The organism is Extibacter muris (assembly GCF_004345005.1).
Taxonomy (GTDB): Bacteria; Bacillota; Clostridia; order Lachnospirales; family Lachnospiraceae; genus Extibacter; species Extibacter muris.
In genome coordinates this window covers 1-230,686 of sequence record NZ_SMMX01000004.1, presented here as the reverse complement: position 1 = coordinate 230,686, position 230,686 = coordinate 1, and the positions used below count along the sequence as shown (strand labels likewise).

Annotated in this window: 242 protein-coding genes and 7 pseudogenes (1 of these 249 cut by a window edge); 132 read left to right on the top strand and 117 right to left on the bottom strand. The window is 48.1% G+C overall.

Going from position 1 to position 230,686, the window contains the following annotated elements:
• Positions 1–685, top strand: partial view of a DUF5692 family protein gene (locus tag E1963_RS06660; RefSeq protein ID WP_132276485.1) — the 3' portion only. 356 nt of this gene lie to the left of the window's left edge; 685 of the gene's 1,041 nt are visible here — the last part of the coding sequence; the start codon falls outside the window, past its left edge; it ends in the stop codon at positions 683–685.
• A gap of 331 nt (positions 686–1,016) precedes the next feature.
• Here E1963_RS06660 and E1963_RS06655 read toward each other — a convergent pair whose 3' ends face one another.
• Together E1963_RS06655 and E1963_RS06650 are read right to left on the bottom strand one after the other, a co-directional pair.
• Positions 1,017–1,727, bottom strand: coding sequence for a FadR/GntR family transcriptional regulator (locus tag E1963_RS06655; RefSeq protein WP_132276483.1), 711 nt, complete (start codon positions 1,725–1,727; stop codon positions 1,017–1,019).
• A 20-nt stretch (positions 1,728–1,747) separates the two neighbouring features.
• Positions 1,748–2,527 (bottom strand): LysR family transcriptional regulator, encoded by a 780-nt coding sequence (locus E1963_RS06650; protein WP_167482133.1) that lies wholly within the window; start codon positions 2,525–2,527, stop codon positions 1,748–1,750.
• Positions 2,528–2,664: 137 nt separating this feature from the next.
• Here E1963_RS06650 and E1963_RS06645 point away from each other — a divergent pair.
• The 6 genes and pseudogenes from E1963_RS06645 to E1963_RS06620 form a co-directional block, all read left to right on the top strand.
• A pseudogene (locus E1963_RS06645) lies at positions 2,665–3,560 on the top strand (amidohydrolase family protein); the annotation flags it as partial.
• Between the two features lie 161 nt (positions 3,561–3,721).
• Positions 3,722–4,222 (top strand): adenine deaminase C-terminal domain-containing protein, encoded by a 501-nt coding sequence (locus tag E1963_RS20525; RefSeq protein WP_243117611.1) that lies wholly within the window; start codon positions 3,722–3,724, stop codon positions 4,220–4,222.
• 81 nt (positions 4,223–4,303) lie between these two features.
• On the top strand, positions 4,304–5,647 hold the full coding sequence (locus E1963_RS06635; protein ID WP_132276481.1) for an ABC transporter substrate-binding protein: 1,344 nt from the start codon (positions 4,304–4,306) through the stop codon (positions 5,645–5,647).
• A 156-nt stretch (positions 5,648–5,803) separates the two neighbouring features.
• A complete protein-coding gene (locus E1963_RS06630; RefSeq protein WP_243117610.1) occupies positions 5,804–6,553 on the top strand; it encodes a carbohydrate ABC transporter permease in 750 nt (249 codons plus the stop codon).
• Positions 6,550–7,395: a carbohydrate ABC transporter permease gene (locus E1963_RS06625; protein ID WP_132276479.1), complete on the top strand. Its 846-nt coding sequence runs from the start codon at positions 6,550–6,552 to the stop codon at positions 7,393–7,395. The genes E1963_RS06630 and E1963_RS06625 overlap by 4 nt, the downstream gene beginning before the upstream one ends.
• A gap of 1 nt (position 7,396) precedes the next feature.
• Complete coding sequence (locus tag E1963_RS06620; protein ID WP_167482132.1) at positions 7,397–8,284, top strand: uroporphyrinogen decarboxylase family protein; 888 nt, start codon at positions 7,397–7,399, stop codon at positions 8,282–8,284.
• Positions 8,285–8,291: 7 nt separating this feature from the next.
• Here the strand turns inward: E1963_RS06620 and E1963_RS06615 are convergent, their stop codons facing one another.
• A complete protein-coding gene (locus E1963_RS06615; RefSeq protein ID WP_132276475.1) occupies positions 8,292–8,663 on the bottom strand; it encodes a metal-dependent transcriptional regulator in 372 nt (123 codons plus the stop codon).
• 174 nt (positions 8,664–8,837) lie between these two features.
• Between E1963_RS06615 and E1963_RS06610 the strand changes: the two genes are divergently transcribed.
• Positions 8,838–9,020 (top strand): YjfB family protein, encoded by a 183-nt coding sequence (locus tag E1963_RS06610; RefSeq protein ID WP_132276473.1) that lies wholly within the window; start codon positions 8,838–8,840, stop codon positions 9,018–9,020.
• A 200-nt stretch (positions 9,021–9,220) separates the two neighbouring features.
• Here E1963_RS06610 and E1963_RS06605 read toward each other — a convergent pair whose 3' ends face one another.
• Together E1963_RS06605 and E1963_RS06600 are read right to left on the bottom strand one after the other, a co-directional pair.
• A complete protein-coding gene (locus tag E1963_RS06605) occupies positions 9,221–10,018 on the bottom strand; it encodes an ABC transporter permease (protein ID WP_132276471.1) in 798 nt (265 codons plus the stop codon).
• Positions 10,011–10,778, bottom strand: a complete 768-nt coding sequence (locus E1963_RS06600; protein ID WP_132276469.1) for an ABC transporter ATP-binding protein — start codon at positions 10,776–10,778, stop codon at positions 10,011–10,013. Before E1963_RS06600 ends, E1963_RS06605 begins: the two co-directional genes overlap by 8 nt.
• 149 nt (positions 10,779–10,927) lie before the next feature.
• Here E1963_RS06600 and E1963_RS06595 point away from each other — a divergent pair, with 149 nt between their 5' ends.
• From E1963_RS06595 to asd, 6 genes are all read left to right on the top strand, one after another.
• Positions 10,928–11,539 (top strand): hypothetical protein, encoded by a 612-nt coding sequence (locus tag E1963_RS06595; protein WP_132276467.1) that lies wholly within the window; start codon positions 10,928–10,930, stop codon positions 11,537–11,539.
• 22 nt (positions 11,540–11,561) lie between these two features.
• On the top strand, positions 11,562–12,209 hold the full coding sequence (locus E1963_RS06590) for a response regulator transcription factor (RefSeq protein WP_132276465.1): 648 nt from the start codon (positions 11,562–11,564) through the stop codon (positions 12,207–12,209).
• 2 nt (positions 12,210–12,211) lie between these two features.
• Entirely contained in the window at positions 12,212–13,333 is a 1,122-nt protein-coding gene (locus tag E1963_RS06585; protein ID WP_167482131.1) for a sensor histidine kinase, read from the top strand.
• 62 nt (positions 13,334–13,395) lie between these two features.
• The gene (locus tag E1963_RS06580; RefSeq protein WP_132276461.1) at positions 13,396–14,004 is read left to right on the top strand and encodes an epoxyqueuosine reductase QueH; all 609 of its coding nucleotides are present in this window, start codon (positions 13,396–13,398) and stop codon (positions 14,002–14,004) included.
• Between the two features lie 76 nt (positions 14,005–14,080).
• Positions 14,081–15,463: an argininosuccinate lyase gene (gene argH / locus E1963_RS06575; protein WP_132276459.1), complete on the top strand. Its 1,383-nt coding sequence runs from the start codon at positions 14,081–14,083 to the stop codon at positions 15,461–15,463.
• A 76-nt stretch (positions 15,464–15,539) separates the two neighbouring features.
• Complete coding sequence (gene asd / locus E1963_RS06570; RefSeq protein ID WP_117771774.1) at positions 15,540–16,625, top strand: aspartate-semialdehyde dehydrogenase; 1,086 nt, start codon at positions 15,540–15,542, stop codon at positions 16,623–16,625.
• 417 nt (positions 16,626–17,042) lie between these two features.
• Here the strand turns inward: asd and E1963_RS19430 are convergent, their stop codons facing one another.
• Positions 17,043–17,336: a hypothetical protein gene (locus E1963_RS19430; RefSeq protein WP_207669403.1), complete on the bottom strand. Its 294-nt coding sequence runs from the start codon at positions 17,334–17,336 to the stop codon at positions 17,043–17,045.
• A 105-nt stretch (positions 17,337–17,441) separates the two neighbouring features.
• Here E1963_RS19430 and ppk1 point away from each other — a divergent pair, with 105 nt between their 5' ends.
• The 11 genes from ppk1 to E1963_RS19425 all read left to right on the top strand — a co-directional run bounded on the left by ppk1 (position 17,442) and on the right by E1963_RS19425 (position 31,178).
• Positions 17,442–19,547 carry a polyphosphate kinase 1 gene (gene ppk1 / locus E1963_RS06565; RefSeq protein ID WP_132276457.1) on the top strand — a complete coding sequence of 702 codons (2,106 nt, stop codon included), beginning with the start codon at positions 17,442–17,444 and terminating at the stop codon, positions 19,545–19,547.
• A gap of 26 nt (positions 19,548–19,573) precedes the next feature.
• On the top strand, positions 19,574–21,613 hold the full coding sequence (locus E1963_RS06560) for a DNA topoisomerase (RefSeq protein ID WP_132276455.1): 2,040 nt from the start codon (positions 19,574–19,576) through the stop codon (positions 21,611–21,613).
• Positions 21,614–21,663: 50 nt separating this feature from the next.
• Positions 21,664–22,335, top strand: coding sequence for an LbetaH domain-containing protein (locus tag E1963_RS06555; RefSeq protein WP_132276453.1), 672 nt, complete (start codon positions 21,664–21,666; stop codon positions 22,333–22,335).
• Between the two features lie 52 nt (positions 22,336–22,387).
• Positions 22,388–23,266, top strand: a complete 879-nt coding sequence (locus tag E1963_RS06550) for an NAD(P)-dependent oxidoreductase (RefSeq protein ID WP_132276451.1) — start codon at positions 22,388–22,390, stop codon at positions 23,264–23,266.
• Complete coding sequence (locus E1963_RS06545; protein WP_132276449.1) at positions 23,267–24,067, top strand: MBL fold metallo-hydrolase; 801 nt, start codon at positions 23,267–23,269, stop codon at positions 24,065–24,067. It begins immediately after the preceding gene.
• A gap of 128 nt (positions 24,068–24,195) precedes the next feature.
• Positions 24,196–24,891: an ABC transporter ATP-binding protein gene (locus E1963_RS06540; RefSeq protein ID WP_132276447.1), complete on the top strand. Its 696-nt coding sequence runs from the start codon at positions 24,196–24,198 to the stop codon at positions 24,889–24,891.
• Complete coding sequence (locus E1963_RS06535; RefSeq protein ID WP_132276663.1) at positions 24,891–26,459, top strand: putative ABC exporter domain-containing protein; 1,569 nt, start codon at positions 24,891–24,893, stop codon at positions 26,457–26,459. The genes E1963_RS06540 and E1963_RS06535 overlap by 1 nt, the downstream gene beginning before the upstream one ends.
• Positions 26,460–26,484: 25 nt before the next feature.
• Positions 26,485–26,961 (top strand): methylglyoxal synthase, encoded by a 477-nt coding sequence (locus E1963_RS06530; RefSeq protein ID WP_066576577.1) that lies wholly within the window; start codon positions 26,485–26,487, stop codon positions 26,959–26,961.
• Positions 26,962–27,184: 223 nt separating this feature from the next.
• The gene (locus E1963_RS06525; protein WP_132276445.1) at positions 27,185–28,714 is read left to right on the top strand and encodes a sodium:solute symporter family transporter; all 1,530 of its coding nucleotides are present in this window, start codon (positions 27,185–27,187) and stop codon (positions 28,712–28,714) included.
• A gap of 254 nt (positions 28,715–28,968) precedes the next feature.
• Positions 28,969–30,957, top strand: coding sequence for a 2-isopropylmalate synthase (locus tag E1963_RS06520; protein WP_132276443.1), 1,989 nt, complete (start codon positions 28,969–28,971; stop codon positions 30,955–30,957).
• 11 nt (positions 30,958–30,968) lie between these two features.
• Positions 30,969–31,178, top strand: a complete 210-nt coding sequence (locus E1963_RS19425) for a hypothetical protein (protein WP_145964167.1) — start codon at positions 30,969–30,971, stop codon at positions 31,176–31,178.
• 181 nt (positions 31,179–31,359) lie between these two features.
• Here E1963_RS19425 and E1963_RS06515 read toward each other — a convergent pair whose 3' ends face one another.
• The 4 genes from E1963_RS06515 to E1963_RS06500 form a co-directional block, all read right to left on the bottom strand.
• Positions 31,360–31,563: a hypothetical protein gene (locus E1963_RS06515; RefSeq protein WP_132276441.1), complete on the bottom strand. Its 204-nt coding sequence runs from the start codon at positions 31,561–31,563 to the stop codon at positions 31,360–31,362.
• A 52-nt stretch (positions 31,564–31,615) separates the two neighbouring features.
• The gene (locus tag E1963_RS06510) at positions 31,616–32,854 is read right to left on the bottom strand and encodes a metal-dependent hydrolase family protein (protein WP_132276439.1); all 1,239 of its coding nucleotides are present in this window, start codon (positions 32,852–32,854) and stop codon (positions 31,616–31,618) included.
• A gap of 59 nt (positions 32,855–32,913) precedes the next feature.
• Positions 32,914–34,701 (bottom strand): aminopeptidase P family N-terminal domain-containing protein, encoded by a 1,788-nt coding sequence (locus tag E1963_RS06505; RefSeq protein ID WP_132276437.1) that lies wholly within the window; start codon positions 34,699–34,701, stop codon positions 32,914–32,916.
• Positions 34,702–34,924: 223 nt separating this feature from the next.
• Entirely contained in the window at positions 34,925–36,283 is a 1,359-nt protein-coding gene (locus E1963_RS06500; RefSeq protein ID WP_132276435.1) for a peptide MFS transporter, read from the bottom strand.
• Positions 36,284–36,647: 364 nt separating this feature from the next.
• On the opposite strand from E1963_RS06500, the gene E1963_RS06495 reads away from it, so the two are divergent.
• The 6 genes from E1963_RS06495 to E1963_RS19420 are packed head-to-tail and all read left to right on the top strand — an operon-like array spanning position 36,648 to position 42,173.
• On the top strand, positions 36,648–38,087 hold the full coding sequence (locus E1963_RS06495; RefSeq protein ID WP_132276433.1) for an acyl-CoA carboxylase subunit beta: 1,440 nt from the start codon (positions 36,648–36,650) through the stop codon (positions 38,085–38,087).
• Positions 38,088–38,101: 14 nt separating this feature from the next.
• Positions 38,102–38,887, top strand: a complete 786-nt coding sequence (locus E1963_RS06490) for an OadG family transporter subunit (RefSeq protein WP_315974354.1) — start codon at positions 38,102–38,104, stop codon at positions 38,885–38,887.
• 28 nt (positions 38,888–38,915) lie between these two features.
• Complete coding sequence (locus E1963_RS06485; protein WP_132276431.1) at positions 38,916–39,293, top strand: biotin/lipoyl-containing protein; 378 nt, start codon at positions 38,916–38,918, stop codon at positions 39,291–39,293.
• Positions 39,294–39,342: 49 nt separating this feature from the next.
• A complete protein-coding gene (locus E1963_RS06480) occupies positions 39,343–40,494 on the top strand; it encodes a sodium ion-translocating decarboxylase subunit beta (RefSeq protein WP_132276429.1) in 1,152 nt (383 codons plus the stop codon).
• Between the two features lie 39 nt (positions 40,495–40,533).
• A complete protein-coding gene (locus E1963_RS06475; protein WP_132276427.1) occupies positions 40,534–41,949 on the top strand; it encodes an oxaloacetate decarboxylase subunit alpha in 1,416 nt (471 codons plus the stop codon).
• A gap of 20 nt (positions 41,950–41,969) precedes the next feature.
• Positions 41,970–42,173: a hypothetical protein gene (locus tag E1963_RS19420; RefSeq protein ID WP_145964166.1), complete on the top strand. Its 204-nt coding sequence runs from the start codon at positions 41,970–41,972 to the stop codon at positions 42,171–42,173.
• Between the two features lie 127 nt (positions 42,174–42,300).
• On the opposite strand, the gene E1963_RS19625 is transcribed toward E1963_RS19420, so the two are convergent.
• Positions 42,301–42,450: a hypothetical protein gene (locus tag E1963_RS19625; protein ID WP_167482130.1), complete on the bottom strand. Its 150-nt coding sequence runs from the start codon at positions 42,448–42,450 to the stop codon at positions 42,301–42,303.
• A gap of 172 nt (positions 42,451–42,622) precedes the next feature.
• Here E1963_RS19625 and E1963_RS06470 point away from each other — a divergent pair, with 172 nt between their 5' ends.
• The 14 genes from E1963_RS06470 to E1963_RS20120 all read left to right on the top strand — a co-directional run bounded on the left by E1963_RS06470 (position 42,623) and on the right by E1963_RS20120 (position 54,906).
• Entirely contained in the window at positions 42,623–43,246 is a 624-nt protein-coding gene (locus E1963_RS06470) for a VanZ family protein (protein ID WP_167482129.1), read from the top strand.
• Between the two features lie 109 nt (positions 43,247–43,355).
• The gene (locus E1963_RS06465) at positions 43,356–44,285 is read left to right on the top strand and encodes a MurR/RpiR family transcriptional regulator (RefSeq protein ID WP_132276423.1); all 930 of its coding nucleotides are present in this window, start codon (positions 43,356–43,358) and stop codon (positions 44,283–44,285) included.
• Entirely contained in the window at positions 44,282–45,526 is a 1,245-nt protein-coding gene (locus E1963_RS06460; RefSeq protein WP_132276421.1) for a BaiN/RdsA family NAD(P)/FAD-dependent oxidoreductase, read from the top strand. The genes E1963_RS06465 and E1963_RS06460 overlap by 4 nt, the downstream gene beginning before the upstream one ends.
• A gap of 264 nt (positions 45,527–45,790) precedes the next feature.
• Complete coding sequence (locus E1963_RS06455; RefSeq protein ID WP_132276419.1) at positions 45,791–46,369, top strand: YcxB family protein; 579 nt, start codon at positions 45,791–45,793, stop codon at positions 46,367–46,369.
• A 57-nt stretch (positions 46,370–46,426) separates the two neighbouring features.
• Positions 46,427–47,083 (top strand): (d)CMP kinase, encoded by a 657-nt coding sequence (gene cmk, locus E1963_RS06450; RefSeq protein ID WP_132276417.1) that lies wholly within the window; start codon positions 46,427–46,429, stop codon positions 47,081–47,083.
• A gap of 17 nt (positions 47,084–47,100) precedes the next feature.
• Positions 47,101–47,958: a 4-hydroxy-3-methylbut-2-enyl diphosphate reductase gene (gene ispH / locus E1963_RS06445; protein WP_132276415.1), complete on the top strand. Its 858-nt coding sequence runs from the start codon at positions 47,101–47,103 to the stop codon at positions 47,956–47,958.
• Positions 47,939–49,069, top strand: coding sequence for a 30S ribosomal protein S1 (rpsA, locus tag E1963_RS06440; RefSeq protein ID WP_132276413.1), 1,131 nt, complete (start codon positions 47,939–47,941; stop codon positions 49,067–49,069). The genes ispH and rpsA overlap by 20 nt, the downstream gene beginning before the upstream one ends.
• A gap of 182 nt (positions 49,070–49,251) precedes the next feature.
• A complete protein-coding gene (gene rsxC, locus E1963_RS06435) occupies positions 49,252–50,571 on the top strand; it encodes an electron transport complex subunit RsxC (RefSeq protein ID WP_132276411.1) in 1,320 nt (439 codons plus the stop codon).
• Positions 50,572–50,619: 48 nt separating this feature from the next.
• Complete coding sequence (locus E1963_RS06430; protein ID WP_201272006.1) at positions 50,620–51,549, top strand: RnfABCDGE type electron transport complex subunit D; 930 nt, start codon at positions 50,620–50,622, stop codon at positions 51,547–51,549.
• Positions 51,549–52,133 (top strand): RnfABCDGE type electron transport complex subunit G, encoded by a 585-nt coding sequence (locus E1963_RS06425; protein ID WP_132276407.1) that lies wholly within the window; start codon positions 51,549–51,551, stop codon positions 52,131–52,133. The genes E1963_RS06430 and E1963_RS06425 overlap by 1 nt, the downstream gene beginning before the upstream one ends.
• A 14-nt stretch (positions 52,134–52,147) precedes the next feature.
• Positions 52,148–52,876, top strand: a complete 729-nt coding sequence (gene rsxE / locus E1963_RS06420; RefSeq protein ID WP_066576499.1) for an electron transport complex subunit RsxE — start codon at positions 52,148–52,150, stop codon at positions 52,874–52,876.
• 16 nt (positions 52,877–52,892) lie between these two features.
• The gene (locus E1963_RS06415) at positions 52,893–53,483 is read left to right on the top strand and encodes an electron transport complex protein RnfA (RefSeq protein WP_066576496.1); all 591 of its coding nucleotides are present in this window, start codon (positions 52,893–52,895) and stop codon (positions 53,481–53,483) included.
• A 13-nt stretch (positions 53,484–53,496) separates the two neighbouring features.
• Positions 53,497–54,288, top strand: coding sequence for an RnfABCDGE type electron transport complex subunit B (locus E1963_RS06410; protein WP_132276405.1), 792 nt, complete (start codon positions 53,497–53,499; stop codon positions 54,286–54,288).
• A gap of 156 nt (positions 54,289–54,444) precedes the next feature.
• A complete protein-coding gene (locus E1963_RS20120; RefSeq protein WP_243117609.1) occupies positions 54,445–54,906 on the top strand; it encodes a hypothetical protein in 462 nt (153 codons plus the stop codon).
• A gap of 132 nt (positions 54,907–55,038) precedes the next feature.
• Here E1963_RS20120 and E1963_RS06400 read toward each other — a convergent pair whose 3' ends face one another.
• Positions 55,039–56,022 carry an FAD:protein FMN transferase gene (locus E1963_RS06400; protein ID WP_132276403.1) on the bottom strand — a complete coding sequence of 328 codons (984 nt, stop codon included), beginning with the start codon at positions 56,020–56,022 and terminating at the stop codon, positions 55,039–55,041.
• A gap of 199 nt (positions 56,023–56,221) precedes the next feature.
• On the opposite strand from E1963_RS06400, the gene E1963_RS06395 reads away from it, so the two are divergent.
• The 23 genes from E1963_RS06395 to E1963_RS06290 all read left to right on the top strand — a co-directional run bounded on the left by E1963_RS06395 (position 56,222) and on the right by E1963_RS06290 (position 75,215).
• Complete coding sequence (locus E1963_RS06395) at positions 56,222–56,587, top strand: NusG domain II-containing protein (RefSeq protein WP_201272003.1); 366 nt, start codon at positions 56,222–56,224, stop codon at positions 56,585–56,587.
• A 12-nt stretch (positions 56,588–56,599) separates the two neighbouring features.
• The gene (locus E1963_RS06390; RefSeq protein WP_066576488.1) at positions 56,600–57,091 is read left to right on the top strand and encodes a Gx transporter family protein; all 492 of its coding nucleotides are present in this window, start codon (positions 56,600–56,602) and stop codon (positions 57,089–57,091) included.
• Positions 57,092–57,099: 8 nt separating this feature from the next.
• Positions 57,100–57,717, top strand: coding sequence for a Holliday junction branch migration protein RuvA (gene ruvA / locus E1963_RS06385; protein WP_132276399.1), 618 nt, complete (start codon positions 57,100–57,102; stop codon positions 57,715–57,717).
• 15 nt (positions 57,718–57,732) lie between these two features.
• On the top strand, positions 57,733–58,740 hold the full coding sequence (gene ruvB, locus E1963_RS06380; RefSeq protein ID WP_132276397.1) for a Holliday junction branch migration DNA helicase RuvB: 1,008 nt from the start codon (positions 57,733–57,735) through the stop codon (positions 58,738–58,740).
• Positions 58,741–58,806: 66 nt separating this feature from the next.
• On the top strand, positions 58,807–59,220 hold the full coding sequence (locus E1963_RS06375) for a cell division protein ZapA (RefSeq protein ID WP_006441481.1): 414 nt from the start codon (positions 58,807–58,809) through the stop codon (positions 59,218–59,220).
• Between the two features lie 38 nt (positions 59,221–59,258).
• Positions 59,259–61,409 (top strand): peptidase U32 family protein, encoded by a 2,151-nt coding sequence (locus tag E1963_RS06370; protein ID WP_132276395.1) that lies wholly within the window; start codon positions 59,259–59,261, stop codon positions 61,407–61,409.
• An 8-nt stretch (positions 61,410–61,417) separates the two neighbouring features.
• Positions 61,418–62,890, top strand: a complete 1,473-nt coding sequence (locus E1963_RS06365) for an FtsW/RodA/SpoVE family cell cycle protein (RefSeq protein WP_132276393.1) — start codon at positions 61,418–61,420, stop codon at positions 62,888–62,890.
• 37 nt (positions 62,891–62,927) lie between these two features.
• Positions 62,928–64,259, top strand: coding sequence for a peptidoglycan D,D-transpeptidase FtsI family protein (locus E1963_RS06360; RefSeq protein ID WP_132276657.1), 1,332 nt, complete (start codon positions 62,928–62,930; stop codon positions 64,257–64,259).
• Positions 64,260–64,306: 47 nt separating this feature from the next.
• Positions 64,307–64,630 (top strand): hypothetical protein, encoded by a 324-nt coding sequence (locus E1963_RS06355; RefSeq protein ID WP_132276391.1) that lies wholly within the window; start codon positions 64,307–64,309, stop codon positions 64,628–64,630.
• Position 64,631: 1 nt separating this feature from the next.
• Positions 64,632–65,594, top strand: coding sequence for a DUF2953 domain-containing protein (locus E1963_RS06350; RefSeq protein WP_132276389.1), 963 nt, complete (start codon positions 64,632–64,634; stop codon positions 65,592–65,594).
• Between the two features lie 22 nt (positions 65,595–65,616).
• Complete coding sequence (locus tag E1963_RS06345) at positions 65,617–66,024, top strand: GerW family sporulation protein (RefSeq protein ID WP_117771337.1); 408 nt, start codon at positions 65,617–65,619, stop codon at positions 66,022–66,024.
• A gap of 60 nt (positions 66,025–66,084) precedes the next feature.
• Positions 66,085–66,228: a hypothetical protein gene (locus tag E1963_RS19620; protein ID WP_167482128.1), complete on the top strand. Its 144-nt coding sequence runs from the start codon at positions 66,085–66,087 to the stop codon at positions 66,226–66,228.
• Positions 66,229–66,318: 90 nt separating this feature from the next.
• Positions 66,319–66,735, top strand: coding sequence for a zinc ribbon domain-containing protein (locus tag E1963_RS06340; protein ID WP_167482127.1), 417 nt, complete (start codon positions 66,319–66,321; stop codon positions 66,733–66,735).
• Positions 66,714–67,145 carry a DUF2752 domain-containing protein gene (locus tag E1963_RS06335; protein ID WP_207669402.1) on the top strand — a complete coding sequence of 144 codons (432 nt, stop codon included), beginning with the start codon at positions 66,714–66,716 and terminating at the stop codon, positions 67,143–67,145. Before E1963_RS06340 ends, E1963_RS06335 begins: the two co-directional genes overlap by 22 nt.
• 5 nt (positions 67,146–67,150) lie before the next feature.
• Positions 67,151–68,416: a DUF4234 domain-containing protein gene (locus E1963_RS06330; protein WP_132276385.1), complete on the top strand. Its 1,266-nt coding sequence runs from the start codon at positions 67,151–67,153 to the stop codon at positions 68,414–68,416.
• Between the two features lie 108 nt (positions 68,417–68,524).
• Entirely contained in the window at positions 68,525–68,713 is a 189-nt protein-coding gene (rpmB, locus tag E1963_RS06325) for a 50S ribosomal protein L28 (protein WP_082912795.1), read from the top strand.
• Between the two features lie 128 nt (positions 68,714–68,841).
• Positions 68,842–69,201, top strand: coding sequence for an Asp23/Gls24 family envelope stress response protein (locus E1963_RS06320; RefSeq protein ID WP_066576459.1), 360 nt, complete (start codon positions 68,842–68,844; stop codon positions 69,199–69,201).
• Between the two features lie 19 nt (positions 69,202–69,220).
• A complete protein-coding gene (locus E1963_RS06315; protein ID WP_132276383.1) occupies positions 69,221–70,891 on the top strand; it encodes a DAK2 domain-containing protein in 1,671 nt (556 codons plus the stop codon).
• An 82-nt stretch (positions 70,892–70,973) separates the two neighbouring features.
• Positions 70,974–73,004: an ATP-dependent DNA helicase RecG gene (recG, locus tag E1963_RS06310; protein ID WP_132276381.1), complete on the top strand. Its 2,031-nt coding sequence runs from the start codon at positions 70,974–70,976 to the stop codon at positions 73,002–73,004.
• 100 nt (positions 73,005–73,104) lie between these two features.
• Positions 73,105–73,311, top strand: coding sequence for an alpha/beta-type small acid-soluble spore protein (locus tag E1963_RS06305; protein ID WP_040434586.1), 207 nt, complete (start codon positions 73,105–73,107; stop codon positions 73,309–73,311).
• 216 nt (positions 73,312–73,527) lie between these two features.
• The gene (rsmD, locus tag E1963_RS06300) at positions 73,528–74,097 is read left to right on the top strand and encodes a 16S rRNA (guanine(966)-N(2))-methyltransferase RsmD (protein ID WP_132276379.1); all 570 of its coding nucleotides are present in this window, start codon (positions 73,528–73,530) and stop codon (positions 74,095–74,097) included.
• Positions 74,091–74,579 (top strand): pantetheine-phosphate adenylyltransferase, encoded by a 489-nt coding sequence (gene coaD / locus E1963_RS06295; protein WP_066576449.1) that lies wholly within the window; start codon positions 74,091–74,093, stop codon positions 74,577–74,579. The genes rsmD and coaD overlap by 7 nt, the downstream gene beginning before the upstream one ends.
• A gap of 3 nt (positions 74,580–74,582) precedes the next feature.
• On the top strand, positions 74,583–75,215 hold the full coding sequence (locus tag E1963_RS06290) for an ATPase (protein ID WP_066576445.1): 633 nt from the start codon (positions 74,583–74,585) through the stop codon (positions 75,213–75,215).
• Here the strand turns inward: E1963_RS06290 and E1963_RS06285 are convergent.
• Entirely contained in the window at positions 75,207–76,136 is a 930-nt protein-coding gene (locus E1963_RS06285) for a transporter (RefSeq protein WP_132276377.1), read from the bottom strand. The two genes, E1963_RS06290 and E1963_RS06285, sit on opposite strands and share 9 nt — an antisense overlap.
• A gap of 121 nt (positions 76,137–76,257) precedes the next feature.
• On the opposite strand from E1963_RS06285, the gene E1963_RS06280 reads away from it, so the two are divergent.
• Positions 76,258–77,706, top strand: coding sequence for an aminoacyl-histidine dipeptidase (locus tag E1963_RS06280; protein WP_132276375.1), 1,449 nt, complete (start codon positions 76,258–76,260; stop codon positions 77,704–77,706).
• A gap of 33 nt (positions 77,707–77,739) precedes the next feature.
• On the opposite strand, the gene E1963_RS06275 is transcribed toward E1963_RS06280, so the two are convergent.
• Positions 77,740–78,276 (bottom strand): CD3072 family TudS-related putative desulfidase, encoded by a 537-nt coding sequence (locus E1963_RS06275; protein ID WP_132276373.1) that lies wholly within the window; start codon positions 78,274–78,276, stop codon positions 77,740–77,742.
• A gap of 189 nt (positions 78,277–78,465) precedes the next feature.
• Between E1963_RS06275 and E1963_RS06270 the strand changes: the two genes are divergently transcribed.
• The 18 genes from E1963_RS06270 (at position 78,466) to E1963_RS06185 (ending at position 95,449) form a co-directional block, all read left to right on the top strand.
• Positions 78,466–79,044 carry a CD3073 family putative ECF transporter S component gene (locus tag E1963_RS06270; RefSeq protein WP_132276371.1) on the top strand — a complete coding sequence of 193 codons (579 nt, stop codon included), beginning with the start codon at positions 78,466–78,468 and terminating at the stop codon, positions 79,042–79,044.
• Between the two features lie 91 nt (positions 79,045–79,135).
• Positions 79,136–79,849 (top strand): M23 family metallopeptidase, encoded by a 714-nt coding sequence (locus E1963_RS06265; protein ID WP_132276369.1) that lies wholly within the window; start codon positions 79,136–79,138, stop codon positions 79,847–79,849.
• Positions 79,850–79,930: 81 nt separating this feature from the next.
• Positions 79,931–81,313, top strand: a complete 1,383-nt coding sequence (locus E1963_RS06260; RefSeq protein WP_132276367.1) for an RsmF rRNA methyltransferase first C-terminal domain-containing protein — start codon at positions 79,931–79,933, stop codon at positions 81,311–81,313.
• A complete protein-coding gene (locus E1963_RS06255; protein ID WP_201272002.1) occupies positions 81,313–82,041 on the top strand; it encodes a pseudouridine synthase in 729 nt (242 codons plus the stop codon). The genes E1963_RS06260 and E1963_RS06255 overlap by 1 nt, the downstream gene beginning before the upstream one ends.
• Entirely contained in the window at positions 82,034–82,705 is a 672-nt protein-coding gene (locus E1963_RS06250) for an HAD family hydrolase (RefSeq protein WP_201272005.1), read from the top strand. Before E1963_RS06255 ends, E1963_RS06250 begins: the two co-directional genes overlap by 8 nt.
• Entirely contained in the window at positions 82,702–84,612 is a 1,911-nt protein-coding gene (locus E1963_RS06245) for a YgiQ family radical SAM protein (RefSeq protein WP_132276361.1), read from the top strand. Before E1963_RS06250 ends, E1963_RS06245 begins: the two co-directional genes overlap by 4 nt.
• A gap of 11 nt (positions 84,613–84,623) precedes the next feature.
• Positions 84,624–85,412, top strand: coding sequence for an SDR family NAD(P)-dependent oxidoreductase (locus tag E1963_RS06240; RefSeq protein WP_132276359.1), 789 nt, complete (start codon positions 84,624–84,626; stop codon positions 85,410–85,412).
• The gene (locus tag E1963_RS06235) at positions 85,409–85,984 is read left to right on the top strand and encodes a hypothetical protein (RefSeq protein WP_132276357.1); all 576 of its coding nucleotides are present in this window, start codon (positions 85,409–85,411) and stop codon (positions 85,982–85,984) included. Before E1963_RS06240 ends, E1963_RS06235 begins: the two co-directional genes overlap by 4 nt.
• 39 nt (positions 85,985–86,023) lie before the next feature.
• Positions 86,024–87,037 carry an RluA family pseudouridine synthase gene (locus tag E1963_RS06230; RefSeq protein WP_132276355.1) on the top strand — a complete coding sequence of 338 codons (1,014 nt, stop codon included), beginning with the start codon at positions 86,024–86,026 and terminating at the stop codon, positions 87,035–87,037.
• Positions 86,995–87,543 carry a Holliday junction resolvase RecU gene (locus E1963_RS06225; RefSeq protein WP_132276353.1) on the top strand — a complete coding sequence of 183 codons (549 nt, stop codon included), beginning with the start codon at positions 86,995–86,997 and terminating at the stop codon, positions 87,541–87,543. Before E1963_RS06230 ends, E1963_RS06225 begins: the two co-directional genes overlap by 43 nt.
• Positions 87,544–87,620: 77 nt before the next feature.
• A complete protein-coding gene (gene hisZ / locus E1963_RS06220) occupies positions 87,621–88,874 on the top strand; it encodes an ATP phosphoribosyltransferase regulatory subunit (RefSeq protein ID WP_132276351.1) in 1,254 nt (417 codons plus the stop codon).
• 3 nt (positions 88,875–88,877) lie between these two features.
• Complete coding sequence (gene hisG / locus E1963_RS06215; protein WP_132276349.1) at positions 88,878–89,513, top strand: ATP phosphoribosyltransferase; 636 nt, start codon at positions 88,878–88,880, stop codon at positions 89,511–89,513.
• Positions 89,514–89,549: 36 nt separating this feature from the next.
• A complete protein-coding gene (hisD, locus tag E1963_RS06210) occupies positions 89,550–90,845 on the top strand; it encodes a histidinol dehydrogenase (RefSeq protein WP_132276347.1) in 1,296 nt (431 codons plus the stop codon).
• 13 nt (positions 90,846–90,858) lie between these two features.
• Positions 90,859–91,446 (top strand): imidazoleglycerol-phosphate dehydratase HisB, encoded by a 588-nt coding sequence (gene hisB, locus E1963_RS06205; protein ID WP_132276345.1) that lies wholly within the window; start codon positions 90,859–90,861, stop codon positions 91,444–91,446.
• 15 nt (positions 91,447–91,461) lie between these two features.
• Positions 91,462–92,745 carry a bifunctional phosphoribosyl-AMP cyclohydrolase/phosphoribosyl-ATP diphosphatase HisIE gene (gene hisIE, locus E1963_RS06200; RefSeq protein WP_132276343.1) on the top strand — a complete coding sequence of 428 codons (1,284 nt, stop codon included), beginning with the start codon at positions 91,462–91,464 and terminating at the stop codon, positions 92,743–92,745.
• A gap of 21 nt (positions 92,746–92,766) precedes the next feature.
• Positions 92,767–93,138: a hypothetical protein gene (locus tag E1963_RS06195; RefSeq protein ID WP_243117608.1), complete on the top strand. Its 372-nt coding sequence runs from the start codon at positions 92,767–92,769 to the stop codon at positions 93,136–93,138.
• A gap of 145 nt (positions 93,139–93,283) precedes the next feature.
• Positions 93,284–94,144 carry a dTDP-4-dehydrorhamnose reductase gene (rfbD, locus tag E1963_RS06190; RefSeq protein ID WP_132276341.1) on the top strand — a complete coding sequence of 287 codons (861 nt, stop codon included), beginning with the start codon at positions 93,284–93,286 and terminating at the stop codon, positions 94,142–94,144.
• Positions 94,145–95,449 carry a dicarboxylate/amino acid:cation symporter gene (locus E1963_RS06185; protein WP_132276339.1) on the top strand — a complete coding sequence of 435 codons (1,305 nt, stop codon included), beginning with the start codon at positions 94,145–94,147 and terminating at the stop codon, positions 95,447–95,449.
• Positions 95,450–95,507: 58 nt separating this feature from the next.
• Here the strand turns inward: E1963_RS06185 and E1963_RS20520 are convergent, their stop codons facing one another.
• Positions 95,508–96,002 carry a hypothetical protein gene (locus E1963_RS20520; protein ID WP_243117607.1) on the bottom strand — a complete coding sequence of 165 codons (495 nt, stop codon included), beginning with the start codon at positions 96,000–96,002 and terminating at the stop codon, positions 95,508–95,510.
• Positions 95,933–96,454: a hypothetical protein gene (locus tag E1963_RS20515; RefSeq protein ID WP_243117606.1), complete on the bottom strand. Its 522-nt coding sequence runs from the start codon at positions 96,452–96,454 to the stop codon at positions 95,933–95,935. Before E1963_RS20515 ends, E1963_RS20520 begins: the two co-directional genes overlap by 70 nt.
• Before the next feature lie 307 nt (positions 96,455–96,761).
• Here E1963_RS20515 and E1963_RS06175 point away from each other — a divergent pair, with 307 nt between their 5' ends.
• The 8 genes and pseudogenes from E1963_RS06175 (at position 96,762) to E1963_RS23055 (ending at position 102,667) form a co-directional block, all read left to right on the top strand.
• On the top strand, positions 96,762–97,100 hold the full coding sequence (locus E1963_RS06175; protein ID WP_132276337.1) for a nuclear transport factor 2 family protein: 339 nt from the start codon (positions 96,762–96,764) through the stop codon (positions 97,098–97,100).
• A complete protein-coding gene (locus E1963_RS06170; protein ID WP_167482126.1) occupies positions 96,985–98,226 on the top strand; it encodes a PAS domain-containing protein in 1,242 nt (413 codons plus the stop codon). The genes E1963_RS06175 and E1963_RS06170 overlap by 116 nt, the downstream gene beginning before the upstream one ends.
• 13 nt (positions 98,227–98,239) lie before the next feature.
• Positions 98,240–98,851, top strand: a pseudogene (locus E1963_RS20510) (EAL domain-containing protein); the annotation flags it as partial.
• Entirely contained in the window at positions 98,824–99,432 is a 609-nt protein-coding gene (locus E1963_RS20505; RefSeq protein WP_243117604.1) for a sensor domain-containing diguanylate cyclase, read from the top strand. The pseudogene E1963_RS20510 and the gene E1963_RS20505, both read left to right, overlap by 28 nt.
• A gap of 256 nt (positions 99,433–99,688) precedes the next feature.
• Entirely contained in the window at positions 99,689–101,554 is a 1,866-nt protein-coding gene (locus E1963_RS06160) for a TIGR03960 family B12-binding radical SAM protein (protein WP_132276333.1), read from the top strand.
• Positions 101,555–101,573: 19 nt separating this feature from the next.
• Positions 101,574–102,245, top strand: a complete 672-nt coding sequence (locus E1963_RS06155) for a TIGR03936 family radical SAM-associated protein (RefSeq protein ID WP_243117620.1) — start codon at positions 101,574–101,576, stop codon at positions 102,243–102,245.
• Positions 102,246–102,311: 66 nt separating this feature from the next.
• Positions 102,312–102,473, top strand: a complete 162-nt coding sequence (locus E1963_RS19615) for a hypothetical protein (protein ID WP_167482125.1) — start codon at positions 102,312–102,314, stop codon at positions 102,471–102,473.
• Positions 102,425–102,667 (top strand): RsiV family protein, encoded by a 243-nt coding sequence (locus E1963_RS23055; protein ID WP_132276653.1) that lies wholly within the window; start codon positions 102,425–102,427, stop codon positions 102,665–102,667. The genes E1963_RS19615 and E1963_RS23055 overlap by 49 nt, the downstream gene beginning before the upstream one ends.
• On the opposite strand, the gene E1963_RS06145 is transcribed toward E1963_RS23055, so the two are convergent.
• Entirely contained in the window at positions 102,600–103,460 is an 861-nt protein-coding gene (locus E1963_RS06145; protein WP_132276329.1) for an AraC family transcriptional regulator, read from the bottom strand. The genes E1963_RS23055 and E1963_RS06145 overlap by 68 nt on opposite strands.
• A 230-nt stretch (positions 103,461–103,690) precedes the next feature.
• On the opposite strand from E1963_RS06145, the gene E1963_RS06140 reads away from it, so the two are divergent.
• The 5 genes from E1963_RS06140 (at position 103,691) to E1963_RS06125 (ending at position 110,313) form a co-directional block, all read left to right on the top strand.
• Positions 103,691–106,729 carry a glycoside hydrolase family 2 TIM barrel-domain containing protein gene (locus E1963_RS06140; RefSeq protein ID WP_132276327.1) on the top strand — a complete coding sequence of 1,013 codons (3,039 nt, stop codon included), beginning with the start codon at positions 103,691–103,693 and terminating at the stop codon, positions 106,727–106,729.
• Positions 106,730–106,885: 156 nt separating this feature from the next.
• On the top strand, positions 106,886–108,247 hold the full coding sequence (locus E1963_RS06135) for an MFS transporter (RefSeq protein WP_132276325.1): 1,362 nt from the start codon (positions 106,886–106,888) through the stop codon (positions 108,245–108,247).
• A 90-nt stretch (positions 108,248–108,337) separates the two neighbouring features.
• Entirely contained in the window at positions 108,338–108,505 is a 168-nt protein-coding gene (locus E1963_RS19610; RefSeq protein ID WP_167482124.1) for a hypothetical protein, read from the top strand.
• A gap of 449 nt (positions 108,506–108,954) precedes the next feature.
• Positions 108,955–109,746 (top strand): helix-turn-helix transcriptional regulator, encoded by a 792-nt coding sequence (locus tag E1963_RS06130; protein WP_132276323.1) that lies wholly within the window; start codon positions 108,955–108,957, stop codon positions 109,744–109,746.
• Positions 109,747–109,983: 237 nt separating this feature from the next.
• Positions 109,984–110,313 carry a hypothetical protein gene (locus E1963_RS06125; protein WP_132276321.1) on the top strand — a complete coding sequence of 110 codons (330 nt, stop codon included), beginning with the start codon at positions 109,984–109,986 and terminating at the stop codon, positions 110,311–110,313.
• Positions 110,314–110,355: 42 nt separating this feature from the next.
• Here the strand turns inward: E1963_RS06125 and E1963_RS06120 are convergent.
• Together E1963_RS06120 and E1963_RS23050 are read right to left on the bottom strand one after the other, a co-directional pair.
• A pseudogene (locus tag E1963_RS06120) lies at positions 110,356–111,042 on the bottom strand (ABC transporter ATP-binding protein); the annotation flags it as partial.
• 734 nt (positions 111,043–111,776) lie between these two features.
• Positions 111,777–112,052: a phage integrase N-terminal SAM-like domain-containing protein gene (locus tag E1963_RS23050; protein WP_262200191.1), complete on the bottom strand. Its 276-nt coding sequence runs from the start codon at positions 112,050–112,052 to the stop codon at positions 111,777–111,779.
• 278 nt (positions 112,053–112,330) lie between these two features.
• Here E1963_RS23050 and E1963_RS22555 point away from each other — a divergent pair, with 278 nt between their 5' ends.
• The 3 genes and pseudogenes from E1963_RS22555 to E1963_RS06100 all read left to right on the top strand — a co-directional run bounded on the left by E1963_RS22555 (position 112,331) and on the right by E1963_RS06100 (position 114,384).
• A complete protein-coding gene (locus E1963_RS22555; protein ID WP_132276651.1) occupies positions 112,331–112,513 on the top strand; it encodes a hypothetical protein in 183 nt (60 codons plus the stop codon).
• Positions 112,514–112,563: 50 nt separating this feature from the next.
• Positions 112,564–112,821 carry a sugar ABC transporter permease gene (locus E1963_RS06105; RefSeq protein WP_132276319.1) on the top strand — a complete coding sequence of 86 codons (258 nt, stop codon included), beginning with the start codon at positions 112,564–112,566 and terminating at the stop codon, positions 112,819–112,821.
• Between the two features lie 369 nt (positions 112,822–113,190).
• Positions 113,191–114,384, top strand: a pseudogene (locus E1963_RS06100) (replication initiation factor domain-containing protein).
• Positions 114,385–114,414: 30 nt separating this feature from the next.
• On the opposite strand, the gene E1963_RS06095 reads toward E1963_RS06100, so the two are convergent.
• The 7 genes from E1963_RS06095 to E1963_RS06065 all read right to left on the bottom strand — a co-directional run bounded on the left by E1963_RS06095 (position 114,415) and on the right by E1963_RS06065 (position 121,076).
• The gene (locus E1963_RS06095) at positions 114,415–114,918 is read right to left on the bottom strand and encodes a VanZ family protein (RefSeq protein ID WP_132276317.1); all 504 of its coding nucleotides are present in this window, start codon (positions 114,916–114,918) and stop codon (positions 114,415–114,417) included.
• A 112-nt stretch (positions 114,919–115,030) separates the two neighbouring features.
• On the bottom strand, positions 115,031–115,189 hold the full coding sequence (locus tag E1963_RS06090; protein WP_479686847.1) for a helix-turn-helix domain-containing protein: 159 nt from the start codon (positions 115,187–115,189) through the stop codon (positions 115,031–115,033).
• Between the two features lie 83 nt (positions 115,190–115,272).
• Positions 115,273–115,644, bottom strand: coding sequence for an RNA polymerase sigma factor (locus E1963_RS06085; RefSeq protein ID WP_243117603.1), 372 nt, complete (start codon positions 115,642–115,644; stop codon positions 115,273–115,275).
• 61 nt (positions 115,645–115,705) lie between these two features.
• On the bottom strand, positions 115,706–115,930 hold the full coding sequence (locus E1963_RS06080) for a hypothetical protein (RefSeq protein ID WP_132276313.1): 225 nt from the start codon (positions 115,928–115,930) through the stop codon (positions 115,706–115,708).
• A gap of 17 nt (positions 115,931–115,947) precedes the next feature.
• Entirely contained in the window at positions 115,948–119,160 is a 3,213-nt protein-coding gene (locus E1963_RS06075) for a leucine-rich repeat protein (protein WP_132276311.1), read from the bottom strand.
• A 350-nt stretch (positions 119,161–119,510) separates the two neighbouring features.
• Positions 119,511–120,116 carry a recombinase family protein gene (locus E1963_RS06070; protein WP_132276309.1) on the bottom strand — a complete coding sequence of 202 codons (606 nt, stop codon included), beginning with the start codon at positions 120,114–120,116 and terminating at the stop codon, positions 119,511–119,513.
• Between the two features lie 339 nt (positions 120,117–120,455).
• The gene (locus E1963_RS06065) at positions 120,456–121,076 is read right to left on the bottom strand and encodes a helix-turn-helix domain-containing protein (RefSeq protein WP_479686846.1); all 621 of its coding nucleotides are present in this window, start codon (positions 121,074–121,076) and stop codon (positions 120,456–120,458) included.
• A gap of 525 nt (positions 121,077–121,601) precedes the next feature.
• On the opposite strand from E1963_RS06065, the gene E1963_RS06060 reads away from it, so the two are divergent.
• The 10 genes from E1963_RS06060 to E1963_RS06010 all read left to right on the top strand — a co-directional run bounded on the left by E1963_RS06060 (position 121,602) and on the right by E1963_RS06010 (position 130,364).
• On the top strand, positions 121,602–122,744 hold the full coding sequence (locus tag E1963_RS06060) for an XRE family transcriptional regulator (RefSeq protein WP_132276305.1): 1,143 nt from the start codon (positions 121,602–121,604) through the stop codon (positions 122,742–122,744).
• On the top strand, positions 122,737–122,943 hold the full coding sequence (locus tag E1963_RS06055) for an excisionase (RefSeq protein ID WP_002341493.1): 207 nt from the start codon (positions 122,737–122,739) through the stop codon (positions 122,941–122,943). The genes E1963_RS06060 and E1963_RS06055 overlap by 8 nt, the downstream gene beginning before the upstream one ends.
• Positions 122,944–123,021: 78 nt before the next feature.
• Complete coding sequence (locus tag E1963_RS06050; protein WP_132276303.1) at positions 123,022–124,212, top strand: site-specific integrase; 1,191 nt, start codon at positions 123,022–123,024, stop codon at positions 124,210–124,212.
• A 469-nt stretch (positions 124,213–124,681) separates the two neighbouring features.
• Positions 124,682–125,590, top strand: coding sequence for an SPL family radical SAM protein (locus E1963_RS06040; RefSeq protein WP_132276649.1), 909 nt, complete (start codon positions 124,682–124,684; stop codon positions 125,588–125,590).
• A gap of 58 nt (positions 125,591–125,648) precedes the next feature.
• On the top strand, positions 125,649–126,185 hold the full coding sequence (gene ybaK / locus E1963_RS06035; RefSeq protein ID WP_132276301.1) for a Cys-tRNA(Pro) deacylase: 537 nt from the start codon (positions 125,649–125,651) through the stop codon (positions 126,183–126,185).
• Positions 126,166–126,774: an HAD family hydrolase gene (locus E1963_RS06030; RefSeq protein WP_132276299.1), complete on the top strand. Its 609-nt coding sequence runs from the start codon at positions 126,166–126,168 to the stop codon at positions 126,772–126,774. The genes ybaK and E1963_RS06030 overlap by 20 nt, the downstream gene beginning before the upstream one ends.
• Before the next feature lie 61 nt (positions 126,775–126,835).
• On the top strand, positions 126,836–128,155 hold the full coding sequence (locus E1963_RS06025) for an aspartate kinase (RefSeq protein WP_132276297.1): 1,320 nt from the start codon (positions 126,836–126,838) through the stop codon (positions 128,153–128,155).
• A gap of 21 nt (positions 128,156–128,176) precedes the next feature.
• Complete coding sequence (locus E1963_RS06020) at positions 128,177–128,593, top strand: CBS domain-containing protein (protein WP_049727952.1); 417 nt, start codon at positions 128,177–128,179, stop codon at positions 128,591–128,593.
• A gap of 58 nt (positions 128,594–128,651) precedes the next feature.
• Positions 128,652–129,443, top strand: a complete 792-nt coding sequence (locus tag E1963_RS06015; RefSeq protein WP_132276295.1) for an amidohydrolase family protein — start codon at positions 128,652–128,654, stop codon at positions 129,441–129,443.
• 27 nt (positions 129,444–129,470) lie between these two features.
• Positions 129,471–130,364, top strand: a complete 894-nt coding sequence (locus tag E1963_RS06010) for a DMT family transporter (RefSeq protein WP_132276293.1) — start codon at positions 129,471–129,473, stop codon at positions 130,362–130,364.
• Between the two features lie 164 nt (positions 130,365–130,528).
• Here the strand turns inward: E1963_RS06010 and asnA are convergent, their stop codons facing one another.
• On the bottom strand, positions 130,529–131,539 hold the full coding sequence (gene asnA, locus E1963_RS06005; RefSeq protein WP_132276291.1) for an aspartate--ammonia ligase: 1,011 nt from the start codon (positions 131,537–131,539) through the stop codon (positions 130,529–130,531).
• A 201-nt stretch (positions 131,540–131,740) separates the two neighbouring features.
• On the opposite strand from asnA, the gene E1963_RS06000 reads away from it, so the two are divergent.
• From E1963_RS06000 to E1963_RS05945, 12 genes are all read left to right on the top strand, one after another.
• On the top strand, positions 131,741–133,966 hold the full coding sequence (locus E1963_RS06000; protein ID WP_132276289.1) for a ribonucleoside-diphosphate reductase subunit alpha: 2,226 nt from the start codon (positions 131,741–131,743) through the stop codon (positions 133,964–133,966).
• A gap of 24 nt (positions 133,967–133,990) precedes the next feature.
• Positions 133,991–135,034, top strand: coding sequence for a ribonucleotide-diphosphate reductase subunit beta (locus E1963_RS05995; protein WP_132276287.1), 1,044 nt, complete (start codon positions 133,991–133,993; stop codon positions 135,032–135,034).
• 30 nt (positions 135,035–135,064) lie between these two features.
• On the top strand, positions 135,065–135,703 hold the full coding sequence (locus E1963_RS05990; protein WP_132276285.1) for a DMT family transporter: 639 nt from the start codon (positions 135,065–135,067) through the stop codon (positions 135,701–135,703).
• Positions 135,704–135,870: 167 nt separating this feature from the next.
• Positions 135,871–136,179, top strand: coding sequence for a 50S ribosomal protein L21 (gene rplU / locus E1963_RS05985; protein WP_132276283.1), 309 nt, complete (start codon positions 135,871–135,873; stop codon positions 136,177–136,179).
• Between the two features lie 14 nt (positions 136,180–136,193).
• A complete protein-coding gene (locus E1963_RS05980; RefSeq protein WP_132276281.1) occupies positions 136,194–136,526 on the top strand; it encodes a ribosomal-processing cysteine protease Prp in 333 nt (110 codons plus the stop codon).
• Positions 136,527–136,530: 4 nt separating this feature from the next.
• The gene (gene rpmA / locus E1963_RS05975; RefSeq protein ID WP_006441407.1) at positions 136,531–136,815 is read left to right on the top strand and encodes a 50S ribosomal protein L27; all 285 of its coding nucleotides are present in this window, start codon (positions 136,531–136,533) and stop codon (positions 136,813–136,815) included.
• Positions 136,816–136,994: 179 nt separating this feature from the next.
• Positions 136,995–138,281, top strand: a complete 1,287-nt coding sequence (gene obgE / locus E1963_RS05970; RefSeq protein ID WP_132276279.1) for a GTPase ObgE — start codon at positions 136,995–136,997, stop codon at positions 138,279–138,281.
• An 18-nt stretch (positions 138,282–138,299) separates the two neighbouring features.
• The gene (yhbY, locus tag E1963_RS05965; protein ID WP_132276277.1) at positions 138,300–138,593 is read left to right on the top strand and encodes a ribosome assembly RNA-binding protein YhbY; all 294 of its coding nucleotides are present in this window, start codon (positions 138,300–138,302) and stop codon (positions 138,591–138,593) included.
• A 38-nt stretch (positions 138,594–138,631) separates the two neighbouring features.
• Positions 138,632–139,243 carry a nicotinate-nucleotide adenylyltransferase gene (gene nadD / locus E1963_RS05960; RefSeq protein WP_132276275.1) on the top strand — a complete coding sequence of 204 codons (612 nt, stop codon included), beginning with the start codon at positions 138,632–138,634 and terminating at the stop codon, positions 139,241–139,243.
• A gap of 1 nt (position 139,244) precedes the next feature.
• A complete protein-coding gene (gene yqeK / locus E1963_RS05955) occupies positions 139,245–139,832 on the top strand; it encodes a bis(5'-nucleosyl)-tetraphosphatase (symmetrical) YqeK (RefSeq protein WP_132276273.1) in 588 nt (195 codons plus the stop codon).
• 5 nt (positions 139,833–139,837) lie between these two features.
• Positions 139,838–140,191, top strand: coding sequence for a ribosome silencing factor (gene rsfS, locus E1963_RS05950; RefSeq protein WP_132276271.1), 354 nt, complete (start codon positions 139,838–139,840; stop codon positions 140,189–140,191).
• The gene (locus E1963_RS05945; RefSeq protein WP_243117602.1) at positions 140,154–140,390 is read left to right on the top strand and encodes an RNA polymerase sigma factor; all 237 of its coding nucleotides are present in this window, start codon (positions 140,154–140,156) and stop codon (positions 140,388–140,390) included. Before rsfS ends, E1963_RS05945 begins: the two co-directional genes overlap by 38 nt.
• A gap of 146 nt (positions 140,391–140,536) precedes the next feature.
• Here E1963_RS05945 and lexA read toward each other — a convergent pair whose 3' ends face one another.
• The gene (gene lexA / locus E1963_RS05940; protein ID WP_049727970.1) at positions 140,537–141,154 is read right to left on the bottom strand and encodes a transcriptional repressor LexA; all 618 of its coding nucleotides are present in this window, start codon (positions 141,152–141,154) and stop codon (positions 140,537–140,539) included.
• A 198-nt stretch (positions 141,155–141,352) separates the two neighbouring features.
• Here lexA and E1963_RS05935 point away from each other — a divergent pair, with 198 nt between their 5' ends.
• Complete coding sequence (locus tag E1963_RS05935; RefSeq protein ID WP_132276267.1) at positions 141,353–141,712, top strand: LysM peptidoglycan-binding domain-containing protein; 360 nt, start codon at positions 141,353–141,355, stop codon at positions 141,710–141,712.
• Between the two features lie 254 nt (positions 141,713–141,966).
• Entirely contained in the window at positions 141,967–143,025 is a 1,059-nt protein-coding gene (locus tag E1963_RS05930) for a tyrosine-type recombinase/integrase (RefSeq protein ID WP_132276265.1), read from the top strand.
• Positions 143,026–143,264: 239 nt separating this feature from the next.
• Here E1963_RS05930 and E1963_RS05925 read toward each other — a convergent pair whose 3' ends face one another.
• The 4 genes and pseudogenes from E1963_RS05925 to E1963_RS19605 all read right to left on the bottom strand — a co-directional run bounded on the left by E1963_RS05925 (position 143,265) and on the right by E1963_RS19605 (position 145,561).
• Positions 143,265–144,014: an SDR family NAD(P)-dependent oxidoreductase gene (locus tag E1963_RS05925; RefSeq protein ID WP_132276263.1), complete on the bottom strand. Its 750-nt coding sequence runs from the start codon at positions 144,012–144,014 to the stop codon at positions 143,265–143,267.
• 175 nt (positions 144,015–144,189) lie between these two features.
• A pseudogene (locus E1963_RS05915) lies at positions 144,190–144,960 on the bottom strand (SDR family oxidoreductase); the annotation flags it as partial.
• Positions 144,849–145,175, bottom strand: coding sequence for an FAD-dependent oxidoreductase (locus tag E1963_RS05910; RefSeq protein WP_243117618.1), 327 nt, complete (start codon positions 145,173–145,175; stop codon positions 144,849–144,851). The gene E1963_RS05910 and the pseudogene E1963_RS05915, both read right to left, overlap by 112 nt.
• The gene (locus tag E1963_RS19605; RefSeq protein ID WP_167482117.1) at positions 145,163–145,561 is read right to left on the bottom strand and encodes a response regulator transcription factor; all 399 of its coding nucleotides are present in this window, start codon (positions 145,559–145,561) and stop codon (positions 145,163–145,165) included. Before E1963_RS19605 ends, E1963_RS05910 begins: the two co-directional genes overlap by 13 nt.
• 163 nt (positions 145,562–145,724) lie before the next feature.
• Here E1963_RS19605 and E1963_RS05900 point away from each other — a divergent pair, with 163 nt between their 5' ends.
• A complete protein-coding gene (locus E1963_RS05900; protein WP_132276257.1) occupies positions 145,725–146,459 on the top strand; it encodes a tRNA lysidine(34) synthetase in 735 nt (244 codons plus the stop codon).
• 98 nt (positions 146,460–146,557) lie between these two features.
• Here E1963_RS05900 and E1963_RS05895 read toward each other — a convergent pair whose 3' ends face one another.
• The 8 genes from E1963_RS05895 to mnmL form a co-directional block, all read right to left on the bottom strand.
• Complete coding sequence (locus tag E1963_RS05895) at positions 146,558–147,205, bottom strand: cytidylate kinase-like family protein (protein WP_132276255.1); 648 nt, start codon at positions 147,203–147,205, stop codon at positions 146,558–146,560.
• An 80-nt stretch (positions 147,206–147,285) separates the two neighbouring features.
• Positions 147,286–148,200, bottom strand: a complete 915-nt coding sequence (locus E1963_RS05890; RefSeq protein ID WP_132276253.1) for an RluA family pseudouridine synthase — start codon at positions 148,198–148,200, stop codon at positions 147,286–147,288.
• Complete coding sequence (gene lspA / locus E1963_RS05885) at positions 148,172–148,684, bottom strand: signal peptidase II (protein WP_167482122.1); 513 nt, start codon at positions 148,682–148,684, stop codon at positions 148,172–148,174. Before lspA ends, E1963_RS05890 begins: the two co-directional genes overlap by 29 nt.
• Positions 148,685–148,718: 34 nt before the next feature.
• Entirely contained in the window at positions 148,719–149,474 is a 756-nt protein-coding gene (locus E1963_RS05880) for a YlmH family RNA-binding protein (protein WP_132276249.1), read from the bottom strand.
• 8 nt (positions 149,475–149,482) lie between these two features.
• Positions 149,483–150,031 (bottom strand): cell division protein SepF, encoded by a 549-nt coding sequence (locus E1963_RS05875; protein ID WP_132276247.1) that lies wholly within the window; start codon positions 150,029–150,031, stop codon positions 149,483–149,485.
• Between the two features lie 23 nt (positions 150,032–150,054).
• Positions 150,055–150,750, bottom strand: coding sequence for a YggS family pyridoxal phosphate-dependent enzyme (locus E1963_RS05870; protein WP_132276245.1), 696 nt, complete (start codon positions 150,748–150,750; stop codon positions 150,055–150,057).
• Between the two features lie 18 nt (positions 150,751–150,768).
• Entirely contained in the window at positions 150,769–152,145 is a 1,377-nt protein-coding gene (locus tag E1963_RS05865) for a biotin/lipoyl attachment domain-containing protein (RefSeq protein ID WP_132276243.1), read from the bottom strand.
• Between the two features lie 16 nt (positions 152,146–152,161).
• Entirely contained in the window at positions 152,162–153,118 is a 957-nt protein-coding gene (gene mnmL / locus E1963_RS05860; RefSeq protein ID WP_132276241.1) for a tRNA modification radical SAM protein MnmL/YtqA, read from the bottom strand.
• Positions 153,119–153,200: 82 nt separating this feature from the next.
• On the opposite strand from mnmL, the gene E1963_RS05855 reads away from it, so the two are divergent.
• Positions 153,201–153,413: a DUF378 domain-containing protein gene (locus E1963_RS05855; protein ID WP_066576183.1), complete on the top strand. Its 213-nt coding sequence runs from the start codon at positions 153,201–153,203 to the stop codon at positions 153,411–153,413.
• Positions 153,414–153,452: 39 nt separating this feature from the next.
• Here E1963_RS05855 and E1963_RS05850 read toward each other — a convergent pair whose 3' ends face one another.
• The 33 genes from E1963_RS05850 to E1963_RS05690 all read right to left on the bottom strand — a co-directional run bounded on the left by E1963_RS05850 (position 153,453) and on the right by E1963_RS05690 (position 185,639).
• A complete protein-coding gene (locus tag E1963_RS05850) occupies positions 153,453–154,424 on the bottom strand; it encodes a D-alanyl-D-alanine carboxypeptidase family protein (protein WP_330570711.1) in 972 nt (323 codons plus the stop codon).
• Entirely contained in the window at positions 154,408–154,803 is a 396-nt protein-coding gene (gene mgsA, locus E1963_RS05845; RefSeq protein ID WP_049727995.1) for a methylglyoxal synthase, read from the bottom strand. Before mgsA ends, E1963_RS05850 begins: the two co-directional genes overlap by 17 nt.
• A gap of 12 nt (positions 154,804–154,815) precedes the next feature.
• Positions 154,816–155,940: an FtsW/RodA/SpoVE family cell cycle protein gene (locus tag E1963_RS05840; RefSeq protein ID WP_066576180.1), complete on the bottom strand. Its 1,125-nt coding sequence runs from the start codon at positions 155,938–155,940 to the stop codon at positions 154,816–154,818.
• Positions 155,937–156,149 carry a cell division topological specificity factor MinE gene (locus E1963_RS05835; protein ID WP_132276239.1) on the bottom strand — a complete coding sequence of 71 codons (213 nt, stop codon included), beginning with the start codon at positions 156,147–156,149 and terminating at the stop codon, positions 155,937–155,939. Before E1963_RS05835 ends, E1963_RS05840 begins: the two co-directional genes overlap by 4 nt.
• An 11-nt stretch (positions 156,150–156,160) precedes the next feature.
• A complete protein-coding gene (minD, locus tag E1963_RS05830; protein ID WP_132276237.1) occupies positions 156,161–156,952 on the bottom strand; it encodes a septum site-determining protein MinD in 792 nt (263 codons plus the stop codon).
• Positions 156,934–157,524, bottom strand: coding sequence for a septum site-determining protein MinC (locus E1963_RS05825; RefSeq protein WP_132276235.1), 591 nt, complete (start codon positions 157,522–157,524; stop codon positions 156,934–156,936). Before E1963_RS05825 ends, minD begins: the two co-directional genes overlap by 19 nt.
• 18 nt (positions 157,525–157,542) lie before the next feature.
• Positions 157,543–160,473 (bottom strand): penicillin-binding transpeptidase domain-containing protein, encoded by a 2,931-nt coding sequence (locus tag E1963_RS05820; RefSeq protein ID WP_243117601.1) that lies wholly within the window; start codon positions 160,471–160,473, stop codon positions 157,543–157,545.
• Positions 160,466–160,990: a rod shape-determining protein MreD gene (gene mreD / locus E1963_RS05815; protein ID WP_201272001.1), complete on the bottom strand. Its 525-nt coding sequence runs from the start codon at positions 160,988–160,990 to the stop codon at positions 160,466–160,468. Before mreD ends, E1963_RS05820 begins: the two co-directional genes overlap by 8 nt.
• Positions 160,987–161,868, bottom strand: coding sequence for a rod shape-determining protein MreC (mreC, locus tag E1963_RS05810; RefSeq protein ID WP_132276231.1), 882 nt, complete (start codon positions 161,866–161,868; stop codon positions 160,987–160,989). The genes mreD and mreC overlap by 4 nt, the downstream gene beginning before the upstream one ends.
• A 1-nt stretch (position 161,869) precedes the next feature.
• Positions 161,870–162,892 (bottom strand): rod shape-determining protein, encoded by a 1,023-nt coding sequence (locus E1963_RS05805; protein WP_132276229.1) that lies wholly within the window; start codon positions 162,890–162,892, stop codon positions 161,870–161,872.
• Between the two features lie 16 nt (positions 162,893–162,908).
• Positions 162,909–163,601 (bottom strand): RadC family protein, encoded by a 693-nt coding sequence (radC, locus tag E1963_RS05800; RefSeq protein WP_117771283.1) that lies wholly within the window; start codon positions 163,599–163,601, stop codon positions 162,909–162,911.
• Between the two features lie 37 nt (positions 163,602–163,638).
• Entirely contained in the window at positions 163,639–163,899 is a 261-nt protein-coding gene (locus E1963_RS05795) for a DUF4321 domain-containing protein (RefSeq protein ID WP_132276227.1), read from the bottom strand.
• A gap of 80 nt (positions 163,900–163,979) precedes the next feature.
• On the bottom strand, positions 163,980–165,629 hold the full coding sequence (locus E1963_RS05790) for an NAD(P)/FAD-dependent oxidoreductase (protein WP_132276225.1): 1,650 nt from the start codon (positions 165,627–165,629) through the stop codon (positions 163,980–163,982).
• Between the two features lie 128 nt (positions 165,630–165,757).
• Complete coding sequence (locus tag E1963_RS05785) at positions 165,758–166,987, bottom strand: aminoacetone oxidase family FAD-binding enzyme (RefSeq protein WP_132276223.1); 1,230 nt, start codon at positions 166,985–166,987, stop codon at positions 165,758–165,760.
• A 23-nt stretch (positions 166,988–167,010) separates the two neighbouring features.
• On the bottom strand, positions 167,011–168,294 hold the full coding sequence (locus E1963_RS05780; protein WP_132276221.1) for a methionine gamma-lyase family protein: 1,284 nt from the start codon (positions 168,292–168,294) through the stop codon (positions 167,011–167,013).
• Between the two features lies 1 nt (position 168,295).
• Complete coding sequence (locus E1963_RS05775) at positions 168,296–168,607, bottom strand: hypothetical protein (protein WP_132276219.1); 312 nt, start codon at positions 168,605–168,607, stop codon at positions 168,296–168,298.
• The gene (miaA, locus tag E1963_RS05770; RefSeq protein WP_132276217.1) at positions 168,571–169,542 is read right to left on the bottom strand and encodes a tRNA (adenosine(37)-N6)-dimethylallyltransferase MiaA; all 972 of its coding nucleotides are present in this window, start codon (positions 169,540–169,542) and stop codon (positions 168,571–168,573) included. Before miaA ends, E1963_RS05775 begins: the two co-directional genes overlap by 37 nt.
• Positions 169,543–169,544: 2 nt before the next feature.
• Positions 169,545–171,587: a DNA mismatch repair endonuclease MutL gene (gene mutL, locus E1963_RS05765; protein WP_132276215.1), complete on the bottom strand. Its 2,043-nt coding sequence runs from the start codon at positions 171,585–171,587 to the stop codon at positions 169,545–169,547.
• Position 171,588: 1 nt separating this feature from the next.
• Positions 171,589–174,234 carry a DNA mismatch repair protein MutS gene (gene mutS / locus E1963_RS05760; RefSeq protein WP_330570710.1) on the bottom strand — a complete coding sequence of 882 codons (2,646 nt, stop codon included), beginning with the start codon at positions 174,232–174,234 and terminating at the stop codon, positions 171,589–171,591.
• 79 nt (positions 174,235–174,313) lie between these two features.
• Positions 174,314–174,730, bottom strand: coding sequence for a putative ABC transporter permease (locus E1963_RS05755; protein WP_066576139.1), 417 nt, complete (start codon positions 174,728–174,730; stop codon positions 174,314–174,316).
• A gap of 89 nt (positions 174,731–174,819) precedes the next feature.
• Entirely contained in the window at positions 174,820–176,268 is a 1,449-nt protein-coding gene (gene miaB, locus E1963_RS05750) for a tRNA (N6-isopentenyl adenosine(37)-C2)-methylthiotransferase MiaB (protein WP_132276213.1), read from the bottom strand.
• Positions 176,234–176,416, bottom strand: coding sequence for a DUF4250 domain-containing protein (locus E1963_RS05745; protein WP_066576135.1), 183 nt, complete (start codon positions 176,414–176,416; stop codon positions 176,234–176,236). Before E1963_RS05745 ends, miaB begins: the two co-directional genes overlap by 35 nt.
• A gap of 21 nt (positions 176,417–176,437) precedes the next feature.
• Entirely contained in the window at positions 176,438–176,992 is a 555-nt protein-coding gene (locus E1963_RS05740) for a 5-formyltetrahydrofolate cyclo-ligase (RefSeq protein ID WP_315974353.1), read from the bottom strand.
• Entirely contained in the window at positions 176,946–177,182 is a 237-nt protein-coding gene (locus E1963_RS05735; RefSeq protein WP_132276209.1) for a DUF896 domain-containing protein, read from the bottom strand. The genes E1963_RS05740 and E1963_RS05735 overlap by 47 nt, the downstream gene beginning before the upstream one ends.
• Before the next feature lie 90 nt (positions 177,183–177,272).
• Positions 177,273–177,656, bottom strand: a complete 384-nt coding sequence (locus tag E1963_RS05730; protein ID WP_049728015.1) for a hypothetical protein — start codon at positions 177,654–177,656, stop codon at positions 177,273–177,275.
• A gap of 70 nt (positions 177,657–177,726) precedes the next feature.
• Complete coding sequence (locus E1963_RS05725; RefSeq protein WP_132276207.1) at positions 177,727–179,397, bottom strand: putative polysaccharide biosynthesis protein; 1,671 nt, start codon at positions 179,395–179,397, stop codon at positions 177,727–177,729.
• A 14-nt stretch (positions 179,398–179,411) separates the two neighbouring features.
• A complete protein-coding gene (ybeY, locus tag E1963_RS05720; protein ID WP_132276205.1) occupies positions 179,412–179,906 on the bottom strand; it encodes an rRNA maturation RNase YbeY in 495 nt (164 codons plus the stop codon).
• A gap of 4 nt (positions 179,907–179,910) precedes the next feature.
• On the bottom strand, positions 179,911–180,900 hold the full coding sequence (locus E1963_RS05715; RefSeq protein ID WP_132276203.1) for a PhoH family protein: 990 nt from the start codon (positions 180,898–180,900) through the stop codon (positions 179,911–179,913).
• Entirely contained in the window at positions 180,875–182,179 is a 1,305-nt protein-coding gene (locus tag E1963_RS05710) for a sporulation protein YqfD (RefSeq protein ID WP_132276636.1), read from the bottom strand. Before E1963_RS05710 ends, E1963_RS05715 begins: the two co-directional genes overlap by 26 nt.
• A gap of 25 nt (positions 182,180–182,204) precedes the next feature.
• On the bottom strand, positions 182,205–182,510 hold the full coding sequence (yqfC, locus tag E1963_RS05705) for a sporulation protein YqfC (protein ID WP_066581440.1): 306 nt from the start codon (positions 182,508–182,510) through the stop codon (positions 182,205–182,207).
• An 89-nt stretch (positions 182,511–182,599) separates the two neighbouring features.
• On the bottom strand, positions 182,600–183,433 hold the full coding sequence (locus tag E1963_RS05700) for a DUF6179 domain-containing protein (RefSeq protein WP_132276201.1): 834 nt from the start codon (positions 183,431–183,433) through the stop codon (positions 182,600–182,602).
• 18 nt (positions 183,434–183,451) lie between these two features.
• Positions 183,452–183,997, bottom strand: coding sequence for a DUF6323 family protein (locus tag E1963_RS05695; protein ID WP_132276199.1), 546 nt, complete (start codon positions 183,995–183,997; stop codon positions 183,452–183,454).
• Between the two features lie 196 nt (positions 183,998–184,193).
• Entirely contained in the window at positions 184,194–185,639 is a 1,446-nt protein-coding gene (locus tag E1963_RS05690) for a phospholipase D family protein (protein ID WP_132276197.1), read from the bottom strand.
• 175 nt (positions 185,640–185,814) lie between these two features.
• Here E1963_RS05690 and E1963_RS05685 point away from each other — a divergent pair, with 175 nt between their 5' ends.
• Positions 185,815–186,381, top strand: a complete 567-nt coding sequence (locus E1963_RS05685; protein ID WP_132276195.1) for a ferritin-like domain-containing protein — start codon at positions 185,815–185,817, stop codon at positions 186,379–186,381.
• An 82-nt stretch (positions 186,382–186,463) separates the two neighbouring features.
• On the opposite strand, the gene E1963_RS05680 is transcribed toward E1963_RS05685, so the two are convergent.
• The 5 genes from E1963_RS05680 to E1963_RS05665 all read right to left on the bottom strand — a co-directional run bounded on the left by E1963_RS05680 (position 186,464) and on the right by E1963_RS05665 (position 189,149).
• Positions 186,464–187,231: a CAP domain-containing protein gene (locus E1963_RS05680; RefSeq protein ID WP_132276193.1), complete on the bottom strand. Its 768-nt coding sequence runs from the start codon at positions 187,229–187,231 to the stop codon at positions 186,464–186,466.
• Between the two features lie 129 nt (positions 187,232–187,360).
• The gene (locus tag E1963_RS05675) at positions 187,361–188,377 is read right to left on the bottom strand and encodes a sensor histidine kinase (protein ID WP_243117599.1); all 1,017 of its coding nucleotides are present in this window, start codon (positions 188,375–188,377) and stop codon (positions 187,361–187,363) included.
• A complete protein-coding gene (locus E1963_RS20495) occupies positions 188,319–188,633 on the bottom strand; it encodes a hypothetical protein (protein WP_243117598.1) in 315 nt (104 codons plus the stop codon). Before E1963_RS20495 ends, E1963_RS05675 begins: the two co-directional genes overlap by 59 nt.
• Positions 188,620–188,727 (bottom strand): winged helix-turn-helix domain-containing protein, encoded by a 108-nt coding sequence (locus E1963_RS22550; RefSeq protein ID WP_334295640.1) that lies wholly within the window; start codon positions 188,725–188,727, stop codon positions 188,620–188,622. Before E1963_RS22550 ends, E1963_RS20495 begins: the two co-directional genes overlap by 14 nt.
• 182 nt (positions 188,728–188,909) lie before the next feature.
• Entirely contained in the window at positions 188,910–189,149 is a 240-nt protein-coding gene (locus E1963_RS05665; RefSeq protein ID WP_132276191.1) for a helix-turn-helix domain-containing protein, read from the bottom strand.
• Between E1963_RS05665 and E1963_RS22545 the strand changes: the two are divergent.
• A pseudogene (locus E1963_RS22545) lies at positions 189,148–189,264 on the top strand (small, acid-soluble spore protein, alpha/beta type); the annotation flags it as partial. The gene E1963_RS05665 and the pseudogene E1963_RS22545 overlap by 2 nt on opposite strands.
• Here the strand turns inward: E1963_RS22545 and E1963_RS05655 are convergent.
• From E1963_RS05655 to E1963_RS05565, 19 genes are all read right to left on the bottom strand, one after another.
• The gene (locus E1963_RS05655) at positions 189,259–189,600 is read right to left on the bottom strand and encodes a nucleotidyltransferase family protein (RefSeq protein WP_167482120.1); all 342 of its coding nucleotides are present in this window, start codon (positions 189,598–189,600) and stop codon (positions 189,259–189,261) included. The pseudogene E1963_RS22545 and the gene E1963_RS05655 sit on opposite strands and share 6 nt — an antisense overlap.
• Positions 189,601–190,013: 413 nt before the next feature.
• On the bottom strand, positions 190,014–190,493 hold the full coding sequence (gene rlmH, locus E1963_RS05650; protein ID WP_132276187.1) for a 23S rRNA (pseudouridine(1915)-N(3))-methyltransferase RlmH: 480 nt from the start codon (positions 190,491–190,493) through the stop codon (positions 190,014–190,016).
• Positions 190,494–190,552: 59 nt separating this feature from the next.
• Complete coding sequence (locus E1963_RS05645; RefSeq protein WP_132276185.1) at positions 190,553–191,329, bottom strand: ZIP family metal transporter; 777 nt, start codon at positions 191,327–191,329, stop codon at positions 190,553–190,555.
• 138 nt (positions 191,330–191,467) lie between these two features.
• Positions 191,468–192,856, bottom strand: coding sequence for an NADPH-dependent glutamate synthase (gene gltA / locus E1963_RS05640; RefSeq protein ID WP_132276183.1), 1,389 nt, complete (start codon positions 192,854–192,856; stop codon positions 191,468–191,470).
• Positions 192,856–193,743, bottom strand: a complete 888-nt coding sequence (locus E1963_RS05635; RefSeq protein WP_132276181.1) for a sulfide/dihydroorotate dehydrogenase-like FAD/NAD-binding protein — start codon at positions 193,741–193,743, stop codon at positions 192,856–192,858. Before E1963_RS05635 ends, gltA begins: the two co-directional genes overlap by 1 nt.
• A gap of 139 nt (positions 193,744–193,882) precedes the next feature.
• Positions 193,883–195,064 carry an iron-containing alcohol dehydrogenase gene (locus E1963_RS05630; RefSeq protein WP_066576058.1) on the bottom strand — a complete coding sequence of 394 codons (1,182 nt, stop codon included), beginning with the start codon at positions 195,062–195,064 and terminating at the stop codon, positions 193,883–193,885.
• 200 nt (positions 195,065–195,264) lie between these two features.
• Entirely contained in the window at positions 195,265–196,554 is a 1,290-nt protein-coding gene (locus E1963_RS05625) for a chitobiase/beta-hexosaminidase C-terminal domain-containing protein (RefSeq protein ID WP_167482119.1), read from the bottom strand.
• 15 nt (positions 196,555–196,569) lie between these two features.
• Positions 196,570–197,409, bottom strand: a complete 840-nt coding sequence (gene folD / locus E1963_RS05620) for a bifunctional methylenetetrahydrofolate dehydrogenase/methenyltetrahydrofolate cyclohydrolase FolD (protein WP_132276179.1) — start codon at positions 197,407–197,409, stop codon at positions 196,570–196,572.
• Positions 197,410–197,423: 14 nt separating this feature from the next.
• Positions 197,424–199,094 (bottom strand): formate--tetrahydrofolate ligase, encoded by a 1,671-nt coding sequence (locus tag E1963_RS05615; protein WP_132276177.1) that lies wholly within the window; start codon positions 199,092–199,094, stop codon positions 197,424–197,426.
• A gap of 36 nt (positions 199,095–199,130) precedes the next feature.
• On the bottom strand, positions 199,131–201,512 hold the full coding sequence (locus E1963_RS05610) for a DNA translocase FtsK (protein ID WP_132276175.1): 2,382 nt from the start codon (positions 201,510–201,512) through the stop codon (positions 199,131–199,133).
• A 65-nt stretch (positions 201,513–201,577) separates the two neighbouring features.
• Positions 201,578–202,276, bottom strand: a complete 699-nt coding sequence (locus tag E1963_RS05605) for a ClpP family protease (RefSeq protein ID WP_132276173.1) — start codon at positions 202,274–202,276, stop codon at positions 201,578–201,580.
• A gap of 52 nt (positions 202,277–202,328) precedes the next feature.
• Complete coding sequence (locus tag E1963_RS05600) at positions 202,329–203,609, bottom strand: O-acetylhomoserine aminocarboxypropyltransferase/cysteine synthase family protein (RefSeq protein ID WP_132276171.1); 1,281 nt, start codon at positions 203,607–203,609, stop codon at positions 202,329–202,331.
• A 10-nt stretch (positions 203,610–203,619) separates the two neighbouring features.
• Positions 203,620–204,384 carry a CFI-box-CTERM domain-containing protein gene (locus E1963_RS05595; RefSeq protein ID WP_132276169.1) on the bottom strand — a complete coding sequence of 255 codons (765 nt, stop codon included), beginning with the start codon at positions 204,382–204,384 and terminating at the stop codon, positions 203,620–203,622.
• Between the two features lie 57 nt (positions 204,385–204,441).
• Entirely contained in the window at positions 204,442–205,173 is a 732-nt protein-coding gene (locus tag E1963_RS05590; RefSeq protein ID WP_132276167.1) for a YebC/PmpR family DNA-binding transcriptional regulator, read from the bottom strand.
• Between the two features lie 56 nt (positions 205,174–205,229).
• A complete protein-coding gene (locus E1963_RS05585) occupies positions 205,230–206,030 on the bottom strand; it encodes a hemolysin family protein (protein WP_132276165.1) in 801 nt (266 codons plus the stop codon).
• A gap of 24 nt (positions 206,031–206,054) precedes the next feature.
• Positions 206,055–206,402 carry a type II toxin-antitoxin system PemK/MazF family toxin gene (locus E1963_RS05580; RefSeq protein WP_049728041.1) on the bottom strand — a complete coding sequence of 116 codons (348 nt, stop codon included), beginning with the start codon at positions 206,400–206,402 and terminating at the stop codon, positions 206,055–206,057.
• Positions 206,403–206,489: 87 nt separating this feature from the next.
• The gene (gene alr, locus E1963_RS05575; protein WP_132276163.1) at positions 206,490–207,656 is read right to left on the bottom strand and encodes an alanine racemase; all 1,167 of its coding nucleotides are present in this window, start codon (positions 207,654–207,656) and stop codon (positions 206,490–206,492) included.
• Positions 207,657–209,156 (bottom strand): NAD(P)H-hydrate dehydratase, encoded by a 1,500-nt coding sequence (locus E1963_RS05570; RefSeq protein ID WP_132276161.1) that lies wholly within the window; start codon positions 209,154–209,156, stop codon positions 207,657–207,659. It abuts the gene before it with no gap.
• Positions 209,157–209,278: 122 nt separating this feature from the next.
• Positions 209,279–209,929, bottom strand: coding sequence for a redox-sensing transcriptional repressor Rex (locus E1963_RS05565; protein ID WP_066576019.1), 651 nt, complete (start codon positions 209,927–209,929; stop codon positions 209,279–209,281).
• 154 nt (positions 209,930–210,083) lie between these two features.
• On the opposite strand from E1963_RS05565, the gene abc-f reads away from it, so the two are divergent.
• Positions 210,084–212,003, top strand: a complete 1,920-nt coding sequence (gene abc-f / locus E1963_RS05560) for a ribosomal protection-like ABC-F family protein (RefSeq protein WP_132276159.1) — start codon at positions 210,084–210,086, stop codon at positions 212,001–212,003.
• A gap of 64 nt (positions 212,004–212,067) precedes the next feature.
• On the opposite strand, the gene E1963_RS05555 is transcribed toward abc-f, so the two are convergent.
• The 20 genes and pseudogenes from E1963_RS05555 to pdxA all read right to left on the bottom strand — a co-directional run bounded on the left by E1963_RS05555 (position 212,068) and on the right by pdxA (position 230,396).
• Positions 212,068–212,760: a flavodoxin family protein gene (locus E1963_RS05555; protein ID WP_132276157.1), complete on the bottom strand. Its 693-nt coding sequence runs from the start codon at positions 212,758–212,760 to the stop codon at positions 212,068–212,070.
• Positions 212,761–212,920: 160 nt separating this feature from the next.
• Positions 212,921–214,120, bottom strand: a complete 1,200-nt coding sequence (locus E1963_RS05550) for an NADP-dependent isocitrate dehydrogenase (RefSeq protein ID WP_132276155.1) — start codon at positions 214,118–214,120, stop codon at positions 212,921–212,923.
• Between the two features lie 24 nt (positions 214,121–214,144).
• Positions 214,145–214,798, bottom strand: a complete 654-nt coding sequence (locus E1963_RS05545) for a GntR family transcriptional regulator (RefSeq protein WP_132276153.1) — start codon at positions 214,796–214,798, stop codon at positions 214,145–214,147.
• 23 nt (positions 214,799–214,821) lie between these two features.
• Positions 214,822–216,213 carry a beta/alpha barrel domain-containing protein gene (locus E1963_RS05540; protein ID WP_132276151.1) on the bottom strand — a complete coding sequence of 464 codons (1,392 nt, stop codon included), beginning with the start codon at positions 216,211–216,213 and terminating at the stop codon, positions 214,822–214,824.
• A gap of 168 nt (positions 216,214–216,381) precedes the next feature.
• A pseudogene (locus E1963_RS22540) lies at positions 216,382–216,522 on the bottom strand (winged helix-turn-helix domain-containing protein); the annotation flags it as partial.
• An 85-nt stretch (positions 216,523–216,607) separates the two neighbouring features.
• Complete coding sequence (locus tag E1963_RS20490; RefSeq protein ID WP_243117597.1) at positions 216,608–216,949, bottom strand: histidine kinase dimerization/phospho-acceptor domain-containing protein; 342 nt, start codon at positions 216,947–216,949, stop codon at positions 216,608–216,610.
• A 60-nt stretch (positions 216,950–217,009) separates the two neighbouring features.
• On the bottom strand, positions 217,010–217,267 hold the full coding sequence (locus tag E1963_RS20485) for a hypothetical protein (RefSeq protein WP_243117596.1): 258 nt from the start codon (positions 217,265–217,267) through the stop codon (positions 217,010–217,012).
• Positions 217,203–217,421 (bottom strand): hypothetical protein, encoded by a 219-nt coding sequence (locus E1963_RS20480; RefSeq protein ID WP_243117595.1) that lies wholly within the window; start codon positions 217,419–217,421, stop codon positions 217,203–217,205. The genes E1963_RS20485 and E1963_RS20480 overlap by 65 nt, the downstream gene beginning before the upstream one ends.
• A 42-nt stretch (positions 217,422–217,463) precedes the next feature.
• Entirely contained in the window at positions 217,464–217,817 is a 354-nt protein-coding gene (locus E1963_RS20475) for an adenine nucleotide alpha hydrolase family protein (RefSeq protein WP_243117594.1), read from the bottom strand.
• Positions 217,786–217,947 (bottom strand): hypothetical protein, encoded by a 162-nt coding sequence (locus tag E1963_RS19600; RefSeq protein WP_167482118.1) that lies wholly within the window; start codon positions 217,945–217,947, stop codon positions 217,786–217,788. Before E1963_RS19600 ends, E1963_RS20475 begins: the two co-directional genes overlap by 32 nt.
• Before the next feature lie 404 nt (positions 217,948–218,351).
• Positions 218,352–218,825, bottom strand: coding sequence for a DUF1653 domain-containing protein (locus tag E1963_RS05525; RefSeq protein ID WP_243117593.1), 474 nt, complete (start codon positions 218,823–218,825; stop codon positions 218,352–218,354).
• A gap of 18 nt (positions 218,826–218,843) precedes the next feature.
• Positions 218,844–220,058, bottom strand: a complete 1,215-nt coding sequence (gene ilvA, locus E1963_RS05520) for a threonine ammonia-lyase (protein ID WP_132276147.1) — start codon at positions 220,056–220,058, stop codon at positions 218,844–218,846.
• A 26-nt stretch (positions 220,059–220,084) separates the two neighbouring features.
• Positions 220,085–221,062, bottom strand: a complete 978-nt coding sequence (gene ftsY / locus E1963_RS05515) for a signal recognition particle-docking protein FtsY (RefSeq protein ID WP_132276145.1) — start codon at positions 221,060–221,062, stop codon at positions 220,085–220,087.
• 8 nt (positions 221,063–221,070) lie between these two features.
• Positions 221,071–224,631 carry a chromosome segregation protein SMC gene (gene smc, locus E1963_RS05510; protein WP_132276143.1) on the bottom strand — a complete coding sequence of 1,187 codons (3,561 nt, stop codon included), beginning with the start codon at positions 224,629–224,631 and terminating at the stop codon, positions 221,071–221,073.
• 7 nt (positions 224,632–224,638) lie between these two features.
• Positions 224,639–225,334, bottom strand: a complete 696-nt coding sequence (rnc, locus tag E1963_RS05505; protein WP_132276141.1) for a ribonuclease III — start codon at positions 225,332–225,334, stop codon at positions 224,639–224,641.
• 60 nt (positions 225,335–225,394) lie between these two features.
• Positions 225,395–225,628, bottom strand: coding sequence for an acyl carrier protein (gene acpP, locus E1963_RS05500; protein ID WP_006444189.1), 234 nt, complete (start codon positions 225,626–225,628; stop codon positions 225,395–225,397).
• A gap of 35 nt (positions 225,629–225,663) precedes the next feature.
• The gene (gene plsX / locus E1963_RS05495; RefSeq protein WP_132276139.1) at positions 225,664–226,686 is read right to left on the bottom strand and encodes a phosphate acyltransferase PlsX; all 1,023 of its coding nucleotides are present in this window, start codon (positions 226,684–226,686) and stop codon (positions 225,664–225,666) included.
• 350 nt (positions 226,687–227,036) lie between these two features.
• On the bottom strand, positions 227,037–228,002 hold the full coding sequence (locus E1963_RS05490) for a 2-keto-3-deoxygluconate permease (protein WP_132276137.1): 966 nt from the start codon (positions 228,000–228,002) through the stop codon (positions 227,037–227,039).
• Between the two features lies 1 nt (position 228,003).
• Positions 228,004–229,359, bottom strand: a complete 1,356-nt coding sequence (locus tag E1963_RS05485) for a four-carbon acid sugar kinase family protein (RefSeq protein ID WP_132276135.1) — start codon at positions 229,357–229,359, stop codon at positions 228,004–228,006.
• A 17-nt stretch (positions 229,360–229,376) separates the two neighbouring features.
• Complete coding sequence (gene pdxA, locus E1963_RS05480; RefSeq protein WP_132276133.1) at positions 229,377–230,396, bottom strand: 4-hydroxythreonine-4-phosphate dehydrogenase PdxA; 1,020 nt, start codon at positions 230,394–230,396, stop codon at positions 229,377–229,379.
• Between the last annotated feature and the right edge of the window lie 290 nt (positions 230,397–230,686).

Genomic DNA, 230,686 nt, shown 5'->3' with positions numbered 1-230,686 from the left:
AGTCAATATCCTGATAGCGGTGGCCAGTGATTTTGAATCAGGCATCAAAGGTGCCATGGCGCTCGCGGAATATGGAGACCGATGGTGGCTGTCTTCTGAAAATGTATGGCTGTACGGGGGCTGGTGGAACTGGGTTAATGGAATAGCAGGGATACTCAACATCTTATGTATGACAGGGTGGTGGGGAATCTACGCATCCAAAGACCGGAAAGATATGCTGTGGCCGGATATGACATGGTGCTTCATCATTGCCTATGACCTCTGGAACTTTGAATATACTTACAACAATCTTCCCACTCACGCATGGTACTGCGGCCTGGCACTCCTGCTGGCGCCTACGTTTGCCAATGCCTTGTGGAACAAGGGCGGATGGATTCAGAACAGGGCGAATACGCTTGCACTCTGGTGCATGTTCGCGCAGGTGTTCCCCATGTTCCAGGATACGAGCCGCTTTGCGACGATTCCGGTCTTATATGCGGACGGATTCATGGACGCGGCTACGAGGCCGGCTTCCGCCAACCCTGTCATGCAGGGAGTGGTGGCACTGCTCGCGCTCGGGGCAAATGTAATCTGCCTGGCCGTGATAATAAAGCGGTCGAAACAGCAGAAGAAGAACCCATATAAGAACGAGATATTTACGGACCAGAAAGATTACCAGCTTGCGATTGCAAGGGCTGAGAAGTGAATATTAGTTGAGGAAGTTGAATAGAAGATGAAAGCGTACGGAGAAGCGGGCGGGCGTATAGGGGCGTGGCAGGGCGCTCCGCTTGACGGTAATCCGTAACTGCAATAAGAGCCGGAATCAGGCAGCCAGACCTATTCGGGATGAAATCTTGAAGAGATTTCTTCCCTCAGAGGTCTTCTCGGATATTATGTGAGATAACATCCTCGTGCCTGATTCCGGCTCTTCCTGCAGCAACGGCGTCCACGCCTCGCTGCGGACGCTCTGCCACGCCCGCACTTGCCGATAAAGTGGATAGCAGCTGCCATCCCCCTCCCCACCGGCGTCTACACAACTAGACATCGTAATATATCTCCCGGCTTCCGCTGATGCATTCCCCAATCGAATAATTGATCCAATCTATGGCGCCTTCCGTATCGCGGTTGCTGATAAACGTCCACATCGTGTAGTTGCTTTCATAGAGGGACTGGATGCCGTACAGATCCAGATAGCGTTCCCACATCGTGAAGATAGGGGCCCGGAACGATTGGAATATGAGGGGGAGCAGCGTGTTCTGCGATGCCAGGGCGAATTCATGCTGGAATTCAAAAGCCGCCTGAATGGCATCCCTGCTGCTCTGTGCGTCCCGGATGTGCTCTACCTTCTCGCGCAAGACTTCCACTTCTTCATCGCTGATACGGTCGATACAGAGCTGGGCAGCTAATGTATCAAGGGCGATGCGGACTTCAAAGATAGAACGGATCTCTTCGTTACGTATCCGCCCGCCGTTGTACTTCATGATAGACATTAAGGTGTCCAGGGTTCCTTTTCTGCGGTAGTCGGCGACATATGTCCCGCTTCTTGGCTTTACGTTAAGAAACCCCTTCTTTTCCAACTCAGACAGCCCGCTGTTGACGACAGCCCGGCTCACCTGCATCATTTCTGCCAGCTGACGCTCCGGCGGAAGCTTCTCACCGATTTTCAACTTTCCGGACAAAATCATATGTTCAAGCTGGTCGACAAATAGTTCTCGAAGCGAGGGAGAACTGATTTTCTGAAATTCCATTTATATCCTCCTTTTCTGGCTTATGGCTGCTTGTAATCCGTCTCCGGTGCGAAGCAGAATCCCTCATTGTGCCGGACGAGCAGAAGGGCGGCCTGGGTATTGCGGGTGTAAAAGGAGACGGACGGATTCACATAGTGCTCCTTAAGAAGCCGGGCCGTAACTGCGCCGGTGTTCTGTTCCGGTGAATTGAGGATAAATGTCCCGCTTTTCAGTATGTCCCAGTCCACAGCCGGGTAGGAACCCCGCGCCTCCTGATAGTCAGGAAGCCCTTTTGCCATCGGGTGCTTTTGGGAGACGACGAGCAGTATCTCTTCTCTGCCCAGCTTTTCACAGTCCAGCTTCGGATGTATAGTTTCTTCGCTGAACACGGCGAAATCTATCTGGCTGTCTTCCAGCAGCCGCTCCTGTATGGCATGGGTCTCTTCCAGAAAGCGCACCTTTACGTGAGGGTGGAGCCGGTGAAAAGCAGGCAGGATAAAAGGAAGCATACAGGAGCTGCGCATAAGCGGGAACGCTACCGTCAGTTCCCCGTCCTTGAGCGAGAGCAGGTCTCCAAGCTCCTTCTCCCAGTCCTGTGTCAGTGCAAGCACTTTGGAAGCATATTCCATGTAGCGTCTGCCGGCAAAAGTTGGGATATAGCAGCTGTCTATCCGGTTGAACAGCTTCAGGCCCAGGTCGCGCTCCATCTTCTTCAGATGCTTGCTCAGTGTCGGCTGGGAAATGAAGAGTTCCTGGGCCGCTTTTGTAATATTTTGATGTTTTGCAATGCAGATAACGTAATTAAGTTCATGAATATTCATAACAATATCTCCGGAAGTATTCTCATTTGGAATGGTGCCTATGGCCAAGATGAATTAGACAATCAATTATGGTTATCATACAATGAAAGGGCAAAAGAAGCAAGAAAATACAATGAGGAAAATAGGCGAGTAACTTTATGAGACAGTGGCTGAAAAAACAATTTAGATTATCAGAATTTCACACCGATATAAAGACAGAGCTTCTGGCCGTAATCACTACATTTGTGACGATGGCCTATGTGCTCGCGACCGTTCCGAACATGCTGGAATTGGCAGGGCTTGACAAGCATGTGATGTTCACGGTGCTGTTCCTGCTCGTCATCCTCACGACATGCGCGATGGCGCTATACACGTACCGGCCGTTTGCGCTGGCGCCGGGACTTGGCAGCGTAGGGATAGTGACGGCAATGATGGCAAATGACGGGATAGCGCCGTCCGTGACGGCAGGCGTCATCTTCTGGAGCGGCGTGCTGTTCATTGCCATATCATTCCTGGGACTCAGGGAAGCGGTCGTGAGGGTCATCCCTGTCAGCCTGAAGCATGCGGTCAGCGCGGTCATCGGCTTTATCATCCTGCTGATACTGAAGTCCAGGAAGATCCAGGGAGATATGATACTTGCCATCGCGGCAACCACTATCGTGGGCATCCCGTTCGGTGTCACGAAGATGCCGGAGAGCCTGCTGACGATGCGGCAGGTATCGGCGGACAGTTTATGAATATTGATTTCATGAGAGCGTTGAATTTTGCATATATTCCGTTTTTGATAGCATAGTTCGTGCCCGATTTCTTTTCTACCTTTTGGGCAGTGCTCGGTGTCGGGGCGAACCGGATGCTGCCGGGCTTCGTCGATATCCATATGCATATAGAGAGTTCCATGATGACGCCGGTATCGTTCGGAGAACGGGCGGCTGAGTGCGGGGTGACGACCCTGGTATCTGAGCCCCATGAAATTGCCAATGTAGTCGGCGTCTCAGGAATCCATGAGATGATCAACGGCGCCAAAGATGCTCCGATAGATATCTATTATGGAATCCAAAGCAGCGTGCCGTCCACGAACCGCAGTCTTGAGACGACAGGAGGGGTAATCGGATTTGAAGAGATGAAACATCTGATGGACGAAGACGGTGTCGTGTGTGTCGGGGAATTCCTCTGGAGGAGGCCATATACTGCGTTTCCTATACTCCGGCGCGGCGTATGAACTTAAGAGACAGAGGGGCAATCGCGCCGGGCAGAAAAACGGACTTCCAGCTTCTGAAAGCGGCAGAGTGCAGCAGATTCGAGCCTGAACGCGTGTTCAAAGATGGAAGAGAAATCTATCGGAAAGGGGCTCATAAGAAGCAGGAGAGCACTTATGCTTTCCCGGAGGCATTCTATGACAGCCTGCATCTGCCGGGACTTACCGCCCATGACCTCATACCCGCAGAAGGGATTGCAGAAAAGGAGGCGGAAGTGCGTGTCATCCAGGTACAGGACGGCTGCACGCAGACGAAGGAAATCCATAGGGTGATGCCGGTAAAGGACGGACGTCTCCAATGGGAAGGCAGTGGCTGTATGCTGGCTGCAGTATTTGAAAGACATGGAATCAATGGCAATATCGGCTATGGCTTCGTCACAGGAGACTGTATCAGCAGAGGGGCGGCGGCGACAACTTATCAAAAAACAATTATTTGTTTTTTAAATAGTAGGAATGAATGATATAAAAAATAAATTGGACAATATATATTCTCCGATGATAGAATGTGCAGTAAAATAAATGTTTGACAAAGGAGAAAGTTTATGAGGAAAAGAATAATTAGCAGTCTATTCATCATGAGCCTGGCCGCAGGGCTTGTTTTGACTGGGTGTGGCGGTAAAGAATCAGGTGATGTGGATGAAGCTAAGGCAGATGCCACGACAGCCGGAACAGTTCCGCATGATGAAGTGGAGGGAGAGATTGTATTTACGGCATGGGGAAGTGACGCAGAGCTGGAAACAGATAGAGAGGTTCTGGACGCATTTCAGAAAGAATATCCGAATGTAAAGGTGAAGTTTGAACCAATCAATGATGATTATCTCACTAAGGTAGAGACGATGATGCTGGCAGGAGAAGCGCCGGATGTCATATATGGCCATCCGAAATATTTTCAGAAATGGGCAAGCCAGGACCTGCTTTTAGATATGCAGCCGTATTTTGATAATAATGAACAGTTCATGGATGATTCTGTGTATGCGACGAATTTATATGATGCATTTAAGTATGAAGATAAGATGGTAGCAACTGTGAATGGTGCGGATACTTTTTTGCTATTCTATAATCAGGATTTGTTTGACGAGGCGGGGGTGCCATATCCTACAGAAGACTGGACATGGTCTGATTTTCTTGCTGCCTGTGATAAGCTTACGATTGATAAAGACGGAGATGGTGAGACGGACCAGTATGCGATTACGGCCGGAAAAGGTCATGAACAGATTGAGGCATATATGGCTGCATTTGGCGGACAGTTATATGATGATGTAAACGATCCGTCAGAAGTACAGGTGAATAGTGAGCTTAACCAGGAAGCATTGCAGATGTGGTATGATTTGATTAATAAATATGGATATGCGCCGGATGCGGAAGGTACAGAAGTGGTAACAGGTGGTTTTGACGGCGGCCAGATAGCTATGGATGTAGATGGAGTTTATCAATGTGTATATCGTTCTGGGGTAGACTTCAATATGGGGCTTGCTGCGCTTCCGATGGAAGATGTGAATTCCCACTATGTATCTCTTATGGCAGGATATTGCATACCGAAGGATACGAAATATCCGGAAGCTGCATGGGCGCTTGCGTCCTTTATGCAGGAGAAAGCAGGCCAGGAGATTCTTGCTTCTACGGGTCTTATTACAACAGTTGATAAGGAAGTGGCTGAATCAGATGCGGTAATCAATATGGAGGGAGCGCCGGATAATCATATCTTGCGTGTCACATCCCTGGACAATGCAGTAAATGTGGACGCTAAGCTTACAAACTGGCAGGAAACAGTGGACAGTGTATGGCAGCCCGCAATTGATAAGCTATATAACGGTGATTTAACAGTCAAGGAGACGTTAGAAAAAATTCAAAGTGGCCTGGAAGAGATGTTGGAGAGCGGGAGATAGCAAAAAGTGAGCGCAAGAGAGAAGAAAGAACAAATGAAGTTTTTCCTGTTCATCAGCCCATGGATAATTGGCTTTCTGCTATTTACACTGGTTCCTATGATTATGTCATTGTATTACAGCTTTACGGACTGGGATGTACTGACGCCGGAAAGATTTGTGGGAATTGAGAATTATAAAGGGTTATTCCAGGACGAATTATTCTTTCAGTCAGTGAAGGTTACGGGCATCTTTGCTGCAATTGTACTGCCATTGAATGTGTTCTTATCTTTAATGACTGCGATTTTATTGAATATGGAGGGCCGCTTTATAGGTTTATTTCGGACAATCTTTTATCTGCCCTCTGTATTATCAGGAGTAGTAGTGGCGATCCTGTGGCAGTGGATATTTAATTCAAAGTACGGACTTTTGAATGATTTTCTGGGGAAACTGGGAATAGAAGGTCCCCGCTGGCTATCGGATTCACAATGGTCTATGTGGGCAATGGTTATTATGAGTATATGGACAATTGGAGGAAATTTGATTTTATATCTTGCAGGCCTTCAGGCAGTACCTCTCAGCCTCTATGAAGCGGCGAGGTTGGACGGGGCGGGATTTTGGAAAAAATTATTTTCTATTACACTTCCGTCAATGAGCCCGATTATCCTTTTTGCATTTCTGACAACGATGATAAGTACGCTGCAGACTTTTACGCAGGCTTATATTATGACAGATGGGGGACCAGATAATTCGACGTTGTTCTATGTGTATTATGTATATAAGAACGGGTTTATGTATAAAAAGATGGGTAAGGCCTGCGCAATGGCATGGCTGCTTCTGATTATTATATTTGTATTGTCTGTATTTGTGCTGAAAGCTTCGGAGAAGCTGGTATATTATGAATCTGATGAAGGGGGCAAACTGGCATGAGAAGTGGCGACAGAAAAAGTGCGGTTTTTCGCTATCTGATTATATGTGTAATAGCAACTGTATTTTTAGTTCCTTTCATATGGATGGTTATCAGTTCCGTAAAAGATCCTCTCCATGTGTTTACGAGGCCGATACAATGGATTCCGGATAAATTGCATCTTGAAAATTATGTAAAACTATTTACACAGTATCATTTCGAACAATATGTATGGAATACGGTCAAACTGTGTCTTCTGAATGTAGCCGGCGCAGTAGTTTCCTGTTCGCTGGCAGCTTATGGATTCGCTTTTGGAAGATACCGGTATAAAAACAAAATATTCCTGTTCGTGCTTCTGACAATGATGATGCCGGGAACCATAACGTTCTTTCCTCAGTTTATCCTGTTTGCTAAAATAGGCTGGTATGGAACACTATTACCACTCTGGGTGCCGGCTTTTTTTGCAACCAGTGCATACTACATTTTTTTCCTGAGGCAGTATTTCCTGACGATTCCCAATGTAATGCTTGATTCTGCACGGCTGGACGGCTGTAATGATTTGAAAACGATTCTGTATATTGTAGCGCCAATGGCGAGACCAGTGTATGTGGTGATGGTATTGAATATATTCATCGGGGTATGGGGGGATTTCTTTAACCAGTTGATTTATATCACTAAAAGTGAAAATTATACGATATCGATTGGTCTTAGTTATCTGAATGCATCTTATGGCTCAACGAATAACAGTACGATTCCAATCTTGATGGCCGGCTCCGTTGTGGTGTCAATCCCGGCGCTTCTGGTGTATTACTTTGGCCAGAGAACTATGGTCGATGGTTATGTATTCAGAGATGTGGGGAAATAGTATGGCTGGGAAAATAGCAGATTATGTAATGAAAAAGGAAAAACAACAGGGGAAAAGGGTAGTGAGTCCAATCTGGGAGGGGGAAAAAGAGTTTGATTTTCTCTGTATGGGACATCTGGAGATGGCAAAGGCGATGGGGTTTGAATTGCAGAAAATCACGCCGGTCCTGACGGCTGTGTCTGAAGGACAGATGGAAACGGCAGATCAATTAGACAGATTAATAGAATCCGGGTTTTTTGATGAGTCATATTTTGAAAGGGAAGCCACACTTTTATATAGGCAGAAAGAACATACGAAAGGCCTGGCGGGTGGAGGATGTTTTGGTCCTCTGACCGTGGTGTCGGGTATCCTTGGGGCAGAGAGAATGTTAAAGATGTTGGTAAGAGCGCCGGAATTTGTGGAAAAATTTGTCTCTTATGTTACGGAGCGTATGGAGGAACTGGCAGAGCTGGAAAAGGAAACCGGTTCAGATTTTTTCTGGATTGCGGAACCACTCGCATCCTTGCTGTCCCCCAAGAAGTTCTGGCAGTTTTCAGGACAGTATCTTCGCAAGATATATGAGAAAACGGATATGCCCGGATTTTTGCATGTCTGTGGAAAAACTTTGAAGCATACGCCATATATGGTGCAGACCGGTGCAGAGGTGTTGAGCATTGATTCTACCACTGACATTGGAAGCTGCATCCGGCTAGTTGATGAGCAGATAGTTATAATGGGAAATGTCAGTCCGGCCGTGCTCAGATATGGCACGCAATATGAAGTGATGGAGGAAGTGCGGAGAATTATTGATGTCTGCCGGGGGTTCCCTAACTTTGTGCTAAGTACGGGATGTTCCATCATGGAAGGAACTCCAAAAGAGAATATGCAATTGTTATTTGAATATGAATAAAGCATACTTATTTGGCCATTTCTTTTACATGTCTCTTGAGTGCGGCAAAGCTTTCTGCGCTGATGACGTGTTCAATCCTGCATGCGTCCTCTGCGGCAACATGAGGTGTAACACCCAGGCCGGAAAGCCAAGCTGATAGAAAGGTATGACGTTCGTATATCTTTTCGGCAATTTCCAGGCCTGAAGTAGTCAGCGTAATATGCCCGTCAGAGTCCATTGATATATATCCGTTGTTGCGCAGGTTTTTCATGGCAACACTAATGCTCGGTTTGGAAAAACCGAGTGCATTTACGATGTCGATAGAACGTATGCAAGGCTTCTGCCGCTGTAGCATCAATATCGTCTCCAGATAGTTTTCTGCGGATTCCTGTATTTTCATAGGGGCACCTACTTTCTTAATGAGTTATAATTATGTAACAATTATAACAAGAGTAAAAACAGATTGCAATTATATCCATCTTAACATGCTCTTGAATACAAAGGCAGTATTTAGTTAAGTTAGTACACTGTTCTGCCGATATACTATATAGATATACTTAAGGAGGTATGGAAGATGGATCTGGCAACAGGAATTGCAAAGACAAGTGTGGCATTAAGTACTGCAAAGCTTCATATGAACGTCAATTTTTCTATAACGAAGAAAGCGATGGATAATCAGGAAATAGCAGCACATCAGCTTCTGGACATGCTTCCTTCTGCTCAGGAATTAGGACGCCATGTGGATGTCCAGGCATGACATATATGAAAGCGGGAAGAGATTTTGAAAATAGAGAAGGCTATTATCATCGTGGGTGTGGAATTTTGACAGAAGTGAAGTGATAAAAAATAATAGAAGGTTATGTAGACAGCTGTGGATTAACCGCAGCTGTTTTGTGCGTATAATGGGACAGGCCCGGCACATATATATCATCATCAGCCTACTGCTGTGCAACAAAGTCATACCCGCTTTTGATAGATTCTCTCCAGAAAGTTTATCAGCGAATACAACCCCATTGCCATAATGCAGAGAAGCACGATGGACATCAGGAGCCAGTCGAGCTTAAATGTCTGGCTTGCATATATAATCAGGTATCCAAGACCGTTTCTTGCGGCCAGGAACTCCCCGATAATCACCCCTACGAGACAGAGCCCTATATTGACTTTCATCGTACTGATTATGGCCGGTATCGAGCTTGGTATGACTACCTTCGTAAGTGCGTGGTACTTGGAACCGTGCAGCGTATATATGAGCTTTATCTTCTCAGGGTCTACGGTTGTAAAGCTCGTGTACAGGTTCAGTATGCTGCCGAAGATCGCAACCGACATCCCGGCCACGATTATCGTGGTAGTATTGGCTCCGAGCCATACGATCAGGAGAGGAGCCAGTGCTGACTTTGGCAGGCTGTTCAGGACGACCAGGTAAGGGTCCAGTATCTCTGACAGCTTCGGGCTGAACCAAAGTGCAACTGCCATCAGAATACTGATGGCAATTACGAGGATGAAACTTAAGATGGTTTCATACAGGGTGACTCCTATGTGAAGAAAGATACTTTTATCTATGAGCATTCCCCAGAAGCAGAGCGCTATCTTGGATGGGCTGCTGAAGATAAAAGAATCGATGATGCCTACATTTGCTGTAAATTCCCATATAAAAAGGAAACTAAGTAGTATGAGGACACGGGATACGCTGACGATTCGTCTATGCCGCTTCTGTTGGGAAAGGAAGTGCCGCTGACCGGCGGACAATTCACTCATTCGTGTTCAACTCCTTCCATATTAAGTTAAAATATGTCTTGAATTCAGGGGCATTTCTCCGGTTCAGCGGAGTGTCCTTTTCTAAATCGAATTTCAGAGGCAGCGTCTGCAGAATCGTTGCAGGGCGGTCGGTCAGGATGATTACCCTGTCTGCCAGCGAGATGGCCTCTGAAAGGTCGTGGGTTACCAGTATCGCGGTCTTTTTTTCTCTTCGGATAATCTGTCCGATGTCATCCCCGACATTTAGGCGGGTCTGATAGTCAAGAGCTGAAAACGGTTCATCCAGTAGTAAGATATCAGGCTCTAGGATGAGCGTGCGTACAAGAGCCGCCCTCTGGCGCATGCCGCCGGACAATTCTGACGGCTTGGAGTTCTCAAACTGCTTCAACCCGTAAGTGTCCAGCAGTTCATGGGCTTTCTCCTTGCTTCTTGCCGACAGCATATGCTGGACTTCCAGCCCGAGTATCACGTTGTTATAGATTGTGCGCCATTCAAAGAGCTGGTCATGCTGAAGCATATAGCCGATGTTGGTGGTACTTTCTCTTAAGTATTTACCGTTGATTTTAATCAGACCCTTTTCCGGCTCTATCAGTCCTGATATAATGGATAATAAGGTGGATTTGCCGCAGCCGGATGGTCCGACGATCGCCACAAACTCTCCCTTATTCATGGAAAATGAAATGTCGATAAGGGCAGGGGTTTCACCTTCCATGTTGTGATAGGCGTAGTGGATATGCCGAAGCTCTAATATTTGATCCATGGAAACCTCCTAAGCCTGGATGATATATAGTTAGTTTATGTGAAAATGTAAAAAGGGTGCCTACGTAATAAGTCTGAAACAAGTCCCCGTTATGATGGGATTGTAGAGATGAGACAACTCATCATAAATCAAAGAAAGGGGCAGATGATATGAAACAGTTATGGAAAAAGCACAGGATAGCTTTGACGGCCGCCGGCCTGGTCGTATGCCTGACGGCATGTCTGGGGGCAGGAATCGCATATTCCAGAGCCAGGACCGAAAAGGACGTGGTCAAGGCAGCGGAAAAGGAGACGGAAAGCGGCTCCGGGGAGCAGGACGCCCCCAAGATGAATGTACCGTGGGAGGACGGCACATTATACAAAGATGTATTGAATGACAGCTATGCGGACATAGGCCAGGAAGTGTGCCGCAAATTCGGATTGGACTATGAGACGGTAACGATGAAAGATGTTACGGCAGAAATGCGCAATTATGAAGAAGTCCTCATCCTGTTAAAAGACATGGGGGCCAATCCGCTGCTGGAAGAGAATGAGGATAAGAAGGCCATAGAGGAAGACAATGGCTATTCGGATGCGACAATGTCGCTGGAAATATATATCGATGAGATCTATGCTTTCGGAGGGGGAAGAGACGTAATAGAAGAGATATGCGGCAAATATGATATCGACCCGGATCAGGCAGTCGTATCAGATCTGACCGCAGAACAGCTGGAAGAAATAGGTGCGCTCGCCTATGAGACCTCCGACCATCCGAAAGACTGAGGTGCAAAGGACGTAAAAAGAGATGGCAGAGATATTGATTGTAGAAGATGATAGAAGCATCAATGAACTCATTCAGAGGACATTGAGAATGATGGGACACACAGGGCTTCCGGCATATACTGGCCGTGAGGCCCTTAAAGCCGTGAAGGAGAAGCGACCGGCGCTCATGCTCCTGGATTTGAGCCTTCCGGACATGGACGGGTTTGAGGTGATGGAAAAGGCAGAGGATATCCCTGTCATCTGTGTCACGGCGCGGGATGAGATACCGGACAGAGTAAAAGGGCTGATGGCGGGTGCGGAAGATTATATCGTGAAGCCCTTTGCTCTGGATGAGCTGTCTGCCCGTGTACAGGTCGTTCTCCGCAGGGAGCACAGGGAACAGACGCTGTATAAGCTTGGAAGGACGGAGGTCGATATCTGCAGCGCTTCTGTCAGGAGGGATGGAGAGCCGGTAGATCTGACGCACAGGGAATACGCTCTGCTGAAGGTGCTGCTTGACAACCGCAATATCGCCCTTTCCAGAGGCCGGATATTGGATCTGGCATGGGGAATGGATTATTATGGAGACGACCGCACTGTCGACGTGCATATTCGCCGCCTCCGCCAGAAGCTGGGGCTGGAAGATCAAATCAAGACCGTATTTAAATATGGGTATAGATTGGAGATATGACGATGCAGATCTGGAAGAAAAACTTTCTCGTGACGTTTGCCTTATTTGTCATAGTAGTATACACATGCTTGTTTGCAGTGGTTTCGCTCTCTTTCAGAAATGATCTGAGCTATCTGACGAAACGGGCTATCGACAGCGAGCAGGGAATCGCATATGCCATGCAGTCCATACAAGAGCTGGACGGGGGACATATGGGGACGGATGTCGCCTATATGGCGGAAAGATATGAAAAGGCGGGAATATTGCTCGAAGTGCACTTCGGGGATATCGTGCTGGCAGATAAGATTGCTCTGGAAGATATACCGGAGGGTCGGATTGGAATCCTGACATATGGGGACACGAAGCATCTCTATATCCATGACGAAGTTCTGAGCGGAAGCCAGCTGCTGAAGATAACTTATCTGGAAAACATACAGTCCTTTTACGAGCTTCAAAACAGGAAGCTCTATGGTGCAGCCGCGGCTGGAATACTTATATCTTCGGTTATCGGAATCATGCTTTATGCTACGATGAAGCGGATATTCCGTCCGGTGAACCAGATTGCACATGAACTGAGAACTCCGCTGACAGGCATACAGGGATATGCACAGTATATGATGATGGGCAATATAACGGAAGAAGACCGGTTCTTCGCGGCACAGCAGATTGTAAGCAGTACACGCAGCATGAAAGATGTGGTGGATAAGCTGCTGATTATGGGCAATGTCAAGGAAGGGGAGCTCTCCTTTGTCCCGATAGATATTCCGGATATGCTGGAGGAAATAAGGCGGGCTTATGCCGGTATTGAATTAGATGTAAGCATACGGAAGATAAACGGTGAACCGACACTTGTGCGCTGCCTGCTGGATAATATGATTTCCAATGCAGTGAATGCCGGCGGACATGTGAAGGTCACAGCAGATGAAAATGGGCTCTGCGTCTGGAATGGAGCTTCATTCCAGCCAAGGGAAGAGGCCGGGTTAAAGCCTCATGGCTACGGCCTTGCCATCTGCCAGGACATCGCCGGAATCCACAGGTGGAAACTGAAGTATGATACGTCAGAGATGACGGGTACAACAGCAAAGCTCATATGGGGGAGCATAAAAAGGAGGCTTGCACCTTCCGCTGAAATGCCATATACTTAATAAATACAGTAATCCCGGTGTATGCTGCCGGGCAAAGACAATGTGCAAGGGGAAACAGACAGATGAATTACCAGAAAGAACTCGACAAACTGATAGAAAAGCTGAAACGTGAACATAAAATACCGAGGCTTCTGCTTCACAGCTGCTGTGCGCCGTGCAGCAGCTATGTGCTGGAATATCTGAGCGACTGCTTCGACATCACCGTATTCTATTACAATCCAAATATCTATCCGGAAAGCGAGTATACGAAACGGATACTGGAACAGCAGACGCTGATAGGAGAGATGGATACGAAACATCCGGTCTCATTTATCGCGGGCCATTATGACAGAGAAAGGTTCTATGAGATGGCAGCCGGGATGGAACATCTGAAGGAAGGCGGGGAACGCTGCCTGAAGTGCTATGAGCTGAGGCTCAGGGAAGCAGCGGAGCTGGCTGCCAAGGGAGGTTTTGAGTATTTTACCACGACGCTCAGCATAAGTCCGCTGAAGAATGCGGACAGGCTGAATGAAATTGGGTTAAGGCTTGAAACAGAATTTGGGGTCAGATATCTGCAGTCGGATTTCAAGAAAAAGAACGGGTACAAGAGATCCATAGAGCTGTCAAAGGAGTTCGGACTGTACAGGCAGGATTACTGCGGATGCGAATTTTCATTTAAACGTGCAAAATAATGCATTTTCGTTTGATTTTATACAGAAATATGATAAAATCTTTTACAATGATTCTACACGAAAGGAAGAAAACCATATGGCACAGTTATGGGGCGGTCGCTTCACCAAGGAGACAGACCAGCTTGTATACAGTTTCAACGCATCAATTTCTTTTGATAAGAGATTCTATGCACAGGACATAAAAGGAAGTATCGCGCATGTGATGATGCTTGCAAGGCAGGGCATCCTGACGGATTACGAGAAAGACCAGATCATCCAGGGGCTGGAAGGCATCCTGGATGACGTGGAGTGCGGACGTCTTGAGATATCCGACAAGTATGAAGATATCCACAGCTTCGTAGAAGCAACGCTTATCGACCGGATAGGCGATCCGGGAAAGAAGCTTCACACCGGCCGGAGCAGGAACGACCAGGTGGCGCTGGATATGAAGCTTTACACGAGGGATGAAGTGCATCTGCTCGACAACCTGGTGGAGGGGCTGCTGCAGGCCATACTTTCTATCCTGGAAGACAATATCGATACATATATGCCGGGCTTTACGCACCTTCAGAAAGCACAGCCGATAACGCTGGCCCATCATATGGGTGCATATTTTGAAATGTTCAGAAGAGACCACGAGAGGCTGCAGGATATCTATAAAAGGATGAACACATGTCCCCTCGGCTCTGGTGCGCTGGCTGGTACGACCTATCCGCTCGACAGGGAATATACGGCGAGGCTGCTCGGTTTTGACGGAGGTCCGACGCTCAACAGCATGGACGGCGTATCCGACCGGGACTACCTGATAGAGCTGCTGTCGGCGCTCTCGACGATCATGATGCATCTGAGCCGTTTTTCAGAAGAAGTAATCATATGGAATTCCAACGAGTACCAGTTTGTGGAGATTGATGACGCATACAGCACCGGGAGCAGCATCATGCCGCAGAAGAAGAATCCGGACATCGCGGAACTTGTCCGCGGCAAGACCGGTAGGGTGTATGGTGCGCTGAATGCCATGCTTGCAACGATGAAGGGGATTCCACTTGCATATAATAAAGATATGCAGGAGGATAAGGAGTGGGTATTTGACGCCATCGATACGACAAAGGGCTGTCTGGTGCTTTTTGCCGGCATGATAAGGACGATGGAATTCAGAAAAGACCGGATGGAGAAGAGCGCGAAGAACGGCTTTACGAATGCCACGGACGCGGCGGACTATCTCGTAAACCACGGAGTGCCGTTCCGGGATGCCCACGGCATCGTAGGGCAGCTCGTTCTGACATGCATAGAAAAGGGAATCTCGCTGGATGAACTTCCGCTCGAAGAGTACAAGGAGATATCGGAAGTATTTGAAGAGGACATCTATGAAGCCATCAGCCTTGAAACATGCGTGAACAAGCGGGTCACCGCCGGAGCGCCGGGTAGGCAGGCGATGGAAGAGACGATTGCCTATTACAGAAAATATATGGAAGAATATTAGAACAGAACAGGCACAGGGACCAGGCCCCGTCCGCAAGGGTCTGCCCCCGCCGTGCGGTGAAAAGGAGAAGATTATTATGGAAAAGAAACTGAGAGCAGGTATTTTAGGAGCAACGGGCATGGTCGGACAGCGTTTCATCTCTCTGCTTGAGAACCACCCGTGGTTTGAAGTGGCGACGGTGGCTGCAAGCCCAAGGTCGGCGGGAAAGACATATGAGGAGGCCGTGGGAGGCCGCTGGAAGATGGCGACACCGATGCCGGAAGCGGTCAAGGGACTGGTCGTTGCCAATGTAAACGAGGTAGATAAGGTAGCGGAATCTGTCGATTTCGTTTTCAGCGCAGTCGACATGACGAAGGATGAGATCAAAGCCATCGAGGAAGCATATGCCAGAACCGAGACTCCTGTCGTATCCAACAACAGCGCGCACCGCTGGACGCCGGATGTCCCGATGGTGGTACCGGAGATCAACTCGGAACACTTTGAGGTCATCGAGGCGCAGAAGGGCAGGCTTGGCACTACCCGCGGCTTCATCGCGGTAAAACCGAACTGTTCCATTCAGAGCTATACGCCATGCCTTGCCGCATGGAAAGAATTCGGACCCAGAGAAGTAGTTGTTACGACATACCAGGCAATCTCAGGTGCAGGAAAGACATTTAAAGACTGGCCTGAGATGGTGGAAAATATAATCCCCTACATTGGAGGAGAAGAAGAGAAGAGCGAGCAGGAGCCGCTGCGTGTGCTCGGCAGAGTGGAACAAGGAGAGATCGTCAAGGCCGAACTGCCCAAGATATCCTGCCAGTGCGTGCGTGTGCCTGTGCTCAACGGACATACGGCTGCCGTGTTCATCAACTTTGAGAAGAAGCCGACAAAGGAGCAGCTCATCGAGAAGCTAGAAGGCTTCCGGGGATTTCCGCAGGAGGCCGGACTTCCGAGCGCTCCGAAGCAGTTTGTCAAGTATCTGCCGGATGACAACCGTCCCCAGGTTACGCTGGATGTGGATTATGAAAATGGAATGGGCGTATCCATCGGACGTCTGAGAGAAGATACCATCTATGACTATAAGTTCATCGGCCTGTCACACAATACGGTAAGAGGCGCGGCAGGCGGAGCGGTACTCTGTGCCGAGACACTGACAGCAAAAGGATTTATCACGCACAAGTAAATGTGGAGAGGTAGTAAACTAGGACGCCGCTGGGGAGGTATGGGGCAGATGCTCCCCCTCGGCTATCTGCTTTACTGGCACGGGCGGGGGCGGCTGTGTGATATTGTCGGCTGATGGTAGGGCTTTGGCTATGTCAGCATAGTGATAAGGGGCTAAGCAGGTTGATAACCTTAGTTAAAGGTAATCGTAATGAAAAAGAGCCGGAATCAGGTACGGGGATGCTTATGAGATGGCATCCCCTGCCTGATTCCGGCTCTTCCTGCAGCAACGGCGTGCACGCCTCGCTGCAAACGCTAAACAAAGACTGATTTGTTCTCTATACTGCACATGTTAAGTTTACTATAGTATTACCAGCCAGCTTACGCAGCCAGCTGCTTTATGCTGGCCAGTAACGCCACACAGCCGCCCTCGCCCTTGTTAAGTGAAGTATATAGCGGGCGGGGAGCCGGGTGGGAGATGCGCAGGTGCAAGCGGAAGAGGCGGAGAATCCGTCCCGGAATCCTTGGTTTGTGGGAGAGGAGCTGCTATCAGCGACTCTGCCGCAAAGTTAGGAGGCCGTGGGCTAGTCGGAGCCTCGGACGCATCGGAGCAGATGCCACCCGGCTCCCAGTCCGCAGCCCACTTTACGAAACTTCCAGCTGCTTCAAATGAGGCTTTATTTTGCATACGATAAGTGATAAAATGTAAAGAGATTTTACGTGCATTTAACACATACGTGGTAGAGGCAGCTGCTCTGATCTGGTATTCTGAAAATAATGCCTGGTTGCATATACTATTTACATTTCAGGAATACGAAAGAAGGATGAGGTTATAAGTATGGAAAATGATATTCTAAACTACACACAGAACAGAGAACTGTCATGGCTGAAGTTCAACAAGAGGGTACTGGAAGAGGCACAGGATCCGACCGTGCCGCTGCTGGAACGGATGAAGTTCGTGGCTATCTTTACGAGTAATCTGGATGAGTTCTTCATGATACGGGTGGGCAGCCTCTTCGATATGGTCCAGACGGATTCCAACACGATTGACAGCCGCTCCGGCATGACGCCGGGGGAACAGCTGGAGAAGATCTTCGAGGCGGTGGCGCCGCTTTACAAGGAGCGGGATAAGACATATGCGGAGATCAAGAAGCAGCTGAGCCCCTACGGTGTCTGCGGCCTGGACTTTAAAGAGCTGGAACAGTCGGAGAAGAAGTATGTGAAAAAGTATTTTAAGGAGCAGATTCTGCCAATCTTATCTCCACAGATTGTAGATGCGAACCATCCTTTTCCGCATCTTCTGAACAAGGAGATATATGTGACGGCAAATCTGAAATATAAGGATAAGACGATGCAGGGCATCGTACCAGTTCCGCAGTTCGTGTCAGACATACTGTATCTGCCGGGACATGACATCCGTTATATCCGTATGGAAAAGGTAATCATGGAATATATGAATCTGGTGTTCGAGCAGTACGAAGTGACAGACAAGAATTATATCTGCGTCACGAGAAATGCCGACATAGCTCCGGATGATGAGGCGCTTGAGGTAAATGACGATTTCCGCTACCTGATGAAGGAGACGCTGCACAAGCGGCGCAGGATGGCTGTTGTAAGGCTGGAGGTGGCAGAGAAGCTGAGCGAGGAGATGGAACGGTATTTCTGCGGGAAGTTTGCCATACAGCCAAATCAGATATTCCGGACAAAGATGCCGATGAAGCTCGCTTATATGTTCGCTATCAGCGGCAATCTGCCGGAGGCGATGAAGCGCTCCCTCGTATATCCGGCCTTCACCCCCCAGAATTCTGCCCAAGTGCAGGATGGAAGCCCGATGAAGCAGCAGATAAGGAAGAAGGACCTGCTGCTGTACTATCCGTATGAAAGCATGAATCCATTTCTCAGGCTGATCAAGGAAGCCTCCACAGACCCGAATGTACTGACGATTAAGATAACGATATACCGGCTGGCTAAGAAGGCGCGTCTGGTGGAGTATCTGTGTGCAGCGGCGGAAAATGGAAAAGAAGTGACGGTCCTGATCGAGCTGAGGGCGAGGTTCGATGAACAGAACAATATTGACTGGTCGGAGCGGCTGGAGGAAGCAGGATGCCGTGTCATATATGGTTTTGACGGATATAAGGTACATTCCAAGGTATGCCTCATCACATACAGGAACCGGAATGAAATCCAATATATCACCCAGATCGGAACAGGGAATTATAATGAGAAGACGGCCGCCATGTATACGGACCTGTCTCTTATGACGGCAAATGCGGAGATTGGCAGGGACGCATCTGAATTTTTCAAGAACATGTCTATCAGCAATCTGGACGGAATGTACAACAGGCTTATCGTGGCACCGACAAGCCTGAAGCAGAGGGTACTGTACCTGATGGATGAAGAGATCCGCAAAGGCGGCAGCGGACGCATTGTCATGAAGATGAATTCGCTGACAGATGTCGACTTTATTGAAAAGGTGTCGGAAGCGTCACGTGCCGGTGTAAAAATAGACTTGATTGTACGGGGAATATGTTGTATATTACCAGGAGTCAAAGATTATACGGAAAATGTGACGGTTACGAGCATCGTCGGCCGCTATCTGGAACATCCCCGCATCTTCAGCTTCGGGACAGGGGCAGACCAGAAGATATATATCGGTTCCGCGGACATGATGACGAGGAATACGGAGAAAAGGGTGGAGGTGGCATGTCCTGTGCTGGATGAGGACATCGGGCGCCAGATCAACCATTACCTGAAGATTATGCTGACGGATAACGTGAAAGCGAGGGTGCTTAAGCCAGACGGTAATTATGAGAAGAAAGAACAGGAAGAACCGCGTACAGATTCCCAGGCATTATTTATGCAGGAGTCGTTGAACGCAAAGTGGAAGGCGCCGGAAAACCCGCAGACTTTTCTTGACAAAATAAGACATCTATTTGGAAAGTAGACAACGAAGGAGTACAGATATATCATATGGGGAAATCACTTTATATTGCTGAGAAACCCAGTGTGGCACAGGAATTTGCCAAAGCACTGAAGCTAACAACGAAAAGAAGAGACGGTTATCTGGAGTCGGATGATTCTATCGTGACCTGGTGCGTCGGGCATCTGGTGACCATGAGCTATCCGGAGAGCTATGATGAGAAGTATAGGAGGTGGAGCCTCCAGACTCTGCCTTTTATACCGGAGCAATTCAAGTATGAAGTCATACCGTCGGTGGAAAAGCAGTACAAGATCGTGGCGGGGCTGCTGAACCGGGAAGATGTGGATACGATCTACGTATGTACCGACTCGGGACGGGAAGGGGAATATATCTACCGTCTTGTGGAGCAGCAGGCCGATGTCCATGGAAAAGAACGCCGCAGAGTATGGATCGATTCCCAGACCGAAGAAGAGATTCTAAGAGGGATCCGTGAAGCCAGAGACCTGAAAGAGTACGATAATCTCTCTGCCTCCGCATATCTGCGGGCAAAAGAGGATTATCTGATGGGAATCAACTTTTCCAGGCTTCTCACGTTAAAGTATGGAAACAGCATATCCAATTATCTTCACACGAAGTATTCGGTGATTTCTGTAGGGCGTGTCATGACGTGCGTGCTCGGTATGGTCGTACGGCGGGAACGGGAAATCCGGGAATTTGTGGAGACGCCGTTTTACCGTGTCATCAGTACCATCGGAGACTCTGGACAGTCATTTGAAGGAGAGTGGCGTGCGGTCAAAGGTTCAGCATGGTTTGAATCGCCGAAGCTGTACAAGGAAAACGGCTTTTTGAACGAGGAAGATGCCAGGGCCCTCATCGAAGACTTGAGGGAACCGGCTCCTGTTATATGCAGTATTGAATCTATAGAAAAGAAAAAAGAGAAAAAGAACCCGCCGCTGCTGTTCAATCTGGCAGAGCTTCAAAATGAATGCTCCAAGCGTTTTAAGATCAGTCCGGACGAGACGCTGCGGATTGTGCAGGAGATGTATGAGAAGAAGCTGGTCACTTATCCCCGTACAGATGCACGTGTATTGTCCACCGCAGTGGCAAAGGAAATACATAAGAACCTGAACGGGCTGATGAAGTATGAGCCGGCGGTTGCCTATCTCGGGGAAATCGTCTCCTACGGAAGCCATAAGGGGCTCGCCAAGACGAGATACGTGAACGACAAGCAGATTACGGACCACTATGCTGTCATACCGACAGGGCAGGGACTGGGGGCGCTGAATGGCCTCAGTGCCGTGTCGAAGAAGGTGTATGATGTCATCGTGAAGCGGTTCCTGAGCATTTTTTATCCGCCTGCGGTCTATCAGAAAGTGTCTATCGTTACAAAGATTAAGGAAGAACGCTTTTTCTCCAGCTTTAAAGTGCTGGCTGAGGAGGGGTACCTGAAAGTGGCGGGGATTCCGGGACAGAATAAGAGCAGCAAGGAGACGGAGGAAGGGACCGACAAAGAAAGCGGACAGGAGACGGACAACCGCTTCTTCGAGAAGATAAAGGGGCTGAAAAAGGGGATGGTGCTCCCGGTACGATCACTGGATATCAAGGAAGGCAAGACATCGCCGCCCAAACGTTATAATTCTGGTTCCCTCATCCTGGCGATGGAAAATGCCGGGCAGCTCATTGAAGATGAAGAACTGCGCGCCCAGATAAAAGGCAGCGGTATCGGGACAAGTGCAACGAGGGGAGAGATATTGAAGAAGCTCATAGGCAACAAATACCTTGCCCTGAACAAGAAGACCCAGATCGTGACGCCGACCCTGCAGGGAGAGATGATATATGATGTGGTAGACCAGTCGATCAGATCTCTTCTGAACCCGGAGCTCACCGCAAGCTGGGAAAAGGGGCTTACATATGTGGCGGACGGGGAGATTACGCCAGATGAATATATGACGAAGCTGGACCACTTCATCGTAAGCCGCACGAACGGGGTAAAGGGATTGAACAATCAGTACCAGCTGCGCACGTTCTATGAGAAAGCATCCCGCTTTTACAAGAAGGAAAAGGGAAAAGAGAAGGCAGACACAAAATAAACTATAAATCATCAAGGCCGGCACCAGACCGGCGGAAAAGGAGAATCATTATGAAGGAATTGACAGTAAAAGAAATGTACACGCTTGAAGAGACGATAGCAAAGGATATATTTAACGGAATTACCTATCCGTGGGAAGTTCTTCCGAAGATAGGCGAATTTATCGTGAAGCTTGGAGAGACGCTGCCGGCAGACGAGTATGACAAGGCCGGGGACAATATATGGATTGCAAAGTCTGCGAAAGTATTTGCGTCTGCCTATATCAACGGTCCGGCAATTATCGGAAAGAACGCGGAGGTGAGGCATTGTGCGTTTATCCGTGGGAATGCCATAGTCGGAGAAGGCGCGGTCGTGGGTAATTCTACGGAGCTGAAGAACGTGATACTGTTTAACAAAGTGCAGGTGCCCCATTATAATTATGTCGGGGATTCTGTGCTTGGTTACAAATCCCATATGGGAGCAGGTTCTATCACGTCCAATGTCAAGTCTGACAAGAAGCTTGTCGTTATCAAGACGCCTGAGGGAAATATTGAGACCGGGCTTAAGAAATTCGGCGCGATGCTTGGGGATGAAGTCGAGGTCGGCTGTGGAACAGTCCTGAATCCGGGTAGCGTGGTAGGAAGCCATACAAATATCTATCCACTGTCATCCGTAAGGGGATATGTGCCGGGTGGAAGCATCTACAAATGCCAGGGCGAAGTGGTAGAAAAAGTGGAAGATTAAGAGCGAGAACTAAGAATACCCACAGGGGGATATGCGAAAGGAGGCAGGAACGATGAATAAGATAGGATTTATCGGTGTTGGAATCATGGGGAAATCTATGGTGCGCAATTTGATGAAAGCGGGGTTTGAACTGCATATCTATGCGCGCGCGAAGGCGAAAGTGGAGGATGTTATCGAAGAGGGCGCCGTTTTCCATGAATCTATCGGGGATTGTGTAAAAGGCTGTGACGCGGTGATTACGATTGTCGGCTATCCAGCGGATGTGGAAGAGGTGTATTTTGAAGAAGGAAATATACTTGACAGCGCAGATGAAGGTACGTATCTCATCGACATGACGACGACGAGCCCGATGCTTGCTGAAAAGATATATGAAAAGGGTACCAATAGAGGCTTCCATGTGCTGGACGCACCGGTCACCGGCGGGGACACAGGCGCCCGGGAAGGTACATTGTCCATTCTCGTAGGCGGAAGACAGGAAGATTATGAAGCTTGTATGCCCCTCTTTGAAGCGACGGGCACCAATATCAATTTCCAGGGAGGGCCGGGAAGCGGACAGCACTGTAAGATGGCCAACCAGATCATGATAGCCGGAACGCTGTCAGGGGTGTGTGAGGCGCTGACCTATGCAAAGGCAAAGGGACTTGATCTGTCCACGGTGTTGCAGTCTGTCTCTACCGGAGCCGCGGGAAGCAGGCAGCTGGATATATTCGGGCCGAAGATTCTGGAAGGTGACTATGCTCCGGGCTTTTTCATGAAGCATTTTATCAAGGACATGAAGCTTGCACTGACTGAGGCAAATTTAAGCGGGCTCAGCCTGGAAGTGCTCAGCCAGGCACTGGCCAATTATGAGGAACTGGAAAGCGTAGGCTATGGCGATCTCGGAACGCAGGCGCTGATCAAGCATTATGAAGAGAGCTGCGGGGAGGAATAGATGGAGCTTACGATACTGGGTACAGGCAATGCCGCGGTTACGGAGTGCTATAATACGTGCTTCGCGCTGTCTGACGGGAGCCGGCATTTCCTTGTGGATGCAGGCGGTGGGAACCAGATTCTGAAGCGATTGAAGGAGGTGGATATCGAGCTTGCGGATATCCATGATATCTTTCTCACCCATGAGCACATCGATCATCTCCTCGGCCTCATCTGGCTGATACGGATGATAGGACAGAAGATGAACCAGGGCGCATATGAGGGCGAACTGAGGATCTACTGCCACGACGGACTTGCCGGAACGATTCGGACGATCGCAGGCCTGACGATACAACAGAAAGTGACGAAGCATATAGGCGGACGTATCCGCATTATTACAGTAGGAGACGGAGAGAGCCGGAAGATAACCGGACAGGATGTGACATTTTTTGACATCGGTTCCACGAAAGCGAGGCAGTTCGGGTTCTCCATGGTGACGCGTGAAGGACATAAGATAACGTGCTGCGGGGATGAACCGTACAATCCATGCGAAGAGTGCTATGTAAAAGGCAGCGACTGGCTGATGCACGAGGCATTCTGCCTTTACCGGGAGGCTGACATCTTCCATCCGTACGAAAAGCATCACAGTACGGTAAAGGAGGCATGTGAGCTGGCTGAGAGGCTTGGCATTCCCAACCTCATTTTATATCACACGGAAGAGACACATCTGCCGTATAGAAAAAAATTGTACACAGAGGAAGGGAAGCAGTATTATCGCGGAAATCTCTTTGTTCCTGACGATAAAGAAATATTTACAGTGTAGGATTCATTTTGCCCGGTTTTCATTTATAGCGATAGTTTGTCTTGACAAGGCGTGCCTATTAACGTATTATTGTATTAAATCAATAGTACAAAAGGTCGGGGCAAAGAGCTTATCAGGAGGGAAAAGTTATGTTGGCAATACAGAATCTCAGCAAATCATACAGCAAGGTCCTTGCAGTGGACCAGGTGAGCTTTTTCGTGCCGGACGGCCGGGTAGGGATCCTGCTTGGGCCGAACGGGGCGGGGAAGTCTACCATCATCAAGAGTATAGCGGGACTGCTGCGTTATAATGGAGAGATACAGATACAGGGGATCCCCGCAAAGTCGATGGACGCGAAGAAGTGTTTTGCCTATGTGCCCGAGATACCGAACATGTTTGAGGCGCTCACGGTCAGGGAGCATATTGAATATATCCGCCATGCATACGACAGTGGGATTACGGACGACGAGATAGAGGAGATACTGTGCCGTTTTGAGATGGAAGACAAGCAGGATAAGCTGGGCAACGAACTGTCTAAGGGGATGATGCAGAAGGTGAGCATCTGCTGCGCGCTTGCCATCAGGCCGAAAGTCATACTGCTGGATGAACCGATGGTCGGACTGGATCCAAAAGCGATAAAGGAGCTGAAAGAGACGGTGCTGGAGCTCAAGGAAGAGGGAGTGACCGTGCTGATCAGCACCCACATGCTTGAGATGGTGGAAGACTTGTGGGATATCATGTTCGTGATGGAGAAGAGCCGTATCATCGGCTCCTATACGAAGGAAGAAGTGGGCGGAAAAGATCTGGATGACCTGTTCTTTGAGCTGACGGGAGGTAACCGGTGATGGATGCTTTACTCTATCTGACGAAGCGTACGTTTTCCAACCGGCTGAAGAAAGCGCTTAAGAAGCCGGTCACATATATCTACATCGTGCTTGGCGGCGCCTATTTGGTACTGCTGCTGGCCGGCTGGGGGATTCTGGCAAGAAACGGAGGAATCGATTCTGTAAAATGGCTGGTCTATATCCTTACGGTATGGGTTTACCTGGCAATCTGCTCCAACTTCATCTTATATGCCAAGCTGAAGGGAGTCATCTTCAAGCCGAGCCATCAACATTTCATTTTTCCGGCTCCTATCAGTCCCAAGAAGATTCTTCTATATGGCGCGGTGAAGAATTTTGTGATTAACCTTATCATGGATGTGGTGATTGCGCTGGCAGGTATCACGATCTTCCATCTGTCTGTCGGGAAAGCGGCATTATTGTTTTTTGTCTTGTTTGTCTGTGAGACCGTGCTTGAAGCGAGTCTTATCGTTTTCTTATATGCGAAAGAGAAGCGTTTTGAGCCGCTGGTAAAGATCATCTGCAAGAGCATATACGTCCTTATCGGTGCCATTGCGGTCATTATTGTACTCTTTATCAAGAAGAACGGGTTTTCAGCAGCCGCGGCTGAGGATATCTTCAATCTCCCGGCGCTGCAGCTCGTACCGGTAGCAGGATGGTGTGTAGCCGCGGTGAGACTTATAGTAATCGGACCTGCAACTGTGAATATCATCGGAGCAGCCTTGTTTTTCCTGAGCTGTGCGGGGATGCTTTCTGTTGCGCTCAGGATGAAGTGCAGCGGCGCTTATTATGAGGACGCGGCTAAGTTCGCGGATGATTATGCGGAGATGAAGAGCCGCAGTAAAAAAGGAGAGGTCGTCCTCTCGATTGGCAAGAAGAAAAAGTTCAAGAAGGCCGGAATGCACTATCACGGCACCGGGGCAAAGGCTATATTTTACAGGCAGCTGCTGGAATATAAGAAAGAAAAGTATTTTATATTCGGAGCGATGACTCTGTACAGCATCATAGGGGCTGGCACCTGCGTCTTTGTGATAGATACGCCGGAGCATATCCCGCCGGGGCTGTCCCTGCTTGGCGTGATGGCGTACCTGATTTTCCTCACGACCGGTTATCTGGGCAAATGGAACAAGGAGCTTGCCAATCCATATATTTTCCTCATACCTGACAAACCGATGCGCAAGCTCTGGTACGCCACTGTGATGGAGCATATAAAGTCTCTGGTGGACGGAATCGTGCTGGCAGTGCCTGTTGGAATTGCATGGGGGATACCGGCATACCAGATAGTGATGTGTATCCTGATCTATTGTGTGCTCCAGGCCAACCGCCTCTATATCAAGATACTCGGGGAGAGCATACTCGGCAGTACGCTTGGCAATACAGGAAAAAGTATCTTTGCGATGGCTGTCCAGGGAGGTATATTAGGAGTAGGCATCGGCCTGGCGGCACTGATGGGATTTCTCATTAATTTTAACTTTGTCTTTCCTATTATCCTGATATATAGTATGATAGTTACAGTCCTTATTGCACTGCTTACGGTCGGAAGGTTTGAGACGATGGAGCAGTGGGACTAGTCGAAACAGACAGGAGGGAGAATATATGTTAGAGGAAAGCTACGTAACATTTGAGATTGGTAAAGCGAAGCATATAGCATTGGTCGCACATGACGGAAAAAAGAAAGAACTGGTGGACTGGTGCGATAAGAATAAAGATGTACTTAAGAGCCATTTCCTGTGCGGTACAGGGACGACGGCCAGATTGATATCAGAGCGCACAGGGCTTCCCGTGAAGGGGTATAACAGCGGCCCGCTCGGAGGCGATCAGCAGATAGGTGCCAAGATTGTAGAAGGGCAGATCGATTTTATGATATTCTTATGGGATCCGCTGGAAGCACAGCCTCATGATCCGGATGTCAAAGCGCTGCTGCGTATTGCGGTAGTGTACGACATACCGATAGCAAACAACCTGGCGACCGCAGACTTCATGCTGAACTCAAAATATATGACGGAGGTGTACAGCCGGAAAGTTGAGAATTTCAATAAGACGATACAAGACAGAGTAGAAAAGATGAAGTAGAAATACTTCATCTTTTTTTTGGAAACTCAATAGGGGACAGGTTAAAATGAATTGGGGACGGGGTTTTTCTAGAAAAACCCCGTCCCCAATTCATTTTAACCTGTCCCCTATTGACAAAGGCGGGGGGATATGATATTCTACACAGGACTTAAATGATTTAATGCTTTAAAGCGTAACGGGTTAAAGCGAAAGAGATGACTAAATGAGAGAAGAGGAGAACATTATGGGTATCAAGTTGACGCTGCTTATTGTATTTTTTGCGGTTATGGTGGCTGTAGGGCTTTATTCTAGAAAGCATGCGACAAGTGTAGATGGGTTTGTATTAGGAGGGCGTTCGGTGGGGCCTTGGCTCACGGCCTTTGCTTATGGTACTTCATATTTTTCCGCTGTTGTGTTTGTGGGCTATGCGGGGCAGTTTGGCTGGAAATATGGCCTGTCTTCTACGTGGATCGGTATCGGCAATGCGCTGATAGGCAGCCTGCTCGCCTGGGTCGTGCTCGGGCGTCGTACGAAGGTCATGAGCCAGCGTCTGAAGTCTAAGACGATGCCGGATTTCTTCGGTGAAAGGTATAGCAGCAAAGCGCTCAAGATAGCGGCGTCCGCGATTGTATTCATCTTCCTCGTCCCATATACGGCTTCGATATATAACGGCTTGTCCCGGCTGTTTGGAATGGCGTTTAATATTCCATATACATATTGTGTCATAGCCATGGCTGTATTCACCGGTATCTACGTCATACTTGGCGGATATATGGCGACAGCGATTAATGACTTTATCCAGGGCATCATCATGCTGATTGGCATCGTGGCAGTCATTGCGGCAGTCCTGAGCGGCCAGGGAGGGTTCATGGAGGCGATACGCGAGATGGCGGAGATTCCGAGTGATGTGCCTGTTACATTGGGGCAGCCAGGTGCATTTACATCTTTTTTTGGGCCGGATCCGTTAAATCTTCTCGGGGTTGTGATATTGACATCGCTTGGCACATGGGGGCTTCCGCAGATGATTGGAAAGTTCTACGCGATCAAGGACGAGAAAGCCATCAATACTGGAACCGTCATATCGACCTTATTTGCCTGCGTAGTTGCAGGAGGAAGCTATTTCCTCGGAGGATTCGGGAGGCTGTTCGATGGGAGCGCTATATACGATGAGGCTGGAAATGTGGTATTTGACAGTATCGTTCCCCACATGCTTTCAACCTTGCCGGACATTCTCATAGGCGTAGTTGTGGTGCTCGTGCTGTCTGCATCTATGTCGACGCTGGCATCGCTTGTGCTCACATCAAGTTCTACGTTGACGCTGGACTTCCTGAAGGACAATGTCATGAAGAATATGAGCGAAAAGAAGCAAGTAAGGACGATGCAGGTTCTCATCGTATTCTTTATAGCTATCTCTGTTGTGATTGCGCTTGACCCGCCGACCTTTATCGCGCAGCTTATGGGAATCTCATGGGGCGCGCTGGCAGGAGCATTCCTGGCGCCGTTCCTGTATGGCCTATATTGGAGAGGTGTAACGAAAGCGGCCGTATGGGCGAGCTTTGCTGCGGGAGTAGGTATCACGGTATCCAACATGTTCCTGCACTATATCGCATCCCCAATCAATGCAGGGGCCGTAGCCATGGTCGCAGGTCTTGTAGTAGTGCCGGTAGTCAGCATATTGACACCTAAGCTTAAGGAGGAGCATGTCGACGATATCTTTACCTGCTATGAAGAGAAAGTCACGATTACCAAGAAGCGTTCGCTCGAAGCAAACTAGATAAAATGTGAAAAAAGTGTGAACTGGGACGTGATCAAATGCAATTTTCTTACGTCCCCAATTAACACATATATTAATATTAATCAAGGAAAGTGATTATATTTGTCACTTTCCTTTTTTGTATGCATATGTTAGGATATAGAAGTATAAAAAAGAACAATAAAGTTGATTTATATTTATCTGATAAGTATGATGTATTGAATGATATTTCAGATAATTATCAATGTATAGAACAAGTAGAAGGAGAGTGTGTAATGAAGAATTTTGAGAAGTATGAAAGACAGTATTTTATGCCGCCGGAGGTTACATATGACTGGGTGAAGAAGGAATATGTCGACCATCCTCCTATCTGGTGCAGCGTAGATCTGAGAGATGGAAACCAGGCGCTTATCGAGCCTATGAGCCTTGAGGAAAAGCTGGAATTCTTCCAGCTGCTGGTAGATATAGGCTTCAAAGAGATAGAAGTAGGATTTCCTGCCGCTTCGGAGACGGAATATCAGTTTATGCGGACATTGATTGAGAAAGACATGATTCCGGAAGATGTGACCGTACAGGTACTGACCCAGGCGAGAGAACACATTATCAAAAAGACATTTGAGGCGGTAAAAGGTGCACCACATGCGGTGATACATCTGTATAACTCCACATCTGTAGCCCAGAGAGAGCAGGTATTCAAGAAAACAAAAGAACAGATCATGAAGATTGCGGTTGACGGGGCTAAGCTATTGAAAGAACTTGCCGATGAGACAGAGGGTAACTTTACCTTTCAGTACAGCCCGGAGAGCTTTCCAGGGACGGAAGTGGATTATGCAGTCGATGTGTGCAATGCTGTCTTAGACGTGTGGAAGCCGTCTGCGGAGAATAAAGCGATCATCAATATCCCAACCACGGTAGAGAATGCGATGCCGCATGTATTTGCCTGCCAATTGGAATACGTGCATAAGCATCTGAACTATTGGGATAATGTAATCCTGTGCCTCCATCCCCACAATGACCGGGGCAGCGGAGTGGCGACTGCCGAGATGGGAATGCTGGCCGGGGCCGACAGGATAGAAGGGACGCTGTTCGGCAACGGAGAACGTACCGGGAACGTGGATATCATTACTCTGGCTATGAACATGTATTCCCACGGCGTAGATCCTGGACTGGATTTTTCTAATATGGGAGAAATACGTGAGAAATACGAACAGCTTACGAGAATGCACGTGTATGAGAGACAGCCCTATGCAGGCGATCTGGTATTTACTGCATTTTCCGGATCTCATCAGGATGCAATCGCGAAAGGAATGTCATGGAAAGATGACGGAAAGAGCGGCAAATGGACCGTACCGTATCTTCCGATTGATCCGCAGGATGTTGGAAGAAGGTATGATTCAGATGTCATCAGGATCAACAGCCAGTCTGGAAAAGGCGGCGTAAACTATATATTGAAGCAGAGCTACGGTATCAACCTCCCGGAGAAGATGAGAGAGGAGGTCGGTTATCTTGTAAAAGATGTCTCCGACAAAGCGCACAAAGAGCTGACGCCGGACTGGGTATACCAGATATTCTCCGACAACTATGTGAATACGAAGCCAGTGTTCCATATAGACGAGTGCCACTTTAAACAGGTAGACGGAATCACGGCAGAGACGACAATCAACCATGGCGGCGAGGCCCATGTGATTACAGCGATGGGAAATGGACGTCTGGATGCGGTGAGCAATGCAATCAAACAGTATTTTAACATCAGCTACGAACTCACTTTCTACGAGGAGCATTCTCTTACGAAAGGGTCATCCTCCAAGGCTGTGGCATATGTAGGCATTATCTGCAACGGAAAGGTCCTGTGGGGCGTAGGCATCGACGCGGATATCATCAGTGCGTCTATAGAAGCGCTGACGGTAGCTGTCAACAAGATAGAGGCCATAGGAAGTTCTGACACGTGCAAAGACGCCAGGATGATAGAAATATTGAACTATATCCAGGCAAATTATATTGACATAACACTGGATGACTTATCAGAGAAGTTCTTTCTGTCAAAACCATATCTCTCCAAATACATCAAAGAGAAGTCGGGGATGACATTCGGAGATCTGGTAAAGAAAATTCGGATGAAGAAAGCAAGGGCGCTGCTGAAAAGCAGCAATATGACGGTGGAAAACATAGCACTCTCCGTAGGATACCAGAACGTAGAGCACTTCAACAGGCTTTTTAAAAAAGCATATAATATGACACCAATGCAGTTCAGGAATCAGAAGTAAATGGGGGTTTAGTGAAACAGACCGCGGACAGGGAGCCGGGTGGCATCTGCTCCGATGCGTCCGAGGCTTCGACTAGTCCACGGCCTCCTAACTTTGCGGCAGAGTCGCTGATAGCAGCTCCTCTCCCACAAACCAAGGATTCCGGGACGGATTCTCCGCCTCTTCCGCTTACACCTGCGCATCTCCCACCCGGCTCCCCGCCCGCTATCTACTTCACTTAACAAGGGCGAGTGCGGCTGTGTGGCGTTACTGCAAGAAGAGCCGGAACCAGGCAGGGGATGTCATCTCATAAACATCCCCGTACCTGATTCCGGCTTTTCTTATATTAGGATTTCTTTTCGTCAAAGGGCTTTCGCTTGCTAAGCCCTATATCACTATGCTGACATAGTCAAAGACCTGCCGTCAGCCGACAGCGCCACACAGCCGCCTTCGCCCGTGCCAGTAAAGTAGATAGCCGATGGGGAGGTAGGGGACAGATGCGAAGGTGTAAGCGGAAGGGACGTAAGAATCCTCACCAGATTCCTTGGCTTGTGGGACGAGAGCCGCTATCGGCGAACATCCCACAAGCTTAGAAATCTGTGTGATAGTCGCAGTTCCCGGACGCATCGAAGCATCTGTCCCCTACCTCCCCATCGGCGTCTAGTTTACTAAACTCCCATTACATGAACATATTGCCTGTTCCTACATATCGTATTCCGTTTTCGAATACTTTCCTGCCGCCGAGCGTGACGAGCTTTACGTCGTTCAGACATGTGATGTCCTTGCTCAAGTCGCCGCCTACGACGAGGAGATCCGCGTCCAGCCCCTCTTTTACAAGACCGCGTTCGTCCTCCACGCCAAGTACCTTGGCGGGATTGGAAGTCGCTGTCTGAATCGCCTGTACCGGAGTGATTCCGTATTCCACCATATACTGCAGCTCACGGGGAAGCGGCAGAAGAGGGGATTGGTACATGACCATATCTGTTCCTGCGATGACGGTTATTCCTGTGTCATAGAACTCTTTGAAATGCTCTTTATAGGCTCTGTATGCCGGTTCAAAATACTGGTAATCTTTCATCTCTTTCTGCATAACCGGATCATTGACCGGAGCACCTGCATTCTTTTCCAAGTTCTCCTTGCAGATATCGTAAAGGAGCGTGTAAGCCATGATTGTCGGCGTCCACGCGATGCCCTTCTCCGCCATCTGCTTTGCGTGGTCGAGCGTCATGAACGTGGCATGCTCGATCGTATCGAAACCTGCGTCAATGCACATCTGTATGCCTGGGTTCGTCCCCGCATGGACGCCGCATTTGATACCACGTCTGTGGCATTCATCTACCGCGGCGTCCAATTCCTCCTGGGTATATTCAGGGATATGAGAACGGTGGGTAGTCAGTATCTTTACCCATTCGGCGCCGTCACGGACCTGCCTGCGGATTTCTCTGCGGACTTCCCACGGCCCGTCAACCTGTGCGACTTCTTCCCATCCGTGTCCTCCGGACATGCACATGCCTGTATCCGTATGGGTTATATGAGGGATGGTTACAAACCCTTTCTCGGCCGCCAGCTTCAGGTTCTTGCATACTCCGTGGGCAGAAGACATATCGCGGACGGAAGTGATTCCACGCTCGAAAGCAGACTGCGCATGCTGCAGCGCATAGAGCATCACGAGCTGAGGTCCATAATTGAAGCTGTCCGGCTGAGAATACCAGTAAGCAAGGTGGACATGCATATCAAACAGGCCGGGAAGGAGAGTGGCATCTCCGTAATCCTTATATTCTTCCTCCGGGAAATCTTTCCTAAGCGTTTCCTTAGCCCCGATTCTTTTAATCTTTCCGTCAGCCCCGGTAAGAACTGCTTTGTTTTCAAGGACAGACCTGCCATCGCCTGTCATCAGATATCTTGCTGCAATAATCATCGTCAAAACCTCCTTATAATAGAACTGGCATTGGCTCAAAGTGCCGGCTCTTTATGAATTTAAACTGCGCGTGTATATTCCTTCAGCCATTCCCGTTCTTCATCACTCAGATGCGGGCCTATCTTCTCATATACATCTTTATGATAATGGTTCAGCCACTCCCGTTCGGACCTGCTCATCTCTTCCGGGTCGATTCCATCCAGGTCGATTGGAGCAAAGGTAATCGTCTCAAAATGCATGAATTGGCCATACTTGTTCTGCACACCCTTACGTACGATAAACTCATTTTCAATGCGGATGCCGAACTGTCCGTCCTCATAGATGCCAGGCTCATCTGTGATGACCATGCCTTCTTCCAGCTGATGGTGCTCGTTCTTGCTCGGAACGACATACCAGCGGAATCCCGTCGGAGGCTCGTGGACATTGGCAAGGTAGCCGACACCGTGTCCGGTACCGCACTGGAAGTCCAGATTCAGATCCCAGATAGGCCCTCTTGCAAGCACATCGAGATTGTATCCATAGCAGCCGTACAGGAATTTGGCGCGGGAGAGATTCATCATAGCGCGCACGACGGCGGTAAAGTATTTCTTCAACTGTTCGTCTACAGAACCGAGGACAAAGGTTCTTGTTATATCGGTGGAGCCTTCATAATATCCGCCGCCCGTATCATTTAAGAATAATGCGCCGGCTTTCAGTGCAACATCCGTCTCTTCACTCGGAGAGTAATGCATCATGGCCGCGTGGTCTGCGTAGGCACAGAGAGGCTCGAAGCTGTCTCTTATGTAGCCTTCCTGCTCGGCACGGAATTGTGTCAGCTTCTTGGCCGAGCTGAGCTCGGTGATCGTCTCCTTGTCATAACGGGTCTTCACCCAGTGCATGAACTTTGTGACAGCTACACCGTCTTTGATATGTGCGGCCTTGATGTTCTCAAGTTCTACGGGATTCTTCATGGCTTTCATAAGAATCGTAGGATTGGCTGCGGTCACGATATTGCATGGTATGCTCTTGTAAAGGGCATAGTTCATCTTCATCGGGTCGATCAGAATGGTTTCACCTGCGTCCAGATTTCTTATGTCACTGTAGATATCATTATATGGATGGATGGTTACATAATCTTTCTCCAGCTCTTCGTGGATCCGGTCATCCAGCTTGCTGCCGTCCACGTACAGATCGACCCCATCCATCCTGACGACGGCGTAGGAGAGCAGCAGCGGGAAGAAATCAATATCATCTCCCCGCAGGTTCAGAAGCCAGCATACGTCATCCAGAGAAGCGATAGCATGCAGCGTCGCCCCATTATCCTTCATGACTTCACGGACACGTGAGAGTTTGGACGCGGCACTTTCTCCGGAATACTTCTCTTCCAGGAAAAAAGCCGGCTTATCGGAAAGCGGCGGCCTGTCCTCCCATACAGTGTCGATCATGTCTTCCGAATAGTCGAGATGAATGCCCTTAGATGCAAGAGCTTCCTCATATTCGCGTCCCTCGTCCATGGAGAGTACACGCCCGTCAAATGCAACCGTACCGCCTTCAGGAACCACATCAGCCAGATATTCCGTCACCGACGGAGTATCCCCGACGAACATCTTCATCAGGCGGACGCCGCTGCCTTTCAACTCATTCGTGGCCTGGAAGAAGTACCTGCCGTCGGTCCACAGGCCCGCATCATCCGGCGTAATGACAGCCGTCCCGTAAGAGCCGCTGAAGCCTGTAATATACTTCCTTGCTTTAAAATGTTCTCCGACATATTCGCTCTGGTGGAAATCGGCGGTGGGAACGACATATGCGTCGATTCTCTTTTCAGCCATCAGAGCGCGCAATTTAGCTATTCTTTCTGATACATTCATTTTGAAAAACCTCCTTAAATAATGTACATGTACGTGTATTTAATGATGTTGGAGTCGAAAGGTGTCCCCTATATCTCCATGCTTCGTGACCCTGACATCATAGAATAAATATAACATAAAACAGGACAAAGCTCAAACCGAAGTCCGGAGTATAGATACAGAGATTTAATAAAATTAGGACTCCTGGCTTGCCACCAAAAGTCCTAATATATGAATTATGAAATTATTTCTCATCCTCTACGACAAGTTTGTCTAACCTGCCGGACATTGCCCACAGTATAACACCACAAATCAATACGACAATAGCTACGCCACTGAATGCATAGATGAATCTGTATTTAGATAACCAGGTGTACAGAGGTCCGTATAACAGTCCTGAGAAGAAGATAATCAATGGCCATACACCGAGTAAAGTACCGAGAAGCTTCTTCGGAGCAAATTTATTGATGAATGAGTTGCCAAGCGGAGAGAAAATCATCTCACCGATGGACATGAGGAGTGCCACTAAGATGATAATCCAGATTCCAACGGCTCTGTCGCCTTCACCACTCATGAGAGCAGCAGCTACCATCGCTACGATACCAAGACCAAGCAAGATGATACCAAGTGCGGTCTTCTTGAACATGCTCATATCACCCTTCGGACGCGTGGACATCTTAGCCCATACTACCGCGAGGATAGGACCGAGAATAATACATGTAAGGGCGTTCATAGAGTCAAACCAAGCTGTAGGCATCGTGAAGTTGCCGATGTTCCAGTTCGCCCATCCAAGGCCAGCTTCTGAAACAGGCCCGAACTCGTAATAAACCGGAAGATAAACCATATACCAAATCAGCCAGAATATACCGGAGAACAAAGTACACAGAAGGATGGCAGCAACACGTTTCTTCTCAACTAATGTAAGAGGAGCAGCTTCCACTTCTTTTACCTTATCCGCTTTTTCTACACGGGTGTCAACGAGGAATGGAACCTTACCCGCATCATTCGTAATAAATCTCAGACCAAAAATCCACCAGATAACGTCAACAAACATAAGAATTCCACAGATGAGGAATGTGAGACGGTAGGAAATGTTGACTGCCACCAGTGGAAGGAAGGTCGTTCCTGTGAAAGAACCAATATTTACAAAAGTATACTGAATAGAGAATATAGAATTCAACATATCCTCATCCGCTTTCGGGAACTGGCGTCCGTTAATACCAGATAAAACACCCTTGAAGCCGCCGGTACCGACGGAAACAAGAATAATCATTACATAGAGCATAGCTTTGCTGTTAGCCTGCCAAGCACATAAGTATCCGATACCCATAAGCAGTTCACCAAGAGGAACCAAGAGTCTCGGGCTTACCCATCGGTCAGCAATAAATCCACCGATAACCGGAGTGATGTAAGTAAATGCTACGATGAAAGAACTCATCAGAGCACCGTCGGCTTTCGTCAAGCCAAGTCCGCCATTTGCGGCAGAAGTTACAACGAAGATAGCCATTAACCATTTTGCGGTATAATATGCACATCTCTCAAATGTAAAAGAGAGTGAGCATACATAGAAACCGAACGGCCATTTGAATTTAGATTTTTCCATTTCTTTGCCCTCCAAAATTGAAATGTTGTTATATTATGAATCTGCGAATATGTATCAAATAATTTTCCCCTTCACATCGCAAATCCACTTTAAAAACTATAGCATAAAACAGACTAGGGTACAACTTGTTTTTAAGAAAAACTTAATGAATTTTTTAGAGTTTGCTCTGTGTTTATTATGATAATAAGGCACTTCGTTAGTGCGTTGAAATGATTTGTCTATTAATTAACAAATCATGTCGAAAACTATTGAAGTTTTAAATGAAAAGGGATATAATATAATTGGCAAAAATTTGGTTTTACTTTTAGATTTTTCATGCTAAAGGACCTGATTTAGAATATGTAAGAAAATGGAGGGCTAGACTATGGACAACTTGGCAACAGGAAGTGCAGCGGGCAATAGAATAGAATCTTTGCTTGACGCAGGAAGCTTTGTTGAAATAGGTGGGGCGGTAACAGCCAGATCTACTGATTTCAACATGCAGGAAAAAGAAACTCCGGCGGACGGTGTCATTACCGGATATGGAGTGATTGACGGGAATCTGGCTTATGTGTACAGCCAGGATGCATCCGTACTGAACGGGGCTATCGGTGAGATGCATGCCAGGAAGATTGCTAACATCTATGATATGGCGATGAAGATGGGCGCACCGGTCATCGGTCTTGTGGACTGTGCAGGATTGAGGCTTCAGGAAGCGACAGATGCTCTGGAGGCATTTGGCAGCCTGTACCTGAAACAGGCGATGGCATCAGGCGTCATTCCCCAGATTACTGCTGTATTCGGGACATGTGGCGGAGGGCTGGCAGTTGTTCCGGCGCTTGCCGACTTTACTTTTATGGAAAGTAAGAAAGGGAAATTATTCATCAATTCTCCAAATGCAATTCCAGGGAATGAAATATCTAAATGCGATACATCATCTGCGCAGTTCCAGAGCGAAAGCACCGGCCTCGTTGATGACATCGGAACGGAGGAAGAGATTCTGGGAAGCATCCGTTCTTTGGTATGTATGCTGCCATGTAATAATGAGGATGATTCCTCCTATGATACGTGCACGGATGATTTGAACCGTGTTTGTACCGGTATAGAAAATGCGTCAGAAGATACGGCGATAGCCCTCGTCCAGATATCAGACAACAATATCTTCTTTGAGACGAAGAAGCATTATGCAAAAGATATGGTTACCGGCTTCATACGTCTGAACGGCATGACCGTAGGGGCAGTGGCAAACCGTTCGAAAGTATATGATTCAGAAGGGGAGGCCACAGCCGAGTATGATGGTTCCCTCTCCGCAGACGGAGCGAAGAAAGCGGCTGAATTTGTAGCATTCTGCGACGCGTTCAACATACCGGTCCTCTCCTTGACGAATGTGTCCGGCTTTGAGGCAAGCAAGTGTGCGGAAAAGAATCTTGCAAGAGAAGCCGCAAAGCTTACGTATGCATTTGCGGATGCAACTGTGCCGAAAGTAAATGTCATTGTCGGCAAAGCTTATGGAAGCGCATACGTGTCCATGAACAGCAAAGCTATCGGTGCAGATATGGTATATGCATGGCAGGATGCCGAAATCGGGATGATGGATGCCGCTCTTGCGGCTAAGATCATGTACGCGGGCGCTGATGCGGAAGTAATAAAAGAGAAAGCTTCTGAATATAGAGAAATCCAGTCAAGCCCGCTGGCGGCGGCAAGAAGAGGTTATGTGGATACGATCATCGCACCGGAAGACACGAGGAAATATGTAATCGGGGCATTCGAGATGTTGTTCACAAAGAGAGAAGACCGCCCGTCAAAAAAACACGGAACGGTCTAGAGAGGTGGAGCAAAGTGAAGAAAAAAATTAGCATATTACTCTGCATGCTGGCGGCCGTCCTCTGCTTTACCGGGTGTGGCAGCAAGCAGAATACCGATGTCGACTATGATAAAGACACTATAGAGCAGGTGACAGATTTTCTCATCGACTATTGCGCCAGCGCGGATGAAGACACTACAGACCAGTGGAACAGTATGTCGGAATTCGCGATGGAGCAGCAGTTCGTGAGCGCCGGGCTTCCGTTTGCGCCTGACAGCTTTCTGGGAGCTATCAATGCTTGGAAGGCAGGAATCGATGAATGCGGCGGCTATGTAAGCCATGGCGATTACAAATTTACAGCATCCAGAACGGAATTGAAAGTGACTACGAACGCAGAGTTTAAGGAACGCGATGCGGATATTACGGTTGTATTCAAAGCGGACACAAGAGGCAATCTGAATCTGGACAGCATGACTGTGGCAGGAGAGTACACTACGGGAGAAATCTTAGAAAAAGCAGGGCTGAATACAATTCTTGGAATGGGAACAGTGTTTGTCGTACTCATATTCATTTCACTGATCATATCCTTATTCCGTTTTATACCGGCAATGCAGAAGGCATTCAGCAGGAAGCCGGAAGCGGCTGCTGAAGCAATGGCGGCAGCCGACAGTGCACCAGTGGCTGTGGAGCTTGTGGAAGAGGCGGATGACACCGAACTCATAGCAGTTATTTCCGCAGCGGTTGCAGCGGCTGGAGGAACAGCCACCGATGGATTCGTTGTGAGAAGCATAAGAAGAAGACCGTCGAACAAATGGAATTAATAGAGGGAAATCAAGGAGGATATAGAAGATGAAAAATTATACGATTACGGTAAATGGCAATGTATACGATGTGACAGTAGAAGAAAAAGGCGCAGGAGCAGCGCAGGCAGCACCGGCAGCAACGGCTGCGGCACCGAAGGCGGCACCGGCCTCCGCACCGAAAGCAGCACCGAAAGCATCAGCAGGAGCCGGCTCCATCCAGGTGAAGGCGGGTGCAGCAGGAAAAGTGTTCAAGATAGAAGCCAATGTCGGGCAGAGTGTAAAGAAAGGTGATGCGGTAGTCATCATCGAGGCAATGAAGATGGAGATTCCAGTCGTAGCGCCGGAAGACGGAACTGTAGCAAGCATCGACGCAGCTGTAGGAGATGCGGTGGAAGCCGGAGCAGTATTAGCTACATTAAACTAAGAAACATAATAGATACTATTATGTTTGAAACACGACTGGAGGTTAAAAGATGGATTATATAACAACGACATTAGGAAACCTCGTGCATCAGACAGCATTTTTCAGTCTTTCATGGGGCAACGTGATCATGATTGCTGTGGCATGTGCATTCCTATACTTAGCAATACGACATGGGTTCGAACCTCTGCTCTTGGTACCTATCGCCTTCGGCATGCTGCTCGTGAATATCTACCCGGATATCATGCTGCATGCAGAGGAAGCGGCCAACGGAACAGGCGGATTGCTCTATTACTTCTACAAGCTGGATGAATGGGCGATACTTCCTTCGCTTATTTTCCTTGGCGTAGGTGCGATGACAGACTTTGGACCTTTGATTGCCAATCCGAAGAGCTTCCTTCTCGGAGCGGCCGCCCAGTTCGGTATCTTTGCCGCTTATCTGGGAGCTATGGCGATGGGGTTCTCAGACAAGGCTGCTGCGGCCGTATCTATCATCGGCGGCGCGGACGGACCTACGTCTATCTTCCTCGCCGGAAAACTGCAGCAGACAGCTATACTGGGACCGATAGCGGTAGCGGCATATTCTTATATGTCACTTGTACCGATTATTCAGCCGCCGATCATGAAGCTGCTCACGACGGAGAAGGAGCGTAAGATAAAGATGGAGCAGCTAAGGCCGGTGTCCAAGCTGGAGCGGATACTGTTCCCGATTATCGTCACGATTGTCGTGTGCTCTATTCTGCCTACGACGGCTCCGCTTGCCGGCATGCTTATGCTCGGCAACCTGTTCCGTGAATCAGGCGTGGTCCGCCAATTGACAGAGACAGCCAGCAATGCGCTCATGTATATCGTAGTCATCCTGCTCGGAACTTCTGTAGGGGCGACGACAAGCGCCGAGGCATTCCTGAACTGGGATACGATCAAGATCGTCATCCTCGGGCTGGTAGCGTTCATGTTCGGTACGGCAGCCGGCGTACTGTTCGGCAAACTCATGTGCCTGGCAACTCACGGCAAGGTCAACCCTCTGATAGGTTCTGCGGGCGTATCCGCTGTCCCTATGGCGGCCAGAGTGTCACAGAAGGTTGGCGCAGAAGCGGATCCTACGAATTTCCTGCTCATGCATGCCATGGGACCGAACGTGGCTGGCGTCATCGGCACTGCCGTGGCAGCCGGTACGTTTATGGCTATATTCGGCGTCATGTAGCATAAGAGCGATATATAAATTAAGATGGAGGAAGAAAGAATGGCAGAAATAGAAAAGAAACCAATTAAAATTACGGAAACTATTCTGCGTGATGCGCACCAGTCATTGATTGCCACACGTATGACGACAGAACAGATGCTTCCTATAGTAGATAAGATGGATAAGGTGGGGTATCATTCTGTAGAGTGCTGGGGCGGCGCGACATTTGACGCCTCACTGCGTTTCCTGAAGGAAGACCCATGGGACAGACTGCGCAAATTCCGCGACGGTTTTAAGAATACCAAGCTCCAGATGCTGTTCCGCGGACAGAATATCCTCGGCTACCGTCCATATGCAGATGATGTCGTTGAATATTTCGTACAGAAGTCAGTGGCGAATGGCATCGATGTTATCCGTATCTTTGACTGTCTGAATGACCTTCGTAATCTTCAGACGGCTGTTACGGCTGCCAACAAGGAAAAGGCGGAAGCGCAGGTTGCTCTTTCCTATACGCTCGGCGATGCCTACACGCTTGAGTATTGGGTGGATATAGCCAAAAAGATTGAAGAGATGGGAGCCAATTCTATCTGTATCAAAGATATGGCCGGGCTGCTCGTGCCGTACAAGGCGACAGAGCTCATCGGTGCCCTGAAAGAAGCTGTAGACCTTCCGATCCAGCTGCATACACATTATACGTCGGGCGTTGCGTCCATGACTTATCTGAAGGCAGTCGAGGCAGGTGTCGATGTGATTGATACGGCGATGTCACCATTTGCACTTGGAACATCCCAGCCTGCTACGGAGGTTATGGTTGAGACCTTTAAAGGAACTCCGTATGATACGGGATTCGACCAGAATCTTCTGGCGGAGATTGCAGATTACTTCCGCCCGATCAGAGATGAGGCATTGGCGAGCGGCCTGCTGAATCCGAAGAACATGGGCGTCAATATCAAGACGCTTCTGTATCAGGTTCCCGGCGGCATGCTTTCCAACCTGACTTCACAGCTGAAGGAACAGGGTGCGGAAGATAAGTATTACGATGTGCTGGAAGAGGTTCCAAGAGTAAGAAAAGACCTGGGTGAGCCTCCGCTCGTAACACCATCCTCTCAGATTGTCGGCACGCAGGCTGTATTCAACGTGCTGATGGGTGAACGGTATAAGATGGCGACGAAAGAGACGAAGGATGTATTGAGCGGCAAATATGGCGCTACTGTAAAACCGTTTAACGAAGAGGTGAAGAAGAAAGTCCTTGGAGAGGACGCCGAAATCATCACCTGCCGTCCGGCTGATCTCATTCCGGATGAACTGGATACGCTGCGCAGCGAGATGGCACAGTGGAGCCAGCAGGATGAAGACGTTCTCACCTATGCACTGTTCCCGCAGGTCGCTACTGATTTCTTCAAATACAGAGAAGCACAGCAGACGAAAGTGGACCAGACGGTAGCAGATACGGAGAACGGAAGCTATCCGGTGTAGTAAATGGGAGTTTAAGTTATGTGGCTGCGTGCGGGGAGCCGGGCGGCATCTGCTCCGATGAGTCCGAGGCTGCGACTAGTCCACGGCCTCCTAGCTTTGCGGCAGAGTCGCTGATAGCAGCTCCTCTTCCACAAACCAAGGATACCGGGACGGATTCTCCGCCTCTCCCGCTTGCACCTGCGCATCTCCCACCCGGCTCCCCGCCCGCTATCTACTTCACTTAACATGGGCGAGGGCGGCTGTGTGGCGTTACTGGCCAGCGGATGGCCGCTGACTGCGTGAGATGAGTGAAACAATATAACGGGCTTAATATATGCGGCATAGATCTGCGACTGATATATATGCTCGTCGTCAAGCACTTCCATAAGCCGGCAGTATCACACAGCCGCTCCCGCACGTGCCAGTAAAGTAGATAGCCGATGGGTAGGTATGGGGCAGATGCGAAGGTCTAAGCGGAAGGGACGTAAGAATCTGTGTGATAGTCGCAGTTCCCGGACGCATCGCAGCAGATGCCCCATACCTACCCAGCGGCGTCCACTTCACTAAATTTCCATTTGGAAGGATTTCAAGATATATTAAGAAAATCTAAGCAGTATCTTCATGTTTTTAGGATATACTTTTAGACATCCGCAGCTTACTGCGGCAATGAACCTATCTTGAAAGGATGAAGAAGATGATTTATTTTTTAAGTACGGCCTATCCTTATGTGTGTGTACTCGTACCATGTATGCTCTGCCAGATATATATGGTGAAGAAAGGCAGACACGGTGTCCGGCCGGCCCACCTGATCTGGACATATATTTTTCTTATCTATATCTCTATGGTATTTTCTGTAACTGGCAGCGGAAGCATCTGGGATTTTGGAGCTTTCGGCGATCTGGTCCGGACGGATGAAATCAATCTGATTCCGTTCGCAGGCGGGGTCGGCTTTGGACAGGTTATGAATGCGTTCATGTTCATGCCTTTTGGCTTCCTCGTACCGTTCATATGGACAGAGCGGCGCAGCCTATTAAGGGTAGCAGCTACCGGGGCATGCCTTTCGACAGCGATCGAGCTCTGCCAGCTTTTTAATCGAAGGGTGACAGATGTAGAAGATGTAATCATGAATACGTTGGGGACGATCGCCGGTTTTGCAGTATGGGCGGCGCTCAGCAGGATAACAGGTGAGAAAAACAGAGAGAAGCAGAGTACAAGAACAGTGGCGCTGGCTCATAATGAGATGGAAATATATCTTGTACTGGCTCTGCTCGGCCGTTTTCTCCTCTATAATTGGAGAGTGCTGCTACAGTGGTACTAAACAGGAACATCGATCATGCAACAATCCCACTTGTCAAACATATTGAAGAAAATGGTAAACTGGTATATAATTAATTGTTACGAAATATTGGAGAAAAGGAATATGTGACATGGGAAGCAAAAACGAGCTGTTGCAGAAGATAGATGAAAAATATGCAAAATTCAGCAAGGGTCAGAAGAAACTGGCTGAATTCATCCGTGAGGAATATGACAAAGCAGCGTTTCTCACCGCGGCCAGGATGGGGGAGGAAGTGGGCGTCAGTGAATCCACGGTGGTCAGATTCGCCACGGCGCTTGGATATGAGGGATACCCCGGATTTCAAAAAGCGCTTGGAGAGCTTGTGAGAACAAAGCTCAATTCTATCCAGAGGATGGAAGTGACCTACGGGAGAATCAGCCAGGGAGAGATACTGAATACGGTGCTCCAGTCAGATATTGAGAAAATAAAGCTGACGATGGGGGCGATAGACCACGAGACATTTGAGATGGCGGTGGATACGATACTGAATGCCAGGCGTATCTATGTCATCGGCATACGGAGCTGTGCGCCGCTGGCCAGTTTCCTGAGCTTTTATCTGAATCTGATCTGCCCTGATGTCAAAGCGGTGAACACGAACAGCTCCAGCGAAATATTCGAACAGCTCATACGCATCAGTGAAGCTGATGTCATTATCGGCATCAGCTTTCCGAGATATTCCATGCGGACGCTGAAGGCGCTGGAATTTGCCAGCAACCGTAAGGCCAAGGTGATTACGCTGACAGACAGCATCCATTCTCCGATGAACCTGTACTCTTCCTGCAATCTGATTGCAAGAAGCGATATGGCATCCATCGTTGATTCGCTTGTCGCCCCCCTAAGCGTAGTCAATGCCCTGGTTGTCGCCCTCTGCATGAAGAAGCAGAATGAGGTGATTACGACACTGGAGACGCTGGAAGAGATATGGGACGAGTATCAGGTGTACAGCAAGGACGAGCTGAATATGGTAAAGAATAAAGTGGAACTGAATGGTTCGGAAGAGACGGGCAAGGGACAGCAATGAGCAAGGTATTGATAGCAGGAGGCGGTGCGGCAGGCATGTATGCAGGTATCGCGGCCTCGGAAAACGGGCATGAAGTACACATATATGAGAAGAATGACAGGCTTGGAAAGAAGCTGTTCATCACGGGAAAGGGAAGATGCAACATTACGAATGCCTGTGATATGGACGGACTGTTTGACGCGGTCGTAAGTAATTCCAAGTTCCTATACAGCAGCTTTTACGGCTGTACGAATCGAGATGTGATTGCATTTTTCGAGAAAATCGGCGTGAGGACGAAGGTGGAGCGCGGAGACAGGGTGTTTCCCGCCTCGGACCATTCTTCCGATGTAATCCGAGGGCTGGAACGGGAACTTAAGCGGCTCGGAGCGCACATACATCTCCATACCGCAGTCAGGCGGGTAATGGCGGCAGCCGGGCAGTTTAAAGAGATTGTCCTGGAAGATGGAACGAGGGTTTCCGGAGATGCATGCATCGTCGCGACAGGAGGTCTGTCTTATGAGTCGACCGGATCTGACGGGGACGGCCTGTGCTTTGCAAGAGACCTCGGCCATACGGTGGCAGAATGCATACCGTCGCTTGTGCCGATGGAGTGCAAAGAAGACTGGGTAAGAGAACTACAGGGACTATCTCTTAGAAATGTGGACGTTGTAATCTATGATGGAACGAATAAGCTGTATGAAGAGTTCGGAGAGATGCTGTTCACTCACTACGGAGTGAGCGGTCCGCTTATGCTCACGGCGAGCAGTTATGTGGGAAAGAAGCTGAAAGTCAAAGAACTGAGGCTTGAAATAGACCTGAAGCCGGCTCTGTCGGAGGGACAGCTTGACCAACGTGTGCGCCGGGATTTTGATGAGAATCATAATAGGCAGTTTAAGAATGCGATTGGAAAGATATTTCCTGCGAAGCTCCTCCCGGTCATGATTAAGCTAAGCGGGATAGATGCTGATAAGAAGGTCAACATAATCACAAAAGAAGAACGGCTCCGATTTGTAAGGCTTATCAAGCGTCTGCCGGTTACTCTGACTGGAATCCGAGGTTACCGGGAGGCCATTGTCACAAAGGGCGGTGTCAGTACGACGGAAGTTGACCCGGGGACGATGGAGTCGAAGCTTGTAAAAGGGTTGTATTTTGCCGGCGAAGTGCTGGATCTGGATGCGCTGACCGGTGGGTTCAACCTGCAGATTGCCTGGTCTACCGGTTATATGGCGGGAAAGGCCACGTGTAAAACAAGACAGACGTAATAAATTCCAAAGAAGCAGAGCAAAGACCTGCTGTGCCCTAAGATTTCATTGGGTACAGAAGGCCTTTGCTTTACTTCATATATGACGAATTCAGATAAAATATCCCAACGTTTGAAAAAGTTCCTGCGAACAAATGATTCTTAAAGATTCTAAATATAGCAAACCCCTAAATAACACTTGTCCTACGTAAAATTGTACGATATACTGAATACATTGGGGCAACTTAAAAAGTAATCTGATTAACGATCAAAGAGAGGAAATGTAATGAGAAAAAAGTACCATTTAGAATATGAAGAAGATGAACAAGTATTTACAGATATGTATCTTATGTATTATAACAACCGAAGCTCCTATGTCTATAAGATGATTGTAACATTTGGAGGTATTTTGGCACTGTTTATACAGTTTTTTGCCTCACGCACTTTTGATATAATTTTTATTGCCAAGTTCGTGGTACTGTGGGCGCTGGCGTTTGTGGCCGGCTACCTGCTGGAGAAGCATGTCATAAGGAAGACGAATGTGCGAAGCGCAAGACAGATGGGCCAGAAGAACTATAAGCTGAGAGTGGAAAAGCGAGGGACAGAGCTGCTCGTGAGCCTTGATTTCTATGAAGATAAGTTTACGGTTGTATTCCAGGATCAGAAAGAAGAATATTCATACAAGGAAGTGTCACGCATGTTTGAAAGTGAGCGATTCTTTGGGCTTGTGGTCGGAGGAGTATATGGCAAAAAGGCCATGATTGGCTTTCCGGCTTCCTGCCTGGAAGGAACGGACAAGGAAGCTTTCCGCGTATATTTGGCAGAAAAATGTACGAACGTTGCCAGGGGGTTCAAGAAAGTCTAGGAAAACGCGGCTTATATTGGCAGTATAGTATATGATGAAGACAGGTGAGGATATAAGATGGGATACAATATAGCGATTGACGGACCGGCAGGCGCCGGAAAGAGTACGATAGCCAAGCTGGTGGCGAAAAAGAAGGGATGCATCTATGTGGATACCGGGGCGCTGTACCGGGGGCTGGCAGTACATTTTCTGGACAGAGGGATCGACCCTTCCGACAAGGAAAAGATCATAGAGGCATGTGAAGACGCGGATGTGACTATCCGATATGAAGCAGGGGTACAGCAGATATATCTGAACGGCGAGAATATTACGTCAAGGCTTCGTACGGAAGAAGCAGGCAATATGGCTTCTGTGAGTTCGGCCGTGCCGGAAGTGCGGACGAAGCTTCTGGAGCTGCAGCGCAATCTGGCGGCGGAACAGGACGTTGTCATGGACGGAAGAGACATCGGCACATGCGTGCTGCCGGATGCGGATGTGAAGGTATATCTTACGGCGAGCGTAGAGACGAGGGCCAGGCGACGCTATGAAGAGCTGAAGGCAAAGGGCGTCGGCTGCGTGTACTCTGAGATAGCCGCAGACATAGAGGCGAGGGACAGGCGCGACATGACACGCGAGACGGCCCCGCTTAAACAGGCGGAAGATGCGGTTCTCGTCGACAGCTCGGACATGACGATACCGGAAGTTGTCGAGGCGATTATCCGTCTATGCCGTTAAGAGAAGAGGAAGGACATATGAAAATCGAACTGGCGAAGACTGCAGGCTTCTGCTTTGGCGTAAAGCGGGCGGTGGAAACGGTGTATGAACAGATCCGGCTGCATGAAGGGGAGAAGATATATACGTACGGCCCCATCATCCACAACGAAGAAGTCATAAAAGATATGAGGCGGCACGGCGTGGAGGTGCTGGAGACGGAAGAAGAGCTCGACCGCATCAATGAGGGGATCGTAATCATCCGGTCCCATGGCGTGCCGAAGCCGGTCTGTGACAGGCTTGATCAAAAAGGCATTGCCTATGTGGACGCGACCTGTCCCTTTGTGAAAAAAATCCATAACATAGTCAGGGAAGAAAGCGGCAGGGGGGCGCACATCATCATTATAGGAAACAGCGCGCACCCGGAAGTAGAAGGCATCAGAGGATGGGCGGGCTATAATGTAACGGTCATCGAAAATGCACAGGAAGCCGAAGGCTTTATTATAGAAGATAGAGAATGCAGGATCTGCGTAGTGGCGCAGACGACATTTAATTACAATAAATTCAAAGATTTAGTTGAAATTATCGTAAAAAAGGGGTATGATATAATTGTTTTAAATACGATTTGCAATGCAACCAAGGAACGTCAGGAAGAGGCACGGGACATTGCAGACAGAGTAGAGGCGATGCTTGTCATCGGTGACAGGCGCAGTTCCAATACCCAGAAGCTATTTGAAATCTGCAGCGATGCATGTAAGGATACGTACTATATACAGACACTTGACGATTTGGATATGAATCAATTAAGGTCCGTGGAAACAGTAGGTATTACAGCAGGGGCATCCACGCCCAATAAAATAATTGAGGAGGTTCAAAATAATGTCGGAATTAACTTTTGAACAAATGTTAGACGAGTCTTTTAAGACAATCAGAAACGGTGAGGTAGTAGATGGTACGGTCATCGACGTGAAGCCGGATGAAATCATCTTGAATATAGGTTACAAAGCGGATGGTATCATTACAAGAAGCGAGTATACGAATGAATCGAACGTCGATCTTACTGCTATGGTTTCTGTTGGCGATGAGATGACGGCCAAAGTCTTAAAGGTAAATGACGGTGAAGGTCAAGTGCTGCTGACATATAAGAGGCTGGCGGCTGAAAAAGGCAATGAGAGGCTGAAAGAGGCCTATGAGAACAGAGAAGTTCTCAAAGCGCCTGTCGCACAGATTCTCGGCGGCGGTTTGAGCGTCGTAATTGAAGAGGCAAGAGTCTTTATCCCTGCGAGCCTTGTATCAGATACTTATGAGAAAGACTTGAGCAAATATCAGGATAAGGAGATTGAGTTTGTCATCAGCGAATTCAATCCGAGAAGGAACAGAGTCATCGGTGACAGGAGACAGCTTCTTGTCGCTGCGAGGGCAGAAAAGCAGAAAGAGCTGTTTGAGAAGCTTCAGATTGGCGATACGGTCGAAGGAACTGTTAAAAATGTGACAGATTTCGGGGCGTTTATCGATTTAGGCGGAGTCGATGGGCTTCTTCACATATCAGAGATGTCATGGGGACGTGTAGAGAATCCGAAGAAAGTGTTCCAGGTAGGAGATACGGTCAAGGTATTGATCAAGGATATCAACGATACGAAGATTGCGCTGAGCCTTAAGTTCCCGGAGACAAACCCGTGGGCTAATGCATCTGAGGATTATGCGGTCGGTACGAGCATAACAGGAAGAGTGGCCAGGATGACTGACTTTGGTGCGTTTGTAGAACTTGCGCCGGGCGTGGATGCGCTACTTCATGTATCACAGATTTCCAGAGCGCATGTCGACAAACCGTCAGATGTACTGTCTGTCGGACAGGAGATTACAGCCAAGATCGTAGATCTGAACGAGGCGGAAAAGAAGATCAGCCTCAGCATGAAGGCATTGGAACCGGACACGCCGGTACAGGAAAGTGTAGAAGAAGTTGTGGAAGATGCGCCAGAGACATACGAGGAGACGACAACTGAAGAATAATGCGACATATGATTCATGTCGAAATAAGGAGATAGAGGCTGTATGGTCTCTATCTTTTATATGTTAAAATTTCGACAAGATGTACTTGGAAATATACAAAGAATTGCCTGTATTCACTGGATTAAGCAGGCATTTTCTTGTATAGTATATAAAGAGAAAATAGGAAGGAAGGAAAAAAAGGGATGGCATTGTTAACATTTAAGGGTGGCGTACACCCGGATGACGGCAAAAGCCTGGCGAAAGATAAGGCAATTGTCGAAGTAAATCCGAAGGGTGATCTGGTTTATCCGGTTTCCCAGCATATCGGAGCGCCTGCCAGTCCGATTGTCGAGGTGGGTGAACGTGTATTAAAAGGACAGAAGATTGCGGAAGCCGGGGGATTCGTGTCAGCACCGGTCTATTCTTCTGTGTCCGGAACAGTAAAGGCAATAGAGCCGCATCTGAATCCGACAGGAGCAACGGTGAACTGTATCGTGGTCGAGAATGACGGCGAGTATGAAGAAGTCGAGTATAAGCCTGCAAAGCCACTGGAAGAGATGGCAAAAGAAGACATATTGAACGCAATCGGTGAAGCAGGAGTCGTCGGAATGGGAGGCGCAGGATTCCCTACAAGGGTGAAGCTGTCACCGAAAGAGCCGGACAAGATTGATTATATTATTGCAAACTGTGCGGAATGCGAGCCTTACATTACTGCTGACTACAGACGTATGATAGAGACCCCGGAGAAGATTGTCGGAGGCATGAAGACGGTCCTTAAGCTGTTTGACAACGCGAAGGGAATCTTCGGCGTAGAGGACAATAAGCCGGATTGTATAGAGAAGCTCAGGGAGCTGACAAAAGATGAGCCGAGGATGGAAGTGATGGCGCTGAAGACGAAGTATCCACAGGGCGGTGAGCGCCAGCTTATCTATGCGACAACAGGGAGAGCCATCAATTCCGCAATGCTTCCTGCAGACGCGGGATGCGTGGTGGATAATGTGGAGACGATGATCAACATCTATCAGGCGGTGGCCGAGGGCAGGCCGTCAATCGACCGTGTCGTAACCGTGAGCGGAGATGCCGTAAACGAGCCGGGCAATTTTAAAGTCCTGTTCGGTACGAACCAGGCGGAGCTTATTGAAGCGGCCGGTGGATTCAAGGAAGAGCCTGAGAAAGTGATATCAGGAGGACCTATGATGGGATTCTCGATGTTTACGCTGGATGTCCCGGTTACGAAGACGAATTCATCGATCCTCTGCCTTACGAAGGATGAAGTCGCCAAGTATGAACCGACTGCATGCATCAACTGCGGCCGCTGCGTAGACGCCTGTCCAAGCAGGCTGATTCCTTCAAGGCTGGCAGATTATGCGGAGCATCACGATGAAGAGGCATTTGCGAAACAGGACGGGCTTGAGTGTATGGAGTGCGGTTCATGCAGTTATGTATGTCCGGCAAAGCGTCCGCTGAAGCAGTCCATTGGTTCTATGAGAAAAATTGCGATGGCCAACCGCAAGAAAAAATAAACTAGAAATGAGAGGAAGAGGTGAACTAACGTGGAGAACAATATAAAAATGTCATCTTCACCACACATACGTTCCAAAGTCACTTCAGCCAATATTATGCTGTGTGTGACAATCGCTCTGCTGCCTGCGTCAGCGTTCGGCGTATGGAACTTCGGGCTGCCTGCGTTTATCATGCTTTTGAGCACGACGGTGTCGGCGGTCCTGACAGAGTACATTTACGAAAAGCTAATGCACAGGAAGGTTACGATCAATGACTTCAGCGCTGTCGTAACCGGGCTTCTGCTCGGGCTGAACATGCCTGCGTCCGCTCCATGGTGGATGGGAGCGCTCGGAAGCGTGTTCGGCATCCTGGTAGTAAAGCAGCTCTTCGGAGGGCTCGGACAGAACTTTATGAACCCTGCGCTTGGAGCAAGATGTTTCCTGCTGATATCTTTTACCGGCCAGATGACTACATTCATCTATGACGGCGTGACGGGTCCGACACCGCTGGCGATGCTGAAGAACGGCCAGTCTGTCGATTCCATGGAAATGCTTGTCGGTACGATTCCCGGAACGATAGGTGAGACTTCCGTGATAGCCATCATAATCGGTGCTATCTTCCTGATACTGATCGGAGCAATCGACCTTCGCATTCCCGGTACATATATTGTCACCTTCGTGATCTTTATCGGAATCTTTGGACAATTCAGCAATGCAAATGTCGGATTCTTTGATGTGCAGTACATTACTGCCCACCTGTGCGGAGGCGGCCTCATGCTCGGCGCGTGGTTCATGGCGACCGATTATGTCACGTCACCTATCACGAAGAGAGGCCAGATCGTATATGGCGCCCTGCTCGGAATACTGACCGGGCTGTTCCGTCTGTTCGGCGGCTCGGCAGAGGGCGTTTCCTATGCAATTATCATCAGTAACCTTTTTGTTCCGTTGATTGAGAAGGTTACTCTTCCAAAACCGTTCGGTAAAGGAGGAGAAAAATAATGAATAAAATTGTTAAAAATGCAATTATCCTTACGTTAATAACCCTTGTTTCGGGAATCGGCCTTGGCTTCGTATATGAGATTACAAAAGAGCCGATTGCGCAGGCTCAGGATGCAGCGAAAAAAGAGGCATGGCAGGAAGTATTTCCGGAAGCGTCATCCAGTGACTTCGAGGAGATAGATGTAGATGCGAAAGCGGCTGACAAGGCTATCAAAGACCTGGGCGTGAAGGCTACGATTGATGAAGTCTGTACAGTCAAGGGCGGAGAAGCCGGATATATCGTCACAGCGACAGACAAGGAAGGTTACGGCGGCGATATTAAGATAACGGTCGGCATCACAAGCGACGGGACTGTAAGCGGAATATCGATCCTTTCTATCAGCGAGACCGCGGGCCTGGGAATGAAAGCGACGGAGCCTGTGTTCTATAAGCAGTATGAAGGAAAGCAGACAGACAAATTCGTCGTTTCCAAGGATGGCGGAGACGGAGAACCTATCGATGCATTAAGTGGAGCAACTATAACATCAAGAGCGGTAACCGGAGCTGTCAACGCTGCTCTCGGCTATTACCAGAATGCATTTTAAGGAGGTAGTGAGAGATGAATAGATGTACCGAAAGATTATTTAACGGTTTGGTCAAAGAAAATCCTACCTTCGTCCTGATGTTAGGTATGTGTCCAACCCTGGCGGTGACAACATCCGCAATAAACGGTGTAGGTATGGGCCTGTCAACGACGGTCGTACTTGTACTCTCCAATATGTTGATATCCATGCTGCGCAAGATTATACCGGATTCTGTCAGAATGCCGGCATTTATCGTAGTCGTAGCGTCATTCGTTACGATTGTACAGTTCCTGCTCGAGGGATTCGTTCCAAGCCTGTATGACGCGCTTGGCATCTATATACCTCTGATCGTGGTCAACTGTATCATCCTTGGCCGTGCAGAGAGCTATGCTTCCAAGAATCCTGTCATTCCGTCCATCTTTGACGGTATCGGCATGGGCCTTGGATTTACGGTAGGTCTTGCCGCCATCGGCGTCGTACGTGAAATAATCGGTTCCGGCAAAGCATTTGGGTTCCAGCTGCTTCCGCTTGCAGACAGTGCGACAGGGAAAGCCGGTTATGTACCGGTTACGATCTTCATCCTTGCACCGGGAGCTTTCCTCGTGCTTGCGGGCCTGACGGCTCTTCAGAACAAGGTGAAGAGGAACGCGGCCAGGAAGGGTAAGAAACCAGTAGAGACAGCATCCTGCGGAGAAGGCTGCGCATCCTGCACAAACAGCGCATGCGGCGGTAAAGTATTTCCGACAGGAAATGAGAAAGAATAGGAGGAGTACATAGATCATGAGAGAATTACTTATCATAGCAATTGGTTCTGCGCTCGTTAATAACGTTGTACTCAGCCAGTTTTTGGGAATCTGTCCTTTCCTCGGCGTATCCAAGAAAGTGGAGACCGCAGCCGGAATGGGCGGGGCAGTTATCTTTGTTATCACGATTGCTTCCTTCGTAACAAGCCTGATATACAAGTTTATTCTTGCTAACGAAGCGATTATGGGCGGCAAGCTCGTTTATCTTCAGACCATCGTGTTTATCCTTGTGATTGCCTGTCTGGTGCAGTTTGTCGAGATGTTTCTCAAGAAGTCCATGCCATCGCTGTATCAGGCGCTCGGCGTATATCTTCCGCTTATTACGACGAACTGTGCGGTTCTTGGTGTTGCGCTTACTAACGTACAGAAAGAGTACTCTATCTTACAAGGTGTAATCAATGGAATCGGAACCTCCGCAGGCTTTGCACTTGCAATTGTAATCATGGCAGGTATCCGTGAGAAAATCGAGTATAATGACGTGTCAGAATCTTTCCAGGGAACTCCGATCGTATTGATTACGGCAAGCCTTATGGCAATTGCGTTTTTCGGATTCTCCGGACTAATATAGGAGGGAGCTAACGATGAGTGTAACAGGTATTATTATGGCTGCTGTAATCGTAGGCGGCACCGGATTGTTCATTGGTGTGTTCCTTGGGATTGCAGGAAAGAAATTTGCAGTTGAAGTAGACGAACGTGAGGAAGCCATCATGGAAGTCCTTCCTGGTAATAACTGCGGCGGCTGCGGCTACGCAGGCTGTTCGGGCCTGGCTGCGGCCATTGTAAAGGGAGAGGCTGAAATTGGCGGCTGCCCTGTGGGCGGAGCTCCTGTTGCCGCCAAGATTGGCGAGATCATGGGGCAGGAAGCAGGAGAGCAGGTACATCAGGTCGCGTTTGTAAAATGTGCCGGTACGTGCGAGAAGACAAAGCAGGATTACGAGTATCACGGCATCAATGACTGTGTTATGGTGAACATGATGCAGAATGGCGGACCGAAGTCTTGTAATTATGGATGCCTTGGCGAGGGAAGCTGTGTGAAGGCGTGTCCTTTTGACGCAATCCATGTCGTAGACGGCATAGCCGTCGTAGACAAGGAGGCTTGTAAAGCCTGCGGCAAGTGTATCGCTGCCTGTCCGAAGCATCTGATCGAGCTTGTTCCATATGAGCAGAAGCATCTTGTACAGTGCAGCTCGAAAGATAAGGGCAAGGATGTCATGAAAGCTTGTTCCGTCGGCTGTATCGGATGCAAGATGTGTGAGAAGGTATGCCAGTTTGACGCCGTCAAGGTTGTAGACAACATCGCATACATAGATCCTGAGAAATGTACGAACTGCGGCGCCTGCGCGGCAAAATGTCCAAAGAAGATTATTCTGTAAGTATCATGGCACGATACGGCATATGCCTACGTGATACGGCAAGAAGAGCCGGTTCCCTGTGCGAAGGAGCAATCCTTCGGCCAGGGGCCGGCTCTTCTTGCATTTATAGAACCTCCATGATAAAATATTGATAATATGAGTGAGGAGGACATTACAATGGATAACAACTTAGACAACACCCCTGAGAATACGAAGGAAGAAACGGGCGCCCGGAATGATGAGAGTGCCGCAGGGCAGGATACGGAACAGAAGAGCGCGCAGTATACATACACGGATCCAAATGCAGGATATGGCGGCAGCTATAGCCAGAGCAGCTATCAGGACAATTATAATTATAACGTCGGTAACAATGAAGGCTACAATACGAACTACGGCACGGGCATGGACCAGAGCCCGATGACCATGGGTGACTGGCTGCTTACCATTCTGATTATGACATTCATCCCCTGCGTAGGAATCATCCTCTACTTTGTATGGGCTTTTGGAAAGAACGGTAATATCAACAGGAGGAACTACTGCCGTGCGTACCTGATAATCATGGGCATCGCAATCATCCTTGCAATTATCTTCATCGTCATATTTGGAGTGGCAGCTATCGGTTCATACAGGTATTACTAGAAGAGGCGGCTGAGGAGGCTTCATCTCGGACAGACGCATCCTGGCAGGCCGGAAACGAATGAAAATATGGGCATAAAGCGGGCCGGGATCTTGCGTACATGTCTACGTGGATACCGGCCCTTCTGCTTCGTCTTATTTTTGGAAGTTGCTGGAATAGTGTATCTCGTTGTCATCTGTGATAAATACGGCATCCACATTGTCAAGCTGGTCGATGAGCTTCATGCCTCTGTCATAGCCGAGCAGGAAGCATGTGGTGCTCAGGGCATCGGCGGTCAGGGATGAATCGGTTATGATCGTGACACTGTACAGATTATTGTCGCACGGGTAACCGGTCCGGGGATCCAGTATGTGATGGTATATCTTGCCGTCCTTCTTAAAATACCGCTGGTAGATGCCTGACGTGACGACGGACTGGTCTGCAATCTTGACAGAAGTAACAGGGCTGCCGCTTTCGTCGAACGGCTTCTGTATGCCGATATTATAATCCGTACCGTCCAGCTTCGTTCCTATGGTGAGCACGTTCCCGCCCAGATTGATGAGGGCATGCTTTACACCTTGCTTTTCGAGGTAATCTTTCAGGCGGTCTGCAATATATCCCTTTGCGACAGCTCCTAGATCGATGCCGGCACCAGGGTCGGACAGAGAGACCTTATTGTCTGTTATGACAATGTTCTTAAAGCTGACATGGCTGGCCGCCGCGGCTGCATCTTCCGGTGACGGAGGAGACGCTTCCTCTGCCTGGAAGTCCCACAGGTTTTCGACAGGTGCGATCGTGATATCGAAAGCGCCGCCGGACATCTCGCTGTAATAGATTCCTTTTTTAATGAGCTTCACTGTCTCGTCGGACACTTCCACAGGAGAGCCTCCGGCCCGATTGATGCGGGAGATGTCGCTGTCCTCGTTGGTGCGGGAGAACATGGCGTCATATTTCCTGCAGAGCGTCTCACAGCCCTTCAGTACGTCTTCGTCCACAGAATCCAGGACCTGGACAGAGATAACTGTGTCAAATAGCGTATCGGTATAGGTCTGGCGTTCCCGCTCTTTCGGAAGACCGGAACAGCCGGTCGCAAGCAGCATGGCTGCAGTGATGAGAGAGACAAATTTCTTATATTTCATAAAACACCTCATATTTATACTTATTTCTAATTATTATTATATAGAACATCCTTCATTGTCTGCAAGCAGCTTTCTTGCTGTTTGCTGTACTCACATAAGGATACAATAAAATAAAGACTTATGCAATCGAACATGTGGTTGCGGGGTGGGATTTCTTGTGCTAGAATAGTTTTAGAGAGAAAAGGCAGGTATTTTGGAAATGAAGTTGAAGAAAAAAGACTGGATCCTTATACTTATTATCGTATGTGTCGCCGGAGGCGCTTTTCTGCTTCATCAGGTCGTGGGAGGCAAAGGGGCCAATTGTGTCACGGTGAAGGTGAATGGGGAGATTGAAGGGATATACAGCCTGTCCGAGGACAGGGAAGTGAGCATCAACGGCGGGACGAACATACTTCAGATCAAGAATGGCAAAGCGAGCATGATAAGCGCCGATTGTCCGGATCAGCTCTGCGTGCATCAGAAAGCGGTTTCTATGAATCATGAGAACATCATCTGCCTCCCGAACAAAGTTGTAGTCGAGGTAGAGAGCAGCGAAGAAAGTGAATTTGACGCTGTGACCAATTAGGAGGATACCGGGGTGAAGAACAGGGTGGCTTATTTCGGTGTCTTTACTGCGCTGGCTCTCATTTTCAGCTATGTGGAGACGCTGATTCCATTTCATATAGGCATTCCGGGAGTCAAACTGGGACTGGCCAATCTGATTATCGTAATTGCATTATATAAGATGAGCCTGAAGGAGACTTATCTCTTGTCTGTCGTGAGAGTCGTGCTTTCAGGATTTATTTTTGGAAACTATTTCAGCATCATATACAGCCTCGCCGGAGGGCTCCTGAGCCTGACCGTCATGGCCCTGCTCAGGAAGAGAGGCGGTTTCAGCATTCTTGGAATCAGTATTGCGGGCGGCGTATGCCACAATATCGGACAGCTCGCCATAGCCATGGTCGTGGTGGAGACGTTCAGCGTCATATACTATGTGCCTGTGCTGCTCATCGCAGGGCTTGCCACAGGACTGCTGATCGGAATCGCGGCGGATGGGATGCTGAAGAGGCTTGTCAATATCAATTTCTAGGAGGAGCTATGATATCATATATAAGAGGAGAACTTGCCGCTGTCGAGGCGGATAAGGTTATCGTGGATGTAGGCGGAGTGGGATACGGGATCTATATGCCAGGACAGGCGATGGGCCTGCTTCCCGCGGCAGGGCAGGAAGTGAAGATACATACCTATCTGAATGTCAAGGAGGACGCGATGCAGCTGTTCGGATTCCTGACAAAGGATGATCTGGATATATTCAGGCTTCTCATCGGCGTCAACGGCATCGGACCAAAGGGCGGGCTTGGCATATTGTCGGCCCTGTCTCCGGACGATTTGAGATTTGCGGTGATATCCAATGACGTCAAAGCGATACAGGCAGCTCCCGGAATCGGAAAGAAGACAGCGGAGAAGCTCATCCTGGAACTGAAGGACAAGCTGAGCATCGAGGACGTTCTGGAACACGCGGCCCATGAGGACAGCCAGCCCGCGGCTTACGCTGCAGGCGGGGCGAATGAAGTACAGAGCGAGGCGGTACAGGCGCTTGTGGCGCTCGGGTATGGCAGCACAGAATCGCTCAAAGCGGTAAAACAGGTAGATATTACGGAGGATATGGAAGTAGGAGAAGTGCTGAAGGGTGCGTTGAAGCATATGATGTATTAGCATAAGGGGAGAATCATGAGCAGGAGAATAATCACCACAGAGAATCTGGAAGAAGATATCAAGATAGAGAATAATCTGCGTCCGCAGCTGCTTACAGATTATATCGGGCAGGAAAAAGCAAAAGAAACGCTGAAGATATATATCGAGGCAGCTAAGGAGAGAGGGGAATCGCTGGATCATGTGCTGTTCTACGGGCCGCCCGGACTTGGAAAGACGACGCTTGCAGGTATCATCGCCAACGAGATGGATGTGAATATGAAGATAACGTCAGGTCCGGCGATTGAAAAGCCGGGTGAGATGGCGGCGATACTCAACAACCTCCAGGAGGGCGACGTGCTCTTTGTAGATGAGATCCACAGGCTGAACAGGCAGGTGGAGGAAGTGCTGTATCCGGCTATGGAAGACTATGCGATAGATATTATGATTGGCAAGGGAGCCACGGCCCGGTCGATACGTCTTGATCTGCCGAAGTTCACCCTGGTCGGCGCGACGACCCGTGCAGGTATGCTGACGGCGCCTCTCAGGGACCGGTTCGGGGTGGTCAACCGGCTGGAATTCTATACGGTGGATGAACTGAAGACGATCATACTTCGTTCGGCACAGGTGCTGGACGTCGGCATAGACGAAAAGGGAGCATATGCGCTGGCAAGGCGCTCGCGCGGCACACCGAGGCTGGCCAACCGGCTGCTTAAGAGGGTGCGGGACTTTGCACAGGTAAAATATGACGGATATATTACGGAAGAAGTGGCTAACTACGCACTTGATCTGCTCGATGTGGACAAGGAAGGGCTGGACCAGACGGACCGGGGGCTCCTTCTCACAGTGATAGACAAATTCCAAGGAGGGCCCGTAGGACTTGATACTCTGGCTGCGGCAGTCGGGGAAGATGCCGGTACGATAGAAGATGTCTACGAACCATATCTGCTGAAAAACGGATTTATCCAGAGGACGCCGAGAGGAAGGGTCGTCACAGAGGCGGCTTACCGACATCTTGGAATTTCGAGGGAAAATAACGAAAAATAGTTGGTTTTTGTGAGAGATTAGTTTATAATATTACCAGAGTATGAATGAAAGGCAGAGGAGGCTTCTATGGCATCATCTAAAAATTTTACGGAAGTTTTAATAGGGGGCAAGGTGTTTACTTTGAGCGGCTTCGAGAGTGAGGAGTATCTGCAGAAGGTTTCCACCTATCTGAATCATAAGATCGAGGAGTGCAGCAGCAGCGAGGGGTACCGTAAACAGAGTGCGGAGACAAGAAGCGTCCTGCTGGCCCTTAACATAGCCGACGATTATTTTAAGGCTAAGAAGCAAGGCGGTACGCTGGAAAGCGATATCGAAGCAAAAGACAAAGAGATGTACGATTTGAAACATGAACTGATTTCAGTCCAGATCAAGCTGGAAAATGCAGAAAAGACGATGGACAAGCTGAAAGAGGAGAACAAGGAGCTTCAGATGAAAATCGTCCAGCTGGAGACGGAAATGAAAAATAATCACAAGAAATAGGCTGTCGGCGGACAGCCTTTTTTAAAGGGCGCATATCAATGAATAATAAAGTGGAAATACTGGCTCCCGCCGGATCGGTGGGCAGCCTGAATGCCGCAGTTGCCGCCGGTGCAGATGCGGTGTATATGGGAGGTCCCCGTTTCGGGGCACGGGCATATGCAGATAATCCGGAGGAAGAAGAGCTTCTTCAGGCCATCGATCATGTGCATATACACGGAAGAAAAATTTACCTGACGGTGAATACCCTGCTGAAGGATTCGGAGATAGACGATCTGTACCGTTATCTGTATCCGTATTACAGGCAGGGGCTTGACGGGGTCATCGTGCAGGATATCGGAGTGGCAGAGTATATCAGGGCGTATTTTCCAGGTCTTCCCCTCCATGCAAGCACGCAGATGACAATTACCGGAGCGCCGGGTGCCGCACTTATGAAGGAGCGGGGCGTGTCGCGTGTCGTCCCGGCCCGGGAGCTGTCTCTTGCGGAGATAAGGAAGATAAAGCAGGAGACCGGCATGGAAGTAGAGTGCTTCGTACACGGGGCGCTCTGTTACTGCTACTCGGGACAATGCCTCCTCAGCAGCCTGCTCGGAGGCAGAAGCGGCAACAGAGGGCAATGTGCGCAGCCATGCCGGCTGCCTTACAGCGTCCACGGCAGGAGACCGGCGGATCTGATGAGCCTCAAGGATTTGTGCACGATAGATATGATACCGGAACTTGCCGGGGCCGGAATCGATTCCTTTAAGATAGAAGGCCGAATGAAGCAGCCGGATTATGTGTATACGGTAGTCAGCATGTACCGGAAATACACGGACCTATATTATGAAAGGGGCCAAGAGCGGTATGCTGTTGACGATGGGGACAGAGAACGGCTGTATGCGGCTTACAGAAGGCGGGGATACTGTAACGGGTATTATGAGAGGCACAATGGAAGGGATATGATTTCATACTCCAGGCTGGAAGGCGTGGAAGGCGGCACATCGTGTCCTGCGTACGGATTAAAAGAAAAAATTAATGGGAAATTAATACTTTCCGAAGGAAAACGTGCTAAACTGGAGCTTGAATATAATGGTCATACAGCTGCCTGCGAAGGGGCGGCAGTCGAACATGCGTTAAAGCAGCCGCTCAGCGCAGAGCGGGTAGATAAGCAGATGAGAAAGACCGGCGGGACGCAGTTTTCATTTGACAGGCTTGCGCTTCATATGGATGGAAGCATATTTCTTCCGATGCAGGCATTAAATGAACTGAGGAGAGACGGCATACGCCTGCTTGAAGAAGCGCTGCTGAAGCCGTACCGCAGGAAGGCAGAAGCGCTCCGGCCTCAGGAAGAGCCCCCTGCGGTTGGAACGCTTAAGGCAGATGGCGGCAGAGGCCCGATAGACATCACGGTGTCCGTCCTGGATGAGATGCAGCTTGAGACGGCAGTCGAGGCGGAAGGGATCAAAGCCATCTATGCCGACAGCTCCCTGCTGATTGACGGGACGGGCGAGTCCATATGCAGGCTCGTACGCCGCGGACAGGCTGCAGGGAAGGACATGTATGTGGCTCTGCCCTACATCTTCCGGGAGGATACGGCTGCATTATTTAAGAGCCGATATCCTGTCATCCGGGATCTGTTCGACGGGGTGCTGATCCGTAACTGGGAAAGCTTAAGATGGCTGGAAAAGAAGCTGTATCCCAAAAAGGTGATATCCGATTCCAACATTTATGTATTCAACCGGTATGCGAAACAATTTCTGAGCAGGACGCGCGTCGATTCTTATACGGCTCCGGCGGAACTGAATGCAAAGGAGCTTGAAACGCTTGGCATCTGCGACGGTACCTTCGTCGCGTACGGCTATCAGCCTGTGATGGTAACCGCCGGCTGCATACAGAAGACGGCGGACCGGTGTTCCGGCACGGACGGCCTGTCCTATATCAGCGACAGATACCAGAAGAAATTCGCGGTTAAAAATTGCTGTGCATACTGTTATAATATAATTTATAACGCTTTGCCGCTTGTCCTGCTGAACCAGCGGGAAGAGGTGAAAGCTCTTGCACCTTCGGCCCTGCGCCTTGACTTTACGACAGAAGATGCACAGGAGACGCGGAGGATAACGGGGCTGTATACAGATGCCTTCGTTAGAGGGAAAGATATTAGAACTCCGGAAATGGATTTCACAAAAGGACATTTCAAACGGGGAGTGAAGTAGGTGAAGTTGTGGTAAATATTATTTTTGAGCTGTCCAAATATCTGATGATCATACTCATAACCATGTATACGTATCTCTGCTTCAGCATATTTGGCTATCAGGATCCGGACAGGAAGAAGAGCATGCTGCGCAGACAGAACGTACTCATGTATATGATCCATATTATTGCTTTTCTCGTAATGTATCTGGAGACGGAAGACATCAAGCTGCTGGCTTTTTATCTGATGCAGGTGGTGCTGTTTGGCGCGACGATACTGCTTTATACTATCCTGTATCCGAAAGTGTCGCGCCTTGTCGTCAATAACCTGTGCATGCTGCTCAGCATCGGGCTCATAATGCTTACGAGGCTTAATTATACAAACGCGATGAAGCAGTTCGTCATCGCGGCGGGAGCGATTGCAATCAGCCTGGCTGTTCCGGTAATCATACGGAAGTTCAAGAAGCTGGCAGAGTGGAGGAAGATCTATGCCATAGCGGGCATCGTATCCCTCGGTATCGTGGCAGTCGTCGGACAGGTATCGTACGGAGCCAAACTGGGCTTTACGATAGCGGGAATCAATATACAGCCGTCAGAACTGGTCAAGATCATATTCGTGTTTTTCGTGGCATCCAGCTTCAAGATGTCGTTGGAATTTAAGAATATCGTCATCACTACGGCACTGGCCGCGTTCCATGTGCTTATACTTGTCGTTTCCAAAGACCTGGGAGCGGCGCTTATCATATTTATCGTATATCTCGTCATGCTATATGTGGCGACGAGGCAGCCCCTTTATATACTGGCGGGGCTTGGGGCCGGAAGCGTCGCATCGGTGGGCGCATATTATCTGTTTAACCATGTGCGGACACGTGTCGTCGTCTGGAGGGATCCTTTTGCGGCTTACGACAATGGCGGATACCAGGTGGCGCAGTCGCTGTTCGCCATCGGCACGGGAAGCTGGTTCGGGCTCGGCTTATGCCAGGGCGAGCCGGATATGATTCCGGTTGCCGATTCGGATTTTATCTTTTCCGTCATATCAGAAGAGATGGGGCTTATATTTGCCCTCTGCATTATCCTGATCTGCGTCAGCTGCTACGTGATGTTTCTGAATATAGCGATGCAGCTTCACAGCATGTTTTATAAGCTGGTAGCCCTTGGACTTGGGACGTGCTACATATTCCAGGTATTCCTGACCATCGGAGGCGTGACGAAGTTCATTCCGTCTACAGGTGTCACGCTCCCGCTGGTCAGCTACGGGGGCAGCTCCTTACTTAGCACGATGATCATGTTTGCTATCATCCAGGGCCTATATATATTAAGAGAAGACGAGGAAGAAGATATTGAAAGAAAGAAAAAGGAAAGGCTACGAGCAAAGAGAAGCGGACAAGAAGTTAAAAAGAAGCGAAGAAAAACGACAGATGTCCCGCAAAGACCGCAAAGAGGCCAACAAGGCAGACAAGCGCCGGAAAAAGGCAAAGCGCGCCCGAAACAAAGAGTTCGCTAGAGTCACCTATGTATTCGTAGGTCTGTTCCTTGTTCTGATGGGATATATCGCATATTTCAATGTAGTGAAGAGCAGGGATATCATACGCAGCCCATATAATGCAAGACAGGATTCCTATGCCAAGCGGGTGGTCCGTGGCAAGATTCTGGATAGGAACGGTAATGTGCTTGCACAGACGAATGTGGCGGAAGACGGCAGCGAGACGAGGGAGTATCCGTATGGAAGCATGTTCGCCCATGTGGTCGGCTACAGCGTACAGGGCAAATCCGGGCTGGAATCGTTAGAGAATTTTGAACTTCTTACTTCAAATGCATTTTTCCTGGAAAAGCTGAAAAATGAATTCCAGGACAAGAAGAATATGGGAGACAATGTAGTCACGACGCTGGACGCGGGGCTGCAGGAGGCTGCGTACGATGCGCTCGGAAGCTATAAGGGAGCGGTCGTGGCAATAGAGCCGAGTACGGGAAAGATTCTAGCCATGGTGTCCAAGCCGGATTTTGACCCTAACTCGGTAGCGGACAACTGGGGATCCTTGAACTCCAGTGAAGACAGCGTGCTGCTGAACCGTGCGACCCAGGGACAGTATGCCCCGGGATCGACGTTTAAAGTAGTGACTGCCCTTGAATATATGAGGGAACACTCTGATTATTCGAATTACAGTTACAACTGTACCGGTGCCATAGAACACGGGGGACTCACGATCCACTGTTTTAATAATCATGTGCACGGGCAGGTGGACTTTGCAGATTCCATCGCGTATTCCTGCAACGCGTCATTTTCCAACATCGGACTGTCACTGGACGTAGGCAGATTCAGAGCTACCGCGAAAGAGCTTCTCTTTGACTCCAAGCTCCCTTCCGATCTGCCGTACAGCGAGAGCAGATTTACACTGAAGAAAGGTGCTTCCGACGGAGAGAAGATGATGACAGCAATGGGACAGGGGCAGACGCAGGTGAGTCCGTATCATATGGCTCTGATCACTTCTGCGATAGCCAACGGAGGCACCCTCATGAAACCTTATCTGGTAGAAGCAGTCACCAATTATTCAGGGACTGTCGTGGATGAAAACAAACCGGAGAAGGCAGGGACGCTGATGACCGCTGGGGAAGCGTCGAAGCTGAAGGAATATATGACGGATGTGGTACAGTACGGAACGGCAGCCGTTCTGAGCGGACAGGGCTACACGGCAGCCGGAAAGACAGGGACGGCGGAATACAGCTCGGACAAAGAAAAAGACCATTCCTGGTTCATCGGCATGACGAATGTAGACAATCCGGATCTTGTGATCAGCGTTATCATAGAAGCTTCAGACGGTTCGGCCAAAGCAGTCAATGTCGCAAAGCAGGTGTTCGACGCCTATTATAATTAGTATGCTTATCCGGCAGGGGCATAAGCAGCAAAGAGAGGTACATGGAGATGAAATATTACAGGCATATCTACCTTACGGAAGGGCTGGAAAAGAAGAAGGATAAAATCATTCAAAAGCTGGAAAGCAATAAATTCCAGATAAGCATCCATCTGCTCGTACTGTCCGGGAATGAAAAAAACCATCTGGAGATTATAAATTCCGTCCTTCTTCTGCAGCCGGATTATCCGAAAGAAGACTATTTTGTCGTCGGAATCGCAAAAAGTTATGATGATGCGCTGGAACTGGTGGAAAAAATAACAGAAGAGGTATATCATGAGACGGAAGGGACGGATATCCGTTCCTATATATTAGAAAAAGAACAGGAAGATTAAGATGCTACATATTATACTGCTTATCTTGAAGATCATAGGAATCATAATAGCCGCGATACTGGGGATACTTGTATTGTTGGTTTGCATTGTGCTTTTCGTGCCATTCAGATACCGCATCGAGGCGGCTTCAGGAGGGACATCCGACAGTATTCAGGCAGATATGACATGTACGTGGCTTATGCACCTTGTCAAATTCACGGCCTCGTACCGCGGTAATAAGTTTGACTGGAATCTGCGCGTATTCTTTAAGAAGATGGCAGGAGAAGAGCAGGCGGATGCTGACGATATTAATAAGTTTGAAGGGGAAGTGGAAACAGATGAAACGGAATACGAAGAGTTATTGGAAGAGACGGAAGAAACAGATGGATACGGTGCTAAAGAGCATCCGGGCCTTCAAAAAGAAGATGAAAAAGAACCCGGATTACCTGAGAGAGCTGAAACGGAGCGGGAAGAAACTGCAGAAGATGTTCAAGAAGAAAAGGCCGGTTCTGGCAAGAAGCGTGGGAAATTTGAAAATATCTATGAAAAATGCAGGCAGACATTCCGTAAGATAAAATGTACAATTCAAAGATTATGTGATAAAATAAAGGCGTTATCAGAGAAAAAGGAAAAGCTCAGCGCGTTTATACTGGATGACATCCATAAGACGGCATTTGCCAGAGTGAAAAGAGAAGCATTCCGTCTTCTGAGACGGCTGAAGCCGAAGACGGTTCAAGCAAAGATACACTATGGATTTGAAGATCCGTACAGAACCGGACAAGTTCTGGCGGGTCTTGGCATCCTGTATCCTTTCATGTGGAAGGATACGGAGATCGTTCCGGATTTTGAGCAGAAGATACTGGAAGGCACGCTGCTCGTCAAAGGCAAAGTGCGTGTACTGCATTTTGTAATGCTGTTATGGAGGCTGTTCTGGTGCAGGGAGGTCCGCGCCACGTATAAGCACATTAGAAGTTTTGAATTATAGTATTGTTGAGGAGGAAACGGACATGGCTGAAAATAATTTTAAAGGAACGGTAGAAGCGCTATTCCACGGAATGGACGGGGTAGTCTCGTCAAAAACGGTGGTAGGCGATGCGATTCACATAGGGGACACGATTATCCTGCCTCTTGTTGACGTATCGTTTGCGGTGGGAGCCGGGGCTTTTAACGGTGACAGGAAAGAAAGAGGGGCCGGCGGAATCGGCGGGAAGATGACACCATGTGCGGTGCTCGTCATTCAGAATGGACATACGAAGCTTGTCAACATCAAGAACCAGGATACGATGACAAAGATACTGGATATGATTCCTGACGTCATAGATAAGTTTGGATCAAAAGGGGAAGATAAGATGACGGAAAAGGATGTGGAAGATATACTGGATGAAGCCGGGGACGCTGAGGATATTGCCGGCTAACAGTCGCGTTTCCTGAGAGCGTGCATATAATATAGTGAGAATTGGTGCAGAGGTATGTGAATGAAACGAGTAGTGGGATTCGCCCTGCTGTGTCTGGCAGTAGGTATGATATTTACAATACTTGTCAGGCATCCGTTGATAGAGTTGATATGTGCCATAATATGTGCGCTGGTGGGGTATGAACTGTTTTGTGGCAAAGAATAGCGTCTTAGAGAGTGCGGCGATGCTGTCATGGCAGAAACTGCACTTTTTACGTTTGATGATGCACATAAGAATGAACAGGAGGTAATGCAGATGACGAAATGTGTAAAATGTGGCAGCGAGCTGCGGGAAGGCTCTGTGTTCTGTACATACTGCGGGGCAAAAGCGGGCAGCATGCCGGAAGCGGGAAAGGCAGGAGTACAGACAGAGGAAGCCGTGGCGTGCAAGGACGGGCTGGAAGGCTTGTTCAGCGGAATCCGGGCGTATGTAAAAAACGAGACGGATAAGCAGCAGAAAGAACTGGCCGAAAAGGAAGCGCGCATACATACGCTGGAACAGGAACGGAAGGAACAGGAAGCGCTCATAGCGCGGCTCAGGGAAGAACTTAAGAATAGAGCGGACAAGGATACGGATGCCCCTGCCCCTGTCAAAAATGAGTGCCCGAAGTGCGGGAATGCATTGTCGGAGGATATGGTATTCTGCAACCAGTGCGGGACGAAAGTACGGTAGTGATGAAGAGAAAGGTTATTGTCCGCCACATCGTGATTATCAGCGGGTTGCTTGTGCTCCTCCTTTTTGTCTGGAGATGTCCGCTGGAATATCTGTTTGGCATTCCCTGTCCGTGCTGTGGGATGACGAGGGCGTTCAAGAGCATGGCGAGCCTTGACTTCAGGGCTTCCTTTTCTTATCATCCGCTCTTTCTGCCGACCGGATTCGCCATCTGGTATATCCTTCACAAGGATGTGCTGCCAGACCGGTTCAGGATGGGGAAGAAGACGGCCAGGGCATTGGGAGGCCTGCTTCTTCTCCTGCTGCTGGCAGTATATGTATACCGCATCGCTTTCCAGCCGGACGGTATCATTAAGATAGACCTGGATGACGGACTGATTTTTAAAATAATGAGAGAAATACGAGGGTAAAACATATGATAAAGCAAAGAAGTCTGGCTACATATATTATTTTGACATTTTTGACATGTGGCATATACAGCATTTTCTTCTGGTATTCCTATACGGAAGATGTGAATGCGATGTGCCGGGGGGACGGGGAAGAGAGCATGAATTATATACTGGTGCTTCTTCTGTCCGTAATCACGTGCGGCATATATGGGCTGTTCTGGTTCTATAAGCAGGCCAACCGTCTCAGAAAGGCAGGACCGAGATATGGAGTGGCGGTAATGGAAGGGGGAGGAGAATTCCTGATGTGGTACCTCGTCGGATGCCTGGTCTGCTTCGTCGGCAGTTTCCTCTCATTCAACGTGCTTATCAAGAATGCCAATCTTATCGCAGATGCATATAACCGTCAGAACGGCGGGCCGACACCTCCTCCGTACGGCGGGACAGACCATAAGGAAACGTCATACGGCACGGCTGCGGGCGCGACGGATAACAAGAAAGAAGATAGGACTGGCTGCTTCTGTGCCAGATGCGGGGAGAGGATGTATGTGACGGACCGGTTCTGTCCACAGTGCGGGGCAAGGAATGAACGCGCGGCCGATGCCGGCTATGCCGGGTCGCAGGCCAATTCCGGCCATTCGGAGAACGCTGGCAACAGCCAGGGGTTCCGGCAGGCAGGGGCCGGTGCCGACATATTGGGCTCCTTGTCCGGCGGGCGGCTGACCGCTATCGTGTCGGCTGTGGCTGCAGGTCTGCTCGTGATAGACAGATTATGGAGCGGCGTTGGATTTTTCAGCATGTTCTCCATGATAGAATATATGCTGCCGGCGCTGTGCATCGCTGTGTTTGGCGTATTATGCTTTCTGGACAGGCGGGCATACAGGCAGTACGAGATCGTTCCTCTGATTCCCTATTTTGGCCTGCTGTTCCTGTCCGGCATACGTGTGTCCGGAATCACGCCGTATACGAGCTATTCCTGGATATGGGATTATTATTCGGCATTTGACAATTTCTGCTCTGTCATACTGGCGCTCGCGGCATTGGCCGCGGTTGGCTGCCTTGTCGTGGAACTTGCGGGAAAGCGGTACGATATCGTACTTCTCGTCGCGGTCTTAATCATATTCGGCCTTACGCTGCTGACGGGAGTGGTAACCTTGCTTACCCAGTTCCGATACTGGGGATTCCCCGGAATCTACAGCTTCTTCACGCTGTTTGCCTCGGTCGTGAGCCTGCTCCCGGTGCTGCTGTACGTGCTGCAGCGCAATCCGCAGATGCTGGATAAGTTGAAAAAATAATATGCAGAAAATCAAAATAAGTACTTGCTTTTCTTGTATACATCTGGTAAAATAATCAGTGTTGCGAGTTCGGAAAAGGACTTATTATGAGCGTTAGGAGGTGCAGTCATGGCAAAATGTGCTATTTGTGAAAAGGGTGCTCACTTTGGAAACAACGTAAGCCACTCTCATAGAAAATCACCAAAGATGTGGAAATCAAACGTGAAATCAGTTCGTGTTAAAACAGCAAACGGAGCTACAAAGAAAATGTATGTTTGTACTTCTTGTTTGAAATCAGGCAGAGTTGAACGTGCGTAATGAAAGTTAAAACTCAGATTTCTTATGGAATCTGGGTTTTTTATTTGTAAAATAAGGGAATTAATAGTATAATATTTTTGTTAAGCTCGTGTATTACATTTTCAATTTATGAATTGGAGGTTTTTAATATGAAGGGATGTATGAGTACGGATCTTGGTATCATCACAATTGATCCTGAAGTGCTTGCAAAGTATGCAGGGACTGTGGCTGTAGAGTGTTTTGGAATCGTGGGGATGGCCGCTGTCAATATGAAGGATGGCTTTGTGCATCTTCTGAAGAAGGAAAGCCTGACACACGGTATCCAGGTGAGCATATCAGAAGATAACCATATTACGCTCAGCTTCCATATTGTTGTCGCTTATGGCGTGAGTATTTCGGCCGTGACGGAAAATCTCATCAGCAATGTAAAGTACAAGGTGGAAGAGTTTTCCGGAATGCCGGTAGATACGATCAATATCTACATTGAAGGCGTCAGAGTCATCGATTAGTTAAGGAGGAACATAAGAAGTGGCTACAAAAACTATTAATGTGGATATGCTTGCCAGGATGTTTCTGGCTGGAGCACAGAATATTGGGGCGAAGAAAGAATATATCAATGAACTGAACGTATTTCCGGTACCGGACGGAGACACCGGGACGAACATGTCCCTGACGATCATGTCTGCGGCGAGAGAAGTGACCGCACTTGAACAGCCGGATATGGCAGATCTTGCAAAGGCTATTTCTTCCGGCTCCCTGCGTGGGGCGAGAGGGAATTCGGGTGTCATCCTGTCACAGCTTCTGCGCGGGTTTACCAAATCTATCCGTGAAGAGAAAGAAATAGACGCGCTCGGACTTGCCGCGGCATGCGCGAGGGCGAGAGATACGGCATATAAGGCGGTCATGAAGCCAAAAGAGGGGACCATCCTTACGGTCGCAAGCGGTATCGCGGACAAGGCGGCAGAGATGGCGGAAGAGACCGACGATCTGGAAATCTTTATACCCGCAGTGATAAGGCATGCGGAAGAGGTGCTGGAGAAGACGCCGGATATGCTTCCTGTGCTGAAGGAGGCTGGCGTGGTGGATTCCGGCGGACAAGGCCTTCTGGAGGTTATCAGAGGCGCTTATGACGCATTCCAGGGCAAAGAGATCGACTACAGCGCTATCGAACCCGGCAAGGTGACCGTGGCTGCGCCGAAGGTATCACAGGATGCGGAAGATATCAAATTCGGCTACTGTACGGAGTTTATCATACTGACGGAAAAAGAGTTTTCCGAAGAGGATGAGGACGGGTTCAAAGCGTATCTGTCTTCCATCGGTGATTCTATCGTCTGCGTGGCTGACGATGACGTCGTCAAGGTCCATGTGCACACGAACGACCCGGGACTGGCGATACAGCGCGCCCTGACCTATGGACAGCTCTCCCGGATGAAGATAGACAATATGAGGGAGGAGCATCAGGAGAAGCTGATCCGGGATGCCGAGAATCTTGCAAAGCAGCAGAAGGAAGAGGCGTCGAAAAAGAATGCCGCGCCCAGGAAGCCGATGGGCTTCATCGCAGTCTCTATCGGTGAGGGACTGAACGAAATCTTCAGGGAGCTTGGCGTCGATTATATAATAGAAGGCGGACAGACGATGAATCCGAGCACGGAGGATATGCTCAATGCCATCGAACAGGTGAACGCGGATACGGTATTCATACTGCCGAACAACAAAAATATCGTTCTTGCCGCGAACCAGGCGAAAGCGCTCGTAGAGGATAAAGACATCGTGGTGATACCGACGAAGACGGTTCCTCAGGGGATTACCGCGGTAATCAACTTTATGCCTGAAGCAGACGCTGCCGCCAATGAGGAGACGATGCTGGAGGAGATCAAGAACGTCAAATCAGGGCAGGTGACGTATGCCGTACGTGATACCCGCATTGATGACAAGGAGATTCATGAAGGGGACATCATGGGAATCGGAGACAGCGGAATCCTGGCGGTAGGCCAGGAAGTGGAAGCGACGACCCGTGAGATGCTTGTCAAGCTTGTAGATGACGACTCTGAACTGATCAGCCTCTACTATGGCGAGGAAGTGAAGAGAGAAGATGCAGAACGGTTTACCGAAGAGATAGAGGAATTATATCCAGATGTAGATGTGGATGCACACTTCGGCGGGCAGCCGATATATTATTACGTGCTGGCTGTAGAATAAGACAGAGGAAGAGGGGACAGACGCCCTGTGCATGCAGAGGTCTGTCTCTTTTTTGTCTTAAAGCATAGTAAGGATTGCAATTATGGTTGAATTGACAAAAATAAGCGAATTAAAAGGAATAGGTGAAAAGACGGAGAAGCTGTTTGGAAGGATTGGCATTTCTACGGTGGGAGATCTGATACGCTACTATCCCCGGGGATATGACGTCTATGATGAGCCGATTCCGATCAGCGAGGCTTCAGAAGGGCGTGTCGTGACGGTGACAGGGGCGATATTTGGCAGGGTGCAGGTATCCGGCAGCCGGAATATGCAGGTTACGACGATCTACGTCAAGGATATCACCGGGACGCTGAAGGTCATCTGGTTCCGCATGCCGTTCCTGCGTAATACGCTCGGAAGAGGCGGAGTCATTACGCTGAGGGGCAGGATTGTCAACCGGAAAAGCGGCAACGTCATGGAGCATCCTGAAATCTTCTACCCGAGCGCCAGGTATGAAGAAAAGCTCCACACGCTGCAGCCGGTCTACGGGCTGACGGCAGGGCTGTCCAATAACAGCGTCATGAAGGCGGTACGGCAGGCGCTTATGGACCTTGATCTCTCTAAAGAGACGCTGCCGGATGAGATCAGGCTGAGCTATGGACTTGCCGAGTACAACTATGCCATACGTGGGATTCATTTCCCTGAAGATAAAGAAGTGTTCTATCATGCGAGGGAAAGGCTCGTATTTGAAGAGTTCCTGGAATTTATCTTATCGCTGCGAAAGCTGAAAGACAGTAACGAAAAAGAGCAGAACCATTATCCGGTCAGGAAAGCGCCCGGGACGGAGGCATTTCTCTCACAGCTTCCCTATGAGCTGACGGGTGCGCAGAAGAAGGTGGCGGATGAGATCGCGGCAGATATGGCAGGTAGCACGGCCATGTCGCGTCTCGTGCAGGGAGACGTGGGTTCCGGCAAGACTATCGTGGCAGTCCTGGCATTGATGGATACGGCATCTGCCGGCTTCCAGGGAGCGCTTATGGCACCGACGGAGGTGCTTGCCAGGCAGCACTATGAATCCATCACCAAATTATTTGCCCGGTACGGCGCCGCGATAAGCGTGGAGCTTCTCACCGGATCTATGACCGCGAAAGAGAAGCGTGCGGCATATGGGCGGATAGAGAGCGGCGAAGTCCAGATTATCGTCGGAACGCATGCATTGATCCAGGAAAAGGTGAACTATAAGAATCTGGCACTGGTCGTGACGGATGAACAGCACAGGTTCGGGGTCAGGCAGCGGGAGGCATTCGCCCGGAAGGGCGGCGTGCCGCATATCCTTGTCATGAGCGCCACGCCGATACCGAGGACGCTTGCCATCATCTTATATGGGGATCTGGATATATCCGTGATAGATGAACTGCCTGCGAACAGGCTGCCGATCAAGAACTGCGTCGTAGACACCGGCTACCGTAAGACGGCGTATGCATTCATGAAGAAGCAGGTGCAGGATGGGAGGCAGTGTTATGTCATCTGTCCGATGGTAGAGGAGAGCGAACATCTTGAGGTGGAGAATGTCCTGGATTATGCTCAGATGCTGCAGGATGAGCTTGGGGAAGATGTGTCCGTTTCCTGTCTCCACGGTAAGATGAAGCAGGCGGAAAAAGATGACATCATGGAGCGGTTCGGCAGAAACGAGATCCAGGTTCTCGTTTCTACGACTGTCATCGAAGTCGGCATCGACGTGCCGAACGCTACTGTCATGCTCGTGGAAAATGCCGAACGTTTCGGCCTGGCACAGCTCCATCAGCTGCGCGGGCGTGTCGGGCGTGGGAAGCACCAGTCTTACTGTATCTTTATGAGCGCTTCCAAATCCAAGGAGACGAAGGAACGCCTCGAAATACTGAACAAGTCAAATGACGGGTTTAAGATTGCCAGTGAGGACCTGAGGCTGCGCGGTCCGGGAGACCTGTTCGGCATACGACAGAGCGGCCTGATGGACTTCAGGCTTGGGGACGTATACCAGGACGCGAAGCTGCTGCAGAAGGCAAATGAAGCGGCAGACCTGCTTTTGGATTCAAAAAATGAATGGATGAAAAAAATGCCAAAATATGAAGGAACTTCTAGTGTAATAATATAAATCCTCCATATACTATCGTTGTAACAAAAAACAAAAAAGTTACAAACAATTATCGAGCATCCAAATGCTCGATAAGATACGAAAAAGGAGGAGTATAACAATGGCAAGTCGTTCATCTAACAGAGCAGCCGTACCTGAAGCAAAGGGTGCATTGGACAAATTCAAATATGAGGTTGCAAACGAATTAGGAGTACCGTTAACAGAGGGTTACAACGGAGACCTGACATCAAGACAGAATGGTTCTGTTGGTGGTTATATGGTTAAGAAAATGATCGAGCAGCAAGAAAAACAGATGGCTGGTAAATAACAACCAGATTAAATGATTAGAAAAAGCACTTGACAGGTTGAAATAACACCTGTCGGGTGCTTTTTTCTTTGGGGACAGGGATATTTTAATTGGGGACGGGGGAAATTCAAATTTCCCCCGTCCCCAATTAAAATATCCCTGTCCCCAATTGACTTTTTTCTGACGAATCTTTATAATAGACTGGAAATGTTATAATGAACATAAGGGGTAATATATATGAGAGTCATTGCAGGCAGTGCCAAACGGTTACAACTTAAGACGCTCGACGGTATGGATACGAGACCTACGACGGACCGGATTAAGGAGACGTTATTTAATATGATCTCTCCCTATCTGTATGACTGCATCTTTCTCGATCTGTTTGCAGGAAGCGGGGGGATTGGGATCGAGGCGCTCAGCAGGGGCGCGATGGAGGCTGTATTCGTGGAGAAGAATCCGAATGCCATGGCGTGCGTCAAGGAGAACCTGATGAGGACGAGGCTTGCCCATAAGGCGGCTACGATGTCTGCGGACGTGATGACGGCGCTTTATAAGCTGGAAGGTGACAAGCAGTTTGATTTTATCTTTATGGATCCTCCTTACGGCAAGCTGCTTGAAAAAAAGGTGCTCGGGTATCTTTCGGAATCGGAGCTGCTCGCGGATGAAGGTGTGATCATAGTGGAGGCTTCCAGGGAGACGGAATTTGATTATCTGGAAGATTTTGGATTTACGCTTCTTAAGACGAAAGAATATAAGATGAACAAGCATGTATTCATAGAACCGGCAGGAAGGAAAGAGATATGCTAAGAGCAGTTTATCCGGGCAGTTTTGATCCGGTTACATACGGACATCTCGATATCATCGAACGATCTGCAAAACTGGTGGACGAATTAATCATCGGAGTCCTGAACAATAAAGCAAAAACCCCGTTGTTTTCCGCAGAAGAACGTGTTAGAATGTTAAAAGGAGTAACAAAAGGAATGCCAAACGTAACCATCGTTCCATTCGATGGCTTGCTGGTGGAATTTGCACGCAGAATGGAGGCTACGATGGTAGTCCGCGGTTTGCGTGCCATAACTGATTTTGAATATGAGCTTCAGATGTCCCAGACGAACCATAAGCTGGAGCCGGAGATAGAGACCGTCTTTCTGACGACGGGCCTCGATTATTCATATTTGAGTTCTACCACCGTAAAGGAAGTGGCAGCTTTTGGAGGGGATATCTCTCAGTTTGTGCCGGATCTGGTGGCGGACACGATGCGAGAGAAAATGAACAGAAGGAGAGTGTAAATTATGAGCAGCCGTATTGAACAGATTATTGAAGAAATTGAAGAATACATTGACAGCTGCAAGTTCCAGCCGCTGTCAACGTCCAAGATCATAGTCAATAAAGACCAGATGGACGAGCTTCTGCGTGAACTCCGCATGAAGACGCCGGATGAGATTAAGCGGTATCAGAAGATTATCGCGAACAAGGATGCGATTCTTGCCGATGCACAGGCGAAGGCGGACAGCATGATCGAGGAAGCGCAGATACACACGAACGAGCTTGTCAGCGAGCATGAGATTATGCAGCAGGCATATGCGCAGGCGAATGAGATTGTCACTGCAGCCACGGAACAGGCGCAGGAGATCCTGGACAACGCCACGAGCGATGCCAATGATATCCGTATCGGTGCGATGCAGTATACAGACGATCTGCTTGCGAACGCGGAGAGCATCATCGGACATACGTTGGACAGCTACACGACAAAATATGACGGGCTTGTCAATTCCCTGCAGGAATGTTATGACATGGTACGCAACAACCGTTCCGAACTGGACATCCCGGAACAGTCCGCACGGACGCTGGAAGCAGAGTATGGCGCTCCGGAAGAGCCGGTGGAAGAGCTCCAGATAGAGGATGATGAGGATTTGCTACAGTAGAACGATATATCCACAGGCCAACAGGCTGGTTACCCCCGCGGTAATCAGCTTTTCTATTATGTAAGGAAATATAGGGAGCCCGGCTTCCTGTACCATGCACCGTGTCTGGGCCACAGAGCACCATCCTCCGAAGGAGGTAAGCCCCATAGTGAGGATGAAGCACAGTCCGGGGTCGGAACAGCTCTGGCACAGCATAGGGATGCCGTTCGTGATTTCCAGCGACGGCAGGGCGGCAAGTGTAAGTGCCCGACGATGGAACGGAATCAGTTCCGCCAGTGCTATAAGGACGGAAAAAAGCATGATATAGCCGCCCACCTTGGTAATCGTCACAAAACCGTTCATGATGCTGTCATCCACGACACCCGCGGAAGATGCTTTTGGAGAAGGGACATGAAAGCCCTGGCCGTCAGAATGTCCGCTTATGTGGTAATGGCGTCTGAACAGGTAGCTGCAGATACATGGGGAGACCGTGAGTATGAGGATGGCAGGCAGGGTGAGCGATTCCTCTTTCAGATTCTGCCAGATCACATAGCTTACGATGAACATCGGGCTCGTATTGTTGCAGAAGGAGAGGAGGTATCGTCCTTCTTCTCTGGATATGTAACCGCCCTTCAACAGATCTGCCGTCACTTTGCTTCCCATCGGGTACCCACACATGAACCCGGTAAGCACTGCATAAGAACCATATCCGGAGACCCGGAAGAGACGGCAGAAAAGGGGACCTGTAACACGGGCAATGAGGGAGGCGGCATTCGTTCCAATCAGCAGGTTGGACAGGATGATAAAGGGAAGCAGCGTGGGAAGGACTATGTTGAACCAGAGGAGAATCCCTGCACTTGCACCTTTGAACACAGGCTTTGGAAACACGAGCATCAGACCGAACATACCTATAATCAGAACTTTAAAAAATCGACGTTTCATGTGTGCTGATATCCATTCAAGAATCTTTCTTTTTATTGTATGGATACGGTTGATTTTTTATGATGACTGTGACAGAATGTAAGATAGAAATAAAAGTCTAATGAAGAGAGGTTAAAGAAATATGGCAGTATTAGATCAGCTGGAACCAAAGAAAGTATTTCAATTTTTTGAAGAGCTGTGCCAGATTCCGCACGGCACTTTTGACACGAAGCACATCAGCGACCACTGTACAGCGTTTGCCAGGGAGCGTGGGCTTGAAGTCTTACAGGACGATGCAAACAACGTAATCATCAGAAAACCGGGTACGGATGGATATGAAGACAGCGAGCCTGTCATCCTTCAGGGGCATTTGGATATGGTGTGTGAGAAAAGGCCGGAATCTTCCCACGATTTTGCAAGGGAAGGGCTTGAACTGTATGTAGAGGACGGATACGTCAGGGCAAACGATACCACATTAGGTGGGGACGATGGTATCGCCGTGGCGATGATGATGGCTATTCTGGACAGTACCGATATACCACATCCTCCCATTGAAGCAGTATTTACTACAGATGAAGAAGTAGGCATGGGTGGGGCCATGGCTATCGACTTGTCCGTACTGAAGGGGAGGAAGCTGATCAACATCGATTCGGAAGAAGAAGGGATACTGACGACAGGATGTGCCGGCGGATTCCGTTATGAGACGGTCATTCCGATCCACAGGGAAAAGAAGACAGGTACAGTCATTACACTCAAGATCCACGGCCTCCAGGGCGGACACTCCGGGATTGAGATACATAAGCAGCGCGGCAATGCACACAAAATGATGGGACGACTTCTGAATCGAATCGGACAGACGATAGAGATAGCTCTGGCAGAGATAAACGGAGGCTCCAAAGACAACGTGATCGCCATGGAATCAACCGCGGAAATCCTCGTGGCAGATAAAGATGCAGCTGCAGTAATGGCTTTGGCAGAAGAGATGAAAGCCGTTTGGGACAATGAGTTTATGGGAGATGAGCCGGGTCTTGCGGTGGAGGCGGATGCATCCGCCGATTCTACGGTAGACGTATGTGATAAGGCCAGCACGGATCGTGTCATATCCTATCTTGTCATGTGCCCGTTCGGCGTCCAGGGATACAGCAGAAAGCTAAAAGGCCTAGTAGAGACGTCGATGAACATCGGCATTTTAGAGACGGCGGCCGGCCACGTTAAGACGGTATATCTGGCAAGAAGCTCTGTGGAAAGCAAAAAGCAGGAGATGAAGGAGCTTCTGGCAACATGTGCAAAAGCTGCAGGGGGCGAAGGGAAGAGCTTTAACGAATACCCTGCATGGCAGTTCAATCCAGATTCGGACCTCCGACACATCATGGAGGATGTATATGAGGACATGTTTGGAAAAGCGCCGGAAGTGACAACCGTACATGCGGGGCTGGAATGCGGCCTTTTCCTCGGCAAGAAGCCGAATCTCGACTGCGTATCGGTCGGCCCGGATATCATGGACGTGCACTCCTTCAACGAGCATCTCGGCATAGAGTCTACGGCCCGCACCTGGAAATATCTGCAGGCAGTGCTCGCAAAGTGCAAATAAACAGGAACAGGCGTTATGTGAATGGGTGGCCGTTTAACGGCCGGCCATAAACGTGTCAATAGAATAGAATCTGACGCAGAGATGCTTCTCGTGAAGCATCTCTTTTAATATGCGCATAAAAATGCCAGGCTTATTGACTTTCCTCAGACTATCGAGAATTGCAGGAATAGCGGCTCCGCTGCCAAATTCTCCGCCCCATTCCCCGTCATATGTGTGGTTCACGCCGCAGCTGGGACTCCCATCGATACCGATGATGCCGAGGATTTCATATCTGTCAGGATATGCAGCGTATTCTTCAAGCTGCATCACTATCGGTTCCAGCATGCGGCGGGCTTCCTTGCGGAAATGTGTAGTGTCAAACTGGGAGGCGGCATGTCCCCAACGGCGGCTGCCATAAAGCAGAAGCTCCGGACATGGAAGCTGTATCATTTCATATTCTTCAGAAAGGACATGCAGCAGGAAATTTCTTTTGGCTGCACGCTCTGCGGCCATTTCTTCCTTATCCTGGTTCCTGAGCTTTGCGGCATCATTCAAAAAGCAGTGGCTGACGACTATAATTTTCTGTATCATAATTAAATTCCTTTCACCGTCTGTATGTATAAAACTGACTATATTATAGCATTGAAGCAGAGAAACGGTATATAGAATAATTCAATATACGGCCGCTGCTTATCAAAATATCCGATTTGGATCAGACATGCAGCCATGCTAGTATTAAATGCGAGAATACTAATTTCACTTATGAGGATGGAGGACAATATGAACAGAGAGATTTCAAGCACAACAAGACTTATGATGTGCGGCCTGGCAATCGCGATTAATATCGTACTTGGCATAGTCATGGCCGCAATCAAATTCCCGGTGTACCTGGATACAATCGGAACGATATTCATCGCCGTCTATTTCGGGCCATGGTACGGCGCTGCCGTCGGAGGCCTGACCAACTTCCTGACAGCACTTCTATACGGCATGACCGATATGCCGTTCATGCTTGTCAATATAGCGATTGGACTCGTTATCGGCTTTCTCTTCCGTAAAATTAAGTTTACATTCCTAAATGTTCTGATAGCCGGAATCATTGTAGGAATCGTGGCACCTGTCATCGGTACACCGATAGGAATCGCCGTGTACGGAGGCTTGACAGGTACCGTTTCAGATGTAGCGGTCATATGGCTGAAGCAGAGCGGGGCAAGCATCTTTACGGCATCTTTTCTTCCCAAGCTTGCCAATAATCTGATTGACAAGATCGGGTCATGCTTCATCATATTTCTGCTTGTAAAAGCAATGCCGGGAACGCTGAAGCCTGAGTGCTGGATCAGGAAAAGGGCAGAAGCGTAAAACAGTATACGGAAGGCGTCAGGAGGCGGCCCCAAAGAATTTGTCTTGGGACAGCCTCTTTTTTCATATATTAAAATAAAAAGGATATTTTATGAAACGTTTGAGACCTGGCAAGATGCTTCTGGTCCTGTTTATCACAGCGCTGTCTACCGTCCTTCTTACCGGACATATATATAACCGTGCGGTCATCAACAGGATGCGGAAAGAGACGATAGCGAACCTGGAATACCGCACTGATTTTTATTCTGACGCTATGCGCAGGGATAAAGATAAGCTTTCCAAAGGATGCAGAAAGCTGCTTGAAAATGTGGAAAACGAAGCGAGTTATTTCCCGATTCCCGAATCCACTGTGGATAAGTCGTTGACCGTGTCCTTTGTAGACACATGGATGGCAGAGAGGAAATATAACGGAACGAGCGGTCACGAAGGTACAGATATCATGGCCGTAAAGAATGAAAGAGGACTCTATCCGGTGCTCAGCATGACGGACGGAACTGTTACGAACCTTGGATGGCTGGAAAAAGGCGGTTACCGCGTCGGAATCACCTCGGATAGTGGTACATATTATTACTACGCACATCTCGACTCTTATGGCAACATACAGAAAGGCGACAAGGTAAAGGCGGGGCAGTTCATCGGATATATGGGAGATTCCGGATATGGTGAGGAAGGCACGACAGGACAGTTTGATGTGCACCTGCATTTTGGAATCTATTCTTATGAGACGGGCGAGGAGATCAGCGTCAATCCATACTATGTCCTTCTGTCTTTGGAAAAGAAGAAATTAAAATATTCATATTCCTAGAGTTATGACATCGGATATGTTATACTAAACTATGTATGTACAGATAGTTTGAATTGTAACTACATATGGAGGAATTAAGACATGAACTTGCCTTGTGCATTTGAAGATAAGATGAAGGGAATGCTTGGAGACGAGTATCCTGCCTATATAGCATGCTACGATGAGCCAAGATACTATGGACTTCGCGTCAACACGAATAAAATTACGGTAGAAGAATTTATAAGGATATGTCCGTTTGACATCACGCCTATCCCGTGGATTCCAAATGGATTCTACTATGACGGAGAAGCAGTGTCCCCGTCAAGGCACCCATACTACTTTGCGGGACTGTATTACCTGCAGGAACCAAGTGCGATGACGCCGGCCAGCCGGCTTCCCGTAGAGCAGGGGGACAAGGTGCTGGATTTGTGTGCCGCGCCCGGAGGAAAAGCGACAGAACTTGGCGCAAAGCTTATGGATACCGGTGTGCTTGCCGCCAACGATATCAGCAGTTCAAGAGCGAAAGGCCTGTTGAAGAACATGGAAGTCTTTGGAATCGGAAATATGCTTATACTGAGCGAAGAGCCTGGCAAGCTGTCAGGATACTTTGCGGAGTATTTTGACAAGATACTCATCGATGCACCTTGTTCCGGGGAAGGCATGTTCCGTAAAGACAAAAAAATGGTTAAAGCTTGGGAAGAGCACGGTCCGGAATATTTCAGCAGCATCCAGAAAAGCATCATCGTCCAGGCTGCCGATATGCTGAAACCAGGAGGGCTGCTGCTGTATTCTACCTGTACGTTTGACGGACGAGAGAATGAACAGACGGTGGCATATCTGCTGAAGAACCGTCCGGAATTCAAGATCGTGGATATGGAGCAGTATGAAGGGTTTCGTCCCGGATGCCCGGAACTGACGGAGGCGAAAGATCCCGCAATAGCAAAAACCGTTCGTATCTTTCCACATCATATGAAAGGAGAGGGGCATTACCTTGCACTCCTCAGAAAGGACGGAGGCATTCGCGGAGAGGACTGCTCCGTGCCCTTTAAGAGAAGCCGTATAAAACTGCCTGCAGAACTGGAAGCGTTCATGGAGAAAGTATCGTGGGAGCTGGATCTGACCCGGATTGACATAAGAGGAGAACGAATCTATTATATGCCGGAGGGGCTTCCTGACCTGCGAGGCATCCGCTTTTTGAGGACGGGCCTGCTTATGGGCGAACTTAAGAAAAATCGCTTCGAACCAAGCCAGGCACTGGCCATGTACATGAAAAAAGGAGACTATGAGGATACTATAGATTTTTCAGCAAAGGATGAGCGGGTTTACAGATATCTGAAAGGGGAGACGCTTGATGCAGGTGATATGGTGTCCGGCAGAAGCAAAGGCTGGCATCTCATCTGCGTGGATGGCTATCCGCTCGGGTGGGGCAAGCTCTCGGGAGGCGTGCTGAAGAATAAGTATCTTCCCGGATGGAGGATGTGCTGATGATAAGGCTTGATAAATACCTGGCGGATATGGGCATCGGAACACGGCAGGAAGCGAAGAAGCATATCCGGAAGGGGAAGGTTACGGTAGATGGAGCTGTCGTCAGATCTCCGGAATATAAAGTGGACGAGGATAGCGCGGTATGCTGTGATGGCAGTCGGATCCGTTATGAAGCTTTTGAATACTATATGCTGAACAAGCCGGCCGGCGTCGTGTCTGCAACCGAGGACCAAAGTGAAAAGACGGTCATTGACCTGATAAAAGGAAAGAGAAGGAAGGACCTTTTTCCGGTCGGCCGACTTGATAAAGACACAGAAGGGCTGCTGCTTATCACGAATGACGGGGCGCTTGCCCACCGTCTGCTTTCACCGAAGAAACATGTAGATAAGGTGTATTATGTCCGGGTCAAAGGAGAAGTTACAGAAGAAGATGTGCGTGCCATGGCAGAAGGCATCGATATCGGGAACTCTGCTTCGGAAGAATGGACAAAGCCGGCTGTCCTGGATATCATATCCAGTGGACGAAAGTCGGCTGTACGGCTTACCATACAGGAGGGGAAATACCATCAGGTAAAGCGCATGTTCCTGGCAAGAGGGAAAGAAGTCACCTATCTGAAGCGGGAACGGATGGGTGCCCTCGTCCTCGATGAATCATTGCAGCCGGGAGAGTACCGCAGACTTACAGAAGAGGAGCTGAGAGATATACATGATACAGACAGGCATGCTTGAAGATATGGAGGCAATCATATTCGATATGGACGGGACGCTTCTGGATTCTATGTGGATATGGCCATCCGTGGATGATGATTACCTCCGCAAGTATCATCTGGATAAGCCGGATAACTTTCATGAGATGATGGAAGGGAAGAGCTACGTCGAAGTGGCACGGCTTTTTCTGGATATCTTCCCGGGTCTCGATCAGACGCTGGATGAAGTTATGGATGAATGGATGGAGATGACATATGACAGGTATATCCATTCTGTAGATATGAAGGAAGGGGCCCATGAATTTATTCTGGACATGCGCGCCCAGGGGATGAAAATCGGTATTGCCACCAGCAACTCCAATGTGCTGGCAGATGCAGCGCTTAATGCCCTTTCTATCCGCCCGCTGTTCGATTCTGTGCATAGTGCATGCGAGGTGGAAAAGGGAAAGCCTTCACCGGATGTGTACCTGCTCGTGGCAGAAGAGATGCATGTCCCGCCGCAGCGCTGCCTCGTCTTTGAAGATGTGCCGATGGGCATACTGGCAGGCAAACGGGCTGGAATGAAGGTGTGCGGGGTGGATGATGATTATTCCAGACCCCAGGAAGCGAGAAAAAAAGAGCTGGCCGACTATTACATACAGAGCTACTATGACATCAGCAAAGGAACTTATGAGGTATTGACATGAGAAAAGGATTCTTACCAATCTGCAGGCTGGATATGGAGGAGAGGGGATGGGAGCGGCCGGACTTTGTCTATGTGTCCGGAGACGCTTACGTGGACCATCCGTCTTTTGGCCACGCAATCATAACGCGGACGCTTGAGGCTTACGGATATAAGGTGGCTATCATACCGCAGCCGGACTGGAAAGATAAGGACAGCATCACGGAATTTGGAGAACCGAGACTGGGCTTTCTCGTGTCCTCCGGCAATATGGATTCTATGGTTAACCACTACTCGGTGTCAAAAAAGAGGAGGAAGACGGATGCATTCACGCCAGGCGGGGTGATGGGCAGACGTCCGGACTATGCCACTGCCGTATATTGTAATCTTATCCGGCAGGTGTACAAGAAGACGCCGGTTATCATAGGGGGAATCGAAGCGAGCCTGAGAAGGCTTGCCCATTACGATTACTGGTCTGATAAGCTGAAGCGTTCCGTACTGCTGGATTCCGGAGCAGACCTCATCTCATACGGCATGGGAGAGCTCTCTGTCATAGAGATAGCAGAAGCGCTCGATGCCGGAATAGATGTCAAAGATATTACCTATATTCCAGGTACGGTGTGCAAGGTCAGAGATCTGGATCGCGTGTACGATGCGGTAATCCTTCCATCCTTTGAAGAGCTGAAGCAAGACAGGCTCAATTATGCCAGGAGCTTCTATACGCAGTATTGCAATACCGACCCCTATTCAGGCAGACGGCTTGTGGAGCCTTATGGAGAGCACCTGTATGTCGTGCAGAATCCTCCGTCCAGGCCACTGTCCACGCCGGAGATGGACCGCGTATACAGCTATCCCTATATGAGGACCTACCATCCAGTCTATGAAAAAGACGGAGGAGTACCCGCTATATCGGAAGTCAGATTCAGCCTGGTGAGCAACCGGGGGTGCTTCGGGGGCTGCAATTTCTGCGCGCTGACGTTCCATCAGGGAAGGATAATGCAAGTCCGAAGCCATGAGTCGCTTCTGGCAGAGGCAGGCCGGTTCATATGGGAAGAGGATTTTAAAGGATATATACATGATGTGGGCGGACCTACGGCAAACTTCCGCCATCCTTCCTGCAGCAAACAGCTCGAATCCGGCGTATGCAAGGAGCGGCAGTGCCTGTTTCCGAAGCCGTGCGGCAACCTGAACGTGGACCATAAGGACTATACCGTACTGCTTGGGAAGCTGAGGGAACTGCCGGGGGTTAAGAAGGTGTTCATCCGCTCCGGCATCCGTTTCGATTATGTAATGGCTGATAAGGACGACACCTTTTTCAGGGAACTGTGCCGGCACCATGTCAGCGGGCAGCTTAAGGTAGCTCCGGAACATGTGGCGGACGCGGTGCTGACAAGGATGGGAAAGCCGGAGAACAGCGTGTACCAGGCATTCGTCAGGAAATATAAAAAGATAAACGAAGAGATAGGTAAAGAGCAGTACCTCGTCCCGTATCTCATGTCCTCCCACCCCGGTTCCACGATGAAAGAGGCCGTGGAGCTGGCGGAATACCTGAGGGATCAAGGATATATGCCGGAACAGGTGCAGGATTTCTATCCGACGCCGTCTACCATAGCCACATGCATGTATTATACCGGGGTGGATCCGAGAGATATGAAACCGGTATATGTACCGAAGAATCCACACGAGAAGGCGATGCAGCGGGCTTTGATCCAATACCGGAACCCGAAGAACTACGGTCTCGTCCTTGAGGCGCTTAAGACAGCGGGCCGCATGGATCTGGTAGGGTTCGACAGACGCTGCCTTATAAGGCCGCGCCATCCGGACAGAAGGAAATCCTTTCCGTCAGAGGGCGGACAGAAAAGGCAGGATAACAGGACGCCGAAAAAGAAAAAGACCATTCGTAATGTCCACAAGAAAAAGAAAACAGGATAGGAGGCAGAACAATGAAAATTGCATTAATTACAGGTGCATCCTCCGGCCTAGGCCGGGAATTTGCAAGACAGATACCGAAACTGTACCGGAAGCTGGATGAGATATGGCTGGCTGCGAGAAGTACGGATAAGCTGAAAGAGCTGGCAAAAGAGCTTCCTCTTCCTGTGCGTATCTTTGACGGGGATTTGACGCGGGATTATATATACGATAGAATCAAAAAAGAGCTGGAACGGCAGTCGGCCGACATACGTATGCTGGTCAATGCAGCCGGATACGGTGCTATCGGTGACGCGACGGATATCGACGTGCCTGCACAGGCCGGCATGATCGATCTGAACTGCAGGGCTTTGACGAAGATGACGCTCCTGTGTATCCCATATATGTCAAAAGGCAGCCGGATAATCCAGATGGCCTCCGCGGCAGCGTTTGCCCCGCAGCCCGGCTTTGCCGTCTATGCTGCAACCAAATCTTATGTATACAGCTTTGCAAGAGGAATGGGCGGCGAACTGAAAAGCAAAGGGATAATAACGACGGCCGTGTGTCCTGGTCCGGTAGATACGGCTTTTTTCGAGCGGGCGGGAAATACCGGCAACAGTATGAAATGGAAATTTATGTCCGGACCCGTGGAAGTAGTACACAAAGCACTTGCCGACGCGGCGAACAGACGGGAGACGTCCGTGTACGGAGCGGCCATGAAGGCAGCCAGGATTGCAGCCAGACTGCTTCCTGACAGGCTTGTTATCCGGCTGATGAGGGCGGACAGCAAAAAGCAGAATAAGGGAGACGAAAGAATACGATGAAGATAGAAAAAGGCCAGCCGGGGTATATCAAAGCGCAGAAGCAGAAGCTGCTAATGTTTACAATTGCGGAGTTTGCAATCGTGGTGGCCCTGCTGCTGCTCGGATACTTCCAGACGGGAACGAAGCTGAATCTGCTGACTGCGGTTGCGGTGCTTGGGTGTCTGCCGGCATCGAAGATGCTGGTTGAATTTATAGCAATCGCGCCATATAAGGCCATAGATTCCGAGAAATATAAAGAGACAGAAGAAAAGGCAACGCTGTTGACGACCGCTTATGATATGGTCATCACAAGCAAGGAGAAGATAATGCCGGTAGATGCGGTTGTCATCTCCGGCAATACGATCTGCGGATATGCTTCCAACCCGAAGACGGATGAGGCAAAGGCGGCAATGCATATCAAAGAAACGTTGCGCCAGAACCACATTGAAAAGGCTGCGGTAAAGATATTCAGCGACTATGTGGCATTTATTACCAGGGCGGAAGGGATGAACAGCATCGCCGCCATCGACAGGCCTGACAACAAGGATCTGGAACAAAGGATACGCAGCGCCATACTAAGCACTTCTATGTAGATTTTAACGCGGAAAGGATTGTTCCCAAACAGAACCACTATGAAGAATATCATAATAAAGCCAAATGAATCAGAGCAGCGGCTCGATAAATTTCTGAAGAAATACCTGAGCGGCGCGCCGGGGAGCTTCATCTATAAGATGCTCCGCAAGAAAAATATAACACTGAACGGTGCCAGGGCCGCTGGCAGTGAAAAGCTTCACGCCGGAGATGAGGTGAGGCTCTTCCTTTCGGATGAGACGGTTGAAAAGTTTGCCGGGATTCCTGTCCCGGTTATAGAAGCAGGCCGGAAGATCCGTCTTGAAATCATCTACGAGGACAGGCATATCCTCCTCGTCAACAAGCCGGCCGGCATGCTGTCGCAGAAGGCAGAGAAGACAGATGTCTCGCTCGTAGAGCAGGTAATCTCATATCTGCTTGACAGCGGCCAGCTGACGAAGGAGGAACTGCAGACCTTCCGCCCGTCTATATGCAACCGGCTGGACCGCAACACGAGCGGGCTCGTAGTGGCCGGGAAAACGCTGGCAGGGCTTCAGGCGTTCAGCAGTATGTTCCGGGAAAGGAACCTGAGCAAATACTATCTCTGTATCGTGAAGGGGAAGGTGGACAGGCCTTCTCATATAAAAGGGTTTCTTATCAAGAATGAAAAGACGAACGAAGTGGAGATCGTAAAGGAAAGGTACGGCGGCAAGGCGGTTCCCATAGAGACAGAGTACATCCCCCTGGCTTACAGCGGGGCGCTTACCCTCCTGAAAGTGCATCTGATCACGGGCCGCACCCATCAGATACGGGCGCATCTGGCTTACGTATCCCACCCGCTGTGTGGAGATTACAAGTACGGAGACAGAGCGGTGAATGACCGGTACAGGCAGCTGTATGGCGTCACATCACAGCTGCTCCACTCATATGAGCTTGTCCTTCCGCACATAGAAGGTGAGCTGGCGGCACTCTCGGACAGAAGGTTCCGCGCGCCGGTGCCGGACATATTTCAGAAAGTGATAAAGGAGACAGCATGGGAACATGGAACTCAAGAGGCCTTAGAGGTTCTACGTTAGAAGACTTGATCAACCGGACGAATGAGCGGTATCAGGAGATGGGGCTGGCGCTCATACAGAAGATTCCGACACCGATTACGCCGGTAAAGATGGACAAGGAACACCGGCAGATTACGCTTGCCTACTTCGACCAACGCAGCACGGTTGATTATATCGGTGCCGTACAGGGGATACCGGTCTGCTTCGATGCAAAAGAATGTGTCGCAGATACCTTTCCCCTCCAGAACATCCACAGACATCAGGTGACGTTTATGGAAGGATATGAAAAGCAGGGGGGGCTGTCCTTTCTGATCATCTTTTTTTCAGCCAGGAACATTCTGTATTATATGCGTCATGATGAGATGCTTGCCTTCTGGAAACGGGCAGAGGACGGAGGAAGGAAAAGCTTCCGCTTTGATGAGCTGGATCCGCGTTTTCTGATGGAACTGAAGAATGGCTGCTATGTTCCTTATCTGGATGCGATGAATCTGGATCTGGAGCTGAGGGAGCAGCTTGACAAAGAATAAGAAAATGCGTATAATGCAGTAAGGAATTTAACATAGTAGCACACTAAAGTGCTGTTCATGACACAGCAGGAGGATATATGAAGAAATTACTACACACGCCGGAAGGGGTCCGGGATATATATAATGTTGAATGCGGGAGGAAGCTGGCGCTGGAGAGAAGGCTGGAAAAAGTATTCCATCTCTATGGGTATCATGACATACAGACACCTACCTTTGAATACTTTGACGTGTTCCGGAAGGAGATAGGCACGATTCCCTCAAAAGATCTGTACAAATTTTTTGACAAGGACGGCAATACGCTCGTTCTCCGGCCGGATATCACTCCGTCCGTCGCCAGAGCCGCAGCAACGCTGTACGGTGATGAGCAGCTTCCGATACGCCTCTGCTATACCGGAAATACGTTCATCAACCATTCCAGCTATCAGGGACGGCTCCGGGAGAACACGCAGATGGGTGCAGAACTGATGGGAGATGACTCGGCAGAGGCGGATGCGGAGATGCTGGCACTTGTCATCGAATGCCTCACTTCCATCGGGCTGAAAGAGTTCCAGCTGAACGTGGGGAATGTAGATTACTTCCAGAGCCTGATAGAAGATGCGGATCTGGACGAAGAGGCGGAAGAACGGGTCCGGGAGCTCATCAACAACCGGAACTACTTCGGGGTGGAAGAATTCCTGGACAGCATCCATGTAAAAAGAAGTTCCAAGGAAGCATTTGCGGCTCTGGATGAACTTGTCGGCGGTGTGGAGATACTTGCCCGGGCGAGGAATATCGCTCCGAATTCCAAAGGCATTATGGCAATCAAACGTCTGGAGAAGATCTATGATGTTCTTAGGATATATGGAGCAGAAGAATATGTGACTTTTGACCTGAGCATGAGTGGTACTTATGGGTACTACACCGGCATCATCTTCCGGGGCTATACGTTCGGAACCGGAGATGCCTTTGTCAAAGGGGGGAGGTACGACCGTCTTCTTGAAAAATTCGGAAAAGAGTCTGCTTCGATTGGTTTCGTCATCGTCATCGATGAACTGATGAACGCACTTGCAAGGCAGAAGGTGCGCATCGTATATACAAGAAAAAACACACTGATCGTATATGATGAGGAGCGGCTGAAAGAGGCGCTCGTACTGGCCAGAGATTTCAGAAAAAAGGCCAAAAACACAGAACTTGTCAAGAAGTCCAAAGGCAAGCTCATAGAAGACTATATCGAATACGGCAAAGAATATTATGCAGGAAATCTGATTTACATTAATAAAAACGGGGAAATCACGATGATAAACCTGGTGACGGGAGAGCACAAAGTGATTGCCTCAAGAGACAGGAGCTAAACTATGAGATATCTGACATTTGCCCTTGGGAAGGGGCGCCTGGCAAAGCAGACGCTGGAGCTTTTTGAAAAGATAGGAATCACTTGTGAAGAGATGAAAGATAAGGATTCCAGAAAGCTGATATTTACGAACGAAGAACTAAAACTTAAGTTCTTTCTTGCAAAAGGGCCGGATGTCCCCACGTATGTAGAGTACGGAGCGGCGGATATCGGTGTGGCAGGGAAGGATACGATACTGGAAGAACGGCGCAAGGTACACGAGGTGCTGGACCTTGGCTACGGCAGATGCAGCATGTGCGTCTGCGGGTACAAGGAGGCCGTCCCCCTTCTCCAGCATCACGAGCTCATAAGGGTTGCCACCAAGTATCCGAACATCGCAAAAGACTACTTTTATAATACGAAGCATCAGACTGTGGAGATAATCAAATTGAACGGCTCCATAGAGCTGGCGCCTATCGTAGGGCTGTCAGAAGTGATAGTGGACATCGTGGAGACCGGCTCGACATTGAAGGAAAACGGGCTGGAAGTGCTGGAAGAGGTATGTCCGCTTTCGGCCAGGATGATAGTGAACCCGGTAAGCATGCGTATGGAAAGCACGAGGATCAAGACGCTTCTGACAAAGCTGCGTGCCCAGCTGTAACAGGAATGGAATGAGAGATAAGAGAGGACAGATCATATGAGGATACTACGGTTAGACAAGGAGACAAAGCAGAATGTCCTGGAAGACCTCCTGAAACGGAGTCCGAACAATTACGCCGGATACGAACAAGGCGTGGCGGAGATTCTGGATAAGATAAAAGGAGAGAGAGACAAAGCGCTATTCCATTATACGAAGAAATATGATGGGGCAGATATCAGTGCAGCGAATGTGAAAGTGACGGAAGAGGAATTCCAGGAAGCCTATGAACAGGTAGACCCGTCCCTCCTTTCCATTATCAGGAAGGCGCTTGTGAATATCCGCACATATCATGAAAAGCAGCGCCAGTACAGCTGGTTTGACAGCAGGCCGGACGGCACGATCCTCGGACAGAAAGTCACGGCCCTTAACCGGGTCGGCGTGTATGTGCCCGGCGGCAAGGCAGTGTACCCTTCTTCCGTGCTTATGAACATCGTACCGGCTAAAACAGCCGGAGTCGGGGAGATCGTCATGGTGACGCCGCCCGGTAAAGACGGGAAGGTAAATCCAAATACGCTTGTCGCCGCCATAGAAGCAGGCGCTGACGCGGTCTATAAAGCGGGCGGCGCACAGGCGGTAGGCGCGCTGGCTTACGGGACGGAAAGCATACCGAAGGTGGACAAGATCGTAGGGCCCGGGAATATATATGTGGCTCTTGCTAAAAAAGCGGTTTACGGCCATGTAAGCATAGACGCGATCGCAGGGCCGAGCGAGATCCTCGTAGTGGCGGATGAGACGGCAAACCCAAGATATGTAGCGGCAGACCTCCTGTCCCAGGCGGAACACGATGAACTGGCATCTTCGATACTTGTAACGACGAGCGAAAAACTGGCCAGGGATGTATCTGCCGAGGCAGACGCATTTGCCGAAGAGCTGTCCCGGTCCGAGATTATAAAGAAGTCATTAGATAACTACGGCTACATCCTCGTGGCCGAAACGATGGACGATGTCATTGACATTGCTAATGACATCGCGTCTGAACATCTTGAGATAATGACGAAAGACCCGTATCATATCATGACGAAAATAAGGAATGCGGGTGCCATATTTATAGGGGAATATGCAAGCGAACCGCTTGGCGACTACTTTGCAGGCCCGAATCATGTGCTGCCGACCAATGGGACGGCGAAGTTCTTCTCGCCGCTGTCCGTGGATGATTTTATCAAAAAATCCAGCATCATCGGCTACTCCAGAGAGGCGCTGGAGGAGATCCATACAGATATCGAGGCGTTTGCAGAAGCAGAACAGCTGACCGCGCACGCCAATTCTATTAAAGTGCGTTTTGAAGAGGGATAAGGAGGATGAGAGGATGGAACGGACAGCCGAATGTACGAGAAAGACGAAAGAGACGGATATAACCGTCACGCTCAATCTGGATGGAAGCGGACAGAACGATATCAGCACCGGCATAGGGTTCTTCGACCATATGCTGGACGGATTCGCGCGGCACGGATTATTTGACCTGACCGTAAAGGCCAAAGGTGATATGCATGTGGACTGCCATCACACCGTAGAGGACACGGGAATCGTATTGGGGCAGGCGATAGCACAGGCGGCAGGAGACAAGGCTGGCATCAGAAGATACGGCCATTTCATACTTCCCATGGACGAGACGCTGGCCCTCTGTGCGGTAGACTTGTCGGGACGCCCTTACCTCGGATATGATGCATTGCTTACGACGGAGCGGATAGGCAGCCTGGATACAGAGATGGTACGTGAGTTCTTCTATGCCGTGTCTTACAGTGCCATGATGAATATCCATCTGAAGATACTGGATGGCTGCAACAGCCACCACATGGCAGAAGCCATGTTCAAAAGCTTTGGGAAAGCGCTCGATATGGCAACCATGGCAGAGCCGCGGATCAAGGAAGTATGGACTACAAAAGGAAGCCTATAAAGGAGACTAGATACAATGAGCTATAAACGATTGATACCCTGTATCTTTATCAGGGGAGGGAAAGCGGTAAAATGGTTTACAGATGAGACGGTGCTGGCAGACGATGTCATCGGACTTGCTAAATATTACAGTGACCACGGGGCGGATGAACTGCTTGTGTTCGACCTGTCTGACGCCGACGAAGAACATGATGAAGCGATTGACCTGATGAAACGGATGAACCGTGTCATCCGTATACCGATGGTAGCAGGAGGCAATATCCGGCGCCAGGAGGATATAAAGAAGATCTTATACGCGGGAGCCAAACGGGCGATGCTGAATTTCTCCAAGGCGGACAGCGTAAAGCTGATTGATGATGCCGCCAGACGCTTTGGAAAGGAGAAGATCGCAGTATCGCTGAACGACTTTGATGCTTTGTTCAAGCACCAGCATCTTATCCAGGACTACAGCAGCGAAATCGTATTCATGCACAGGCTCGATTTGAATTCGGTCATGAATGTCACAGACGTCCCATGCGTGGTCGTCACAGACACGATGGAAGAACCGGAGCTGTTCAAGATCCTTAAGTGCCCGGGCGTAAAGGGGCTGTCGGGCAAATTCGTCAGCCAGACGGATATGGATTTCGTGGACTTCAAGGAGAAATGTGGCCAGGAAGAGATCAAGATGACTTCCTTTGAAAGCATGATGGAATTCTCACAGTTCAAGACGAATGGACAAGGGCTCGTACCCGTCGTCGTACAGCACTATAAGACCCAGGAAGTGCTGATGCTCGCCTATATGAACGAGGAGGCATTCTACCGTACCATCAAGACCGGCAAGATGACCTACTACAGCAGAAGCAGAGAGCAGCTCTGGACGAAGGGCGAGACAAGCGGCCATTTCCAGTATGTAAAATCACTGACGATAGACTGTGACTATGACACGCTGCTTGCCAAGGTGGATCAGGTGGGCGTGGCCTGCCATACGGGCAATCCGACCTGCTTCTTCCAGCCTCTTGTCGGAAGCGACTATGATGAGACGAACCCGCTGCAGGTATTTGAGTCGGTGTACGGTACCATCCTGGACAGACGCGAAAACCCGAAGGAGGGTTCCTACACGAATTATCTGTTCGACAAAGGGATTGACAAGATATTGAAGAAAGTAGGCGAAGAGGCGACGGAGATCGTCATAGCCGCCAAGAATCCGAATCCTGAAGAAGTCAAATATGAGATGGCGGATTTCCTGTACCATGCTATGGTGCTTATGGTAGAGAGGGGAATCAGCTGGGAAGATATCATCAAGGAGCTGGCAGACCGCTAAAACGGGAATGAAACAGCATATATGCCGCATATAATATTCCAGGCAGGAAATAAGTACAAAGCCAGCTGCCTGGAAAGGACGGGATGCTATATGAACAATTCTGAAAAAAGGCGGCGCCAGCTGCTGAATGAGACGCGGTATCTGTACAGCGACCGCAAGGGACCTCCGGCCGTGCATCCGAGATATGGCGCTGCCTACCACAAATTGTACGGGGAAGAGGACACCGGTGCCGTCAGCACGTTCGGGATACGGGTATTCCTGTGCTTTATGCTGTTTGCGGCATTCGTTGCTATGGAGAATAACGGGATCGAGGTAAGACATGTGGACAGCGACAGGGTCATCCAGGAGATAACGACGGATATGGATGTCGCGGAAGTATGGAAAAATCTTTAAGGAAAATGATGGAAAGCCAGTAACGGCACGTTTATTGACACTGGCGGCAACTATTGATATAATAGATAAGCGGAATGTAAAGCGTTGATTGCACTTGATCAACGCTTTTCTTATAGTGCAGGAGGAAGATACAGGAGGAGAGAACATGGTTAAAGTATGGATCGTAGGTGCCGGAGGGCAGCTTGGAACAGCGATTAACGAAGTGCTGGACCCGCTGGAAGCGGAAGTGTTCAACACAGATAAGGAAGAACTTGATATTACGCATACCGACGAGGTGATCGGATTTGGTGAGATCAACCGGCCGGATGTGATCATAAACTGTGCGGCGGTTACAGATACCGGGCTGTGCGAAGCACAGCCGGAACTTGCCTACAGGGTGAATGCGCTCGGGGCCAGGAACTTAAGCATCGTTGCAAGAAAGACAGGGGCTAAGATTGTCCAGCTGTCCACCGATGATGTGTTCGACGGTCTGAGCACGACGCCGTATTCGGAGTTCGATGACACGAATCCGCTCACCGTGTACGGGCGTTCTAAAAGAGCCGGAGAAAACTATGTAAAAGAGTTCACGCACAAACATTTTATCGTGCGCAGCAACTGGGTATACGGCAGAGGTGAAAACTTTGTAAACAGCGTGATTGAGAAGGCAAAAAGCCAGAGAGAGCTTCCGGTGGCTTCCGATCAGTTCGGTTCGCCGACGAGCGCCCGGGATCTGGGCAGGATTATCCTTCATCTGATCCGGACGAATGAATACGGCACATACCATGCCACATGCAAAGGGACCTGCAGCCGTTATGAGTTTGCAAAAGAAATCCTGAAGCTGGCCGGCCTGGAAGCAGAACTGAGGCCGGTACCGACGCGTGAATCAGAACTGTCTTCCGTGCGTCCGGCTTATGCAGTTCTGGACAACTTTATACTTAGGATCATAGACGTATATGAAATGCCCGGCTGGAGAGCGTCTCTGGAGGAATATATGGAAGAGTGGATGAACAGAGGAGGAATCGGATAGATGGGTATTGAGAGAAAAGGGGAGAAGAAAAAGTTAGGACTTACGACAAAGATTTTCATAGCGCTGATTGCTGGAGCCATATTTGGCATCGTCTTATGCTACGTGGTTCCTGCCAGCTCTATAAAAGATGATATCATAGTGGACGGCGTCCTGCATGTCATCGGCCAGGGATTCATCCGGCTTATGAAGATGCTCGTCGTACCGCTCGTATTCTGTTCGCTCGTGTGCGGGAGCATGTCCATCGGTGATACGAAAAAACTGGGTACGGTAGGAGTGCGGACACTTGTGTTCTATCTCTGTACGACAGCCCTCGCCATAACGGTGGCATTGTCCGTAGGCAATATCATCAATCCGGGACGGGGCCTGGATATGACCAGGATACAGGCGGGCGCGGCGGATGTGGGCATCACGGAGGCGGCATCTCTGACAGATACGCTGCTCAACATCATACCGGATAATCCGGTGAACGCGCTGGCAAGCGGAAGCATGCTGCAGATAATCGTATTCGCTCTTATCATCGGCATCATACTTGCAAAACTGGGGGAACGGACCGAGACGGTGAGCAATTTCTTCAGCCAGTTCAATGATATCATGATGGAGATGACGATGATGGTTATGAGCCTTGCACCAGTCGGTGTATTCTGCCTCATTTCCAAGACGTTCGCCGGTATCGGATTCTCAGCCTTCGTGCCTCTCGGAAAATATATGATAGGGGTGCTGATTGCACTGGCAGTACAGTGCTTCGTCGTCTATCTGGGGCTTTTGAAACTGTTTACAGGATTGAATCCGCTGAAGTTCATCAAAAACTTCTTTCCTGTCATGGCTTTTGCATTTTCCACGGCTACATCGAATGCGACGATTCCGCTGTCCATTGACACGCTTGCAAAGAAGATGGGGGTATCCAAAAGAATATCTTCCTTTACCATACCGCTCGGCGCCACGATTAATATGGACGGTACGGCAATCATGCAGGGCGTGGCGGTCGTATTCGCGGCACAGGCATTCGGCATCCGCCTCGAGCTGATGGATTATATCACCGTTATCGGGACAGCGACGCTGGCCTCTATCGGGACTGCGGGCGTTCCAAGTGTCGGCCTCGTCACCCTCACGATGGTGTTTAATTCCGTCGGGCTGCCCGTGGAGGCTATCGGCCTGATCATGGGTATAGACAGGATACTGGACATGACACGCACCGCTGTCAACATCACCGGCGACGCGGTATGTACCACGATAGTCGCACACCAGAACAAAGCGCTGGACAGGGATGTATTTAACCAGGGGGCCACATCCGCCGAGCATGCCTGACCGGTGTTGTATGCTATGCTTCCAGCTCATGGATCAAATCCCGGATCTGGGACATGATTTACATCCGATGCTTTCCTTTATAACCTATTTTTTCCGCAAGGCGGAGCAGATACTCCCGATATAGAGCTACCATATCCGGCTGAGATATCTCGAAGACGGTGAAAGGTCCGTGCATATGCACGAGCAAGGCCCTGTGCTCTTCTTTCTCCATAAGTGCGCTGTCCTGTTCAAAATCACCTGACCACGGCACAAAATGATAGTTCTCACATGTCTCAAGAATCCGAAGAATGTTCTTCAGATGAAGGACGTAGTTCTCCGGGGTATAGTAGAGGATTTCCGATGTACCGCGGGAAGTGGTGATAGGAACGAGACCGTCCTTCACCTGTCTGGCGGTGGCAAGACAGACGATGTCGATCAGATTGTACTTGCCGCCTTCCTTTTCAAGCCGTTCCATTTCCTCCTGATAGATGCTGCCCAGGCGCTTCAGATCGGCACTGTCCCTCTTCTCGATACAGTAGTCAAGCAGTCCGGCGGGAGCGGTCTCCGCAGACAAGGAAAGCAGAATGCCCGTGCCGCCGCGCGTTTCCCTTCATTGCCATAGTAGACAGAGGTACCTTCATGGAATTCACAGACGATGTCTACGGAATCATGTTCCTCGTTCCCGGAATCCCTGAGTGCTTCAAACGTACGCATAAAGCGCCCGACACCGTCGTTGTCACCGCAAAGCCAATAATAAAGCAGTTCTGACAGCTGATCGTTTTTTATCGTAAAGATCATATTCGTTCCAACAATTTCAGCAAGCGCGCGTCGCTGGTAATCTGTAGTGCACCGTCTGGCAAAAAAGCGCGCCATATCCTGCAGCAGCTTCTTGTTACACGGCATTCCTCTCTTTCCGGTACGCAGCCGGCTGACCAGAGACGGATCTGCCGAAATCGACTCTGCCAATTCACGATTAGAAGTTTGTATCAGATTCATGATGAATATCAGCTTTTCACAAAATTGCATAAGTACCACCTGCCTTTTCTCAAGTATATACAAAATATCGCAGGTTGGCAACAGCGGATGTCATCAAAAATGACACCTTACGTAGTGGAAGGATTGAATCAGAGCCTTGTAATTGCATGAAAAATAATGTAATCTATTAAATAAATATATAGAGATTAAAATATGTCAATACCAATGACAAACGGTGTCATTCATATTGACACTATGCTCAAAAGTATAGCGCGTAAAGAAAACTCCGCCTGGCATCATAGGTTGACACGATACTTTAGAAAGCCGGCTTCTTTTACTGCATTGCAAAGGAGATAAAATGGATTATATCAAAACAGCAAAAGATTCAGCCCGGGCATTTTGCCAGGCCTGGTTTGAACAGCGCGATCTACAGGCTGCCGTAGCATTCCTTCATGACGATATCAATTTTGTCGGTACCGGCGAAGGGGAATGTGCAAGCGGTAAAGCTGAGATGATGACGTATATCCGCAATGATATTGCGGAACTTTCACAGCCTTTTACCTGCATCCTGGAGAACATCAATGAGCATCTGCAACCTGCATTTTGCCGAACCCAGTATCCATCAGAGCGGAAGCGAACACTATCCGCAGACGCTGGTAGTGGAGAACCTGGCCAGACAGAGACAGGATCTTTTTGACGCGTCTGTCCCAGGCGGCATGATAGGGTGCTATATCACGCCCGGCTTACCGTTTTATTTTATCAACCGGCAGATGCTGAACCACCTCGGCTATGGCACGGAACAGGAATTTGTATCCGACATCGGGGGTATGATCATAAACTGCATCCACCCCGGAGACCATAGGCTCATAAATAATGCGAATGAATTGCTTCAAACGATGGAATCCTATGCCACCGAGTACCGGTTGAAGAAGAAGAACGGCACCTACATATGGCTTCACGGAGCGGTCCGGAAAGTGATCACGGAAGACGGACGTCCCGCCGTGTACTCCGTCTGTTTCGACATAACAGAACAGAAAAAGCTGAGGAACGAGCTGCTCCACCTTTATAATAATATTCCGGGAGCTGTATTCCGCTGCCGGTTCGATGCCGATTTTTCGGTGATTGACGCCAACGACGGACTCTTTGACTTTCTTGGATACACAAGAGAAGAATTTGCGTCGATGGGCAATAAGATGTCAGCCGTCATATACCCAGATGATCTCGCCGTCATGACAGACAAGATCAGGAACCAGCTTAAGTCCGGCAATACGATACACAATGAGCACCGGTTAATCTGCAAGGACGGCTCGATCAAGTGGATATCCATCAAAGCACAGCTGTTCCAGGAATCTGGAGACGAACAATTCTTCTGCGTATTTGTAGATATGACGGAAGAGAAGCTGATGCAGGCGCGTAACGAGGAGCTTTACAGGCAGGAAATGTCCAACTTTGCCATGCTTTCCTCCAGGGAAGGCAGTATTCAGGGAAGGATCAATATCTCGCAGGACCGCGTGGAAAATTATCTGTCTACGACAAAGGCCGCACTATGCCACGTGGGGGATACATACGATCAGATCATCTTCAATCTCGCAGATTCTGCTGTAGATCCCGCTATAAGTGAAAAGATTTCCCGCACCATGGCACGGGACAAGGTATGCAGAACTGGAAACGCATGGGAATACAGACGTTACCGGTATCCGTCATTGTGTCCCGGACAGACTTTTACCATGAAAATCTTCCGGAGACCTTATCCGGACTTATCCGGGAATATGGGCTGGAGCCGGAAGAACTGCATCTTGAGATCACGGAGCAGCATATACTAAGGATTCCAGACAGCATCTTACAGTGATCGAACGTCTGAAGGAGGAAGGATTCATCGTTGAAATGGATGATTTTGGAAGCGGATATTCTTCGCTGAACATGCTTTCCGAGCTGCCCATCGATGTAATTTTGAGTCAGGCGGAGCACAATGTGCGCAAGCAGAAAGTCATGGAGTTTGCCATCAACCTGGCCGGCGCCTTACAGATCCAAGTGATTGCAGAAGGGGTAGAGACTGAGGAACAAGCGCTGTTTTTAAAGAAGATGGGATGCCGCCACGCACAAGGGTATCTGTACGGCCCCGGGAGAACTGGCGGCTTCGTACGCTCTGACAAGAAGAAGATACGAAAAACATTCGCCATGTTTCTTATCCTTTTGCTGCTGACGATTCTTATCTTAGCAATTGTGGGAAGAGCAGAAAAAAAGAGAAATATTCTGCAGTCAGAATATGTGATGATCAGTGAGATAAGCAAGATTCAATATGCGATCGATTCCCGTCTGTTAAATGCTGAAATCTTAGAAATGCTAATCGTCAATAACCATGGTACAGTCACAGACTTTGAAATGATTGCAGAACGGCTATATGAAGATGATTCCGCAGTTTGCAGCTGGCACCAGATGGCATCGTAACCTACGTCTACCCGTTAGAGGGCAATGAGAAGGCGTTTGGCAATATCTTTGAAAGCCCGGAGAGAAGAGCGGAAGCGGAATATGCCAGAGATACCGGCAAGATGACTTTGGCAGGCCCATATGAGCTGTCTCAGGAAGGCATGGGGCCGGGGCCAGGAATCGTAGATGAGATATCTGTGCCGAATGGCACCTGGTTCTTTAGCATGCAGCCCAAAACGGGTTGGATCTCATGGGAAAATACGATTCTGGAGCTCATGATTGCCATAGTGATCGATACGCTGCTCATTCTGTTGACATATGGAGGAATTACAATCCTGCAACAGAAAAGAAGGATGAAAGAATTGGCAAATACAGACTCGCTTACCGGCTTATACAATGTCCGGTATTTCATGTCAACGATAAAGCGGATCATTGAACGCCAGCATCCGTTTGGCGTCCTTTATCTGGATCTGGATAAATTCAAAGAGGTGAATGACCGGTATAGACATGATATCGGCGATAAGCTTTTGATTGAGGTGTCCTCACGCATAAGGAGCTGCCTTAGAAAAGAGGATCTGTTATTCCGGATTGGTGAGACGTGAAAATCTGAACAGATTTAGCCTTCGTGTTTTCTTTATTTAGAATATAGATTCTATGTGGCAATTATAAAATTGAGCTGTTTGACATATCCATGCACTCATATTAGAATGAAATATAATGTGTTATGATACGGCCGGCACCTTATTTGTAAGCGAAAGAAGAGCAGAGCAGCAAGAAAAACAGATAGCTGATAAGTAACAACCAGATTAAATGATTAGAAAAATTTATATAATATTACTGAGCCCAGAAAGGAAATTCATGAGAAAACTTGCGTTACATGATGAAATATTACTAAAAATAGAGAAGCCCGCCCGTTACATAGGCAATGAAGTCAACTCCGTCATGAAGGACAAGTCTAAGATAGATATACGCTTTGCGATGTGTTTCCCGGACGTATATGAAATCGGCATGTCACATCTTGGCATTCAAATATTATATGATATGTTCAACCGGAGGGAAGATGTCTGGTGCGAGCGTGTGTATTCTCCTTGGACGGACTTGGACGGCATTATGAGAAGTGAAGGGATTCCGCTGTTTGCATTGGAGTCCCAGGATAATATCAAGGATTTTGACTTCCTTGGGATAACGATACAGTATGAGATGTGCTATACGAATATCCTGCAGATTCTTGAGCTGAGCAAGATGGCGCTCAGAGCGGAGGACAGGGGCGAAGATACACCGATTGTCATTGGCGGCGGACCCTGTACTTACAATCCGGAGCCCCTGGCACCGTTTTTCGATCTGTTCTACATGGGGGAGGGAGAGACGGTATATGACGAACTTTTAGATGTATACAAGCAAAATAAAAAAAGAGGCGGGACAAAAAAGGAATTTCTTGAGGCTGCTGCTGAGATTGAAGGGATATATGTGCCTTCCTTTTATGATGTCGGCTATAAAGAGGACGGAACGATCGCTTCATTTGTGCCAAATAACGTACATGCCAAGGAGAAGATTAAGAAACAGGCCGCCATGGATGTGACGGCCATCCCGTATCCCGAAGCACCGGTCGTACCATTTATCAAGGCCACGCAGGACCGGGTCGTCCTGGAGATACAGCGCGGGTGCATCCGGGGATGCCGGTTCTGCCAGGCAGGCATGCTTTACCGTCCTACGAGGGAACGGGACGTGGAGGTACTTAAGGAATATGCTTATAAGATGCTCAAGAGTACCGGACACGAAGAGATTTCCTTGAGCTCTCTGAGTTCCAGCGATTACAGCTGCCTTCAGGAGCTGGTGACATTTCTCATTGATGAATTCAAGGGGAAGGGGATCAACATCTCCCTGCCGTCGCTTCGTATCGATGCATTCTCTCTGGATGTGATGAGCAAAGTGCAGGACATACGGAAAAGCAGCCTTACGTTTGCCCCGGAGGCGGGATCACAGAGGATGCGTAATGTAATCAACAAGGGGCTGACGGAGGAGGATATCATAAACGGGGCCGGACAGGCCTTTGAAGGCGGCTGGAGCAAGGTAAAGCTTTATTTCATGCTCGGACTTCCCACGGAGACGGAAGAAGACATGAGAGAGATAGCAGTGCTGGCGGATAAGGTGGCTAGAAGATATTATGAGATACCAAAAGAGGAGCGCATTGGGAAATGCCAGATTACGGCCAGTTCTTCTTTCTTTATTCCGAAACCGTTCACACCGTTCCAGTGGGCAAAGATGTATACAAACGAGGAATACATTTCGAGGGCGGCGACAGTTAAGCATGCGTTCCATGAGCAGTTGAACCGCAAGAGCCTCCGCTATCACTGGCACGATGCGGAAGTGACCGTACTGGAAGGCGTGTTTGCCAGAGGCGACCGCCGGACTGCTGCTGTCATCGAGGAGGCATACCGGCTTGGCTGCCTGTACGACTCGTGGAGCGAGCATTTTGACTATGAAAAATGGATGCAGGCATTTGAAAATACTTGTGTAGACATTGCATTTTATAATCAGAGGGAGCGTTCCATGGAAGAAGTGTTCCCGTGGGACTTTATCGATATCGGCGTTACAAAAGACTTTCTTATGCGGGAATGGAGGCGTGCCATGGCTGGGGAAGTGACCCCGAACTGCCGCCAGAGCTGTTCAGGCTGCGGTGCGGCAAGATGGGGAGGAGGTGTCTGCGTTGAAGGCAAGAATTAAATTCCGTAAAACTGGAGTGATGAAGTTTATCGGCCATCTGGATGTGATGCGATATTTCCAGAAAGCGATGCGGCGCGCCGAAATCCCGATAGCTTTTACATCGGGCTACAGCCCGCATATGATCATGTCGTTTGCACAGCCTCTCGGTATCGGAATCACAAGCGATGCAGAGTATCTCGATATCGAACTGTCGGAGCCTGTCGCGGCTGCCGATGCCATTAGGCAGCTTAATTCGGTAATGGTAGAAGGTATAGAAGTCGTTGGCTTCGTAAGGATAGCAGATGACAAGAAAAGCAGCGGCATGACCATCGTCGCGGCTGCCGGATATGAAGTGACATTTCCGAAAACGTTCCGGACATCGGACGATATTATACAGATACCTGAACCATGGAAAGTGCGGGCAGACTCTTTTATGGAGCAGGAACAGATAGTCGTGTGGAAGAAGACGAAACGCAGCGAGAAAGAAGTAGATATAAAACCGATGATTTACGATTTCACAGTAAATAAAAGCAGCATATATCTTCTGCTCGCCACCGGCAGCGAGCAGAACCTTAAGCCGGACCTGGTGATGGAAACTTATGTAAGTTATTTGGGATTGGATATAGAAAAGATACCCGTACATTACCACAGGCTGGAGGTATACGCCAGAAAAGACGGAGAGCTGGTACCACTTGAGGCGTTGGAAATTTGAAAGGGGTCACACCGGAATGTAACGCCAGTAAGGCATATCAGAATTTGGCAAAGGAGTTGATTGCTTATGAAGGCTGATGCAGGTAAGAGAAAAATATTTGACGCGGTGGATCTGCTGACTGAGGATACTTCGGCGCAGACCACAGAGGTTAAGGTAGAGTTGAGGAAGCATCTTTCTACATTAATGCAGGTGGAAAGCTTGTTATCGTATTTAACCAGGGTGATGTAGCTCCAATGTCTGAAGGCATGGTTGAATTTACTGTAAGTGATGCAGCAATTGCGGATATTTTAATAGAAAAAAGTTCAAACAATAATGATGCCCCATTAACCCACTCGTTAATGGGGCTGTTTGTATTTACGTTTCTATCTTCTTCCTATACTCCGAAGGTGAGAATCCCTTTGTCTTATGAAACAGTCTGCTGAAATACAATGGATTATCATATCCAACGATTCTTGATATTTCAGATACGGAATACTGTGTAGTTTCAAGTAGGAGCTGTGCGTTGGCAATTCTTGTGGAAACAATATACTGCATAGGAGTAGTGCCAGTGTATTTCTTAAAACTTCTGATAAACCAACTGATGCTCATGCCACGTGACTGGGCATATTCCTCGATATTAATCTTGTTGCTGTAATTTTCACTAAAGTATTGCCCAGCCATATCCATTTCGTTATCCAGATATACATCAGAAAGTTTTCGCTCTTTTTGAAGTTCTCTGTGTATTGAGATTAAAAGGTGGTGCATAAGGATGGTGAGTAGTTCTTCGTAATCATCCTGGCAATGCTGCAATTCTGAAATCATTCTTTTATAGATTCTTTCATATTCTAATGAAGTGCCTACAAAGAAAGTACGCATATCATCCTTGATTCCATATTTCCTCAAAATGTTTTTAACATCACTTCCCGTGAAATGAACCCAGTAAACTTCGGTTTTGTCCTCACCGTAGTATTCATATTTTTGCAATTCTCTCGGACGGAAGAGTACCATGTTTCCGGCGGTGACGATGGTATCATTTTCTTCATTATCAAAATGAAAATGAACCTGCCCTGCGCCTATATAGATAAGCTGATAATCTACACGGCCACGGGGACGATAGGTAGGAAGTTTTGGTCTTGTAAGCAGACGATAGGTTCCGCAACTGCCGACAATTAAGGGTCTGCTCTTGTCCTTAAAGTCAATGGCGGAATTGTTCATATAACCAGAATTTAAATACATATAGGCACCTCCGATAGGGATTTTACTTAATCGTTTTCGTAAAAATCATGCTTTTTATGATATTGTACCATTTTGTGCATATTATGTCTATTATAGTTTATGGACAAAAATTGCAGAAAACACTAGAATTAAGCTAACAAAAAGGGAAGAACGAAAATAAACAGAAAAAATAAAGGTGTGTGTGGTACACACTTATAAAACCATATTGTTAATGTAAGGAGGAGGTTACAATGATCGTACCACGTTATTATGAGGATTTGAGTGTTTTACATGAGAATACGATGCCGGTGAGAGCGTATTACATTCCAGCATCAAAAAGAATGGATAATCTTGTAGAGCACCGTGAAGAGTCAGACCGTATCCAGTTCTTAAATGGAACATGGAAGTTTAAGTATTTTGACAGCATCTATGATGTAAAGGAAGAGTTTTACAAGGCGGGATTTGATGTATCAGGTTATGCAGATATGAAGGTTCCTGGTGTATGGCAGAACGAGGGTTATGACTGCCATCAGTACACAAATATCAAATATCCATTTCCATTTGATCCGCCATATGTTCCACAGGATATTCCTTGTGGCGCATATGTATATGACTTCGAGTATAAGAAGGATAAGAAGGCAGGTAAAGCTTTCCTTAATTTTGAAGGAGTAGACAGTTGCTTTTATGTATGGGTGAACGGTTTCTATGTTGGATATAGCCAGGTACCACATGCTACAAGTGAGTTCGATATCACAGAGGTTATCAATGATGGAATGAACACAATCGCAGTTTTAGTAATGAAGTGGTGCGATGGTTCTTACTTAGAAGACCAGGATAAGTTCCGTATGAGCGGAATTTTCAGAGATGTATATATCTTAAAGAGACCAGAAGCAGGCATCCGTGATTACAGAATAACAACTAATGTATCAAAGGAAGCTGCAAAAGTTAAGCTTTCTGTAGAGTTTGCAAATCCAGTAGAAACAAAGATTACACTTGAAGATAAGAACGGAGCAGTTGTTGCTGCAGACTCTATTTTAGAGAATGGAAATATTGAACTTGAGGTTGCATGCCCGGTTCTCTGGAACACAGAAAATCCTTCTCTATATACATTAGTCCTTGAGACTGAGAATGAAACAATCGTTGAATATGTAGGATTTAGAACAATTGAGATTATCGATAAGGTCATCTACTTCAACGGACAGAAGATTAAGTTCAGAGGCGTAAACAGACATGATTCAGATCCTGTAACAGGATTTGCAATCAGCTTGGAACAGCTTATGACTGACCTTGCCATGATGAAGCAGCATAATTTCAACTCCATCAGAAGCAGTCATTATCCAAATGCTCCATACTTCTACCAGCTTTGTGATAAGTACGGATTTATGGTAATTGATGAAGCGGATATCGAAGCCCACGGACCATTCATGCTTTATAGAAAAGAAGATACAGACTACAACAGATTTAAGAGATGGAATGAAAAACTGGCAGATGATCCTGCATGGGAGACATCCATTCTTGACAGAGTACAGCTGATGGTAGGAAGAGATAAGAACAGACCTTCCATCGTGATGTGGTCAATGGGAAATGAAAGTGCTTATGGCTGCAACTTTGAAAAGGCTCTTAAGTGGACAAAGGAATTTGATCCATCAAGAATCATCCAGTACGAGAGTGCAAGATACAGAAATTACGATGTGACATACAATTATGACCATCTTGATTTATACAGCAGAATGTATCCTTCATTTGATGAAATTAGAGAATATCTTGAAAAGGATGCAAGCAAGCCATTCTTACTTGTAGAGTACTGCCACAGTATGGGAAATGGCCCTGGAGACTTTGAGGATTACTTCAAGCTGATTCAGGAAAATGACCTTATGTGCGGCGGGTTTGTCTGGGAGTGGTGTGACCACGCAATCGATAAAGGCCTGGCAGAGAATGATAAGAAGATGTACTACTACGGGGGAGATCACGGCGAGACAGTACATGATGGAAACTTCTGTATGGACGGTCTTGTATATCCTGACAGAAAGCCTCACACAGGACTCTTGGAATATAAGAATGTGTACAGACCTGCAAGAGTGGTTTCATACGACGAGACAAGCGGAAAGCTGATTCTTCATAACTACATGGACTTCGATGATTTAAAAGACTTCGTTAATGCCCAGTATGAGGTAACATGCGATGGACTTACCGTAGATTCAGGAAAGCTTGCAGTACCTTCTATCGCTCCACATAGTGATGGAGAGATGGAACTTAAGATAAAGGTTCCCAATAAGGGTAAGGTATTCCTTAAGATTACTTACACACTTAAGAAAGAGATGGGACTGATTCCTGCAGGACATGTGCTTGGATTTGATGAAGTTAAGATTGCAAATGAAGATGCAAGAAATCAGAACGCAGTAAAGTGGCTGGAAAAAGAAGCAGCACAGTCTGATATGGAAGTATCAGAGACAGATACTCAGGTAATCGTAAAAGGTAAGTCATTTACTTATATCTACAGCAAGAAGAACGGAATGTTTGAGTCTTTGGTATTTGCCGGAAGAGAATATATCGACAGACCGATGGAACTGAATATCTGGAGAGCACCTACAGATAATGATATGTATGCAAAGCTTGAATGGAAGAAGGCAAAATATGATGAAGCCTATGTAAGAGCATACGAAACCGATGTTGAGCAGTCTAAAGAAGGCGTAGAGATTACGGTTAAGACTTCTATGTCAGCGGCTACCGTACAGAAGATTTTAGATGCAGCTATTACATGGAAAATCGATTGTGACGGAGCAATTACGTCATCTATCCAGGTTGTAAAGGATGATGAGTTCCCAGATCTACCAAGATTCGGACTGAGACTTTTCTTAAATAAGAAGCTTGAAAATGTTTCCTACTTTGGAATGGGACCTCACGAAAGCTACAGAGATAAGCACCAGTCTACAAGCCACGGATTATACAGAGCCAAGGTAAGTGATATGCATGAGGACTACATCATGCCACAGGAAAACAGCAGTCACTTTGATTGTGATTATGTAGAGATTGCAAATGGCCAGTTTGGTATTGCGGCAGCATCAGAGAGGACGTTCTCATTCAATGCATCTGTTTACACACAGGAAGAGCTTGAGAGAGCAGCACATAATTATGAACTTGAAGAGTCTGAAAGCACAGTGCTTTGCCTTGATTATACATTAAACGGAATCGGCTCTAACAGTTGTGGTCCTGTAGTAATGGATCAGTACAGATTCGATGATGTAGCATTTGGATTTAACATAAAGCTAGTACCTTTTGTAAAGGGTTAAAAACGAATAACTGCAGGGCGGATATGGAATCAGTAACTCCCGGGGAAAATGAAATATCCGCCGGCTGCATTATTATATGAGCAAAGAAAATTTCTTCATTACTGTTAGGGGTAACGGTTTTGAATACAAAAATGTACAGAGAAGGAGTGATCTTTTATGGAGGAAAAAAGATACTTAAAGTGGTATAACAAAGTCGGATACGGCTCTGGTGATATCGCAGGAAATGTTGTTTATGCGCTTTTATCAGCGTTTGTAATGATTTATTTAACAGATACTGTAGGACTCAATTCCGGTATCGTAGGAACACTGATTATGGTGTCCAAGATTTTCGATGGAATCAGTGATGTGTTCTTTGGAGCAATGATTGATAAAACAAAGACAAAGCTTGGTAAAGCAAGACCATGGATGTTATATGGTTATTTTGGATGTGCCATATGCTTAGTTGCAATCTTCTGTATCCCGGTTGATATGGGACAGAAAGCACAGTATGCATGGTTCTTTATCGCATATACTATATTAAATGCAGGTTTCTATACAGCTAACAACATTGCATATTCAGCACTTACAGCACTTATTACAAAGAATAACTCAGAGCGAGTTCAGATGGGTTCTATCAGATTCATGTTTGCGTTCGGTACAAGCATGTTAATCCAGGCAGTAACTGTTGGTTTTGTAGCAAAGCTTGGTGGCGGCGCTGCAGCTTGGAGAATGGTAGCAATCATTTATGCAATCATAGGTGTTATCTCTAATACACTTTCTGTTTTATCAGTAAAAGAACTTTCTGACGAGGAACTGGCAGAAGGAAAGACAGAGGAAGAAAAGGAAGAGAAGTACAATCTTATTGATGCTTTCAAGATTCTTGTTCACAATAAGTACTTCCTTATGATTTGCGGAACATACCTTTTAATGCAGCTTTATTCAGCAACACTTGGAATGGGTATCTACTTTATGAAGTATGTGCTTGGAGATGAGGGATTATTCGGAACCTTCTCATGGGCAGTAAATATTCCTATCATTGTAGGACTTTTGGTAACACCACTCCTGGTTGCAAAGTTCAGAGGTATGTACAAGCTTAATATCATAGGTTATATTATAGGTACAGCGGGACGCCTTGGTGTAGTGGCTGCTGGATATATGGGAAATATCCCACTTATGCTTGCATTTACAGCCATCGCAGCTCTGGGTATGAGTCCACTTCAGGGTGATATGAATGCACTTATTGCTACAACATCAGAGTACACAAGACTTACAACTGGAAAGAAAGTTGACGGTACAATGTATTCATGTACATCTTTTGGTACAAAGGTTGGTGGCGGTATCGGTACTGCTATCGCAGGATGTATGCTTGCAGCAAGCGGTTATATCAAGAATGCACCAGTTCAGCCAGAGTCATGTGTGAACATGCTTCATGTAATGTACTTATGGCTCCCAATGATCTTTAACTTATTAATCACATTTGTCCTTATCAAGTTAAATGTTGAGAAGGCAAACAAAGAACTTCAGAAAGAAGCAGAATAATGTCTATGTAAGAGGGGCATTGTCTTATAGGTAACCCCTTTAAGGCAACGCTTCTTTCTTAATCAAAGAAGCTGATAGGAGGTCTAAGCTTTGGAAACAAGAAGATTAAAGACTGTAGCGGCATCCGGCAATTCATCTTATAAGTATCTTCAGAATGTGTATTCTAATGCAGATGTTCAGCACCAGAATGTAACACTTGCACTTGCAATCAGAAGAAGATGGATAAGGTATTTGGCCAGGGCGCATGCAGTGTATTAAAGATAAGAAAGTATGGCGGAATGAAGGTTTTATAATAGGAGGTTTTGAGAAATGGGAGGCATTTTAGTATCAGGCGGAGCTTGATATATCGGTTCACATACAGTATATGGATTAATTATTCAGTTTTCACAAATTGTCCTTTTAGATTCTGCCTGATGCTTATGCACGGTATACATGCTCAAACATTGGTGCGTAGAAATCTAAAAGTACGTCAACATAATTCTTAATCTTGCTCATTTTGTTCATCACCTTTCTTTATCTTACATGGTCATTATAGGGCGAAAAGATATATAAATCTTGCCAAAAGGCATTAAAAAGTAGACAAAAATTGCAAACAAGTAAAATGCAGTATTATTTTGTGCATGATGCATATCATTAAGTTTATTGGAAAGTGGGAGAGAGCAGGATAAAATATTATTGAAGCGATTAATGGGATAGGAGTGGTTATTTTGCATTTAGAATATAAGGAAACAAAGCGCCTGGTAAAGATATCAGAGAGAATATCGAAGCATGTAGAGCCACACCTTCACAGTGCCTTAGAAATCGTATATGTTACGGAAGGTACGCTGGAACTTGGGATGGGAACGGATCTTTTTCATATGGAGACAGGGGATATAGGATTTATCTTCCCAGATGTTATACATCATTACCAAGTATTAGGAAGCGGTACAAGCAAGGCGTATTATATACGGATCCAGCCTTCGACGGTTGGCGCTTTTTTTGATAAGCTTCAGAAATACGCACCGAAATGTCCTGTAGTTACAAAAGATAAAATATGTGCCGATTTGGTGAATGCTATCACAGCAGTCGCACATACAAGCGAGTCCGAGGAAATGGTTGTGGAAGCGTATGTGCAAATCATTCTGGCAAAATGCCTACCGGAATTATCACTTGTGGAGAAACAGAACGTGGGAAGTACAGACTTGGTATATCAGGTGGTTTCATATATATCTGCTCATTTTAGAGAAGAGATGTCATTAGAAAAGATGGCATCTGATCTTGGTGTAAGTAAATATGTATTATCGAGAACATTCTCTGGAACATTCCACAGGAACTTCAGCCAGTATCTGAATGATACCAGAATGAACTATGCGGTTCACTGCCTTGAAACAACGAATGACAATATCCTCGATATCAGCATGGAGAGTGGATTTGACAGTCAGAGAACCTTCAACAGAGCGTTTAAGGACAGGTATCATATGACTCCAAGCGAATACAGGAAGAACTGCAAAGGGTTGTGATAGCAGATAAATTGATAAAAAATATGCTTTATATCGTGAGGGGTCACTGATATTGTAGACGCATTAACATAGGTGACAAAATCAGTATCATATAGTAACCGAATGCATCGAAGCTTTCTTGGAGTAGTTATTATTCTGATTGGAATTGATGCGTTTTCGGAATCGAAGGAAGTGATATTGAAAGTGTAATTTGTTTCTCTGATTATAGCAAACTGAGCTACAAAAGGGAAGTATGATATGGTCCAAGATATCCCCACCGGAGAGGGGCCGTTTTCCTTACTCGCTGTCACAGTTGGCCTGGTAATAGTAGCCATGTCCGCGCTTCTCGTCGTCAAAGGTAAACTAGCAAATTTCATTATACATATGGTTAAGGATATAGGTCTGGTAGTCATAGGCAAAGTTTTTGCAGATTTCCGCCCGGCGTGGTGCGTCGGCCCTATTCTCCGTCCAGTCATTTCGGCAAAGCTCGGTCTTTTCATATTCCTCCAATTCATCCGTGTAATAGTATTTGGTAAATCCCTACGTGGTCTGGTAATTCGCCAGGTGGAAAAGCAAGGCTTTTTATAACTTTTTTGGAGTTAAAGTTTTAGTTCTGCTATGACAACAAAATTAAAGTTGCCAACCAGCGGATTCAAGCTTCAGAGTTAAAAATTTCTTATAAATACCTTGTTGCGAAATCAAGGTATCATGTGTGCCTTGCTGAACAATTTTTCCCTGATCAATAACGATAATCTGGTCTGCATTTTTCACCGTACTTAAACGATGTGCAATCGAAATTAGTGTCTTATCCTTTGTAAGTTCTGTGATTGCAGATAAGAGTGCCTGCTCGTTCTCCGGGTCAACGCTGGAAGTCGCCTCGTCCAGAATGATGATCGGAGCATCTTTAAGGATTGCTCTGGCAATGGAAATACGTTGTTTTTCAACCCCGGAAAGTGTAGAGCCCCCCTCGCCGATGATTGTATTGTACCCATCTGGCAATGCTGCAATAAAATCGTCGCAGCAAACGCGTTTTGCAGCCTTCACTTCTTCCTCATGGGTAGCATCGGGCTTGCCAAATTTGATGTTGTTTTCTATAGAATCATGGAAAAGGTACACATTCTGAAAGACCATGCTGATATGTTCCAAAACACTGTCCGCAGTATAGTTTCTGACATCCTTTCCACCGATCCGCACAGCCCTATCCTGCACATCCCAAAACCGGGCAATCAAATTACACAAGGTTGTTTTCCCGCTGCCAGATGGCCCGATAACAGCGCAGGTAGTATGCTCTGGAATATTTAAAGAGATCTCATGGATTGTCCCGGCATATAGAAGTTTAAAAACAGTGTGTGCCATGCAGTAGCAACTTTGCAGACAAGTAAGTTCCTCACGGTGGACGAAGATTACTTTCTCACCCTGACTGATATAGGTCGAGAAGTATCTGTAGAAATTTACAGGAAACATTGTTTCTTTACCAGACAGCCTATCGCCACAGGCGTTGACTGTTAAACAGCGTAGGCCGAAGCGTGCCAGATTGAACATACTACCAGCAATGAAATCTTTTATAAGCAAAAAAACTATAAGCAATGTGGATAAGGCAAGATAACACAGCCTGCTACTTGCCGGGATAGGCCAATCTGCCTTGTGCGGATTGGCCTATTTCTATGTTAAGGAGTTTTTTATATGTACGGTTCTTAAATGTCATCGTACTGGACTTATATACTCAAAAAATATTTTCAAAAACTTTCCGGTTTGCACCCCTGAGATGTGTTCTGGTTATGTGAGGAGGCGAAAAAACACCAATCAGCTCAAATCTGCAAAAAGGAGGGATGTCGTATGAACGCACCCTCTGATTATGAAAAACGAATCGTTGCCATGGTGAATCAGAACTTTTTATGAACAAGGAAGCTCAGAGCCATGAATTATGACGAAGTCGGCCCGGATAGCCGGATATACCGGCAAATTGATGAAGATATAACTTGACATTGTTTGCAAAATATAATGGAGAAAAGAAGTTTTCAGAAATTTGCAGAGATATAGAATTAACACCCTCATAAAATTATGTTATGTTTAAACAGCTGGGGTATAGCGAGAAGTACAAAAGTGAAAATGTTGAATTGCATATAAGAAATACTAGATATCCGAAAATGATAGGTATTTTTTCTAGACAAAAAAATCCTGACATCCTGACAGGTAAGCGCTTCAGGATTCTTACCCTGATATTTCAGAAAGTAAGAAACGTAGTTTTTATAGCAGTTGATGGAACGTTCTTTGAGGTTACGGATTTTTCCTGCTTCCTCAAGCAGTTCTAAATATTTTTCGTACATAATAAAATCCTCCATGTAAAATCAGTAGTTATCACACAACACTGCTTTACACGGAGGTGCATTTGGGTCATAAAACCGCTTGCCAATCAAGCGGAAGGGTGGTATTCTTTTCATAGGCAGTGGAAAGGTCGATCCTGTTTGATTGTTTCGTTGTGGTGACTTAACAATACTACTTTTAGGACTTGCTTTCCACTGTTTTTTTGTTATAGAAAACAGAAAATCGCTATGCCACAGCCTTGGCAGACCATCGCGCAGCGATTTTGTTCAATCCCAGTTTAATGAACATACTATCTTACGACATAAAACTACCAATCATGTTTGTTTTTATGGAATTAACGCTCCTAACAAATGCAAAGGAGTATTATAATAAGGGTGCAAAGAAGGATGCTATGATATTTGCGGGTGTAGCAATTTTTGTTTATGTAGTTACGGCATATAATTTAATTAGCAGATTATTGTAAATTTCTGTTTTTTAAAGGAAGTTGCAAATTGGAAGTTGCGGAGGTGTCATATGGAAAAAGAAGTAGTTGGAACTGTAATCGAGACTAAAAAGCAATGGTGGTTGAAAATCAACAAAAAAACCGCAAGAACACATGCTCTTGATGGTGCGGCATTTCCTTATATCATAAAAGTCAAATATACAGTAGATGGAAATGATTATGTTAAAAGGAAATGGCTAGGAATAGGTTATTCTGTTCCTGATGTTGGTAGCTCTTTAACAGTTGCTTATTGTGTTGAAAAGCCAAACAAGGCAAAAATTCTTTTGTAGATAACTCCTAGTTTATGCGGAAGATACGCTCAAAATCGCCAAACCGACGGAGTGATCCGCCAGCGGTGGCGGTCGTAAGACATATCGCCACGCAAGCTTGCTGGCGAGGGGGCGGTTCACTTCGGCGGTTCGGCGAGCGTAGCGAGCCTTATAAGCCCCCGTTATCTAACAAGGGGGGCACAAGAAACAAAAAACAATGGACGATAGTAAGCGGAAAACGCTGTAAATACAGGGTAAAACCGCATTTTTAAGGGTGTGAGATAACATACAGCAATCTTACATGGCAAAACAGAATATTTTAAGCATAGGACAGTTGATTTTAGATTGACTGTCCTTTTTTCATGCAATGAAACAGAAAGGAAGGATAACATGAACAATAATGATTTTATACAAGAACTAAAGGAAAAGCGTGAGGAATACGGCATTTCACAATCAAGATTTGCCGTTGCCTGCGGTATCAGCCGAGAGCATTATAATCGTATTGAGAACGGTAAAACACCACTTACAGAAGAATTGAAGCAGCAAATCACAAAACAGCTAGAGCGTTTCAATCCAGATGAACCGCTGTTCCTGCTGATTGATTACTTCCGTGTCCGCTTCCCTACCACGGACGCACTGACCGTTATAAAAGACGTTCTACATATCAAGCTCAAACATATGCTCCATGCGGACTACGGGCAATACGGCTATGAGGAGCAGTATTTTACAGGTAATATCGTACTGCTGGTATCTTCTAATCCTGTATTGGGCGTACTTCTGGAACTGAAAGGAAAAGGCTGTCGGCAAATGGAAGCCTATCTGACCGCAGAGGGGCGAAGCTGGTTTGATTTTATGCTGGACTGTCTAAGTGCTGGAGGCGTGATGAAACGTCTTGACCTTGCAATCAATGACCGTGCAGGCATTTTAGATATTCCCATGTTGGTCGAAAAATAGAAGCGTGGCGAAGCAATCTCATACTTCCGAGGGCAAAAGCATTATGACGGTACGCAAAAGAACGGGGACGACGTGCCAGAGGGTACAGGCAATACGCTGTATATAGGCTCAACAAAGAGTGAGGTATATTTCTGCATTTACGAAAAGGCAAAGGAACAGTACGCAAAATTTGGGGTGGATATAGAAGATATGGAAGTCAAGAACCGCTTTGAGATACGGCTAAAGAACGAGAGAGCCTATCGTGCTGTTGTTGACCTGCTGACCTACTATGACGCTGAACGGACAGCCTTTTCTATCATCAACCATTATCTCCGCTTTGTAAACGCTGAGGAAGATAAACCAAAAAGTGAATGGAAGCTCAATGAGGAATGGGCGTGGTTTATAGGGGAACACAGGGAAGCACTCAAGCTGACGACACAGCCAGAACCCTTTACCCTAGAACGAGCCTTACGCTGGCTACACAGACAAGTAGCACCGACGCTGAAAATGGTACAGGAGCTTGATAAACAGAACCACACGACGATATTAAAAGATATGTTGGAGCATACGGAACTTAGCGAGAAGCATAAGTATTTGCTGGAACTGGAAAAAACGGATATAAAGGACAGAATAGACACTGCCATGCAATGAACTTGACAGTGTCTTTTTTATGTAAGTCTATTAAAGGTTTGCCAGAAGCAGAGAGAGAATAAAAAGGCTCAATAGAACTGCACAAACTAATCCAATGATATTGATATATTTTTTCCAGTTATTCTTAAAAATCTTTGAAATGACAAAAGCAATCCCAATTCCGATTATGCCGCCTAATGTGTTTGCAATAAGGTCTGTAATATCCGTTGCACCGATAGCGAAAATAAACTGAATGACCTCAAAACCCAGACTTGTTAAGAAAATAGGAATGATTTGGGAAAGGAACGATTTTTCCTGCCATAGAGTATATGTGAAAACACCAAACGGCACAAAAGCTAACGCATTTTGGATAATTTCACTGAAATCTATCTGACCGTTTACGATAACAGACTCGCTAAAAGGAATTAGATTGATATTTCTGATATGGTCTAAATCAGCGAAAGAAAACTGAAATTTTAACAGAAATTTTATATAAGATTTTGAATTATCCCTATAAACACTATATTTATAAGCAGTTTCAAAATTGAAAAACATTCATTTTACCACGAATTTACCACGATTGAAGAGCCTTGATATGACAATATAAGCCACAAGGGAGATAGCACATGAAATGAAACTGTGTATCTCCTTTTTTCATAACACTTGACTACTTCTCTCTGATTTCAAACCTTAAAATGGCTTTCATCATTTCTGTATGAATTTGACCTTTTAATTCTTCATCAACCTGCATATTTACAGTACCATTTGCATGATAGCATGGACGCAAGCATACTTTAGAGATATAAGTGTTGTAAAAGTCTAAAATTCATCTGACTGCCTTTTCATCTCCATTAGACGCTCTGCAAATAAGGTCGTAAGAGGGATAACCATAATCTTTTTTCATTTTTCCTATTCCCTTTCATTCAATAACTTCTGTAATTTTCTTAGTCCTCTATCCCGTCTGCTATTGATAGCTGAACGTGATACATGATACAATTTTGAGATTTCTCTGTCGTTCATGCCTTGAAAGAAACGCAACAAGATAGCATTACGCTGTTTCTCTGTTAATTCTTTCAATGCTGTACTTAATTCTTCATCAGCTACATAAATTACAAAATGCATAACTTGAAACGATACAAAATCGCAAGAATATTCATCATTCATACCATGTTCAATTTGTTTCATTTCAGGTAATTCATACAAACGGAATATTTCATAGCGAAAATATTTGTTTATAACTTCTGAAAATGCAGAAAAGAGGTATATAAAAAGCCCGTACAAAACATATAGTCTGTACGAGCTAATTAAAGTGATATTTGATTGTATATCTTTTCCTGCAAGCCTAATTGTATCTGCTATTCCTGCGGTATTTCATCATAAGAGACTGATAGACAGCTCCGTTGTCACGAAAAACATAGTCACAAAATTCTTGAAGCTGTTCTTTGGAATAGAGGTCAAACGGAAGTTCAAATAGTTTCTTTTCTACTGTATTCTTGATGTAGGGTAAATCTGAAATATAAGCACACTCCGTTTCAATCTTCATGTCCTCAAAAATATCTCTGTCCATAAAATTCCCCGCAGTCTTTATCTGCTTTTGCGTGATTTCCTTACTGTGAATACGCCAGCCAGCAGACCAAGAGATACGAACATGAGCGCAAGCCATGTTGTCATATTCGTGCTGTCACCAGTTTTAGGGCTGTTAGACGTTGTCTGTTTATCTGTGCTTGCTGGTTTCCTATCCGTATCCGTTGCAGACGGTTTCTTGTTATCATCTATTGTTGGCTTTTGTGTGTCTTTTGCCTTGACAGTAACGGTAATCGTTTTTGTGCTTGAAGCACCCTTGCTGTCTGTTACTTTGTATGTAACTTCATAAACGCTAGCCTTGCTTGTATCTACGTTATTTTCTAAGACTTCGATTACTTTTGTAAGGTCGCCATCTTCTTTATCAGAAGCAGTAACACCCTCTAATGGATTGAATGTATCACCGACTGTCAATGTCTTATTACTGGCATTGATAGTTGGAATTGCGTTTAATTCTTCCATAGGAATCGGGCATACTATACTTTCCCCATTAACAACCTCATAATGATTGGTATCATCTGGTGTAAATGTCCATTTATATGCTTTTCCTAATTCTACTGTTTGATTTCCATCTTCCCATGTGAATGTTCCTGCAACGGTTTCTCCAATCTTATTTTTCATTGTTCCGCTCAGTTGAACTTCCGATAAGGATTTTCCGCTTTCAATGACATCAAATACAGGATTTCCTGTCGGTTTACCCTTAACAATACTATAACGGCGTGATACATAGCTATAAGTCTTTGTATCTTTGTTGTAACCATTTATCACAAATGAATATACTCCTAATTCTTTAGGTGCAATTTTTTCTAAAGCCTCTTTTGTTAGTTGGTTATTTGTAACTTGTTCTAAGTGTGAACCGGCAAACTTTGTATCTTCAGCTACTGCATGGAAATGAACCGTGAATTTTGTAATCGTGTTACTTGTATTCTTTCCTTTTGTATATAAAGTTGTCAAGTCTTTTGTGGTAGGTACTACTCCTTGTCCTGTATATTCATAAACCTGTTCTTCAAAGATTTTTAATGGTTCACTTTCCCCTTCAAGATACATATCTACTTCGTTCATTCCTTCTTCATAACAAGTAACAAATAATGTGATTGTATCTCCTTGTTGCCAATTTGTCCCTATTGTAGTGAAACGATAGTTTGGATTCTTTAGTTTCATTTCTACACGAATACTATGAGGATTTCCATTTTCATCAACAGTTGGATGAGTTGGTAAAGTATCAGTAGTAATTTTGTTATTACTAACATCATTTACATAGGTATATTCCACATCGCCGTTTGCTCCCATACTAGGGTTAAGCGTAATCTTTGGCTTAGAAATATCTGCTTCATAACCGGATTCTCCGTGTTTCTCTTTTACTGGATAGAATCCTAAAATATCACTGATTTTAGGCGCTGTTCCGTCTTCATTTAATGAATATACAATATATGGGCGACCGTCTTCTGTTTTATCTGGTGAGCCATAGATTATACTCATAGGAGTTACTTCTATATTGACCGTTAGGGTTCCAGTACTGCCATGGTCATCTGTGGCAGTGGCAGTGATGGTAGTTTTACCAACCTTATTTGCCTTTAGCTTTTTACCCTCAATAGAGACAATGGTTCTATCGCTGGATTCCCAGTTGGAAAGAGTGACATCAGCAATGGTCGGAAGCGCCTTAGTAGAGCCATACTCCATGGAAACATCATCCGTTTTCAATTCGATCCACTTGGCGTAGTAGGTTTCGCCTGTTGTTGGCATGGTAACTTTATCGCCCCAATCGTTGTTTGTGCCGTCTTTGGTGTACCAGCCCTTAAAGATGCTACCCGATTTAGAAGGGACGGCCAGCTTTCCTTGTTCAAATACTGTATCGTCAGCAAAAGTACCGCCATTGGTAACCGCAAGAGCAGTTTTAGTTGTATCAAAGCCATTTGATGTCGAATCTAAATTACCAGAATTCTGTAGCATTAATGCAATTAAAGATTTATTGCCCAAATAAATCACGCTGTTCGACGACATCCCTTTAAATATCTGATTATTGGCATTTATTCCTTGAGGAATATTCTTTACTGACGACGGGATGTAGGCAGCTACCAGTGAAGAAGCTCCGTAAAACGCTTTAGAACCGAATGTAGTGAGTTGATTGGGCAGTATCACTTTTTCTAAACTTGAACATCCTTCAAATGCTGAGTTCTCAATTTGAATAACAGAATCAGGAATAAAAAGAGAAGACAGTTTCGAACAGTTTTTAAATGTATCTTTGTTTATTTTAATAAAGTTTGAATTATCAGGAAGCGCAATCTTTGTAAGGTCGTTGCAGTTCATAAAAGCCTGAGCTCCTATCGTTGTAATCGTATTTGGCAACTGTATTTCTTTTAACGACTTACACTCCTGAAATGCTGAAGTCCCGATTTCAGTAATAGCTCCCTTGAAAACTACCTCCTCAATACTTGTTTTGCCAAAGGCATAGGTGGGAATCGAAGTAACCCTACTCGGAACAGAAAGACTTCCTGACAAAGAACTATTATAAAAAGCTTGTTCTTCAATAGTTTCTAAATTTTCAGGAAGATTAATTGAAGTAATAGCAGAGCCATAAAAAGAATCCTTACCTATCCTAAGAAGTGAAGAAGGCAAACTTACTAGTTTCAGATTTTTATAGTTTTTGAAAAACTTCGCTCCTACAGAGGTAACTCCATTTTCAATTACAACTTTTTCAATTTGGTTAGAATAGGCATCCCACTCTGGTGCACCACTTTTGATATTATCGGGATATCCAGTATACGCATCTCCCATAGGACCAGAACCAGAAATAATAAGAGTATACATGTTTTCACTTGAAGTAGATGAGTCAAGTCTCCACGTCACAGTATTCGTATATCCATTTATAGAATATGGTCCACAATTTCCGCTCATAGTATCACTAGACTGTGGTGTAATCTCTGCTTCTGGTTCAGTTTCCGCAATACTACGGTTCATTATTACAGAACCGCTCTCTGTTTTTGTAATCACATCATCTTCGCCCGTTGTGTCTGTATTTTTTGTATCGTCCGTTGTTGCACCAGTCGTATCATCTGTTGTATCAGTGTCATCTGTCATATTTGATGTATAGTCAGTTACATTTTCCTGTACTATGACATCATCATTTTCCTGTGCCCAAACAAGATTAGACTGTACACCAAAGCCCATACATAAGACAAGCACGCAGGCAAGTATGCGTTTTAATTTTTGCTTCATCTTGTTTCTCTCCTTTTTGATTTTTCATATTTATGGAAGTTTTAAACCAGATAGGACAAATCCTGTACTTCCATGAGCTGTTGTTTCTCTGGCTTGCACTTCCGATTTCTCATTATGAGAAATTCTTGTTTTGCCGTTATCTCGCTCTCAACCTCCCCTCATTGTTGATGATGATATTCACATCAGGATAAAAGGATAGAATGGTAGAAATATAAACGGCACAAAAATCAGACTTTTTGTGCCGTGTGTGCTATCATTTAGTGTAGGATAATTTTGGATAAAAACAGCGGTTTTAAACTTAAATCAATACAAAAAACCAAAGTTTAGAAGTGGTGTAGAAAGTCTACTTTTTATGCCTTTTGTTGTTGATAACGGGCTATCCACCTCGCAAATGTTGTGTGATGGGTATTTAGTCGTCGTCCACCCTCACGCATACTGATTTCCCCAGTTTCCCACAGTTGATAAATTTCTTCAAATTGTTCTGGAAAATCATTCTTTGGTCGGCCAAATTGTACGCCTTTTTCTTTTGCGATACGTATTCCTTCCGCTTGTCTTTGTTTTGTGTTTTCTCTTTCAATCTGGGCAACGTAGGAAAGTATCTGCAATACCAAATCTGCTATAAATTTTCCTGTAACGCCATTCACTTGATTTCTGGTATCAAGCAGAGGGAAATCCAACACAATCAGTTCAATGTCTTTTACTCTTGTTAGATAACGCCATTGTTCTAGTATTTCATCATAATCACGCCCCAGACGGTCTATGGACTTAATATAAAGCTCGTCGCCTGCTTTCAGCTTTCTTATCAACCTTTGATAATTCTTGCGTACAAAATCCTTTCCTGATTGTTTATCAATATACATCTGTTTCTTTGTCAGACCAACTTCCTGCATGGCTTCCACCTGCCTTGCGATATTCTGGTCTTTGCTTGAAACTCGGATATATGCGTATTTCGCCATAATAGATTCCTCCTTTGTCTATTATCCACAAAGGAGATTATAATCAAGGTATTAGGATAAGAGATGAATGAAAGGCAAAGGTCAGCGTGCATTTTTAAGTCTGCACTGTTATAAATCTACCTTACAATCTTCCGGTTACTATCCTTATGTAGCACAAGCTCAAACTGCGATACCTGCATTGCCTTCGTCTGATTTACCATAAATCACATTTTATCCCTTTCTTTCTCTTGATTAACCAGCACAGAAAAGAAAAAGCCCTGTCAAGAGCCACCATTGGTGGTGCTTTGCACTCTTGATCGGGCTTTTTGTTTGCTGTATCTTCTCGCAAGAGGAAAAAGGTTACTCGTCCTCATCATTAAAATAATTATTCCTTAATACTTCCTGTAAAAGTTCCACATCTTCCTTTGAATTTGGATTTATCCTTTTTACAGCATAGTAAGGTGTTTTATACTTGTGTCCCTCTGTGCTTTCCCCGAACATATCCATGCTGTATAAATCATCATAACGGTCTAAAATCTTCTGAAATTTCAAATGCTGGATAACTTCTTTGATTGGGTAAAGGTCGCTTGCCTTGATATTCTTGCCGTTGATATAATCAGTAATATATTTACGTAGCTGTTCTAATTCATATTCCAGCCATTCTTCTTCGCTGTCAAAAAAGTTATCATAATGTCCATGTTTCAGTTCTGCATTTAAACGTTCTTCCGCTCTTAGAAACTGGCAGACTTCCTTTTCTGCTTGATTGACATATTTCCATTCCCCCGATAACAATTCGTTCGGTGTTACGTCCAACACTTCCATTATCTTTTCCAGCGTATCATAAGCAGGATAATTCAACCCTCTTTCAATCTTGGAAAGGCTCTGCATATTGATACCGATTTTGTCCGCAAGCTCCTGTTGTTTCATTCCTCTGAATTTTCTTATGGTCTGTATATTATTTCCTAAATGGCTTATTTTCATCGCATAACCCTCCATATCTTGTTATATCTTCACTGTTATAAATCTATCACGCTTAATATAGTTTGTAAAGACAAAAAAAGATATTGACAAATAAGCATATAAGAATTACTATCTCCTTGTAATTGAATAAGCACAATAGAATGAAATATAAGAATGTTCAAAAAGTAAAACCTATCTGATTAAACCCGTAGATATGAATATTGATTGAAATGGTACTTGTTAGAAAAGAGAAAAACAGACTTAGCTAACAAAGCATTGTAGGACTGCTGGCGTGCGTAAGCAACAACGCCATGACGGCTCTGCCGTCAAAGGACGGAAATGCTTTGTCGGCTGGCGAGCCTGCGAGCCTTGTCTGTGCCCCCGTTCTCTAACAGGGGGGCACTATTACACAAAAGACAAGTCAAAAACCATACAACCCCAAAGCTGTAAGGAGTAATGAGAAGTTTTAAGAAGATGGTGCATATCACACCTTTTGAAAGTTGGTTTACAGGTATTTCAAGGCTATTGTGGGATTGGAGGAAAACAATGAACAACTTAGAATTTGCACTTGAAATGAAGAGCAAGCGTCTTGCCAGCGGTCTTTCACAAGGAGAGCTGGCAGGTCTTACCCATGTATCAAGATATAGTATCAACCGCTTTGAGAACGGAAAAGCCAACGCCAGCAAGGAAACACAGAACATTATCCTGCGTTGTCTGAATTACTATATCTGTGATAAGCCTTTTTATCTGCTCGTTGATTATCTGTCTGTCCGTTTCCCAACGACCGACGCATTGGAAGTTATCCGAAAGGTGCTTGGCATGAAAACAGATTATTTTATCCATTATGACTATGGGTATTATGGCTATAAGGAGCATTACGCCTACGGGGAAATCAAGGTCATGGCTTCTGATGAGGAACACATGGGCGTATTCTTGGAATTAAAAGGAGCAGGCTCACGCAACATGGAATATGTCTTGCAGGCACAGGACAGGGATTGGTATTCATTCTTAAACCGCTGTCTTGACTGTGGTGGTGTTATCCGTCGATTTGATTTAGCAATCAACGATATGTGCGGTCTGCTGGATATTCCCGTCTTGTCTGAAAAATACAGAAATGGCGGTGCGGATTGTCGCTGTAAAAACTATGAAAATGTGCAGGGCGGTAAACTAAGCGGAAGAAACCGCAATTTAGCAAGCACACTCTATATCGGCTCAAAGACAAGCACAAAATATTTCTGCCTGTATGAAAAACAAAAGGAACAGGCAACGAAAAAGAAACATACGGATATTATCAACCGTTTTGAAATCCGTCTGCGTGACACAAAAGCGGTACAGGCAGTCGAGGAACTGTTACTAACGTATAACCCTCATGGACTGGTGTTTTACCTCATTACTGATTTTGTGGACTTTCCCGACTATCCATTGTGGGAGATATTCGTTTCCCATGACAGTTTATCTTTTGAAATGAACCCCGTACCCGTCAACATGGAACGCACTCTGCAATGGCTGGAAAGACAGGTCATGCCGTCAATCGTGATGATAGAGGAAATCGACAGGCTGACAGGCTCAAACTATATGAAAATGATTGACGAAGCCACCCACCTTTCCGAAAAACAGGAAATGCTTGTGGAACAGATATGTACGGATATAGCAGACGTAATCGAAAATGAGGGGGTGTTTTATGAGTAATGCACAGGATATTCCCGTATGGGAAAAATACACCCTTACCATTGAAGAAGCGTCAAAGTATTTCCGCATTGGAGAAAACAAGTTAAGGCGATTGGCAGAGGAAAACAAGGACGCTGGCTGGCTCATTATGAATGGCAACCGCATACAGATTAAACGCCGACAGTTTGAACAGGTCATTGATAAATTGGACGCAATCTAATGCAAATGAGCCTTGTATGTGTTATGATGAACACAAGTCATATCAAGGCTCTTTCCAACAAGGAAAGGAGCAGACACCATGAAAGAAAAAAGACGGGATAACAAAGGACGTATCCTGCATACTGGAGAGAGCCAACGAACAGACGGAAAATACTTATATAAATATGTGGACGCATTTGGAAACACAAAATATGTGTATGCTTGGAGATTGACACCCACAGACCCGACACCAAAGGGAAAACGGGAAAAGCCCTCACTTCGAGAACTAGAACAGCAGATAAGACGTGACATTGAGGACGGTATCGACAGCACAGGCAAGAAAATGACGCTTTGCCAACTCTACGCCAAACAGAACGCACAGAGGGCAAACGTGAAGAAAAGCACACAGAAGCAACGGGAACAGCTCATGCGGTTATTGAAAGAGGACAAGTTAGGTGCTAGGAGCATTGATACAATCAAACCCTCTGACGCTAAGGAATGGGCGTTACGCATGAAAGACAAAGGCTTTTCCTACAATACCATTAACAACCATAAACGCTCGTTAAAAGCGTCATTCTATATCGCCATACAAGATGATTATGTGAGAAAGAACCCTTTTGATTTCAAGTTGAGTGAAGTCCTAGAAAATGATACAAAAGAGAAAGTCGCATTGAAAGAGGAACAGGAACAAGCCTTATTATCATTCATCAAGACGGACAACGTGTATCACAAGTATTATGATGATGTGCTGATACTGTTAAAGACAGGACTTCGTATCTCGGAACTATGCGGACTGACAATCATGGACGTTGATTTTATCCATGAGGTTGTGGTTATCGACCACCAGTTATTAAAAAGCAAGGAACAGGGTTATTATATTGAAACGCCTAAGACAAAGAGCGGAACAAGGCAAGTACCATTAAGCAAAGAAGCGATACAGGCATTTCAAAGGATTATGAAGAAACGCCCAAAAACAACCATAGAGATAGACGGACGCACAGATTTCTTGTTTATCAATCCGAAAGGCAAACCAAAAGTTGCGATTGATTACACTATGCTTTTTGTCCGTATGGTAAAGAAATACAACAAGCACCACAAGGACAATCCCTTGCCACATATCACACCGCACACGCTACGTCATACGTTCTGCACAAGACTGGCAAGCAAGAACATGAACCCGAAAGATTTACAGTATATCATGGGACATTCAAATATCAGTATCACAATGAACTGGTACGCTCATGCGTCCATAGATACCGCAAAATCAGAGGTACAGCGTCTAATCGCATAGAAGTATTTACCACGATTTTAACCACGATTGACAGGGAAAATATAAGAAGATAGACCTAGATATGTGAGGTTTACCACAAAAGCAAAATGCCCGTAGAGCCGATAAAATAAGGCTTTGCGGACATTTAAGAAGATATAAAAAGATAGTCAAAAAGACATATATAATTTCTAGTAATTATCCACCCTAAAGCAAGCAGATAAAAAAACAATAAACCTAAAGTGACTTTTTTTGACTTCATTTCTTCTACCACCTTGTATAATGTATTTAGGTTGTTCAAGGGATACCTATAAACCCTTAGACCTACTTCTTTACATCTCCAGTCTGATAGGAGAAAATAGTTGGTCTTTCTTATTGTGCAAACATGATATCACAGTTATAATAAAAAGACCAGAAGAAATCAGAAAAAGGAGAGAATTTTCATAGGGGTCAGACCCCTGTGATATAAAGGGGACCGACCCCTATGAAAATTATGGAGTATATACCAGCAAAAACGATTGTGACGCGCATGAAGAAGCCTGGAGAATGGTTTGGTGCCGATTATAATATGAATATCTATAAAGGGTGCTGCCATGGCTGTATCTATTGTGACAGCCGTTCGGACTGTTATGGCATCGATAGGTTTGATGTAGTACGTGCAAAAGAAAATGCGCTGCAGATTATTAGGGATGATCTGAGGAGAAAAACTAGAAGAGGTGTGATAGCTACCGGAGCAATGAGCGACCCGTATAATCCGTACGAAAAGGATCTGCAGTTGACCCGGCATGCACTTGAATTGTGTGACGCATTTGAATTTGGTGTTACAATTGCAACGAAAAGTACGATGCTTGGGAGGGATATTGATATCTTAGAGAGTATAAAAGAGCATTCTCCTGTGTTATGTAAAGTCACCATTACCACGGCAGATGACAATCTTTCTTCAAAAATAGAACCAGGCGCACCTGTTTCTTCCCGCCGCTTTGAACTGATACATGATTTATCGGGCCGGGGAATACCGGCAGGTATTCTTCTTATGCCTGTTCTGCCTTTTCTAGACGATACAATAGACAATATACGATTGATCGTACGAAGAGCCGCAAGAAGCGGAGCTCATTTTATCTATCCCGCTTTCGGAGTGACGCTGCGAGACAATCAACGACAGTGGTATCTTCAAAAGCTCGAACAGTTATTTCCAGATCAGCAGCTTACGGAAAAATATAACAGGCAATATGGCACATATTACGAATGTAGAAGTCCCAGAGCAGGGAATCTATGGAAGTGCTTTAAAGAGGAATGTGAAGAAAATGGAATCTTGTATAATATGAAAGACATTATACACCACTACAAAGCACCTTATCGATGTGAGCAGTTGAGTTTATTTGATGATATACAATTTGATTAAAAGTCAGAAAATGAAGAGAATTTCGAAAGGGGGCAGACCCTTTCAATAAGGAGGAGCAATGGGTAAGAAAGAAGTTAAGACGAATGCGATGCGTATTCTTGATCGTATGAAAATTCCGTACGAGTATGATACGTATGAGTGTGATGATTTTGTGGACGGCATCCAGGTGGCGGACATGCTCGGAACGGACCGCAGCCTTGTGTACAAGACGCTAGTGGCTGTCGGCAAGAGCGGCGGCTGTTATGTGTTTGTCATCCCTATCGAAGCGGAGATCGATTTCAAGAAGGCGGCCCGTGTCGTAGGCGAGAAGTCTCTGGAAATGCTCCACCTGAAAGACTTGACAAGGGTGACCGGCTATATCCGAGGCGGATGCACCGCGATTGGGATGAAAAAGCAGTACCCGACTGTGATTCAGGAATCAGCACAGCGGCTGCCTCATATGTATGTAAGCGGAGGAAAGCTCGGCACGCAGCTGAAGCTTGCTCCCGAGGACCTTGGGAAAGCAGCAGGCGCCTCATTCGCAGACGTCACCCACAAACAATGGAAGCAGATGGTACCGCAGACAGGAGGAACAGATGATGGAATACCTTGGTAAGAAAATTGAGACGGTAATACTTGACATAGGCAATGTATTGATTGACTTTGCATGGGAGGCTTACCTTGCATCCTTTCAATACAGCAGCGAGATGTACGAAACGGTAGCTGACGCCATGTTCCGGAACGAGGACTGGTGCATGGGCGACTCAGGTCTCGTTACGACCGGACAGTGGCTGGAACTCTTTATTGAAAATGCTCCGGAGGCAGAACCTCAGATTCGAGAGGTATTCGCAGATTTCGGCCGCTCTATTGTCCCATATCCCTTCACGGAGGAATGGATCAGGCACCTCAGAGGGCAGGGAGTACGGCTCTATTACCTTTCCAACTATTCAGAGGAAATGTACCGCCAGTCAAAGGAGCAGCTGTCATTTCTCCGCATGCTCGACGGCGGCATCTTCTCGTGGAAAGAACGCCTGATGAAGCCGGATCCCGCCATATACAGCCTTCTTATCAGGCGGCACGGCATCACCCCCGAAAACGCCGTCTTCTTCGACGACTGCAGGAAAAATGTAGAAGCCGCACGAAATTCAGGACTAAACGCAGTGTTATTTACGACAGATATTCCATTGCGGATGCTCGAAAAATGATGTAATATAAATAGAGAATTACGCAAGAAGACAATGGCAGTTATGGAGGATTACAGAAAAGATGAAGAAAGTTGTAAAGTTTGGCGGGAGTTCGCTGGCAAGTGCCGCACAGTTTGAGAAAGTAGGAGCAATAATCAGAAGAGATGACTCGAGACGCTATGTAGTTCCGTCCGCACCCGGTAAACGAACGCCGAATGATACAAAGGTAACAGATATGCTGTACAGCTGTTACGGCCAGGCTATCATGGAAGAAGAGTTTGAAGAACAGCTAAAAGAAATCAAATCCAGGTTCAAAGAGATAATCAAAGGCCTTAAGCTTAATCTGTCACTGGATGCAGAATTCAAGACAATCGAAGAGAACTTCAGCAAAAAGATCGGAAGAGACTATGCGGCATCCAGAGGGGAATACCTGAATGGAATAATTATGGCCGCTTACCTCGGATATGAGTTTATAGATGCGGCAGAGATCATCGTATTTGATGAGGCAGGCGAATTTGATGCATCTGCCACCAACAAGATCTTGTCAGAAAGGCTTGCACGGACCGAACGCGCTGTGATTCCAGGATTCTACGGGGCTATGCCGGACGGGAAGATCAAGACATTTTCAAGGGGCGGTTCCGACATCACCGGTTCCATCGTGGCCAAAGCCGTACATGCGTGCATGTATGAAAACTGGACAGACGTATCAGGATTTCTCGTAGCCGACCCAAGGATCGTCAGGAATCCAAAAGCAATCGATGTCATTACATACCGCGAACTCAGAGAACTGTCTTATATGGGCGCCACCGTCCTGCATGAAGATGCCATCTTCCCTGTCAGGAAGGAAGGGATTCCGATCAACATCAGAAATACGAATATTCCGGAAGACAAAGGGACCCTTATCGTAGAAGGTACCTGCCGCAAACCAAGGTTCACCATAACCGGTATCGCGGGAAAGAAAGATTTCGCTTCTATCACGGTTGAAAAAGCAATGATGAACTCCGAAGTCGGATTCTGTAAAAAAGTGCTGGAAGTATTCGAGGAAAATGATATCTCTATCGAACACATGCCATCCGGTATAGATACGATGACAATCTTTGTCCATCAGGATGAATTTGAGGAGAAAGAACAGAAGGTAATTGCAGGTATCCACCGGGCGGTAGAACCAGACTTTCTCGAACTGGAGTCAGACCTTGCGCTGATTGCCGTTGTCGGCCGGGGCATGCGCGCGACAAGAGGAACGTCAGGCCGCATCTTTTCGGCACTTGCACATGCCAACGTAAATGTCAAGATGATCGACCAGGGCTCCAGCGAGCTGAATATCATCATCGGCGTACGCGACCATGATTTTGAAGCCGCGGTCAGAGCATTGTACGATATCTTCGTGACAACACAGATATAATAGGACAAGGGGAGGTCTGCAATGAATATTTTATTTTTTCTCAAGCCAAAAAGTGAGCTCGCTTACATATATGATTACCATACGCTTCGCCAGGCGCTCGAAATTATGGAATACCACAAATATTCGTCCGTTCCTATATTGAACCGGGACGGCAAATACGTCGGCTCCATTACGGAAGGCGATCTGCTGTGGGGGCTGAAAAGGCTTGATTTGATGAATCTCCACGATGCGGAGGACATCAGCATCAAGAAGATAGAGAGAAGACTTGATTACCAATGCGTCAACGCAGAATCGAACATGGAAGATCTGATAGGAAAGGCCATGGAACAGAATTTCGTTCCCGTTGTAGACGATGAAGAGCATTTTATCGGCATTATCACGCGGCGTGATATTATCGGATACTGCTATGACAAGATGAGTGACTGTGATAAACGCTGAGCAGTACATATCTGACCGGACACGGACAAAAAGACATAACAGAAGAAGGATGAGCACAATGACAATAGATTTTCATACACATATGTTTCCCGATAAGATAGCGAAAGGGACCCTGGACTTTCTGGCTTCGGTCTGTCATATAGAACCATATACGGACGGTACATACGAAGGGCTGGAGGCCTCCGGCATTGCGGCCGGCGTAGATATAAGCATCGCCCTGCCCATCGTGACAAAGCCCTCGCAGTTTGAATCAATCAACCGTTTTGCCGCAGCACATCAGGAAGGCCGCATCCTCTCATTCGGGAGCATCCATCCCGAAAGCGAAGATTATAAGAATCAGCTGAAGCAGATCAAAGCAATGGGAATGAAAGGGATAAAGCTTCACCCCGATTATCAGGAAGTGTATTTTGATGATATACGCTATAAACGGATTGTGGACTATGCGTCAGAGCTTGGCCTGATTATAAGCGTCCACGCAGGCCAGGATCCTAAGTGCCCTGAAGATGTGCACTGTACGCCGCAGATGGCGGCCGAGCTTATAGATGAAGTACAGCCGGAAAAGCTCGTGCTGGCCCACCTTGGGGGTAACGGCCTATGGGACGCTGTGGAAGAATATCTCGTAGGGAAACAAGTCTATTTTGACACGGGAGTCGTGCTTGGAAGAATGGCAGATGAGCAGTTTATAAGGATTGCCAGGACTCACGGCAGCGATAAGATCCTGTTTGCGACAGACTCGCCTTGGGCCGGACAGAGTGAATTCATCAGCTATCTGGAATCAATGGACCTTACAGAGGAAGAGAAGCGCAGCATATCCGGGGAGAATGCAATGCGGTTACTAGATGTTCAGTAAATATAGGAAAGGGCAGGGATGTGGCCTATGAAAAGACTGGCACCTTTATTTGTATTGATGGCCTCGGTACTATGGGGTTCCATGGGGATCGTAACAAGATATGTGGTGGCAATCGGATTCAACACGAGGCAGACGGCCGCAGTCAGAATTACTTCTGCCGCGGCCGTGCTCATACTGTTCCTGCTTATCACAGACCGCAGTAAGCTGAAGTTACGTAAAGAAGATTTCAAATGGTTTCTGGGCACCGGACTCGGAAGCCTTTTTATCAATAATCTGGCCTATGCGGCAACCGTACAGAGGGCATCCCTCTCCGTAGCTGTCGTGCTGCTGTATACGGCACCGTTCTTTGTGATGATCATGTCGGTCCTCTTCTTCAAAGAGAAGCTGACGGTCCAGAAGATAGCAGCCCTTTTCCTTTCGTTTGCAGGCTGCATACTCGTGGTAGGGCTGTCTGGCGCAAATGTAGGCGGCAATGTGATAATCACGCTGCTGATTGGACTGAGCGCCGGCTTCGGCTATTCCCTTTACAGCATATTCGGCAAAGTCTTGATGGGAAGATATGAATCGCTGACCGTCACGGTCTATACTTTTATACTGGCGAGCCTCGCGTCGCTCGTTATCGCAGAGCCTGTCTCCATGGTTAGAATCATAGCTGCCAATGCGGAAAAAATGCCGGTAACGGTGATTGGGAGCGTCATCACGCTCGCATTGCCGTATATCTGCTATTCTGCCGCATTGAAATACATCGAGAGCAGCAAGGCATCCATCATAGCTTCCTTTGAAGTCGTTGCAGCAAGCCTGTTTGGCGTATTCCTGTACCATGAGCTTCTGGATATATATAACATCGTAGGCATTGTCTGCGTCGTGGCTGCGCTGATCATACTGCAGCTGAAGCCAAAGAGTGAATCGGGAGCTCCGTAAAGTGGACGCTTCTAAGCTGTCTAAGCAAGGCGTACATGCCTTTGATGCAGGAAGAGCCGGAACCAGGTGTGAGGATGTTATGCGAGATAGCATCCCGTGCCTGGTTCCGGCTCTTCCTGCATTGTGAATGTTACGATAAGGGTTACCGCCTATTTTACCCATCTCTACAGAAGATTGATATTGTGGGCAGATGCTTCTTCCAGCATCTCCTTCGGCCATATGGAGGACTGAACCTCACCGATATGCGCCTTTCTCAGATACAGCATACAGATCCGGGACTGGCCGATTCCGCCTCCTATCGTGTAAGGAAGCTGGCCGTCGAGCAGCGCCTTCTGGAACTCAAGCTGCGCCCTGTCTTCGCAGCCCGCGGCCTTCAGCTGGCGGCGGAGCGCCTCCTCATCCACACGGATACCCATGGAGGACAGTTCGAGGGCGATATCCAGAACCGGATAGTATACGATGATGTCACCGTTCAGCTCCCAGTCATCATAATCGGGAGCGCGCCCGTCATGTTTCTCGCCGGAGGCAAGCACCTTCCCAATCTGGGAGATGAACACGGCACCCTTTGCCCTGGCAATACGGTATTCGCGCTCCTTTGCATCGGCTCCCGGATAAAGGTCCTCCAGCTCCTGGGATGTGATGAATGTTATTTCATCCGGCAGGAATGGCTCTATGTAGTTATATCTTCTGGACATGAATTCTTCCGTCTCTTTCAGTGCAGAATATACCTTACGCACTGTGTAATGGAGCGTCTCCGTATTCCGTTCTTCTTTGGAGATGACCTTTTCCCAGTCCCACTGGTCTACATAGATAGAATGGATATTATCCGTATCCTCATCTCTGCGGATAGCGCTCATATCTGTGTACAGGCCTTCTCCGGAATGGAAATCATAACGCTTCAGGGCGTAACGTTTCCATTTGGCCAGAGAGTGGACGATCTCCGCCGGTGCGTCCTCCTGTTCTCTGATGCCGAAGGAAACCGGCCTTTCTACACCGTTGAGATTATCGTTAAGACCTGATTCCGGCTTTACAAACAAAGGTGCTGAGACACGGGTCAGGTGCAGAGATTTGGCCAGCGCACGTTCAAAGTGATCCTTCACTTCCTTGATTGCGACTTCTGTCTCCCGGATGGTAAGCGGGGATGCATAGTGGTCCGGGTTGATTAAATGTTCCATATGTAAGACTCCTTTGCGTATTATTCTATCTTTTAATGTAAACTTACAGACAGGCGTAAGTCAAGGAATTCTTGATGCGGATTTTGCCGTGGAAAAAATGAAGAGGCAAGCTCTGGATATAACTGCATCTTGATAAGTACCATATGTTGTGATATCATCTGATGTATCCACAACAATTTGTGATTATATGGAGGAAGAACAATGAAAGACAAAAAAATAAAAGGGCTGGAACAAGTTCTTGCACATATACAAGGAGAATTCAGAAATCCGGAATATGATCTCGCCTTCCTGTACGGCAAATATGAATCGCTTCTGAAACCGGGGCTGGATGCCCGGGAAAAGCTGTCCCTGCTCACGAAAGCGGCTGTCGAGCTCACAACCCAGGAGGCGCCGGGATGGGAGCTGATTGCTGCCCGGCTCTTATATGCCGGCTTTCGAGACAGCCTGGATGCGTCCATGGAAAGGTATGGAATCTCAGGCTTCTATGGAAAAATCGTATTTCTGACGGAGGAAAAGCTGTATGGCAGCTATATACTGGAGAACTACAGCAGGCAGGAAATAGAGGCGTTCGGCAGGATGATACAGGAGGACCGCAGCCGGCTATTTACATACTCCGGGCTGGATCTGCTCCTTAACCGCTACGTCATCCGTACCCGGCAGGGTATCGTGCTTGAGACTCCCCAGGAGATGTTCATGGGGATTGCCATGCACCTTGCGATGAAAGAAAAGGACAGACGCTCAGAATGGGTGCAGCGTTTCTACGATATGCTGAGCCTGCTCAAGGTGACGATGGCAACGCCTACGCTATCCAATGCGAGAAAGCCTTACCACCAGCTTTCTTCCTGCTTCATAGACACGGTTCCCGACAGCCTGGACGGCATCTACCGGAGCATAGACAGCTTCGCGAAAGTGAGCAAATATGGCGGCGGGATGGGATTGTATTTTGGAAAGGTGCGGGCGAGCGGCAGTACGATACGCGGATTTGAAGGGGCTGCAGGAGGTGTCATCCGCTGGATCAAGCTTGCCAATGACACCGCCGTGGCCGTGGACCAGCTCGGAGTCCGCCAGGGTGCGGTGGCCGTCTATCTGGATGCATGGCACAGGGATCTTCCGGAATTCCTGAAGCTTAGGACGAACAACGGCGACGACCGGATGAAGGCGCACGATGTATTTCCGGCCGTATGCTATCCGGACTATTTCTGGAAACAGGCGAGGGACCATATCGAAGGCGACTGGTATCTCATGTGTCCGCATGAAATACTGACGGTAAAGGGCTATGCTCTGGAAGATTGCTATGGCCAAGAGTGGGAACGGAAATATCTGGACTGCGTGCAGGATACGAGGATATCCAAACGGGTCATACCAATCAAAGATATCATCCGTCTGATAATACGTAGTGCCGTGGAGACAGGAACTCCGTTTGCCTTCAACCGGGATACGGTGAACCGTATGAACCCTAACTGCCACAGGGGCATCATCTACTGCAGCAACCTCTGCACTGAGATTGCCCAGAACATGGGTGCAGTGGAAGAAGTAAAGCAGTCCATCGAGGAAGTAGGGGGGGAGACGGTTGTCGTAACGGTTACAAAACCGGGAGAATTTGTCGTGTGCAATCTGGCCAGCCTCTCGCTTGGACATATCGATGTATTGGATGAAGCGGAGATCCGCCATACGGTATCTTCTGCAATGCGCGCGCTGGATAATGTCATCGACCTTAATTTCTTTCCGGTTCCGTACGCTAAGCTGAATAATGAGGCATACCGTCCTGTAGGGCTTGGTGTCAGCGGTTACCACCATATGCTCGCCAAACATGGGATTGCCTGGGAAAGCGAGGCACATCTTGCATTTGCGGATAACGTGTTCGGCGCGATCCACCGCGCCGCTATCGAAGCCAGCTGTGATATCGCTGAAGAGAAAGGGGCCTACGCTTATTTTGAGGGCAGCGACTGGCAGACTGGGGCTTATTTTGACAAGCGCAGGCTTGCCGGATCCGGATGGGAGCAGCTCCGTGCAAGGATTGCCGCCTGCGGCGTTAGAAACGGGTATATGCTGGCCACTGCTCCGACGAGCAGTACGAGCATCCTTGCCGGTACGACGGCGGGCCTTGATCCGGTCATGCACAGGTTCTATCTGGAAGAAAAGAAGAACGGGCTCATACCAAGAGTTGCGCCTGAACTATCAATGGACACATACTGGTATTACAAGAACGCACATCTGATTGACCAGACCTGGTCCATACGCGCCTGCGGCGTACGCCAGCGCCATATCGACCAGGCGCAGAGCATGAATCTGTATATTACGAACGAGTATACGTTCCGGAAAGTGCTGGACCTGTATGTGCTTGCATGGGAGTGCGGGGTAAAAACCGTCTATTATATACGGTCCAGGAGCCTGGAGGTGGAAGAGTGCGATGTGTGCTCTTCCTAGCGCATGAGCAGAGAGGAGAATGATATGCCAGAACTTAAGAAGAAGATGCTTTTCAATCCGGATGGGGACACCGATGTCCGAAGCAGAAGGATGATTGGCGGCAACACGACAAATCTCAATGATTTTAACAATATGAAGTATACATGGGTCAGCGACTGGTACCGCCAGGCGATGAACAACTTCTGGATACCAGAGGAGATCAGCCTGGGCGTGGATATTAAGGATTATCAGCACCTTCCCGCCGGGGAGCGCAGAGCCTACGATAAGATACTGTCTTTCCTTATCTTCCTGGACAGCATCCAGACCGCGAACCTTCCGCATATAGGGGAATATATCACGGCCAATGAAGTCAACCTCTGCCTGTCCATCCAGGCGTTCCAGGAGGCGGTGCACAGCCAGAGCTACAGCTATATGCTGGATACGATCTGCGAGCCGCAGAAGCGCGAGGAGATCTTGTACCAATGGAAGGTGGATGAGCATCTGCTCCTGCGCAACGAGTTCATCGGCAACCTGTACAATGAGTTCCAGGAGACCAAAAGTGCGCAGTCGCTCGTGAGGACTCTTGTTGCAAACTATATATTGGAAGGTGTATACTTTTATAGTGGCTTTATGTTCTTTTACAATCTTGGACGCAACGGCAAGATGCCGGGCTCCGTACAGGAGATCCGATATATCAACCGGGACGAGAACACGCACCTGTGGCTGTTCCGCAGCATGCTCCAGGAATTGAAAAAGGAAGAGCCGCGGCTGTTCACCGAAGAAGATATAGACGGATACCGGCATATGATACGGGAAGGATGCGAGCAGGAGATCCGATGGGGACACTATGTCATCGGAAACAAGATCCAGGGACTGACCAAGGATATGGTAACTGGCTATATCCGGCATCTCGGGAATCTTAGATGTGCAGGCCTTGGATTTGAGCCAGTATATGACGGATATGACAAGGTTCCCGAGAGCATGCGGTGGGTAGAGCAGTATTCAAACGCGAATCTGATCAAGACAGACTTTTTCGAGGCGAAAAGTACCGCCTATGCCAAGAGCAGCGCGCTGGCAGACGACTTGTAAACACAGACTGGCCGGAAGGAAGGATACGTTATGAAGCAAAGAAGCAGCCTGTTCTACGGCTCCCTGATCCTGATACAGAATATCTTGCTCGGCATCGGCAACCCGGTAGCAAAATACGGTATGTCCTCTTTTCCTTTCTTTTTATATGCATCCGTGCGTTTCCTCCTGGGGTGCCTGTTCCTCGTACTTATATTCCATAAACGGATATTTGGCGGCATGAAGGCATCCTTCTGGAAGCCGGGTACGCTGATATCAGCTCTTACTGCGGGAGCATATATTCCAGGTACGCTGACGTTTAAATATACGACGGCTACGAGCGCCGGCTTTCTATTCGCGCTGCCGGTCATATTCACCCCGTTCCTCATGCGGTTCGTATCAAAAGTAAAGATAGCAAAGAAAAAATACATACCGATACTTGTCGTCGTTGCAGGCACCTATCTGCTCTGCTGCGGAAGCGGCGGCTTCACAGTTGGCCCTGGCGAGGCTATGGCCGTTGCAAGCTCATTTCTCGTAGCATGCGTATTAGAGTTCAGCTCCCTCCATCTGAGACACATGGAGCCTTTGCTTCTGGCTGCTTGCCAGGCCGGCTTTACAGGTGCCGCAATCATAATTGCCGGCATCATCTACTCAAATGTAATGCCTGAACACAGGACTGGCGGAACCCCATAGCTCACTTGTGCCCGAAAAGGAACGAAACAGATATTATCATATATTTTGGTTGATTTTGACAAAGGTCTGTGCTATAATACAACAGTATGCCGCACAATGAGGTTTTCAAGCGCTGCAGATATATGCAGCCACCACAATTGGCGAGTAATGATAATAGGAGGTGCCATATGTACGCGATTATAGCAACAGGTGGTAAACAGTACAAAGTAGCTGAAGGCGATATCATTAAAGTAGAAAAACTTGGTGCAGAAGCCGGCGAGACTTATACATTTGACCAAGTGCTTGCAGTTAACGACAACGGATTGAAAGTTGGGAATCCGACCGTTGACGGTGCAACTGTAGAAGCTTCTGTAATTGAAAATGGAAAAGCAAGAAAAGTCATCGTTTACAAGTATAAGAGAAAAACTGGATACCATAAGAAAAATGGCCACAGACAACAGTATACTGCTGTAAAGATCGACAAGATCAATGCTTAATCTGGGAATTACCGATGATCAAGGTAACTATCTATAACAATGAAAAGAATGAATGCGTAGGCTTCAGAGCTTCCGGGCATGCAGGACAGGACGAATGTGGACAGGATATCGTATGCGCGGCTGCATCTATACTGATGATCAATACCGTCAACGCGATCGAACAGTACACCGGAGACGGGTTATCCCTTGTGTCTGATGAGAACGGCGGCAGTATGGAATGCAGACTGGAAGGGCATCCTTCTAAAGAGGCGGAACTTCTTTTAAAGACCATGGTTCAGGGACTGGCGTCAATGGAAGACGATGAAGAATACACGCAATACATCGATATCATATTCGAGGAGGTGTAAAAACATGATGAAATTAAACCTTCAATTTTTCGCTCATAAGAAAGGGGTCGGTTCTACCAAGAACGGCCGGGATTCAGAGTCAAAAAGACTTGGTGCGAAAAGAGCTGACGGACAGTTTGTCAAAGCTGGAAATATTCTTTACAGACAGCGTGGAACTAAGATCCATCCAGGCGTGAATGTTGGACGCGGCGGAGATGATACATTATTCGCTCTCGCTGACGGCGTTGTAAGATTTGAAAGAAAAGGAAGAGACAAGAAACAGGTTTCTATCTATCCAGCAGCACAATAGTGAGATTACGAATAACCCTGCCGGTCTTTGGCAGGGTTATTTTAACCAGGTTCAATTGGGGACGGGGGAAAATCAAATTTCCCCCGTCCCCAATTGAATCCATGTTGCAGTCATGATATGATATATATTGAGCATCATATTAGGTAAGACTATGACAGAAAGCAGAAAGAGGAAAAATTATGTTTGCAGATAGAGCGAAGATATGTATCCGTTCCGGCAAAGGCGGAGACGGCCATGTGAGTTTTCGCAGAGAGCTGTATGTACCAAACGGAGGTCCGGACGGTGGAGACGGCGGACGTGGCGGAGATGTCATCTTTGAGGTGGACGAGGGGCTCAATACGCTCCAGGATTACCGCCACAGAAGGAAATATGCCGCCAAAGACGGAGAGCAGGGCGGGAAACGCAGATGCCACGGGGCGGACGCGGATGATATCATACTGAAAGTACCGGAAGGTACGGTCATCAAAGAAACCGAGTCCGGAAAGGTAATCGCAGATATGTCCGGAGATAACAAAAGGCAGGTCGTGTTAAAAGGCGGTAGGGGAGGGCTGGGAAACCAGCATTTTGCGACATCCACCATGCAGATTCCGAAGTACGCCCAGCCGGGGCAGCCGTCCCAGGAACTGTGGGTCAGCCTGGAGCTGAAAGTAATTGCGGATGTCGGCCTGATAGGCTTTCCGAACGTAGGGAAGTCCACCTTCCTGTCAAGAGTGAGCAATGCACGGCCCAAGATAGCGAATTATCATTTTACGACACTAAACCCGAATCTTGGCGTAGTTGATCTGGATGGAGCGCAGGGATTTGTCATCGCCGATATCCCCGGCCTGATTGAAGGCGCGTCGGAAGGCGTAGGGCTCGGACATGAGTTCCTCCGCCATATCGAGCGGACGAAGATGATGATCCATGTGGTAGACGCGGCAGGGAGCGAAGGCCGCAGCCCGGTAGATGACATCTATAAAATCAACGCGGAACTTGAGGCGTATAATCTGGAGATTGCAAAGAGGCCGCAGGTCATCGCCGCCAACAAGACGGATCTCATATACGGCGGAGACGGGGAAAATCCTGTGGATCAGCTGAAAGAAGAATTTGAACCGAAGGGAATCAAGGTATTTCCGATTTCCGGTGCCACAGGCGAGGGCATAAGCGAGCTGCTGTATTATGTATCTGAACAGCTTGGAAAGCTTGACAGCAGTCCGGTCATCTTTGAACAGGAATACTTTCCGGAGGAGGAACTCATCTATGAGAACCTTCCGTATACGGTCGAAAAAGAGGATGGCATATACGTAGTGGAAGGTCCTAAGATTGAGAAGATGCTTGGATATACGAATCTGGATTCTGAAAAGGGATTTGCATTTTTCCAGAAGTTTCTCAAAAGCACCGGTATTCTGGACGAGCTGGAGGCTGCCGGTATCGAAGAGGGAGATACGGTGCGGATGTATGGATTACAGTTTGACTATTACAAATAGAAGAGGAGCGGCAGTATTATGACGACAAAACAGAGAGCGTACCTGAAGGGGCTGGCCATGACTATGGATCCGGTCTTTCAGGTCGGAAAGAACAGCATAACACCCGAGGTGACAGAAGCGATAAGGGAAGCGCTTGCCGCCAGAGAGCTGATCAAGGTGGCGGTACTGAAAAACTGCGCGGACGATCCAAAAGAGATGGCCCAGCTTCTCGCTGAACGTACGCAGTCCCAGGTGGTTCAGGTAATCGGGAAGAAAATCGTCCTTTACAAAGAAGGCAAAGACAAGAACAAACGTATCGAGTTGCCAAAATAATATTACAGAGACTAAAAACCGAAGCAGAGGTCAGATATATGAAGATAGGTATTATGGGCGGCACGTTCGATCCGATACACAATGGGCATCTTATGCTTGGTGAAGCGGCATACCAGCTATTCCATCTTGATGAGATATGGTTCATGCCCAACGGCAATCCACCGCATAAGCACCGCTCATCTATAGAGTCGGATGTGGCAGACCGGGTGGAGATGGTACGCCTTGCGATACAAGGGCATAAAAGCTTCCGTCTTCAGCCGTATGAGGCTCAGAAAAAAGAAGTCTCCTATTCTTACGAGACGCTTGAGCATTTCAATGAAGCATATGAAGACGATGCGTTCTACTTTATTATCGGTGCAGATTCGCTTTTTGCCATCGAAGGCTGGGTCCATCCGGAACGGATCTTCCCCACGTGTACGATACTTGCTGCTTACAGGGATGATATCGACACGAAGGAAGAGATGTCACGGCAGATCGATTATCTCAGGGGAAAATATCATGCTAAGATAGAACTTCTCGCGACACCGCTGATGCACGTCTCGTCCAGCGAATTGAGGACAAGGCTGAAACAGGGGGGAGATATCAGCCAAATGGTGCCGGAGAAGGTTCGTGGATATATAAAGAATCATCACTTATACAAGGAAGTGTAATATGAAGCAGAAGATAAGCAAAATACGCAGAAGACTAAAGGCAGATCTGGACAGGGAGCGATATGAGCATACTCTGGGAGTCATGTACACTGCCGCGGCTTTGGCAATGCGGTATGATGAGGACATAGACCAGGCGCTTATAGCGGGGCTTCTCCATGACTGTGCGAAATGCATCGCACCAGATACGAAGATAAAGCTCTGTGACAAGTATCATCTGAGCGTGTCGGATATAGAGCTTGCGAATCCAAGCCTTCTTCACGCTAAGCTTGGAGCATACCTTGCCGCCAAGAAGTTCCGTGTCCGTGATAAAGATGTGATAGACGCTATTGCAAGCCATACGACCGGCAGGCCGCATATGACACTGCTTGAGAAAATCATATATATATCTGACTACATCGAGCCTGGAAGAGAGGAGCTCCCCAACATGGCCGTGGTGAGGAAGCTCGCATTCTCGGATATAGATGAATGCCTTTACCGGATCCTAAAAGATTCGCTTGTCTACTTGGAATCGAAAAATATGCCCGTTGACCCAATGACAGAAAAAGCATATCAATATTATAAAGAAAAACTTGGCAAAAAGGAGGAATAGCTTATATGGAACATGCAGTAGAGATGGCCCGCATCGCATACGATGCATTATCTGATAAAAAAGGAGAGAATATCCAAATCATCGATATATCTAAGATATCGGTACTTGCAGATTATTTCATCATCACAGACGGAACAAGCGACAGCCAGATAAAGGCGCTCGTCGAACATGTAGATGAAAAGATGGAAAAGGCCGGCTACCATCTGAGACAGCAGGAAGGCCAGAACAGCGGTTCATGGGTGCTGATGGACTATGGTGATGTCATCGTGCACGTGTTTGAAAAAGAGAACCGTTCGTTCTATAACCTGGAACGGATCTGGAATGACGGAAAGGCGGTACAGCGCGAAGCGTTGGACTAATGACCGTACGCAGGAGACATTCCTGCGTCTGATCCGGTTTTATGACACCTATGAGGATAAACGGAAGTTCAAGGCATGGCTGTTCCGTATAGCACGGTTATGCGCGGTATCCCCGGCCACCTCGGCAGTGATGGGTGAAAAGCATACGATTGTCAATGCAAAGAGGAAAGAAGGCTTGATATTCCGATGTCATGTCTGAATATCATTCTTACGGCTCTGATGGGCATCGGCGCCTGGGCCGGTTCCAGAAGAATATTCGGAGGCCATCAGGTAACAAACATAGGAAGCATGAAAGAAGCACCGGTCGGATTATCTTATGACCAGTGCTTCTTCTATGTAAGGGTTCTAATCAAAAAAACGGAATACGCCAATCACTTTGCCCAATATCTGTACGTCACGCACGATGATGGGATCCATCGTGTCGTTCTGCGGCTGCAGGCGGATAATGCCTTCTTCCTTATAAAAAGTCTTGACCGTGGCTCCGTCCTCGACAAGCGCGACTACCATCTCTCCGTTGCGGGCGGTCTTGCGTTCCTCCACCAATACGTAGTCCCCGTCAAGGATACCGGCATTGATCATGCTTTCTCCTTTTACCTTGAGCATGAATGTCTGCTTGTTCGGCATGTATTCCATCGGGATAGGGAAGTAGTTCTCGATATTCTGTTCGGCAAGTATAGGCTCCCCTGCAGCTACGCGTCCCAGAATGGGTACGTTGACCATTTCCCGTCTCGTAAAATTAAAGGAATCATCCAGAATCTCGATTGCTCTCGGCTTGGTCGGGTCTCTGCGGATATATCCGTTCTTCTCCAGCGTCTCCAGATGGGAGTGGACGGAAGAGGTGGATTTAAGATTTACGGCTTCGCAGATGTCACGCACTGCAGGCGGAAATCCCCGTTCGAGTATCTGTGCTTTTATGTATTCTAATATTTCCTGCTGCTTTGGACTGATTTTACCTTGCGCCATAAGAAACCTCCTTAATTTCATCCGTACTTTCTGCTTTTATACTTATTCTATCATAGCAAAAGCAAAAAAGCAAACAAATGTTTAGAAAATATGTTCGATTATTTGCCGGAATACTATTGACAAACGTGCGTTCGGATTGTATAATCTTCATATAGAACGGTTGTTCGTTTCTACAGAGCCTGACGAGGAGGGGAAGTTATGAATGCACACAGGTTATATGCGGCAAGCAGGAGAAGAAGACAAGTATACATGAAGAAATTCACGGCAGCGATTACGGCACTCGTATTAGTCCTGTGCATGAGCGTCCTGCTCGGCTGCAATTTTTCTGATGCCAGCGGCAGCTGTGAGAAAGCCCCGGTAGAACACAGATATTACAAAAGTATTGAGATTCAGCCAGGGGATACGCTCTGGGGAATCGCAGAAGAATTTATGACCGATGAATATAGTTCCGTGAATGAATATATTGATGAGGTAAAGAAGATCAACGGACTGGATTCTGATGATATCCAGGACAGCCAGTATCTGACCATAGCGTATTATGATACTGCGTTCAGATAGATATATAAGCTTTCAGAGCCTTATATATATTATACTCACCTATTGGCGGCATGTCTTAAGAGCAGTGATGCGTGACAGGACATGCCGCCGTTATGTTGTGTAACGCAATATGGCTTTCAATATATCTATACTACAAATACCGATTTTTCCAAAAGATATGGACAAAACTTTCAAGTAATGATATAATCACCTTAATTCAAGCGCTAACGGACTGTTTTATATTTATATAAGTTTGCATAGGGGGATTTATTATTATGCCAGAGACAAGGACATATCACGAACAGACACAGATCAACCAGACGCTGCGTCTCAGGGAAGTCCTGAAGACGCTGCCGCCATTTGCAAAGGATTATTTCCGTGCGATGGAGCCAAAGTCCTCGGCTAAGACGAGGATTAACTATGCCTATGACATACGTGTTTTCTTCAATTTCCTTATGGAGGCCAATCCAAGCTACAAGAATTATACGGTCGACCAGTTCGAGGCAGCCGATCTTGAAAAGCTGGAGCCGGTAGATATCGAGGAATATATGGAATATCTGAAGGTATACAAGCATGAAGACGATCTCATAACAAACAGTGAAAAGGGACTGGCCAGGAAGATGTCTGCCCTCCGGAGCTTCTATGGATATTATTTCAAGCATCAGATAATTACGAAAAATCCCACGTTGCTCGTAGACATGCCAAAGCTGCATGACAAGGCGATCATACGTCTGGATGCAGATGAGGTTGCACTGCTTCTCGATTATGTCGAGACGTGCGCAGGCAAGTTATCGGGACAGGCATTGACGTATTACCATAAGACAAAGAACCGGGATCTGGCGATACTTACCTTGCTTCTCGGAACGGGAATCCGTGTATCGGAATGCGTCGGACTCGACTTGACGGACGTGGATTTCAAGAACAATGGAATAACTGTGACACGTAAAGGCGGCAGCCAGATGGTAGTTTATTTCGGAGAAGAGGTTGAGAAGGCACTGAAAAGTTACATAACCGGGGACCGCGCGGCTGCCACTCCCCTCTCCGGCCATGAAAACGCCCTCTTCCTATCCACACAGCGCCGGCGTATGGGAATACAGGCGATGGAGAATATGGTGAAAAAATACGCCAGGCAGGTAACTCCGCACAAGAAGATAACGCCACATAAGCTTAGAAGCACATACGGCACTTCACTATATAAAGAGACCGGCGACATCTATCTCGTGGCCGATGTGCTCGGCCACAAGGATGTCAACACGACGAAAAAGCACTATGCTGCCATCGATGAAGACAGGCGCAGGAAAGCTGCTTCAGCAGTAAAGCTTCGGGAAAGCTGATTTTAAGACTTTCACGGCCGACATCCTGTTCCCCATAGCGGCAAACTCTTCCCTGCTGTAGCCGATGAAATCAAAGCTTCCTGTCCGTTTTCCGCCTCGAGGACTTCAGGATTTCACACATCAGCATCCGGTTGTAGAGCAGGCTGGGGTTCGCGTGATATAACCGTCGAATCTTCCAGACCTGCTCTTCTTATAAATATGAACGAATCATATGTAGCTTACATTATCAATTATGTCCATTATGGCCTGTAGGCGCCATCCACGCTGATTGTCGTGGCGGTAATTCCGTTGGCCAGGTCTGACGCGAGGAAAAGATACACATTGGCAATCTCTTCCGGCTTCAGCATACGCTTCATCGGGAATGATTTCAGGTAGTCATCCAATATTTCCGGTGGAAGCCCTTTTGTCATGTCCGTGTCCACGACACCAGGAGCAACGCCGACGACACGGATATTCTTGCGGATAATCTCTCGTCCCAGGCCGTGCGTCAGGCCGATAACCCCTGCCTTGCTCGTCGGATAGCCAATTCCAGACAAGGATCCATAGATGCCGGTAACAGAAGCCGTATTGATGATGACGCCCTGTTTTGCTTCTTTCATGCACTGGTAAGCGGCCCATGCTCCATTGAACACGCCGACAACATTGATATCCATTATATGCTTGAACGCTTCCTCTGTCACTCTTGAAAATACAGTATTCATCGTAATCCCGGCATTGTTGATCATGACATCAAGCCTGCCGTATTTTTCAACCACTGCACCGACCGCTGCCATAACCTCATCCCGTGATGTGAGGTCCGGAGCGAAGCCAAACACTTCTTCTTCCGGATAGAGTTCTTTCAACTCCGCCAGTGCCGTGTCGACCTCCTCCTGTGTCTCACCGAATATGGATACCTTTGCCCCGTTATCAATGAATATCTTTGCTGCTGAGAATCCAATGCCTCTGGTTCCACCTGTAATAACTGTGATTTTGTCTTGTACAAGATTCATGAATTTTCCTTCCTTTCTTCTGATTAGCCTTTTGTGTGCTAAAACTTTGATTGATATAACTTTAACATTTAGCACATTATGACATTGGATAAACGCACTGTATATTACAACCTGATTGGTTTATGATTTGTTCCAATAAGTAACGTTCGCGCGGACAAAAACCATGAAATCACTGTCAATAACAGCGGATGCCCCGTTCAAAGAAGCTGGCGGAGATATTGCGCGTGATGCCGAGCACGGCATGCTTGGTCATGACGTAGGTCGCGCCGCCTTTCAGCCCTCTTATCGATGCGGCAGAAGCGACGTTCACGATATTTGCAGTCGTGCCCTGCTCCAGAAATATCTTGATTGCCCGCTGGCAGCCGAGGTAGACTGCGCGATGGTTCGTCTCATATTCATAATCGTATTCTTCCCTCTTCCAGTGCTCTGTGAATCCCTCCCGGTAATGCGGGAACAATTGTTCCAGCTTGTAGATATCGTAAGTCTGCTTCTAGTCAAAGGACGCCGACTTGTTCACGATGCCAAGTCCTTTGACCTTGCCCATCATAGGGTCATCCCATTCGGCAAATACTTCTCTTGCCTTCCACTGCGGATCTTCGGAGCAATCCTTGAGGGAGTATACTTTCTGGCATGGAATCTGGTTTTCCAGCATTATCTTTTCCACTTCATCGACCGTATGCTCGGACACGAACTTCTCCATAGCGGCCTCCAGCCTCTGTCCAAGGTCTGTATCTGCCATCCATCCTGAGATGATCTGGTCTATCTCCGGGTCACCGTCACCTGGCTTTGGCAGGCCGATAATCGGATATCCACGGTGGACCGGTCCATATCCGTTCATACCGATGAAGATGGTCCCCCCGTCTTTGCACGTATAGAAGCTGAATAAGGCGGCCTGGGAGTCCTTGTTGCCAGTCCGTGGAAGATGCCTTGTTTCTTCTGCCATTTCGTCCCTGCTCCCAGAAGTTTCCCTCCTGAGCGGGCAGTAGAGCCACCTGTGATACCCTGCTTTTCTATAAGGATTACATCCGCTCCGCCTTCCTTTGCTTCGATTGCTGCCGCAAGACCGCCTGCTCCGGCGCCAAATACCGCAATCTCGACAGTACGGACCTCATCTTTGGGTTCGGGAGCTTCAGGTCCGGGCGCCGCTTTCAGCTTCTCCACATCCTCAATATCTTCTCCGCCGCAGTATACTTTGCCTTCTGCCGTAAGAACCTTGATATCTCCTGCATGGTAGACGGACACAGGCCGCTGTCCTGCCGGCCGTCATAACGCCGCAATACGCTGCGTATACGTGATATGAGCTCCCGTACCCGGAAGGGCTTCACGATGTAATCATCCGCTCCGATATCCAGCCCCATGACGATATTGGCCTCTTCGTCACAGGCAGTCAGGAAGCCAAGATATGGCAGCGCCTGTGACATGCTGCCGGCATGTATCAGCCGGAATTCTTCCTGTTCCAGCGTATAGGCAACCGCATCCGCAATCGCCTTGTCATCTTCTACGATTAAAATATTCGTTTTCTCCATCATATCAACTTCTCGTTCCATTTTACATGATAACACATCCTGAGTCAAATGGACAGGCAGGCATGTCCACTTGGCTCGTTGCCTTCGCAAGAATCAAGCTTGTAATATCTCCGGAAATAATATAATATAAGCAGGTACGGAAGAAATGCCGGCAAAGAGATAAACAGAAAGGAACTATTGACATATGAAACTGCAGCAATTGTTGAGCTATACGAGAAAGGCGGTCGAGGAGTACGCCATGATCGAGGAAGGGGACCATATCGCAGTGGGCATATCCGGCGGCAAGGACAGCCTGTCTTTACTGTATGCGCTGCACGGGCTCAGACGGTTTTATCCGAAGAAGTTTGAACTGAGCGCGGTAACGGTAGACCTTGGATACAGTGAATGCGATTTCACTCCCGTCATCAGGCTTTGTGAAAATCTCGATGTCCCCTATCATATCGTCAAGACAGATATTGCTCATATTCTTTTTGAGGAACGCAAAGAAAGCAACCCTTGCTCCCTCTGCGCCAAAATGCGGAAGGGGGCACTGAACCAGGCTGTCAAAGAGATGGGCTGCAACAAGGTGGCCTATGCACACCATAAGGATGACATTATAGAGACGATGCTGCTCTCTCTTCTATTTGAAGGGAGATTCTACTCCTTTTCACCCCGGACATATCTGGACCGTATGGATCTGACTGTCATACGGCCGGTCATGTTCGTGGACGAAGCGGACATCATAGGATTTAAAAACAAATATGACCTGCCGGTGGTGACGAGCCGATGTCCGATAGATGGATATACGAAACGGCAGTATGCGAAAGAGCTTGTAAAACAGCTGAACGAAGAACACCCCGGGGCAAAGCAGCGGATGTTTACCGCAATCTTAAACGGCGATATAAAAGGATGGCCGGAGCGCATCCCGCATATAAGATGACATCTCTACACAGTCCGGCAGATTTTACTATATGATGGCAGAGGGAGGGAAGCATCCTGCTTCCCTCCCTCTGTTTATTCTATGCATAACCAGTCCGTTTAAAGTTTCCTGTCCAGTCCTTTTTCTTTCAGTTCTACCAGGCTCTTGATGGCCTCGGCAGTACCTTCGATACCGAGCACGGAACTGTCGAGACATATATTATAGCTTTCCGCGTCCGCCCATTTCTTGTTCGTGTAGTAGTTATAGTAGCTCGCGCGCTTCTTATCCGTCTTCTGGCACATGTCTTTCGCCTTTGCATCCGTCAGCTCATAAATACGCGCGATACGCCTTATACGTGCATCCAGGCTGGCATGGATAAATACGGTTAGAACGTTTTCATATTCCTGGAGCGCATAGTCTGCACATCTGCCCACGAGAATGCAGGGACCTTCGTCAGCTATCTTCTTGATCGCGTCGAACTGTGCCAGAAATACCTTGTGGTTGATAGGCATATCTGTATAGCTCCCGCTGGAATATCCAAGAGAATACGTATCCATAACGAGCGAATACAGGAAACTGTTGGTCGGTTTCTCATCATGTGTCTCAAAGAGCTCCTGGCATATGCCGCTCTCTTTTGCCGCTCTGTCCAGCATCTCCTTATCATAGAGTTTAATTCCCAGGTCTTTCGCGACCTTATAGCCGATTTCGCGCCCTGCGCTTCCGAACTGCCTTCCTATCGTAATAATTGTATTAGTCTTTTCAGCCATGCAATCACACTCCTTCGTAAGTATGCCTATATTATATAACAATACATCTCAAAAGTACACAATTTTCCGAAAATATTGCACTAAATATCCCTTAGCCGATCTAACAATCCCACAAAATATTGTGGAAGGGGCGCTTCTACTTCCAGATACTCGCCGGTGCGCGGATGCATGATCCCAAGCGTCTTAGCATGCAGCGTCTGTCCCTGCAAGCCTGAAAAAGGACATTTCCGCGGTCCGTACACCATGTCGCCGACGAGGGGGTGCCCGATGCTCGACATATGGACACGGATCTGATGAGTCCGGCCTGTTTCCAGTTCACACTGAATATAACTATATTCTCCAAAGCGCTCCAGCACCTTATAGTGCGTCACAGCCCTTCTGCCGTTTTTTGCATGGGTGCTCATCTTCTTGCGGTCTGTAGGGTGCCTTCCGATCGGAGCGTCGATGGTACCGCTGCCTTCCTTGAAACCACCGTGCACGATCGCCTCATAGATACGGCGTATGCTGTGTTCCTTCAGCTGCTCTGAAAGCGACTGGTGTGCCACGTCATTCTTGCACACGATCAGCGCCCCCGTCGTATCCATATCTATCCGATGCACGATACCTGGGCGCATCATGCCGTTGATGCCAGAAAGCTCCTGTCCGCAGTGGAACATGAGCGCATTGACGAGCGTACCGCAGTAATGTCCCGGCGCAGGGTGCACGACCATCTGCTTCGGCTTGTTTATGACGATGATATCCGCATCCTCGTACAGGATATCAAGCGGGATATCCTCCGGAAGAATGTCAAGATCTTTGGCAGAGGGCACGCTGACCTCTATCATATCACCGCAAGAAAGCCTGTAATTGGCTTTTACAGGCTTGTTGTTCACTAGTATATGGTTGTCCTTGATCAGCTTCTGTATATAGGAACGAGACCTGTCCGCAAGCTCTTCAGCAAGGTAACGGTCTATCCGGTCTCCCTCCTCATTTTCGACGGTGAAAAATTCGCTCAAAATCTTCCTCCTTATAATAAAAGAACAGAAGTACGACTAACGCAAATGTCGATACGGTCACATAGATGTCGGCCACGTTGAATATAGGAAAATCTATCAGCTTGAAATAGAAGAAATCAACTACATAGTTGAGCCGCACCCTGTCGATACAGTTGCCGAACGCGCCTGCCACTATCATGACCGCACAGATACGAAGAGGCAGGAACCGCCGCTCCATAGGAACTTTTACGTAGAACCATATGACGACTGCACATATGACCGCCACGCTGATAAAAAAGAAGATTCTCTGGTCCTGGAACAGCCCGAAGGCAGCGCCTCTGTTCTCCAGATATTCAAACTGGAACACGCCCTTCAGGAGTATATATGGTTCCTCGCCTTTCAGCTTTGTGATTGCCAGATATTTTGTGAACTGATCCAGCAGCACCCCGGCTGCAGCCGCGATGACAGCCACAGCGTAATGCTTTGTTCTGTTTGCTTCTTTCATATTGTTATTGTCCATTCTTCCTTATGCCATCTCTCTATATATATTTGCGAACAGCTATCATATACCGGCCTTTTTTCGTCTGGGTAAGGATACCTTCGTAAGTAAGCCTCCCCATCCCCCGTATGGATATACGGTCTGATTCCTTGATCTGACAGCCATTGCTCGTAATCAGCCTGCCGTTTACAAATACCTTGCCTCCTTTGATATAGGCAGCCAGCCTGCTCCTCGACAGAGGATATGCAACAGACAGCACCGTGTCCAGCCGTATGGATGGTACAGTCCCTTTCACCTCTTCATATCTGGGCTCATATCTGAATCTCGCCTCGGTACACTGTTTTGCCTGAACGGTCGTTTGACGGATCCTTGTCAGCTCACCCGCAATATAGGCAGCCAGCTCTTCCTTTGCAAACAGCAAAGCACGGCCGCCGTCTACGATAATGTCCCCCAGCTTACAGCGTTCTATCCCAAGATTCATGAGCGCCCCGAGATAATCCCGATGGGTCAGCTCCTCGGCGAACTTCCTGTTGACCGGGCTGATTTCAATGACAGCGACCGGATAGGCATATTCATAATAAAGAGCATCAGGTAGAAATGCAACCATCTGACGCTCTGACAAATCATAACCACCATATGTCTCGTAACGAGCAGGAAACATATCCTTCGGTGACGTATGCAGTATATTCAACTCATTCAAATTAAGAAAATCAGAAAATGTAACAATACCGCGTGTAAAGGCCTTGTCCGACAGCTCGGCCAGCCTTTTCTGTAACAACTGCTCTTCCTTATTCATAACCTGTCCTAAAACCTTGACCTCATGGATGACGCGTCAAAAGACGTATTCAGCAGATCCTGCAAATCCCCTGAGATATCTACATTGGTAGGTGTCACGAGGAATATGTAGTTGGATATCTTCTGAAGATTGCCGTTGATGGCAAACGTAGCTCCTGACGTGAAATCGATAATCCTCTGAGCCACTTCCAAATCCAACCCCTCAAGATTCAGAATGATTGTCCTGCCTGACAGCAGGGTCTCCGTAATCTCCCTGGCATCATCGACAGAAGTAGGCTTGATGACACATACCTCCATGCTTACCCCGCTTCTCCTTGCGGGCTGGCGCATCGGTGTTACTTTATTATTAGAACGGGATGACTTGGAAGATGTTCTGGCCGGAAGTTCGTAATCATCTTCTTCCTCGTCGTCGTAATCCTTTTCTTTCCGGAAGAAACTTCTCTTTGGCGTCTCTTCGTAATCGTCATCATCGTAGTCATCATCGAAGAAATCATCATCATCGTAATCATCATCATCACTCAGCTTCATGATGTCCAGAAACTTATCTAATACTCCCATTATAAAAAATCTCCTATCTTACGTTATACTTGAGCGTAATTGCGCTCACCGAATATACCGGTTCCCACACGTACCATGGTGGCCCCTTCTTCAATTGCAATTTCATAGTCATTGGTCATACCCATGGAAAGTATACTCATATTCATATTATCAACGTTTTTGCTGGCAATGTCAACAGATAATTTGCGCAAACGGGCGAAAACAGCCCGGTTTTCCTCAGGATTTTCAACGTTCGGAGCAATCGTCATGAGGCCCTTTACGTTAAGGTGAGGAAATCCTGCAATTTTCTCTACAATTTCTTCTAATTCTTCAGGCATCACACCAAATTTGCTCTCTTCTCTCGCAACATTTACTTCTATCAGTATATTTACGGTAATGTTATTTTTTTTCGCTTCTTTTTCAATTGTTTCAGCAAGTCTCAGAGAATCGACAGAATGAATCAGCTCTGCTTTATCAATCACGTATTTTACTTTGTTCCGCTGCAAGTGCCCGATCATATGCCAGCTGATATCATCCGGCAGCGCCTCATATTTATCCACCAGTTCCTGCACCTTGTTCTCTCCAAACACGCGGACACCGAGGTCATAGGCCTCTCTCAGCGTCTCTGCGGGCTTTGTCTTGCTCACCGCTATAAGCGTCACCTCGCCGCGGTCCCTCCCTGCCCTGTCACAGGCCTTCTGGATTCTGGCCTCTACCTGTTCCAGCTTCTCTTTCAGCATAATCATCACTCCTCTGTTTTAAAATACGACATTGTTCTCTCTCACCGCCTTGCCGTCCAGGGCGATATGGTCATAATTGGCCAGTCCAAAGTTGTTTCCTGATTCTACGATATAGTATTCGTCACTCTCGCACAGTATCTTTATCTGTTTGAATACCGCATATCCTTTATTGATATTATATACGCCTTTCAGGCTTTTTGTATCCTTGAGCCTGTATGTATCATTGGAATCAGCTTTGATCAGCACGGTATCCTCTTCAAAGGCATCCGGATTCAAATACGCCATCCCCGTGTCATTGTCCCGGTAGTAGACGTCCACCTTCTGGAATTCGGCGTTATCATTGCCTGTGTCGATGAGCACGCCTGTCTCCTTGCTGTTTCCTCCCTGTGTCAGATAATCCTCCGGCACGGTATAGAACTTTTTCGCGACTACGGACGATTTCGGTATCTTCAGGCCGGATTCGTCTTCCAGTATAAGCTCGATATCGAGGTATCGTTCCTCTGCATACCGTATCATAGAACTCGTAAATGTAAGGAAGCCAATATTATAATCCTTCGTATTATATATGGCAAAGCCCGCAGAAGCCATCTCGTTATCTTTTGTGAAACGGACTTTTACCTGCTTCGTCTCTGCCAGTTCCTGGGCCGTGTCGTCATCGAGTACGATGGCAAGTGTCCACGCGTCGTCGGTGATAAGCTTATATACCGGCTCACCTGCCTTGATTTTCGTATTGTTCTTTATGCTCTTGCGTTCATAATCCTTCGTCTCTACCATATCCTTCGTCACGTCTTTTAGATTCAGCCCTTCATAACCGTCTGTGGAGTAGATGACGATACCATCGTCGGACGCCGGATATACCTGGAACCCCTCTTTCCCTTCACTGAGCATACTGTTAAGCTGCGACTGTCTGCTCTGGCTTGATTTGCTCTCCAGCACCGCAGAGATGTTATTCTTAAATGTGTAGACATCACCGTACTGGCTTTCATTGAAATTCTCGCTGAAAGTCTGCGTCTTTACCAGCAGCGCCGCCTGCTCTTCCGCAGTGAGGCTGGCAGCCTCGTCGCCGTCCGGCTCATTGAAGTCAAGCTTATCGGCGGAAAGCGTATATATCTGTGTCTTGGCGCCTACTTTCGTGCCCTCCGGGGCAAAATAATTGATATAGCCGTCGGAATCTGCATTGACGACCTCTTCCTGCCTGATGATAAATCCTGTATAAGCCGTATCTTTTAATATGGAGCCTTCCCGCACTTCATATGCAGACACTTTCTTGTCCGTCAGGTAGAGAAGTACGGTCACTATAAGATAGATAAATATAACACCAAATATGATGACCCCTATATTGATATTCCATTTTTTCCTGTAAACCTGTATGTTGGTCAAATCGTTTCCTGCCACAATATAACCCCCTGTATTATCGCATGTCTCTTCGCATATGTAAGGCGGCGCCATGAAGATAGCTGAACGTCCTTCCCTGATAAGTTCCGCGCCGTTCCATCTCCCCCATCACTTCATCCTTCAGTTTCCACCAGCTCGTACCCCAGTTGCAGAACACGGCATCCTTTTCTGGTATACGGCTGAACAGCCGCTCTACCGCCATGTCCGGACTTAAAAGCTCGAGGAAAAGTATGAGACGTTCTATATACTCTTCTTTTGAACACAACGTTATTGTACCATTTTCATAAGCTTCACACAATGGTGTGTTTTTCGCCACGTACAAAGAATGGATCTTCACCGTGTCGATCTTAAGCGCAGAGAGTATTCTCGCCGTTTCCATGCTGTCTTCCCTGCCGTCCCCCGGAAGGTTGAGGATAACGTGCGTGCATATGTCAAATCCATAAGGGCGGATCATGAGCACCGCGTCTATGAACGCTGCAAGCGTATGTCCCCGGTTCATCTTTTCAAGCGTATGGTAGTTCGCAGTCTGAAGCCCCAGTTCCACTGTAATCTCGACGTGATGTTCCCTGCTGATCCCCTGCAGTATGTCCAGATATTCTTCCGTGATGCAGTCCGGCCTCGTTGACACGGCAACTTCAACGATATCTTCTATCTTCGCCGCTTCGTCCATAAAGGAGCGGAATTCTTCCGGCGGCAGGAAGGTGTTTGTATAGTTCTGGAAATATGCAATGTACAGGCCGGCATGATATTTTTTTGAAATATATTCCTTTGTCCTGTCTATCTGTACGGACACGGGCACTTCTGCTCCCATCGATTCGAACCCTGTACCGGACTCGGCGCAGAAGATGCAGCCATTGCCCGTAATCCGGTTCGGACATGTGGCAGGAAGATCTATCGGAAGCTTGTATACCTTTTCCCCATATTTATTTTTCAAAAATTGTGAATATGGATAATAATACTGCATTGAATCCATCTGACAAATTTTCCTTTCTTATGTATATTTTTGAATTGGTGCAGACATACTATGTTTAGCATCGAAAAAAGGAGGAAATCACATGAAATGGTTTGACAATACCGCTCTGACACTTGTTATCATAGGTGCAATTAACTGGCTTCTGGTCGGAATCTTCAGATTCGACCTCGTAGCTTTTCTGTTTGGTAATCTCTCCTGGCTGTCACGAATCATCTATACTCTCGTAGGTTTATGCGGATTATACCTCATCAGTCTTTACGGCAGAATTTCCAACACACCAGGCAGCCGTTCATAAGTAAGAGGGGTATCCCTGTAATGAGATGCCCCTCTATAATTATCCATCTTCCGGAATCGCTTCGATGATTCCGGTCATATCTTCATATAATATCGATTTTGTGTCCGCACCCATGACAACGGATATGTACGGCTTATCCTGCCCGTCTTCAGTCAGCAGGATAAGGCAGTTGCCAGCCTCTTGCGTCGTTCCGGTCTTACCGCCGATTATGGTGGCATTCTGTGGCAGCTCCGCCTCTCCAAGCGCGTAGAAGCTCGTCGGTTCCCATGTGATCTGACGCTTGACTCCGTCGCTTCCAGTAATATCAGCAGTATAAGCCTTTGATTCTATGATATCCATGAACGCTTCCTGTTTGATACATTCGTTGAAGATCAGATACAGGTCATATGCCGTCGTATAGTGGTCTTCATCATGTAGTCCGTTGGAATTCAGAAAATGACTTTCCGTCGCCATAAGGCTGGCGGCTTCTTCGCTCATCAACTCTGCAAAGCCCTCCATGCTGCCGCCTACATAGTCTGCGATTGCCACTGCATTGTCATTGCCCGAATATAGAAGAAGGCCATACAGCAAGTCCTCCAGCGTCAGCTTGTCACCTTCTTTCAGCCCGCACGTCTGTTCATCCGGCGCAAAGCTGCCTGCATCCGCATCCGCACCGACCGTAACGATATCGGATAGATTGGCATTCTTGATGGCGACCAGTGCCGTCATAATCTTCGTAGTGCTCGCAGGATACAGCCTCTCGTGCACATGATAGGCAAAGTCTGTCTCGCTCCTGTCTACATCAAACAATGCTGCCGCAGTAAACGTACCAGTTTCCGGTGCGTTTTCAAGAGGGACATCCTCTGTGGCGACGCACAAATCTTCCGCAAACAGATCTGCCGTATATATGCTTTTGTTATAATGTTCCGCCTCGTACCTGACAGCCGCATCGCTGGATCCAGACAGGGCGCATCCCGTCAGCAGCATGCCGGCAGCGGCACACATGATGATAGTCTTACCGGTACATCTCACGCCAATCCAAATCCCCTCTGTCTATTGCTAATATAATTACTTCCGCCGTGGCCAGGTTCGTCGCCATCGGTATGTTGTGCATATCACAGAGACGCACGACGTCATTGACATTGGGCTCGTGCGGTTTCGCGCTCAATGGATCTCTCAGAAAAATAAGTGCATCAATATCATTCTGTCCAATCTGGGCGCCAAGCTGCTGCATCCCTCCCAGCGGTCCTGCAAGATATTTGTGTATATTCAGATTTGTCACCTCTTCGATGAGACGTCCGGTCGTTCCGGTGGCAAACAGATTATGCTTGCTTAAAATTCCGCGGTATGCGATACAGAAGTTCTGCATGAGCGTCTTCTTGGAATCATGTGCAATCAGGCCTATATTCATAGTATTCACTCCTTATTGATATTTTTTCGGCTGTAGACCTACATTTAAAACAAATCCAATACCGATATATAAACTGACGAGCGATGTCAGTCCGTAACTTACAAATGGCAGCGGAACTCCTGTATTCGGCAGCACCTTCGTGGCGACCCCGATATTAATGAAGCTCTGGAACCCGATGAGCCCTCCGATACCGCAGCATATGATCTTCCCCGCCATATCCTGCGATCGGACCCCTATCAGAATACATTGTATCACAATTATTAATATGAGTGCAATAACAACACAAGAACCTATAAAACCTAATTCCTCGCCCACGATGGCAAAGATGAAGTCTGTCTGGGGTTCCAGAATGAAGTTTCCGTTTTTAACGGATGTCGTCGTATTGTTGTTGAGCCCCTTCCCTGTCAGCTGTCCGGAGCCGATAGCCATCTCCGAGTTGTTCTGCTGGTATGCCCCGTCACTGGCATACTTCTCCGGTTCCAGAAAGGCGAGGATACGGTCCTGCTGGTAATCCTTCAGTATCTTCTGGTCCGGCTGGACGACAATGCTCAGGAATATGATTGCTGTCGGAATCAGTATGAGCAGGACGGTTCCGATGAACTTGTAGCTCAGGCCGCCGATATATATGAGCAGGCAGAGGACGAGCGCCGTACAGATTGTGGTGGAAAGGTTCGGCTCCACGATGATCAGCGCCAGCGGAACACCGGCAAGCGCCGCATATTTGATGATAGTCCATCGGTAGTTGATGTCCTCTTCATGCTTCATGAGGAACTTGGCAAAAAATAAGATTAACAGAATCTTGGCGAGTTCCGAAGGCTGAAATGTCGTAAAGCCCAGATCGATCCAGCGGGTGGCCCCATTGACCTCATCTCCGATAAACAGCACGAGCAAAAGGCTCAATATGGAAAAACCATAGATGAGCCAGTACATATTAAGCACCCATACATAATCAATGAGGGATACGACCGCCATCACGGCCAGACCCAGCACAAGGCCGACTATCTGCTTGTTCTGGTATGATTCATTGGCACTGCCGACTACGAGCACGCCCAGTATCGACAGGGCCAGTACGGATATGACTAATGTGAACTTGTAATCTTTTAACCGGTAAGGTTTTGTAAATCGAGGTAATTTCACGTCTCTTCTCCTGCTATTTTAATCAATATGTGAGTTCTCGTTATCTCTACATCAAATTCATCTTCCGTAAGTTCCATATATTTGGACAACGCTTTGTATAATTCCCGGCAGATATTATCGTATGCCGCCGGCGCACACTGTACACGATCTGATGTGACAAGCACTTTCAGACGGTTCTTGGCTATTGAAACAGAAGATTTTTTTAACATCCGGGTCCCTCCTAATCTTTCTTGAATAACTGTGAAAGCTTAGTGAAGAATCCTGATTCTGTATTTAAATCCATAAAAGGTACTTCTATTCCCATAATCCTCTTGCATATATTGAGATATGCCTTGCCTGCCTTAGAATCGATGCCGATAACCGGTTCGCCCTGGTTCGTTCCTATGACGACATGTTCATCATCCGGAAGAGCGCCAATGAGAGGGACAGACAATATCTCCGTGACATCGTCCACGGACATCATATCCCCTCTTTTGACCATATCCATACGGATACGGTTGATGATGAGCTCTACCTGCTTCAGACCGTTGTTCTCCAGCAGTCCGATTATCCTGTCGGCATCTCTGATAGCAGATACTTCCGGCGTCGTAACGACAATTGCACGGTCTGCACCTGTGATGGCATTCTGGAACCCTTGTTCGATTCCTGCCGGACAGTCCAGAAGTATGTAATCAAATTCTTCTTTCAGCTCAGACGTCAGCTTCTTCATCTGGCCCGGTGATATGGCCGACTTGTCCTTCGTCTGCGCTGACGGAAGCAGCCATAGGTTTTCATACCTCTTGTCCCTTATAAGCGCCTGCTTCAGCCTGCAGGTTCCTTCAATCACGTCCACCAGATTATACACGATTTGGTTTTCCAGTCCCATGACGACATCCAGGTTCCTGAGCCCCAGGTCCGTATCAATCACTATGACCTTTTTGTCGAACTGGGATAAGCCAGCTCCTATATTAGCCGTCGTCGTCGTCTTGCCGACGCCTCCTTTTCCTGATGTAATTACGATAACTTCGCCCATGATAAACTTCCTCCTACATTCGGTTTTACTTCAATATCTCCAATGCGAAGCCTTTTGGGGCTCATATGGAGTGCTGCTATGACTGCGCTGCCATCACCTGCGGCACCTGCTATCACTGTGCCGTATATCGTGCCGATGACCACCACATTGCCCTTGGCGGCCACCTTGGCACCTTCTTCTATATCTCCGATGATGACGATGCTCGTCTCAGATTCTAAAATCTGTCTTCCTCTCAGTGTACCTCTATAGAACTGGCCGTCTCTTTCATGGATCTCCGAAAGGCTCTCATCCAGCATTCTTTTGTGCATCTGCTCCGTGTACGTGTTCTTCTCGATAATGCATAATATGTGTATCCCCGCAGCCTCCTCGATCGTCTCGACGAGCAGGCGTTCCTCCTCTTCCGTAAATGTCCTTCCCTCAAATTCCACGGCCATCTTCGCATTGTTGAAAAAATGTGCCGCAGACTCGAATCTGGTCTTGACTTCCGGTAACAGATCTCTGTAAGGCATCTCACCGTCCAGGTGGATAGTGATGCCGTATTTATTACTCTTAATGAGAACCGGGTCTTTCACATTCACTCATCCTTTCTGTTAATCCCCTCCTGTTGCGCTGCTGCCGATTGTTGCTGCTTCGCCGGTGATGATCTCATCTTCCGGAGCTATCTCATAGTAGTACTTCATGACATCTCTGCCCACTTCAGAGGCGTACGTAGAGCTGTATCCGTTTGCAATCCTGATTGCAAACGCCACCTCCGGGCTGTCGCTCGGCGCAAAGCCTACGAATAATCCATGATCGGGATGAGTTGTGCTCTGCTGTGCTGTTCCTGTCTTTCCTGACAGTTTTAAGCTGCTTGTATTCAAATCTGAGAAAGTTGCGCTATGGTTGACAATCACTGCCCGCATACCGTTGTGCACGGCATTCCAGGTGGAAGCGGACACATCTGAAAGCTGGTTCTTGACCTTAGGTTCATATTCTTTTATCGTCTTCCCGTCTACAGACGTCACCTTGTCAAGCAGGGTCAGGTCATAGACGGTTCCCTTGTTAGCTATTGCTGTTATATATTTAGCCAGCTGGCTTGTCGTATAGTTGTTCCTGCCCTGTCCGATAGCGGAACGCACGGAGTCTTCATCTGATATCTGAGGGCTGGATTCATCAATCTCAAGCCCAGAAGTCTCATCCAGTCCGAAGGACTGCGCGTACTTCTTCAGCTTATCAAGTCCCAGGTCGCTGGAATAGTACGAATTAGACGCGCTTCCCTCATTGTTGTCTGAGGCGACCCGATTCAGGCCCCCATCTTTCAAGCCGAGCCGGTATCCCACTTCATAAAAGAAGCTGTTGCAGGAATGTTTGATTCCTCCCTCTACATTCAGGGTGCCGTGGGCCTGAGGATAGATCCAGCACTTCGGGCTTGGCTTTATCTTCTCATACACCCCGTGGCATGTTATATAGGAATCCGTATTGATAACGCCCTCTGTAAGCCCTGCCACTGCAACGAGGGGCTTGTACGTGGACCCGGGCGCTGTCTTTTCCTGTGTCGCATTGTTGTAGAACGGCCTTGACTGGTCGGTCAGCAGTTTGTTGTAATATTCGGAATCCATCGCATTGGCCAGACGGTTATTGTCATAGCCCGGATAGGATACGCATGCAAGCACCTTGCCGCTGTTCGAATCCGTCATCACGATCGAGCCTGTACAAGGTTCCAGTGCCAGCTGTCCCGGCGTTATCGTAAGGTCCTGTATCTTGCCTCTCAGGAAGTCATAAGCTCCTATGCTGCCGGTATTCAGGCCATTATACTGAGCCTCATCATATTCCAGCACCTTCTGTTCATAGAGCATGAGGCATATCTGCCTGCCGGTCACTGCACCTGATTTTATCATATATTTATATATAAGTTTGTCAAATCCGCTGTTAGAGCCCAGATAGTCGATAATATATTTCACCATGCCCTGATACAGCTCCCCTGCATCGGAGTATTTGCCGTCCTCGACGGACTCTTTCAGCTTGGACGTATCGACCCAGTTCTTGGATATCGCATAGTTTAAGTACGTATATATATTGATGGACTCATCATCTTTCCAAGCCTTATATGTCGAATCGTTGGTATCTATGGCGCCTGACTTGATGACACCTGTCGTGTTTGTCAGAATTTCCGACACGATATACGTCATATAAGCCTGCATCTCCTTGGACATGTCCTTATATGCCTTTTCATCCGGGTTCGTCAGTACGGAGACAAGGTTGTTCAGGACTTCTTCCTTCCGGGCGCCAAAGGCCGCCGCTACTTCTTTCTCTGTAGTTCCCGCGTCTTCCTCTGTAAAATGGCTCATATCCAGTATGTCATTGGATAGGAACGTGTTGTATACATCGCCGATCGGAATGATGACATCGCTGCCGTCCTCTACTTTCGTCCTGTCAAAATCCAGCGTGTTCTGTATCTTGGACAGCAGGATACCCGCAAGTTCCTGCTCTATGATATTGTATGCCGCTTTCTGAAGATTGGCATCAAGCGTAAGGTAGACATCATTACCTGCTTCGGGATTCTTGCCTTTGATCGTCTCGATCACCTTCCCGACACTGTTGACGTAGAGCTTCACCTGCCCTTTCTTCCCCTGCAGCTGCTTGTCCAGCGTCTTCTCAAGGCCGGCTTTGCCCACCGTGTCCTGCTTGGAGTATTCTTCCTGCTCTTTCTTGCTGAGGGCGTCATAATCCTCCTGGGATATCTGCCCGGTATAACCGATGACCGAAGCAAAGCACTTGCTGTCCGTATAGCGGCGCAGAGACTCTTCCTCAATATCGACCCCCTGCAGGGAGTCCAGATTCTCCATGATAACAGCCACCGTCTCGTCGCTTACATCCTCGGCAATCGTAGTAGCGATGAATTTCTGGAAACTGTTGAGGGAGATCGCATATCTTATGTTGACAAGCTTCAGCACATCTTCTTTGTCCATCTCCTTTTCATCGATGCCATAGCCGTACAGCTTGTCCGTACAGAGATAATCGATAATGTCCTGTGCCGTGCTGCTCTTCTGCTTGTCGCTGAGCTCGTCTATTGTCTTTTTGCCGTACACGTCCGCAATGAATCGGAGGCGCTGCGTGTCATTTTCTGCTACAAACATGTAATTGCCGTCGCCGTTCAGTATGATGCCGAAATTATTGATTACCGTATCACCGTTGGACTCTACTATATCTATCACCGTTTGGATGACCTTGTTAAGCTCCTTGTTCTTTTCAGAAGAATCTTCCCAGTTATCTTCTATCGTGACAGAATAGGCAAGTTCATTATAGGCGAGCAGATTGCCGCTGCGGTCATATATCTTCCCGCGCGTGCCCTGGATTTCTTTTGTCTTCTGGATCTGGAGCTTGTACTCATCTGCATAGCTCTGCCCTTTCACGATCTGCAGATAGAATACCCTCTGCAGAAGGATTGCCGACAGAACGCAGAAAACGATGACAGCTACAAATACTCTTGATTTTACTACTTCATATATCCCGGATTTGATCCGGTCCCATAAGCTATACAAATTTACTTGCACTCCTTTGTTCTTCCGCTTCTAACCTTCGGTTTATGTGTAATATGGCCTGATACAGTACAAGGGTTGCCAGGATGGTGTACACCAGCTCCGGCATGATCAGCTTTATAAGATAGCTGCCGAATGAAAAATCTCCGTACAGCATATAAAAGCAGATGTACAAGACGAGCCCATACAGCAGTTCGCTCGCGGCTATGAGCGCAATCGGGAGTTTGATATCCTCATCGTAGAAGAGGCGCCGGAAACATCCGTTAACATATCCGATTACGGCAAATAGCAGCGTGTAAAAGCCAAGTGTGCTGCCCCAGAAGATATCCATAAGCAGGCCGGATACTATCCCTACCGCCATGCCGGTCTTCTTGCCACGCATGAAGCCGAAAGAAGCCGTGACGATGATGAGCAGGTTCGGCTTGATTCCGGCAAAGGAAAGCACGTGGAATACGGTGCTTCCGAGCAGGAAGCAGACGAGGATTATAAGAAAGGTGATAACCTTGCGCTTCAAAATCATTCACCCCCGTCTTCTGTCTTGTCATCCTTATTGACCATATCTTGTTTTGTCGTCGTGATGACGAGAACTTCCTGCAGCTTGCTGAAATCGACTGCCGGCGTAATATATCCGGAGCGGGTCAGGTTGTTGGAATCGACTTTTATCTCGCTGATATATCCGATGAACAGCCCCTGTAGAAAACGATCTCCGATATGGGACGTCACGATCTGCTCTCCGACTTCAATCTTATTGTCGTTGTTCGCGAGCTTTTCAAAGCGGATACGTCCGTCTGACATGAGCTTCAGATCGCCCCGCACGATGCACGTATCTGAGGTAGACAGCACCATACCGCTCACATTGCTGGAATCGTCGATGATGGAACGCACCTGCGCATAGTTCGGGCCCACTTCCGTGACGATTCCGACAAGTCCGCTGCCGGCCAGCACATTGCAGTTCTTTTTGATTCCATCCTTGCTTCCTTTGTCGATCGTAAAATCACTGAACCAGTTCGTCCCGTTGTTGGCGATGACATGAGCACCGATCTTATTATAATCCGAATAGTTCTCATCGAGCTTGTACAGCTCTCTGAGGCGTTCCAGCTCATACTGGTCCTGCCTGAGCCGCGTATTGTCGATCGTCAGCTCATCCACCTTTGACTGGAGCTCGCTGTTCTCTTTCTTCATGTCCTTCAAAGTCTCGAAATTCTTGGAAAAATCGCTCATCCACATCCCTACATAGCTGATCCCCTTCTGCATGGGTATCACGGTATAGTTCGCCACGACGCGCAGCGGCCCTTTCACGCCGGGCAGACTGCCGACGCCCATAAGTATTACGCAGACGACAGCCGCGATGAGCAGCCAGTATTTACTTGAAAGTGAAGATTGATTTTTGATTTTCATATTATCTCATCCACCTATAATTTTCATCTAACATTGAATATGCAAGTTTTCTCAAATCTTTTGACATAATAATCTTCTTTAATCCTGTAACCGCGCAGATGTCTGGTTCTACTGCGGTCCTGACCGGTATCCCCACAGCTTTTTCGATGTAATTCTCAAGGCCGGGCGTATTGGCGATCCCTCCGGTCAGGAAGATGCCGTTCTTATATATCGCCCTCCTCACTTCGGGGGGCGTACGATCCAGCTGTGAATAGACCGCCCGTATGCATTCCTGCAGCGGTTCCTTCAAAGCAGCACGCACGAGGCTGACAGAGATATCTTTCTGTATCGGCACGCCCATGATCATATCCCTTCCCGCGATCCTCATAGTCGACGAAGTGTCTTCTGTAAAGACGCCGAACTTTTTCCTCAGCATCTCCGCCGTCAGCCGACCGATTAGAAAGTCATGGCTATGTCGTACGAGATTGGCGACAGACTGGTCGAAGGTGACTCCGCCGACCTTCACAAGCCGGTTCAGCACCATACCGCCGCCGGCCAGAACAGACAGTTCTGTCGTCTCCCCGCCGAAATTCGCGATAAACAGGCCTTTCGTATTCTTCACATCCAGATTGAGCCCTACGGCATCGGCTATGGACCGTTCTACGATATTGACCTCCCTCGCTTTGGCGGTGGAATGTATGACAAGGTCGAAGAAAGCCTTCTTCTCCACTTCCGTCACGTCGGTAGGTACCGCGATGACATATTCAGAGCCCCTGGCAAACTGACGCTCTTTCTTCAGCAGGTTCTGGAGCAGGAACTGCATATTGTTGAAATGGGATATGACGCCTTCCTGCATCGGAAAGATGACCTCGATATTATCCGGCGCCTTCTCATACATCTCATACGCATCATCTCCGACTGCAAAAATTTCCTTTTTGTTTGCAATCGCTATCACGTTTTTCTCTTTCCATATCTCATCTTTCTTTTTATCGTAGACCTTGATTTCATAAGACCCGAGGTCTAATCCGTATATATTCCTAGCCATTTGACACTGCCCTTTCTTATAGTATGCCCTCCTCCCGGAAACTCATATAACAATTATTGCCAATGATGACGTGATCTAACAGGTCAATTCCTATCAAGGCTCCTGCCTCCCGGATTCTCTGTGTCAGCAGTCTGTCTTCCCTGCTGGGCGAGGGGTCACCGCTCGGGTGGTTGTGCAGAACAACAATTGCGACCGCATTCTTCTGCAGCGCTTCTATGAACAGCTCTCTCGGCGTTATGAGGGACGCGTTTACCGTCCCTTTGGATATGTCTGTCTCACCGATGAGCTTTGATTTTGAATTCAACATCAGAAGCTTCATCTGTTCCTGCTTCTCATGCCTTAAGTCTTCCATATAATAACCGGCTATGGACTCCGGACGGGTGAAGCACAGCGTCTCCCCCGCGCAGGCTTTCGCCAGCCTCTTGGCCAGCTCCGAGATGCACGATATCTGTATGGCCTTCACCTTCCCTATCCCTTTGATCTGCTTCAGCCTCTCGATGCTGAACTGATGGATGCTCAGTATCCCCGGTTCGCCGGTGTGATACAGAATCTTTTGTGCCAGCGTCAATGCATTTTCACCTCTTGTGCCCGTACGTAACAATACAGCCAGCAGTTCCACATCGCTCAAACTGCCAGCCCCCCTTTGCTCACACTTTTCGTATGGGCGTTCCATCTCTGGAATTTCTCGAATGGTATTTGCCTGATTCATATTATCAGCAGATTCGTACGACACTTCGTAGAGAAACTTACAAGAAGCGGTAAATGATGATTGATATTATTACGCCTATGATGCTTGCGATCGTAATCTTTATCGTCAGCCCGAACGTAATTACCAGCAGTCCCAGATTCAGTACAACCGGGTCATCCAGTCCGAAAGACTGGCCGTACCCGAGCCAGGAAAGAGCCGGTACTTTGTCCGCCAGCATTCCGATAAAGCCACCGAGCACGATTCCTGTAAGAATGAGCAGAAAAAGCGCCCAGGCATTCTTGCTTCCAGTTCCCTTCATATGTACTCCTCCTCATTTATCTCAATAGAAAACTCAGTATATTTTATCATATTTAAGAATCAGTGTATATACTTATCCCATTAAAAATTTCTTAAGGCTTCGTCATGTTTGTCGAATGGCCGGTATAATTTGGCGATTGCCTCTGCCGCCTTCATACCGTCCATTGCCGCGGACGTGATGCCGCCTGCATAGCCTGCTCCTTCGCCGCATGGGTAGACGCCCCGGAGGCCGCTCTCCATGTCTGCGCCGCGCACAAGCCGTACCGGTGATGAAGTACGGCTCTCTACCGCGGACACCACAGAGTCGTCCCTGGAATAGCCAGGAAGCTTCCGTTCAAAAGCGAGGATTCCTTCTTCTATATCACGCGCGAGAAATGTCGGAAATATGCTTCGGACATTCGTCCAGCAGCAGGCGCCTTTTATCTGCGGGGCAACGGTTCCCTCTCCGGCCGACGGCCTGTCTTCCCGGTAGTCTTTAAAAAGCTGGACCGGCACTTTACCTTCTCCTGCCCGGAACGCGGCTTCTTCAAGTTTCCGCTGGAATTCCACGCCGGCAAGTGGTCCTCCCGCACCGTAATCCTCCGGTGACACGGTCACGATCACTGCACTGTTGGCATTCTGTCCTCCACGGTCTTGGTAGCTCATGCCGTTTACCGCAAGGCGGCCTTCTTCGGAAGACGCGTTTACCACATAGCCGCCCGGACACATGCAGAACGTATATACCCCCCTGCCGTCAGATGCTTTAGCCGTGAGTTTATAAGATGCCGGCGGCAGCACGTCCGGATGATCGTTCCCGTACTGAACCATATCTACCATGGACTGGGGATGTTCGATGCGCACTCCTACCGCAAATGACTTAGCCTCCATGGATAGCCCGCGTCTGTAGAGCATCTCGAACGTGTCGCGTGCGCTGTGCCCAATGGCGAATACCGCAATCTCTGTCTCAAGCCGGTACTGCTCTCCTGTCTGCGTATCTTCAACGGCCAGACCTGCTATCCGTTTCTCCAGACCCTCTCCGGCTGTCCGGATATCTTGTACAAGGGAATGGAAACGGACCTCTCCTCCCATCGTCTCGATAGAATGGCGCATATTTTTTACGATGCCGGTCAGCACATCCGTTCCGACATGCGGCTTGTTCTCATACAGAATCGCTTCTGGCGCGCCATGCTCTGCAAAAACGCGGAGCACTCTTGCGTTCCGGCCCTCCGGGTCTTTGACAAGAGTGTTCAGCTTTCCGTCCGAGAACGTCCCCGCACCTCCCTCCCCGAACTGTACGTTGGAATGCGGGTCCAGCTTACCGTCCTTCCAGAACCGCATCACGTCTTCCTGACGCGCGTCCACGTCAGCGCCTCTCTCAAGAAGAATCGGACGATAGCCGAGACGCGCAAGCTCGTAGCCGCAGAAAAGACCGGCAGGGCCGGTGCCGATGATTACAGGACGGTGCGCCAGCGGGCGCTCGCCTTCTGACTTCAGCACATATTCCGGATCCGGGCCGCGAAACGATATATTATTATTTCTTACGCGCTTTTTGACGGACCGCTCGTCTGATACATGTACATCGACCGTATAGACGTAATAGAGGTCCGGTTTCTTTCTCGCATCCAGCGACTGTTTTCTGATCGTATATGAAAGCAGCGCCTGTCCGTCGATACGCAGCAGTTTCAGTATCTTATCTTTCAATTCCTCTTTTGTGTGGGCTGCGGAAAGCTTAAGCTGTGTAATACGTATCATATTATTATCCCTTTCTTAAATTATTACTTCACAGACTCCAGATTAACATTTCAGCAGATACCATATACAGAAGACCCAGAACAGAAGCAATCGCACGCTTCTGCACCGGGCCTTCTGTTTTCTCGCTATCAGACTGAACCGGCGGCGTGGCTGCCGGCAATATGACCGCTGGCAACCGCCCAGGTGATATTGTATCCTCCGCAGATTCCATCCACGTCCACCATCTCACCTGCCAGATACAGGCCAGGCGTACATAAAGATTCCATCGTGTCCGGATTTATCTCGGATGCCTTCACCCCGCCTGCACAGATCTGCGCCTGATCAAATCCATTCGTGGCCTCGATGTCAAGCAGCGTATGCTTGCACACTGCGGCGAGCGACTTGATCTGCGCGTGGGTAAGGTCTCCTGCCGGCATCTTCAGCCTGATCCCTGCAAGCTCCAGCAGTCTTGGAACGAGTTTCCGGCTGAAGATGCCGGTGAGAAATTCTCCCGCATTGCGTTCCTTGAACTGTTCTGCCCTTCTGGCAAATAGAATCTCCGTGTCCTGCGCCGACATATCCGGCAGAAAATCTGCCTCGACCTGCACGTTGCGTCTGTCATAGAGCCCCCTTGATATGAAGCGGCTGATCTGGAATACCGGGATGCCCGAAATGCCGTAACCTGTAATCTGCAGTTCCCCGGTGTCGGCCGCTATCTCTCTGCCGTCAATCCTGGCTGCAATTCTTGCCTCCGTCCTTACTCCCGACGCTTTGGCAAAAGGATTGGCACGTACTTTCAGCTGGACAAGAGCCGGAACGACGGGTTCCAGCGTATGCCCCAATCCCTGTGCCAGGGCATAGCCGCTTCCGTCTGCTCCTGCTATCTGGGAAGCGCGGCTTCCACAGGCCAGGATTACCTTGTCTGCGCGGTATTGCCTATCTCCGCTCTCGATGGCATATCCCCGTCCGTCCCTGCGGACATTCCTCACATGCTCATTCAGATGGCAGCTTACCCGGAGGCGTTCCAGTTCCATCTGCAGACTTTCCCTGACATCCGCGGCTTGCTCGGAACGGGGATATGCATAGTCTCCCCGCATCCGGATAAGAAGCCCGAGGCTGCGGAAGAATTCCAGCGTCTGCCCGAGGCCGAACTGCCGCAGTACGTCCTCTGCCAGCTGCGCTCCGCCGCCTCTGTAGCAGCCTGCCCCCATCTGCATGTTCGTGAGGTTGCAGCGCCCGTTACCGGTAGAAAGTATTTTCTTACCGAGAATATCATTATGTTCAAGTATAAATACTTCCGCCCTGCCGTCCGTCCGTGCGGCCGCTATCGCGGCAGCCATTCCGGAGATGCCGCCGCCGATGACTCCTATCTTTCCCATCGTTTACGACTCCTTTCCCGCTGTCAGATCTTGACAATCCCTTCCCTTACGATATATTCGAGGGACATGAGAATCCCAAGCCTTGCGTGGGGCCAGGTCAGCCCTCCCTGGAAGTAGACGGCATACGGAGGCTTGATAGGCCCGTCTGCGCTGAGCTCAATGGACGAGCCCTGCACGAACGCCCCTGCAGCCATGATTACATCACTGTCATATCCAGGCATCGCCCAAGGTTCCGGAGACACATAGGAATCTACCGGAGCGGCTGCCTGTATTCCTTTGCAGAATGCGACCACCCCCTCCGGGGTTCCAAGCTGCACCGCCTGGATGATATCATGTCTGCTCTCTTTACTGTCTGGTATGACGCCGAAACCGAGCTTTTCGTATATCCCGGCTGCGAATATCGCTCCCTTCAGCGCACTGGCAGCTACCGTCGGAGCAAGGAAAAGCCCCTGGTAGAAGGACTGCATCACACCGAGCGATGCCCCTACCTCTTTGCCGAGTCCGGGTGACGTAAGCCGGTAGCCGCAGGCATCGATCAGATCTTTTCTGCCCGCGATGTAGCCGCCTATCGGCGCCAGACCGCCGCCTGGATTCTTAATGAGCGATCCGACGACCATGTCCGCGCCTACGTCGCTTGGTTCTACCGTCTCCACGAATTCGCCGTAGCAGTTGTCCACCATGCAGATGACGCCGGGCTTCCTCTTCTTCACAAAGGCGATCAGCTCCCCGATCTGCCCCACGGAAAAGCTCGGACGTGTCTGATAGCCCTTGGAGCGTTGTATCGTCACGATCTTCGTCCGTTCCTGCAATGCTTCTTCTATTCTGTCATAATCAAATGTTCCGTCTTCTTTTAGATCCACCTGCCTGTAAGTAATTCCATATTCAGCAAGAGAGCCGTTCGACGGCCGGATGCCGATGACTTCCTCCAGCGTGTCATAAGGCTTCCCTACCGGTGACAGCAGCTCGTCCCCCGGGCGCAGATTGGCGCCGAGCGCCAGCGAAAGCGCGTGGGTTCCGCACGTGATCTGAGGCCGCACGAGAGCGCTGTCTGTATGGAATACGGATGCGTATACTCCCTCAAGCGTATCCCTGCCCTGGTCGCTGTATCCGTATCCGCTCGCATAGTTGAAGCAAGCCTCGCACACACGGTTCTCCTGCATGGCATGAATCACCTTAAGCTGGTTGTATTCCGCTGTCCTGTCAATCTCATCAAAACGCTCCTTGAGTCCGGCCTCTGCCTCACGGCCGAAAGCAAGAACCGCCCTTCTTATTCCCATATCTTCATATAACTTCGTCATGTCCGGCATCTTAGTAATCGTCTCCTCCCTGCCACGCGTTCATTATCTTTGTCTTAAGGGACGCACACCTGGCATCAAACTCAGGATTCAGCGGTTTTATCTCCAGCACGATATCCGCGGATTCCCGATAGTGCTTCATATCGTACAGAAGTGCAGCCCGGTTCAGATCGTACAGCGCTTCTTCCCCTTTTGTGCGGATGAGCGGCGCAAGCTCCAGCAGCTGCTTATATGTAGCAGCCGCGTTATGGCTGCGTGAATAAAGCTCCATCAACGTGTTCATCTTCTTCAGGAACTGGTTCCCCCTGAATAATCTTCTAAACATAGTACTCCCTCCAAATGTTTTATCATAGCGTGTACGATTTCATCTTCGTCATATCCATACGCCTTCTTGTCGATCCAGATAACATTTCTCTCCCTCTTAAACCATGTAATCTGTCTTTTGGCGAAGTGCCTCGTATCCCGTTTGATCGTATAGACCGCTTCTTCCAGTGTACATCTTCCGTCAAGATAGTCAAGTATTTCTTTGTAGCCAAGTCCCTGCATGGATACCAGCTCTTTCGTATACCCCATCTTCTTCAGGCTGCTCACTTCAGCCACTAGGCCGTCCTCTATCATCTTGTCCACCCGGCTGTTGATCCGGGCATAGAGATGCTCCCTGTCATCCGTCAGCACAAAGTATGCCGCGTTGTATGGGGACTCTTTTGCCCGCTCTCTTTCATTGTGGTCTGATATCTTCTGACCTGTCTGTTCATAGAATTCAAGCGCGCGGATTACCCGTTTGACGTTATTGGGATGTATCAGTGCGGCGGACTTGCCATCCACCTCAGCCAGGCGTTCGTGCAGCTTATCTGCGCCGTATCTCTGCGCATAACCGGCGAGGCGGCTGCGGATGCCGCTGCCCGCTTCGTTCTCGGTAAAGTCGATGCCATAGAGCAGCGCCTGGATATAAAAACCGGTCCCGCCGACGACGACAGGAATCCGGCCTCTTTCGTATATGTGCTCTGCCGCCACCTGCGCCAGCTTCTGAAAGCGGACGACATTAAATTCTTCCGACGGCATAAGCTCATCCACCAGGTGATGTGGTATGCCGTCCATCTCTTCAGGGCGTATCTTGGCAGAGCCGATATCCATGTATTTGTACACCTGCATAGAATCTGCAGATATGATCTCGCCGCCGATTGCTTTTGCAAGTGCAATAGATGCTTTTGTCTTGCCGACGGCAGTAGGCCCTGTCAGTACCACTAACGGTCTCTTCATATTTATACAATCCTCTTAAACTTTTTCTCAAGCTCCCGCCTGGTCATGGCGATGATAGTAGGCCGCCCATGCGGGCAGTGGTATGGATTCTCCAGCATGAGCAGTTCACCTATCAGGACATCCACTTCTGCCGCTGATAGCTTCATATTGCCTTTGACCGCAGCTTTGCACGACATGGATGCCACCCTCTCATCAATCAGATCCGGCGACAGGTTCCTGCTGATCTCATCGGACAGGCTGTCTATCATCTCCATGAGCAGTTCTTTCTTTGCGATGCTGAACAAGTTATCGGGTACCGCTCTCACGGCATAAGACTCCTGCCCAAACTCTTCCAGCTCAAATCCGATTCTTGTAAACTGGTCCATATAAGTATGCAGCAGCTCTGCTTCCTGCATCGTCAGGTCCAAGATAATCGGCGGGCTGATGTACTGGGACGTGAATTCCCTTGTCTTCATATTCTTCAGCGTACGTTCATAGAGCACCCTTTCATGGGCCGCGTGCTGGTCGATGATATAAAGGCTGTCCTGGAATTCAATCATCCAGTAAGTGTCGAACGCCTGCCCGATAAGCTTGTATTCTGCTTTTCTCTCACGGTCAAGAAGCTTTTCTTCAAACAGGTCCATCTGCTTTCCGGCTCCGCTGTCTTTTCTAGGCTCCGGACCGTCCGGTTTCCGGACATGACTGCCGTCTTTCTGTCTGTTTTCCTTCTGACTGTCTACCGGCTTCGCATACTCTACGGCCTCACGTATCCGGTCAGCCTGGACATCCGGCCTGAATATGGCACTTCGGTCATGCACTTCTGCGGAGGATTGCTGTTCATGGTAAGAGCGGACTCTCTTTTTCATCTCCTCCATAAAGTATTCCACGTCCTTCTGCCCCGGCTTATTTCCTGCAGGCATCTCTTCCCATACAGGGGATTCTCGTCCGGACCGGTCGGATACAGGCTGCAGCTTTGCCGAACCTGTCTCTTTCAGAGGCTTTTGCATATCCAGGTCCTTACGCGGAGCGGCAGCCTCCGCCTCAGGCGGCTTTGGAATCTCTACATGGGGAATGAGCTCCTCCGCGTGGAGTCCCCGGTCAACCGCCTCATATACAGAACTATAGACATCCTGCTGGTTATTAAACCGTAATTCCATCTTTGTCGGATGTACATTGACATCAATGTGCTCCCCGTCAATCTCCATCTGCAGCACGACGAAGGGATATTTGTGCTGCATCGTAAAGTCTTTGTATGCGTCTTCAATGGCCTTGGCTATCATATTGCTTTTCACATACCTGCCATTGATAAAATAATTCTCAAAATTGCGGTTTCCTCTTGATATAAGCGGCTTTCCCAGATATCCCGTAATCTTCATTCCGGTGCGCTCATAGTCCACCGCGAGCAGATTTGCCGCGATTTCCCTGCCGTACACGTGATAAATGACGTCTTTCAGGTTACCGTTTCCTGATGTGTGTATCTTCGACTGTCCATTATTGATAAACTGGAACGAGATCTCGGGGTGGGACAGTGCCAGCCTCGTCACCAGCTCTCCCACATGGCTTGCCTCTGTCATCGGCGTCTTTAAGAACTTTCTTCTGGCGGGCGTATTATAGAACAGCTGGCGGATGAGGAACGTCGTTCCGTCCGGTGCGCCTGCATCGTCCAGCGACTCCTCTTTTCCCCCTGCTATGCGATAGCTCGTGCCAAAAGTATCTGCTTTTGTCTTTGTGACCAGTTCTACCTGCGACACCGCCGCTATGCTGGAAAGCGCTTCTCCGCGGAACCCGAGGGAACCGATATGTACCAGATCGTCCACCGAACGGATTTTGCTCGTCGAATGCCTCAGAAACGCGGAAGGTACTTCTTCCCTGGCAATGCCGCAGCCATTGTCCGCAATGCGTATGTAGGAGATGCCGCCTTCTTTAATCTCTATGGTGACAGACGTAGCGCCCGCATCTATGGCATTCTCTGCCAGCTCCTTCACAACGGAGGCAGGACGCTCTATCACCTCTCCCGCTGCGATCTTATCTATTGTTACCTGGTCCAATACTTGTATCTTATTCATATTACCACCTGTTTTTCAGTTTGTTCTGCAGCTGATACAGCGTGTTCAGCGCATCGATCGGGGTCAGGTTGCTCACATCCAGATTCTTGATCTCATCAATCACATCATCGTCTTTTACCGTATCAAACAGGGACATCTGAGCCAGGTCGACCTCGTCAAACTTCTTTGTCTTGATCTTTGCTTCATGGCCGTTAACCGCGATATCCTTCACCCGGGCGGTGATATCTGCATGGCTGAGTTCTTCCACTATCTCTTTCGCCCGCTCGATGACCGTGTCCGGTACGCCCGCCAGCTTGGCTACCTGGATGCCGTAGCTCTTGTCTGCGCCGCCTTTTACGATCTTGCGCAGAAATACGATATCGTCGCCTTTTTCCTTGACTGCGATGCAGTAATTATTCACATTGTCAATCTTGCCTTCCAGTTCGGTCAGCTCGTGATAGTGGGTTGCAAACAACGTCTTGGCTCCGAGCAGCCTGCTGTTGCTGATATGTTCAATCACAGCCCAGGCGATGCTGAGCCCGTCAAAGGTGCTCGTACCCCGTCCGATTTCGTCCAATATAAGAAGGCTTCTGCCCGTGGCGTTCCTGAGTATATTGGCAACCTCTGTCATCTCGACCATAAACGTGCTCTGCCCGGACGCCAGGTCATCTGAGGCTCCCACTCTTGTAAATATTCTGTCTACAAGCCCCACATCCGCAGAAGACGCCGGTACGAAGGAACCAATCTGCGACATTAGCACGATGAGTGCCGTCTGCCTCATATATGTAGATTTACCGGCCATATTCGGCCCGGTGATGACAGATATGCGGTTCTTCCTGTCGTTCAGGAACGTGTCATTGGCAATAAACATGTCATTCGGAATCATCTTCTCTACGACAGGATGCCGTCCATCCTTGATGTCGATGACCCCCTTTTCGTTTATCCTGGGGCGCACGTAATTATTACGTTCCGCCACAAGTGCAAGGGAGGTAAAGACGTCAATCTGTGCCACTGCCTTGGCTGTCGTCTGGATACGTTCGATCTCTCCGGCAATCGTGTCACGCACCTCGCAGTACAGCTCATACTCCAGCGCGTAGAGCTTGTCTTCCGCGCCCAGTATCGTATCTTCCAGCTCTTTCAGCTCAGGGATGATATAACGCTCTGCATTGGCTAACGTCTGTTTCCTCGTATAATAATCGGGGACGAGGTTCTTGAACGAATTCGTCACTTCCAGATAATAGCCGAACACTTTATTGAAACGGATACGCAGATTCTTGATTCCCGTCTTCTGACGCTCCTGTTCTTCCAGCTTGGCAAGCCATTCTTTTCCATCCGACTTTGCAGCCCTTAGCCGGTCCACCTCCTCGTCATAGCCTTCCCGTATGATATTGCCCTCTTTCATGGCAAGAGGGGGCTCGTCCTGGATGGCATCCGTGATAAGCCGGCATAGATCTTCGAGCGTATCCAGGCTGTCGAAGAGCTCCCTCAGAAGAGGACTGTCCATATCACCCATTATGCACCGGATGTGGGGCAGCATGGACAGAGAGCATCTGAACGCCGTCAGATCCCTCGGGTTGGCGGACTTGTATGTAATCTTGCAGACGAGGCGTTCCAGATCGTAGACAGGGCTTAGGTATTCCCTGATCTCTTCTCTCGCTATCGCACCTGCCTTGAATTCTTCTACCGCGTCAAGACGCCGTTCTACCGCTTCTTTATCTATGAGGGGCTGTTCGATATATTTCCGAAGCGTCCTCGCGCCCATGGCCGTCTTCGTCTTGTCGAGCACCCAGAGAAGCGACCCCCTCTTCTGCTTTTCACGCAGCGTCTCGCAAAGCTCCAGGTTCCTTCTCGTGGAACTGTCCAGCATCATATACTTGCCGGCTGCATATCCGGTGAGCTTCGTCAGATGGGCCAGGTCCGTCTTCTGCGTCTCTTTCAGGTATGTAAGCAGGGCTCCTGCCCCGATGACGCCACAGTCATAGTCTCCCAGGCCGAGGCCCTCCAGAGCATTCACCTTGAAGTGCTCCTTCAGCGTCCGCTGGCAGAGAGCGTCGTCAAAATACCAGGTATCCAGCGCGTATATCGTGATGCCAAGCCGTTCTTTCAGCAGGTCCATATCCATGCCGCTCATATAAAAAGCCTCATTGCATATAAGCTCTGAGGGCATGAATTTATATATCTCGTCAAACAGTTTCCCGCTCGTTTCAAGTTCTGTCACAAAATAATCGCCTGTCGTGACATCCGCCACCGACAGACCATATCGGTCCGCGATATATACGACGCACATGATGTAATTATTCTTCGTCTCATCGAGCGCCTGCGTATCCAGGTTCGTACCAGGAGTAACGATACGGACCACTTCCCGCTTTACGAGACCTTTTGCCGTCGCCGGGTCTTCCATCTGTTCGCAGATAGCTACCTTGTAGCCCTTGGATACGAGCCGATTGAGATAGCCATCCACGGCATGGTAAGGGATGCCGCACATTGGCGCCCGCTCTTTAAGCCCGCAGTTCTTTCCTGTCAGGGTAATTTCCAGTTCTTTCGATGCGGTAAGCGCATCTTCAAAAAACATCTCATAAAAATCGCCTAATCTATAAAATAAGATACAGTCAGGATACTCTTTTTTCGTATCTACATACTGCTGCATCATCGGGGTTAGTTCAGCCACAGTCTTCTCCTCTTTTGTCTAAAATTTTACATTTTATTATATCATTAATCTCAAAAATATTAAAGACTTAAAATTCTCATTACAACACATGGAAATGTGGTTTCGGCTCATCGTACAGCCAGTATGACAAGTACCCGCTCAATAGGATGCCTATGACGCACAGACCTGAAAACAAGACCACAAAGGGCAGGCAGATCTGCCCAAACAGATGGAACGGCTGGTTCGTATAGTCCCACACGCCAAGGCCCAGCCACTTGTTGACGATGATACCGGTTATGAACTCCATCGATGTCACAAATACAATGCATCTCATGAGCTGCTTCCAAAGCGCATCCTCCCAGTTGACCGCCCTGCCCTGTATCTCAAAAAAGAGAAGGCAGATGCCGCCGAGCAGGAACATGCTCCAGTGGGAAAAGCCGCGGAATACTACTTCTAATGTATAATAGATACAGCCTCCCAAGCTGATAAAAAACAGATACTCGCTTAATTTCTTCATGTAAAAACGCCCTCACTATATGTTCTTACTTATAGTTTGAGCGTTTTGGCTTATAATATGGGTGGTATATATTTCTTAATAGGCATGAATTACCGGCCGGCCTCCAGACTTCCTATATAGTAGAATCCCCGGCATTCCTCAAGCCTTACGTCTGCGTATGTACCTATCATCTCTTCCGTTCCCGGAAAATGCACGAGCAGATTGTTGCTCAGCCTTCCCGTTACGAGGGTGCTGTCGTGCTCGCTGACAGATTCTACCAGCGCCCGCTGTATGCTCCCTTCATGCACCGCGCATACTTCGCGGGCAATCTTCTGGACCTCGCCGAGCAGCCGGTCAAACCGGTCTTTGACGACATCCTCCGGCACCTGGTCCTCCATGGCCGCTGCGGGCGTGCCCGAACGTTTTGAATAGAGGAAGGTAAACGCGCTGTCATAACGTACCTTGTGCACGACATCCAGCGTCTCCTGGAAATCCTCCTCGGTCTCGCCGGGAAAACCGACGATGATATCTGTCGTAAGAGAGATGTCCGGAACGGCCAGCCTTATCTTTCTCACCAGTTCCAGATACTGTTCCTTCGTATAATGCCGGTTCATCTTTTTAAGGATGTCTGTGCTTCCGGACTGTACGGGGAGATGCAGATGCCTGCATATCTTACGTGACCTGCCCATCACTTCGATCAGCTCGTCAGACAGATCCTTTGGATGTGACGTCATGAACCTTATGCGCTCCAGCCCTTCTATCTTTTCAATCTCCTCAAGAAGCGCTGCAAAGGTGATCGGCGTATCGAGCGTCTTCCCGTATGAATTGACATTCTGTCCAAGAAGCATGACCTCAGTCACTCCATCTGCCACAAGCTGCCTGATTTCCCGTATAATGGCTTCCGGCGCACGGCTTCTCTCTCTCCCGCGCACATATGGCACGATACAGTAGCTGCAGAAATTATTGCAGCCGAACATGATATTGACACCCGATTTAAAGGCGTATTTCCTTTCGTTCGGCAGGTCTTCTACAATCTTATCCGTGTCTTCCCATATATCTATCACCATGCTGCCCGACTCAAAGCGTGAGACGATCAGCTCTGCAAGCTTATATATATTGTGCGTACCGAATATGAGGTCTACGAAACGGTAGCTCTTTTTCAGCCTCTCTACCACTTCCGGCTCCTGCATCATGCAGCCACACAGCCCTATCATCATATAGGGGCTCTTCTGCTTCAGCGGCTTCAGCTGTCCAAGCCTTCCGTACACTCTCGTATTCGCATTTTCACGGACCGTACATGTGTTATAGATGACAAAATCCGCCTTGTCCTCCGCCGCCTCTTCATAACCGATACGTTCCAGTATCCCTCTCAGCTTCTCAGAATCCCGGGCATTCATCTGGCAGCCGAAGGTCGTCACGCAAAAAGTAAGGGGCCTTCCCATCTCCTTCGATCTAGACGCTACATGCCGTCTGGCCATCTCTATGTAATAATACTGCCGCTCAGGTTCCGTGTCCGGTATCCCGCTAGACAAACTGATGTCTGGATTCATCATACTCATAATCGATTCCTTTCAATGTATCTACAATCGTATTTTTATCTACCTGCATATCCTCACACAGCGCGTCAAGCGTGTGGTAATAGTCTCTTATCTTCGTGTTCACCACGCTCAAAAGCAGCATGGGGTCTTTCGGCAGTCCAAACTGCATCCGTATCCATCCTTTCTGCCGCTATAGGGTCCTTGTCTCTGTTATGATAAGCTGCGGCCTGATATCCTCTTCTTCCTGCGGCACTTCCTCTACGATCTGGAAGTCAAATGCCGCCGCGATTGTATGGAGCCCCGGATGGTCCCTCAGATACCGGTCATAGTATCCCTTGCCATATCCAATCCGGCCGCGTCTGACATCGAACGCCACGCCCGGCATGATTACCAGCCCGTCCTTCCCGTCCGCCGCTTTCCCCTCGTCTGGTTCCAGGACGCCAAAGCATCCTCTGGTTAATTCTTCAAAAGAATGGATTGCAAAGAAGTTCATCTCTGCACCGCCCACCTTCGGCACCCATACGGCCTTGCCGAGCAGCCATGCCTCTTCTATCAGCTGCCTTGTCCCGGCCTCTTTCCGGCAGTCTACATAGCAGTAGATATCCGTGGCCTCCCTGAACCACACATGGGAGATGATCTCCCTTGTGATGGCTTCTGTACTGTTCTGCCATTCTACCGAGCTGATATCCAGCCTTTTTTTAAGAATTGCCTGTCTGATTTCCTCTTTTTCCGCCAAATTTCTCACCCAAATCCGTTATCGTCCCGTCTGCCTCTTCTATCGATATCTGATTCAGCTGGCTGCGCAGGTTCCGCTTGAAAGCATCCACATACTCTCTTCTGAGAACCTGCTGTTCCTTCCGCTCAGCCGCTGTAAGCCCTTCTGCTTTGGACTTGTGATACAGTTCATTTATCCTGGCTATCTTTTTATCGTCCATTTGTCTTTTGTCCTTCCTGAAATCATAGAAATTACGGTATCCATAATACACCATAAAAGGATGAAAGTCTACTTCTTATTCTTAACTTTCTTAACTCGAATAATTTTCCAAGAAGCCGTACAGCGTACCTGTGTCTTCTATATATTTGCCGTTACGTATCTCCTCGCGCACGGCTGCCGGGAGTTCATCATAACGAATATCCGTGTACTCATAAGGCGTCTTCTTGTCACTCAGGTAGACGACGATATAGCCATTGACCTCCATAAGGTAATAGCAGTCCTCTTTCAAAGCTGAACCTTCCGTTCTCACCGACGGTTCGGTCTTGGCCTTGGCAGTCTCCTGCTCTTTCTCTATCTTCGTCTCGGCCTCCGCCCGTTCTTTTGCTTTCTGGTAACTCAACTGGTATGCGCTGGATACCGCAAGTACCGTTATTATAGCAGCCGCAAAAAAGCCAATACCATACTTATTTTTCATAAGGACAACTCCTTTTTTAGTACAGTATTGGCTGTTTTTCATTTATTTATACAAACCTGCTGATTTTCTGCTATCTGTATTCCCCGCGGATCAGATGCAGCTTTCTGCATATAGATACGATAGTCGCCCCTTTCGGCATACCAAGCAGCTCCTCCTGTGTCAGGCCTCCAAGCAGGATAAGCGTAATTCCATACGTAACAAGCGCTGCCAGAAGTGCAAGTATGGTTGCCGCCTTGCTGCCGATGAAGAGTTCCACCACCAGATGCACGACAACGGTAACCACGCCCATGACGGCCGCAGATATTGCAGGAATGATAAAGGTCTTCTTCTGCTCCTGCACATAGCCGATGCGGCTGCGAAGCGCATGTGAATTCAATATGCATATCGCGCCGGAAAATACGATCTTGCTCAAAATGACTGCGTAGATGTTCCACTTGAAGATAACCATGAACAAGAATAGCGAGACCACATGGATGACAAGCGATATCGCCGCATTCTTGACCGGAGTCATCATATCATCCAGACCCTGAAGTACGGAATTCGTCACAGTGGACAGGCAGAAGAACACGACGGAGACAGCTCCGAGCTGCAGCATATACGAGGACGTCGTATTGTCCGAACCATAGAACAGCAGGTCCAGTATCGGCTTGGCAAGAACGAGAAAACCGGCCGCGCACGGGATGGCTATCATCATGTTGAACCGGGTCACCATGTTGATCTTGCTATGTATCTGCTTGCGGCTGCCTGTCTGTGCAGTAGCGACAAGGCTCGGTATCAGAGAAGACGCAAAAGCGCTTGATATAGATAATGGCACGTTGATCAGCGTCGTGTAGTCTCCGGTAAGTATGCCGAGCAGCTTCGTATATACGACCTTCTTCTCTCCCTGGGCGGCCATGATATTGCTGAACATGGCACTGTCTACAAAATCGCAGATATTGTAGACGGTCGCACTCAGTATGACAGGGGCGATAGTGACCAGCAGCACTTTATATATCCTGTTATATGACTCCTTGTGGCGGCTGCGGTCTCTGCGCATCTTCCGTCTGTAGACCTTCTTATAGGCCATGAAGATGAACAAGATAAAAAGCAGGGCCGTCAGCGCCCCCGCCACGGTGCCGAGCGTACCTCCCGCCGCGCTGTAGGCAGGACCGTAAGATGCATTGCCTCTCGTCTTGGCGATCCCTTTGCCTACGCTGAACAGCACGTAAGCTCCTGTCACGGAGATGACCGCGTTTACTATCTGCTCGATAATCTGCGAGATGGCCGTAGGCACCATGGAGCCGATACCCTGGAAGAACCCCCGCATGACACCGAGCACTGCCGCGATCAGTATGCACGGAGCCAGCACGCGCAGCGCGTATACGCTCATATCGATGGACATGATATTGTCCGCGATGAACCCTGCCCCGAAGAAAATGAGGAGGGAGACGAATCCGCCTGCCATGACGGCAAACATCAATGCTCCTCTGAACACTTTATATGCATTTTTATACTCCCCTAACGCGATACGTGCCGATACAAGCTTCGACACGGCCAGCGGGAGGCTGTAGGATGTCAGGGTAAGTGCCACGATATAGATGGAAAAGGCCACGCCATAGTAGCCCATCCCTTCCTGTCCCGCGATATTCCGCAGCGGAATACGATATATAACACCAATTATCTTCGTTACCACCCCTGCAATGGCAAGAATGGACCCCTGTATCAGGAAATTGGCCTCTTTTTTTCTGCGTTTTTCAGCCATGCTTCATGCTCCGTTTATCGTAATATGTTTAGTCTGTCCAAGATTTCTCTCTGTCTTGATTCCATATCAAGGCGTTCTTCCTCCTCCATATGGTCATACCCAATTAAGTGTAACATAGAATGGGCAATTAAAAAAGCGTATTCTCTTCTGACAGAATGTCCAAACTCTTCTGCCTGGGATATCACCTTCTCTTTGGATATCACGATATCACCGAGAACCAATTCCCCGGACTCCGGATCGAAGCAGCCGTCCTGCTCTTCCAGGCAGCCGAAGTCCCCCGGATGTCCATATTCGGCCATCGGAAATGAAAGTACGTCCGTAGGGCGGTCGATTCCCCGGAACTCCTGGTTCATCTCCTTTATATGCCCATTCGTGGTCAGCAGCACGTTCACCTGTGCCTCGTAGGGACAGCCTGCATATTCCAGAGCCTCGTCAGCCACTTCTCTGGCCAGATCCTCACACGGTAACTCCAGGCAGGTCTCCCCTTCTTCCTCAAAATATAGCGTCATTCGTTTATTTTCTCCTTCGGTCTTTTCCTTTTGCCCGGCTTCTGTTCTCATAATCATCGTATGCCTTGACAATCTTCTGTACGAGCGGATGCCGCACTACATCCCTGCTGCTCAGCTGGCAGACGCTGATATCCTCGATATGCCTGACGACAGAAACGGCCACGTCAAGTCCGGACACCTGCCCGGCCGGCAGATCCTTCTGCGTCGCGTCGCCGGTGACGACTACTTTGGAACCGAAACCTATCCTCGTCAAGAACATCTTCATCTGGGCAGGAGTCGTGTTCTGTGCCTCGTCGAGTATGATAAAGGCATTGTCGAGCGTACGGCCTCTCATATAAGCAAGCGGAGCCACTTCGATCAGCCCTTTTTCAGAGTTCCTCAGAAAGCTTTCGGCGCCCATAATCTGATAGAGGGCATCATAAAGCGGCCTGAGATATGGGTCTATCTTGCTCTGGAGGTCTCCGGGAAGGAAGCCGAGCTTCTCTCCCGCCTCTATGGCCGGTCTTGTCAGTATTATCCTGCCCACCTCATTATTTTTAAATGCGGTAATCGCCATCGCCATGGCCAGATATGTCTTTCCCGTCCCCGCAGGGCCAAGGCCGAACACGATCATCTTGCGCCGTATGGCATCTACATATTTTTTCTGCCCAAGCGTCTTTGGGCGGATAGGCTTTCCCTGCAGCGTATGGCAGATGAATTCCTTATCCATCTCCACAACACTCTCGTCACTGTCCTCCATCACGAGGGACAGCGTATAATCTACATTCTGCTCCTGTATCGTATTGCCCCTCATGGACAGGCCGACAAGCTGTTCCAGCACTCTCCTGGCCCGTTCTGCCTGCAAGGCTTCTCCCATTATCTTGACATTCCCGTCTCTTGCTATGAGCGTCACATGCAGCGTCCGTTCGATCTTTTTGGCATATGCGTCGAACTGGCCGAATACATTCTTTTCATGCTCTGCGGGCATGTCAATGACTGTCTCCATCATTCCCATCTATATTATCTCCTGTCGTTCCATCCTCTTCTTGCTGCGGCACATCTATGACCTCCGTAGGTGCCATGGTGCCTATTGGCATGATGACCGTAAGGTTCCCTTTCGCTTTCGCTTTTTCGGACCCTGTGTATATTTTAACATCATTCTCAATAATTTCTACCCCCTTTTTCTCTAAATCTTCACAATACTTGTCAAACTGCCCGCTCAGTATCGTCTGAAGCTGCTTATCGCTGTACTTGTGCTTCTTCCTCGTATACGGCTGTATCGTCCGGATTCCCGTCGATACAGGCAGGTAGAATTCCTCCCCTATCTTCCAGCGCTTTTCTTGTGACATGATCTCATAGTGTTCATAATCATGGCTCTTGCTCCCGAGACCGAACCGGTATCTTCCTATCTTGATATACATCTCCTGTTTTTTAACCTCGGGTAGCTTCTTCTCAATATAGGTGATGTCCTGTTCCTGCTCATATGGTATGACTGCTTTTCCTTTGATATCAGCGTCTGATTTATTATAGTGGTATCCGGTCGTCTCTCCGGCGTCATTGTTTACAGGCACTCTGCCGCATACGAGCAGATCGCCTTTTTTGACCGCGTCCCCTTCCTTGGCTGCAGGAGTCCCTTTGCGTGTTATCATCTCTGTTATCGTACAATCTATATCTGCCACGATGTCCTGCGGCTCCTCTTCCTCTTTCCTGCCGGCGCTGTCCGTATCCTCTTGTTCCAGCTCCCCGTCGCCGCCGGCTGCAGGCAGGGAATCCTCGTTTTCCTTCACCTGTATGATAAGCCTGGAACCCTGGATGGAAGCGGATACCCAGATGATTCCGTCATATTCTTTCCGCATATCTTTTACAATTCTGTCACAGTCCACGCTGGACTTCTTCATCCCATGCTCGACTTCCTTCGTCTGGAGAAATTCCAGTATGTTCTCGTCCGTCTGCGACAGATTCCCCTCTATATCAATATCCCATATAAAAAGGGATAATATGTATATGAGCGCGACGCTTGAAAAAGCTCCGATAAAAAACAGTTTTCTTTTCCGGTATCTGTGTAAAAAAAAAGGAAGACCGAACCGCCTTGCTACCACTACTCTTGATCCGGTCTTCTTGATAATCGGTTTTAACTTGCGGAAACCGTCAACAGACATGTACATCTCATACGCTCCGTTTGACGGTCTCAGCCCCCATATGTAGATACCTCTGTGGCTGCAGGCATTCAAAAACCGTTCCGCCGAATAGCCGATTACACGAATCTGAACGTATCCCTTTATATATCGAATCATGGATAAAAGCAAATCTTATCCCCCTTTAATGATGATATTCTATGGACTCTATCCTTCCAGTCACTTTCATCTCATCATTCGTATAATATGCGACCTGAAGGTTCTTGCCGGTGATCCTGATCTGCCCGATCTTCGTCTGTATACGGACAAGGGCATCTGTATACTCCAATATGCCCCTGTAATTCTCCAGGCTCATCTCCAGCTGCCCGGTTATGGTGAGTACAGGCATTCCAAGCACTACGTCTTTCGGCATCTCGGAGGCCTCTGCAACTTTATTCCTGAACGACCGGCTTTCTATATCCTGTCTGCGCTCTTTCTTCCTTGCCTTCATAGAAACACTGCCACACATAGTTTTATAGTAATCTATGTGTGGCTGCTGTCCTTTATACATTGTCCCCGGAAATATTCCCCCTCGGCAGGTCACAGGAAGAGCGCATCCAGCACATGATGTTTCTTGCCATTGAAAATCCGAAGCGCGTACTCTCTCCTAAGGTTCTGAAAATATTCCTGCATGCTGCCGAGCCCGGACGCCTCCGCAATCATACGGATAAAAGCGCCGGTCTTCTGCTCTACTTCCTGCAGACTATCCTCCCGGAAGTACATCTCTATATTCTCAATGTCACTTTTCTCCAATACCAGACTTGAAAAAGGATGTTCTGCAATGATACATCCTATGGCGTTAAGAAGGACGAGAGAACAGAGATTCTCCATATACAGGACTTTGAACCGATCCTCTGTCCTGTAAAGCAGATCTCTCACCGCCGAAGTCTGAAAGCAGCTTAAGAACCTGCTTTCCGTCTCTATATCGCACAGATATTCATATATGAGGTCTATTCCGCACCGGTCTCCATACGTTCCGGCCGTCGGATAATCCAGAGTTATGATATGGTTCTGGGGCTGGAACCGAACGTCATAATAGAGGAAGAAGGCGGGCATTCCTCCAATAATCGTATCCTTGTAGTTCCTGCAGCCATAATCTTCAAAATCTGCCGTCAGCCTGTTGTAGGCTTCCCTCGCACGGTTCGATTTATCCAGCACCTGTGCGTAACCTGCCTCGTAGGCCTCCTCCGCCTTCACCTTCCTGCCGCCGGCCGGTGCACTGCCATATGTGGCCTCCTGCTCTTCTATACAGTAGATGACCGCGCCCATGAGCATCTGCGCGGTTTCATAGGTCACTGAGCTGCTCTCTTTTGACGTATACTTTTCTGCCAGCATGGCTGTGACCGGCACGAGTTCTTCCAGCTTATATTCCATATGTCCCCTCCTCCTTTACTACTCCCAGAACAATTCTCTGAGGGCTTCCATATACAGTTCACTGTCCCAACGCTGCTCTTCGCTTACTTTTACGTATTCCCCCTTTCCCCCCGACGCCTCATATCCCCGGCAGCCTGCCCGCACCGCTGCCGCGAAGCGCGCCAGGCACGTCCCTTCCAGATATTCCATGTCGCCAAAACACACCGTCTCGAACTGCTCCTTCATAAAGGCCAGCAGCTCTTCGTCTGTCAGCCTGTCCTGTGCCTCGTTCTTGAACGCATAGAAGATGTCCTGTAGCCCGGCCAGCGTCTTGGCATAATCCTGCCGGCTGATGTACTGGGAATCACAGAACACGAACATCAGCTTATCTAGGATACCTCTGCCAAATTCCACCCTCTGATGCGTCTTCAGGCTTTCTTGCTTCGCTGCAATCAAGGCCCCTGCCTCCTCCTGGGTAAGGCTAAGCCCGAACTGCCTTTTGATTCTTTCGTTGCAAGAATTGACGGCAGCCAGCTCCTCCTTATCCCTGTTGGACGCCAGAATCTCATATAACGGTTCATCCATGCCTTGTACCTCCTTTGCCTTAGTCGTTAATTATATGACCGGGCGGATATGATTACAAGACTTGAAAAATCGGCCATTTTATGGTATAATAAATATAGAAAAAAGGAGCGGATAGTAAAAAATCCGCTCCTTTTTTCTTCATAGGTCCCTCCTTTCCTCCATCTCTCCAGTTCCGCTTCTCTGACAGTCAAAACCGTCACATGAGAAAGCGCAGCCAGTTGAACGGTGTCAGGACTTTGACCCTGAACTCCCTTTTGCTGCTGATCTCCTGCCTCGTTACCCCTTCCGGTATGTCGTAAGTATCTGCATCCAGCACTTTGACCGACTCTGCCTCATACTCCCTCATATACCCCTTCAGCTGGCTGTTTACACCCTCGCTGTCGATGACAAGCATGAGTTCCGTATCCAGATAAGTGCTCCTCATATCCATATTGAAGGAACCGATAATTGAAATGTCATCTCCTATCGTGATACTTTTTCCGTGATAGGACACTCCGCCTTCATATTCGTATACCGTGATACCCGTTTCCAGCAGCTTTTCTTTATTTATCTTATAGTCAGAAGCGCCAAAAGGATTTCCGTTGTTGGCGACCGAATTCGTCATCAGCGCAGCCTTTCCGCTGCCGGCACATACCGACTTGAGCGACTCATACATCCAGTCGTTGCAGATGATATACGGGGTATGGATGGATATATCTTCTTCCGTGTCCTTCATAAGCTCCGTAAGCGAGTAGAACACCCGGGGCTCCTTGGAATATACGTGGACAGGATTGGACAGCAGCGTAATCCTGTTCACTTCATACGTCATGCCTTCATAGTCTGCTCTCTCATCTATCACAGGATATTTTCTCAGCATATCACGGTACCGCTGTTCGAGCTCCTTCCCCGCTTCTGATGCTTTCCCGCTGGAAACGGCACCGGGACTGGCGTGGAATGCTCTACATTCATCCAGGTTCCAGACGGACTCAAAATAATCTTCCAGCTGATGAATCGAGCTTCTTTTGTCCTGGGGCGAGCGGCTGTATACAAGCACGTCTCTGTCGTAATTCCTGTAGCCGCTGTCACTCAGAAAATAATCATACGTATTGCGTCCTCCGAGCAGATACAGTCCGTCATCTGCAATGACATACTTGTCATGAAGGCGCCCCATGCTTTTCCATGGCATCAGCAGGTTGATTCTATTGTATACCCTGATTTCCACATTGCGCGTAGTGGAAAGGGCATAGAAATATGCATTGCCATCCATCTGCTGCAGCGCTGAAAAACCATCCACAAGTATCTTGACGTCAACGCCCCGTTTCCCCGCATCCATCAGTGCGGCTATCATATCTTTGCCGCTTTTGTCCGCGTGAAAATCAAATGTTGACAGTATAATCCGTTCCTTCGCCTGGCCAATCATCCTAAGCCGTTCCTCCAGCGCCTGTTCATTGTCTTCTATCACACATGCCCTGTCGCACGATACCTCATCCGAATAGCAGTCCTTTGGATCAAACATATCTTTATATTCCTGGCTTACGCCGGGCTGTCTCACGTAGGACAGGATCGTCCCCGCAATGACGTATATTGCAGACAGGACTATCGCGGCCAATATGTATCTCCATCTAAACTTGCATGCCGGTCCTTTCGATAAGCTTTTCTTCATATGTCGTACCTCATCCTTCTTTCCCATGTACGTTCCTCTACATCGGTTAATCATACCACTAAGCGGAGCTTTTTGCCACCTTACCGCCCTCTGATTCTTCAAATATCTGTATATATTCAACTTTTTATTCATAGATTGTTTAGTCAGGAGCTTTAAATTATAAGGAGTGAATGTTATGAATAATGATGTGAACCGCAACTGCGAATGCGAATGTAACGAAGCCAAGCCCCAGGCACCGAAAGAACCGTCTTACGCCGCTTCCGGTCCGTATCCTCCGGTCCGTATCTGTGAACGCAACAGAGCTTACGGAAGGATGATGCTCGATAATATGGGCGGCCAGAACTCAGAAATGTCGGCAGTGAGTCTTTACCTCTACAATAATCTGCTCATTGATGAAGATGCGCGCCTGTCTAAGATCTTTCACAAGATCAGCATCGTGGAAATGCACCATCTGGAAATATTCGGCCAGATTGCAAGGATGATGGGCGAGAACCCGCGCCTCTGGACTTACCGGGGAAACCAGATGGCATACTGGACGCCGGGCTACAATAATTATCCGATAGAAATCCGTCCTCTGCTTATCAACTCGTTGAACGGTGAGAAAAAAGCGGTCCAGAAATATGAAGAGCAATGCCGGAGGATAAAGGATAGGCATATTGTAGAATGCCTGAAACGCATCATCCGGGATGAAGAGATACATATCCAGATATTTGAAGCACTGCTGGAAGAATATTGTGGCTAGGGCAAATCGCCACGGGCACGCACAGAGAAAGAGGGAGATGCAGCTTGCATCCCCCTCTTTCTCCATCCGCCTATATGCTATCTTAGTATGTAAACAACTGGGTCCAGTAATTCGTTCCTTTCTGGTTCTGGTAGTGTCCCACGCCGATAGTCGTGTATTTGGAATTCATTATGTTAGCCCTGTGTCCCGGGCTGTTCATCCAGCCTTTCATAACCTCTTGCGGAGACTTCTGTCCCCATGCGATATTCTCGCCGGCTCCGCGGAATTTTACGCCTTGTTCTGTAAGCGCAGTATTGAAGCCTCTGCCGTCCGGTCTCGTATGTGAGAAAGAGATCTCTGTCTCTTTCGCGCGTACGAGCGCTGCTCTTGAAACATCTTCAGCCATCTTGAGCGCCGGAAGCCCTTCCTTGGCCCGCTCTGCATTGACAAGCGCCGCCACTTGTTGTGCAAATGTCTTATTGCTGCTTTCATCCTGGTCCGGCTTGTTGTCAGGCTTCGGATCGTCTGTATCCGGCTTATCTGTATCCGGTACATCCGGCGTCTCCGGAATATCCGGTGTTTCCGGTGTCTCCGGCGTCTCTGGAACATCTGTGCCGGGCTTGTTGTCCGGCTTATTCTGCCCGCCGCCATTATTGCCGGGACAGAGTTTATTAATAATTTCTTCTATGTTAAGCTTCTGCTTGAGCTGGTCATCCGTAATCTCATTTACGCTGACACCGCTGCCGCTCCCGACAATTACATATCCTTTTCTTACAGATCTGTTCCCTTCTGCCGCCTGTGATACTACCGGCGCTGCCATACTTGTTGCGACTGCCACTGCAGCCAATGTAATGAAAATTCTGTTTTTCATCTTCTCCTCCTTCTGGTCTGTATAATTGTTACAAATATATTACACATTTGTTACGTTATATATCGTACCATAAAAAGAAGATCTGGCAACATGTAATATCTGGAATCAGACAGCCGCTTCCGCCTTCTCCTACCGGAATACAAGGACAAATGCCATTCCATCTTCGTCCTTCTGGGCGAATATCTCACCGTCCATCCGCCGCATGATCTCGCGGCATATGTACAGCCCCAGTCCGTTGCCCTCCATCCCCCTGCTGTTGGCCGCACGGAAGAAAGTTTCAAAGATATGGTTAAATTCGTTGTCCGTCACCGGTTTGCCGGTGTTGTATATCCGTATCAGATGGCAGTAGTCTTCTTTATAAAAAGAGATATCAATCTTCCTCTCGTCCCCGTATTTGAAAGCATTCTCAAATATGTTCCCGAATACTTCCAGGGCACGTTCCAAATCTCCTTTCGGCAGAAGATTGTCATATTCTCCGACGATCAGATCTACCATGCGGATTCTGCATCTCTCCCGATAGGTGTCCAATACCCTGTCCATCAGGTCCGCCTGGTAAAATTCTCCTTCCTTTACCTGAATGTCCAGAATGTCTTCTCTGGAATTTTTCATGATTTCTTCCACATAGCGTTCGATTTCTGCCGCCTTTTCACCAATCTGATGTGCTGCATGCGTCTTCTGCACGTCGTCGCTGTACAGATTTTCTTCCAGCGCCTTTCCGTATAGCCGTATCGTGTGCAGCGGCGTCTTGATGTCGTGTGAAAGTGACAGCAGCATCGTCTTCTTCTCCTGCTCAAGTTCCAGATGCCTTCTTCTCGAGGATGCCAGCGAATTCCTCAGCTGGCTCATGCCCCGCATGAACTCACCGTAAAACCTGCTTTTTTCCTCTGTCACTTTCTCGGACAGCTGGCCGTTTGCCAGTTCATACGGCAGTTTCTTAAGCCGCAGGAAAGGACCTATCACCCGTGCCTTCAGATAGAGCAGCGCAGCAAGAAGAGCCGCCCCCATGATACCGGGCAACGCCTCCGTAAGCAGAAGTATCTTTTCCGTCTGAAATACCGGTTTTTCATAATCGAACCTTAAGAATCCTTTAAAGGCCCCTTCTATACAGAGGTACCACCTGGATTCCAGTCTGGTTCTTCTCCTCATAAAAAGCGGCTGTCTCTTTTTCTTCCTTAAGCTTGTATTCCGGGAGATACGAGACTTCTTTCACATATTGGAAAGATGACAGGTCGACATCCTGCGCCGTATCCCCCTCCTTAAGGGCATCGTATATCCTGTTTATTTCAGTGTTATACTCACCGCTTTGCACTACAGCTGCACCGTAGATTCCAATTAAAGCCATAACAGCCGAAAAGAGATAGATCAGGACAGCCGCCAGTATCATAGTTTTATATTTCTTCATATCTGTAACCAACTCCCCAGACTGTCACAATCCGCTTCGGCTCTCGGGGGCACTCCTCAATCTTGGCCCGCAGCATCTTGACATGTACGTTCAGTGTCTGGCTCTCGCTGATTATTGCCAGTCGGGAAGAAGCTGAAAGACAGATATCAACTGCAGGGGTCTGGTGGATGAATATCTTAAAGATGAGTAATAACCTGATGCGAAGGGGTTAAATGCCACTAATAATTCCCCAAAGCTAGAAGTCATTGTCAGCATAATGCATGTTGACAATGGCTTTTATTCTTTAAATATAAGAAGTTTATAAACAGGGATATCCAGCACATTAGCAATTTGAAACAGGGTATCTGAAGAAACAGAGGTGGGCATATTCGGGGCTTCAATATTGCTTAGATGGGTACGGCTTATATTGACCGCTTCCGCCAGTTCCAATTGGGTAAGTCCACTGAGTTTGCGGTAGTATGCAATATTTAAACCTAATTTGATATAGTCGTCAACATGGTTAAGATTATCTTTCATATGCTCTCCTTTCTTTTACTATAATTTTAACCAATGTGCTCTGGACAAATTCAAATATAAGGTTGTAAACGAACGGGGAGTACCTTTGACAGATGGTTACAATGGTGACTTAACACATGTATGCTGGTCTTATTATTTTGATAGGGGGACTTGAACATAGAAGGGAGCATAGAAAAGTCCTTCCCATAGAAATGTGGGAAGGACGGAATAAAAAGAGTCTTTCTATTTGAAATCTTAGTTCAAACTCATATGCAATGTCAAAAGCCTTATCAGCATAATAACTGACCTCTTCTGGCTCCATGTCTGCTAATATCATAATATCTACGTCTGAGTTTTCTCTCTGCTCCCCACGTGCATAGGAACCATACAAAATTATCTTTGTCAATTTATCCCCAAACAACTGCCTTATCTCCTGTGAAAATTCCAATAATATGTCATGTATGTTTTTCATTGCCATCACTCCTTGCCTGTGATTCTTTCCGTGAGCTGATTACTTTTATTACAGCAGCAACGAGAGCGACAACTACTAGATTGTAAGCGAAAGAAGTCTTCCTGCTTTTTTATAGACTTATTATAGCATACCAGTTTGGAATACTCAATTTTATATAGGAGATATGACTATCTTTAAATTCTTTCATTCAGTCGCCGCAGATGGAGCCACCCAAGTGTAACCGTATAATCTTATATGGTTTTACTTAGTCTTAGTTGTACCAATACTTTTTTATGGGCTGAGATATCCGCAGAGTATAGAAAAAAGCATAACTCCTGCACTTAGAAGTTATGCCCTGCTGAATCGGAGTAACAGGATTTTCCATCCAGCTCTTCTATTGATTCAATTTCATGCATAATGCCATAATTTCGCCTTTACTTATGATACGGCTCACCATTCATAATCCGGTAGCTTCTGTATATCTGTTCCAGCAAGATGACCCGCATCAGCTGGTGCGGAAAGGTCATGTTAGAGAAGCTCAGCCTGTAATCAGACCGTCTCGTGACAATCTCATGCAGGCCGAGAGAGCCACCTATGACGAAAGAGATGCTGCTCGTCCCTTCAATCCCGAGCCTGTCAAGCTTACGGGACAGGGCAGCGGAATCCGGCTGCTCTCCATCGATTTCCAGCGTGATCACATAGTCTGTTTCTTTGATGTGCTTCAGCAGGCGCAGGGCTTCCTTCTCCTTAATCTGGCACTCAAGCGCCTCACCTGCCTTATCCGGCGTCTTTTCATCCTGTACTTCGATAATATTCAGCCTGCAGTAGCGGCCAAGCCGCTTCTTAAATTCATCAACCGCCTGCCGGTAAAATGCCTCTTTCACCTTCCCAACGGCAAGAATCGTAATATTCATATACTTCTTTTCCCTTCTTCCGTATACCACATGCCTGTGGCACGTTTATCTTTGCTGCATTAGCCAAGTGCCACATCCAGTATCATCATAAGTACGAACCCTGATGCAAAACCGATAGTGCCTATGTTGCTGTGGCTTCCCTCTGCCGATTCGGGAATCAGCTCTTCCACCACGACATATATCATAGCTCCAGCTGCAAATGCCAGCAGATAAGGCAGTATCGGCGTGATATAGGCTGCCAGCAGGACAGTGATTCCCCCTGCTATCGGTTCTACGATGCCTGACAACGTTCCATACAGGAACGCCTTGCCCCTTCCTTTGCCCTCGCTTCTAATCGGCAGGGAGACGATGAATCCCTCCGGCAGGTTCTGTATCGCGATGCCGATAGACAAGGCAAATGCTCCCGCCACCGTGACGTTGGTGTTGTGGGTCAGCAGCCCGGCAAACACGGCACCACTTGATATACCCTCCGGTATATTATGTATGGTGACCGCCAGCACGAGCATGGTGGATTTCTTCAGAGTACACTTCGGTCCCTCGGACTCATCGCAGCCGATGTGCAGATGTGGGATAGCCCGGTCCAGGAACAGCAGAAATGCGATACCGATGACAAATCCGACTGCCGCCGGAACAAAGGCTAATCTGCCCATATCTTCAGACATATCCATGGCCGGTATGAGAAGCGACCAGACGGAGGCTGCGACCATGACGCCGGCCGCAAATCCGAGCAGCGCCTTCTGGATCAATGGTTTCAGCTCTCTTCGCATGAACAGTACGCACGCCGCCCCCACGGTCGTGCCGATGAAAGGAATCATCAAGCCCCAAAATATAGTCATATATAGTAAACCTTCTTTCTAATTATTGATTTTCCCCATTATCATACCATAATCGTCAAACATGGTATAGGGTGTAATTGAAAAGAACCGCAGCACTTGCGGCTGCGGTCCCTTATATATCTAAATGGATTCCTGTATTTATTTATTGCTCAGCAGTTCATGGATTCCCTTTGCGCCTGCTTTACCTGCTCCCATTGCAAGGATTACCGTAGCTGCTCCGGTTACCGCGTCCCCTCCGGCATATACACATGCCTTGGAGGTCTGGCCGTTCTCTTCCTCTGCCACGATACATTTTCTCCTGTTTGTCTCCAGGCCCTTTGTGGTGGACGCAATCAATGGATTCGGTGAAGTTCCAAGCGACATGATGACCGTGTCCAGTTCCATCTCATACTCGGATCCCGGTATCTCCACGGGACGCCTTCTTCCTGAAGCATCAGGCTCGCCCAGTTCCATCTTGATGACCCTCATTCCGCGCACCCATCCGTTCTCGTCCACAAGAATCTCTTTTGGATTTGTGAGCAGGTTAAAGATGATTCCTTCTTCCATCGCGTGATGCACCTCTTCCACTCTGGCCGGAAGCTCTGCCTCGCTTCTTCTGTATACGATGTGTACTTCAGCGCCGAGGCGGAGGGCCGTTCTTGCCGCATCCATCGCCACGTTGCCGCCGCCTACGACCGCGACTTTCCTGCCGGCTGCGATCGGCGTGTCATAGTTGTCATCGAACGCCTTCATCAGGTTGCTTCTCGTCAGGTATTCATTGGCAGAGAAGACTCCGTTTGCCGTCTCCCCCGGGATTCCCATGAACATCGGAAGCCCGGCTCCTGAACCGATGAACACAGCTTCAAAGTCTTCCTCTTCCATGAGCTGGTCGATGGTGGTAGACTTGCCTATTACGACATTCGTCTCAAACTTGACTCCAAGCTCTTTTACCTTTTCAATCTCTTTCTTTACGACCTTCTCTTTCGGAAGACGGAATTCAGGTATACCGTACACGAGAACTCCTCCAAGCTCATGGAGCGCCTCAAATACCGTCACGTCATATCCCATCTTAGCCAGGTCCCCCGCACACGTAAGCCCTGACGGGCCGGAACCGATGACAGCAACCTTATGCCCGTTCATCTTTTCAGCCTTCTGGGGTTTGATATCATGTTCCAGGGCATAGTCAGCGACAAAACGTTCCAGCTTGCCGATAGAGACCGGCTCCCCTTTTATCCCTCGGATGCATTTGCATTCGCATTGGGACTCCTGGGGACATACGCGTCCACAGATAGCCGGGAGCGCTGAGGACTCTCCTATCACCTTGTATGCCCCTTCGATATCCCCTTCTTTTACTTTAGAGATAAATCCAGGAATGTTGATTGCAACAGGACAGCCCTGGATACATTTCGCATTCTTGCAGTTCAGGCAGCGGACCGCCTCTTCCACCGCCTCTTCTTTATCATAACCGTAGCAGACTTCTTCAAAGTTAGTCGCTCTTACCTTTGCCTCCTGTTCTCTGACAGGGACCTTCTTCAATACATCAGCCATTAGTTGTCACCTCCGCAGTTGCCACATCCGCCGTGATGGGTGTCGCCTTCTTGTAATTTCAGCAGCGCACGTCCTTCCTGTGTCTTGTACATCTGCTGTCTCTTCATCGCCTCATCAAAGTTGACGAGATGACCGTCAAATTCCGGACCGTCAACACAGGCGAACTTTATGTCTTCTCCCACATGGAGACGGCATGCTCCGCACATACCGGTTCCGTCTACCATTATCGGGTTCATGCTGACGATGGTCGGAATGCCGAGCTTCTTCGTCAGCAGACAGACGAACTTCATCATGATCATAGGGCCGATTGCAACGCAGACGTCATAATTGTTGCCTTCTTCTACCAGCTTCTCGATCTTCGTCGTGACCATGCCTGCATGGCCGTATGTACCGTCATCTGTACAAGGATAGTAGTTGCCTGCCACAGCCTCCATCTCACCCTCCAGGATAAGCATGTCTTTCGTCTTGGAGCCTACGATGACATCCACATCTACGCCGTGCTCATGGAGCCATTTTACCTGAGGATATACAGGAGCCGCGCCTACGCCGCCGCCTACGAACAGCATCTTTTTCTTCTTCAGGCTCTCAATGTCCTCATATACGAATTCGGACGGGCATCCGAGAGGACCTGTAAAGTCTCTGAACGCATCTCCGGCTTTCAGTCCGGCCATCTTTTCTGTGGACGCGCCTACGGTCTGGAATACGATCGTAATCGTTCCCGCTTCCCTGTCATAGTCACATATCGTAAGTGGAATTCTTTCCCCTTTTTCATCCATTTTCACGATGACAAACTGGCCAGGAGCGCAATGCCTTGCGACACGCGGTGCTTCTACGTCCATAAGATAAATCTTATCAGCCGGATTTTCGGCTTTTAATATCTTGTACATCTCATTTCCTCCTAATATTTAATACTTATTCCATAATAATGCATATATTACGAAATATCAAGTAGCTTATTAGCTAAGAAGTCAAATATTCTCACTAAAAGACAGGTGCTTTACGGCACCTGTCTTTTATGTACTTATATTAAAAATCAACTTCTGTTCCGTAATATATGCACGTAAATAATTTTTCCATAGCGGCCGGATCGATAGGACGTGGGTTGGAGCCTGTGCATGCGTCACCGACAGCAAGCTCTGATATGTTGGCTATCTTTTCCTTAAACTCGTCTTCTATGATGCCGAACTCTTTGAGTGTCTTAGGTATGTCGAATTCTGCATTCATGGCATCTATCTTCTTACACAGGCTGTTGATAAGCGCCTGTTCGGATGTCCCGTCCAGTCCCATACGGCGCGCGATTTCGGCATAACGGGATGCTGCTTTGGCATCTTTTGCATTATATCTGATTACGTATGGCAGATACATTGCATTGGCGCATCCATGGGTGATATGTCCGGTAGAGAATGCCGCGCCCGTCTTGTGGGCCATAGAGTGTACGATACCAAGCAGCGCATTTGAAAAAGCCATTCCCGCAAGACACTGTGCATAGTGCATCTGTTCCCTGGCGGTCATATTTCCATGATAGGATGCAGGCAGATAATCAAGCACCATCTCAATCGCCTGGAGTGCAAGCGGATCTGTGAATGCACAGTTCAATGTTGAAACATAGGCTTCGATCGCATGGGTCAGCGCGTCCATTCCCGTATAAGCCACCTGCTTCACCGGGAGCCCTTCCACCAGCTCAGGGTCTACAATCGCAACATCAGGCGTAATATTAAAATCTGCAAGCGGATATTTTACTCCGGTCTCATAGTTTGTAATTACTGAGAATGCCGTAACTTCCGTTGCGGTCCCTGACGTAGAAGGAATCGCTGCGAACTTCGCTTTCTGCCTCAGTTCAGGGAAGTTAAATGGAATACAGAGGTCCTCGAACGTCGTGTCCGGATATTCGTAGAATGCCCACATAGCCTTTGCGGCGTCAATCGGGGAGCCGCCGCCCATGGATACGATCCAGTCAGGCTCGAACTTACGCATAGCCTCCGCGCCTCTCATGACGGTCTCTACGGACGGGTCCGGCTCTACCCCCTCAAACAGCTCAACCTCCATCCCTGCTTCCTTCAGATATCCAACCGCTTTGTCCAGAAATCCCTGGCGCTTCATCGAGCCACCGCCCACGACAAGAATTGCTTTCTTTCCCTTCAGGTTCTTCAATTCTTCCAGACAGCCTTTTCCGTGATATACGTCTCTTGGTAATGTAAATCTGCTCATTGTCCCCATCTCCTTTTGAATGATTTGTTAATAATTTATCAATATATACATATTATAGTCCTGTTAAATAATTAACGCAATAGAATCAATGGAAATTCTTGTATTTATTCTCATACAATTTGATAAATTTTGAAAGGGGTCAGACCCCCCGCGTGCCGGGGGGCTGACCCCTTTCAAAATTTATTATATTATCTGACAATTCATTCTGGTTCGTACATATAGTTTCTCGTCGTGACTCCGCTCGTACGACCCTTGCCGTTAACAAGGATGGCCTTGAATATCGTCTCGCCCTGTGGCATGTCTATCGGGCCTTCGTACTTTGTGGATGCGGTAGTCGGATCACTTTTATCCATCGTATAATAGGCTTCGTAGCCATCGGGCACTTTAATCTCTATCTGCGTGGCCGTGCTGTATTGACCTGTGGACGGCGATACGGCCGGGGCATCCTCTACCGGCAGCTCTACGGTAAATGTCTTCTTCACCGGCAGGCTCGGCACTCCTTCTTTGTTCACAGCGATAGCCGTGATGATGTTCTCGCCTTCTTCCAGATGTATCGGCTCTTTATACTTTTCGCTTTCCGTATCAGGCTCGCTGCCATCTGTCGTATAGTAAACCGCCGCTTCATGGGACTTGAGCGTAAGCTCCTGCACTTCTTCAAAGGTCTCTTTGTCGTCCAGGCTGAAAGATGGTCCGTCTATGATATATTCGCCCAGCCTTTCTGCCACGTTGTCTGCTACATCCTCAAGAAGTACGGGAATCTGCATCTTCTGGTCTGTATCCATGTAGAAGCCCACACAAGCTTCGTAGAGATCTGCATTTTTCGTCTGCTTATCGATGGCATTCAAGAATACGTCTTCTGCCTTGTCCAGTTCATCCTGTGCTATATATACTTTGGAAAGACCGGTATAGGCTTCCGCTTTTTCCGGCTTCTTGGCAATGGCCTTTTTGAAATAAGTCTCCGCCTTTTCGTATGCTTTCTCTTTTTGTGCACTGTAACCTTTATTTACGATGCCTGTATAAGAATTCTGATAGCATACGATTCCAATCGCGGCGGCGGCAACGACAAGCACAGCCAGGATGATGAGAGCTTTCCTGCGCTTTTTGCGTTTCATGGCTTTCCGCCGCTCCATCTGCCTCCTGCGCTGCTCTTTTTCTGACATCACCCTGCCTGTCGTATTCCTGCCAGTATTCCGTCCGGTGCTCCTCCCTGCGGGGCTTCTGCCGATATTCCTCCCTGTACTGGTGTTCCGTCTTGTGCCTGTGTTCCGGCCGGTGCCCGTATTCCTGCCCCTGGCAGCCGTGTCTCCCGTAAACATGTCATAATCACTGTCGGACAAGGCACCTTCCTCATCATTGATAGACACCTTGATCTGTGCCGTCAGCATATCATCCAAAGGATTATAGTCGGGAACAATGCGGACTTCCTTTCCACATGCTTCGCAATATAACATACCTTCCGGTATTTCGTGCCCGCAATACCTACATTTCATCTCTACGTTAACCTCCTACTTCCTTGCAGCCTCAACACAATTGCTCATCAACATGGCAATTGTCATCGGCCCAACTCCTCCTGGAACTGGTGTGATTGCCGCCGCTTTCTCTTTTACATCGTCAAAGTCCACATCTCCGCACAGCTTATTGTCTTCGTTCCTGTGTATTCCGACATCAATGACGACTGCCCCCTCTTTTATATACTCCGCTGTTATAAACTTCGGTTTCCCAACTGCAGCTACCAGTATATCCGCCCTCTTTGTCACTTCCCTCAAATCTCTTGTCCTGGAATGCGCCACTGTCACGGTCCCGTTTTCCCTCAGCAGCAGCAAAGCCATAGGCTTTCCAACGATATTGCTCCGGCCGACAACGACGCACTCCTTTCCTTCTATCTCTATCCCGGAACGCTTCAGCAGCTGGATGATGCCCGCCGGCGTACAAGGTACAAATCCTTTTTCGCCGATACAGAGCCTTCCCGCGCTCTCCGGGTGAAATCCATCCACATCTTTATCCGGATGTATGGCACGGATTACCGAATCTTCATCAATATGCCCGGGTAAAGGCAGCTGTACCAGTATCCCATCTACCTTATCGTCCCCGTTCAGCCTGTCAATCAGGGAGAGCAGCTCTTGTTCTGAAGTATGCTCTTCTAGCTCATATGACTCTGATTCGATCCCAACATAGTCACATGCCTTTTTCTTATTTCCGACATATATGGAGGATGCCGGATCGCTGCCGACCTGGATGACCGCTAGGCAGACATGTCTGCCCTCTGCGGCCAGATGCGCCGCTTCCTCTTTTAATTCATCCTTTATCTGTGCGGAAATCGCTTTCCCGTCAATTAACATGGCCATATCTTCTTAACTCCTTAAAATAATCCTACTATATTGCCTTCCTCTGACACATCGATGCCGTTTGCCGCCGGTACCTTCGGAAGTCCCGGCATCGTCATGACCGCTCCTGTCAGCGCTACGACAAATCCTGCCCCTGCACTGACATACACTTCTCTGATATGTATGTCAAAATCAGTCGGACGGCCGAGCTTCTTGGCATCATCGGACAGGGAATACTGGTTCTTTGCCATGCAGACAGGCAGCTCCCCGAATCCCATGGACGTTATCTTGGCGAGCTGCTTCTGCGCGGCCGGTTCGTATACGACACCCCTTGCCCCATAGATTTCTCTTGATATCGTCTCAATCTTCTCTTCCAGAGACAGCGCGTCCTCATACAGCGTATGGAACCGGCTCTTCTTGTTCTCCAGCGTATCGAGCACCTTTTCGGCAAGGGCGATGCCGCCTTCCCCGCCTTTTTCCCATACTTCCGACAAAGCGAACTCACAGCCCTTCTCTTCACAGAAATTACGGATAAGCTCGTTTTCCGCATCAGTATCCGTGATAAATGAGTTCAGTGTGACAACTACAGGAATGTCATATTTCTGAATGTTTTCAATATGTTTCTCAAGATTTACGATTCCCTTTTTCAGGGCTTCTATATTCTCTTTTGCCAAATCATTTTTCGCAACTCCACCATTATACTTCAAAGCACGCACAGTTGCAACCAAAACAACCGCATCTGGTTTAAAACCTGCTTTTCTGCACTTGATATCGAGGAATTTCTCTGCTCCGAGATCAGCCCCAAAGCCTGCCTCCGTTATGGTGATATCGCTCAGCTTCAGAGCCATCTTCGTCGCCCGCACGCTGTTGCAGCCGTGCGCGATATTCGCAAAAGGTCCTCCGTGGACAAGCGCAGGCGTTTGTTCCAGCGTCTGGATCAGATTTGGCTTGATAGCATCTTTCAAAAGCGCGGTCATGGCACCGGTAGCCTCCAGATCATCAGCAGTTACGGGGTCGCCGGCAAAATTGTAAGCCACGATGATTCTTCCAAGCCTGTCCTTCAGATCATGTATATCATCCGCCAGGCAGAGGATTGCCATGATTTCAGAAGCTACTGTAATTACAAAATGGTCTTCCCTTACCATGCCGTCCATCTTGCTTCCGAGCCCGACCACGATATTGCGCAGGCTCCTGTCGTTCATGTCGAGACATCTCTTCCACACTACCTGCCGGGGATCGATCTGAAGCGCATTCCCCTGCTGTATATGATTGTCCAGAAGTGCTGCCAGCAGATTGTTGGCGGAAGTGATTGCATGGAAATCTCCTGTAAAGTGCAGGTTCAGGTCTTCCATAGGCACGACCTGTGCATATCCTCCACCGGCCGCTCCGCCTTTGATGCCAAAGCAGGGGCCAAGGGATGGTTCCCGAAGCGCGATAATCGCCTTCTTATCAAGCCTCGCCATCGCCTCGCCGAGGCCTACCGTCGTCGTCGTCTTCCCTTCTCCGGCCGGCGTAGGATTTATCGCAGTGACAAGCACAAGCTTTCCATCCGGCCTGTCCTTTACTTTTTCCCACACGTCGTCGGACAGCTTCGCTTTATACTTGCCGTAAAACTCCAGCTCATCCTCTGTAATCCCCACTTTTGCGGCAACATCTTTGATATGTGCCATGTTCGCTTCCTGTGCAATCTGAATATCTGTCTTCATTTGTCAACCATTTCCTTTCCACTTGATTCTGTAAGCTTACTCTTCCATATAGCGTTCAAATTCGTCGGCCGTCATAAGGATCTTCCTCGGCTTGGTACCTTCTTCTCCCCCTACGACGCCTGCCTCGCACAGCTGGTCCATGATGCGTGCGGCCCTGTTGAATCCGATTTTAAATGTCCGCTGGAGCATGCCGATGGATGCCTTTTCCTTCTCTATGATGAGGCGGGCCGCCTCTACAAAATACGTGTCGCGGTCATCTCCCTCCGATGCACCGGCTCCCGCATAGCCTCCGGCCGCGCTCGTATTGACATGGTTCTCTATCTCTTCGCTGTACGCGGCGTCTCCGTTGTGGATTTTCAGATAATCAACGACGCTCTGCACTTCCTTATCCGATACAAAGGCTCCCTGCACTCTGGCCGGCTTCTGGTAACCGGAAGGATAAAAGAGCATGTCCCCTTTGCCGAGCAGCTTCTCAGCGCCATTCATATCTATGATAGTCCGGGAGTCTACGCCGGAAGACACTGAAAACGCAATCCTGGAAGGCATATTAGCCTTTATAAGACCTGTGATAACGTTGACAGACGGCCTCTGGGTGGCGATGACAAGATGGATTCCCGCCGCCCTCGCAAGCTGTGCGAGACGGCAGATGGCTTCCTCTACTTCTCCCGGCGCGACCATCATCAGGTCTGCCAGCTCGTCCACGATGATAACTATCTGAGGCATTTTCTCCGGCTTCCTGCCGTCTATCTCAGGCATCTCAGGAACTTTGCCGTTGTACCCTCTGATATCTCTCACATTGTATTCTGCAAACGCCTTATACCGCCGCTCCATCTCAGCAACAGCCCAGTTCAGGGCACCTGCCGCCTTCTTCGGATCTGTGACCACCGGAATCATAAGGTGGGGAATGCCGTTGTATACACTGAGTTCAACAACCTTAGGATCCACCATGATCAGCTTCACTTCATCCGGTGCAGCTTTGTACAGGATGCTCATGATGAGCGTATTGATACACACCGACTTTCCGGAACCTGTAGCACCAGCCACGAGGAGATGTGGCATCCTTGCAATATCTGTGACGACCGCTTTGCCGCCGATGTCCTTACCTGCAGCAAAAGAAAGCTTCGACGCGCTGTTTTTAAATTCTGCCGTCTCCAGCAGGTCTCTCAGCATGACAGCAGCATTCTCCTTGTTCGGAACCTCGATTCCCACGGCGGCTTTCCCTGGTATCGGGGCCTCAATTCTGATATCCGCAGCGGCCAGGTTCAGCTTGATGTCGTCCGCCAGCCCCACGATCTTGCTCACCTTGACACCCATCTCCGGCTGGAGCTCATACCGGGTGACAGCAGGTCCACAGCTTACATTCGTAACTGTCACATTGACTCCAAAGTTCTGAAGCGTCCGCTGAAGCTTCATCGCTGTCTCGCGCAGCGCTGCATCCGACTCTCCTGCGTTCTTCTTCCCCTTCGTCAAAAGGGAGATCGGCGGGTACTTATATGCCTTCTTAGGCCTGGCCTCGGCAGCGGCGACGCTGGCGGCTACTCCGGCAGCCTCGGCGGCTATGCCGGCCTTGTCATTTCTCTTCTCTGCCATATGTGCAGGCCTGTCCGGAACCAAAGCCTCTTCTGCCGTCCCAGGCAGCGCTTCTTCCTGCAGCTCTGCCGGCTTCGGCATCTCGCCGCGGTTAATGACGAACTGCGGTTCTTCTGCATGCCCCTGGAGCGGATCATCGGACGGCGGCGCCGTCAGCTCTTTGACTTCCGGTGATTTTTTAGCTATCGTAGTATCAAAAGATACTCCTTCCACATGATGAGCCGACCGTTTTGTCTCCTCCTGGCGCCCGCTGCGCTTCAGGTCTCTTTCCGCTCTTCTCTCTTCCGCCTGCTCCCGCCTCTTCTGCGCATCTCTTCTGGCCTTGTCATACGCTCTGTCACTTTGCTTCTTTACCCCTTTAAGCGCTGACTTACCGGTTATGATTACGATGCAGATAATCATCAGTATAATATCGACGACATATGTACCTGCTGTTCCGATGGCCGGCACGAGAGCTCCCGCAAGCACCTCCCCGAGCTCTCCCCCTCTGCCGTCTATCAGGTGAAGCAGCACACATGCAAGGACAAGCAGCACAAGCCCCGTAGCCGCCTTCATGTATGCGGCAAAATTGCCTTTATTGGATACAATAAAGGCAACAAATCCAAACAGGACAAATGGGATTACATATGCCGCCCATCCAAATACATCTATTAGAAATGATGAAATGGCCGCTCCCACGAATCCGCCCGTTCCAAAATTACTGATCAGAATCAGGATGCTGACGGCAAGTGTCGACCAGATGATGATTTCATCCCTCACGAAACTCTGTTCGCTGCTTTTTTTCTTTGTCTGCCGCGTATTCTTCCTCTTTTTTGACTTTGCAGCCATAATAGTTCCCCCTTATTTATTGGCACATACTATCTATAGTATAGCATCTTTAAAAAGGGCTGTCATTACATATTTTCGTGCTTTTTCCTGCGCTCTTCGTCTATCATTTCGTGCAATTTATGCAACGCCTGGCTCATGCCGCCGACCTCGTCTATGAGCCCTTCCTTCACGGCGTCCTCTCCCTCGAGCAGCGTGCCGACATCTTTCACAAGCTCTGTCGGATTCAGCATCAGCTTCTCGATTCGTTCCTGGGTCATGTTGGAATGATCTGAAAGAAACCGGGTGATCCTGTCCTGTGTGCGGAGCATGTTCCGCAGGCTCTGTTCCACTCCTATGAACATACCGCTGGAGCGGACCGGATGTATGATCATCGTCCCGCTCGGCACGATGAATGAATACTGTGCCGACACTGCCAGCGGTCCGCCGATAGAATGGCTGCCCCCAAGCACGAGCGATACGGTCGGTTTGCTGAGTGACGAAATCATCTCCGCAATAGAGAGGCCTGCCTCCACATCACCGCCGAGCGTATTGAGCAGTATGAGCATGCCTTCTATCTCTTCATTGTCCTCCACTTCTGCCAGCATCGGCAGCAGATGTTCGTACTTCGTAGCCTTCGTATTGCCCGATGCGGCCTCATGCCCCTCTATCTCTCCGATAATCGTAAGCAGCTTGATGCGGTGGCTGCTTCTGCTTCCATCCAAATCTGCGCTTCCCATCTCTTTGATCTGATTATTCTTCTGTTCTTCTTTGTCTTGATCTGCCATTAAAATAACACCTCCATACCATTTTTAATAGTATGGAGGTGTATTGCTGATTTTATACTTGCCTTAACGCCTGTTCCAGATCGGCGATGATGTCATCGATGTTCTCTATTCCGACGCTGAAGCGAATCAGATCCGGCTGGACGCCTGCTTCCATAAGCTCCTGCTCGTTCATCTGCCGGTGCGTGTGGCTGGCCGGATGCAGCACGCAGCTTCTCGCGTCTGCAACATGTGTCACTATGGCAATCATATCAAGGCTGTCCATCATCCTTACCGCCGCGTCTCTACCTTCTTTCAGGCCAAAGGTTATGACGCCGCATGTGCCGCCCGGCATATACTTCTGAGCAAGCTCATGGTACTTATCTCCCGGCAGTGCAGGACAGCTTACCCAGGCGACCTTCTCATGATCTTGAAGATACCTTGCTGCGGCGAGCGCGTTCTGGCAGTGCCGTTCCATGCGAAGAGCCAGCGTCTCCAGGCCGATATTGAGCAGAAATGCATTCTGTGGCGCCTGAATGGAGCCAAGATCTCTCATGAGCTGTGCGGTTGCCTTCGTGATATATGCGCCTTTGCCGAACCGTTCCGTATATACGATACCATGATAGGTCTCATCCGGAGTTGTAAGTCCCGGAAACTTGTCAGCATGGGCCGCCCAGTCGAAATTGCCGCTGTCCACGATGGCACCGCCCACGCTTGTGGCATGTCCGTCCATATACTTGGTCGTGGAATGGGTGACGATATCCGCTCCCCATTCAAAAGGACGGCAGTTGACGGGCGTTGCGAATGTATTGTCTACGATGAACGGTACTCCATGCGCATGTGCGGCTTTGGCGAACTTCTCAAAATCCAGGACTACAAGGGCGGGATTGGCTATCGTCTCTCCGAATACGGCTTTCGTTCTGTCCGTGAAAGCCGCGTCAAGCTCTTCCTCCGTACAGTCCGGATCCACGAATGTGGCGTCCACCCCCATCTTCTTAATCGTGTGGGCATACAGGTTATATGTACCTCCGTAGAGTGCAGAGGCACATACGATATGGTCTCCCACCTCTACGATATTCATGATAGCGTAAAAGCTGGCTGCCTGTCCAGAGGACGTAAGCATTGCAGCCACGCCGCCCTCCATATCGCAGATCTTAGCTGCCACCGCATCGTTGGTCGGATTCTGAAGTCTTGTATAGAAATAGCCGGACTCCTCCAGGTCGAACAGACGTCCCATCTGCTCGCTGTTGTCATACTTAAATGTGGTGCTCTGGTATATCGGCAGAATTCTGGGCTCCCCGTTTCCAGGCTGATATCCTGACTGGATACATTTTGTTTCCATTTTGTAATTGCTCATACAAGCCCTCCTATGAATATAAGTATTTTTTCTGCAGATTCCGGACCATGCGTGTATACAGCTCCTTGCACTGCTCCTCTTCTCCGGCCTCGATATAGCTGATGCATGGGGCGAGACAGATCTTGTACAGTTCCTCGTATATTTCATCAGCGTCCTTCTGCATATTGATAATCTGGACGATTCCAGGCGCGATATCATAATACTCATCCACGAGCGCCCGTCCGTCCTCTGTGCCCATAAGGTATGCGTCCCTGTATGCGCGCAGCGTCGTCAGCTCATAACAGTCGTCCGGCTTGTCCTGCCGTTCGCAGACTGCTGTCGTGATAAAGCAGAAGCCTTTTTTGAAGCCACCGGCAATGTCATCATAGCTTGATTGGCCAAGGGTCAGCGACGTGACATGTTTTTCATTCCACACTTCCACCATACGTGACGCCACCTTTTCGCAATACTCGTTATGGGTATATGTAATCATCGGTACAACGTAGACTGCCATATTCATATTGTAGTCTACGGAATTCCTCTCTTTTCTGCTCTTTGACAGGCCCTGCATCTTAACGATTGCGTAGTCAGGGATGACATGGGCAAGGTCCTCAGCTACGGATTCTTTCTCCTCCTCCGGAGCTTCCTCGCACAGGCGGGCGATATCCGCAACCGTGCCCTTGAACTTGTCATAACCATCCTTGAATATGCCTTCATATGTCTTGCGTTTAAAATGTTTGATCTGCGTCAGCATCTCTTCAAAGAGCTGGATTAGTTCCTGCTTTGTCTGTTCCATAAGTCTCCTCTCTGGCAATGCCCTTGCAAGCAAGCATTGTTATTCGTCCCCGCACAGTTATTCGTCCCAGTTGTGGTATACGTCTTGTACGTCGTCGTCATCGTCCAGCATGTCCAGTGTCTTCTGGATGTTCTGGATATCTTTCGGATCGATGAGCTCTACGTATGTCTGTGGAATCATCGTCACTTCTGCTGCGGCCATGGGGATGCCGGCCTCTTCCATCGCCTGGCGGACCGTGCTGAAGTCTTCCGGGGAGGTGGTAATCTCGTAGCTGTCTTCTTCCTCGGTAAAATCTTCTGCTCCTGCGTCAAGCGCCTGCATCATAAGATCGTCCGCGTCACCTTCATATTCTTCTTTGGATACGATGATCTGTCCCTTTTTGTCGAACATGAAGGACACGCAGCCCGGAGTCCCGACATTGCCGCTTCCTTTTGTAAATGCGTTCTTTACGTTCGTTGCGGTCCTGTTCCGGTTATCTGTCAGAGCTTCGACGATAATGGCTGTTCCGTTCGGCCCGTAGCCTTCATATGTAATATATTCATAATTGGCGGCATTCGCGTCACCATCCGCCTTCTTGATATTCCGGTCAATCGTGTCATTCGGCATATTGTTGGCCTTCGCCTTGGCTATGACATCGCGCAGGCGGCTGTTGTTGGCCGGATCGGCACTTCCGCCTTCTTTAACCGCCACGGCAAGTTCCTTCCCGATCTTCGTGAATATCTTGCCTTTGGCGGCATCATTTTTTTCTTTCTTATGCTTAATATTTGCAAATTTTGAATGTCCTGACATGTTCTAAATCTCTCCTTATACCTTATCTTATCGCTGTTTCCCGCACTTTTTCTATTCTAGCACTCTTCCTTCAGTTTTTCAATCTTAACTCTTTCGATTGTATTATTATCTACGGAAAGAACGGTAAAGCGGTATCCGCCGTATTCGATGATACATGTCTCCTCTTCGGACGGGATCCTGTCAAGCTGGTCCACAAGAAAACCATTGAGCGTCTCATACTCTTCCTTTTCAAAGGTCAGTGGCAGCATATCCTCCAGGTCCTCCAGATCCGTCATGCCGCTGGCGGTGCAGCTTCCGTCCGGGGCTATCTCGATCAGCTCCTCTTCTTCGTCATATTCGTCAAGGATATTGCCGACGATTTCTTCCAGTATATCTTCCATCGCTACGAGGCCTGATGTCTGTCCATATTCATCCAGCACGATTGCAATGTGGTTCTTCTCGGCCTGCATCTCCTTGAACAGCGTATCAATACTCTTTGTCTCCGGGATAAATGCCACCGGCCTTATGTAGTCGCCAAGCTGCCTCACCGGTACCTGACGCAGGTCCTCATTGAAATAGCATGTCATCGCTTCCCGGAGGTGTATCGTACCGATAATCTCGTCGATACCTTCTTCATATATCGGGAAACGGGAATAGCTTTCATCAAGCATGAACTTAAGCGCATCTGCAAGCTTCTCATTCCCGTCAATCGCCACGATATTCTTCCGGTGTGTCATGATGTCCTTTGCATCTTTATCCATATAGCGGAATATATTGCGGATCAATTCCGCCGCTTCCTTCCAGACACCTTCATCCTCGACGTCCTCTTTGATCTGAAATATCTGTTTCATCCTCTGAAACAAACTGCCTTCTTCCATAACTGCTTTTCTATACTCCTTCTACTATGTATGAAGCTCGAAGCTGATCTTCAGCGCCTCATCTACTTTGTTCATTATCTGTTTGTCAAGGTGGCATACCAAATCCTTGAGCCTCTGTTTGTCGATGGTTCTCACCTGTTCCAGCAATATGACCGAATTCTTCACGATCTGGTATTTCTTTGCATCAATCTCTACGTGCGTAGGCAGCTTCGCCTTGTTCATCTTAGATGTTATAGCGGCACAGATGACGGTCGGGCTGTGTTTGTTCCCTACGTCGTTCTGTATGATCAATACCGGCCTGATGCCACCCTGCTCTGAACCGACCACCGGGCTAAGGTCCGCATAATATATATCTCCTCGTCTAACCTGCACTCTATTTCACACTCCATTTTCTTAAGATAAAATTAGTATTTCCATCTTTTTCAAATGTATTCTATAGAGCTGCAGTAATACCGGGAATTATGCGAAATAATCCATCTGTTCTACGATATCGCCTTGACGGATGAACTCTCTTGGAATTCTCTTACCAAGGTCACATACGAATTCATAGTTGAATCTTCCGGAAAGCCCGCTTAAGGCTTCTACCGGAAGCTTCTCATCTCCGTCATTTCCTACCAGTGTTACTTTATCTGCATACTTCACATCATCTATCTCCGTCGCATCAACCATAAACTGGTCCATGCATACACGGCCGAGAATAGGTGCCTTCTTCCCATGAATCAGGACATATCCCTTATTGGAGAGGCTTCTTGGATATCCGTCTCCATACCCTACCGGTACCGTGGCTATCTTCGTCTTCCTGTCTGTAATATATGTGCCGCCGTAGCTCACCGGGGTGCCTGCCTCTACCCACTTTACGTGTGCCACATGGCTGATAAGCTCCATGGCCGGTTTCAGCGGGACATTTTCCTTGTGTACTTCCTCAGACGGATACAGGCCATAGGTAGAGATGCCGGCACGGACCAGATCCATGTTCGCCTCCGGCACATCGATGATTCCCGCACTGTTCGAGCAGTGGTAATACTGGAATGTCACCCCTCTTAGTGCAAGGGTCTCTTTCATCCACACATAGTTCTTGATCTGTTTTTCGGTAAAAGACTTATCTATCTCATCCGCTTTCGCAAAATGTGTGTACATTCCTTCCATAGCCAGGTTTGGCATCTTGCTTATACGCTCGATGATTTCCGCCGTCTCTTCTTCAATCATAAATCCAAGTCTTGACATCCCTGTATCCAGCTTAATATGAATATATGCCTGCTTTCCCATTTTGACCGCAAGTTCAGATACCTCACGGGCCATTTCTTCCGTATACAATGTCATGCGGATGTCGTATTTTATCATTTCCTCCCGCTGATCCGCAAAGATGCAGCCCAGTACAAGCAATGGCTTTTCAATTCCTGCACGGCGCAGTACTAAAGCTTCGTCAAGCGTCGCGACCGCGAATCCCCACATATAGTCTTTCGGAGAGAGCATTTTTGCTATCTGCACCGCTCCATGCCCATAGCCGTCCGTCTTCACGACACCGAGCATCTTAGCCCCTTCTCTGACATTGTTCCTCATCATCTCTATATTATATTCCACTGCATCCAGGTCTATCCTGGCACACACTCTGCTATATGCTTTCATCTATCTGTCCTCCTGTTCTTTCATTGCCCGGCCGGCATACTCGATCAAATCAGATGCCATGACGCTGTAGCTTCCCTTATCCAGACATGCAAGTTCCCCTGCCCGGCCGTGAAGATACGTTCCAAGCTCTGCCGCTTCCCTGAGTCCGAGCCCTTGTGACAGCAAGCCCGCTATCACACCGGCGAGCACATCGCCGGAACCTGCTTTCGCCATGGATGCATTGCCTGACAGATTCACATACGGCTGCCTGCCCGCCGACATCACGACTGTCCGTGCGTCCTTCAGCACGCAGGTGACGCTGTACTCTTCTGCAAATTCCCGCAGAATCCGCATCCTCTGCGACCTGAGTTCCGGGATGCCCTTCCCTGTCATACGGGACATTTCTTTCATATGCGGCGTGAAGATAAAGTTCTCATGACGCAGCCGGTCAAGATATTTCTTGTGGTCTGCAATCAGATTCAGCCCGTCCGCGTCTATCACGCATGGTACTTCTACATTTTCTATCACCGTCCTGAGTATCTTCCTCGACTTGTCGCTCGTTCCGATTCCGGAACCTACGCTTACTACGTCTGCCCGGTTCAGCAGCTTGAGCAGTTCGACTTCATCGTAAAAGTCATATGTCTTGATAACAGCCTCCGGCAGAAGCGTCTGTAGAATGACGCGGTTGTCTTCCGACGTATATATCTGTACGAGCCCTGCTCCCACTGTATAAGCCGCCTTTGCGTTCAGGAAAGCGGCTCCGGACATGCCCCTGCTCCCTGCGATGATGAGCACCTTCCCATACGTCCCCTTATTAGAATCGGCTCTGCGCTCCGGAAGGAGGCGCCTGTAATCGCTTCCTTCATATGTAAAGGCCGTACCGCTCTCTTTCTTGACCTCTGATGCATCTATTCCGATATCGGCAGTCACTACTTGCCCCGCATATTCTTTTCCCGGATAGAATTCAAGCCCAAGCTTCATCTCCTGGAATGTCACTGTTGCGTCTGCCCGGAAAGCTGTCCCCATGACGGAGCCGCTGTCCGCACACACGCCGGACGGAATGTCTACGGCCAGCCGGTATCCCTCTGAGCGGTTCATGGCTTCAACGAGTTCCCTGTATCGCCCTTCGAGATTACGGTTTAGCCCGACGCCAAACAATGCGTCCACGATGATACTGTACCGGCCTTCCGCATAATCTGTGGCAATCTCAGTTCCAGCCTGCCGCAGATGCTTTATCTGTTCCTTCGTCTCTCTGGAACACTGTCCTTCGTCCCCAGCGAGAACAGCTCTGACGTTATGCCCTTTTTCCGCAAGCAGCCTTGCGATGGCAAAGCCGTCTCCTCCGTTGTTGCCGGTTCCGCATACGACACATGCCTCTGACAGATCCAGCCTGCTGTCTTCCATGTAGGCCACGCATGCCGCCGCGGCACGTTCCATCAGTTCTGATGGAGGAATCAGAAGCCGCTCGATCGTATACTGGTCCGCACGCTTCATCTGGGATGCATTCAGCAGATATTTCATACCTCTCACCTCCTGTTATTTTGCCGGTCTTTTCTCGTCTGCGAAAAGTTCCGGTATATAAAAGAACGTGTAAAGACAAGCCTGTTCTGCACATGCCCATCATTACACGTTTTTATACTTCTTTATTTTTTATCGCTATGTTCTTCGTTATAACGGCTTATATTATAGGAAAGCCTCATAAGACTCTCGATAAGGTGAACATTTTCGACGATAATGTGGTCCGGCAGGTTCAGATCCGTATGTGCAAAGTTCCAGATTGCCCTTACTCCATTATCTACCAGGAGATTTGCGACTTCAATCGCCTTGTCCTTCGGGATGGTCAAGACGGCAATCTCGACATTGTTATTCTGGACAAAGTCTTTCAGCTCATCCATCATACGAATCGGCACGCCTCTGATTGAAACTCCGTTCAACCTGGGATTCACATCAAAGATGCCTTTCAAGATAAAGCCCCGTTTTTCAAATGCAGCGTAATTCGCAAGCGCCTGTCCAAGATTACCGGCTCCGATGATGACGATATTGTGATTTTCTTCCAGACCGAGGATCTTTCCTATTTCTGTATATAGATACTTTACATTATAGCCATATCCCTGTTGGCCGAACCCGCCAAAATTGTTGAGGTCCTGACGAATCTGGGATGCTGTAACTTTCATTCTCTTGCTCAAATCATTGGATGATATTCTTTCGACCCCATTTTCCAGCAGTTCCCCCAAATATCTGTAATATCTTGGCAGCCTCCGAATCACCGCCTGAGAGATTTCTCTTTCTTCCACTAGCCCACTCACCTTCCTGTTACGTTCTAAAAAATATTATATAGAATTGTCACTTCAAAGTCAAACTTTTAGTTGTATTTTGTCCTATTTTCGATATAATGAATGTTAACGGCGCCTGCTTTTGAGGCGCTGCAGGACGATGCAGGAGGACGTTATGATACTAGCATGTCATGGAATGAATAAAGCATTTGGAGAAGATGTCATCGTAAGGGATGCTTCTTTTCATATAGAGGACTATGAAAAAGCTGCCCTCGTGGGACCGAACGGCGCCGGAAAATCCACTATATTGAAAATGATAGTCGGCGAGCTTTCGGCGGATTCCGGGGACGTCATCCTCACAAAGGGCAAGACGCTCGGTTATCTCGCGCAGCATCAGAAGATGTCGGGCGGCAGCACTATCTACGAAGAAGTAAAGACAGCCAAGGCGGACGTCATAGAGACGGAACGCCAGATACGTGCGATAGAACTGGAATTGAAGCATCTCGAAGGGGATGCTTTAAAAGCGCGCCTGGATACATATAACCGTCTCACCGCCGCCTTCGAGCGCGCCAACGGCTATGCCTACGAAAGCGAGATAGCCGGGGTCCTCAAAGGGCTTGGATTTGACGAGGCAGATTTTGACAAAAAAGTCGACACGCTATCCGGGGGGCAGAAAACGAGGGTCTCTCTCGGCAAGCTTCTTCTGACGAAGCCTGACATCCTTCTTCTGGATGAGCCTACCAACCACCTTGACCTCAATTCTATCGCGTGGCTGGAGAGCTATCTTTTAAATTATCAGGGAGCGGTGCTCATCGTCTCCCATGACCGGTATTTCCTGAACAGGGTCGTCACGAAGGTCCTTGAGATTGAACTAGGGGCATTGTCCGTCTTCATGGGCAATTACAGCCAGTATGCCGAAAAGAAGAAGATGATCCGTGACGCGAAGCTGAAAGAGTACCTGAACCAGCAGCAGGAAATCAAGCACCAGGAGGCGGTCATTGAAAAGCTGCGCTCTTTCAACCGGGAAAAATCCATCAAACGCGCGGAAAGCCGGAAAAAGATGCTTTCCAAGATGCAGCCGGTGGAAAAGCCTCAGGAAGCCAGCACAGAGATACATCTTTCCCTCGAGCCTTCCTGCGTGAGCGGAAATGATGTGCTGAGCGTAGAGCATCTGAGCAAATCCTTCCCGCCGCAGCACCTTTTTTCGGACATAAGCTTTGACATCAAGCGCGGGGAACATGTGGCTGTCATAGGGGATAACGGTACAGGCAAGACGACCCTGCTTAAGATACTCAACAACGTGATCGGCGCGGACAGCGGAACATTTACGTTGGGAACGAATGTACAGATCGGCTATTATGACCAGGAGCACCATGTGCTTCATATGGAGAAGACTATTTTTGATGAAATCTCCGACGATTATCCGAATCTCACCAATACGCAGATACGCAATATGCTGGCGGCATTCCTGTTCACAGGTGATGACGTGTTCAAGCTGATCGGCGACCTGAGCGGCGGTGAGAGGGGGCGCGTTTCCCTGGCCAAGCTCATGCTGTCGGAAGCGAATTTCCTCATCCTTGACGAGCCGACCAACCATCTGGACATCACCTCCAAGGAAATTCTGGAAAAGGCTCTGAACGATTACACCGGCACCGTGCTGTACGTGTCACATGACCGTTACTTCATCAACGAGACCGCCACGAGGATTCTGGAGCTGGTCAACCGGACCTTTGTCAATTATATAGGCAATTATGATTATTATCTGGAGAAGAAAGAGGAACTGACTGCGGTATATGCAAGAAACGGACAGGCGGACGATGCACCTGCTGCGCCGGAAGAAGTGTCCGAATCCAAACTGAGCTGGCAGGAGCAGAAAGAAGCCCAGGCAAAAGAACGCAAGCGCCAGAACGACTTGAAGAAGACCGAAGAACGCATCAGCAGTCTGGAAGGACGGGACGCCGAGATAGATACGCTCATGACACAAGAAGAGGTGTATACCAATTCCGTGCACTGCCAGGAACTGGCAGCGGAAAAAGCATCCATTCAGACAGAACTCGAAGAATTGTATATAAAATGGGAAGGATTGGCCGAGTAATTTCATAGGGGTCATACCCCTGTTGACACAGGGGTATGACCCCTAACAATTCAGACAATTCTATTTATCTCCACGGGCGTTCTCTTCCAAGCCATCCCTTTTCTTCCCAGTACTTCTTGTCCACTTCTGTCGTTCCCGTCTTTTTCTGCATGATTCTCATGATGTGGAACAAGGCTTTAACCCGCAGTGACGGCGTCACCTTCGACGTATCATGTTCTATCTTCAAAGCAAGATTATTGACCGCTGTCTCTATCTTTTCCCTGCTGCTGTCATCTATCCCGCCGCCTACAGCGATGCCGTAAGTATATATTCTGGCCACGCCCCAGTATCTCAGGCTGTCTGTCATGTCCCGCAGCGTTTTTCTCGTGCCGCTTCCGGCTGCCGTGGTGATGCACACGGCCTGCTTCCGGAACATGGACGCTTCCGGGCGGTGCACCATCCACCGGTATCCATAGTGGTCCAGAAACGCTTTCAGCTGGCCGGTTACGTGATATACAAGAACCGGAGTTGTGAACACGAGCAGATCCGCCTCGTCAATCATCTCCGTAAGCCGGCGCATATATATGAGATAATCGGGGCATTTCTTCTCATCCTGTCGGATGCACACGGCACACCCCCGGCAGAATTCGGGCATATCCTTCGGCAGGAACAGTTCTTTCACCGTATCACCCTCAGACGCCGTCTTTTCTATAAACATCTTTCCTATCGCATATGTGGACCCCTTCCGCATGGTTCCGTTAATCATCAGTATATTCATCCTGGTTCTCCCCTTTTCGTCCTTACATCTGGTGTCTTGCTGTCGTATACCCTTGTCTTTTGGTACAGGCCTGCCGCCACTTGGGTACACCACAAAACACGATTTGGTACGTAACCTTTTTGAAAAAGATCACGTACCAAAATATGTTATTCTTGTCAATCTATGCAAGCTTTTCCGCGATTGCCTTGATAAATCCCTCGCTGTCCAGAACCGTCGGGCTCTCCATCGTCGTGATCAGTGCCAGGTCTTTTGTCATACGGCCCTCCTCTATCGTGTTTATCGTCGCCTTTTCAAGCCTGTCTGCGAATTCCATAAGCTCTTTGCTGCCGTCCAGCTCTCCACGCTTTCTGAGCGCGCCGGACCATGCAAAGATGGTGGCTACGGAGTTCGTAGACGTCCCTTCCCCCTTCAGGTGCTTATAGTAATGTCTCTGCACGGTGCCGTGGGCCGCCTCGTATTCATAGTACCCTTCCGGGGATACGAGCACGGAGGTCATCATCGCAAGAGAGCCGAATGCAGAGGATATCATGTCGCTCATCACATCTCCGTCGTAGTTCTTGCACGCCCAGATATAGCCGCCCTCTGACTTCATGACACGGGCGACCGCATCGTCGATGAGCGTATAGAAATAGGTAATGCCCGCCTCTTTGAACTTATCCTCATACTCTTCTTCAAAGATTTCCCGGAAAATATCCTTGAATGTGTGGTCATACTTCTTGGAAATCGTATCTTTCGTAGCAAACCAGAGATTCTGCCTGATATCCAGAGCGTAATTGAAGCAGCTGCGCGCAAAGCTCTCTATCGATCCATTGATATTATGCATCCCCTGAACGATGCCGGCCTCGTCAAAATTATGTACCAGCTCCCGGCTCTCATTGCCGTCATCCGCCGTATAGACGAGCTCAACTTTCCCTCCGCCCGGTATCTTCATCTCAGCACCTTTGTATACGTCGCCGTAGGCGTGCCTTGCAATCGTAATCGGCTTCTTCCAGTTCTTTACACATGGCTCAATCCCTTTGACTACGATAGGCGCCCGGAATACCGTCCCGTCAAGGATGGCACGGATCGTCCCGTTGGGGCTCTTCCACATCTCTTTCAAGTCATATTCTTCCATGCGGGCGGCATTCGGCGTGATGGTCGCGCACTTTACGGCCACTTTATATTTCTTCGTCGCGTTTGCAGAGTCTACCGTCACCTGATCGTCGGTTGCATTCCTGTGCTCAAGCCCGAGATCATAATATTCCGTGTTCAATTCGACAAAGGGCTCCAGCAGATTCTCTTTTATCATCTGCCAGAGGATTCTTGTCATCTCGTCACCGTCCATCTCCACGATTGGTGTTGTCATCTTGATTTTTGCCATTTTTCTGTAACTCTCCTTTTCTTTTTACTCCTCTATGTGAAGGTTCTCCATCACCTTCATAATATGTTCGTTGGCAAGCCGCTCCGCCCTGCCGGCATCTTTCTGCTTGATCGCTTCCAGTATGGCACGGTGCTCCTCGATGGACTTTTCCGCCCGCTCCTTCGCACCTACGGACATCGTTCTCGCCATCTGAACATATTTATGAAAATCAGATAATACATGTTCCAGTATACGACTATCTGACGCTTCATACAAGACTTTATGAAACTTTCCATCCAGTTCGCTCACCTGTTCCGCCTGCTCGTTCCCCCTCTTCCTCAGATGGTATTCGGACAGCAGTATGATCTCCTCCAGCTCTTCAATCTGCTTTTCTGTAATATGCTCTGTCGCCCAATGTGCACAGAGCCCTTCCAGCATGGAACGAATCTTATAGATGTCATGCACATCCTTCTGCGTAATTCCGGTGACATAGGCGCCTTTGTTCGGCACTATCGTGACAAGCCCTTCCAGTTCCAGCTGGCGCAGCGCCTCTCTGACAGGAGTTCTGCTGACACCCAGTGTCTCACCTATCGTAATCTCCCTCAGCTCATCATGTTCTTTGTATACTCCGGAGAGGATATCCTCCCTCAGCTTCTGGAAAACCCTTCCCCGCAGAGAGCGGTCCTGATACTCTTCCATTGCGTCTCCTTACCCCCGATCGATTATTTAAGGCTGATGCCAAGCTGTGCACAGGTACTTTCAATGACACTTGTAAGCTCTTCGTCTGTCAGCACAGTGACACGTCCGTCTTCATATTCTTTGTCGACCCAGGCCTTTACCATCGCCACCAGCTCTGAACCCTTATCCACCTGTGCATCTTCCCGCAGACGGTAGTATGTATTGATCCAGTGGGCGATGCCCGCCAGGCCGGAAGTGTTGGATACCGCTACAAGCGCAGGCCGTTTTAAAAACTTCTCCGTATCAAATATATTATAAATCTCTTCATTTTTCAATAGCCCGTCTGCATGAATCCCTGCCCTTGTCACATTAAAGTTCTTTCCGACAAAAGGAGTTCTGGACGGGACCCTGTAGCCGATCTCCTTCTCATAGTAGTCCGCAAGCTCCGTAATCGCTGTCGTATCCATGCCGTCAAGCGTCCCCCGGATCTGGGCGTACTCAAATACCATTGCCTCGAGCGGCGTATTGCCGGTCCTCTCCCCGATTCCAAACAAAGAACAGTTTACCCCGCTGGCACCATACAGCCACGCTGTCGTCGAATTGCTGACGGCTTTATAAAAATCGTTGTGCCCATGGAATTCAATCAGGCTGCTCGGAACTCCGGCATGGACACGCAGCCCATAGATGATGCCAGGTATCGAACGAGGAATCACCGCTCCCGGATAATTCACGCCGTACCCCATCGTATCACACACACGTATCTTTATCGGTATCTTATACTCCTCCATAAGATGCATCAGCTCAAGGCAGAACGGAATGACGAAGCCATAGATATCCGACCTTGTTATGTCTTCTAGATGGCAGCGTGGGCGGATCCCCGTCTCCAGGCATTCACGTATTACAGAAAGATAATGCTCCATCGCCTCGCGTCTTGTCATCTTCAGCTTATAAAATATGTGATAGTCCGAACAGCTCACGAGGATTCCTGTCTCTTTAAGGCCAATCTCCTTGACAAGCTCAAAGTCCTTCCTGCTGGCCCGTATCCAGCTCGTCACTTCCGGGAACTCGTACCCCCGCTCGAGGCACCTGTATACCGCGTCCCTGTCCTTGCCGCTGTATAAGAAGAATTCACACTGCCTTATCTTCCCTTTCGGCCCTCCGATCCTGTGGAAATAATCATACATGGCCACTATCTGTCCTGTACTGTAAGGAGCCCTTGACTGCTGTCCGTCCCGGAAGGTCGTATCAGTAATCCATATCTCATCCGGCATGCTGTGCGGTACGATACGGTCGTTAAATGCAATCTTCGGTATCTCGTCATAGTGGAACAAGTTGCGGAACACGTTGGGCTTCTCCACATCCACAAGCGGATACATATGCTCCTCCAGCTGCAATAGATTCGTATGTTTGTCAAGATACACTTTCCTGTCTTCCATCATCATCTCTCCTTAATATGAAATAGTACGTCATTTTAGCGCGGTACCGCCTCGATATGTATAATTGTATACAATTATACACTCTGTGTCAAGACAAAAAAATAAGCAGGCTCCTACGCCGCCCGGTTCCTTCCATCAAAACATTCCTGCGGCAAAGGGCCTGACCCTTCAGTTCAGCCTGACCATCCGGTATCCGATGCCGATATGAGTCTGGATACATTGCGGCTGGCTGCTGTCCTTTTCAATTTACTTCCTGAGGGAAGCCATATATACACGAAGCGATGACATATCGCTTTCGACAGCATTGCCTCAGATGAATCTCCTGCTCACCTACATACACGGTTCCTGCCCCGTAGTCACAAGAACATAAGGTTTACCGGTTGCTGTCATAGTATTACATCCTCCACTTCGAGTATATGTCCTTATAGATAGCCTTTCTCTGCACGGAGCCTAACTGGCTGTCATTCCCCATCAGCGTTTCCGCGTTGCCTGAAATACTCGTAAGCGGGGTCCGCAGATCATGTGAGATGGAACGAATCAGATTAGCCCTCAGCTGTTCTTTCTGAAGCTTCATGTCCGCCTCTTTCCTCTCAATGATCAGTTCTTCTTTTTCCAGGGCAAATGCACATTCGTTTAAGATTGCACCCATGATACCCTCCTCAAACGCTAAGATGTCTCTGTGGTCCATATCGATTGCAACGATGGCAAATACTTTGTCCGTGCTGCGTACCGCCATGCACAGGCAACGGGCACCCGGGAGCGTCTGTGAGGAGAAGCCGGCGTGTTTATTATTCCGCTACGTCCACTGTGCTACTGCCAGTTCCGAATCGTCCAGCGTGTCATCGGCTTCCTCATCCGCCTTGCACACGACCGGACGGCTGTTCTTCCCCGGTTTTCCGAGATAAAAGTAGACGTTGCGCTCCAGCAGCATGTTCAGCTGTTCCGCCGTACGCTTCGCTATGTTTTCCAGGGATCCGGCGTCCTGAAGCTTACGGCCTGTCTCCAGAAGTATCTCGGTTCGGTATGCCTTCTTCGCATTCTGCCGTGCATACATCCGGCTGTCTCCTTCTTCTCACCGATTTATACTTCTTGTCATAAGCATTCGGAATCAGGAAGATCTCCAGAGACGGGGCGAGCCTGCTCAATCGTTCTGAAAAGCTGTCTTTGATAAGCAGCAGCCTTCGTTTTGCATAAGTCCTGCCAAGCACGATCTTCGTGACACGTGCGACTTTTGCATAAGCTGCAATCTCTTACACGATATCGCTTCCGTATGAGGTTACGACCTTTGCACCGGGCTGTTCTGCCAGCCGGGTATTCTCATTCAGCTGCCGGATATCCTCCTTCGACATATCAGACGCTTCCGGAGTCTCTACGTAGAGTGCCGTAAGCCTGCCATGGAAATCCATGGCCATCCTGGACGCCTGCCGGATAACCGTGCCGTTGGAAGGTGACGGCGACAGGCAGATGAGAATGTGCTCTGCCGTCTCGCTCTTGGCATGAACCATCGCATCCTGGGCAAGATTCACGCGGTCTGCCAATCTCCTCAGCGCAATTTTTCTCAAAGAGACGAGATTATCCTTTTTGAAAATCTCCTTTCCTGTCATACATTGATTTGGGAATCTGCTCCATGCAGGCCGCCCAGTCATTCTTCTCAACATATTCCTTTATCATTCTGCACAGATTGCCCATATCCTGCTCTTCTCTGCTGATCTGGCCTTTTTCTCTGCTCTTCATAATTCCTTACCTCCTGGACTGTTACTTCTTAACTAAGTAAATCATAACAGCAGCCGGATAAAATAGGTGTTAAAGGTAATGCCTGGCGTATTAAAATAGTATTAAAGTAAATTAGCAGCGGGAATGGAGACGGATGGCAGATGCTCCCGCGATCTACTTTACCGGCAAGGACAAAGGCAGTTATGTAACGTTACTGGCAGCCAATACCTTTATCCGTTGAGAGAAGCTCGAAAAAAAGCTTTGCATTGAGAAGATGCAAAAAGATGCGAAGAACACAGGCCAGAAACCGGATTACAAGTCCGGTTTTTGAGATGGCTGAGACGGGAAAGCATCCGGCTTTCCTGTATAATCCATCTGAAGTCTGCGTTCTTCGCATCTTTTTCGCTTACAGCTTGCTTGTTTTCTTACCTTCCCCTCCTGTTTTCAAATCGTATCATGGTCCTCAGATAATGCATCAGGCCTTCATAGCGCAGATCCAGGTCTTCGCTGTTTTCGACATAGTCCAGGCTCATGGCTGCCGCGCTTAAGAAGTCCCCTGTCATGTTCATCCTCTCCCGCTGCAGGAACTCAACCTTTTCCTCTTTCGTATCCAGATCCAGAAACTCCATAATCAGGTTCCGCTCCTGCCCACCGGAATCTACATCCTCTCCTTCCATCTGGAAACGATACTCCTGCGCTGTGTCAGGATATTTATCCCTGTCTACCCTGCTCATAAACTGCTCGATTGGTCTGGCATATACCGGGTGTTCCCCGTAGAGCCCCTCATAGATGACAAGCTGTTCGGCAGTTTCAGAATGGGACGCTACAGCCAGGACCTGGTACCGGTTCCCTTTGAAGTGGCGGTAGCATTCTCCCTTCTGTGGAATGTGACGTTCCATATGCATATCCCCTTTACATCAATATAATTTTGCACCGATTTCTCTTGGACGGAATCCCTCATCTTCCAGCGCCTGCATAATCTCATGCTTATGCTCTGTACCGAATGCCTCCATGGTGATACGCAGTTCCACTGCCGCATTGCGGTTCGTGCTAACAAACTGGTTGTGTTCCAGCTTGATTACGTTTCCCTGGGCGTCTGCTATCGTGGAAGCGACACGTACGAGTTCACCCGGCTTATCCGGAAGGAGTACAGATACGGAGAAGATACGGTCTCTCTGTATAAGCCCATGCTGAACGATAGAGGACATCGTAATCACGTCCATGTTGCCCCCGCTCAAGATAGCTACCGCTTTCTTTCCTTTTAAATCCAGCTGTTTCAGAGCGGCTACGGTGAGCAGCCCGGAATTTTCCACGACCATCTTATGGTTCTCTACGAGATCAAGGAATGCGCCTATCAGTTCATCATCTTCCACCGTAACTATCCGGTCGACATTCTCCTGTACATACGGGAATATCTTTTCACCGACCCGTTTCACAGCCGTGCCGTCTGCTATCGTATTGGCACTTGGCAGCGTGACTGGAGCGCCTTCAACAAGTGCCGCCGTCATGCTGGCTGCCTGCGCCGGTTCCACGCCGATTACCTTGATCTTAGGATTCAGCATCTTTGCGAGGGTAGATACCCCCGAAATCAGTCCGCCGCCCCCGATAGGAGCCAGTATGTAATCTACAGTGGGCAGCTCTTGAACGATTTCCATCGCGATGCTCCCCTGCCCGGTTGCGACGTCGAGGTCGTCAAACGGATGGACGAACGTATAACCGTTCTCTTCCGCCAGCTTTAAGGCATGGTCACACGCGTCATCGTATACGTCCCCGTGAAGGATTACGTCGGCACCGTAGCTCTTTGTACGGTTCACCTTGATAAGCGGGGTCACCGTCGGCATGACGATGGTAGCCTTACACCCATATTTCTGAGCCGCATAGGCGACTCCCTGGGCATGGTTGCCTGCCGAGGCGGTGATAAGGCCCTTCCCGCGTTCCTCTTCTGACAGGGTACTGATCTTATAATAAGCACCTCTTACTTTATATGCACCTGTATACTGCATATTCTCCGGCTTCAGGTATATCTTTCCGCCGCTGGGCTGGCTCAGATATTCACTGTAGACCAGTTTGGTGGGATTGGTTACTTTCTTTACGAGCTCGCTTGCCTGCTCGAATTTCTCTAGTGTCATCATACGAATACCTCCCTTTTTTCTCGTATTTATTCTTCCGGCTTTTCAGTCGTGAATAACGCGTTAACAAATGTATCTGCATCAAACTTCTGCAGATCTTCGATCGTCTCTCCAACACCGATATATTTGACCGGTATTCCGAGCTCTGCCTGGATGGCTACCGCGATGCCTCCCTTAGCGGTCCCGTCCATCTTCGTCAGGATGATACCCGTGATGTCGGCGACTTCATTAAACTCTCTGGCCTGCATAAGAGCGTTCTGTCCGGTCGTGGCATCGAGCACGACGAGCGTCTCCCTGTATGCATCCGGAAATTCTCTGTCAATGATCCGGTTCATCTTCTTCAGCTCTTCCATCAGGTTCTTCTTGTTATGGAGCCTGCCCGCCGTATCGCACAGGAGCACGTCCGCGTGACGGGCCTGTGCCGCTGCCACCGCGTCATATATGACAGAAGCAGGGTCTGAGCCCTCCTGCCCGCCGATCAGCTCTGCCTGCGCCCGGTCTGCCCACTCCTTCAGCTGCTCCCCTGCCGCCGCGCGGAACGTATCCGCCGCCGCAAGTACCACTTTTTTATGCCGGCTTCTGAGCTTTCCTGCAAGCTTGCCGATCGTCGTCGTCTTTCCGACGCCGTTTACCCCGATGACCATCACGACAGACGTCCTATCTTCAAATTCATAAGCAGCCTCACCGATATCCATCTGCTCCTTGATACTGTCGATGAGGAGCTGGCGGCACTCGGACGGCTCTTTGATGTGCATGGCCTTCACCTTTTCTCTGAGGTCTTCCAGTATGCTGTCTGTCGCCTGGACACCAAGATCTCCCATGATGAGCACTTCTTCCAGCTCCTCATAAAACGCTTCATCAATCTTGGTGAACCCACTGAATATGCTGTCCATGCCAGAGATGATGTTATCTCTCGTCTTTGTCAGGCCTGATACGAGCCGGCTGAAAAATCCTCTCTTCTCTTCAGATTCCTTTGTTTCTTCTTCTATAATCAATTCTTCGGACATAACCCCTCCTATTTATCCAGCTGTTCTTCCAGAAGACTTACGGATACCATGGTTGATATGCCTTTTTCCTGCATCGTGATTCCGTAAAGCCTGTCTGCAGCTGTCATGGTCCCTCTTCTATGCGTGATAACTATAAATTGCGTATTCTTCGTCAGTTTATGCAGATATTTTGCAAATCTTACGACATTGCTGTCGTCGAGAGCCGCCTCGATCTCGTCCAGAAGGCAGAATGGTGACGGCTTCAGGTTCTGTATGGCGAAAAGCAGGGCGATTGCAGTGAGCGCTTTCTCGCCGCCTGACAGCTGCATCATATTCTGCAGCTTCTTGCCCGGCGGCTGGGCGATAATCCGTATTCCGGCTTCCAGGATATCCTCATCTTCCATCAGCTCAAGCGTGCCTTTCCCTCCGCCAAACAGTTCCTTGAACACATGGTCGAATTCTACCGATATCAGGTCGAACTGTTCTCTGAACTGCTTGCGCATAGCCTCGTCAAGTTCCTCTATGATCTGCAAGAGCGTGGCTTCCGCCTCAACAAGGTCATCATGCTGGTTTTTCAGGAATTCATATCTCTCCGACAGATTCTTATAATCCTCGATGGCATTGACATTGACGTCGCCGAGTCCCTTGATCTCACTCTTTAGTACCTGTGTCTGCTTTTTCATCATTGCAAGGTCCGTAAGCGTCTCATCCCTTATCTCCAGTGCATGGTTGTATGTGACCTCGTATTCTTCCCACATATAATTCATCTGCTTTTCAGAAGCATCTTCGTAGCTTTCCTTCTGGCTCTCAAGACGGAATATCTCTTTGTCCAGCTCTGACATATGGCGGGACAGGTCTTCCCTTTTCTGGAGGAATACCTTATGCTTCTTGTTCAAGTCTTCCCGCTCCTGCTTGAACCTTTCAATTTCCTGCTGGATTTCGGCGAACAGCTCTTTTGAATTCAGAATCGTGTCTTTTAAATCTTCTATCTGTTCCTGCTTTTCTTCAATCTCCCTGGACGTACCGCCTTTATTGACCTCAAGCTCACTCAGCTCCTCCTGGAACTTGGCGATCTCGTCCTGGATACGTTCCGTATTCTCAAGCAGGAATGCATATTTCTGCTCAAGTCCCGCATAAGCAAGATGGATCCCTTCGGCGGCTTTCTGCTTCCGGCTCTCCTCTTCCCGCACACTTTCCAGAATCTTCTGCTCTTCCTCTATCCTGTCTGTGAGCTCCTTTTCCAGGCTTTCCGAAGTATCAAGCTCTACATTGATGGACTCCTGGTTGTCGATGATATCCGTTATCTGCCCGTCCAGTTCCTCGGCTTCCTTTGTCAGGGCTGATGCAGAATTTCTGGCGGAACGGATTCTCGCCTCCGCCTGGTCTACGTTCATCTTCGCCGTATTCTGGATGACATATGCTTTCTGCAGACTGCTTTTCAGTTCTTCAAGCCTGTCATAATACCCGGCACGCTCCTGCCGCAGCGCATCGGAGGCCGCCTCCAGCTCGTCCATCTCTTTCTTCAGCTGTCGGACCGTCTTTTCAAATTCTTCTATCTCACGGCGCCTGCTCAGCAGATTGCTGGAATTCTTGAAAGCGCCCCCGGTCATGGATCCACCCGGATTGATCAGCTCTCCTTCCAGCGTTACGATACGGATAGACTGCCTGTACTTGCGTGCGATGGCTATGCCGTGGTCGATGTGGTCCACGACGAGCGTTCTCCCGAGGAGATATTCTGCCAGCCCTTGGAATCGTTCCTCTACCCTGACGAGCTTATCCGCCGTCCCGACCACGCCGGGCTCTTTCAGCGCCTCCTGCCTGTAGATTCCACCGTTGGCCGTAATGCTTGTAAGCGGAAGGAACGTCGCCCTCCCGAACCTATTCTGTTTCAGGAACTGGATCATGCGTTTCGCCGTGTCCTCATCTGCGGTGACGATATTCTGTATGCTGCCGCCAAGCGCAGTCTCTACGGCTATCTCATAATCCTTGCCGACTTTGATGATATCTGCCACGACTCCGAGAAGCCCTTGTTCCTTCTCCCTGTTGTCCATCACCTTCCGGATGCTGTTGCCGTAGCCGTCATACCGTTCCGTGATATTCTTTAGAGACTCCAGCCTGGACTGTTCCCTGTGGTATGCGGTCTGTCCGATGCGGAACTGCTCGGTCTGTCCCGCAAGCTTATCCTGAAGTTCCTTAATCTTGTCGTCGTATGTACTGCTCTCTTCGGTCAGTTCGATAATCTGGCGTGAAATCTCTTCCAGCTCATTTCGGAACCCCTCCAGATGTACTTCCTGCTCGGCGGCCTCTTTCACAGACTCTGCCGCCTGATCGTTCATCTGGCTTTTCCTCACCTGTATCTGTTCCAGCATCGTATCATAGCGCTGAATCTTGGCCTTGGTGGATGCTCTGTTGTTCAGCAGTTCGATGATGTCCTTCTTATTGCTGTCTATAGATGCCGTCAGCGTAGCGATCTTCGTCTCCACTTCGATGAGCTGTGCTCTGGCGTCACGTTCCAGCCTGCCCTTCTCATCCAGCTCCGTCTGGATGCTCTCCTGCTCTTCCACAAGCTCGGAAAGCTGCTTTTCCCTCTCCGCGATCTCACTCTCAATCGTCTTGGCCCGCTGGTCATAATGTTCATCGTTCATATGCGCGCTGTGGATCTGCTCCTTCAGCAGCGCAATCTGGTTCTCCAGCTGCTGCTTCAGCATATTTGTCTCATTCAGCTGGCTTTTCGCTTTTTCTATCGATGCGTCGATGCTGTCTACCTGTTCTTCTACCGATTCATACTCTGACTTCATCTCATCATAGCGGCCTCCGGCCTCATCAAGCTCCGCATGTGCGGTTTCAAGCTTGCCGTCTATCCCCTTTATCTGGTCGCTTAACCGTTTCGTCTCCAGCAGAAACATATTGATGTCATACTTCTTCAGCTCTTCCCTTTTCTTCAGGTATTCTCTTGCCTTTTCCGCCTGCCTCTCAAGAGGGCCTACCTGTTTTTCCAGCTCAGACAGTATATCGTTGACCCTGAGAAGGTTCTGCCGTTCTTCCTCCAGTTTCTTCACGGACATGTTCTTGCGCCGTTTGAACTTTACGATGCCGGCCGCCTCGTCGAACAATTCCCGGCGTTCCTCCGGCTTGCCGCTCAATATCTTATCTATCTGTCCCTGACCGATGATCGAATATCCTTCCTTCCCGATCCCGGTATCGTAGAACAGCTCGTTGACATCCTTAAGGCGGCAGGCACCGCCGTTTATCAGATATTCACTCTCTCCCGAACGGTAGAGCTTTCTGGCCACCGTCACTTCCTCGTAGTCTATCGGAAGGTGGTGGTCTGAATTATCCAGAGTGATTGCTACAGACGCGTAGCTCAGAGGCTTCCGGTTCTCTGTCCCCGAAAAGATGACGTCCTGCATGCTGCCTCCGCGCAGCTGCTTGACCCTCTGTTCGCCGAGTACCCACCGGACCGCATCCGCGACGTTGCTTTTCCCGCTCCCGTTCGGCCCTACGATGGCTGTTATGCCGTTGTGGAAATCAAATTTTATCTTATGTGCAAATGACTTGAATCCCTGCACTTCTATGCTCTTTAAATACATACTCCACCTACTTTATGTTCTTCTCGTGCAGCTTCAGTATACTTTGATAGGCAGCTTCCTGCTCTGCCGCCTTCTTCGTCCGTCCGCGTCCCGTACCGTACTCTTCCTCTCCGATGTGTACGGATACAAGGAAAGATTTGTCGTGGTCAGGGCCCTCTTCTCCAATAAGATGATATGTTATCACATCTTTAAAGTTGGCCTGTACGATCTCCTGCAGGATAGTCTTGCTATCAAAAAAGAGTTTCTTATTCTCCAGGTCCCTCAGGATAAACTGTTCGATAAACTCTTTCGCATTAGCAAAACCACCATCTATATATATAGCTCCGATCAGAGCTTCCATCGCGTCAGACGTGATTGACTCCCTCTTACGCCCTCCTGTCGCATCCTCGCCCTTTCCAAGCAGAAGAAAATCTCCAATCTGTATCTCTCTGGCGCAGAACGCCAGTGCAGGCTCACACACCATTCCGGCTCTCGTCTTGGTCAGTTCCCCTTCCGGCATCTTCGTGTGCTCATAGAACAAGAATTCGCTGGATACGAGTTCCAGCACCGCGTCGCCGAGGAATTCGAGCCGTTCGTTACATTCATACTTGTGCAGATGCTGCTCATTGGCATATGAACTGTGCATCATCGCCTTTTTCAGCAGTCCGAAATCCTTGAATGTGTAGCCGATTCTATTTTCCAGTTGCTTCAGATCCTGATTCATATAGCTGCTCTCCTCATAATGCGAAAAAGCCCCACCGGGCTTTTTACGCATCTTATATGCCTAGTTATTTGTCGCGTTTTTAATCTGTTCCACCGCATCGCCTACTGATACGATCTTCTCCGCATCATCATTATCGATTTCGATATCAAAGGTCTCTTCTATTCCCATAATTATCTGGAAAATATCTAAGGAATCAGCCCCCAAATCATCTACAAAAGTCGTCTCCATTGTAATGTCCCCTGCCTCAACATTCAATACATCTGCAATGATTTCCTGTAACTTTTCAAATTCCATACCATTTCTTCCTTTCTTATTCCATAGAGTAGTCTTTATTCAGCGGATGCAGCATCCGTTTGAATACAATTTTTAATCTTTTCATTAATCCTCTGCCGCTTGAACGTAACACACTGTATCAATGTATTCGTAACTTCCTTAGACTTTGAACTTCCGTGTGTCTTTACCACCAGCCCGTTCAGGCCAAGCAGCGGCGCTCCGCCGTGCTCGCTTGCATCAAACGCCTTCAGCGTCTCTTTCAGGGCCGGCTTGACAAGGAGTGCTCCGATTTTGCTCCTCAGGCTTGTCATCATTCCTGCTTTCACCTTTTTGATAAGGACATCTCCTACCCCTTCATAAAGCTTAAGTATGATATTTCCCGCAAAAGCCTCGCACACGATGACGTCTGCCACCCCGTGAGGGATATCCCTCGCTTCTACGCTTCCGATAAAATGAATGCCTTCCGTCTCCTTCAGGAGGGGGAACGTCTCTTTTACAAGCGCATTGCCCTTCTCTTCTTCTGCCCCGATATTGACAATCCCGACTCTGGGACGTTTCACGCCCATGACGCTCTCCATGTAGATGGATCCCATCTTGGCAAACTGTACGAGGTGTGATGGTCTTGCATCCACGTTCGCGCCACAGTCTATCAGGAGGGAAACCCCTGTCTTTGTCGGGATGAGCGGCGCAAGCGGCGGCCTCTCTACTCCTTTGATCCTTCCGACGAGCGTCTGTCCCCCCACGAGGATGGCACCCGAACTTCCCGCTGACACGAAAGCGTCTGCCTCGCCGGCTTTTACCATCTTCATGCCGACAACGATGGAAGAGTCCTTTTTTCTGCGTATGGCGTTGACCGGGGGTTCTGCCGTCTCTATCACCTCTGTGGCATTGACAATTTCAATCTGGTCCCTGTCGTAAGTACAGCCTTCCAGCTCCTTTTGGATGGCCTCTTCCTTGCCGACGAGATAGACTTTGATACTTTTCTCCCTGGCGACGGCATCCACAGCACCCTTGACCATTTCACCCGGGGCATTGTCACCGCCCATGGCATCCAGCGCTACTCTTGTAATTTCAGTCATTCTTTCTTCCTCCCAGCACTACTAGGATTAATTCTACTAGACATCCCTCTAAAAATCAATCATTTTGTGAAAGAATTACGTGCCATATCTTCCATCTTCTGAATCCTTTCAAATGCTTCTTGCTGTTCATAGCCGAGATCCTTTCTGCCATCTGGAGCAGTAAAGAGACAACCATAGCCATTAAGCAGCGTCTCTTGGAACAGGGCATTGACGTATGTTCTGACCAAAGTGAACAAAACCAAATTGAAAAGTGTCACTAAACGGACGCGGGAAAAGTTATCCCGCGTCCGTTTTTTGTATGATTGTTTTCACATTTTAAGCATAGGCCGGCTATGTATCTTTCATATGTTTTATTCAAAAGACTGGCCTTCTAATGGATATTGCGGACAGCCGAATTTCTTTGCCCACCAGTTGGTAATGAATGGTGCTAAGATACATGATACCACTACAGATGCTGCCACTTGAACAGTAGCTGCTGCTACGTAAGGCTGCCACGCAGTATCTATCAATGCTACTGCTGCAGGAACGGCCACTGCATTTCCTGCCGTTGTTGCAACCGCCCATCCGGCATATCCTGGTCTTTTTGTAATAAACCGATCACACAGAACAATAAAACCACCGCCAGCAAAAACAGTAATAAGTCCAAGAATAATACCTGACGGTCCACCTTTAATAATACTCATCAGATCAATACCTGTTCCAAGAGCAAAACCAATTAACGGTATAATTGCTGTTCCCATAGGTACAAAGATATCACGCATTCCATGATCCAAATTACCTATAAGCATACCAAGTGCAACCGGAATAATCGCTGCTAACAGAGACATAATCGGAATATTAGCAAGGCCGGAGGCACCCAGCGCAACCAGTGTAAAGAATGGACCGTCATTCAGTGCTAGCAAAGGGAAACATCCACCATCAGCACGATCCCCATAGTTACCCATAAGTGTAAGATATACACTTCCGTTTGAGTTTGTAACCGCACTTACAACAGATAAGGTTGTAAGGCCGATAATCCCTTCCATGCCAAACGCTTTGCCGATAATAATACCAAGTGCGGCACCTATAACAAACTTAGACACTAATAAGACACCTCCGCGCCGCAGCACTTTGGGCATATCTTTTACCTGTAACGCTGTTCCCATACAGAAAAGCTGAGCCCCCAATAGTGTATTTGTACCTGCACTTGAAAATAATGCTGTGGTTAATCCGCCAATCTGTAATGCATCCGGAAATATTGTGTTCAATAAACTACCCAGTAGTAATGGAACAACCATCATTCCTGCAGGAACCTTTTTTAAGAAATTTAAGATCATATTATTTTTCCTCCTTTTTCTCTGCTTCTTCGAATAACCGTTCAACTATGTCGATTCCAATATCGTCATATCCGCAAAATCCACCTTTTACGATAAGCGGGAGGCCATCATATTTCCCGATAATCCTTCCCACATCCACTTGCGCAACAATGTTATCGATTGCCTGGATACAAGCCGTTCCAATCGTTCGGCATACGCATTCCATCGTATCACCACCTGTAAGCAGCAAACCTGCGATCTTTACTCTTACACTCTCCAACACGTTATCTGTAATCCGGGCAAGACCTTGGTTTATGAAATCCGAACTTGTCCCTGGCTCATATGCATGCTTTACATCTTCTTCTGCCAGATTTACTATAGAGCCATGTAATGCAGTCTCAACAATAATTGCTTTAGGGATATGTTCTTGATGTATCAAATCTATGATAGTCTGACTCACCTTTGCCACTTCATCTTCTGCAGCTTTTCCGCCTTCTATCAATGCATGCGGGGAAACACTTACCTTTACATTCTCCCCGCTGTCTGCGTATAGCCGCTCCATCTGCACCATCGTTGACGGATTTGCACTTCCCACAATTAACAAGGCACACTTTGATTTGTCAGGCGTCTTCTGTGTGGGCTTCGTACTTTGCTCTTCCCCTATGAGCCCTCTATGAAAAGCCAGTTTCATAGTGAACGCTCCCGGATCAACCGCCAATATACTCCAGCCTAGTTTTACACAGGTTTTTGCAATCACCTCCACATTGTCCAGCGTCATTGCATCTACGATGAAGATTCTGCTTCCTGATTCTCTTGCTTCTACAAACCTGTCTCTAATCACTTGTTCTCCCGCAAGAACATCTCTTAAATTGATATGGGCAATCTTATGTTTGGTCTGTCCGGCCATAAGCGCCGGTACATAACACTCTTTTACCGGGGTTTTTACATCATGTGCTACAGAAGTCTCTGTTAAGATTACCCCGTCGATGATAGAATATCCACCAACACATATTCTGTTGGATTGGGGCATTGCTGTTACCATAACAGCAACCGTATCTTCTTCCAATTCTTCAAGCATAGCGTCTACTTCATATCCGATACCCCCACGTAAAGTCGTATCTATTTTCTTAGAAAAATATTTTATATCCATCTTCTTTAAAGCACTTGTGGCTTCTTTTACTGCAAGGACAGCCTCATTCGGCAGCAAATGCCTGCTATTACTACTTACATAGATAGCATCAAGACGCTCTGCTTCATCGAACTGATTCAATGCATCCGGATCAAAAAACAATCCTGTTTTGGCCTGTCCTTTTGCAACTAACACTCCAGCACTTGCTGTTCCAGTAAAATCATCTGCAACAGCTCCTATAATTGCCATCTTTTCCGCCCCCACCTTTATTTAGCATCATACAATGCTTTTGCATATTTAATCGTCGTTTCAATTGCTGCAACCATACTGACATTTGTTGCGATTCCTTTGCCTGAAATATCAAAAGCTGTTCCATGATCAACCGAACACCTGATAAACGGTAATCCCAATGTTACTGAAACGGATCTTTCAAGATCTAATGTCTTACATGGCATATGCCCCTGATCATGATACATCGCAAGGATTGCATCAAACTCACCATTCTTACCTCTGCTAAACAGTGTATCCGGCGGCACTGGGCCAACCGCTTGGATTCCCTCTGCTGCTGCCTCTTCAATTGCCGGTATAACTTCTTTTATCTCTTCATCTCCGAACAGCCCACCTTCACCACTATGAGGATTGATTCCGGCTACTGCAATTTTAGGATTGCTAAATCCTAATTTTTTCATCTGATAATCAATTCTCTTTATTTCATTCAGAATATGTTCTTTGGTCGCATAATCAATCGCATTTCGTAAAGATATGTGCCTGCTCAGATGAAAAACCCGCATCTTAAAGCAGTCAAACATTGTAAGTACATAATCTGCTTTTGTTTCATCCAGATATATCTCTGTATGGCCAGCCTGCCTTACACCAACCATTTTAATTGCCACCTTATTGATTGGCGCAGTCGTTACCGCATCTAATTTTCCTTCTGTCCCCAACTCAATGGATTTATGAATAGCATCCATAGCGATCTGACCTGCAAGTCTTTGTTCTTTTCCCCATTCCAGCGAGGTCAGGTCATACTCTCCACAGTCCATAACATTGATAATCCCGGCTTCATACTCAGCTTTCTCTGGATTATCAATTGCTCTGCACTTTAAATCATCTCTTTTCAGCGCTTCTTTTGCCGCTCGTTCCAGTACTTTTACATTTCCGATTACAAATGGGCGACATTCTTCATATATCTCCTTTTTTTCTAAGGCCTTAATGATAATTTCCGGGCCAATCCCAGACGGGTCACCGATTGTAATGCCGATAATTGGCTTATACTCTTTCAACATTTTGATTTCCTTTCTTTTTTTATTTTTAATATTTCATTTGATATATTTAACTATAAACTACTTTTCATTCGAAATCAATATATGCTTATCCGTGATTTTTGACGAAATAATTCTTTCGTTTTCGTAACATATTACAAATATCGGAAGATTTTGGAAAATTTTGTCACAAAAACCTGCTAACAAAAGTCAAGACTTTTTAGCAGGTTTTTAAAATTATTTTTATTTCTATATTTTCCCACGACAATTAGACCGGCATGAATCCGGTCAATCAATTCTATATTTCCATCTTT

What these genes read in the sequence shown, in the direction of transcription:
- ispH (WP_132276415.1), top strand. Translation starts at nt 47,101, where the DNA reads ATGAAAATCGAACTGGCGAAGACTGCAGGCTTCTGCTTTGGCGTAAAG.
- E1963_RS05570 (WP_132276161.1), bottom strand. Translation starts at nt 209,156, where the DNA reads ATGAAATATCTGCTGAATGCATCCCAGATGAAGCGTGCGGACCAGTAT.
- E1963_RS05780 (WP_132276221.1), bottom strand. Translation starts at nt 168,294, where the DNA reads ATGCCGGACATGACGAAGTTATATGAAGATATGGGAATAAGAAGGGCG.
- E1963_RS06125 (WP_132276321.1), top strand. Translation starts at nt 109,984, where the DNA reads ATGGTCCAAGATATCCCCACCGGAGAGGGGCCGTTTTCCTTACTCGCT.
- E1963_RS06260 (WP_132276367.1), top strand. Translation starts at nt 79,931, where the DNA reads ATGAACTTGCCTTGTGCATTTGAAGATAAGATGAAGGGAATGCTTGGA.
- E1963_RS19620 (WP_167482128.1), top strand. Translation starts at nt 66,085, where the DNA reads ATGAAACGAGTAGTGGGATTCGCCCTGCTGTGTCTGGCAGTAGGTATG.
- E1963_RS06060 (WP_132276305.1), top strand. Translation starts at nt 121,602, where the DNA reads ATGAACAACTTAGAATTTGCACTTGAAATGAAGAGCAAGCGTCTTGCC.
- lspA (WP_167482122.1), bottom strand. Translation starts at nt 148,684, where the DNA reads ATGAAAGAAGCAAACAGAACAAAGCATTACGCTGTGGCTGTCATCGCG.
- E1963_RS05945 (WP_243117602.1), top strand. Translation starts at nt 140,154, where the DNA reads ATGACGGAAAGGCGGTACAGCGCGAAGCGTTGGACTAATGACCGTACG.
- E1963_RS06500 (WP_132276435.1), bottom strand. Translation starts at nt 36,283, where the DNA reads ATGGAAAAATCTAAATTCAAATGGCCGTTCGGTTTCTATGTATGCTCA.
- hisD (WP_132276347.1), top strand. Translation starts at nt 89,550, where the DNA reads ATGAGGATACTACGGTTAGACAAGGAGACAAAGCAGAATGTCCTGGAA.
- E1963_RS06245 (WP_132276361.1), top strand. Translation starts at nt 82,702, where the DNA reads ATGAGAAAAGGATTCTTACCAATCTGCAGGCTGGATATGGAGGAGAGG.
- E1963_RS06530 (WP_066576577.1), top strand. Translation starts at nt 26,485, where the DNA reads ATGTTAGAGGAAAGCTACGTAACATTTGAGATTGGTAAAGCGAAGCAT.
- E1963_RS05880 (WP_132276249.1), bottom strand. Translation starts at nt 149,474, where the DNA reads ATGAATAAGGAAGAGCAGTTGTTACAGAAAAGGCTGGCCGAGCTGTCG.
- E1963_RS05685 (WP_132276195.1), top strand. Translation starts at nt 185,815, where the DNA reads ATGAATAATGATGTGAACCGCAACTGCGAATGCGAATGTAACGAAGCC.
- E1963_RS06360 (WP_132276657.1), top strand. Translation starts at nt 62,928, where the DNA reads ATGGGATATATCGCATATTTCAATGTAGTGAAGAGCAGGGATATCATA.
- E1963_RS05590 (WP_132276167.1), bottom strand. Translation starts at nt 205,173, where the DNA reads ATGTCAGGACATTCAAAATTTGCAAATATTAAGCATAAGAAAGAAAAA.
- E1963_RS05635 (WP_132276181.1), bottom strand. Translation starts at nt 193,743, where the DNA reads ATGTACAAGATATTAAAAGCCGAAAATCCGGCTGATAAGATTTATCTT.
- E1963_RS06140 (WP_132276327.1), top strand. Translation starts at nt 103,691, where the DNA reads ATGATCGTACCACGTTATTATGAGGATTTGAGTGTTTTACATGAGAAT.
- mutL (WP_132276215.1), bottom strand. Translation starts at nt 171,587, where the DNA reads ATGAATAAGATACAAGTATTGGACCAGGTAACAATAGATAAGATCGCA.
- E1963_RS05875 (WP_132276247.1), bottom strand. Translation starts at nt 150,031, where the DNA reads ATGGGAGTATTAGATAAGTTTCTGGACATCATGAAGCTGAGTGATGAT.
- E1963_RS22555 (WP_132276651.1), top strand. Translation starts at nt 112,331, where the DNA reads ATGAACATACTATCTTACGACATAAAACTACCAATCATGTTTGTTTTT.
- E1963_RS05490 (WP_132276137.1), bottom strand. Translation starts at nt 228,002, where the DNA reads ATGATCTTAAATTTCTTAAAAAAGGTTCCTGCAGGAATGATGGTTGTT.
- E1963_RS06370 (WP_132276395.1), top strand. Translation starts at nt 59,259, where the DNA reads ATGAATAATAAAGTGGAAATACTGGCTCCCGCCGGATCGGTGGGCAGC.
- E1963_RS06395 (WP_201272003.1), top strand. Translation starts at nt 56,222, where the DNA reads ATGAAGTTGAAGAAAAAAGACTGGATCCTTATACTTATTATCGTATGT.
- rpmA (WP_006441407.1), top strand. Translation starts at nt 136,531, where the DNA reads ATGATGAAATTAAACCTTCAATTTTTCGCTCATAAGAAAGGGGTCGGT.
- E1963_RS06065 (WP_479686846.1), bottom strand. Translation starts at nt 121,076, where the DNA reads ATGAAAATAAGCCATTTAGGAAATAATATACAGACCATAAGAAAATTC.
- E1963_RS06635 (WP_132276481.1), top strand. Translation starts at nt 4,304, where the DNA reads ATGAGGAAAAGAATAATTAGCAGTCTATTCATCATGAGCCTGGCCGCA.
- E1963_RS06655 (WP_132276483.1), bottom strand. Translation starts at nt 1,727, where the DNA reads ATGGAATTTCAGAAAATCAGTTCTCCCTCGCTTCGAGAACTATTTGTC.
- E1963_RS06225 (WP_132276353.1), top strand. Translation starts at nt 86,995, where the DNA reads ATGGGAACATGGAACTCAAGAGGCCTTAGAGGTTCTACGTTAGAAGAC.
- E1963_RS05930 (WP_132276265.1), top strand. Translation starts at nt 141,967, where the DNA reads ATGCCAGAGACAAGGACATATCACGAACAGACACAGATCAACCAGACG.
- rsxC (WP_132276411.1), top strand. Translation starts at nt 49,252, where the DNA reads ATGGCATTGTTAACATTTAAGGGTGGCGTACACCCGGATGACGGCAAA.
- E1963_RS05855 (WP_066576183.1), top strand. Translation starts at nt 153,201, where the DNA reads ATGAAATGGTTTGACAATACCGCTCTGACACTTGTTATCATAGGTGCA.
- E1963_RS05795 (WP_132276227.1), bottom strand. Translation starts at nt 163,899, where the DNA reads ATGAAGGGAACTGGAAGCAAGAATGCCTGGGCGCTTTTTCTGCTCATT.
- smc (WP_132276143.1), bottom strand. Translation starts at nt 224,631, where the DNA reads ATGTATTTAAAGAGCATAGAAGTGCAGGGATTCAAGTCATTTGCACAT.
- E1963_RS20120 (WP_243117609.1), top strand. Translation starts at nt 54,445, where the DNA reads ATGGATAACAACTTAGACAACACCCCTGAGAATACGAAGGAAGAAACG.
- E1963_RS05695 (WP_132276199.1), bottom strand. Translation starts at nt 183,997, where the DNA reads ATGGATGAACCGTTATATGAGATTCTGGCGTCCAACAGGGATAAGGAG.
- E1963_RS06430 (WP_201272006.1), top strand. Translation starts at nt 50,620, where the DNA reads ATGTCATCTTCACCACACATACGTTCCAAAGTCACTTCAGCCAATATT.
- E1963_RS06175 (WP_132276337.1), top strand. Translation starts at nt 96,762, where the DNA reads ATGGATTATATCAAAACAGCAAAAGATTCAGCCCGGGCATTTTGCCAG.
- mgsA (WP_049727995.1), bottom strand. Translation starts at nt 154,803, where the DNA reads ATGAATATAGGCCTGATTGCACATGATTCCAAGAAGACGCTCATGCAG.
- abc-f (WP_132276159.1), top strand. Translation starts at nt 210,084, where the DNA reads ATGATACTAGCATGTCATGGAATGAATAAAGCATTTGGAGAAGATGTC.
- E1963_RS06320 (WP_066576459.1), top strand. Translation starts at nt 68,842, where the DNA reads ATGAAGGGATGTATGAGTACGGATCTTGGTATCATCACAATTGATCCT.
- E1963_RS05630 (WP_066576058.1), bottom strand. Translation starts at nt 195,064, where the DNA reads ATGAGCAGATTTACATTACCAAGAGACGTATATCACGGAAAAGGCTGT.
- E1963_RS06055 (WP_002341493.1), top strand. Translation starts at nt 122,737, where the DNA reads ATGAGTAATGCACAGGATATTCCCGTATGGGAAAAATACACCCTTACC.
- E1963_RS06250 (WP_201272005.1), top strand. Translation starts at nt 82,034, where the DNA reads ATGCTTGAAGATATGGAGGCAATCATATTCGATATGGACGGGACGCTT.
- nadD (WP_132276275.1), top strand. Translation starts at nt 138,632, where the DNA reads ATGAAGATAGGTATTATGGGCGGCACGTTCGATCCGATACACAATGGG.
- E1963_RS06590 (WP_132276465.1), top strand. Translation starts at nt 11,562, where the DNA reads ATGGCAGAGATATTGATTGTAGAAGATGATAGAAGCATCAATGAACTC.
- E1963_RS05980 (WP_132276281.1), top strand. Translation starts at nt 136,194, where the DNA reads ATGATCAAGGTAACTATCTATAACAATGAAAAGAATGAATGCGTAGGC.
- E1963_RS06550 (WP_132276451.1), top strand. Translation starts at nt 22,388, where the DNA reads ATGAATAAGATAGGATTTATCGGTGTTGGAATCATGGGGAAATCTATG.
- E1963_RS06240 (WP_132276359.1), top strand. Translation starts at nt 84,624, where the DNA reads ATGAAAATTGCATTAATTACAGGTGCATCCTCCGGCCTAGGCCGGGAA.
- hisZ (WP_132276351.1), top strand. Translation starts at nt 87,621, where the DNA reads ATGAAGAAATTACTACACACGCCGGAAGGGGTCCGGGATATATATAAT.
- E1963_RS06135 (WP_132276325.1), top strand. Translation starts at nt 106,886, where the DNA reads ATGGAGGAAAAAAGATACTTAAAGTGGTATAACAAAGTCGGATACGGC.
- rsxE (WP_066576499.1), top strand. Translation starts at nt 52,148, where the DNA reads ATGAATAGATGTACCGAAAGATTATTTAACGGTTTGGTCAAAGAAAAT.
- rnc (WP_132276141.1), bottom strand. Translation starts at nt 225,334, where the DNA reads ATGAATCAGGATCTGAAGCAACTGGAAAATAGAATCGGCTACACATTC.
- radC (WP_117771283.1), bottom strand. Translation starts at nt 163,601, where the DNA reads ATGAATCAGGCAAATACCATTCGAGAAATTCCAGAGATGGAACGCCCA.
- E1963_RS19605 (WP_167482117.1), bottom strand. Translation starts at nt 145,561, where the DNA reads ATGGAACGAGAAGTTGATATGATGGAGAAAACGAATATTTTAATCGTA.
- E1963_RS06620 (WP_167482132.1), top strand. Translation starts at nt 7,397, where the DNA reads ATGGCTGGGAAAATAGCAGATTATGTAATGAAAAAGGAAAAACAACAG.
- E1963_RS06010 (WP_132276293.1), top strand. Translation starts at nt 129,471, where the DNA reads ATGAAAAGACTGGCACCTTTATTTGTATTGATGGCCTCGGTACTATGG.
- E1963_RS05870 (WP_132276245.1), bottom strand. Translation starts at nt 150,750, where the DNA reads ATGCTGAAAGAGAAGCTGGAACAGGTAGAGGCCAGAATCCAGAAGGCC.
- E1963_RS06600 (WP_132276469.1), bottom strand. Translation starts at nt 10,778, where the DNA reads ATGGATCAAATATTAGAGCTTCGGCATATCCACTACGCCTATCACAAC.
- E1963_RS05680 (WP_132276193.1), bottom strand. Translation starts at nt 187,231, where the DNA reads ATGAAAAACAGAATTTTCATTACATTGGCTGCAGTGGCAGTCGCAACA.
- cmk (WP_132276417.1), top strand. Translation starts at nt 46,427, where the DNA reads ATGGGATACAATATAGCGATTGACGGACCGGCAGGCGCCGGAAAGAGT.
- E1963_RS05540 (WP_132276151.1), bottom strand. Translation starts at nt 216,213, where the DNA reads ATGGAAGACAGGAAAGTGTATCTTGACAAACATACGAATCTATTGCAG.
- E1963_RS06020 (WP_049727952.1), top strand. Translation starts at nt 128,177, where the DNA reads ATGAATATTTTATTTTTTCTCAAGCCAAAAAGTGAGCTCGCTTACATA.
- E1963_RS06605 (WP_132276471.1), bottom strand. Translation starts at nt 10,018, where the DNA reads ATGAGTGAATTGTCCGCCGGTCAGCGGCACTTCCTTTCCCAACAGAAG.
- folD (WP_132276179.1), bottom strand. Translation starts at nt 197,409, where the DNA reads ATGGCCATGTTAATTGACGGGAAAGCGATTTCCGCACAGATAAAGGAT.
- E1963_RS05790 (WP_132276225.1), bottom strand. Translation starts at nt 165,629, where the DNA reads ATGATACGTATTACACAGCTTAAGCTTTCCGCAGCCCACACAAAAGAG.
- E1963_RS06540 (WP_132276447.1), top strand. Translation starts at nt 24,196, where the DNA reads ATGTTGGCAATACAGAATCTCAGCAAATCATACAGCAAGGTCCTTGCA.
- E1963_RS06265 (WP_132276369.1), top strand. Translation starts at nt 79,136, where the DNA reads ATGAAACGTTTGAGACCTGGCAAGATGCTTCTGGTCCTGTTTATCACA.
- E1963_RS05775 (WP_132276219.1), bottom strand. Translation starts at nt 168,607, where the DNA reads ATGTTTAGAAGATTATTCAGGGGGAACCAGTTCCTGAAGAAGATGAAC.
- E1963_RS06095 (WP_132276317.1), bottom strand. Translation starts at nt 114,918, where the DNA reads ATGTTTTTCAATTTTGAAACTGCTTATAAATATAGTGTTTATAGGGAT.
- E1963_RS06075 (WP_132276311.1), bottom strand. Translation starts at nt 119,160, where the DNA reads ATGAAGCAAAAATTAAAACGCATACTTGCCTGCGTGCTTGTCTTATGT.
- E1963_RS05745 (WP_066576135.1), bottom strand. Translation starts at nt 176,416, where the DNA reads ATGCAGTTTGGACTGCCGAAAGACCCCATGCTGCTTTTGAGCGTGGTG.
- ftsY (WP_132276145.1), bottom strand. Translation starts at nt 221,062, where the DNA reads ATGTCCGAAGAATTGATTATAGAAGAAGAAACAAAGGAATCTGAAGAG.
- E1963_RS06255 (WP_201272002.1), top strand. Translation starts at nt 81,313, where the DNA reads ATGATAAGGCTTGATAAATACCTGGCGGATATGGGCATCGGAACACGG.
- E1963_RS06460 (WP_132276421.1), top strand. Translation starts at nt 44,282, where the DNA reads ATGAGCAAGGTATTGATAGCAGGAGGCGGTGCGGCAGGCATGTATGCA.
- E1963_RS06105 (WP_132276319.1), top strand. Translation starts at nt 112,564, where the DNA reads ATGGAAAAAGAAGTAGTTGGAACTGTAATCGAGACTAAAAAGCAATGG.
- E1963_RS06275 (WP_132276373.1), bottom strand. Translation starts at nt 78,276, where the DNA reads ATGATACAGAAAATTATAGTCGTCAGCCACTGCTTTTTGAATGATGCC.
- E1963_RS06465 (WP_132276423.1), top strand. Translation starts at nt 43,356, where the DNA reads ATGGGAAGCAAAAACGAGCTGTTGCAGAAGATAGATGAAAAATATGCA.
- E1963_RS06520 (WP_132276443.1), top strand. Translation starts at nt 28,969, where the DNA reads ATGAAGAATTTTGAGAAGTATGAAAGACAGTATTTTATGCCGCCGGAG.
- E1963_RS06160 (WP_132276333.1), top strand. Translation starts at nt 99,689, where the DNA reads ATGAGAAAACTTGCGTTACATGATGAAATATTACTAAAAATAGAGAAG.
- E1963_RS06155 (WP_243117620.1), top strand. Translation starts at nt 101,574, where the DNA reads ATGAAGTTTATCGGCCATCTGGATGTGATGCGATATTTCCAGAAAGCG.
- E1963_RS06040 (WP_132276649.1), top strand. Translation starts at nt 124,682, where the DNA reads ATGGAGTATATACCAGCAAAAACGATTGTGACGCGCATGAAGAAGCCT.
- E1963_RS20485 (WP_243117596.1), bottom strand. Translation starts at nt 217,267, where the DNA reads ATGTATGCACGGCAGAATGCGAAGAAGGCATACCGAACCGAGATACTT.
- E1963_RS05600 (WP_132276171.1), bottom strand. Translation starts at nt 203,609, where the DNA reads ATGAGCAATTACAAAATGGAAACAAAATGTATCCAGTCAGGATATCAG.
- E1963_RS20525 (WP_243117611.1), top strand. Translation starts at nt 3,722, where the DNA reads ATGAACTTAAGAGACAGAGGGGCAATCGCGCCGGGCAGAAAAACGGAC.
- E1963_RS06345 (WP_117771337.1), top strand. Translation starts at nt 65,617, where the DNA reads ATGGCTGAAAATAATTTTAAAGGAACGGTAGAAGCGCTATTCCACGGA.
- E1963_RS06415 (WP_066576496.1), top strand. Translation starts at nt 52,893, where the DNA reads ATGAGAGAATTACTTATCATAGCAATTGGTTCTGCGCTCGTTAATAAC.
- E1963_RS05595 (WP_132276169.1), bottom strand. Translation starts at nt 204,384, where the DNA reads ATGGAACAGACAAAGCAGGAACTAATCCAGCTCTTTGAAGAGATGCTG.
- rlmH (WP_132276187.1), bottom strand. Translation starts at nt 190,493, where the DNA reads ATGAATATTACGATTCTTGCCGTTGGGAAGGTGAAAGAGGCATTTTAC.
- lexA (WP_049727970.1), bottom strand. Translation starts at nt 141,154, where the DNA reads ATGGCGCAAGGTAAAATCAGTCCAAAGCAGCAGGAAATATTAGAATAC.
- E1963_RS06580 (WP_132276461.1), top strand. Translation starts at nt 13,396, where the DNA reads ATGAATTACCAGAAAGAACTCGACAAACTGATAGAAAAGCTGAAACGT.
- ilvA (WP_132276147.1), bottom strand. Translation starts at nt 220,058, where the DNA reads ATGATGACACTAGAGAAATTCGAGCAGGCAAGCGAGCTCGTAAAGAAA.
- E1963_RS06170 (WP_167482126.1), top strand. Translation starts at nt 96,985, where the DNA reads ATGAGCATCTGCAACCTGCATTTTGCCGAACCCAGTATCCATCAGAGC.
- miaA (WP_132276217.1), bottom strand. Translation starts at nt 169,542, where the DNA reads ATGAAGAGACCGTTAGTGGTACTGACAGGGCCTACTGCCGTCGGCAAG.
- E1963_RS05995 (WP_132276287.1), top strand. Translation starts at nt 133,991, where the DNA reads ATGCCAGAACTTAAGAAGAAGATGCTTTTCAATCCGGATGGGGACACC.
- rsfS (WP_132276271.1), top strand. Translation starts at nt 139,838, where the DNA reads ATGGAACATGCAGTAGAGATGGCCCGCATCGCATACGATGCATTATCT.
- E1963_RS05700 (WP_132276201.1), bottom strand. Translation starts at nt 183,433, where the DNA reads ATGGAATATAAGCTGGAAGAACTCGTGCCGGTCACAGCCATGCTGGCA.
- E1963_RS06270 (WP_132276371.1), top strand. Translation starts at nt 78,466, where the DNA reads ATGAACAGAGAGATTTCAAGCACAACAAGACTTATGATGTGCGGCCTG.
- ruvA (WP_132276399.1), top strand. Translation starts at nt 57,100, where the DNA reads ATGATATCATATATAAGAGGAGAACTTGCCGCTGTCGAGGCGGATAAG.
- E1963_RS05610 (WP_132276175.1), bottom strand. Translation starts at nt 201,512, where the DNA reads ATGGCTGCAAAGTCAAAAAAGAGGAAGAATACGCGGCAGACAAAGAAA.
- E1963_RS06425 (WP_132276407.1), top strand. Translation starts at nt 51,549, where the DNA reads ATGAATAAAATTGTTAAAAATGCAATTATCCTTACGTTAATAACCCTT.
- obgE (WP_132276279.1), top strand. Translation starts at nt 136,995, where the DNA reads ATGTTTGCAGATAGAGCGAAGATATGTATCCGTTCCGGCAAAGGCGGA.
- gltA (WP_132276183.1), bottom strand. Translation starts at nt 192,856, where the DNA reads ATGGCTGATGTATTGAAGAAGGTCCCTGTCAGAGAACAGGAGGCAAAG.
- E1963_RS05615 (WP_132276177.1), bottom strand. Translation starts at nt 199,094, where the DNA reads ATGAAGACAGATATTCAGATTGCACAGGAAGCGAACATGGCACATATC.
- ppk1 (WP_132276457.1), top strand. Translation starts at nt 17,442, where the DNA reads ATGGAAAATGATATTCTAAACTACACACAGAACAGAGAACTGTCATGG.
- E1963_RS06585 (WP_167482131.1), top strand. Translation starts at nt 12,212, where the DNA reads ATGCAGATCTGGAAGAAAAACTTTCTCGTGACGTTTGCCTTATTTGTC.
- plsX (WP_132276139.1), bottom strand. Translation starts at nt 226,686, where the DNA reads ATGACTGAAATTACAAGAGTAGCGCTGGATGCCATGGGCGGTGACAAT.
- yqfC (WP_066581440.1), bottom strand. Translation starts at nt 182,510, where the DNA reads ATGAAGGCAAGGAAGAAAGAGCGCAGACAGGATATAGAAAGCCGGTCG.
- E1963_RS06230 (WP_132276355.1), top strand. Translation starts at nt 86,024, where the DNA reads ATGAAGAATATCATAATAAAGCCAAATGAATCAGAGCAGCGGCTCGAT.
- E1963_RS06610 (WP_132276473.1), top strand. Translation starts at nt 8,838, where the DNA reads ATGGATCTGGCAACAGGAATTGCAAAGACAAGTGTGGCATTAAGTACT.
- E1963_RS06330 (WP_132276385.1), top strand. Translation starts at nt 67,151, where the DNA reads ATGATAAAGCAAAGAAGTCTGGCTACATATATTATTTTGACATTTTTG.
- E1963_RS06410 (WP_132276405.1), top strand. Translation starts at nt 53,497, where the DNA reads ATGAGTGTAACAGGTATTATTATGGCTGCTGTAATCGTAGGCGGCACC.
- E1963_RS06080 (WP_132276313.1), bottom strand. Translation starts at nt 115,930, where the DNA reads ATGGACAGAGATATTTTTGAGGACATGAAGATTGAAACGGAGTGTGCT.
- E1963_RS05715 (WP_132276203.1), bottom strand. Translation starts at nt 180,900, where the DNA reads ATGGGAATGATGGAGACAGTCATTGACATGCCCGCAGAGCATGAAAAG.
- E1963_RS06340 (WP_167482127.1), top strand. Translation starts at nt 66,319, where the DNA reads ATGACGAAATGTGTAAAATGTGGCAGCGAGCTGCGGGAAGGCTCTGTG.
- E1963_RS05485 (WP_132276135.1), bottom strand. Translation starts at nt 229,359, where the DNA reads ATGGCAATTATAGGAGCTGTTGCAGATGATTTTACTGGAACAGCAAGT.
- E1963_RS05625 (WP_167482119.1), bottom strand. Translation starts at nt 196,554, where the DNA reads ATGAAATGTAGGTATTGCGGGCACGAAATACCGGAAGGTATGTTATAT.
- E1963_RS06525 (WP_132276445.1), top strand. Translation starts at nt 27,185, where the DNA reads ATGGGTATCAAGTTGACGCTGCTTATTGTATTTTTTGCGGTTATGGTG.
- E1963_RS06285 (WP_132276377.1), bottom strand. Translation starts at nt 76,136, where the DNA reads ATGAAACGTCGATTTTTTAAAGTTCTGATTATAGGTATGTTCGGTCTG.
- E1963_RS05545 (WP_132276153.1), bottom strand. Translation starts at nt 214,798, where the DNA reads ATGGAAGAGTATCAGGACCGCTCTCTGCGGGGAAGGGTTTTCCAGAAG.
- E1963_RS05735 (WP_132276209.1), bottom strand. Translation starts at nt 177,182, where the DNA reads ATGGACGATAAAAAGATAGCCAGGATAAATGAACTGTATCACAAGTCC.
- E1963_RS06560 (WP_132276455.1), top strand. Translation starts at nt 19,574, where the DNA reads ATGGGGAAATCACTTTATATTGCTGAGAAACCCAGTGTGGCACAGGAA.
- E1963_RS05710 (WP_132276636.1), bottom strand. Translation starts at nt 182,179, where the DNA reads ATGATTCGATATATAAAGGGATACGTTCAGATTCGTGTAATCGGCTAT.
- E1963_RS20495 (WP_243117598.1), bottom strand. Translation starts at nt 188,633, where the DNA reads ATGAAGAAATATAAAACTATGATACTGGCGGCTGTCCTGATCTATCTC.
- E1963_RS06350 (WP_132276389.1), top strand. Translation starts at nt 64,632, where the DNA reads ATGCTACATATTATACTGCTTATCTTGAAGATCATAGGAATCATAATA.
- E1963_RS06615 (WP_132276475.1), bottom strand. Translation starts at nt 8,663, where the DNA reads ATGAAAATACAGGAATCCGCAGAAAACTATCTGGAGACGATATTGATG.
- coaD (WP_066576449.1), top strand. Translation starts at nt 74,091, where the DNA reads ATGCTAAGAGCAGTTTATCCGGGCAGTTTTGATCCGGTTACATACGGA.
- E1963_RS05585 (WP_132276165.1), bottom strand. Translation starts at nt 206,030, where the DNA reads ATGGAAGAAGGCAGTTTGTTTCAGAGGATGAAACAGATATTTCAGATC.
- hisIE (WP_132276343.1), top strand. Translation starts at nt 91,462, where the DNA reads ATGAGCTATAAACGATTGATACCCTGTATCTTTATCAGGGGAGGGAAA.
- asnA (WP_132276291.1), bottom strand. Translation starts at nt 131,539, where the DNA reads ATGGAACATTTAATCAACCCGGACCACTATGCATCCCCGCTTACCATC.
- E1963_RS05665 (WP_132276191.1), bottom strand. Translation starts at nt 189,149, where the DNA reads ATGAAAGATAATCTTAACCATGTTGACGACTATATCAAATTAGGTTTA.
- E1963_RS06375 (WP_006441481.1), top strand. Translation starts at nt 58,807, where the DNA reads ATGGCATCATCTAAAAATTTTACGGAAGTTTTAATAGGGGGCAAGGTG.
- E1963_RS06195 (WP_243117608.1), top strand. Translation starts at nt 92,767, where the DNA reads ATGCCGCATATAATATTCCAGGCAGGAAATAAGTACAAAGCCAGCTGC.
- E1963_RS06050 (WP_132276303.1), top strand. Translation starts at nt 123,022, where the DNA reads ATGAAAGAAAAAAGACGGGATAACAAAGGACGTATCCTGCATACTGGA.
- E1963_RS05835 (WP_132276239.1), bottom strand. Translation starts at nt 156,149, where the DNA reads ATGTTAAAAAAATCTTCTGTTTCAATAGCCAAGAACCGTCTGAAAGTG.
- E1963_RS06280 (WP_132276375.1), top strand. Translation starts at nt 76,258, where the DNA reads ATGGCAGTATTAGATCAGCTGGAACCAAAGAAAGTATTTCAATTTTTT.
- ybeY (WP_132276205.1), bottom strand. Translation starts at nt 179,906, where the DNA reads ATGACGCTATATTTTGAGGAAGAAGGGGAGACCTGCCTGGAGTTACCG.
- E1963_RS06015 (WP_132276295.1), top strand. Translation starts at nt 128,652, where the DNA reads ATGACAATAGATTTTCATACACATATGTTTCCCGATAAGATAGCGAAA.
- E1963_RS05925 (WP_132276263.1), bottom strand. Translation starts at nt 144,014, where the DNA reads ATGAATCTTGTACAAGACAAAATCACAGTTATTACAGGTGGAACCAGA.
- E1963_RS06400 (WP_132276403.1), bottom strand. Translation starts at nt 56,022, where the DNA reads ATGAAATATAAGAAATTTGTCTCTCTCATCACTGCAGCCATGCTGCTT.
- asd (WP_117771774.1), top strand. Translation starts at nt 15,540, where the DNA reads ATGGAAAAGAAACTGAGAGCAGGTATTTTAGGAGCAACGGGCATGGTC.
- alr (WP_132276163.1), bottom strand. Translation starts at nt 207,656, where the DNA reads ATGAAAGCATATAGCAGAGTGTGTGCCAGGATAGACCTGGATGCAGTG.
- mreD (WP_201272001.1), bottom strand. Translation starts at nt 160,990, where the DNA reads ATGATTTTGAAGCGCAAGGTTATCACCTTTCTTATAATCCTCGTCTGC.
- acpP (WP_006444189.1), bottom strand. Translation starts at nt 225,628, where the DNA reads ATGGAATTTGAAAAGTTACAGGAAATCATTGCAGATGTATTGAATGTT.
- E1963_RS23050 (WP_262200191.1), bottom strand. Translation starts at nt 112,052, where the DNA reads ATGTACGAAAAATATTTAGAACTGCTTGAGGAAGCAGGAAAAATCCGT.
- E1963_RS06000 (WP_132276289.1), top strand. Translation starts at nt 131,741, where the DNA reads ATGAAAGACAAAAAAATAAAAGGGCTGGAACAAGTTCTTGCACATATA.
- rpmB (WP_082912795.1), top strand. Translation starts at nt 68,525, where the DNA reads ATGGCAAAATGTGCTATTTGTGAAAAGGGTGCTCACTTTGGAAACAAC.
- E1963_RS06545 (WP_132276449.1), top strand. Translation starts at nt 23,267, where the DNA reads ATGGAGCTTACGATACTGGGTACAGGCAATGCCGCGGTTACGGAGTGC.
- E1963_RS06470 (WP_167482129.1), top strand. Translation starts at nt 42,623, where the DNA reads ATGATTTATTTTTTAAGTACGGCCTATCCTTATGTGTGTGTACTCGTA.
- ybaK (WP_132276301.1), top strand. Translation starts at nt 125,649, where the DNA reads ATGGGTAAGAAAGAAGTTAAGACGAATGCGATGCGTATTCTTGATCGT.
- E1963_RS05725 (WP_132276207.1), bottom strand. Translation starts at nt 179,397, where the DNA reads ATGGCTGAAAAACGCAGAAAAAAAGAGGCCAATTTCCTGATACAGGGG.
- E1963_RS06235 (WP_132276357.1), top strand. Translation starts at nt 85,409, where the DNA reads ATGAAGATAGAAAAAGGCCAGCCGGGGTATATCAAAGCGCAGAAGCAG.
- E1963_RS06625 (WP_132276479.1), top strand. Translation starts at nt 6,550, where the DNA reads ATGAGAAGTGGCGACAGAAAAAGTGCGGTTTTTCGCTATCTGATTATA.
- E1963_RS06305 (WP_040434586.1), top strand. Translation starts at nt 73,105, where the DNA reads ATGGCAAGTCGTTCATCTAACAGAGCAGCCGTACCTGAAGCAAAGGGT.
- E1963_RS19615 (WP_167482125.1), top strand. Translation starts at nt 102,312, where the DNA reads ATGAAGGCTGATGCAGGTAAGAGAAAAATATTTGACGCGGTGGATCTG.
- E1963_RS06070 (WP_132276309.1), bottom strand. Translation starts at nt 120,116, where the DNA reads ATGGCGAAATACGCATATATCCGAGTTTCAAGCAAAGACCAGAATATC.
- E1963_RS06495 (WP_132276433.1), top strand. Translation starts at nt 36,648, where the DNA reads ATGGACAACTTGGCAACAGGAAGTGCAGCGGGCAATAGAATAGAATCT.
- E1963_RS06145 (WP_132276329.1), bottom strand. Translation starts at nt 103,460, where the DNA reads ATGTATTTAAATTCTGGTTATATGAACAATTCCGCCATTGACTTTAAG.
- hisG (WP_132276349.1), top strand. Translation starts at nt 88,878, where the DNA reads ATGAGATATCTGACATTTGCCCTTGGGAAGGGGCGCCTGGCAAAGCAG.
- E1963_RS05895 (WP_132276255.1), bottom strand. Translation starts at nt 147,205, where the DNA reads ATGGCTGAAAAGACTAATACAATTATTACGATAGGAAGGCAGTTCGGA.
- minD (WP_132276237.1), bottom strand. Translation starts at nt 156,952, where the DNA reads ATGGGCGAAGTTATCGTAATTACATCAGGAAAAGGAGGCGTCGGCAAG.
- E1963_RS06555 (WP_132276453.1), top strand. Translation starts at nt 21,664, where the DNA reads ATGAAGGAATTGACAGTAAAAGAAATGTACACGCTTGAAGAGACGATA.
- E1963_RS06480 (WP_132276429.1), top strand. Translation starts at nt 39,343, where the DNA reads ATGGATTATATAACAACGACATTAGGAAACCTCGTGCATCAGACAGCA.
- E1963_RS06515 (WP_132276441.1), bottom strand. Translation starts at nt 31,563, where the DNA reads ATGCGTCCGGGAACTGCGACTATCACACAGATTTCTAAGCTTGTGGGA.
- yqeK (WP_132276273.1), top strand. Translation starts at nt 139,245, where the DNA reads ATGAAGCAGAAGATAAGCAAAATACGCAGAAGACTAAAGGCAGATCTG.
- E1963_RS06355 (WP_132276391.1), top strand. Translation starts at nt 64,307, where the DNA reads ATGAAATATTACAGGCATATCTACCTTACGGAAGGGCTGGAAAAGAAG.
- ruvB (WP_132276397.1), top strand. Translation starts at nt 57,733, where the DNA reads ATGAGCAGGAGAATAATCACCACAGAGAATCTGGAAGAAGATATCAAG.
- E1963_RS06595 (WP_132276467.1), top strand. Translation starts at nt 10,928, where the DNA reads ATGAAACAGTTATGGAAAAAGCACAGGATAGCTTTGACGGCCGCCGGC.
- yhbY (WP_132276277.1), top strand. Translation starts at nt 138,300, where the DNA reads ATGACGACAAAACAGAGAGCGTACCTGAAGGGGCTGGCCATGACTATG.
- rsmD (WP_132276379.1), top strand. Translation starts at nt 73,528, where the DNA reads ATGAGAGTCATTGCAGGCAGTGCCAAACGGTTACAACTTAAGACGCTC.
- E1963_RS06455 (WP_132276419.1), top strand. Translation starts at nt 45,791, where the DNA reads ATGAGAAAAAAGTACCATTTAGAATATGAAGAAGATGAACAAGTATTT.
- E1963_RS05675 (WP_243117599.1), bottom strand. Translation starts at nt 188,377, where the DNA reads ATGAGGAGAAGAACCAGACTGGAATCCAGGTGGTACCTCTGTATAGAA.
- rfbD (WP_132276341.1), top strand. Translation starts at nt 93,284, where the DNA reads ATGGTTAAAGTATGGATCGTAGGTGCCGGAGGGCAGCTTGGAACAGCG.
- E1963_RS06535 (WP_132276663.1), top strand. Translation starts at nt 24,891, where the DNA reads ATGGATGCTTTACTCTATCTGACGAAGCGTACGTTTTCCAACCGGCTG.
- E1963_RS20475 (WP_243117594.1), bottom strand. Translation starts at nt 217,817, where the DNA reads ATGACAGGAAAGGAGATTTTCAAAAAGGATAATCTCGTCTCTTTGAGA.
- E1963_RS05755 (WP_066576139.1), bottom strand. Translation starts at nt 174,730, where the DNA reads ATGAAGAAATTAAGCGAGTATCTGTTTTTTATCAGCTTGGGAGGCTGT.
- E1963_RS06185 (WP_132276339.1), top strand. Translation starts at nt 94,145, where the DNA reads ATGGGTATTGAGAGAAAAGGGGAGAAGAAAAAGTTAGGACTTACGACA.
- E1963_RS05730 (WP_049728015.1), bottom strand. Translation starts at nt 177,656, where the DNA reads ATGAAAAATAAGTATGGTATTGGCTTTTTTGCGGCTGCTATAATAACG.
- E1963_RS06510 (WP_132276439.1), bottom strand. Translation starts at nt 32,854, where the DNA reads ATGATTATTGCAGCAAGATATCTGATGACAGGCGATGGCAGGTCTGTC.
- E1963_RS05645 (WP_132276185.1), bottom strand. Translation starts at nt 191,329, where the DNA reads ATGACTATATTTTGGGGCTTGATGATTCCTTTCATCGGCACGACCGTG.
- E1963_RS20515 (WP_243117606.1), bottom strand. Translation starts at nt 96,454, where the DNA reads ATGCAATTTTGTGAAAAGCTGATATTCATCATGAATCTGATACAAACT.
- E1963_RS05550 (WP_132276155.1), bottom strand. Translation starts at nt 214,120, where the DNA reads ATGGCAAAAATCAAGATGACAACACCAATCGTGGAGATGGACGGTGAC.
- E1963_RS05990 (WP_132276285.1), top strand. Translation starts at nt 135,065, where the DNA reads ATGAAGCAAAGAAGCAGCCTGTTCTACGGCTCCCTGATCCTGATACAG.
- rpsA (WP_132276413.1), top strand. Translation starts at nt 47,939, where the DNA reads ATGTCGGAATTAACTTTTGAACAAATGTTAGACGAGTCTTTTAAGACA.
- E1963_RS06505 (WP_132276437.1), bottom strand. Translation starts at nt 34,701, where the DNA reads ATGAATGTATCAGAAAGAATAGCTAAATTGCGCGCTCTGATGGCTGAA.
- E1963_RS05605 (WP_132276173.1), bottom strand. Translation starts at nt 202,276, where the DNA reads ATGGCAGATCAAGACAAAGAAGAACAGAAGAATAATCAGATCAAAGAG.
- mreC (WP_132276231.1), bottom strand. Translation starts at nt 161,868, where the DNA reads ATGAAAATCAAAAATCAATCTTCACTTTCAAGTAAATACTGGCTGCTC.
- rplU (WP_132276283.1), top strand. Translation starts at nt 135,871, where the DNA reads ATGTACGCGATTATAGCAACAGGTGGTAAACAGTACAAAGTAGCTGAA.
- recG (WP_132276381.1), top strand. Translation starts at nt 70,974, where the DNA reads ATGGTTGAATTGACAAAAATAAGCGAATTAAAAGGAATAGGTGAAAAG.
- E1963_RS06485 (WP_132276431.1), top strand. Translation starts at nt 38,916, where the DNA reads ATGAAAAATTATACGATTACGGTAAATGGCAATGTATACGATGTGACA.
- E1963_RS05935 (WP_132276267.1), top strand. Translation starts at nt 141,353, where the DNA reads ATGAATGCACACAGGTTATATGCGGCAAGCAGGAGAAGAAGACAAGTA.
- E1963_RS06030 (WP_132276299.1), top strand. Translation starts at nt 126,166, where the DNA reads ATGATGGAATACCTTGGTAAGAAAATTGAGACGGTAATACTTGACATA.
- E1963_RS06025 (WP_132276297.1), top strand. Translation starts at nt 126,836, where the DNA reads ATGAAGAAAGTTGTAAAGTTTGGCGGGAGTTCGCTGGCAAGTGCCGCA.
- E1963_RS05785 (WP_132276223.1), bottom strand. Translation starts at nt 166,987, where the DNA reads ATGGGAAAGATAGGAGTCATCGGCGGCGGCATCTCCGGAATGGCTGCC.
- E1963_RS05805 (WP_132276229.1), bottom strand. Translation starts at nt 162,892, where the DNA reads ATGGCTAGGAATATATACGGATTAGACCTCGGGTCTTATGAAATCAAG.
- E1963_RS06475 (WP_132276427.1), top strand. Translation starts at nt 40,534, where the DNA reads ATGGCAGAAATAGAAAAGAAACCAATTAAAATTACGGAAACTATTCTG.
- E1963_RS06650 (WP_167482133.1), bottom strand. Translation starts at nt 2,527, where the DNA reads ATGAATATTCATGAACTTAATTACGTTATCTGCATTGCAAAACATCAA.
- E1963_RS19600 (WP_167482118.1), bottom strand. Translation starts at nt 217,947, where the DNA reads ATGAAGAGCAGAGAAAAAGGCCAGATCAGCAGAGAAGAGCAGGATATG.
- mnmL (WP_132276241.1), bottom strand. Translation starts at nt 153,118, where the DNA reads ATGGATTCAATGCAGTATTATTATCCATATTCACAATTTTTGAAAAAT.
- E1963_RS05690 (WP_132276197.1), bottom strand. Translation starts at nt 185,639, where the DNA reads ATGAAGAAAAGCTTATCGAAAGGACCGGCATGCAAGTTTAGATGGAGA.
- miaB (WP_132276213.1), bottom strand. Translation starts at nt 176,268, where the DNA reads ATGAGTATGATGAATCCAGACATCAGTTTGTCTAGCGGGATACCGGAC.
- argH (WP_132276459.1), top strand. Translation starts at nt 14,081, where the DNA reads ATGGCACAGTTATGGGGCGGTCGCTTCACCAAGGAGACAGACCAGCTT.
- pdxA (WP_132276133.1), bottom strand. Translation starts at nt 230,396, where the DNA reads ATGTTGAAAGAGTATAAGCCAATTATCGGCATTACAATCGGTGACCCG.
- E1963_RS19625 (WP_167482130.1), bottom strand. Translation starts at nt 42,450, where the DNA reads ATGCGTCCGGGAACTGCGACTATCACACAGATTCTTACGTCCCTTCCG.
- E1963_RS05525 (WP_243117593.1), bottom strand. Translation starts at nt 218,825, where the DNA reads ATGGAACGTCACATTCCACAGAAGGGAGAATGCTACCGCCACTTCAAA.
- E1963_RS20490 (WP_243117597.1), bottom strand. Translation starts at nt 216,949, where the DNA reads ATGGCGGTACGCAGCACGGACAAAGTATTTGCCATCGTTGCAATCGAT.
- E1963_RS05900 (WP_132276257.1), top strand. Translation starts at nt 145,725, where the DNA reads ATGAAACTGCAGCAATTGTTGAGCTATACGAGAAAGGCGGTCGAGGAG.
- E1963_RS05555 (WP_132276157.1), bottom strand. Translation starts at nt 212,760, where the DNA reads ATGAATATACTGATGATTAACGGAACCATGCGGAAGGGGTCCACATAT.
- E1963_RS06290 (WP_066576445.1), top strand. Translation starts at nt 74,583, where the DNA reads ATGAGCAGCCGTATTGAACAGATTATTGAAGAAATTGAAGAATACATT.
- E1963_RS05655 (WP_167482120.1), bottom strand. Translation starts at nt 189,600, where the DNA reads ATGAAAAACATACATGACATATTATTGGAATTTTCACAGGAGATAAGG.
- hisB (WP_132276345.1), top strand. Translation starts at nt 90,859, where the DNA reads ATGGAACGGACAGCCGAATGTACGAGAAAGACGAAAGAGACGGATATA.